This is a genomic window from Streptomyces sp. CB03234 (assembly GCF_001905885.1).
Taxonomy (GTDB): Bacteria; Actinomycetota; Actinomycetes; order Streptomycetales; family Streptomycetaceae; genus Streptomyces.
In genome coordinates this window covers 1-223863 of record NZ_LIYH01000004.1, presented here as the reverse complement: position 1 = coordinate 223863, position 223863 = coordinate 1, and the positions used below count along the sequence as shown (strand labels likewise).

Annotated in this window: 212 protein-coding genes, 2 pseudogenes and 2 riboswitches; of the genes and pseudogenes, 105 read left to right on the top strand and 109 right to left on the bottom strand. The window is 72.6% G+C overall.

The annotated features are described in order from the left end of the window. Positions 1 to 86 precede the first annotated feature (86 nt). Positions 87 to 809: a lysophospholipid acyltransferase family protein gene (locus AMK26_RS18155; protein ID WP_073755741.1), complete on the top strand. Its 723-nt coding sequence runs from the start codon at positions 87 to 89 to the stop codon at positions 807 to 809. A 181-nt stretch (positions 810 to 990) separates the two neighbouring features. On the opposite strand, the gene AMK26_RS18150 is transcribed toward AMK26_RS18155, so the two are convergent. The 4 genes from AMK26_RS18150 to AMK26_RS18135 all read right to left on the bottom strand — a co-directional run bounded on the left by AMK26_RS18150 (position 991) and on the right by AMK26_RS18135 (position 4947). Next, complete coding sequence (locus tag AMK26_RS18150) at positions 991 to 1569, bottom strand: transglutaminase domain-containing protein (protein ID WP_073755740.1); 579 nt, start codon at positions 1567 to 1569, stop codon at positions 991 to 993. A 74-nt stretch (positions 1570 to 1643) separates the two neighbouring features. After that, positions 1644 to 2738, bottom strand: a complete 1095-nt coding sequence (locus AMK26_RS18145; RefSeq protein WP_241837951.1) for a threonine aldolase family protein — start codon at positions 2736 to 2738, stop codon at positions 1644 to 1646. After that, the gene (locus AMK26_RS18140; protein ID WP_073755738.1) at positions 2717 to 3481 is read right to left on the bottom strand and encodes an SDR family NAD(P)-dependent oxidoreductase; all 765 of its coding nucleotides are present in this window, start codon (positions 3479 to 3481) and stop codon (positions 2717 to 2719) included. Before AMK26_RS18140 ends, AMK26_RS18145 begins: the two co-directional genes overlap by 22 nt. Before the next feature lie 26 nt (positions 3482 to 3507). Further along, positions 3508 to 4947 carry a DUF6421 family protein gene (locus AMK26_RS18135; RefSeq protein WP_073755737.1) on the bottom strand — a complete coding sequence of 480 codons (1440 nt, stop codon included), beginning with the start codon at positions 4945 to 4947 and terminating at the stop codon, positions 3508 to 3510. A gap of 308 nt (positions 4948 to 5255) precedes the next feature. On the opposite strand from AMK26_RS18135, the gene AMK26_RS38360 reads away from it, so the two are divergent. From AMK26_RS38360 to AMK26_RS18125, 3 genes are all read left to right on the top strand, one after another. Continuing rightward, complete coding sequence (locus tag AMK26_RS38360) at positions 5256 to 5381, top strand: hypothetical protein (protein ID WP_274536120.1); 126 nt, start codon at positions 5256 to 5258, stop codon at positions 5379 to 5381. A gap of 66 nt (positions 5382 to 5447) precedes the next feature. After that, the gene (locus tag AMK26_RS18130) at positions 5448 to 6131 is read left to right on the top strand and encodes a glycerophosphodiester phosphodiesterase (protein WP_073756257.1); all 684 of its coding nucleotides are present in this window, start codon (positions 5448 to 5450) and stop codon (positions 6129 to 6131) included. A gap of 174 nt (positions 6132 to 6305) precedes the next feature. Then, entirely contained in the window at positions 6306 to 9008 is a 2703-nt protein-coding gene (locus AMK26_RS18125; RefSeq protein WP_073755736.1) for an ATP-dependent Clp protease ATP-binding subunit, read from the top strand. Positions 9009 to 9055: 47 nt separating this feature from the next. Here AMK26_RS18125 and AMK26_RS18120 read toward each other — a convergent pair whose 3' ends face one another. Further along, the gene (locus AMK26_RS18120) at positions 9056 to 9607 is read right to left on the bottom strand and encodes a GNAT family N-acetyltransferase (RefSeq protein WP_073755735.1); all 552 of its coding nucleotides are present in this window, start codon (positions 9605 to 9607) and stop codon (positions 9056 to 9058) included. A 139-nt stretch (positions 9608 to 9746) separates the two neighbouring features. Between AMK26_RS18120 and AMK26_RS18115 the strand changes: the two genes are divergently transcribed. The 5 genes from AMK26_RS18115 to AMK26_RS18095 all read left to right on the top strand — a co-directional run bounded on the left by AMK26_RS18115 (position 9747) and on the right by AMK26_RS18095 (position 13602). Next, complete coding sequence (locus AMK26_RS18115) at positions 9747 to 10307, top strand: DUF5134 domain-containing protein (RefSeq protein WP_073755734.1); 561 nt, start codon at positions 9747 to 9749, stop codon at positions 10305 to 10307. Between the two features lie 103 nt (positions 10308 to 10410). After that, positions 10411 to 11346 (top strand): M56 family metallopeptidase, encoded by a 936-nt coding sequence (locus tag AMK26_RS18110; RefSeq protein WP_073755733.1) that lies wholly within the window; start codon positions 10411 to 10413, stop codon positions 11344 to 11346. Positions 11347 to 11395: 49 nt separating this feature from the next. Beyond that, positions 11396 to 12064, top strand: coding sequence for a phosphatase PAP2 family protein (locus tag AMK26_RS18105; RefSeq protein ID WP_073755732.1), 669 nt, complete (start codon positions 11396 to 11398; stop codon positions 12062 to 12064). An 18-nt stretch (positions 12065 to 12082) separates the two neighbouring features. After that, positions 12083 to 12787, top strand: a complete 705-nt coding sequence (locus tag AMK26_RS18100; protein ID WP_073755731.1) for an HAD family hydrolase — start codon at positions 12083 to 12085, stop codon at positions 12785 to 12787. Between the two features lie 146 nt (positions 12788 to 12933). Next, the gene (locus AMK26_RS18095) at positions 12934 to 13602 is read left to right on the top strand and encodes a TetR/AcrR family transcriptional regulator (protein WP_073755730.1); all 669 of its coding nucleotides are present in this window, start codon (positions 12934 to 12936) and stop codon (positions 13600 to 13602) included. Here the strand turns inward: AMK26_RS18095 and AMK26_RS18090 are convergent. After that, positions 13560 to 15092 (bottom strand): LVIVD repeat-containing protein, encoded by a 1533-nt coding sequence (locus AMK26_RS18090; RefSeq protein ID WP_073755729.1) that lies wholly within the window; start codon positions 15090 to 15092, stop codon positions 13560 to 13562. The two genes, AMK26_RS18095 and AMK26_RS18090, sit on opposite strands and share 43 nt — an antisense overlap. Before the next feature lie 101 nt (positions 15093 to 15193). On the opposite strand from AMK26_RS18090, the gene AMK26_RS18085 reads away from it, so the two are divergent. Continuing rightward, positions 15194 to 15877: a DUF305 domain-containing protein gene (locus AMK26_RS18085; protein WP_073756256.1), complete on the top strand. Its 684-nt coding sequence runs from the start codon at positions 15194 to 15196 to the stop codon at positions 15875 to 15877. A gap of 126 nt (positions 15878 to 16003) precedes the next feature. Beyond that, positions 16004 to 17350, top strand: coding sequence for an FAD-dependent oxidoreductase (locus tag AMK26_RS18080; RefSeq protein WP_073755728.1), 1347 nt, complete (start codon positions 16004 to 16006; stop codon positions 17348 to 17350). Positions 17351 to 17407: 57 nt separating this feature from the next. Here the strand turns inward: AMK26_RS18080 and AMK26_RS18075 are convergent, their stop codons facing one another. Continuing rightward, positions 17408 to 17758, bottom strand: coding sequence for an ArsR/SmtB family transcription factor (locus tag AMK26_RS18075; RefSeq protein WP_073755727.1), 351 nt, complete (start codon positions 17756 to 17758; stop codon positions 17408 to 17410). A 125-nt stretch (positions 17759 to 17883) separates the two neighbouring features. Between AMK26_RS18075 and AMK26_RS18070 the strand changes: the two genes are divergently transcribed. Further along, positions 17884 to 18966, top strand: a complete 1083-nt coding sequence (locus tag AMK26_RS18070; RefSeq protein WP_073756255.1) for an NADH:flavin oxidoreductase/NADH oxidase — start codon at positions 17884 to 17886, stop codon at positions 18964 to 18966. A gap of 92 nt (positions 18967 to 19058) precedes the next feature. After that, on the top strand, positions 19059 to 20144 hold the full coding sequence (locus AMK26_RS18065) for a WD40/YVTN/BNR-like repeat-containing protein (RefSeq protein ID WP_073755726.1): 1086 nt from the start codon (positions 19059 to 19061) through the stop codon (positions 20142 to 20144). Positions 20145 to 20227: 83 nt separating this feature from the next. Here AMK26_RS18065 and AMK26_RS38355 read toward each other — a convergent pair whose 3' ends face one another. Continuing rightward, the gene (locus AMK26_RS38355) at positions 20228 to 21289 is read right to left on the bottom strand and encodes a M28 family peptidase (protein WP_079277657.1); all 1062 of its coding nucleotides are present in this window, start codon (positions 21287 to 21289) and stop codon (positions 20228 to 20230) included. A 106-nt stretch (positions 21290 to 21395) separates the two neighbouring features. On the opposite strand from AMK26_RS38355, the gene AMK26_RS18055 reads away from it, so the two are divergent. Beyond that, positions 21396 to 22136, top strand: coding sequence for a PP2C family protein-serine/threonine phosphatase (locus AMK26_RS18055; RefSeq protein WP_073755725.1), 741 nt, complete (start codon positions 21396 to 21398; stop codon positions 22134 to 22136). Between the two features lie 93 nt (positions 22137 to 22229). Here AMK26_RS18055 and AMK26_RS18050 read toward each other — a convergent pair whose 3' ends face one another. Beyond that, on the bottom strand, positions 22230 to 22907 hold the full coding sequence (locus AMK26_RS18050) for a uracil-DNA glycosylase (RefSeq protein WP_073755724.1): 678 nt from the start codon (positions 22905 to 22907) through the stop codon (positions 22230 to 22232). 183 nt (positions 22908 to 23090) lie between these two features. Between AMK26_RS18050 and AMK26_RS18045 the strand changes: the two genes are divergently transcribed. Both AMK26_RS18045 and AMK26_RS18040 read left to right on the top strand, forming a co-directional pair. Next, a complete protein-coding gene (locus AMK26_RS18045) occupies positions 23091 to 24299 on the top strand; it encodes an N-acetylglucosamine kinase (protein ID WP_073755723.1) in 1209 nt (402 codons plus the stop codon). A gap of 70 nt (positions 24300 to 24369) precedes the next feature. Beyond that, positions 24370 to 25290, top strand: a complete 921-nt coding sequence (locus AMK26_RS18040; RefSeq protein ID WP_073755722.1) for a sirohydrochlorin chelatase — start codon at positions 24370 to 24372, stop codon at positions 25288 to 25290. A gap of 70 nt (positions 25291 to 25360) precedes the next feature. On the opposite strand, the gene AMK26_RS18035 is transcribed toward AMK26_RS18040, so the two are convergent. Together AMK26_RS18035 and AMK26_RS18030 are read right to left on the bottom strand one after the other, a co-directional pair. Further along, positions 25361 to 26419: a lactonase family protein gene (locus tag AMK26_RS18035; protein ID WP_073756253.1), complete on the bottom strand. Its 1059-nt coding sequence runs from the start codon at positions 26417 to 26419 to the stop codon at positions 25361 to 25363. Between the two features lie 81 nt (positions 26420 to 26500). After that, on the bottom strand, positions 26501 to 28018 hold the full coding sequence (locus tag AMK26_RS18030) for an FUSC family protein (protein WP_073755721.1): 1518 nt from the start codon (positions 28016 to 28018) through the stop codon (positions 26501 to 26503). 261 nt (positions 28019 to 28279) lie between these two features. Between AMK26_RS18030 and AMK26_RS18025 the strand changes: the two genes are divergently transcribed. Genes AMK26_RS18025 through AMK26_RS18010 form a run of 4 tightly spaced genes read left to right on the top strand, consistent with a single transcriptional unit; the run spans position 28280 to position 32208 of the window. Beyond that, positions 28280 to 30646: an MMPL family transporter gene (locus AMK26_RS18025; RefSeq protein WP_158071126.1), complete on the top strand. Its 2367-nt coding sequence runs from the start codon at positions 28280 to 28282 to the stop codon at positions 30644 to 30646. 39 nt (positions 30647 to 30685) lie between these two features. Beyond that, positions 30686 to 31171, top strand: a complete 486-nt coding sequence (locus tag AMK26_RS18020; RefSeq protein WP_073755720.1) for an Lrp/AsnC family transcriptional regulator — start codon at positions 30686 to 30688, stop codon at positions 31169 to 31171. A gap of 8 nt (positions 31172 to 31179) precedes the next feature. Continuing rightward, entirely contained in the window at positions 31180 to 31872 is a 693-nt protein-coding gene (locus tag AMK26_RS18015) for an HAD family hydrolase (RefSeq protein ID WP_073755719.1), read from the top strand. Between the two features lie 60 nt (positions 31873 to 31932). Then, complete coding sequence (locus AMK26_RS18010) at positions 31933 to 32208, top strand: DUF2087 domain-containing protein (RefSeq protein WP_073755718.1); 276 nt, start codon at positions 31933 to 31935, stop codon at positions 32206 to 32208. A 3-nt stretch (positions 32209 to 32211) separates the two neighbouring features. Here the strand turns inward: AMK26_RS18010 and AMK26_RS18005 are convergent, their stop codons facing one another. Next, positions 32212 to 33489 carry an ATP-binding protein gene (locus AMK26_RS18005; RefSeq protein WP_079277721.1) on the bottom strand — a complete coding sequence of 426 codons (1278 nt, stop codon included), beginning with the start codon at positions 33487 to 33489 and terminating at the stop codon, positions 32212 to 32214. 196 nt (positions 33490 to 33685) lie between these two features. Between AMK26_RS18005 and AMK26_RS18000 the strand changes: the two genes are divergently transcribed. Both AMK26_RS18000 and AMK26_RS17995 read left to right on the top strand, forming a co-directional pair. Next, a complete protein-coding gene (locus AMK26_RS18000) occupies positions 33686 to 34858 on the top strand; it encodes a lactate 2-monooxygenase (protein ID WP_073755716.1) in 1173 nt (390 codons plus the stop codon). Then, entirely contained in the window at positions 34855 to 35832 is a 978-nt protein-coding gene (locus tag AMK26_RS17995) for a 2-hydroxyacid dehydrogenase (protein ID WP_073755715.1), read from the top strand. The genes AMK26_RS18000 and AMK26_RS17995 overlap by 4 nt, the downstream gene beginning before the upstream one ends. 15 nt (positions 35833 to 35847) lie before the next feature. Here the strand turns inward: AMK26_RS17995 and AMK26_RS17990 are convergent, their stop codons facing one another. Then, positions 35848 to 36270: a YjbQ family protein gene (locus AMK26_RS17990; protein ID WP_073755714.1), complete on the bottom strand. Its 423-nt coding sequence runs from the start codon at positions 36268 to 36270 to the stop codon at positions 35848 to 35850. A 77-nt stretch (positions 36271 to 36347) separates the two neighbouring features. Between AMK26_RS17990 and AMK26_RS17985 the strand changes: the two genes are divergently transcribed. From AMK26_RS17985 to AMK26_RS17970, 4 genes are read left to right on the top strand one after another with little or no spacing between them, the layout of a single operon-like run. Next, on the top strand, positions 36348 to 37535 hold the full coding sequence (locus AMK26_RS17985; RefSeq protein WP_073755713.1) for an NAD(P)/FAD-dependent oxidoreductase: 1188 nt from the start codon (positions 36348 to 36350) through the stop codon (positions 37533 to 37535). A 9-nt stretch (positions 37536 to 37544) separates the two neighbouring features. After that, the gene (hglS, locus tag AMK26_RS17980) at positions 37545 to 38888 is read left to right on the top strand and encodes a 2-oxoadipate dioxygenase/decarboxylase (RefSeq protein WP_073755712.1); all 1344 of its coding nucleotides are present in this window, start codon (positions 37545 to 37547) and stop codon (positions 38886 to 38888) included. Then, entirely contained in the window at positions 38885 to 40414 is a 1530-nt protein-coding gene (amaB, locus tag AMK26_RS17975) for an L-piperidine-6-carboxylate dehydrogenase (protein WP_073755711.1), read from the top strand. The genes hglS and amaB overlap by 4 nt, the downstream gene beginning before the upstream one ends. A gap of 45 nt (positions 40415 to 40459) precedes the next feature. Continuing rightward, the gene (locus AMK26_RS17970) at positions 40460 to 41542 is read left to right on the top strand and encodes an NAD(P)-binding domain-containing protein (RefSeq protein ID WP_073755710.1); all 1083 of its coding nucleotides are present in this window, start codon (positions 40460 to 40462) and stop codon (positions 41540 to 41542) included. Positions 41543 to 41783: 241 nt separating this feature from the next. Here AMK26_RS17970 and mltG read toward each other — a convergent pair whose 3' ends face one another. Together mltG and AMK26_RS17960 are read right to left on the bottom strand one after the other, a co-directional pair. Then, on the bottom strand, positions 41784 to 42659 hold the full coding sequence (gene mltG / locus AMK26_RS17965; RefSeq protein ID WP_073755709.1) for an endolytic transglycosylase MltG: 876 nt from the start codon (positions 42657 to 42659) through the stop codon (positions 41784 to 41786). 375 nt (positions 42660 to 43034) lie between these two features. Next, complete coding sequence (locus AMK26_RS17960; protein ID WP_073755708.1) at positions 43035 to 44843, bottom strand: ABC transporter ATP-binding protein; 1809 nt, start codon at positions 44841 to 44843, stop codon at positions 43035 to 43037. Between the two features lie 108 nt (positions 44844 to 44951). Here AMK26_RS17960 and AMK26_RS17955 point away from each other — a divergent pair, with 108 nt between their 5' ends. Further along, positions 44952 to 45401 (top strand): MarR family winged helix-turn-helix transcriptional regulator, encoded by a 450-nt coding sequence (locus AMK26_RS17955; RefSeq protein ID WP_073755707.1) that lies wholly within the window; start codon positions 44952 to 44954, stop codon positions 45399 to 45401. Positions 45402 to 45431: 30 nt separating this feature from the next. Then, positions 45432 to 48353: an FAD-binding and (Fe-S)-binding domain-containing protein gene (locus tag AMK26_RS17950; RefSeq protein WP_073755706.1), complete on the top strand. Its 2922-nt coding sequence runs from the start codon at positions 45432 to 45434 to the stop codon at positions 48351 to 48353. A 35-nt stretch (positions 48354 to 48388) separates the two neighbouring features. Here the strand turns inward: AMK26_RS17950 and AMK26_RS17945 are convergent, their stop codons facing one another. Continuing rightward, positions 48389 to 49585, bottom strand: a complete 1197-nt coding sequence (locus AMK26_RS17945; RefSeq protein WP_073756251.1) for a Cmx/CmrA family chloramphenicol efflux MFS transporter — start codon at positions 49583 to 49585, stop codon at positions 48389 to 48391. Positions 49586 to 49983: 398 nt separating this feature from the next. On the opposite strand from AMK26_RS17945, the gene AMK26_RS17940 reads away from it, so the two are divergent. Beyond that, positions 49984 to 51408, top strand: coding sequence for a Gfo/Idh/MocA family protein (locus AMK26_RS17940; RefSeq protein ID WP_073755705.1), 1425 nt, complete (start codon positions 49984 to 49986; stop codon positions 51406 to 51408). A gap of 43 nt (positions 51409 to 51451) precedes the next feature. Here the strand turns inward: AMK26_RS17940 and AMK26_RS17935 are convergent, their stop codons facing one another. After that, positions 51452 to 53047 carry a peptide-N4-asparagine amidase gene (locus tag AMK26_RS17935; RefSeq protein ID WP_073755704.1) on the bottom strand — a complete coding sequence of 532 codons (1596 nt, stop codon included), beginning with the start codon at positions 53045 to 53047 and terminating at the stop codon, positions 51452 to 51454. A 167-nt stretch (positions 53048 to 53214) separates the two neighbouring features. On the opposite strand from AMK26_RS17935, the gene AMK26_RS17930 reads away from it, so the two are divergent. Continuing rightward, the gene (locus AMK26_RS17930; protein ID WP_073755703.1) at positions 53215 to 54990 is read left to right on the top strand and encodes an ABC transporter transmembrane domain-containing protein; all 1776 of its coding nucleotides are present in this window, start codon (positions 53215 to 53217) and stop codon (positions 54988 to 54990) included. A gap of 5 nt (positions 54991 to 54995) precedes the next feature. Continuing rightward, entirely contained in the window at positions 54996 to 56777 is a 1782-nt protein-coding gene (locus tag AMK26_RS17925; RefSeq protein ID WP_073756250.1) for an ABC transporter ATP-binding protein, read from the top strand. A 46-nt stretch (positions 56778 to 56823) separates the two neighbouring features. On the opposite strand, the gene AMK26_RS38350 is transcribed toward AMK26_RS17925, so the two are convergent. Further along, positions 56824 to 56946, bottom strand: a complete 123-nt coding sequence (locus tag AMK26_RS38350) for a hypothetical protein (RefSeq protein ID WP_274536119.1) — start codon at positions 56944 to 56946, stop codon at positions 56824 to 56826. Between the two features lie 77 nt (positions 56947 to 57023). On the opposite strand from AMK26_RS38350, the gene AMK26_RS37775 reads away from it, so the two are divergent. Next, entirely contained in the window at positions 57024 to 57179 is a 156-nt protein-coding gene (locus tag AMK26_RS37775; protein WP_241837949.1) for a hypothetical protein, read from the top strand. A 75-nt stretch (positions 57180 to 57254) separates the two neighbouring features. Here AMK26_RS37775 and AMK26_RS17915 read toward each other — a convergent pair whose 3' ends face one another. Both AMK26_RS17915 and AMK26_RS17910 read right to left on the bottom strand, forming a co-directional pair. Next, the gene (locus AMK26_RS17915) at positions 57255 to 59192 is read right to left on the bottom strand and encodes a flavin monoamine oxidase family protein (RefSeq protein ID WP_073755702.1); all 1938 of its coding nucleotides are present in this window, start codon (positions 59190 to 59192) and stop codon (positions 57255 to 57257) included. Between the two features lie 82 nt (positions 59193 to 59274). Beyond that, positions 59275 to 60066, bottom strand: a complete 792-nt coding sequence (locus AMK26_RS17910) for a metal-dependent hydrolase (protein WP_073755701.1) — start codon at positions 60064 to 60066, stop codon at positions 59275 to 59277. A 114-nt stretch (positions 60067 to 60180) separates the two neighbouring features. Between AMK26_RS17910 and AMK26_RS17905 the strand changes: the two genes are divergently transcribed. Both AMK26_RS17905 and AMK26_RS17900 read left to right on the top strand, forming a co-directional pair. After that, positions 60181 to 62703, top strand: a complete 2523-nt coding sequence (locus tag AMK26_RS17905) for a DEAD/DEAH box helicase (protein WP_073755700.1) — start codon at positions 60181 to 60183, stop codon at positions 62701 to 62703. A gap of 11 nt (positions 62704 to 62714) precedes the next feature. After that, positions 62715 to 63581: an acyl-CoA thioesterase gene (locus AMK26_RS17900; RefSeq protein ID WP_073755699.1), complete on the top strand. Its 867-nt coding sequence runs from the start codon at positions 62715 to 62717 to the stop codon at positions 63579 to 63581. Between the two features lie 12 nt (positions 63582 to 63593). On the opposite strand, the gene AMK26_RS17895 is transcribed toward AMK26_RS17900, so the two are convergent. Next, positions 63594 to 63809, bottom strand: a complete 216-nt coding sequence (locus AMK26_RS17895; RefSeq protein ID WP_073755698.1) for a DUF6011 domain-containing protein — start codon at positions 63807 to 63809, stop codon at positions 63594 to 63596. Between the two features lie 72 nt (positions 63810 to 63881). Between AMK26_RS17895 and AMK26_RS17890 the strand changes: the two genes are divergently transcribed. Together AMK26_RS17890 and AMK26_RS37770 are read left to right on the top strand one after the other, a co-directional pair. After that, entirely contained in the window at positions 63882 to 64367 is a 486-nt protein-coding gene (locus AMK26_RS17890) for a glutathione peroxidase (protein WP_073755697.1), read from the top strand. Between the two features lie 245 nt (positions 64368 to 64612). Continuing rightward, positions 64613 to 64798 carry an alpha/beta fold hydrolase gene (locus AMK26_RS37770; protein ID WP_073755696.1) on the top strand — a complete coding sequence of 62 codons (186 nt, stop codon included), beginning with the start codon at positions 64613 to 64615 and terminating at the stop codon, positions 64796 to 64798. A gap of 40 nt (positions 64799 to 64838) precedes the next feature. Here AMK26_RS37770 and AMK26_RS17880 read toward each other — a convergent pair whose 3' ends face one another. From AMK26_RS17880 to AMK26_RS17865, 4 genes are read right to left on the bottom strand one after another with little or no spacing between them, the layout of a single operon-like run. Further along, positions 64839 to 65378: a thermonuclease family protein gene (locus tag AMK26_RS17880; protein ID WP_073755695.1), complete on the bottom strand. Its 540-nt coding sequence runs from the start codon at positions 65376 to 65378 to the stop codon at positions 64839 to 64841. A 53-nt stretch (positions 65379 to 65431) separates the two neighbouring features. Beyond that, entirely contained in the window at positions 65432 to 67795 is a 2364-nt protein-coding gene (locus AMK26_RS17875; RefSeq protein ID WP_073755694.1) for an ABC transporter permease, read from the bottom strand. 6 nt (positions 67796 to 67801) lie between these two features. Further along, a complete protein-coding gene (locus AMK26_RS17870) occupies positions 67802 to 68599 on the bottom strand; it encodes an ABC transporter ATP-binding protein (protein ID WP_443333175.1) in 798 nt (265 codons plus the stop codon). Beyond that, positions 68557 to 69072, bottom strand: coding sequence for a PadR family transcriptional regulator (locus tag AMK26_RS17865; protein WP_073755692.1), 516 nt, complete (start codon positions 69070 to 69072; stop codon positions 68557 to 68559). The genes AMK26_RS17870 and AMK26_RS17865 overlap by 43 nt, the downstream gene beginning before the upstream one ends. A gap of 124 nt (positions 69073 to 69196) precedes the next feature. Between AMK26_RS17865 and AMK26_RS17860 the strand changes: the two genes are divergently transcribed. The 5 genes from AMK26_RS17860 (at position 69197) to AMK26_RS17840 (ending at position 75968) form a co-directional block, all read left to right on the top strand. Next, positions 69197 to 70471 (top strand): ABC transporter substrate-binding protein, encoded by a 1275-nt coding sequence (locus AMK26_RS17860; RefSeq protein ID WP_073755691.1) that lies wholly within the window; start codon positions 69197 to 69199, stop codon positions 70469 to 70471. A gap of 221 nt (positions 70472 to 70692) precedes the next feature. Then, on the top strand, positions 70693 to 72384 hold the full coding sequence (locus tag AMK26_RS17855) for a glycoside hydrolase family 13 protein (protein WP_073755690.1): 1692 nt from the start codon (positions 70693 to 70695) through the stop codon (positions 72382 to 72384). A gap of 5 nt (positions 72385 to 72389) precedes the next feature. Beyond that, positions 72390 to 73715, top strand: a complete 1326-nt coding sequence (locus tag AMK26_RS17850; RefSeq protein WP_073756249.1) for an ABC transporter substrate-binding protein — start codon at positions 72390 to 72392, stop codon at positions 73713 to 73715. Between the two features lie 4 nt (positions 73716 to 73719). Next, complete coding sequence (locus AMK26_RS17845; RefSeq protein WP_073755689.1) at positions 73720 to 75051, top strand: ABC transporter permease; 1332 nt, start codon at positions 73720 to 73722, stop codon at positions 75049 to 75051. A gap of 86 nt (positions 75052 to 75137) precedes the next feature. Continuing rightward, positions 75138 to 75968 (top strand): carbohydrate ABC transporter permease, encoded by an 831-nt coding sequence (locus AMK26_RS17840; RefSeq protein WP_073755688.1) that lies wholly within the window; start codon positions 75138 to 75140, stop codon positions 75966 to 75968. A 56-nt stretch (positions 75969 to 76024) separates the two neighbouring features. Here AMK26_RS17840 and AMK26_RS17835 read toward each other — a convergent pair whose 3' ends face one another. Beyond that, positions 76025 to 77251, bottom strand: a complete 1227-nt coding sequence (locus tag AMK26_RS17835) for an acyl-CoA dehydrogenase family protein (protein ID WP_073755687.1) — start codon at positions 77249 to 77251, stop codon at positions 76025 to 76027. A gap of 135 nt (positions 77252 to 77386) precedes the next feature. On the opposite strand from AMK26_RS17835, the gene AMK26_RS17830 reads away from it, so the two are divergent. Next, a complete protein-coding gene (locus AMK26_RS17830) occupies positions 77387 to 78040 on the top strand; it encodes a TetR family transcriptional regulator (protein ID WP_073755686.1) in 654 nt (217 codons plus the stop codon). A gap of 133 nt (positions 78041 to 78173) precedes the next feature. Here AMK26_RS17830 and def read toward each other — a convergent pair whose 3' ends face one another. Further along, positions 78174 to 78719 (bottom strand): peptide deformylase, encoded by a 546-nt coding sequence (def, locus tag AMK26_RS17825; protein ID WP_073756248.1) that lies wholly within the window; start codon positions 78717 to 78719, stop codon positions 78174 to 78176. 115 nt (positions 78720 to 78834) lie between these two features. On the opposite strand from def, the gene AMK26_RS17820 reads away from it, so the two are divergent. From AMK26_RS17820 to AMK26_RS37310, 5 genes are all read left to right on the top strand, one after another. Then, complete coding sequence (locus AMK26_RS17820) at positions 78835 to 80073, top strand: Mur ligase family protein (RefSeq protein WP_073755685.1); 1239 nt, start codon at positions 78835 to 78837, stop codon at positions 80071 to 80073. A 17-nt stretch (positions 80074 to 80090) separates the two neighbouring features. Further along, positions 80091 to 80819 carry a type 1 glutamine amidotransferase gene (locus AMK26_RS17815; protein ID WP_073755684.1) on the top strand — a complete coding sequence of 243 codons (729 nt, stop codon included), beginning with the start codon at positions 80091 to 80093 and terminating at the stop codon, positions 80817 to 80819. Positions 80820 to 80976: 157 nt separating this feature from the next. After that, on the top strand, positions 80977 to 82002 hold the full coding sequence (locus tag AMK26_RS17810) for a 6-phosphofructokinase (RefSeq protein ID WP_073755683.1): 1026 nt from the start codon (positions 80977 to 80979) through the stop codon (positions 82000 to 82002). A gap of 111 nt (positions 82003 to 82113) precedes the next feature. Beyond that, entirely contained in the window at positions 82114 to 83076 is a 963-nt protein-coding gene (locus tag AMK26_RS17805) for a cytochrome c oxidase assembly protein (RefSeq protein ID WP_073755682.1), read from the top strand. Between the two features lie 57 nt (positions 83077 to 83133). Then, the gene (locus AMK26_RS37310; RefSeq protein WP_179166440.1) at positions 83134 to 83292 is read left to right on the top strand and encodes a hypothetical protein; all 159 of its coding nucleotides are present in this window, start codon (positions 83134 to 83136) and stop codon (positions 83290 to 83292) included. A 91-nt stretch (positions 83293 to 83383) separates the two neighbouring features. On the opposite strand, the gene AMK26_RS17800 is transcribed toward AMK26_RS37310, so the two are convergent. The 4 genes from AMK26_RS17800 to AMK26_RS17785 form a co-directional block, all read right to left on the bottom strand. Beyond that, positions 83384 to 84976, bottom strand: coding sequence for a hypothetical protein (locus AMK26_RS17800; RefSeq protein WP_073755681.1), 1593 nt, complete (start codon positions 84974 to 84976; stop codon positions 83384 to 83386). A 98-nt stretch (positions 84977 to 85074) separates the two neighbouring features. After that, positions 85075 to 85467, bottom strand: coding sequence for an SSI family serine proteinase inhibitor (locus AMK26_RS17795; protein WP_073756247.1), 393 nt, complete (start codon positions 85465 to 85467; stop codon positions 85075 to 85077). A gap of 111 nt (positions 85468 to 85578) precedes the next feature. After that, positions 85579 to 86892: an APC family permease gene (locus AMK26_RS17790; protein ID WP_073755680.1), complete on the bottom strand. Its 1314-nt coding sequence runs from the start codon at positions 86890 to 86892 to the stop codon at positions 85579 to 85581. Between the two features lie 202 nt (positions 86893 to 87094). After that, positions 87095 to 87565, bottom strand: a complete 471-nt coding sequence (locus tag AMK26_RS17785) for a DUF6098 family protein (protein WP_073755679.1) — start codon at positions 87563 to 87565, stop codon at positions 87095 to 87097. 304 nt (positions 87566 to 87869) lie between these two features. Here AMK26_RS17785 and AMK26_RS17780 point away from each other — a divergent pair, with 304 nt between their 5' ends. Then, on the top strand, positions 87870 to 88478 hold the full coding sequence (locus AMK26_RS17780; protein ID WP_079277720.1) for a response regulator transcription factor: 609 nt from the start codon (positions 87870 to 87872) through the stop codon (positions 88476 to 88478). Between the two features lie 13 nt (positions 88479 to 88491). Here the strand turns inward: AMK26_RS17780 and AMK26_RS17775 are convergent, their stop codons facing one another. The 6 genes from AMK26_RS17775 to AMK26_RS17750 form a co-directional block, all read right to left on the bottom strand. Then, positions 88492 to 90192 carry an ATP-binding cassette domain-containing protein gene (locus AMK26_RS17775; RefSeq protein ID WP_073755678.1) on the bottom strand — a complete coding sequence of 567 codons (1701 nt, stop codon included), beginning with the start codon at positions 90190 to 90192 and terminating at the stop codon, positions 88492 to 88494. Then, positions 90189 to 92060, bottom strand: coding sequence for an ABC transporter ATP-binding protein (locus AMK26_RS17770; protein WP_079277655.1), 1872 nt, complete (start codon positions 92058 to 92060; stop codon positions 90189 to 90191). Before AMK26_RS17770 ends, AMK26_RS17775 begins: the two co-directional genes overlap by 4 nt. 225 nt (positions 92061 to 92285) lie before the next feature. Then, a complete protein-coding gene (locus AMK26_RS17765) occupies positions 92286 to 92414 on the bottom strand; it encodes a SapB/AmfS family lanthipeptide (RefSeq protein ID WP_073755677.1) in 129 nt (42 codons plus the stop codon). Continuing rightward, positions 92411 to 94996 carry a class III lanthionine synthetase LanKC gene (gene lanKC, locus AMK26_RS17760; protein WP_073755676.1) on the bottom strand — a complete coding sequence of 862 codons (2586 nt, stop codon included), beginning with the start codon at positions 94994 to 94996 and terminating at the stop codon, positions 92411 to 92413. Before lanKC ends, AMK26_RS17765 begins: the two co-directional genes overlap by 4 nt. 133 nt (positions 94997 to 95129) lie before the next feature. Beyond that, positions 95130 to 95525: a VOC family protein gene (locus tag AMK26_RS17755; protein ID WP_073755675.1), complete on the bottom strand. Its 396-nt coding sequence runs from the start codon at positions 95523 to 95525 to the stop codon at positions 95130 to 95132. Next, positions 95522 to 97153 (bottom strand): amino acid adenylation domain-containing protein, encoded by a 1632-nt coding sequence (locus tag AMK26_RS17750; RefSeq protein WP_079277654.1) that lies wholly within the window; start codon positions 97151 to 97153, stop codon positions 95522 to 95524. The genes AMK26_RS17755 and AMK26_RS17750 overlap by 4 nt, the downstream gene beginning before the upstream one ends. Positions 97154 to 97527: 374 nt before the next feature. Between AMK26_RS17750 and AMK26_RS17745 the strand changes: the two genes are divergently transcribed. Continuing rightward, positions 97528 to 99093: an NAD(P)/FAD-dependent oxidoreductase gene (locus AMK26_RS17745; RefSeq protein ID WP_073755673.1), complete on the top strand. Its 1566-nt coding sequence runs from the start codon at positions 97528 to 97530 to the stop codon at positions 99091 to 99093. A gap of 2 nt (positions 99094 to 99095) precedes the next feature. After that, positions 99096 to 99386, top strand: coding sequence for a phosphopantetheine-binding protein (locus AMK26_RS17740; protein ID WP_073756244.1), 291 nt, complete (start codon positions 99096 to 99098; stop codon positions 99384 to 99386). Positions 99387 to 99496: 110 nt separating this feature from the next. Here the strand turns inward: AMK26_RS17740 and AMK26_RS17735 are convergent, their stop codons facing one another. The 3 genes from AMK26_RS17735 to AMK26_RS17725 all read right to left on the bottom strand — a co-directional run bounded on the left by AMK26_RS17735 (position 99497) and on the right by AMK26_RS17725 (position 104758). Beyond that, positions 99497 to 99736 (bottom strand): MbtH family protein, encoded by a 240-nt coding sequence (locus tag AMK26_RS17735; protein ID WP_073756243.1) that lies wholly within the window; start codon positions 99734 to 99736, stop codon positions 99497 to 99499. 50 nt (positions 99737 to 99786) lie between these two features. Continuing rightward, positions 99787 to 103773, bottom strand: a complete 3987-nt coding sequence (locus AMK26_RS17730) for a non-ribosomal peptide synthetase (RefSeq protein ID WP_073755672.1) — start codon at positions 103771 to 103773, stop codon at positions 99787 to 99789. Positions 103774 to 103870: 97 nt separating this feature from the next. Continuing rightward, on the bottom strand, positions 103871 to 104758 hold the full coding sequence (locus AMK26_RS17725) for an EamA family transporter (protein ID WP_073755671.1): 888 nt from the start codon (positions 104756 to 104758) through the stop codon (positions 103871 to 103873). A 287-nt stretch (positions 104759 to 105045) separates the two neighbouring features. Between AMK26_RS17725 and AMK26_RS17720 the strand changes: the two genes are divergently transcribed. Together AMK26_RS17720 and AMK26_RS17715 are read left to right on the top strand one after the other, a co-directional pair. Then, positions 105046 to 105759 carry a lysophospholipid acyltransferase family protein gene (locus AMK26_RS17720; protein WP_073755670.1) on the top strand — a complete coding sequence of 238 codons (714 nt, stop codon included), beginning with the start codon at positions 105046 to 105048 and terminating at the stop codon, positions 105757 to 105759. Positions 105760 to 105886: 127 nt separating this feature from the next. Beyond that, positions 105887 to 106177 carry a DUF4190 domain-containing protein gene (locus AMK26_RS17715; protein WP_073755669.1) on the top strand — a complete coding sequence of 97 codons (291 nt, stop codon included), beginning with the start codon at positions 105887 to 105889 and terminating at the stop codon, positions 106175 to 106177. A gap of 11 nt (positions 106178 to 106188) precedes the next feature. Here AMK26_RS17715 and AMK26_RS17710 read toward each other — a convergent pair whose 3' ends face one another. Genes AMK26_RS17710 through AMK26_RS17685 form a run of 6 tightly spaced genes read right to left on the bottom strand, consistent with a single transcriptional unit; the run spans position 106189 to position 110632 of the window. Continuing rightward, entirely contained in the window at positions 106189 to 106932 is a 744-nt protein-coding gene (locus AMK26_RS17710; protein WP_073755668.1) for an urease accessory protein UreD, read from the bottom strand. Then, complete coding sequence (gene ureG / locus AMK26_RS17705; RefSeq protein WP_073755667.1) at positions 106929 to 107612, bottom strand: urease accessory protein UreG; 684 nt, start codon at positions 107610 to 107612, stop codon at positions 106929 to 106931. The genes AMK26_RS17710 and ureG overlap by 4 nt, the downstream gene beginning before the upstream one ends. Before the next feature lie 16 nt (positions 107613 to 107628). Next, positions 107629 to 108291 carry an urease accessory protein UreF gene (locus tag AMK26_RS17700; RefSeq protein ID WP_073755666.1) on the bottom strand — a complete coding sequence of 221 codons (663 nt, stop codon included), beginning with the start codon at positions 108289 to 108291 and terminating at the stop codon, positions 107629 to 107631. After that, positions 108291 to 110012 (bottom strand): urease subunit alpha, encoded by a 1722-nt coding sequence (locus tag AMK26_RS17695; protein ID WP_073755665.1) that lies wholly within the window; start codon positions 110010 to 110012, stop codon positions 108291 to 108293. The genes AMK26_RS17700 and AMK26_RS17695 overlap by 1 nt, the downstream gene beginning before the upstream one ends. After that, positions 110005 to 110316, bottom strand: coding sequence for an urease subunit beta (locus AMK26_RS17690; RefSeq protein ID WP_073755664.1), 312 nt, complete (start codon positions 110314 to 110316; stop codon positions 110005 to 110007). The genes AMK26_RS17695 and AMK26_RS17690 overlap by 8 nt, the downstream gene beginning before the upstream one ends. Positions 110317 to 110329: 13 nt before the next feature. Continuing rightward, on the bottom strand, positions 110330 to 110632 hold the full coding sequence (locus AMK26_RS17685) for an urease subunit gamma (protein ID WP_073755663.1): 303 nt from the start codon (positions 110630 to 110632) through the stop codon (positions 110330 to 110332). A 316-nt stretch (positions 110633 to 110948) separates the two neighbouring features. Between AMK26_RS17685 and AMK26_RS17680 the strand changes: the two genes are divergently transcribed. Continuing rightward, positions 110949 to 113117: an FG-GAP repeat domain-containing protein gene (locus tag AMK26_RS17680; protein ID WP_073755662.1), complete on the top strand. Its 2169-nt coding sequence runs from the start codon at positions 110949 to 110951 to the stop codon at positions 113115 to 113117. 81 nt (positions 113118 to 113198) lie between these two features. On the opposite strand, the gene AMK26_RS17675 is transcribed toward AMK26_RS17680, so the two are convergent. Then, positions 113199 to 113534, bottom strand: coding sequence for a type II toxin-antitoxin system Phd/YefM family antitoxin (locus tag AMK26_RS17675; protein WP_073755661.1), 336 nt, complete (start codon positions 113532 to 113534; stop codon positions 113199 to 113201). Between the two features lie 62 nt (positions 113535 to 113596). Between AMK26_RS17675 and AMK26_RS17670 the strand changes: the two genes are divergently transcribed. The 4 genes from AMK26_RS17670 (at position 113597) to AMK26_RS17655 (ending at position 116097) form a co-directional block, all read left to right on the top strand. Beyond that, positions 113597 to 114205, top strand: coding sequence for an ATP-dependent Clp protease proteolytic subunit (locus AMK26_RS17670; RefSeq protein ID WP_073755660.1), 609 nt, complete (start codon positions 113597 to 113599; stop codon positions 114203 to 114205). 3 nt (positions 114206 to 114208) lie between these two features. After that, positions 114209 to 114526 carry a hypothetical protein gene (locus AMK26_RS17665; RefSeq protein ID WP_073755659.1) on the top strand — a complete coding sequence of 106 codons (318 nt, stop codon included), beginning with the start codon at positions 114209 to 114211 and terminating at the stop codon, positions 114524 to 114526. A gap of 328 nt (positions 114527 to 114854) precedes the next feature. Continuing rightward, a riboswitch (cyclic di-AMP (ydaO/yuaA leader) is annotated at positions 114855 to 115027 on the top strand. 4 nt (positions 115028 to 115031) lie between these two features. Beyond that, entirely contained in the window at positions 115032 to 115508 is a 477-nt protein-coding gene (locus AMK26_RS17660) for a C40 family peptidase (protein ID WP_073755658.1), read from the top strand. A 52-nt stretch (positions 115509 to 115560) separates the two neighbouring features. Continuing rightward, positions 115561 to 116097 (top strand): DUF6328 family protein, encoded by a 537-nt coding sequence (locus AMK26_RS17655; protein ID WP_073755657.1) that lies wholly within the window; start codon positions 115561 to 115563, stop codon positions 116095 to 116097. Here AMK26_RS17655 and AMK26_RS17650 read toward each other — a convergent pair. Then, a complete protein-coding gene (locus AMK26_RS17650; RefSeq protein WP_073755656.1) occupies positions 116033 to 116665 on the bottom strand; it encodes a LysE family translocator in 633 nt (210 codons plus the stop codon). The two genes, AMK26_RS17655 and AMK26_RS17650, sit on opposite strands and share 65 nt — an antisense overlap. A 73-nt stretch (positions 116666 to 116738) precedes the next feature. Between AMK26_RS17650 and AMK26_RS17645 the strand changes: the two genes are divergently transcribed. Next, positions 116739 to 117650, top strand: a complete 912-nt coding sequence (locus AMK26_RS17645; protein WP_073755655.1) for a LysR family transcriptional regulator — start codon at positions 116739 to 116741, stop codon at positions 117648 to 117650. Positions 117651 to 118219: 569 nt separating this feature from the next. Here the strand turns inward: AMK26_RS17645 and AMK26_RS17640 are convergent. Then, a complete protein-coding gene (locus AMK26_RS17640) occupies positions 118220 to 118651 on the bottom strand; it encodes an ATP-binding protein (RefSeq protein ID WP_073755654.1) in 432 nt (143 codons plus the stop codon). A 247-nt stretch (positions 118652 to 118898) separates the two neighbouring features. On the opposite strand from AMK26_RS17640, the gene AMK26_RS17635 reads away from it, so the two are divergent. After that, on the top strand, positions 118899 to 119768 hold the full coding sequence (locus tag AMK26_RS17635) for a helix-turn-helix domain-containing protein (protein WP_073755653.1): 870 nt from the start codon (positions 118899 to 118901) through the stop codon (positions 119766 to 119768). Positions 119769 to 119783: 15 nt separating this feature from the next. Further along, positions 119784 to 119987: a DUF397 domain-containing protein gene (locus AMK26_RS17630; RefSeq protein ID WP_073755652.1), complete on the top strand. Its 204-nt coding sequence runs from the start codon at positions 119784 to 119786 to the stop codon at positions 119985 to 119987. Here the strand turns inward: AMK26_RS17630 and AMK26_RS17625 are convergent. Beyond that, positions 119980 to 121197: an 8-amino-7-oxononanoate synthase gene (locus AMK26_RS17625; RefSeq protein ID WP_079277650.1), complete on the bottom strand. Its 1218-nt coding sequence runs from the start codon at positions 121195 to 121197 to the stop codon at positions 119980 to 119982. The genes AMK26_RS17630 and AMK26_RS17625 overlap by 8 nt on opposite strands. A 142-nt stretch (positions 121198 to 121339) precedes the next feature. Between AMK26_RS17625 and bioB the strand changes: the two genes are divergently transcribed. From bioB to AMK26_RS17595, 6 genes are read left to right on the top strand one after another with little or no spacing between them, the layout of a single operon-like run. Further along, entirely contained in the window at positions 121340 to 122500 is a 1161-nt protein-coding gene (bioB, locus tag AMK26_RS17620) for a biotin synthase BioB (RefSeq protein WP_073755651.1), read from the top strand. After that, the gene (locus tag AMK26_RS17615; protein WP_073755650.1) at positions 122493 to 123782 is read left to right on the top strand and encodes an adenosylmethionine--8-amino-7-oxononanoate transaminase; all 1290 of its coding nucleotides are present in this window, start codon (positions 122493 to 122495) and stop codon (positions 123780 to 123782) included. Before bioB ends, AMK26_RS17615 begins: the two co-directional genes overlap by 8 nt. Before the next feature lies 1 nt (position 123783). After that, entirely contained in the window at positions 123784 to 124503 is a 720-nt protein-coding gene (gene bioD, locus AMK26_RS17610; protein ID WP_073755649.1) for a dethiobiotin synthase, read from the top strand. Positions 124504 to 124514: 11 nt separating this feature from the next. After that, positions 124515 to 124859, top strand: a complete 345-nt coding sequence (locus tag AMK26_RS17605; RefSeq protein ID WP_073756241.1) for a VOC family protein — start codon at positions 124515 to 124517, stop codon at positions 124857 to 124859. 46 nt (positions 124860 to 124905) lie between these two features. Next, the gene (locus AMK26_RS17600; protein WP_073755648.1) at positions 124906 to 125580 is read left to right on the top strand and encodes a class I SAM-dependent methyltransferase; all 675 of its coding nucleotides are present in this window, start codon (positions 124906 to 124908) and stop codon (positions 125578 to 125580) included. Between the two features lie 9 nt (positions 125581 to 125589). After that, positions 125590 to 126369 (top strand): SDR family NAD(P)-dependent oxidoreductase, encoded by a 780-nt coding sequence (locus tag AMK26_RS17595; RefSeq protein WP_073755647.1) that lies wholly within the window; start codon positions 125590 to 125592, stop codon positions 126367 to 126369. Here the strand turns inward: AMK26_RS17595 and AMK26_RS17590 are convergent. Both AMK26_RS17590 and AMK26_RS17585 read right to left on the bottom strand, forming a co-directional pair. After that, the gene (locus tag AMK26_RS17590) at positions 126330 to 128195 is read right to left on the bottom strand and encodes an MFS transporter (RefSeq protein WP_241837948.1); all 1866 of its coding nucleotides are present in this window, start codon (positions 128193 to 128195) and stop codon (positions 126330 to 126332) included. The two genes, AMK26_RS17595 and AMK26_RS17590, sit on opposite strands and share 40 nt — an antisense overlap. Before the next feature lie 66 nt (positions 128196 to 128261). After that, positions 128262 to 128755, bottom strand: a pseudogene (locus tag AMK26_RS17585) (ATP-binding protein). Positions 128756 to 128864: 109 nt separating this feature from the next. Here AMK26_RS17585 and AMK26_RS17580 point away from each other — a divergent pair. Beyond that, positions 128865 to 129605 (top strand): VOC family protein, encoded by a 741-nt coding sequence (locus AMK26_RS17580; RefSeq protein ID WP_073755646.1) that lies wholly within the window; start codon positions 128865 to 128867, stop codon positions 129603 to 129605. A gap of 136 nt (positions 129606 to 129741) precedes the next feature. Here AMK26_RS17580 and AMK26_RS17575 read toward each other — a convergent pair whose 3' ends face one another. From AMK26_RS17575 to AMK26_RS17540, 7 genes are all read right to left on the bottom strand, one after another. Then, positions 129742 to 130512, bottom strand: a complete 771-nt coding sequence (locus AMK26_RS17575; RefSeq protein ID WP_073755645.1) for a hypothetical protein — start codon at positions 130510 to 130512, stop codon at positions 129742 to 129744. Then, a complete protein-coding gene (locus AMK26_RS17570) occupies positions 130509 to 130997 on the bottom strand; it encodes a SigE family RNA polymerase sigma factor (RefSeq protein WP_073755644.1) in 489 nt (162 codons plus the stop codon). The genes AMK26_RS17575 and AMK26_RS17570 overlap by 4 nt, the downstream gene beginning before the upstream one ends. A 164-nt stretch (positions 130998 to 131161) precedes the next feature. Continuing rightward, complete coding sequence (locus tag AMK26_RS17565) at positions 131162 to 131491, bottom strand: leucine-rich repeat domain-containing protein (protein ID WP_073755643.1); 330 nt, start codon at positions 131489 to 131491, stop codon at positions 131162 to 131164. Positions 131492 to 131894: 403 nt separating this feature from the next. Further along, positions 131895 to 132299, bottom strand: a complete 405-nt coding sequence (locus AMK26_RS17555) for a hypothetical protein (protein ID WP_073755641.1) — start codon at positions 132297 to 132299, stop codon at positions 131895 to 131897. A gap of 96 nt (positions 132300 to 132395) precedes the next feature. Continuing rightward, the gene (locus tag AMK26_RS17550; RefSeq protein ID WP_241837947.1) at positions 132396 to 132827 is read right to left on the bottom strand and encodes a hypothetical protein; all 432 of its coding nucleotides are present in this window, start codon (positions 132825 to 132827) and stop codon (positions 132396 to 132398) included. 88 nt (positions 132828 to 132915) lie between these two features. Beyond that, the gene (locus tag AMK26_RS17545) at positions 132916 to 133287 is read right to left on the bottom strand and encodes a fic family toxin-antitoxin system, toxin component (protein ID WP_073755639.1); all 372 of its coding nucleotides are present in this window, start codon (positions 133285 to 133287) and stop codon (positions 132916 to 132918) included. A gap of 61 nt (positions 133288 to 133348) precedes the next feature. Then, entirely contained in the window at positions 133349 to 133585 is a 237-nt protein-coding gene (locus AMK26_RS17540; protein WP_073755638.1) for a toxin-antitoxin system HicB family antitoxin, read from the bottom strand. Between the two features lie 89 nt (positions 133586 to 133674). Here AMK26_RS17540 and AMK26_RS17535 point away from each other — a divergent pair, with 89 nt between their 5' ends. From AMK26_RS17535 to mug, 6 genes are all read left to right on the top strand, one after another. Continuing rightward, complete coding sequence (locus tag AMK26_RS17535; RefSeq protein ID WP_073755637.1) at positions 133675 to 134100, top strand: GNAT family N-acetyltransferase; 426 nt, start codon at positions 133675 to 133677, stop codon at positions 134098 to 134100. A 151-nt stretch (positions 134101 to 134251) separates the two neighbouring features. Next, the gene (locus AMK26_RS17530) at positions 134252 to 135697 is read left to right on the top strand and encodes a hemolysin family protein (RefSeq protein ID WP_073755636.1); all 1446 of its coding nucleotides are present in this window, start codon (positions 134252 to 134254) and stop codon (positions 135695 to 135697) included. Beyond that, positions 135694 to 136710, top strand: coding sequence for a hemolysin family protein (locus AMK26_RS17525; RefSeq protein WP_073755635.1), 1017 nt, complete (start codon positions 135694 to 135696; stop codon positions 136708 to 136710). The genes AMK26_RS17530 and AMK26_RS17525 overlap by 4 nt, the downstream gene beginning before the upstream one ends. A 37-nt stretch (positions 136711 to 136747) precedes the next feature. Further along, positions 136748 to 137539, top strand: a complete 792-nt coding sequence (locus AMK26_RS17520) for an SGNH/GDSL hydrolase family protein (RefSeq protein WP_073755634.1) — start codon at positions 136748 to 136750, stop codon at positions 137537 to 137539. 59 nt (positions 137540 to 137598) lie between these two features. Then, entirely contained in the window at positions 137599 to 139032 is a 1434-nt protein-coding gene (gene purB, locus AMK26_RS17515) for an adenylosuccinate lyase (protein ID WP_073755633.1), read from the top strand. A 19-nt stretch (positions 139033 to 139051) separates the two neighbouring features. Beyond that, a complete protein-coding gene (mug, locus tag AMK26_RS17510) occupies positions 139052 to 139606 on the top strand; it encodes a G/U mismatch-specific DNA glycosylase (protein WP_073755632.1) in 555 nt (184 codons plus the stop codon). Between the two features lie 237 nt (positions 139607 to 139843). Here the strand turns inward: mug and AMK26_RS17505 are convergent, their stop codons facing one another. Then, positions 139844 to 140401 (bottom strand): GNAT family N-acetyltransferase, encoded by a 558-nt coding sequence (locus AMK26_RS17505; RefSeq protein WP_073755631.1) that lies wholly within the window; start codon positions 140399 to 140401, stop codon positions 139844 to 139846. A 49-nt stretch (positions 140402 to 140450) separates the two neighbouring features. Between AMK26_RS17505 and AMK26_RS17500 the strand changes: the two genes are divergently transcribed. Beyond that, on the top strand, positions 140451 to 141035 hold the full coding sequence (locus AMK26_RS17500) for a TetR/AcrR family transcriptional regulator (protein ID WP_198944098.1): 585 nt from the start codon (positions 140451 to 140453) through the stop codon (positions 141033 to 141035). A gap of 82 nt (positions 141036 to 141117) precedes the next feature. Here AMK26_RS17500 and AMK26_RS17495 read toward each other — a convergent pair whose 3' ends face one another. Beyond that, positions 141118 to 141555: a hypothetical protein gene (locus tag AMK26_RS17495; protein ID WP_073755629.1), complete on the bottom strand. Its 438-nt coding sequence runs from the start codon at positions 141553 to 141555 to the stop codon at positions 141118 to 141120. A 275-nt stretch (positions 141556 to 141830) separates the two neighbouring features. Here AMK26_RS17495 and AMK26_RS17490 point away from each other — a divergent pair, with 275 nt between their 5' ends. Further along, on the top strand, positions 141831 to 142988 hold the full coding sequence (locus tag AMK26_RS17490) for an ROK family transcriptional regulator (protein WP_073755628.1): 1158 nt from the start codon (positions 141831 to 141833) through the stop codon (positions 142986 to 142988). Between the two features lie 26 nt (positions 142989 to 143014). Here AMK26_RS17490 and AMK26_RS17485 read toward each other — a convergent pair whose 3' ends face one another. Both AMK26_RS17485 and AMK26_RS17480 read right to left on the bottom strand, forming a co-directional pair. Further along, positions 143015 to 143761, bottom strand: coding sequence for a GntR family transcriptional regulator (locus tag AMK26_RS17485; protein ID WP_073755627.1), 747 nt, complete (start codon positions 143759 to 143761; stop codon positions 143015 to 143017). A 249-nt stretch (positions 143762 to 144010) separates the two neighbouring features. Continuing rightward, complete coding sequence (locus AMK26_RS17480) at positions 144011 to 144922, bottom strand: RNA polymerase sigma-70 factor (protein WP_073755626.1); 912 nt, start codon at positions 144920 to 144922, stop codon at positions 144011 to 144013. Positions 144923 to 145048: 126 nt separating this feature from the next. Here AMK26_RS17480 and AMK26_RS17475 point away from each other — a divergent pair, with 126 nt between their 5' ends. The 3 genes from AMK26_RS17475 to AMK26_RS17465 all read left to right on the top strand — a co-directional run bounded on the left by AMK26_RS17475 (position 145049) and on the right by AMK26_RS17465 (position 149212). Then, a complete protein-coding gene (locus AMK26_RS17475) occupies positions 145049 to 145879 on the top strand; it encodes an alpha/beta fold hydrolase (protein ID WP_073755625.1) in 831 nt (276 codons plus the stop codon). Between the two features lie 288 nt (positions 145880 to 146167). Continuing rightward, positions 146168 to 147727: an alkaline phosphatase D family protein gene (locus tag AMK26_RS17470; protein WP_073755624.1), complete on the top strand. Its 1560-nt coding sequence runs from the start codon at positions 146168 to 146170 to the stop codon at positions 147725 to 147727. Between the two features lie 111 nt (positions 147728 to 147838). Beyond that, positions 147839 to 149212 (top strand): GNAT family N-acetyltransferase, encoded by a 1374-nt coding sequence (locus AMK26_RS17465; protein ID WP_073755623.1) that lies wholly within the window; start codon positions 147839 to 147841, stop codon positions 149210 to 149212. Here AMK26_RS17465 and AMK26_RS17460 read toward each other — a convergent pair. After that, positions 149145 to 150371 (bottom strand): trans-sulfuration enzyme family protein, encoded by a 1227-nt coding sequence (locus AMK26_RS17460; protein ID WP_073755622.1) that lies wholly within the window; start codon positions 150369 to 150371, stop codon positions 149145 to 149147. The two genes, AMK26_RS17465 and AMK26_RS17460, sit on opposite strands and share 68 nt — an antisense overlap. Before the next feature lie 59 nt (positions 150372 to 150430). Here AMK26_RS17460 and AMK26_RS17455 point away from each other — a divergent pair, with 59 nt between their 5' ends. Together AMK26_RS17455 and AMK26_RS17450 are read left to right on the top strand one after the other, a co-directional pair. Beyond that, positions 150431 to 150937 (top strand): Lrp/AsnC family transcriptional regulator, encoded by a 507-nt coding sequence (locus tag AMK26_RS17455; protein ID WP_073755621.1) that lies wholly within the window; start codon positions 150431 to 150433, stop codon positions 150935 to 150937. A 37-nt stretch (positions 150938 to 150974) separates the two neighbouring features. After that, the gene (locus AMK26_RS17450; protein WP_073755620.1) at positions 150975 to 152696 is read left to right on the top strand and encodes a DUF885 domain-containing protein; all 1722 of its coding nucleotides are present in this window, start codon (positions 150975 to 150977) and stop codon (positions 152694 to 152696) included. A 135-nt stretch (positions 152697 to 152831) separates the two neighbouring features. Here AMK26_RS17450 and AMK26_RS17445 read toward each other — a convergent pair whose 3' ends face one another. Then, positions 152832 to 153329, bottom strand: coding sequence for a rhodanese-like domain-containing protein (locus tag AMK26_RS17445; RefSeq protein ID WP_198944097.1), 498 nt, complete (start codon positions 153327 to 153329; stop codon positions 152832 to 152834). 95 nt (positions 153330 to 153424) lie between these two features. Here AMK26_RS17445 and AMK26_RS17440 point away from each other — a divergent pair, with 95 nt between their 5' ends. Next, the gene (locus AMK26_RS17440) at positions 153425 to 153871 is read left to right on the top strand and encodes an Lrp/AsnC family transcriptional regulator (protein ID WP_073755619.1); all 447 of its coding nucleotides are present in this window, start codon (positions 153425 to 153427) and stop codon (positions 153869 to 153871) included. On the opposite strand, the gene AMK26_RS17435 is transcribed toward AMK26_RS17440, so the two are convergent. The 6 genes from AMK26_RS17435 to AMK26_RS17410 form a co-directional block, all read right to left on the bottom strand. After that, the gene (locus AMK26_RS17435) at positions 153861 to 157238 is read right to left on the bottom strand and encodes an AAA family ATPase (RefSeq protein WP_073755618.1); all 3378 of its coding nucleotides are present in this window, start codon (positions 157236 to 157238) and stop codon (positions 153861 to 153863) included. The two genes, AMK26_RS17440 and AMK26_RS17435, sit on opposite strands and share 11 nt — an antisense overlap. Further along, on the bottom strand, positions 157235 to 158401 hold the full coding sequence (locus AMK26_RS17430; protein ID WP_073755617.1) for an exonuclease SbcCD subunit D: 1167 nt from the start codon (positions 158399 to 158401) through the stop codon (positions 157235 to 157237). Before AMK26_RS17430 ends, AMK26_RS17435 begins: the two co-directional genes overlap by 4 nt. A gap of 106 nt (positions 158402 to 158507) precedes the next feature. Beyond that, positions 158508 to 159692, bottom strand: coding sequence for a nucleotide exchange factor GrpE (grpE, locus tag AMK26_RS38550; RefSeq protein WP_338015580.1), 1185 nt, complete (start codon positions 159690 to 159692; stop codon positions 158508 to 158510). Continuing rightward, the gene (dnaK, locus tag AMK26_RS17420) at positions 159689 to 161608 is read right to left on the bottom strand and encodes a molecular chaperone DnaK (RefSeq protein ID WP_073755616.1); all 1920 of its coding nucleotides are present in this window, start codon (positions 161606 to 161608) and stop codon (positions 159689 to 159691) included. Before dnaK ends, grpE begins: the two co-directional genes overlap by 4 nt. Positions 161609 to 161618: 10 nt before the next feature. Continuing rightward, entirely contained in the window at positions 161619 to 161984 is a 366-nt protein-coding gene (locus AMK26_RS17415; protein ID WP_073755615.1) for a J domain-containing protein, read from the bottom strand. A gap of 129 nt (positions 161985 to 162113) precedes the next feature. Continuing rightward, entirely contained in the window at positions 162114 to 162740 is a 627-nt protein-coding gene (locus tag AMK26_RS17410) for a YigZ family protein (protein WP_073755614.1), read from the bottom strand. A gap of 64 nt (positions 162741 to 162804) precedes the next feature. On the opposite strand from AMK26_RS17410, the gene AMK26_RS17405 reads away from it, so the two are divergent. Further along, the gene (locus tag AMK26_RS17405; protein ID WP_073755613.1) at positions 162805 to 163224 is read left to right on the top strand and encodes a CoA-binding protein; all 420 of its coding nucleotides are present in this window, start codon (positions 162805 to 162807) and stop codon (positions 163222 to 163224) included. Here AMK26_RS17405 and AMK26_RS17400 read toward each other — a convergent pair. Further along, a complete protein-coding gene (locus AMK26_RS17400) occupies positions 163211 to 163774 on the bottom strand; it encodes a YbaK/EbsC family protein (protein ID WP_073755612.1) in 564 nt (187 codons plus the stop codon). The genes AMK26_RS17405 and AMK26_RS17400 overlap by 14 nt on opposite strands. A gap of 43 nt (positions 163775 to 163817) precedes the next feature. Then, complete coding sequence (locus AMK26_RS17395; protein ID WP_073755611.1) at positions 163818 to 164390, bottom strand: helix-turn-helix domain-containing protein; 573 nt, start codon at positions 164388 to 164390, stop codon at positions 163818 to 163820. A 12-nt stretch (positions 164391 to 164402) separates the two neighbouring features. Between AMK26_RS17395 and AMK26_RS17390 the strand changes: the two are divergent. Beyond that, a pseudogene (locus AMK26_RS17390) lies at positions 164403 to 165032 on the top strand (EamA family transporter); the annotation flags it as partial. Here AMK26_RS17390 and AMK26_RS17385 read toward each other — a convergent pair. Then, complete coding sequence (locus AMK26_RS17385) at positions 165033 to 165770, bottom strand: acyltransferase (RefSeq protein WP_073755610.1); 738 nt, start codon at positions 165768 to 165770, stop codon at positions 165033 to 165035. 130 nt (positions 165771 to 165900) lie between these two features. Between AMK26_RS17385 and AMK26_RS17380 the strand changes: the two genes are divergently transcribed. After that, a complete protein-coding gene (locus AMK26_RS17380; protein ID WP_073755609.1) occupies positions 165901 to 166431 on the top strand; it encodes a gamma carbonic anhydrase family protein in 531 nt (176 codons plus the stop codon). Between the two features lie 401 nt (positions 166432 to 166832). Here AMK26_RS17380 and AMK26_RS17375 read toward each other — a convergent pair whose 3' ends face one another. The 3 genes from AMK26_RS17375 to AMK26_RS17365 all read right to left on the bottom strand — a co-directional run bounded on the left by AMK26_RS17375 (position 166833) and on the right by AMK26_RS17365 (position 170634). Further along, entirely contained in the window at positions 166833 to 167498 is a 666-nt protein-coding gene (locus AMK26_RS17375) for a DedA family protein (RefSeq protein ID WP_073755608.1), read from the bottom strand. A 66-nt stretch (positions 167499 to 167564) separates the two neighbouring features. Then, a complete protein-coding gene (locus AMK26_RS17370) occupies positions 167565 to 170042 on the bottom strand; it encodes a glycoside hydrolase family 3 protein (protein ID WP_073755607.1) in 2478 nt (825 codons plus the stop codon). 139 nt (positions 170043 to 170181) lie between these two features. Beyond that, the gene (locus AMK26_RS17365) at positions 170182 to 170634 is read right to left on the bottom strand and encodes a DUF4442 domain-containing protein (protein ID WP_073755606.1); all 453 of its coding nucleotides are present in this window, start codon (positions 170632 to 170634) and stop codon (positions 170182 to 170184) included. A gap of 106 nt (positions 170635 to 170740) precedes the next feature. Here AMK26_RS17365 and AMK26_RS17360 point away from each other — a divergent pair, with 106 nt between their 5' ends. After that, positions 170741 to 171862, top strand: a complete 1122-nt coding sequence (locus AMK26_RS17360; protein WP_073755605.1) for a hypothetical protein — start codon at positions 170741 to 170743, stop codon at positions 171860 to 171862. Between the two features lie 61 nt (positions 171863 to 171923). Continuing rightward, positions 171924 to 173234, top strand: a complete 1311-nt coding sequence (locus AMK26_RS17355) for an MFS transporter (protein ID WP_073755604.1) — start codon at positions 171924 to 171926, stop codon at positions 173232 to 173234. Here the strand turns inward: AMK26_RS17355 and AMK26_RS17350 are convergent. Then, positions 173196 to 173993, bottom strand: a complete 798-nt coding sequence (locus tag AMK26_RS17350) for a spermidine synthase (protein ID WP_073756238.1) — start codon at positions 173991 to 173993, stop codon at positions 173196 to 173198. The two genes, AMK26_RS17355 and AMK26_RS17350, sit on opposite strands and share 39 nt — an antisense overlap. A 226-nt stretch (positions 173994 to 174219) precedes the next feature. Then, on the bottom strand, positions 174220 to 175401 hold the full coding sequence (tuf, locus tag AMK26_RS17345; RefSeq protein ID WP_073755603.1) for an elongation factor Tu: 1182 nt from the start codon (positions 175399 to 175401) through the stop codon (positions 174220 to 174222). 352 nt (positions 175402 to 175753) lie between these two features. Here tuf and AMK26_RS17340 point away from each other — a divergent pair, with 352 nt between their 5' ends. Then, complete coding sequence (locus tag AMK26_RS17340) at positions 175754 to 176458, top strand: TVP38/TMEM64 family protein (protein WP_073755602.1); 705 nt, start codon at positions 175754 to 175756, stop codon at positions 176456 to 176458. 3 nt (positions 176459 to 176461) lie between these two features. On the opposite strand, the gene AMK26_RS17335 is transcribed toward AMK26_RS17340, so the two are convergent. Then, a complete protein-coding gene (locus AMK26_RS17335) occupies positions 176462 to 177631 on the bottom strand; it encodes a thiolase family protein (RefSeq protein WP_073755601.1) in 1170 nt (389 codons plus the stop codon). Positions 177632 to 177755: 124 nt separating this feature from the next. Between AMK26_RS17335 and AMK26_RS17330 the strand changes: the two genes are divergently transcribed. The 6 genes from AMK26_RS17330 to lnt all read left to right on the top strand — a co-directional run bounded on the left by AMK26_RS17330 (position 177756) and on the right by lnt (position 182155). Then, the gene (locus AMK26_RS17330; RefSeq protein WP_073755600.1) at positions 177756 to 178211 is read left to right on the top strand and encodes a winged helix-turn-helix transcriptional regulator; all 456 of its coding nucleotides are present in this window, start codon (positions 177756 to 177758) and stop codon (positions 178209 to 178211) included. 103 nt (positions 178212 to 178314) lie between these two features. After that, a complete protein-coding gene (locus tag AMK26_RS17325) occupies positions 178315 to 179190 on the top strand; it encodes an undecaprenyl-diphosphate phosphatase (RefSeq protein WP_073755599.1) in 876 nt (291 codons plus the stop codon). 94 nt (positions 179191 to 179284) lie between these two features. Beyond that, a complete protein-coding gene (locus AMK26_RS37300) occupies positions 179285 to 179461 on the top strand; it encodes a hypothetical protein (RefSeq protein WP_198944096.1) in 177 nt (58 codons plus the stop codon). 282 nt (positions 179462 to 179743) lie between these two features. Continuing rightward, entirely contained in the window at positions 179744 to 179959 is a 216-nt protein-coding gene (locus tag AMK26_RS17320) for a hypothetical protein (RefSeq protein WP_073755598.1), read from the top strand. A gap of 79 nt (positions 179960 to 180038) precedes the next feature. Continuing rightward, positions 180039 to 180497 carry a nuclear transport factor 2 family protein gene (locus AMK26_RS17315; protein ID WP_198944095.1) on the top strand — a complete coding sequence of 153 codons (459 nt, stop codon included), beginning with the start codon at positions 180039 to 180041 and terminating at the stop codon, positions 180495 to 180497. Positions 180498 to 180553: 56 nt separating this feature from the next. Next, on the top strand, positions 180554 to 182155 hold the full coding sequence (gene lnt, locus AMK26_RS17310) for an apolipoprotein N-acyltransferase (protein ID WP_073755597.1): 1602 nt from the start codon (positions 180554 to 180556) through the stop codon (positions 182153 to 182155). Here lnt and AMK26_RS17305 read toward each other — a convergent pair. Together AMK26_RS17305 and AMK26_RS17300 are read right to left on the bottom strand one after the other, a co-directional pair. Further along, entirely contained in the window at positions 182076 to 182984 is a 909-nt protein-coding gene (locus AMK26_RS17305; RefSeq protein WP_073755596.1) for a Gfo/Idh/MocA family protein, read from the bottom strand. The genes lnt and AMK26_RS17305 overlap by 80 nt on opposite strands. A gap of 10 nt (positions 182985 to 182994) precedes the next feature. After that, on the bottom strand, positions 182995 to 184224 hold the full coding sequence (locus AMK26_RS17300; protein WP_073755595.1) for an FAD-dependent monooxygenase: 1230 nt from the start codon (positions 184222 to 184224) through the stop codon (positions 182995 to 182997). 82 nt (positions 184225 to 184306) lie between these two features. Here AMK26_RS17300 and AMK26_RS17295 point away from each other — a divergent pair, with 82 nt between their 5' ends. Together AMK26_RS17295 and AMK26_RS17290 are read left to right on the top strand one after the other, a co-directional pair. Further along, entirely contained in the window at positions 184307 to 184924 is a 618-nt protein-coding gene (locus tag AMK26_RS17295; protein WP_073755594.1) for a TetR/AcrR family transcriptional regulator, read from the top strand. A gap of 88 nt (positions 184925 to 185012) precedes the next feature. Continuing rightward, positions 185013 to 185498, top strand: coding sequence for a hypothetical protein (locus tag AMK26_RS17290; protein WP_073755593.1), 486 nt, complete (start codon positions 185013 to 185015; stop codon positions 185496 to 185498). Positions 185499 to 185905: 407 nt separating this feature from the next. On the opposite strand, the gene AMK26_RS17285 is transcribed toward AMK26_RS17290, so the two are convergent. The 7 genes from AMK26_RS17285 to AMK26_RS17255 all read right to left on the bottom strand — a co-directional run bounded on the left by AMK26_RS17285 (position 185906) and on the right by AMK26_RS17255 (position 191933). Beyond that, entirely contained in the window at positions 185906 to 186370 is a 465-nt protein-coding gene (locus AMK26_RS17285; protein ID WP_073755592.1) for a hypothetical protein, read from the bottom strand. Between the two features lie 157 nt (positions 186371 to 186527). Then, entirely contained in the window at positions 186528 to 187214 is a 687-nt protein-coding gene (gene ung, locus AMK26_RS17280; protein WP_073755591.1) for a uracil-DNA glycosylase, read from the bottom strand. A 70-nt stretch (positions 187215 to 187284) separates the two neighbouring features. Continuing rightward, a complete protein-coding gene (locus AMK26_RS17275) occupies positions 187285 to 188862 on the bottom strand; it encodes an ABC transporter substrate-binding protein (protein ID WP_073755590.1) in 1578 nt (525 codons plus the stop codon). Between the two features lie 120 nt (positions 188863 to 188982). Then, complete coding sequence (locus tag AMK26_RS17270; protein WP_073756236.1) at positions 188983 to 189750, bottom strand: SDR family oxidoreductase; 768 nt, start codon at positions 189748 to 189750, stop codon at positions 188983 to 188985. Positions 189751 to 189767: 17 nt separating this feature from the next. Next, positions 189768 to 190529: a 3-oxoacyl-ACP reductase FabG gene (gene fabG / locus AMK26_RS17265; protein WP_073755589.1), complete on the bottom strand. Its 762-nt coding sequence runs from the start codon at positions 190527 to 190529 to the stop codon at positions 189768 to 189770. Between the two features lie 145 nt (positions 190530 to 190674). Next, entirely contained in the window at positions 190675 to 191058 is a 384-nt protein-coding gene (locus tag AMK26_RS17260) for a DUF3037 domain-containing protein (RefSeq protein ID WP_073755588.1), read from the bottom strand. Further along, the gene (locus tag AMK26_RS17255) at positions 191055 to 191933 is read right to left on the bottom strand and encodes a HipA family kinase (RefSeq protein ID WP_073755587.1); all 879 of its coding nucleotides are present in this window, start codon (positions 191931 to 191933) and stop codon (positions 191055 to 191057) included. Before AMK26_RS17255 ends, AMK26_RS17260 begins: the two co-directional genes overlap by 4 nt. A 34-nt stretch (positions 191934 to 191967) precedes the next feature. Between AMK26_RS17255 and AMK26_RS17250 the strand changes: the two genes are divergently transcribed. Together AMK26_RS17250 and AMK26_RS17245 are read left to right on the top strand one after the other, a co-directional pair. Further along, positions 191968 to 194163 carry a S9 family peptidase gene (locus AMK26_RS17250; RefSeq protein ID WP_073755586.1) on the top strand — a complete coding sequence of 732 codons (2196 nt, stop codon included), beginning with the start codon at positions 191968 to 191970 and terminating at the stop codon, positions 194161 to 194163. Positions 194164 to 194313: 150 nt separating this feature from the next. Further along, positions 194314 to 194769, top strand: a complete 456-nt coding sequence (locus AMK26_RS17245; RefSeq protein WP_073755585.1) for a Rieske (2Fe-2S) protein — start codon at positions 194314 to 194316, stop codon at positions 194767 to 194769. Positions 194770 to 194779: 10 nt separating this feature from the next. On the opposite strand, the gene AMK26_RS17240 is transcribed toward AMK26_RS17245, so the two are convergent. After that, positions 194780 to 195412, bottom strand: coding sequence for a cysteine hydrolase (locus AMK26_RS17240; RefSeq protein ID WP_073755584.1), 633 nt, complete (start codon positions 195410 to 195412; stop codon positions 194780 to 194782). 82 nt (positions 195413 to 195494) lie between these two features. Between AMK26_RS17240 and AMK26_RS17235 the strand changes: the two genes are divergently transcribed. Further along, entirely contained in the window at positions 195495 to 195965 is a 471-nt protein-coding gene (locus AMK26_RS17235; RefSeq protein WP_073755583.1) for a pyridoxamine 5'-phosphate oxidase family protein, read from the top strand. A gap of 11 nt (positions 195966 to 195976) precedes the next feature. On the opposite strand, the gene AMK26_RS17230 is transcribed toward AMK26_RS17235, so the two are convergent. After that, positions 195977 to 196882, bottom strand: a complete 906-nt coding sequence (locus AMK26_RS17230; RefSeq protein WP_073755582.1) for a LysR family transcriptional regulator — start codon at positions 196880 to 196882, stop codon at positions 195977 to 195979. Between the two features lie 74 nt (positions 196883 to 196956). Between AMK26_RS17230 and AMK26_RS17225 the strand changes: the two genes are divergently transcribed. Then, a complete protein-coding gene (locus tag AMK26_RS17225; RefSeq protein ID WP_073756235.1) occupies positions 196957 to 197904 on the top strand; it encodes a DMT family transporter in 948 nt (315 codons plus the stop codon). Here AMK26_RS17225 and AMK26_RS17220 read toward each other — a convergent pair. Further along, positions 197895 to 199229 carry an aminotransferase class I/II-fold pyridoxal phosphate-dependent enzyme gene (locus tag AMK26_RS17220; protein WP_073755581.1) on the bottom strand — a complete coding sequence of 445 codons (1335 nt, stop codon included), beginning with the start codon at positions 199227 to 199229 and terminating at the stop codon, positions 197895 to 197897. The genes AMK26_RS17225 and AMK26_RS17220 overlap by 10 nt on opposite strands. A gap of 36 nt (positions 199230 to 199265) precedes the next feature. Between AMK26_RS17220 and AMK26_RS17215 the strand changes: the two genes are divergently transcribed. Next, on the top strand, positions 199266 to 199916 hold the full coding sequence (locus AMK26_RS17215) for a pyridoxamine 5'-phosphate oxidase family protein (protein ID WP_241837946.1): 651 nt from the start codon (positions 199266 to 199268) through the stop codon (positions 199914 to 199916). A gap of 204 nt (positions 199917 to 200120) precedes the next feature. Here the strand turns inward: AMK26_RS17215 and AMK26_RS17210 are convergent, their stop codons facing one another. From AMK26_RS17210 to AMK26_RS17200, 3 genes are all read right to left on the bottom strand, one after another. Beyond that, entirely contained in the window at positions 200121 to 201098 is a 978-nt protein-coding gene (locus AMK26_RS17210; RefSeq protein WP_073755579.1) for a DMT family transporter, read from the bottom strand. A 163-nt stretch (positions 201099 to 201261) separates the two neighbouring features. After that, positions 201262 to 202263, bottom strand: coding sequence for an EamA family transporter (locus AMK26_RS17205; RefSeq protein ID WP_073755578.1), 1002 nt, complete (start codon positions 202261 to 202263; stop codon positions 201262 to 201264). 23 nt (positions 202264 to 202286) lie between these two features. Beyond that, positions 202287 to 202853 (bottom strand): Clp protease N-terminal domain-containing protein, encoded by a 567-nt coding sequence (locus AMK26_RS17200; protein ID WP_079277646.1) that lies wholly within the window; start codon positions 202851 to 202853, stop codon positions 202287 to 202289. A 211-nt stretch (positions 202854 to 203064) separates the two neighbouring features. Between AMK26_RS17200 and AMK26_RS17195 the strand changes: the two genes are divergently transcribed. Continuing rightward, positions 203065 to 203496, top strand: a complete 432-nt coding sequence (locus AMK26_RS17195; RefSeq protein ID WP_073755576.1) for a type II toxin-antitoxin system Rv0910 family toxin — start codon at positions 203065 to 203067, stop codon at positions 203494 to 203496. A 110-nt stretch (positions 203497 to 203606) separates the two neighbouring features. Here the strand turns inward: AMK26_RS17195 and AMK26_RS17190 are convergent, their stop codons facing one another. Next, positions 203607 to 204233 (bottom strand): PadR family transcriptional regulator, encoded by a 627-nt coding sequence (locus tag AMK26_RS17190; RefSeq protein WP_073755575.1) that lies wholly within the window; start codon positions 204231 to 204233, stop codon positions 203607 to 203609. A 167-nt stretch (positions 204234 to 204400) separates the two neighbouring features. Between AMK26_RS17190 and AMK26_RS17185 the strand changes: the two genes are divergently transcribed. Further along, the gene (locus AMK26_RS17185) at positions 204401 to 205210 is read left to right on the top strand and encodes a PhzF family phenazine biosynthesis protein (RefSeq protein WP_073755574.1); all 810 of its coding nucleotides are present in this window, start codon (positions 204401 to 204403) and stop codon (positions 205208 to 205210) included. Positions 205211 to 205285: 75 nt separating this feature from the next. Here the strand turns inward: AMK26_RS17185 and AMK26_RS17180 are convergent, their stop codons facing one another. Continuing rightward, positions 205286 to 206107: a CPBP family intramembrane glutamic endopeptidase gene (locus AMK26_RS17180; protein WP_073755573.1), complete on the bottom strand. Its 822-nt coding sequence runs from the start codon at positions 206105 to 206107 to the stop codon at positions 205286 to 205288. Between the two features lie 225 nt (positions 206108 to 206332). Beyond that, positions 206333 to 207859 (bottom strand): glutamate-cysteine ligase family protein, encoded by a 1527-nt coding sequence (locus tag AMK26_RS17175; protein WP_073755572.1) that lies wholly within the window; start codon positions 207857 to 207859, stop codon positions 206333 to 206335. Between the two features lie 512 nt (positions 207860 to 208371). On the opposite strand from AMK26_RS17175, the gene AMK26_RS17170 reads away from it, so the two are divergent. Both AMK26_RS17170 and AMK26_RS17165 read left to right on the top strand, forming a co-directional pair. After that, positions 208372 to 208965 carry a hypothetical protein gene (locus tag AMK26_RS17170; protein WP_073755571.1) on the top strand — a complete coding sequence of 198 codons (594 nt, stop codon included), beginning with the start codon at positions 208372 to 208374 and terminating at the stop codon, positions 208963 to 208965. 251 nt (positions 208966 to 209216) lie between these two features. Further along, positions 209217 to 209423 (top strand): DUF5999 family protein, encoded by a 207-nt coding sequence (locus AMK26_RS17165; RefSeq protein ID WP_073755570.1) that lies wholly within the window; start codon positions 209217 to 209219, stop codon positions 209421 to 209423. 70 nt (positions 209424 to 209493) lie between these two features. On the opposite strand, the gene gcvP is transcribed toward AMK26_RS17165, so the two are convergent. Beyond that, the gene (gcvP, locus tag AMK26_RS17160; protein WP_073755569.1) at positions 209494 to 212382 is read right to left on the bottom strand and encodes an aminomethyl-transferring glycine dehydrogenase; all 2889 of its coding nucleotides are present in this window, start codon (positions 212380 to 212382) and stop codon (positions 209494 to 209496) included. 179 nt (positions 212383 to 212561) lie between these two features. Then, a riboswitch (glycine riboswitch) is annotated at positions 212562 to 212661 on the bottom strand. 114 nt (positions 212662 to 212775) lie between these two features. Here gcvP and AMK26_RS17155 point away from each other — a divergent pair. Further along, positions 212776 to 213141, top strand: a complete 366-nt coding sequence (locus AMK26_RS17155; protein ID WP_198944093.1) for a PRC-barrel domain-containing protein — start codon at positions 212776 to 212778, stop codon at positions 213139 to 213141. Here AMK26_RS17155 and AMK26_RS17150 read toward each other — a convergent pair. The 10 genes from AMK26_RS17150 to AMK26_RS17105 form a co-directional block, all read right to left on the bottom strand. Beyond that, positions 213069 to 214934: a DNA polymerase IV gene (locus tag AMK26_RS17150; protein WP_073755567.1), complete on the bottom strand. Its 1866-nt coding sequence runs from the start codon at positions 214932 to 214934 to the stop codon at positions 213069 to 213071. The two genes, AMK26_RS17155 and AMK26_RS17150, sit on opposite strands and share 73 nt — an antisense overlap. A gap of 60 nt (positions 214935 to 214994) precedes the next feature. Beyond that, complete coding sequence (locus AMK26_RS17145) at positions 214995 to 215729, bottom strand: MerR family transcriptional regulator (protein WP_073755566.1); 735 nt, start codon at positions 215727 to 215729, stop codon at positions 214995 to 214997. A gap of 277 nt (positions 215730 to 216006) precedes the next feature. Continuing rightward, positions 216007 to 216480, bottom strand: a complete 474-nt coding sequence (locus tag AMK26_RS17140) for a bifunctional nuclease family protein (RefSeq protein WP_004002801.1) — start codon at positions 216478 to 216480, stop codon at positions 216007 to 216009. Positions 216481 to 216533: 53 nt separating this feature from the next. Next, positions 216534 to 217280, bottom strand: coding sequence for a transcriptional regulator FtsR (ftsR, locus tag AMK26_RS17135; protein WP_073755565.1), 747 nt, complete (start codon positions 217278 to 217280; stop codon positions 216534 to 216536). A gap of 17 nt (positions 217281 to 217297) precedes the next feature. Continuing rightward, a complete protein-coding gene (locus AMK26_RS17130; RefSeq protein ID WP_073755564.1) occupies positions 217298 to 218071 on the bottom strand; it encodes an FHA domain-containing protein in 774 nt (257 codons plus the stop codon). A gap of 274 nt (positions 218072 to 218345) precedes the next feature. Further along, a complete protein-coding gene (locus tag AMK26_RS17125; protein WP_073755563.1) occupies positions 218346 to 219116 on the bottom strand; it encodes a DUF881 domain-containing protein in 771 nt (256 codons plus the stop codon). A 5-nt stretch (positions 219117 to 219121) separates the two neighbouring features. Further along, positions 219122 to 219454 carry a small basic family protein gene (locus tag AMK26_RS17120; protein ID WP_064068997.1) on the bottom strand — a complete coding sequence of 111 codons (333 nt, stop codon included), beginning with the start codon at positions 219452 to 219454 and terminating at the stop codon, positions 219122 to 219124. Further along, on the bottom strand, positions 219451 to 220380 hold the full coding sequence (locus AMK26_RS17115) for a DUF881 domain-containing protein (protein WP_073755562.1): 930 nt from the start codon (positions 220378 to 220380) through the stop codon (positions 219451 to 219453). Before AMK26_RS17115 ends, AMK26_RS17120 begins: the two co-directional genes overlap by 4 nt. Before the next feature lie 103 nt (positions 220381 to 220483). Then, on the bottom strand, positions 220484 to 222979 hold the full coding sequence (locus AMK26_RS17110; RefSeq protein WP_073755561.1) for a mannose-1-phosphate guanyltransferase: 2496 nt from the start codon (positions 222977 to 222979) through the stop codon (positions 220484 to 220486). 119 nt (positions 222980 to 223098) lie between these two features. Then, on the bottom strand, positions 223099 to 223707 hold the full coding sequence (locus AMK26_RS17105; protein ID WP_073755560.1) for a CDP-alcohol phosphatidyltransferase family protein: 609 nt from the start codon (positions 223705 to 223707) through the stop codon (positions 223099 to 223101). Positions 223708 to 223863: the final 156 nt, after the last annotated feature.

Below are 223863 nucleotides of genomic sequence, written 5' to 3'. Positions count from 1 at the left end.
ACGATCGGCCCAATGCCGGATACCTACGGCTGCGTAACTTCTGCGGGAGAACCCTCCCCAGGGATTGAAGAAGGGTCTTCTTCCAGATGGCAGAACTCGTCTATCGGCCGGTCATCGGCGCCGCCCTCACGATGTTCAAGGCGCTCGACCTGAAGATCGACACTCAGGGTTCGGAGAACATCCCGCGCACCGGCGGGGCTGTGCTGGTCAGCAACCACATCAGCTATCTGGACTTCATCTTCTCCGGCCTGGCGGCGTTGCCGCAGAAGCGCCTGGTGCGGTTCATGGCCAAGGACTCGGTGTTCCGGCACAAGATCTCCGGTCCGCTGATGCGCGGTATGAAGCACATCCCGGTCGACCGCGAGCAGGGCGAGGCGGCCTACCACCACGCCCTGGCGTCCCTGCGAGCGGGCGAGATCATCGGGGTCTTCCCCGAGGCGACCATCTCGCAGTCGTTCACGCTCAAGAGCTTCAAGTCGGGCGCCGCGCGCCTGGCGCAGGAGGCCGGCGTACCGCTGATCCCGATGGCCCTGTGGGGCACCCAGCGGCTGTGGACCAAGGGTCGGCCGCGCAACTTCAAGCGCAGCCACATCCCCGTGACGATCCGGGTGGGCGAGCCGATGGAGGCGCCGACCGACCAGTACGCGGGCGCGATCACCCGGCGGCTGCGCGAGCGGGTGCAGGAGCTGCTCGAAGCGGCGCAGCGCGCCTACCCCGTACGCCCCAAGGACGCGAGCGACACCTGGTGGGTCCCGGCGCACCTCGGCGGCACCGCCCCGACCCCGGCCCAGGTCCGCGAAGCGGGCTGACCGGCACCCCGGTTCCTGACCGGCACCCCGGTTCCTGACCGGGCCACGGCCCCCGCCCGGGGCGCGCCACCACGCCCCCGGCCCGGGCGCGCCCCGCGTGCCCCCGGCGCCGTCCCGGACGGGGCCCTGCAGGTCGTCGTGCGGGGCCGCGCTCGGCGAGGCGCGGGCCGCCGTTAACGGGCTACAGGTCCGTGGGGAGCGTCTTGTCCAGGTGGGGCCGGTCCCGGGCGGCCTTCAGGGCGCCCAGGCACGCCGGATGCGGCGCGGCGTACAGCACCGGGTGGTCCGCCTCATCGCACTCGGGCCGTACGGTGAACGCCAACTGCTCACGGTCGGCCCTGAACCGGGCGTCCACGCCCGGCCCATTGCCGCGCGGATCCTGCCGCACCCACCGGTCCCAACCCGGCAACTTCACCGCGACCAGGCCGTGCACCACCTCGAACCGCTGGTAGCACAGGGCGGTGGGGATGGACCGGGCGCGCAGCAGCGCCGCCAGCGCGTGAGCCTTGGCGTAGCAGATCCCGGTGCGCTGCTCCAGTACGTCGGAGGCGCGCCAGGTGACGCGTGGATCGTCGGCGTCCATCGAGTGCGGAATGGTGTCGCGGACGAACTCGAAGGCGGCTTTCGCGTATGAGTATGCGTCACCATGCTCGGCAGCGAGCCGGTTCACGACCTCACGGACACGCGGGTGCTCATGGTCGATGACCTCATCTGCCGCCAGATATGCGGAGAGTTCAGGGACTTGCTGGATCAGTTCCATGAGCGTTGACCATAGGAAAGCGGCCGACCGGAGTCAATCGATTTCCAGTCGACCGCATACCTATGCAGGCACAGTCAGTGCGCCATCTCTTCCTTCAGCGCCAGGACGAACGCGTCCACGTCGTCCTCCGTGGTGTCGAAGGAGCACATCCAGCGCACATCTCCGGCCGCCTCGTCCCAGAAGTAGAACCGGAACCGCTCCTGCAACCGCCGGGTCACCTCGTGCGGCAGCCGCGCGAAGACCGCGTTCGCCTGGACCGGGTAGAGGATCTCCACGCCGTCCACGGCGCGCACGCCCTCCGCGAGCCGCTGCGCCATCGCGTTGGCGTGCCGGGCGTTGCGCAGCCACAGGTCCTTCGCGAGCAGCGCCTCGAACTGCACCGAGACGAAACGCATCTTGGAGGCGAGCTGCATGGACATCTTGCGCAGGTGCTTCATGTACTTCGCCGCGTCCGGGTTGAGCACGACCACGCACTCGCCGAAGAGCATGCCGTTCTTCGTCCCGCCGAACGACAGCACGTCCACGCCGACCGCGTTGGTGAACGCCCGCATCGGGACGTTCAGCGAGGCGGCCGCGTTGGCTATCCGGGCGCCGTCGAGGTGCACCTTCATGCCCAGGCCGTGCGCGTGCTCGACGACGGCGCGGATCTCGTCGACCGTGTAGACGGTGCCCAGTTCGGTGTTCTGGGTGATCGAGACCACCTGCGGCATGGCGCGGTGCTCGTCCTCCCAGCCGTACGCCTGCCGGTCGATGAGCTCGGGCGTCAGCTTGCCGTCCGGGGTGGGGACGGTCAGCAGCTTCAGCCCGGCCATGCGCTCGGGGGCCCCGCCCTCGTCCACGTTGATGTGCGCGGACTCGGCACAGATGACCGCGCCCCAGCGGTCGGTGAGCGCCTGGAGGGCGGTGACGTTGGCGCCGGTGCCGTTGAACACCGGGAACGCCTCGGCCGTCGGGCCGAAGTGGCTGTGCATCACCCGCTGGAGGTGCTCGGTGTACACGTCCTCGCCGTAGGCGACCTGGTGGCCGCCGTTGGCGAGGGCGAGGGCGGCGAGGATCTCGGGGTGGGCGCCCGCGTAGTTGTCGCTGGCGAAGCCCCGTACGGTCGGGTCGTGACGGCGCCGCGCGTCTGTACGGGTGGTGCCGGGTGTCACGGCTTGGGGGTCAGCCACAGGCGCTGTCCATTCACTTCCGGGGCGGGCTTGTCCCAGACGCCGGCGATCTCGTCGGCCAGATCCTTGACGTCCGTGAAGCCCGCGAACTTCGCGTTCGGGCGCTCGGCGCGCATGGCGTCGTGCACCAGAGCCTTCACGATCAGGATCGTAGCCGCGGCCTTCGGCCCCTCCTCGCCGCCCGCCTTGCGGAAGGCGTCGCCGAGCGCGAGCGTCCACGCCTCGGCCGCAGCCTTGGAGGCGGCGTACGCGGCGTTCCCGGCGGTGGGCTTGCTGGCGCCCGCCGCGCTGACCAGCACGTAGCGGCCGCGGTCGCTGCGCAGCAGACCGTCGTGGAAGGCGAGCGAGGTGTGCTGGACCGTACGGATCAGCAGCTTCTCCAGCAGGGTCCAGTCGGCGAGGTCGGTCTCGGCGAAGGTGGCGCTGCCGCGCCAGCCGCCGACCAGGTGGACCAGGCCGTCCACCCGGCCGAACTCCTTCTCGGTCTTGTCGGCCCACTCACGGGCCGCGCCGAGGTCGAGCAGGTCGACGGTGTCGCCGATGACGGTCGCCCCGCCGTGCGCGTACCGGGCGGCGTCGACCGCCTCGGCGAGCCGCGCGGGGTCCGCGTCGGAGGCGACCACGGTCGCGCCGGCCTCCGCGAGCCGCAGCAGGGCGGCGCGGCCGGCCGCGCCCGCCGCTCCGGCCACCGCGACGACGGCGCCCTCGAGCGGGCCGCCGTTTCCGTTGCCCTTGCCGTTCATGGTCGTCGTCTCCTCCGTACGAGAGCTCACGCGGCGACCCTCTCGGTGGCCTTCTCGCCGGCCTTGTCGGCGGTGATGCCCTTGGCGGTGATGCCCTTGGTGGAGGCAATCACATTCTTCAGCTTCTTGGAGAGGGCCTCATAGAACATGCTCAGCGGAAACTCGTCCGGAAGCACGTCGTCGACCAGCTTGCGCGGCGGCAGGCTCAGGTCCAGGGCGTCGGGGCCCTTGGCCCAGCGGGAGCCGGGGTGCGGGGCGAGGTAGGTGGAGACCAGGTCGTACGCGGCGAACCAGTGGACCAGCTTGGGGCGGTCGATGCCGTCGCGGTACAGCTTCTCGATCTCGCCGCACAGCTCGTTGGTGACGTGCGGGGCGCGCTCCCAGTCGATCTTGAGCGTGTTGTCGGTCCAGCGCAGTACGTCGTGCTTGTGGAGGTACGCGAAGAGGAGCTGGCCGCCGAGGCCGTCGTAGTTGCGGTTGCGGTCGCCGGTGACCGGGAAGCGGAACATCCGGTCGAACAGCACGGCGTACTGGACGTCGCGGCCGTGCGGGTTGCCCTCGGCCTCCAGCTTCACGGCCTCCTTGAAGGCGGTGAGGTCGCAGCGCAGCTCCTCCAGGCCGTACATCCAGAACGGCTGGCGCTGCTTGATCATGAAGGGGTCGAACGGCAGGTCGCCGTGGCTGTGGGTGCGGTCGTGGACCATGTCCCACAGCACGAAGGCCTTCTCGCAGCGCTCCTGGTCGCCGAGCATCTCGCGGATGTCGTCCGGCAGGTCGACGCCCAGGATGTCCACGGCCGCCTCGGTGACGCGGCGGAAGCGGGCGGCCTCGCGGTCGCAGAAGATGCCGCCCCAGCTGAAGCGCTCGGGGGCCTCGCGGACGGCGATGGTCTCGGGGAAGAGGACGGCCGAGTTGGTGTCGTAGCCGGAGGTGAAGTCCTCGAACGTGATGCCGCAGAAGAGCGGGTTGTCGTAGCGGGTGGCCTCCAGCTCGGCGAGCCACTCCGGCCAGACCATGCGCAGCACGACCGCTTCCAGGTTGCGGTCCGGGTTGCCGTTCTGCGTGTACATCGGGAACAGCACCAGGTGCTGGAGGCCGTCGACCCGGTTGGCGGCGGGCTGGAAGGCCAGCAGCGAGTCCAGGAAGTCCGGCACGGCGAAGCCGCTGCCGGCCCACTTGCGCAGGTCGGCGACGAGCGCCTGGTGGTACGCGGTGTCGTGCGGGAGCAGCGGGGAGAGCTGCTCGACGGCGGCGACGACCCGGTCGAGGGTGGTGTCGACGGCCGCCCGGGAGGGCGCGCCCTCGGCGTCGAAGTCGATGGAACCGTCCGCCGACTGCCAGGGGCGGATCTCTTCCACGGCATTCTTGAGCTCCGGCCACGCCGGGTGCTCGATCACCCTGGCGTCCTGCCTGGCGTCGGCGGACACGTCCCCGCCGGCAACGTCCTGCACAAGAATTTCCGTCATCACACTTCCTCCACGGGAGAACCTCGCGTCAAGGCACCGTATCCATGGGTGGTTCTCCGCCACAAGGGGAGAAGGAAGAAATTATCCTGCCGACCCCCCACTCTGGCCGCTGTTTTTCCTGTCCAAGGTGAGTGATGCAGCGGCATCCACCGAGCGACGCCGTCAGTCCGCAGCGGGCGCGTACGCCTCCGTCAACACCTCGACGCCACGCCCACGCACGGGTGAAAGCGCTCGCGGCACGCCGAGCGGCCCCGGTACGACGGACGGGATGCCTCCTTCTTCCTCCGATCCTCCCGGAGCCGTACGCCATGAGCATCCGTGCCGTCCTGGTCGCCGCCCTCCTCACCGGCTTCGTCCTGGGCATCGCCGCGCCCGGGCCGGATCACTCCCCTTCCCCGCGCGGGACGGGTTCCGTATCGGGCACGGATCGTTAGGCTGCGACGGTGCCGCGGGTGGCACGGCACCGCGCGGCAACCGCCGTCGACGGAAGCGAGAAGATCTTGAGTTTCCTCACCATCGGTCATCGCGGAGTCATGGGTGTCGAACCGGAGAACACCCTGCGGTCCTTCGTCCGCGCGGAGCACGCGGGCATGGACGTCATCGAACTGGACCTGCACCTGAGCAAGGACGGCGCGCTCGTCGTCATGCACGACGCCGACGTGGACCGGACGACCGACGGCACCGGGCCCATCGCCGACAAGACCCTCGCCGAGCTGCGGGAGCTCGACGCCGGGCTCGGCGAGCGCATCCCGGTGTTCGAGGAGGTACTGGACGCGGTACGGGCACCGCTCCAGGCGGAGATCAAGGACGTGGCGGCCGCGCGGGCGCTGGCCGAGGTGATGCACCGGCGCGGCCTGGTCGGCCGGGTGGAGGTGTCGTCCTTCCACGACGAGGCGGTCGCCGAGATCGCCCGGCTGGTACCGGGGGTGCGGACGGTGCTCATCGCCAGCCACTGGGGCGACGACATCGTGGCGCGGGCGCGCGCCGTGGGCGCCGCCACGCTCGCGCTGAACATCCGCCGGCTCACCCTGGAGACCACGGAGCGGGCGCGCGCGGCGGGGCTGCGGGTCATCGGCTGGGTGGTCAACACGCCCCAGCACCTGCGGCTCGTACGCGCCCTGGAGCTGGACGGCGCGACCACGGATCACCCCGAGATCCGGCGTACGGGCCGTTTCACGGCCTGACGGACCCGGTTCTCCGCCGGCTCGGCTCCGCCCGGCCCTCCGCGCCGGGCGGAGCCGGTGCGTCCCGTTCGTCACAGGTGTAACCGGAATGCGCCCGGGAACCCGCGACCTGGATCCAGCAGGTCTTCTCGTACAGCGTGTCCCGGCCATTCCCGGACACCGGAACGGACGCATATGAGCAGCGGTTTCATGGGTCCGGAGGGTTACGGCTCCGACCCGTTCAGCGAGTTTCTGGCCCGCTTCTTCGGGAGTGGGGCGGGATCGTCACCCGCGGGTGGGCGGCCCATCCCCCGGTACATCGACATAGGGCGCCTGATGAGCGAGCCCGCGCGCCGGATGGTCGGCGACGCCGCCTCGTACGCGGCCGAACACGGCAGCACGGACCTGGAGACCGAGCATCTGTTGCGGGCGGCTCTGGCCACCGAGCCCACCCGTGACCTGATCGCCCGCGCGGGCGCCGATCCGGACGCCCTGGCCGAGGAGATCGACCGCACGGCGGGCGAAGGCCCGCCGCAGTCCCGGATCGCCGTCACGCCCGCCGTCAAGCGGGCACTGCTCGACGCCCACGACCTGGCGCGGCACACGGGCGCGTCGTACATCGGTCCCGAGCACGTGCTCGCGGCGCTCGCCTCCAATCCGGATTCGGCGGCGGGGCGGATCCTGAACGCGGCCAAGTTCGACCCGGGCTCCGTGCAGGGCTCCGGCGCCGGGCGTGGCGGGCAGGGCCCGTGGGTGGGCGAGGCCGACCAGCGGCCCGCGCCCCAGCGCGGCACCCCGACGCTGGACAAGTACGGCCGCGACCTGACCGACATGGCCAAGGCGGGCCGTATCGACCCGGTGATCGGCCGGGACCTGGAGATCGAGCAGACCGTGGAGGTGCTGTCCCGGCGCGGCAAGAACAACCCCGTACTGATCGGTGACGCCGGTGTCGGCAAGACGGCCATCGTCGAGGGTCTGGCCCAGCGCATCGCCGAGCACGACGTGCCCGACACGCTGCGCGACCGCCGGGTGATCGCGCTGGACCTGTCCGGCGTCGTCGCCGGCACCCGCTACCGGGGCGACTTCGAGGAGCGGCTGAACAACATCATCGAGGAGATCCGCTCCCACTCCGGCGAGCTGATCGTCTTCATCGACGAGCTGCACACGGTCGTCGGCGCGGGCGCGGGCAGCGGCGGCGGCGACAGCGGCTCCATGGACGCGGGCAACATGCTCAAGCCCGCGCTCGCCCGGGGCGAGCTGCACGTCATCGGCGCGACGACCATGGAGGAGTACCGCCGCTACATCGAGAAGGACGCGGCGCTGGCCCGCCGGTTCCAGCCGATCCTGGTTCCCGAGCCGAGCCCGGAGGACGCGCTGGAGATCCTGCGCGGCCTGCAGGACCGCTACGAGGCCCACCACCAGGTCCGCTACACCGACGAGGCGCTGCTGGCAGCCGTCGAGCTGTCCGACCGGTACCTCACCGAGCGGTTCCTGCCCGACAAGGCCATCGACCTGATCGACCAGGCGGGCGCCCGGGTGCGGCTGCGTACGCACACGAACACCGACGTACGGGCGCTGGAGCGGCAGGCCGAGCAGCTGGCCCGGGACAAGGACCAGGCGGTGGCCGCCGAGCAGTACGAGAAGGCGATGGAGCTGCGCGACCGCATCCAGGAGGTCACCGAGCGGATCAAGGCGGGGCGCGTCGCACAGCCGGCCGGTGACGGGCCGGCCGTCGAGGTCACGGCGGAGGACATCGCGGAGGTCGTCAGCAGGCAGACCGGCATCCCGGTCAGCAGCCTCACCCAGGAGGAGAAGGACCGGCTCCTGGGCCTGGAGGAGCACCTGCGGCAGCGGGTGATCGGCCAGGACGAGGCCGTGACGGCCGTCTCCGAGGCGGTGCTGCGCTCCCGCGCGGGCCTCGCCGACCCACGGCGCCCGATCGGCAGCTTCCTGTTCCTCGGCCCGACCGGTGTGGGCAAGACGGAGCTGGCGCGGGCGCTGGCGGACGCGCTGTTCGGCAGCGACGAGCGGATGGTGCGCCTGGACATGAGCGAGTTCCAGGAGCGGCACACCGTCAGCCGGCTGGTCGGTGCCCCGCCCGGGTACGTGGGGCACGAGGAGGCCGGGCAGCTCACGGAGGCGGTGCGCCGTCACCCGTACTCGCTGCTCCTGCTGGACGAGGTGGAAAAGGCCCACCCGGACGTGTTCAACATCCTGCTCCAGGTGCTGGACGACGGGCGGCTGACCGACTCGCAGGGCCGTACGGTCGACTTCAAGAACACGGTCATCGTGATGACCAGCAACCTGGGCTCGGAGGCGATCGGCACCGGCCGTGGCCTGGTCGGCTTCGGCGCCACGGGCGGCGGTGCGGAGGACGAGGCCATGCGGGAGCGGGCGCTGCGGCCGCTGCGCGAGCACTTCCGCCCCGAGTTCCTCAACCGTATCGACGAGATCGTCATCTTCCGGCGCCTCGACGAGGACCAGCTGCGCCGGATCACCGATCTGCTGCTGGAGGAGACACGGCGGCGGATGCGCGCCCAGCACATCACGGTCGAGTTCGACCCGGACGCCGTGGACTGGATCGCGCAGCGCGGCCACCAGCCGGAGTACGGGGCGCGCCCGCTGCGGCGGACCATCCAGCGCGAGGTCGACAACCGGCTGTCCCGCCTGCTGCTGGACGGCCGCCTGCCGGCGGGCGCGCACGTGCGCGTCACGGTCGGCGACGGCCGGTTGGCGTTCCACACGGACGAGCCGCGTGAGGCGGACAGGCAGGGCGCGCCGTCCGGCGGAGCCGGCACGGTGGGCAAGCCGGGAGCGATGGACCGGCCGCCGGGGACGCCGCGGGAGCCGGGCTCGTCCGTGGGAGACGAACTGGGCGGGCCACCGCCCGCCGCCTAGGGTCCGGGCTCTGGGCCCGCGCCCAGGACACGCCCAGAACCCGCCTCCTAGGCCAGGTCCTTGACCAGCAGCTCGAACTGGAGGTCGGCGCGCTGCGGCACGCCGAAGCGCTCGTCGCCGTACGGGAACGGCGTCATCCGTCCCGTACGGCGGTAGCCGCGCCGCTCGTACCAGGCGATCAGCTCGTCCCGTACCGAGATCACCGTCATGTGCATCTCGCGTACGCCCCACTCGGCGACGGCGAGCCGCTCCGCCTCCGCCATGACGCGCCGGCCGAGACCCCCGCCCTGGAGGCCCGGACGCACCGCGAACATCCCGAAGTACGCGGCCTCCCCCCGGTGTTCGAGCTGGCAGCAGGCGATCGGCTCGCCGTCCCGCTCCACGACGAGGAGGCGGGACCCGGGCGTGGCGATGACCTCGCGGACGCCGTCGGGGTCCGTGCGCTGCCCCTGGAGGATGTCCGCCTCGGTCGTCCAGCCGGCCCGGCTGGAGTCGCCCCGGTACGCCGACTCGATCAGCTCGACGAGCGCCGGTACGTCGGCCTCGGTGGCGTCGCGGTAGGTCAGTTCGTCCGCGCTCCGGGGCGCTGCGGTGTCCATGGCTCTCCTTGAGGCTGGCGGTCCGCCACTGAGACTAACGCGCCCTGTTCACGCTCCCCCTGTACGCCCCTGCGCTCGCGTGCACCCTCGCCGGTCCGGGCATGTCCCAGGAGCCGTCTCGTCGAGGGGGAGGTACGTCGTGCACGGACCTGCGATGTCCGGCTGGCTGCTGGTGGCACTGTGCGTGACGGCCGGTGCGTACTGCCTGGCGCGGATGAGGAGCTGTGGCGGCGCCGAGCGCCGGGCGGCGGTGGACGAGGCGGTGATGGGTTTCGGGATGGCCGCGATGGCGGTGCCCGCGGCAGCGGTGGCGCCGCCGGAGTGGGCGTGGGCGGCGTACGCGGTGGTGTTCGGCGCCGCGTCGGTACGCGCGCTGTGGTCGGCCCGGCGGGGCGCCGGCCACCATGTGCACCACCTGGTGGGCTCGCTGGCCATGGTCTACATGGCGGTGGCGATGGACGGGGGCGGCGCAGAGGCGCACGCGGCGCACGGGGCTGGGGGCGGGGTGCCCCCGGTGACGGGGCTGCTGCTGGCGTACTACACCGTGTACGTCCTGCGGGCGGGCCTGCGGCTGGTGCCGGTGGGTGCGGGGGTGTTCGGGCCGGTGGGGGGCGGCGGTCGGGGGGCGGGACCGGAGGTGGCTCTGGCCTGCCGTGTGTCGATGGGGCTGGCGATGGTGGTGATGCTGGTGGCCGTGTGAGCCCTGCGGAATCCGTGGCGCGGGTGCTTCGGATTCCGTGGTGTGCGTCACTTGACGCCCCAGGCCATACCGGTGGGTACTCCTCCGCTCCTATGGTGAGGGCATGCTGGTCTCCCTCGCGCTGCTCGGGCTCGGCCTTCTCACCGCCGTAGCGGCCCCGCCTCTGCTGGCGCGGGTCGACTGGCCGGAGCGCGAGCCGGTCGTGGCGCTGTGGGTGTGGCAGTGCGTGGTGGCGGCCGTTCTGCTGTGCTTCGCGCTGTCGATGACGTTCAGCGCGGCGGCCGCCTGGCAGGCGGTACGGGGCCATGTGTTCGCCCCCGCCCCGCGCGCGGTGGTCGAGGCCTACGAGCTGGGCGCGCACGGCCCCTGGTCCGCCGTGCTGGCGGTGCTGCTGGCGTGCGGCGGCCTGTGGACGGGCGCGATGCTCACCCGGGAGGTGCGCCGGTCCCGGGCGCGGCACCGGCGGCGGCGCGCCGAACTCCTCGTACGCTCACCGCTGTTGCCGGGCGAGGCGCCCGGGACGGAGCCGCTGGTGTTCCTGGAGGGCGAGCGGCCGGACGCCTGGTGGCTGCCGGGGGCGGCGCCCCGGCTGGTCGTCACCACGGCCGCGTTGCGCCGCCTGAAGGGGCGTCAGCTCGATGCGGTGCTCGCCCATGAGCAGGGGCACGCCAGGGCGCGGCACGACTGGCTGTTGCACTGCTCCACGGCGCTGGCGACCGGGTTCCCGCAGATCCCGGTGTTCGGCGCCTTCCGGGACCAGATGCACCGGCTGGTGGAGCTGGCCGCGGACGATGTGGCGTCGAGGCGGTACGGGCGGCTGACGATCGCGCTCGCGCTGGTGGAACTGAACGAGCACCGCGGGGTGTTCGGCCCGTGCCCCACCCCGGACGCCCAGCTGCCGCACCGGGTGAACCGCCTCCTGACGGCCGCGCCCCGCCTCACGGCCGGGCGGCGCCTGCGCCTGACGGCCGCCGCCGCGCTCGTACCGGTGGTGCCGCTGCTGGTGGCGTTCGTACCGGCGCTGAGGGCCCTGGGATAGCCGAAGACCTGCTGGGGATAGCCGGGCGGAGGTCGGGGAGGATCATCCCATGCCCTCCCCCACACGCTCTCCTTCCGTCTCCGTCTCCACCTCCGCCGTCGCCCTGTCGACGGGCGCCCTCGTGGCGGTGCTGCTGGTGCTCGTCGCCGCCGAGTGGGGGCCGCTGGTCTCGTTCGACCGGGCGGTGGCGGACGGGCTCCACGATTCGGCCGTACGTTCCCCGGGGCTCACCACGGCCAACCGGATCCTCAGCGACTGGGTGTGGGATCCGTGGACGATGCGCGCGCTGGTCGCGGTGGCCGTGGTGTGGCTGTGGCGGCGCGGGGAGCGGCTCCTGGCCGTGTGGACGGGGGCGGCGAGCGTGTGCGGTGCGGCCGTGCAGCAGCTGCTGAAGGCGGTGGTGGGCCGCGACCGGCCGCGGTGGCCGGATCCGGTCGACTCGGCGCACTTCGCGGCGTTTCCGTCGGGTCACGCGATGACGGCGGCGTTCACGTGCGGGTTCCTGCTGTGGCTGCTGACCCGGTTCGGCGCGGGCCGGCGCCTGCTGGCCGGCGCCCTGGTCGCCGGTGCCGTCTCCGTGGTGGGCGTGGGGCTGACCCGGCTGTACCTGGGCGTGCACTGGGCGTCGGACGTGGTGGGCGGCTGGCTGCTGGGGGGGTGTGTGGCGGCCGTCGCCGTCCTGACGTACGAGCGGACGGTCTTGTCGCGCCGCGGCTGAGCGGGCAAGGATCGCCGCATGACGATCGAGAGCGTGCTCTTCGACTTCTCCGGGACCCTTTTCCGCGTCGAGGCCACCGGCGTCTGGCTGCGCGCCGTCCTGGACGCGGCGGGCATCACGGGCTCGGCGGCCGCCCCGGGGGCCGTCGCCCGGTGGGCGAGGGAGCTGGAGGCGGCCGGGGCCCTGCCGGGCGGGGCGGCTCCGCGACGCGTACCGGAGCGGCTGGCCGAGCTGTGGGCGACCCGCGACATGACCCCGGAACGCCATCGCGCCGCGTACACCGGTCTCGCCCGCCAGGTGGAGCTGCCCGATCCGGGCCTGTACGACGCGCTCTACGACCGCCACATGACACCCGCGGCCTGGCGGCCGTACCCGGACGCGGCCGAGGTGCTCGGGGCGCTGCGCGAGCGGGGCCTGGGGGTCGCGGTGGTGAGCAACATCGGCTGGGACCTGCGGCCGGTGTTCCGCGCGCACGGCCTGGACCGCTTCGTGGACACCTACGTCCTGTCGTACGAACATGGTGTCCAGAAGCCGGACACGCGGCTGTTCCGGGTGGCGTGCGAGGCGCTCGGGCAGGAGCCGGGTGATGTGCTGATGGTCGGTGACAGCCGATATGCGGACGGCGGGGCGGCGAGCCTGGGCTGCGCCGTGCACTTCGTGGACCATCTGCCGGCCGAGAAGCGGCCCGATGGCCTCCGTCCGGTGCTGGAACTGCTCGGTTGACCGCGTGCGTCGGCGGCCGTACCCGCCGGTCGGCCGCACGCGTCGATACAGGCCGTCCCGGACCGGACGATCCCCCGCGTCGCCCGGTCCGGTCGGCACGCCTCTGAGTATATTGGCTGCGAGCCAGTCAACGCAGGAGTTAAAGCATGTCCCCGCGCAGCGCATCGGTCAACGAAGAGCTGCGGCGGCGTTCGCGGGAGCGGCTGCTGCAGGCGACGGTGGAGCTGGTCTCCGAGCGGGGGTACGAGGCGACGACCCTGGCCGACATCGCGGACCGGGCCGGTTCGGCGCGCGGGCTGGTCTCGTACTACTTCCCCGGCAAGCGGCAGCTGCTCCAGTCGGCGGTGCACCGGCTGATGCACCTGACCCTGGAGGCGGCGCTGGAGCGGGAGCCGCGCAGCGAGGACGGGCGCGAGCGGCTGGCCCGGGCCATCGACGCGATCCTGGGCCTCGCGGTGGAGCGGCCCAGGCTGATGCGTACGCACATGGCCGGGATCCTCCAGGCGGAGGGGTTCGTGCAGTGTCCGGAGCAGCAGCGGCTGGCGTCCCTGTTGCGGGACACGGTGGACCGGTACGGGGTGCGGGACGTGGACGCGGACTATCCGCTGCTGCGGGCCCTGCTGATGGGGGCGGTCTTCGCGGTGCTGCTGCCGGGGGCGCCGATGCCGCGGGCGCGGCTGCGCGCCGAGCTGTTCCAGCGGTACGGGCTGGACTGGGAGCTGGGCGTCCCGCCGGACGACGGGCCGCCCGGCGGAACGCCCACGAGGCCGGCTCAGTCGTCGTCGTCGTTGTCGTCGTCGAAGTCGTCGAAGTAGTCCGGCTGGGTCTGGACGTTGAGCTCGTCCATCCGCACCCGCTTCGCCGGATCCGTACGACGGTCGTCGAGCCTGAGGACGTCGAAGCCCTTGCGTTCGTCGTTCGAGTAGATGTGCCCGTTGTAGTAGTAGGCGGACCAGGAGCCGCCGCTCATGATCCTGTCCGTGGTGAGCGGACCGCGCTCGAAGTAGGCGATCTCCTTGGGCTTGGCGGAGTCGGTGAAGTCCCATACCGAGACGCCGCCCTGGTACCAGGCCTGGACCATCAGGTCCTTGCCCTTGACCGGGATGAGGGAGCCGTTGTGGGCGACGCAGTTCTCGGTGTCCGCCTGGTGTCGGTCGATCTTGAAGTAGCTGCGGAAGACGAGCTTGCGCTTGTCGCCCTTGCCGACGATGTCGTAGATGCCGTCCGCGCCGCGGTGGGGGCCGATGCGCTCGTTGCAGGTGGCGGCGGAGCCGCCGCCCAGCTCGTCGGTGAAGACGACCTTGTCGGCCTTCTGGTTGAAGGTCGCGGAGTGCCAGAAGGCGAAGTTGACGTTGTCCTGGACGCGGTCGATCACCTTCGGGTTCTCCGGGTCCTCGATGTTCATGAGGATGCCGTCGCCCATGCACGCCCCGGCAGCCAGGTCCTTGGAGGGCAGCACGGTGATGTCGTGGCAGCCGGTGGTCTTGGAGACGCCCGGGTTGGTGGGCGCGCCGGGGTTGCCGCCGCCGTCGGGGCCCTCGCCCGGGAAGAGGACGGGGAAGTTCACGACCGCGGCCTTCTCCGGGGCCTTGCGCGGCACCTTGATGACCGAGATGCCGTCGTGCGGCGGCCGGCAGTCGGGGAACGCGGCGTTCGGCGAGTACGAGGAGACGTAGACGTAGACGTTCCTGCGCTCCGGGACGAGGGTGTGCGTGTGCGAGCCACAGGCGGTCCCGACGGCGGCGACGTACTTGGGGTTCCGCTTGTCGCTGATGTCGAAGATCTTCATGCCCTCCCAGGAGGACTTCTCGGTCGCGGGCTGCGTGGTGCTGGTGCAGGAGTTGTCGCTGCGCGAGGAGTCGGTGGAGAGGAAGAGGAGGTTGCCGGAGACGGACACGTCGTTCTGGGAACCGGGGCAGAGGACCTGGGCGACGGTTCTGGGCGACGCGGGGTCGCTGATGTCGAAGATGCGGAAGCCGTCGTAGTTGCCGGCGAAGGCGTAACGGCCCTGGAAGGCGAGGTCCGAGTTGATGCCGGTGAAGGCATCGCGCGGGACGTTGGCGACGTGCGTGATGTTGTCGCTGTGGACGATCTCGTCCACACCGGGAATCTCACCGGAACGGATGGCCGCGAGGGCTTCCGCCTGCTGCTGTGAGGAGACGGTGCCCTGTGGGGCGGGAGCGTCTCCGGGGTCGGGCACGGCGGCCGCGGGGGCGGCCGTCAGGAGTGTCGCGAGGAGACCGGCCGCGGCGGTGGCCACGCCCAGACGTCTGCGTCGCACGTGAGTGGTGCGCAACGAGATCACTGCGTCGTCCTCCCTTGTCTCCGTTCGGAGGTGAACGGGTCATGGACCCCGGCAGTATCTTCCTTTGCATGCACATCTCAATAGATGGCAACAGAGACTTCATGACGCGCCTCTGGAGGATTCTCGTGTCGAAGCGCAGCGCAGGCGTCGCGGCGGCGGCCGCCCTGACCGCCGTACTCGCCCTGGCGGCATGCGAGTCCGCGCCCTCCGGAGCGGAGGACGGACCTCAGTCCCAGGCGGCGGCCGGGAACGGCGGCCCGGCGGTGGTCGCGCCCGGAAAGCCGGGGGAGCCCGCGCGTACGCTCTCGCCGGAGGAGGCGCGCGAGGCCGTCCCGCCCGACACGCCCAACTCGGCGGATTTCACCTACGCGCAGATGATGATCGTCCACCATGGCCAGGCCCTGGAGATGACCGCGCTCGCCGCGAAGCAGGCGGCATCGACCCAGGTGAAGCAGGTGGCCGCGCGCATAGCGGCGGCGCAGCAGCCGGAAATCGACGCGATGCGGGGATGGCTGAAAAACAACGGTGGGCCCAGGCCGCAGACGGGCCATGACCACGGGACCATGCCCGGTATGGCGACCGAGGCCCAATTGGCCCAGTTGCGCGACGCGCGCGGCGAGGCCTTCGACGAACTGTTCCTGAAGCTGATGATCACCCATCACCAGGGCGCGGTCACCATGGCCGGCGAGGTGCTGTCGGAGGGGAACAACGTCCAGGTGGAGGAGATGGCCAACGACGTGATCGCCCAGCAGACGGCCGAGATCGACCGTATGCGCTCCATGTGACGGTGCCCCGGGAACGGTGGTGGCGGGCCCCCCGGCACCCCGTCGGCGCACGTCCGTACGTACCGCACCTCCCCCCGTGGGCGCGGCGGTGCGATGCTGGGAGTCCCAGCGGGAAGGAGCGCAGCCGTGCTTCGTGTCGCCGTCGTCGGTTCCGGGCCCAGTGGGGTCTACACCGCCCAGTCCCTGGTCGAGCAGACCGCGGTACCGGACGTGCGGGTGCACGTCCTGGACCGGCTGCCGTGCCCGTACGGGCTCGTGCGCTACGGGGTCGCACCGGACCACGAGAAGATCAAGTCGTTGCAGAACAACCTGCGCACGGTCCTGGAGCACGAGCGCGTCGGCTTCATCGGCAATGTCGAGGTCGGCAGGGGCGGGCTGACGCCCGAGCGGCTGCTGGAGCTCTACCACGCGGTCGTCTACTGCGTCGGCGCGGCGCGGGACCGCCGGCTGGGCGTACCGGGCGAGGACCTGCCCGGGAGCTGCTCGGCCACCGACTTCGTGTCCTGGTACAGCGCGCACCCGGACGCCGCCGCCGACGGCTTCGTGCTGGGCGCCCGGTCGGCCGTGGTGATCGGTGTCGGCAACGTGGCCGTGGACGTCGCACGGATCCTGGCGCGCGGCCCCGAGGAGCTGCATCCCACCGACGTACCGGAGGCGGCGCTGGGCGCGCTGGCCGCGAGCCGGGTGCGGGAGGTGCACATGGTGGGCAGGCGGGGCCCGTCGCAGGCCAAGTTCACCACCAAGGAGCTGCGCGAACTGGGCTCGATGCCCCAGGCGCGGGTCGAGGTGGAGCCGGCGGACCTGGCCCTGGACCCGGCGTATGCGGATCCGGCGGGCCTCCCGGCGGTCAACCGGCGCAATGTGGAGGTGGTGCGCGCCTGGGCGGAGGCCACCGGATGGGAGCCGCGGGAGCGGGTGATCCGGGTGCGGTTCTTCCTGCGGCCGGTGGAGGTGCTGGAGCGGGGCGGCAGGGCGGCGGGGGTACGTTTCGAGCGCACTGTTCCGGACGGTGCGGGCGGGGTGCGCGGGACCGGTGCGTACGAGGACATCGAGGCGCAGCTGGTGCTGCGGGCGGTCGGTTACCGCGGGGTGCCCCTGGAGGGGCTGCCGTTCGACGCGACGCGCGGGACGGTGCCGCACGCGTCGGGGCGGGTGCTGCGGGACGGGGTGCCCTCCGCGGGCGAGTACGTCGCGGGGTGGATCAAGCGCGGCCCGACCGGCGTGATCGGCACCAACCGGCCGTGCGCCAAGGAGACGGCGGGCTCCCTGCTGGCGGACGCCCCGGCGCTGGCCCGGCGGACGGTTGCCGACGACCCGCTGGCCACCCTGCGCGCGTGGGGCCACCGGCCGGTGGAGTGGCCGGGCTGGCTGTCCATCGAACAGGCGGAGGCGGCCCTCGGGCGCGCCCTGGGCCGCGGCTCGGTCAAGATCCCCGACTGGCAGGGCCTCCTGTCGGCCGCCGGCCAGACCTGAGCCCCCGCCCGTGTCGCGGTGGCCGGCGCGGGACGGTGCCGGGCGGTTACGAGGCGGTTAGGGGGTGCCGAGGCGGGCGGCCTGGCTTTCGGCGGCGGCGAGGAGGGTGTCCAGGAGGCCGGGGAAAAGAGCGTCCAGGTCGGTGCGGCGGAGGCCGTTCATCTTGGCAGTGCCTTGGTAGGTCTGGCGGATGACGCCGCTCTCGCGCAGCACGCGGAAGTGGTGGGTGCTGGTCGACTTGGTGACCGGCAGGTCGATGTACGAGCAGGCCACCTCACAACCGGCCGCCGCCAGTTCGCGGACGACGCGCAGCCGCATGGGGTCGGACAGCGCGTGGAGCACGCCTTCGAGGCGGATCTCGTCGCGCGCGGGGTGCGCGAGCTCGCGCGGACTGGTCGCGGTGGTCACGGCGGCTCCAGGGGCATCGGGTGGGTTCCCATTGTACGAGGTCTCTCGTAGTTTGACAGTTCCCGTACTACGATGATTATCGTACGACCCGTACCCCACCGGTTCCGCCCTGAATGGAGTCCGCCGTGAGCGCACTGTTCGAGCCCCGCACCCTCCGGTCGCTGACCGTCCCCAACCGCGTCTGGATGGCCCCGATGTGCCAGTACAGCGCCGAGGCGTTCGGCCCGGACGCGGGCGTGGCGCACGACTGGCACTTCGCCCACTACGCGGCCCGCGCCGCCGGTGGCACCGGACTGATCCTGCTGGAGGCGACCGCCGTCTCCCCCGAGGGCCGCATCAGCCCGTACGACCTCGGGATCTGGAACGACACCCAGGTCGAGGCGCTGCGCCGGATCACCGGTTTCCTCAAGGGTCAGGGCACCGTCCCCGGCATCCAGATCGCCCACGCGGGCCGCAAGGCCTCGACCGACCAGCCCTGGAAGGGCGGCGCCCCCGTGGGTGCCGAGGGGCACGGCTGGCAGCCGGTCGCCCCGAGCCCGCTGCCCTTCGACGACGGTCACCCCGTGCCGGACGAGCTGACGCGAGACCAGATACACGAGGTGGCCGGACAGTTCGCGGCCGCGGCGCGCCGCGCGCTGGACGCGGGCTTCCAGGTCGTCGAGATCCACGGGGCGCACGGTTACCTGATCGGCGAGTTCCTCTCCCCGTACAGCAATCACCGCACCGACGAGTACGGCGGCTCCTTCGAGAACCGGACGCGCTTCGCCCTGGAGGTCGTCGACGCGGTACGGGAGGTGTGGCCCGAGGAGCTGCCGCTGTTCTTCCGGATCTCCGCCACCGACTGGCTGGAGGGGACGGCCGGCTGGACGGGCGACGACACGGTCCGCTTCGCCGCGCTGCTCAAGGAGCACGGTGTCGACCTGCTCGACGTGTCGACCGGCGGCAACGCCCCGCGTGTCCGCATCCCCGTCGGCCCGGGATACCAGGTGCCGTTCGCCGCGCGGGTGAGGGAGGAGACCGGGCTGCCGGTCGCCGCCGTCGGGCTGATCACGGAGGCCGAGCAGGCGGAGAAGATCGTCGCCAACGGCGAGGCGGACGCGGTGCTGCTGGGCCGCGAGCTGCTGCGCAACCCGTCCTGGGCGCGGCACGCGGCCCGTGAGCTCGGCGGTGACGTGCACGTGCCGGATCAGTACCACCGCTCGGTCTGACCTGGGCGAACGCCGCGTCGGGAGCGCCGCTGTCAGTGGGTGGGTGCAAACTGGCCCGTATCCGCGACAAAGGCGTCCAGGAGGTGTCGGCGATGTCCGACGTGCTACTGACCGTAGGTACCCGCAAGGGCCTGTTCATCGGCCGCAGACGCGGCGGCCGATGGGAGTTCGAGGGCCCTCGGTTCAACGCGCAGGCCGTGTATTCGATCGGTATCGACAAGCGCCGGACCACGCCCCGGCTGCTGGCCGGCGGGGACAGCGCGCACTGGGGCCCCTCGGTCTTCCACTCGGACGACCTGGGGGCGACATGGACGGAGCCGGCGCGGCCGGCCGTCACGTTCCCCAAGGACACCGGGGCTTCGCTGGAGCGGGTGTGGCAGCTGCACCCGGCCGGGCCGGCGGCGCCCGGCGTGGTGTACGCGGGCACCGAGCCGGCCGCGCTGTTCCGCTCCGAGGACGGCGGGGAGACCTTCGAGCTGGTCCGGCCGCTGTGGGAGCACCCGACGCGGTCGCAGTGGGTGCCGGGCGGCGGCGGTGAAGGGCTCCACACGGTGGTCACGGACCCGAGGGACCCGGACGCCGTGACGGTCGCGGTGTCGGCGGCGGGGGTGTTCCGCACCCGCGACGGCGGCGTGACCTGGTCGCCGTCCAACCAGGGCGTGTCGGCGGTCTTCCTGCCGGACCCGAACCCGGTCTTCGGCCAGTGCGTGCACAAGATCGCCCAGGACGCGGGCGATCCGGACCGGCTGTACCTGCAGAACCACTGGGGGGTGTACCGGAGCGACGACGCCGGCGCCAAGTGGACCGACATCGGCGCGGGGCTGCCCTCCGACTTCGGCTTCGCGGCGGTCGCCCACCCGCACCGCGCCGATGTGGCGTACGTCTTCCCCATCACGGCCGACTCCGACCGGGTGCCGGCTCAGCGGCGGTGCCGCGTCTACCGTACGAGTGACGCGGGCGGCAGTTGGGAAGCCCTGGCGGCCGGCCTGCCGGAGGGCGACCACTACGGCACGGTGCTGCGCGACGCGATGTGCACGGACGACGCGGACCCGGCCGGCGTCTACTTCGGCAACCGCAACGGCGAGGTGTACGCGAGCGCCGACGAGGGCGACAGCTGGCAGTTGCTCGCCTCCCACCTCCCGGATGTGCTGTGCGTGCGGGCGGCGTTGATCGAATGAGGGGCGGGCCGTTCCCACGAGGTTGGGTGACACACCTCCTGCCACCTCGCGAAGTCATCCACGCACATGTCGTGACGGCGGCTTCATTCATGTCCGGTCGGCCAGGACGCGGCAGTGGCGGCCGTAGCGACGGCGATCGCCGCCAGCCGCCGGTAGTCGAGAGTGTCGGGGGTGTCGGTCGGCTGGTGGTAGTGGCGGTTACGGAAGTTCGCCGTATCGGTGAGCATCAGGGCCGGAGTCCCCGTGTTCCAGAAGGCCGCGTGGTCGCTGCGGTCGAGATGGGCCAGCGGGGGAACCCCGAGACCGGCGAGCGCGCCCAGCGGGCCCTGCGGACGCGGGTCGCACAGGGCGACGCAGGACAGCGCGGGCTCCGTGGCCCGCGCGGCACCGCGCCAGAGGGCGGCCGCCGCCCGCGTCGAGCGGCGGTGGACCACGAGGGTGAAGTCGCCGCGCAGTCCGGCCGAGCGGACCGCGGCGGCCACGCGGGGAAAGGCCGTGCCGAAGCCCATCGGCATCTGCTGACTTCCGGGCTCGGTCGTGAAGTAGCCGACGGACTCCAGGCAGATCATGCCCATGACGTTGCGGTTGCGGCGGATCCACTGAGCCGCGAACCGGGAACCGATCAGGCCCAGTTCCTCCATGTCGAAGACCATGAACGTGACGTCGGGTGCCCCCGGCAGCCCGCCGAGCAGCCGCGCCGTCTCCAGCAGTGCGGCCACTCCCGAGGCATTGTCGTCGGCGCCCGGGCTGCCGTCGACGGTGTCCAGGTGGGCGCCGACGACCACGGTGGGGCGGTGAGGGCCCACCGGTGGTTCAGCCAGCACATTCGCACCGGTCAGCCGCGGGTGGAGGCGGAATTCGAGCGGCAGCGCCTGGTGACCGCGCCGGTCAGTGGAGCCGAGGCGCCACCATACGTCGAACGGCTGCCGCCAGGTCCGCCAGCCCGCCGCGGTCAGTTCGGTCGTCACATAAGCCTCTGCCCGCAGCATGGCCTCGGGCGCGCGCGTCCGGCCGCGCGGGCCCTCGGCGAGGAACTCGACGTCCTGGCGGAGGCGCCGCGGGTCCGCGCGCCGGGTCAGTTCCCGTACGACCTCGGGTATGTGGGCCGGGAGCACACCGTCACCACCTTCCCTCGTACGGTCCATGGTGGCCACCGTCCATGGTGGCGCAGGTGACCGGCACGCGCCCTGGCTCGGGGTCACCATGGGAATGAGAGGCACGCCTGCCGTTGCGGAAAGGCGGTCGATTCCCGTGCGGTACACAGCTGTGACGGCCCTGAGCCATGCCGGGCTGCTCCGCCATGACAACGAGGACAGCCTCGTCGTCGGACCGTGGACGCTGTGCGGCACCGAGACGACGAGTCCCCAGTCGCTGGTGTTCCCCCTCGGCCCCCCGCTCGTCGTGGCGGTCGCCGACGGGCTGGGCGGGCAGCCGGCCGGCGAGGTGGCCAGTTCGCTGGTCGTCCGTCGGCTCGCCTCGCTGGGCCCTTCCCTGGGTGGCGAGGAAGCCGTCCGTGACGCCCTGGACGACTGCAACCGCGCGGTGTACTCGGCCGCCGAGGGCCACCCGGAGCTGGCCACCATGGGAACCACCGTCGCGGGAGCCGTTGTGCTGGCGGAGACGCTGCTGACGTTCAATGTGGGCGACAGCAAGGTCTACGAGGCGGGTCGGGACGGGCTTCGCCAGGTGAGCGTCGACGACAGCCCACCGCCGGCCCCGGGGCGGCGTACCACGTCGGCCGTCACGCAGACGCTCGGCGGCGGCTACGCCTTCAGCGCCGTGACGCCCCATGTGACGGCGTCCCCGCTGACCACCGGCGATCGCGTCCTGATCTGCAGCGACGGGCTGACCGATCCGGTGCCGGACGACGAGTTGGAGGGCCTGCTGCGGGCCCACGACGACGGCGGAGCGGCCTTCGAGCTCTGGAAGGCCGCCATGGAGGCCGGAGGGCCCGACAACATCACCCTGGCGCTGGTGCGCATCGGCGAGTGAACCGCGGACACGGAAGAACGCGCCACGGACCGCCCGGACCACCGCCCGGACCGCCCCTTGGACGGCCGCATGCCCAACCGCCCAGCGGCCGCGTTACGGCAGCCGCCAGTCGATCGGCTGCGCGCCCTGCCGGACCAGCAGCTCGTTCGTACGGCTGAACGGCCGCGAGCCGAAGAAGCCCCGGTCGGCGGACATGGGGGACGGATGCGCCGACTCGATCGCCGGAAGGTCACCGAGCAGCGGACGGAGGTTGCGGGCGTCCCGTCCCCACAGCACGGACACCAGCGGCTTGCCGCGTGCCACGAGCGCCTTGATGGCCTGCTCGGTCACCTCCTCCCACCCCTTGCCACGGTGCGCGGCCGGCTTGCGCGGCGCGGTGGTCAGCGCCCTGTTCAGCAGCAGCACCCCCTGCCGGGTCCACGGCGTCAGGTCTCCGTTGGACGGCCGGGGCAGCCCCAGGTCCGAGTTCATCTCCCGGAAGATGTTCTCCAGGCTGCCCGGCAACGGCCGCACCTCGGGCGCCACGGAGAAGCTCAGCCCCACCGCGTGGCCGGGCGTCGGGTACGGGTCCTGTCCGACGATCAGGACCCGCACCTCGTGGAACGGCTGCTGGAACGCCCGCAGCACGTGCGGTCCGGCCGGCAGATAGGTACGCCCGGCGGCGATCTCCGTACGGAGGAAGTCGCCCATCCCGGCGATGCGTTCGGCCACCGGCGCGAGGGCGTCCGCCCACCCCGGCTCGACGATTTCTTTCAACGGTCGTGCTGCCACGGCACGTCACCCTACCGGCCCACCACCTGCGCTCCGAACGCCCGAGCAAGCCGCTCACGTCGGTCCTGCCCGCTGACCCGGCGGTCCGGGCGATACGGTGGCTTCCATGAAGCGCCCCGTGGACGGACCGGAACGGCGCGGCGCCCCGGAGCAGCCGGGGAGCGGGCGGCCGAGAGGCGCCGTATGAGCGCCGGCGCGTGGGTGCTGGGGGTCGACTCCGGCGGGTCGGGGCTGCGCATCGCGCTCGCGCCCGTACTGCGCCACGGCGGCGCCGACGAGGTCGGTGCCGTGGTCGGTACCGAGGGCGGCGTACGTGCCGCCGAGAGCGTGGTGTTCTGGGAGCCGGTGCGGACCGGGGCCGGCGGGATCGACGCGGGGCATCTGCTGGAACGGCTGGTGCCCGCCGCCGAGGGGCTGCTCCGGCGCGCCGGGGCCGACCGGCTCGCGGCGGTGGCGGTCGGGGCGGCCGGGATGGCGACGCTCGGCGACGAGTTGCGCGCCACGCTGCCGGAGGCGCTGCGGCGCTCGCTCGGCGCGGGCCGGCTCGCGCTGGCCGCCGACGCGGTCACCGCGTACGCCGGGGCGCTCGGGCAGCGGCCCGGGGCGGTCGTCGCGGCGGGCACCGGCCTGATCGCGCTCGGCACGGACCTGTCCCGCTGGCGCCGCGCGGACGGCTGGGGGCACCTGCTGGGCGACTGCGGCAGCGGGGCGTGGATCGGCCGCGCCGGACTGGAGGCGGCCATGCGCGCCCATGACGGGCGGCGCGGCGGCTCGGCGGCGCTGCTGGAGCGCGTCGAGGCGGTGTTCGGGCCCCCGGCGACGCTGCCGGGCCGGCTCTACCCGCGCGCCGACCGGCCTGCCGTCCTCGCCTCGTTCGCGCCCGAGGTGGCCCGGTGCGCCACGGGTGGCGACCCGGTGTCAGCCGGCATCCTGGCGCTGGCCGCCCGGCACATCGCCGAGGCGGCAGCCGCCGTCTGCCCACCCGGCGACGGCCCGGGGCAGAGCCCGGAAGACGGCCCGGAAGACGGCCCGGACAAAAGCCCCCAAGACGGCCCGGAGCAGAGTCCCCAAGACGGCCCGGAAGACAGTTCGGAAGACGGTCCGCAGCAGAGGCCGGAGGACGGCCCGGCGGACAGCCCGGCGGACAGCCGGGAGGGCGGCCCGGAAGTGGCCCTGACCGGTGGCCTGTTCCGGATGGGCGACCCGCTCCTCGTACCCCTGCGAGACCAGCTGGCAAAGCAGCTTCCGTACGCGCGGACGGTGCCCGCCGCCGGGGACCCGCTGGCCGGCTCGCTCGCCGTCGCGGCGGCCCTCGCCACGGACACGCTCCGGCTGCCTCGCGAGCCGGGCATGCTGGACATCATCCATGAGGAACGTACGCATGGGACATAGCCGGACAGAGGGCGCCCGACCGGGCCCTCCCCAAGCGTCGGAGCAGGTAGAGCCAGTAGCATGCCGGGCCATGAGCTCCCCCACTGGGCCCGCTTCCGGCCTGCCTGTACGAATGCCGCGACCCCGACAGTCCGGGCGGCACCGTCGCCCTGAACCCGTGGCGGCCCCCGAGGGCGCGCCCGCGCTCGTTCTCGCCGTTCCCGGTGCCCCTTCCGCCGCTGTCCGCAGCCTGGCCGAAGAGGTCGTGAGCATCGCTCGTTCCGAGCTGCCCGGCCTGGAGGCCGCGATCGGTTTCCTGGACGGCGACAACTCCGAGTACCCCACGCTCTCGGCCGTCCTGGAGCGGGCCGCCGCGCTGCGTGTCGAGCGGTACGAGCTCGCCAGGGCCGCCGGCCGTGAGGTCGCCGAGCCCGAGGGCCCGGCCGCCGTGGTGGTCCCGCTCCTCGCGGGTCCCGACAGCGCCCTGACGGACCGCATACGGCAGGCCGTCGAGGAGAGCGGCGCGGCCGCCGAGCTGACCGACGTACTGGGTCCGCACCCCCTGCTCGCGGAGGCGCTGCACGTGCGCCTGTCCGAGGCGGGGCTGGCCCGCGCCGACCGGGCGCGGCTGTTCACGGTCGCCACGGCGGCCGACGGCATCGTCCTCGCCACGGTGGGCGGCGAGGAGGCCGTGCAGGCGGCCGGGATCACCGGCATGCTGCTGGCCGCGCGGCTGGCCGTCCCGGTGATGGCGGCGGGACTGGACCAGGAGGGCTCGGTGGCGGCCGTCGCCGAGCAGCTGCGCGGCTCCGGCTCGGCGCAGCTGGCGCTCGCGCCGTACCTGATCGGCCCGGAGCTGGCCGAGGGCCTGCTGGACGACGCCGCGAAGGCGGCGGACTGCCCGGTGGCCGAGCCGCTGGGCGCGTACCCGGCGGTCGGCAAGCTGGTGCTGTCGCAGTACACGACGACGCTGGGCATCGCGCCGCAGCCGTCGGGGGCTCCGGTTCGCTGACCGGCCCGAGCCGTACGGAGGGCCCGCGCCGGCAGACGTCCGGTGCGGGCCCTTTCCGTTCCCGTACGTCTCAGGCGAAGGCCACGCAGGACGCCGCCGGGGCCTGGATGGCGCCCGCCCGGCTCGGCACTCCTGTCGCGGGGTCGATGTCGAACCACGTGACGTCGCCGGAGCGCTCGTTGGCCACGTACAGCCGCCGTCCCTCCGGGTGCAGGGCGAGGTCCCGGGGCCAGTGCCCGCCGCACGGGACGGTGGCGACCAGGCGGGGCCGTTCCCGGGTGTCGTCGAGCGCCAGGACGGCGATGGTGTCGCCACCGCGCACCGCCGCCCACAGGAACCGCCCGTCGGGCGACGCGACGATCCCGGAGGGGTGGTTCACGGCCTCCGTGTCCGGCTCCCTCGGCAGGACGGCCGTCTCGCCCAAGGGTGCGAGGGTGCCCGTGGCGGGGTTCCAGCGGCAGACGGTGAGCGTGGGGGCGAGTTCGGCGAGGACGTAGACGTGGCTGCCGGACGGGTGGAAGGCGAGGTGGCGCGGGCCGCTGCCCGGGCGCAGCGCGGTCTCGCCGTGCGGTGCCGGTTCGCCCGTCGAGGGGTCGAGGGCGCAGACGTGTACGGAGTCGGTCCCGAGGTCCACGGCCAGCAGCCAGCGGCCGCCGGGGGCGGGCACCACCTGGTGGGCGTGCGGGCCGGCCTGCCGGTCCGGGTGCGGGCCCGCGCCCCGGTGCCGCAGCACCCTGGCGGCGGGCTTCGGCGCGCCGTCCGGGCCCAGCGGCAGGACGCTCACGCCGCCGGAGCCGTAGTTGGCGGTGAGGACGTGTCCGTGGGCGAGCGCCAAGTGGGTCGGATGCGCACCGCCCACCGGGGCGGGGGCGCCGAGCAGCCGGGGCGCGGGCCCCGTGACGTCGAAGGCCGCGACGGTGCCCTCCTCGGTCTCGCCGGCCGCGTACAGCAGGTCGCCGCCGGGCGCGGTCACCAGGAAGGACGGGTCCGCGACCGCGTCGGACGCGCCCGTGACGGTCAGCGCGCCCGTCGTCCGGTCCACGGCGGCCGCGACGACGCCGCGTCCGCCCGCCGAGGTGAACGAGCCGATGTAGGCCCGACCGCCGCTCTGCCGTGCCTCGTCAGCCACCACGCTGCCCCTCTCCGCCTGCCGAGCCCGGTGCGCACCCGACGCTAGCAGGTCTAGACCAAGGCAGGTCGGGGTTCGGCCTTACGCGCCGATCAGGGGTTCGCGCGGGGAGGTGCGCAGCGGGGTGGCGAGCGCGGTGAGCGCGCGTTCCAGGCTGTGCAGGTGCGCCAGCGCGGGCTCGGTCAGGATCGCCGAAGCGGGCAGCGCGGCGTCGGCCGGGGCGGTACGGGCCTCCCGCGCCTTCTCCGGCGTCGTGAGCGCTTCGGCGGCCGCCTCCACGCGCCAGCACGCGGCGGCCAGCCGGGCGTCGTGGGACGCCTCCGGGTCCGCCGCGATGGAGGCCAGGCCCCGTACCTCGCGGGCGCACGCGTCGAGCAGCTCCAGCACCTGCCGGGCGCGGGCCTTGCGGGCGCGCAGCGGGCTCAGCGGGTGCACGAGCGGGGCCAGGGAGAGCCGTACGCGGCCGAGGAGGGCCTCCAGTTCGGCGACGTGCGGGGAGGGGTCGGCGCCCGGGGTTCCGGACAGGCGGGCGGCGGCCTCCGCGGTGCAGACGTGCACGCAGCGCAGGGCGCGCTGGATCCAGGCGTCCGTCGTGGCGTGGGTGGTGATGGGCAGCACGAAGAGCACGGCCAGCACCGCGCCGAGCGCCCCGGCACCGGTCTCCAGGGCACGCAGCGCGAGCAGGGCCGGGTCCAGGACGCCCAGGAGGCCGTAGAGCGCCCCGGCCATCAGCGTCACGGACAGCATCATCCAGGTGTAGGAGACGGCGGCGGTGTAGAAGATGCCGAAGACGCAGGCCCCGACCAGGACGGCGGTGGGGACGGCGGCACCGTCCAGCGGGACGACGACCACCAGGCCGACGGCGATGCCGATGAGCGTGCCGAGCACCCTGCGGAAGCCGCGTACGAGCGTCTCACCGCGCGAGGCGGTGTTGACGAAGATCCACCAGGTGGCGCCGACGGCCCAGTACCAGCGCTCACCGGACAGCATCTGGCCGATCACCAGCGCCACGGCACCGCCGACGACCGCCTGGACCGCCTGGCGCGTGGTGGTGCGGGCCAGCCCCCGGCCCTCGTCCGGCGCCTGCACGGCGGGCGGAGTCAGGCGCCGCTCGTAGCACCACAGGCCGAAGCGGACCGCCGAGGAGGAGAGCAGGGACAGGGCGACGGCGGCGTACAGCTCGGGGAGCTGGCCGGGCAGGGTGTGCAGGAACTGCGTCACGAAGAACGTCATGAACGCGAAGACACCCAGCGAGTGTCCGCGCGGTCCCCAGCGGCGGACGTAGACCCCGGCGCCCATGACGGCCAGGAAGGCCACGTCCCGCGCGACGGGGTGGTCGTGCAGGACGGCGGCGAGGGCGAGCACCGGGAACCCGACGGCGGGCAGCAGGGCGGTGGTGACGGCCTGCTTGCGCACGGTGGCGTCCGTGACGGTGAAGAGCGCGAGGAGCGCGGCGAGACCGCCGGTGATGGCCGCCGCGAGAGAGAGCCCGGCCAGCCCGCACACGGCGACCGCCACGCTGATGCCGAGGACGGCCCGAGCGGCGCTGCGCAGTCGCAGCCGCCCCGGATCCGGAGCCACGAACACCCTCTTCAGCACAGTTTCCCGCCCCTTCGACGTTTCCGGCGTACACGCATGAAAAAGGCGCCGCGGGATCCGCAGCGCCATCGACACCCCCATGACACCATCCTCCGGCCCGTTGGCTCAACTCATGCCCGCACCACTGGTCCATTGGCCCAGGGGTGCGCAGGGCCCGGACGTATGGACCGTGCCAATGGGCCAGCTCAAGGTGGGGCGCGGCCCCGGTCGATGAGGAGAGGGAAGCGAGCCGACCATCAGGACCGTGCCAGGGGAGTGCACATGCCGACCACGACGAAGCCGACGCCGACACCGGAGCCACAGCTGAGCGGGGACGGAGTTGCCGTCGGTTCACCCGTCCCCTTCGCCGTACGGCACCGGCATCTCGTATCCGTACTCGCGCTCGTGCTGATGGCCCTGTCCGGACTGGTGGGGCACGATGTGGCCGACCGCCTGTCCTCGGGCGGCATCGTGCCGCCCGGGGCCGAGTCGCTGCGCGCGGAGGAGATCCTCCGGAGGGATTTCCTGGCAGGCAGGCCGGATCTCGTACTGCTGGCCCGTACGGAGGCCCCCGGCCGTCGTGGCGTGGACGCCCCCGCCGCCGTCTCAGCCGCCCGTCTGGTGGAGCGGCGCCTGGCCGCCGACCCGGGGGTCGCGCGCGTGCAGTCGTACTGGACGCCTGGCGGGACGCCGGGCCGGGAGGCCGGCCAGGAAAGCAGCCGGCAGACGGGCGCGACAACGGGTCACGAGACCGGTCCCGTCACCGGCCGCCCAAGCGGGTCCGCCGCGGCCCTCCGGGCGCGGGACGGGCGGGCCGCGCTGGTGCTGGCGTGGCTGCGTGGGGGTGACCGGGAGCGGGGCAGGACCGCCGAGCGCGTGGTGCCGGAGGTGACCGGACGGTTCGGGCCGCTGGAGGTGACGGCCGGGGGCGAGGCGGCAACACGCGTGGAGGTGGCCCGGCAGGCGTCCCGCGACGCCCGGATGAGCGAGCTGGTCGCCCTGCCGGTCACCGCGACGCTCCTGCTGCTGGTGTTCGGCTCGCTGGTGGCCGCCGCGCTGCCCGTGCTCGTCGGGGTCTTCGCCGCGCTCGGCACCACCGCGCTGCTGCGCAGGCTCACCGACGTCACCGAGATCTCGGTGTACGCGCTCAACATCGGCACCGCCCTGGCCTTCGCCCTCGCGATCGACTACAGCCTGTTCCTGGTCAGCCGGTACCGCGAGGAACGGGCGAACGGCGCGGTGACCGCCCAGGCCCTGCACACGGCGCTGCGGACGGCCGGCCGGGCGGTGGCCTTCTCGGCCGCCACCGTGGCGTGCAGCATGGCCGCCCTGCTGGTCTTCCCGCACCCGCTGCTGCGCTCGCTCGGGTACGCGGGCGTGGCGGTCACCGTCATGGCCGCCGTCGGCAGTCTGGTCGTACTCCCGGCGGTGCTCGCGCTGCTCGGCGACCGGCTCGACCGCCTGGACGTGTTCGCCCGGTGGCGCCGCCGCTCCCCGTCGGACCGTACAAGAACGACGCCGACGGGCGGCTGGGGGCGCATCGCCCTGGCGGTGATGCGGCGGCCGCTGGCGACGGGGATCCCCGTCACCTGCCTGCTGGTGCTGCTGGCCGTCCCGTTCACCGACGTCCGGTTCGCGATGTCCGACGACCGGGTGCTGCCCGCGGCCACCGCCGCCGGAGGTGTCGGCGCGGCACTGCGCCAGGACTTCCCCGACTCACCGGTCGGTGCCACCACCGTCGCCCTGCCCGGCCTCTACGCCCGCTCCCGCACCGCGGAACTGGACCGCTACGCGCGGCGCGTCTCCGCCGTGGACGGGGTGGCACGGGTGGACACCGCGACCGGGACGTACCGGCGGGGACGGCTCGTCGCCGGTCCCTCCTCGTCGGCCGCCCGCTTCGGGTCACCGCACGGCGCGTACCTGTCGGTCGCCACGGTCGGTGAGCCGGGCGATCCGGCCACCGCCGACCGCGTCGAGGCGATCAGGGACGTGCCGGCACCCGCCCGCGCCTGGGTGGGCGGGTTCGGCGCGAGGGTCGCCGATGTACGCGGGGCGATCGGTGAACGGCTCGGACCGGCCCTGACGCTGGTGGGCGCGTCCATGTTCGCCCTGGTCCTGGGGCTGACCCGGCGGCCCGTGCTGGCCGTCAAGGCGCTGGTGCTGAACACGCTCAGCCTCTGTGCGACCTTCGGCGCCTTGGTCTTCGTCTTCCAGCAGGGCCATCTGCGGTGGCTGGTGGGGGACTTCGTGGCGACGGGTTCCCTCGACGTGCAGCTTCCGGTGGTGACGTTCTGCGTCGCCTTCGGCCTGTCCATGGACTACGAGTGCATGCTGCTGTCCCGCATGGTCGAGGAGCACCGGGCGGGGGCGGACACGGTGACGGCGGTCGCCCGGGGACTGGACCGTACCGCCCGGCTCTTCACCTGGTCGGCCGTCATCCTGGCCGTGGTGATGGTGGCGCTGGCGACGTCGGGCCTCGTCTTCCTGAAGGCGGTCGGGGTGGGACTGGCGCTGGCCGCCATCCTGGACGCGACGGTCGTACGGGGCCTGCTGGTGCCCGCCGTGATGCGGCTGGCCGGGCGCGCCAACTGGTGGTCGCCCTCGTGGCTGCGCGGCAAGGGAGTGCGAGGTGAGCCATTGGTACGGTGATACGGAGGAATCGCCGTACCACGAGGGGGCCGACGGACCATGGCGGTGGACGAGCTGGACACCCGCATCCTGCGGCTGCTGCTCGAGCAGCCGCGCACCAGCGTGCGCGAGTACGCGCGGATCCTGGGCATCGCCCGCGGCACCCTGCAGGCGCGGCTGGACCGGATGGAGCGGGACGGGGTGATCACCGGTACGGGGCCGGTGCTCTCCCCCGCCGCGCTCGGGCACCCGGTGCTCGCGTTCGTGCACATCGAGGTCACCCAGGGACACCTGGACGAGGTGGGCGACGCGCTCGCCGCCATCCCCGAGATCGTCGAGGCGTTCTCGATCACCGGCGGCGGGGATCTGCTCACCCGGGTCGTCGCGCGGGACAACGGGCACCTGGAGGACGTCATCCAGCGGCTGATCCAGCTGCCGGGTGTGGTGCGTACGCGTACGGAGATGGCGCTGCGCGAGCGGGTGCCGCACCGGCTGCTGCCGCTGGTGGAGGCGGTGGGCCGGGCGTCCGCCTCCGGACAGAGGTGAGCCGGGCCATGAGCAGCTCCCGCACCCGCACGGCGGTCATCTTCGATCTCGACGGCACGCTGGTCGACAGCGAACCGAACTACTACGAGGCGGGCCGCCGGCTCCTGGAGCGCTACGGCGTCACGGACTTCGGCTGGGACCGCCACACCGACTTCATCGGCATCGGGACGCGCGAGACGCTGGAGGTCCTGAAGGAGGAGTACGGGATCGACGCGCCGATCGAGGAGCTGCTGGCCGGCAAGAACCGGCACTACCTGGAGCTGGCCCGCGCCGCGACCGAGGTGTTCCCCGAGATGCGGGCGTTCGTGGAGCTGTTGCACGCGCGGGGCGTGCCGATGGCCGTCGCGTCCGGTTCGTCGCGCGCCGCGATCGAGGCGGTCCTCGGCGGGACGGGGCTGGACGCGTACCTGACCACCCTGGTGTCGGCGGAGGAGGTCGAGCGGGGCAAGCCGGCGCCGGACGTGTTCCTGGAGGCGGCGCGCCGGCTCGGGGTGGAGCCGGCGCACTGCGTGGTGCTGGAGGACGCCCCGCCCGGCGCGGCGGCGGCCACGGCCGCGGGGATGCGGTGCATCGCCGTGCCGTACGTACCGGAGACGGTCGACGACCCGGCGTTCGGCGGGGCGGGGCTGCTGCTCCTGCCCGGCGGGCAGGCGGAGTTCACGGCGCGGGCGGCGTACGACTTCGTCATGGCGGGCCGTTAGCCCCCCTCGCCCTCGAAAATGCGTTGCCCCGCCCGATCCCGGCACGGGAGGCTTCCCGTCATGTCCGACAACGTATCGAGCGGTTCACGTGGTGTGGCCGCCCTCTTCTCCCACGGTCGCCTGACCGCCATCCCGCGCAAGCCGGCCCGCCGCGAGCAGCTGCTCGTCCATCTCACCGAGACGCTGTTCGAGCGGGACCGGTCCTACACGGAGCCCGAGGTCAACGAGGCGCTGCGCACGGTGCACGAGGACTGCTCGGCGCTGCGCCGCTACCTGGTGATCGGGGGAATGCTGACCCGGACCCGGGACGGCGCGAGCTACCGCCGGGTCGCTTGACCGTCAGAACCGGGCGTGGGCGGTGATGTCCGCGCCGAACTGGTCGATCATCGCCGGGGTCACGGTCGGCCGGCACTGGGCGATGGCCTCCAGATAGTCCTCGGTGCTCGCGCCCGGTGCCCGCCCCTGGTCCTGGTCTCCCAGGTCCCGCTCGAAGGCCGTCTGGGCGGCGATGCGGGCGGCGTGCTCGATGTCGGCCGGGGTGAACAGGTCGCTGGCGGCCACCAGCACGGACACGTCCACATCCGACCGGCCGTCCGTGTACCGGGACCAGATCGCGGCGCGCGCCGCCTTGTCCGGCGTACCGATCGGGATGAGGTAGTCGAACCTGCCGGGGCGCAGGAACGCCGGGTCGAGCGAGCGGATGGAGTTGGTGGCGCACACCAGCAGGCGTTCGTCGCCCTCCCGGAACCGGGGTATCAGCTTGAGCAGTTCGTTGGTGACGCCGTGCATCCCGCCGGGCTGCGCGGGCTCGGTGCGTACGGGGGCGATCTCCTCGACCTCGTCGATGAAGACGAGCACCCGCTCCAGCTCCGAGATGCGGGCGAACGCGCTGCGCAGCGCGGCCGCCAGGTTGCCCTCGTCGGCGAGCCGGGACGGCAGGAGTTCGACGAAGGGCCAGCCGAGCCGGGAGGCGATGCCCCGGGCGAAGGTGGTCTTGCCGGTGCCGGGCGGCCCGAACAGGGTGATGGCGCGCGGCGGCCGTACGCCGTGCCGGGCGGCCCTCTCGGGCTGGGCGAGCGGCAGGACGACCCGCCGCTCGATGAGGTCCTTCTCCGCCTCCATACCGGCGACCTTGCCCCACAGGTCGCCCGGCAGGAAGCTGCCGCCGAGGTCCTCCAGCAGGTTGGCGGCGGGCCCGTGGAGCGGTTCGACCTTCTCGAAGTAGGCCACGGCGGGCTGCCGGGTGTAGCCGGCGTTGAGCAGGCCCTCACCCACGAGCTCCTCCTCCGGCAGCACGTAGGCGATCCGCCCGACGCGGGCGGCGACGAGGCGCCGCTCCAGCTCCACCAGCAGCGCGCTCGCCAGCCCCCGGCCGCGCCAGGCAGGGGAGATGGCGATACGCATCACCCACGCGCGCTCCCCCGCCACGCAGGCGAGCGCCGCACCGATGGGTGCGCCCTGGTGGACGGCGACGACCGCGGGCTGGCGGGACGTCAGCGCGCCGATGCACTCGGCGAGTGAGAAGACGGACTCCTGTCCGAGCTCGGCCGTGGTGTCGATCAAGTGGACGACCGCCGCGAGATCGCTTTCACGGTAGTCGTGGATCAGCCAGTTCACCGGTACCACCCCTCTTTGGTGCTGTTCCGGCGAGGCTAGGGGCGGCGGCATGCCGGGTCGTGTGCCGCTGTGCACAAGGGAGCGGCGCCGACTACGACGTTGTGGAGGTGGACGCCGGACGGTGGACGTGAGGGGGGCGGGGTCGACAGGATCCCGGGTGACACACGTTTCCAGGGGCGGAAGGCGGAACGTACGCATGGCGAAGCACTGGGCGGACTTCCAGTACGAGATCTACCTGAACGGGATGAACGGCGCCGTACCGCGGCTGCCGACGGATCTGACGCGCCTGGAGGAGCTCACCGAGCGGCGCCTGGGCCCCGGTCCGGTCGGTTACGTGGCGGGCAGCGCGGGCAGCGGCAGCACGGCGGCCGCCAACCGGGCGGCGCTGGAGCGGCGGCGGATCGTGCCGCGGATGCTGCGGGACGTGCACGAGCGGGACCTGTCGGTGGAGGTGCTGGGCCGCGCGCTCCCGGCGCCGCTCGCCCTCGCGCCCGTGGGCGTGCTGTCGATCATGCACCCGGACGCGGAACCCGCCGCGGCGCGGGCCGCCGCCGCGCACGGCGTCCCGTACATCCTGTCGTCCGCCTCCAGTACGCCCATGGAGCAGGTCGCCGAGGCGATGGGCGACGCGGAACGGTGGTTCCAGCTGTACTGGGCGAAGGACCGCGAGGTGACCCGGTCCTTCCTGGACCGGGCGAAGGCGGCGGGGTTCAGCGCGCTGTTCGTCACGCTGGACACGCCCCTGCTGGCGTGGCGGCCGCGCGACCTGGACCAGGCGTACCTGCCGTTCCTGCACGGCGTGGGCACCGCGAACTACTTCACCGACCCGGCGTTCCAGGCGGGACTCGCCAAGCCCGTGCACGAGGACCCGAACGCCGCGGTCATGCACTTCGTCTCCATGTTCGCCGACCCCGCCAAGACGTGGCCGGACCTGGCGTTCCTGCGGGAGAACTGGGACGGTCCGATCGTGCTCAAGGGCATCCTGCACCCGGACGACGCCCGGCGCGCCGCGCAGGCGGGCATGGACGGCGTGGTGGTGTCCAACCACGGCGGCCGCCAGGTGGCAGGTTCCGTCGCCGCCGCCGACGCCCTGCCCCGGGTCGCCGAGGCGGTCGGTGACCGGCTGAGCGTGCTGTTCGACAGCGGCATCCGCACGGGCGACGACATCTTCAAGGCGCTCGCGCTGGGCGCGGATTCGGTGCTGGTGGGGCGTCCGTACGCGTACGGGCTCGGCCTCGACGGACAGGCGGGCGTCGAGCACGTCATCCGCTGCCTGCTCGCCGAACTCGACCTGACCCTGGCAATGTCCGGGCACTCCACGCCCACCACGCCGGGCCCGGACGACCTCGTCGAGGAGCGGACCGCATGACCGCCCCGAAGAACGTGCTCGCCGTCGTCGCGCCCCGCCTGGGCGGCCGCACCGCCGGCGCCGCGCTGGCCACGGTCTTCCCCGCCGGGGCCCGCGTCACCGTCGTCGAGACGTCCGACGAGGACCCGGCGGCGCTGCGCGACGCCCATGTCGTCGTCACGGCCCTCGCCCCGGTCACCGCCGCGCACATCGCCGCCGCACCGCACCTGGAGCTCGTCCAGTGCGCCGGCCACGGTTACGACGACGTCGACGTGGACGCCGCCCGCAGGCGCGGCATCCCGGTGTGCACGATCGGCTCCAGCGGCGCCGAGAAGCAGGCCGTCGCCGAACACACCTTCGCGCTCATGCTGGCCCTCGCCAAGCAGTTGATCCCCGCCCATACCGCGCTCGTCGACGCGGACTGGGCGCTGCCCCGGCTGCGGCACTCCCTCACCGAGCTGGCCGGAAAGACCCTCGGCGTCATCGGCCTCGGCGCGATCGGCGAGGAAGTCGCCCGCCGCGCGGTGGCGTTCGACATGAGCATCGTCTACGCCGGACGGCGCCGCGCCTCCCCCGGCACGGAGGCCCGCCTCGGCGGCGCCCGCCACCTGCCGCTCGACGACCTCCTCCGCACCGCCGACTACGTCACCCTGCACGCCCCGCTCACCGACGCCACCCGCCACCTGCTCGACGCCGAGCGCCTGGCCCTCCTGAAGCCGACGGCCTTCGTCGTCAACACCGCCCGCGGCGCCCTCGTCGACCAGGACGCCCTCGCGGCGGCACTGGAGTCCGGTGCCCTCGCCGGCGCCGCCCTGGACGTCTTCGAACCCGAACCGCCCCCGCCGTCCCTGCGCCTGCTCAAGGCCCCGAACGTCGTCCTGTCCCCTCACGCCGCGGGCGTCACCCGCGAAACCGTGGCCCGCATCGCCCTGTCCGCAGTCCAGAACGTCGCCGCCCACCTGTCCGGCAAGCCGCTGCGGGACGTCGTCCCGTGACGCGGCGGAGGGGGTTCAGCCGAGGAAGCTGAGCCGCACCTGGCGGTCCGGGTTGTCCTTGTTGGTGTCGACCAGGCAGACCGACTGCCAGGTGCCCAGGGCCATCTCGCCGCCCACGACCGGGATCGTGGCGTGCGGGGGGACCAGGGCCGGGAGGACGTGGTCGCGGCCGTGGCCAGGGCTGCCGTGGCGGTGCTGCCAGCGGTCGTCGGCGGGGAGGAGGGTGTGGAGGGCGGCCAGGAGGTCGTCGTCGCTGCCGGCGCCGGTTTCGAGGATGGCCACGCCGGTGGTGGCGTGCGGGGTGAAGACGTTCAGCAGGCCGTCGCGGCCCGCCGCGGTCTCCCGGAGGAAGGAGGCGCAGGCGCCGGTCAGGTCGTGGACCGTTTCCTTGTTGCCGGTGGTGATGCGCAGCGTACGGGTGGTGAATGCGTCGCTCATGCCTCCATGGTGTCACCGTGCGGCGCCCGCGCGCGGCGCCGTGGACGTGACGAGTCGTCAGACGTCACGATGGGGGCATGGTGAGGGATGACGCGTCAGCGCAGGTGTCACTGCCCGGGTCCGTCGACGTCGTGGTCGTCGGCGGGGGCGTCATCGGGGCGAGCATCGCGTTCCACCTCGCCGAGGCGGGGGCCGGGCGGGTGCTGGTGGTGGAGCGGGACACGCCCGCCTCCGGGTCGTCGGGGAAACCGATCGGCGGTGTGCGGGCGCAGTTCTCGGATCCGGTCAATGTACGGCTGGGGCAGCGGAGCCTGGAGGCGTGGCGGGCGTTCGGGGAACGGCCCGGGGCGGAGGTCGGGCTGGAAGGGGTGGGGTACCTGTTTCTGCTCGGGGACGAGGGCGAGGTGGCGGTCTTCCGGGACGGCATGGAGGTGCAGCACGCGTACGGCGTGCCCAGCCGCCTGCTGAGCCCCCGCGAGGCGCACGCGCTGTGCCCGTACGTCGACCCGTCCTCGATCGTGGCCGCCGCCCACTCCCCCGCCGACGGGTACGCACTGCCCCGCGCGGCCGTCACCGGTTACCTGCGGGCCGCCGCCGCGCTCGGGGCGGGCGTCGTCACCCGGTGCGCCGTCACCGGGATCGAGACGTCCGGCGGGGCCGTGCGCGCGGTGCGGACGACCGCCGGGACCGTGCGTACCGGGGTGGTGATCTGTGCGGCGGGGGCCTGGTCGCGGGCGGTCGGCGCGATGGCGGGGGTGGACCTGCCGGTCACGCCGCTGCGCCGGCAGATGGCCCTGACCGGGCCCCTGGACCCGGCTCCGCCGCGGGTGCCGTTCACCCTCGACTACGGCTCCACGCTGTACTTCCACGGTGACGGCGCCGGTGGGCTGGTGCTGGGGATGTCCGATCCGCGCGAACAGCCCGGTTTCGGGCGGGAGTTCGGCACGGAGTGGCTGGCGCTGTTCCGGGAGGCGGCCGCCCGGCGCGTGCCCGCGCTGGTGGACGTGCCGGTGAGGGGCGGCTGGGCGGGCCTGTACGAGATGACACCCGACCGCGACGCGCTGATCGGTGAGGCCCCGGGCGTCAGCCGGTTCCTGTACGCGACGGGCTTCTCCGGGCACGGGTTCCTGCAGGCGCCGGCGGTCGGCGAAGTGGTGCGGGACCTGTACCTCGGCAGGACGCCGTTCGTCGACGTCGCACCGCTCTCCGCCGGCCGGTTCGAGGGCGCCGCCACCGGGTGGCGCTCGGAGGCGCACGTCATCTGAGGAGTTCTCATGGTTCCCGCCTGGCGGCTGCGCGCCGCGTTCGCCCGTCGGCTCTCGGACATGTACGGCGCCGAAGTGCCCGCGTACACCACGCTGCTGGAGGTGGCGGGGCAGGTCAACGACGACGTGCTGAGCAAGAGCGGGGCGGCGGCGGAGCGGCTGGGGAGCATCGAACGGGTGACCGCCGAGCGGCACGGCGCGATCCGCGTCGGTACGCCACGCGAGCTGCGGCAGGTGGCGCGGGTGTTCGGCGCGCTGGGGATGGAGCCGGTGGGCTTCTACGATCTGCGGGACGCCGCCGACAGCGCCGTACCGGTCGTGTCGACGGCCTTCCGGCCCGTCCGGGCCGAGGAGCTGGCGCGCAATCCGTTCCGGGTGTTCACCTCGCTGCTGACGTGCGACGACCGGCGGTTCTTCGACGCGGACCTCCAGGCACGGCTGCAGGAGTTCCTGGCGCGGCGCCAGTTGTTCCCGCCGGAGCTGCTGGAGCTTGCCGAGCTCGGGGAGCGGGAGGGCGGGCTGCCGGAGGAGCTGGCGGAGCGGTTCCTCACCCTGGCCGTCGCGGCGTTCGAGCTGTCGCCGGAGCCGGTGGACCGGGCCTGGTACGAGGAGCTGGAGGAGGTCTCCGCCGTCGCGGCCGACATCGGCGGGGTCACCAGCACCCACATCAACCACCTCACGCCCCGCGTCCTGGACATCGACGAGCTGTACCGGCGCATGGAGGACCGGGGCGTCGCCATGATCGACCGGATCCAGGGGCCGCCGCGCTGGGACGGGCCGGACGTGCTGCTGCGCCAGACGTCGTTCCGGGCGCTCGCCGAGCCGCGCGCGTTCCGCGAGCCGGACGGGCGGATCACGCACGGGTCGCTGCGGGTGCGGTTCGGCGAGGTGGAGGCGCGCGGCATCGCCCTGACGCGGGCCGGGCGGGCCCTGTACGACGAGCTGATCACCGAGCCGGCCGAGGTGTGGGCGGCCCGCTTCCCGCGCACCGAGCGCGAACTGGCCGTGCGGAGGCTGGCCTTCTTCACGTACGAGCCCGTCGCCGGCCGCGCGCGGGACGGCGCCCGGCCGCCGCGCGACCTCGCCGGGCTGCTCGACGGCGGCTGGGTCACCGCGCACCCGATCGTCTACGAGGACTTCCTGCCGCGCTCGGCGGCCGGGATCTTCCAGTCGAACCTCGACCGGGCCGGGACGCGGGACGCGGGCGCGCGGGCGGCCACGGCGTACGACCAGGAGTGGCTGGCGGGGGCCATGGAACGCCCGGTGCACGACCCGTTCGACCTGTGTGCCGCGCAGCAGGACCGCTCACTGGCGCGCACGCCGCACGCCCTTGATCCCGAGGAGACACCATGACCCCGCCGTTGCCGACCACCGACAAGCTCCGCGCCCGCACCGAGAGCGCCCTGCTGCGCTGCGGCGCCGAACTGCCCACCGCCGAGGGCGAGGTCGTCTCGCGTACGCCGGTCACGGGCGGCGTCCTGCGCCGGATGCCGGCCGCCTCCCCCGACGACGTGGCGGCGGCGGTCGGCGCGGCCGCCGAGGCGTTCCGGAGGTGGCGCACGGTCCCGGCGCCCGTCCGGGGAGCGCTGGTCAAGCGGCTGGGCGAGCTGTTGAGCGCGCACCGGGAGGACCTGGCGGAGCTGGTCACCGTCGAGGCGGGCAAGATCCGCTCGGAGGCGCTCGGCGAGGTGCAGGAGATGATCGACATCTGCGACTTCGCGGTCGGCCTGTCGCGTCAGCTGTACGGGCGGACGATGGCGTCCGAGCGGCCCGGCCACCGGCTCTCGGAGACCTGGCACCCGCTGGGTGTCGTGGGCGTGATCTCGGCGTTCAACTTCCCGGTCGCGGTCTGGGCCTGGAACACGGCGGTCGCGCTGGTCTGCGGTGACACCGTGGTGTGGAAGCCCTCGGAGCTGACGCCGCTCACCGCGCTCGCGTGCGACGCGCTGCTGGCGCGGGCCGCCGCCGAGTCGGGCGCCCCGGCCGGCGTGCACCGGCTGGTCGTCGGCGGGCGCGAGACGGGCGAGCGGCTGGTGGACGATGCGCGGGTGGCGCTGGTGAGCGCGACCGGGTCGGTGCGGATGGGGCGGGAGGTGGCGCCGCGGGTGGCCGCGCGGTTCGGGCGGTGCCTGCTGGAGCTGGGCGGCAACAACGCGGCGGTGGTCACCCCGTCGGCCGACCTGGACCTGGCGGTGCGGGGCATCGTGTTCTCGGCGGCGGGCACGGCGGGGCAGCGGTGCACGACGCTGCGCCGGCTGATCGTCCACGAGGACGTGGCGGACCACCTGGTGGAGAAGGTGGTGCACGCCTATGGGCAGCTGCCGGTCGGTGACCCGTTCGAGGCGCGGACGCTGGTCGGGCCGCTGATCGACGAGCGGGCGCGGCGGGCGATGGCTCAGGCGCTGGAGGAGGCGCAGGCGGACGGCGGCAAGGTGCTGACCGGTAGGGAGCGGGTGCTGGCGGAGGAGGCGCCGGAGGCGTCGTACGTGCGGCCGGCGGTGGTGCGGATGCCGGCGCAGACGGAGGTGGTGCGGCGGGAGACGTTCGCGCCGGTCCTGTACGTCCTCACGTACCGCACGCTGGACGAGGCGATCGCCCTGCACAACGGCGTGCCGCAGGGGCTCTCGTCGAGCATCTTCACGCGTGACCAGCGGGAGGCGGAGCGGTTCCTGGCCGCCGACGGTTCGGACTGCGGCATCGCGAACGTCAACATCGGCACGTCGGGCGCCGAGATCGGCGGGGCGTTCGGCGGTGAGAAGGAGACCGGGGGCGGTCGTGAGTCGGGATCGGACGCGTGGCGCGCGTACATGCGGCGGGCGACGAACACGGTGAACTACGGGGACGACCTGCCGCTGGCGCAGGGGGTGCACTTCCTGTAGGCGGTGCTCGGGAAGATCCACGACCGGTCCCTGGTTAGTAGAAACATGAACGACTTCGGGGATGTGGACGTCGTCGTGATCGGCGCCGGTCAGGCGGGGCTGTCCGCCGCGTACCACCTGCGACGGACCGGGCTGGAGCCGGACCGGGACTTCCTCGTCCTGGACCACGCGCCGCGCCCGGGCGGCGCCTGGCAGTTCCGCTGGCCGTCCCTGACGTACGGCCGCGTCCATGGCATGCACGCGCTGCCCGGCATGGAGCTGACCGGGGCCGACGCCGGCCGGCCGTCGTCGGAGGTGATCGGCGAGTACTTCGCGCGGTACGAGGAGCGGTTCGGGCTGCGGGTGCACCGGCCGGTGAGGGTCACGGCGGTACGGGAGGGGGAGGGCGGGCGCCTGCTCGTGGAGACCTCCGAGGGCACGTACGCCACGCGCGCCCTGATCAACGCGACCGGTACGTGGGACCGGCCGTTCTGGCCGCGCTACCCGGGCCAGGAGACCTTCCGGGGGCGGCAGCTGCACACGGCGGACTATCCGGGGCCGGAGGAGTTCGCCGGGCTGCGGGTGATCGTGGTGGGCGGCGGCGCGTCGGGGACGCAGCACCTGATGGAGATCGCGGAGGTGGCGGCGGAGACGACGTGGGTGACGCGCCGTGAGCCGGTCTGGCGCGAGGGCCCCTTCGGCGAGGCGGAGGGCCGGGCGGCGGTCGCCCTGGTGGAGGAGCGGGTACGGCGCGGGCTGCCGCCGCGGAGCGTGGTGAGCGTGACGGGGCTGCCCCTGAACGACGCCACCCGGCGGGCACGCGAGCGCGGCATTCTGGACCGGCTGCCGATGTTCGACCGGATCACCCCGACGGGCGTGGCGTGGGACGACCGGGGCGCGGTCGACGCGGACGTCATCCTCTGGGCGACCGGCTTCCGCGCCGCCATCGACCACCTCGCGCCCCTGCGCCTGCGCGAACCGGGCGGCGGCATCCGCGTGGACGGCACCCGCGCGCTACGGGACGAGCGCGTCCACCTCGTCGGCTACGGTCCCTCGGCCTCGACGATCGGCGCCAACAGGGCAGGCCGCGCGGCCGCCCGCGACATCCGACGCCTCCTGGAGCGCGACCGCGCCCCGGTGACGGCCTGACCCCCGCGCCGGAGGCCGGGCCGCCGGACGCCGGGTTCCCGTCCGCTTTCGAGCGTCGGGCTCCCGGCATCGGGCGGCGGCGGGCTTCAGGTACGGCAGGGGCCAAGGCGTCGGGGGCCGCGGGTCGCACGTGCGCGGGACGCCGAGCACCACCACCACCCTCCGGACCGGGGCGGGAGCGCCCCGGCGGGCGCCGTGGGGAACGGCCACCAGGGCAGGGGCACCCTCGCGTCGCCGGGCGTCAGTTCGGCGCGGACGCGCGGTACTCGTTGAACTCCCGGACGTTGCGCTGGTGTTCCTGGTAGTCGGCGGTGAAGCGCGTGTCACCGGGCTGGACGGTGACGAAGTACAGCCAGTCGCCGGGCGGCGGTGCGACCGCCGCCCGCATGGCCTGCTCGCCGGGGTTGGCGATGGGCGTGGGCGGCAGGCCCTGGCGGTTGTACGTGTTGTACGGGTTGTCCATCCTGGTGTCGGCGTGTGACGTGTCGAGCGTGGAGCGGCCCAGCCCGTAGTTGAGCGTCGAGTCCATCTGGAGCGCCATGCCCTGGGCGAGCCGGTTGTGGATGACCCGGGCGACCTTGCCCATGTCCTCCGGGGTGTCCGCCTCCGCCTGCACGATGCTGGCGATGGTCACCGTCTGGTACAGGCTCACGCCGTTGCGCTGGGTTCCCGCACCGAGGCCGTCCGCCCGGAACCGTTCATGGGCGGTCCTCACCATGTAGTCCAGCAGGCCGCGCGGGGTCGTCTTCTCGTACACCGGGTATGTGGCGGGGAAGAGGAACCCCTCGGGGTTGCCCTGCGCGTCGGCCGGCAGCTTCAGCTTGCCGCTCTCGGCGATCTGCCGGGTCGTGCCGGGCGGCACCTTGAGCGCCTGGTCGGCCGCGTCGTACACCTGGCCCGCCCGCCAGCCCTCCGGGATGAGCAGCATTGTCGGCTTCTCCGGGGGCGGCGGGGCCGGGGGCTCCCTCAGGAGCAACGGCACCAGCACCGCGGCGGCCACGACGGCGAGCAGGCCGGCGCCCAGGGCCAGCCAGCCCCGGCGGGTCATGCGCGGCCTGCGGCGGGGCGTGCCTGTGCCCTGCGGGGACTGCGGGGACTGCGGGGACTCGTTCACCATGCGGGCACGCTAACCCGATAATGACGCAAATCCTGGCAATTCCGGCATTCGTCGCCCCCCAAGACCACACGCGAACGCGCGAACACAGGCTCGGATGTTCGCCCGAACGCATGATCGCCGCTGATTCCGCTGACCCGTCCCCCTGCGCCGCATGATGCTTACGGGGCGCAAGCGACGGGCTGCAGACCGCGGTTGCGCAGTCCCACACATGCACGTAAGGCACAAGGAGAACGCACCTCATGAACGTCATCACCGACCTGCTCGCCGGCGTCATCCACTTCGTCGGCTGGCTCGTCTGACGATCGTTTCCCCCGGCGCCGTCGCTCCCCCGTCCCACGGGAGCGGCGGCGCCGTCGCGTCGGAACGGGCGGGGGCTCAGGACGTGGCCGGGGCCAGCTCGGCGTCGCCGCGCACCAGTGCCGCGTAGCGGCCGCCCCGCTCCAGCAGCTCGTCATGGGTGCCGCGCTCGGCGATGCGGCCGCCGTCCAGGACGACGATCTCGTCGGCGTCCCTGACGGTGGAGAGCCGGTGGGCGATGGTGATGGTGGTGCGGCCGGCGGAGAGCGCGTCGATCGCCTGCTGAACCGCCTGTTCCGTACGGGTGTCCAGCGCGCTGGTCGCCTCGTCGAGGATCAGCACGGGCGGGTCGCGCAGGATGGTCCGGGCGATGGCCAGGCGCTGCTTCTCGCCGCCGGAGAAGCGGTAGCCGCGCTCGCCGACCAAGGTGTCGTACCCGTCCGGCAGGGACGCGATGTGGTCGTGGATCTGGGCCGCCCTGGCGGCCGCCTCGATCTCCTCGTCCGTCGCGTCCGGCCGGGCGAAGCGGAGGTTGTCGGCGACGGAGGCGTGGAAGAGGTAGGTCTCCTGGGAGACCACGCCCACCCCTCGGGCGAGGCTGTCGAAGTCCAGGTCGCGTACGTCGACGCCGTCGAGGGTCACCCGGCCGCCGGTGACGTCGTACAGCCTCGGCACGAGGTAACTGAGCGTGGACTTGCCGGAGCCGGTGGGCCCGACGACGGCTAGGCTGCCGCCCGCCGGCACGGTGATGTCGATACCGCTGAGGGTCTCGCCGCTCTTCGTGTCGTACCGGAAGTCGACGCCCTCGAAGCGGACCTCGCCGCGGATCGTGTCGAGCCGGACCGGGTCGGCAGGCTCGGTGATGTCGACCGGCAGGTCCAGGTATTCGAAGATCCGCTGGAAGAGGGCGAGGGAGGTCTGGATCTCCACGCCGGTCGAGAGCAGGCTCACGGTGGGCCGGAACAGGCCCTGCTGGAGCGAGACGAACGCGACGAGCGTACCGATGGAGATGGCGGGGCCGCCCGCCTGGAGCGCCAGCCCGGCCGCCCAGTAGATCAGGGCGGGCATGGCGGCCATGACGATGCCGATGGTCGACATCCGCCACCGGCCGGCCATCGAGGCGCGCACTTCGAGGCCGACGAGGCGCTCCGACTCGGCGGCGAAGGACGTCGTGAGGGAGTCCGCGCGGCCCATGGTGCGGCCGAGCAGGATGCCGCTGACGGAGAGCGACTCGGTGACGGTCGCGGCCATGGCGGCCATCTGCTTCTGCCGCTGAGTGGTGATCTTCTTGCGCTCGCGGCCGACCCTGCGGCTGATCCACACGAACAGCGGCAGCAGGAGCAGCGAGACGACCGTCAGCCGCCAGTCCAGCGCCAGCATGGCGACGACGGTGGCCACGACGGCGGTCAGGTTGGACACCAGGGACGTCGCCGTGGAGGTGACCGTCGCCTGCATGCCGCCGATGTCGTTGGCGATGCGGGACTGGACCTCCCCGGTGCGGGTGCGGGTGAAGAAGGCGAGCGGCATGCGCTGCAGCTGCGCGTAGACGGCGGTGCGCAGGTCGTGCATGACGCGCTGGCCGACCGTCGTGGAGATCAGCGTCTGCAGCACGCCGAAGACGCTGGTCACCACGGCGGTGAGGATCATGCCGAGGGCGAGCAGCGTGAGCAGGCCGGTGCGCCCCTGCGGGATGGCGGTGTCCAGGATCTCGCGGAGCAGGAACGGCGAGGCGACCGAGACCAGCGACGAGGCGCCGACGAGCAGGCCGACCACCGCCAGCCGGCCGCGATAGGGACGGAAGAGCCGGAGGATGCGCCGGATCTGGGCCGGCGGCTGCTCCGGATCGGGAGGTGGTGGCGTCCAGGCGGACTCTGCGTGGATGCGCATGGGCTCCTTCGAGGGGTCGAGTGCCGTAGGGAAGAACGGCGATCCTTTGAGAGGATAGCTCATTGTTACCTATCCTCACAATGAACAAGGTCCTGTTATCCTCCTGTCATGAACTCCCCCGACGCCGACGGCCTGCTGGCCGAGCAGTTGCTCCGGCTGACCCGGCGCCTCCACCGCAGCCAGAAGCGGCAGCTGGAGTCGGCCGACATAGCGATCACGCCCGCCCAGTCCCGGCTGCTGCGCACGGTCGCGCACTACGACCACCCGCCCCGCATGGCCGATCTCGCCGCCCGGCTGGAGGTGGTGCCCCGCGCGGTGACCAGCCTCGTGGACGGCCTGGAGGCGAGCGGCCGGGTCCGCCGCGTCCCCGATCCGGCCAACCGCCGCGTGGTGCGGATCGAGCTCACCGACGCCGGGCGGGACACGCTGCGGCAGCTGCGCAGCGCGCGCCGGGCCGCCGCAGAGGACATCCTGGCTCCATTGACCGCCGAACAGCGCGAGGTGCTCGGCGGCCTGCTGTCCGCTCTGGTCGACGGAGTGCCGGAGCGGCGCTGCTGAGGCGACGCCGACGTCGAGGGGACCGATGACATGCCGCTGCTGGAGCCGAACCCCGACGACCTCCGCCCCGGCACGCACCGCGGCCCGTCCCCCGACCGCGTACCGGACCTGGTGGCGCACGGCTCACCCGGACGGCTGCGGGACGAGCTGCTCGCCCTCTTCGGCCCCGACAAGGTGCTGTGGCAAGTGTCCGACCTGGTCCGGTACGCGTCGGACGCCAGCCCCTACCGCTTCGTCCCCCAGGTCGTCGTGGTCGCCCAGGACGTCGACGACATCTCGGCGATCCTGGCGTACGCGCACGACAAGGGCCGTGAGGTGGTGTTCCGGGCCGCCGGGACGAGCCTGAACGGTCAGGCGCAGGGCGAGGACATCCTGGTGGACGTGCGCCGGCACTGGGCGGGGATCGAGGTCCTGGACGGCGGCGCCCGTGCCCGGGTCCGGCCCGGCACCACCGTCGCCCGCGCCAACGCCGGCCTCGCCCGGTACGGCCGGGTGCTGGGCCCCGACCCGGCGAGCGCCGTGGCCTGCACGATCGGCGGAGTGGTCGCCAACAACGCGTCCGGGATGACGGCCGGCACGGCCCGCAATTCGTACCGTACGGTCGCGTCCCTCACCGTCGTGCTGCCGTCCGGCACGGTCGTCGACACGGGTGATCCGGCCGCCGACACCGAACTGGCGCGCGCCGAGCCCGCACTGTGCGCGGAGCTGCTCGCCGTCAAGGCGGAGATCGAGGCCGACCCGGAGCTGACGGCCCGTATCCGCGCCAAGTACGAGCTGAAGAACACCAATGGCTACCGCCTCGACGCCTACCTGGACGGGTCCACGCCCGTCGAGATCCTGCGCGGGCTGATGGTGGGTTCCCAGGGCACGTTCGGGTTCATCTCCGAGGTCGTGTTCGACACGCTGCCGCTGGACCGCGAGGTCGCGGCGGCGCTGCTGTTCTTCCCGTCGCTGCCGGCCGCCGCGGCCGCCGTGCCGCGCTTCACGGAGGCCGGTGCGGTCGCCGTGGAGCTGATGGACGGCAACACCCTGCGGGCGTCGGTACGGGTGGACGGGGTGCCCGCCGACTGGGCGCGGCTGCCCGGACCGACCACCGCGCTGCTGGTGGAGTTCCGGGCGCCCGACACGGCGGCCCTGGAGGCGTACGAGCGGGCGGCGGCGGGCGTCCTCGGGGACGTCGAGCTGGTGGCGCCCGTGGCGTCGGTGACCAACGCGTTCACCCGGGACGCCCGCACGATCGGCGGCTACTGGAAGGCCCGCAAGGCGTTCGTCGCCGCGGCGGGCGGCGGCCGCCCGTCCGGTACGACGCTGATCACCGAGGACTTCGCGGTCCCGCCGTCCCGGCTGGCCGAGGCCTGCGAGGCGCTGCTCGCGCTCCAGGCGGAGCACGGCTTCGACGCGGCCGTGGCCGGGCACGCGGCCCACGGCAACCTGCACTTCCTGCTGTCCTTCGATCCGGCCGACCCCGACGACGTCGACCGCTACGCCGCCTTCATGGACGCCTTCTGCAAGCTGACCGTCGAACGGTTCGACGGCTCCCTCAAGGCCGAGCACGCCACCGGCCGGAACATCGCGCCGTTCCTGGAGCTGGAGTGGGGGCCCAAGGCCACGGAGCTGATGTGGCGTACGAAGCGGGCCTTCGACCCGGAGGGGGTGCTGGCGCCGCGGGTCGTCCTCGACCGGGACCCGCGGGCCCATCTGCGCGGCCTGAAGACGGTGCCCACGGTGGAGGCGATCGCCGACGCGTGCATCGAGTGCGGCTTCTGCGAGCCGACCTGCCCGAGCCAGGACCTGACGACGACGCCCCGTCAGCGGATCGTGCTGCGCCGCGAGATGATGCGGCAGAGCCCCGGTTCGCCCGTCGAGGACAGCCTTCTCGCGGCGTACGGCTATACGGCCGTGGACACCTGCGCGGGCGACTCGACGTGCGCGCTCGCCTGCCCGGTGGGCATCGACACGGGTGCGCTGATGAAGCGGCTGCGGCACGCCCGGCACTCGGCGCGCGAGGAGCGGGTGGCGGCGCTGGCCGCGCGGCGGTTCGCGGCCGTGGAGGCCTCGGCGCGGCTCGCGGTGGCCACCGGGCGGCGGCTCGGCGACCGGCTGCCGGCGTCCGTGACGGGACTGCTCCGCAAGGCGGTACGCCCCGACCTGGTGCCCGAGTGGCTGCCGGAGATCCCCGGCGCGGCCGCCGAGCTGCCCGCCACGGAGCGGACGGGCGCGGCCGCCGTGTACTACCCGGCCTGTGTGAACCGGATCTTCGGCGAGCCGGCCGGGTTCGACGGGCCGTCCCTGCCGCAGGCGGTGGTCGCGCTGTCGGCGCGGGCGGGAAAGCCCGTATGGATCCCGGGCGATGTGACGGGCACGTGCTGCGCCACGATCTGGCACTCCAAGGGGTACGAGGAGGGCGCGCGCCTGATGGCCGACCGCGTCGTGGAGGCCGCGTGGGGCTGGACGGCGGGCGGCCGGCTGCCGCTCGTCGTGGACGCCTCCTCGTGCGCGCTGGGCCTGGCGCGCGAGGTGGTGCCGTACCTGAGCGCCCACCACCGTGACCTGCACGCGGAGCTGACGGTGCTCGACTCGGTCGTGTGGGCGGCCGACGAGCTGCTGCCGCACCTGACGGTACGGCGGAAGGCCGCATCGGCGGTCGTCCACCCCACCTGCGCGATGCGGCACCTCGGCGACGAGGACCGGCTGCCGGCGCTCGCGGCGGCGTGCGCGGACGAGGTCGTCGTCCCGGACGACGCCGGCTGCTGCGCCTTCGCGGGCGACCGCGGGATGCTCCACCCGGAACTGACGGAATCGGCGACGGCCCGGGAGGCGGCCGAGGCGACGGCGCGGACGTTCGACGCGTACCTCTCCGCGAACCGCATGTGCGAGCTCGGCATGCAGCACGCCACGGGCCGCCCCTACCACTCCGCGCTCCTCCAACTGGAACGCGCGACCCGCCCCTGAGCCCGCCCGCGCGGCCCGGTCCGGGGCGGCCGCGCCTAGGGAGTGCGCCCGCAGCCGGGGAGCACCTCGGCGCTTCGGCCGGCTGCGATCGCGGAGCGGAGGGGGAAGGCGACGAGCAGCGCGACAGCGACCAGGAGCGCGCTGGCCCACAGCGGCCCGAGGTCCCCGGCGGCGGTACCGAGGGTGGTCGCGGCGACGAGGGGTCCGACGGCGGCGCCTGCGTTGAGTGCGGCGGTCGCGTACGAACCGGCCATGGTGGGGGCTTCTCCCGCCTCGTAGAGGACCCGCGTGATCACGGTGCTGCCCAGCGCGAACGACAGCGCGCCCTGGACGAACACGAGGGCGAGCAGAGCGACCGGCTCGTGGGCCAGTACGGCCAGGGCCGGCCACCCGATGAGCAGCAGCGGACCACCGACTGCGAGGACCAGGGCAGGGCGCTGGTCGGACAGCCGTCCGGCGACGGTGACGCCGACGAAGGAACCGGCACCGAAGAGCATCAGAGCGACCGAGATCCACAACTCGCCGAGCCCGGCCGTGCCGGTCACCACGGGGGCGAGGAAGGTGAAGCTTGCGAAGGTCGCCGCGTTCACCAGTGCGCCCAGCAGCATCGCCAGGACCAACCGCACCCGTGTGAGCTGGGCCAGCTCCGCCCGCAAGGCCGGCCCGCCGGTCGCCGCTTCCTTCGCACGTCCCGCTGGGATCCCCTTCAGGACGCCGAGAGCCGCGGGCAGGCAGAGGGCGGCGACGGCCCAGAACGTGGCCCGCCAGCCGAGTACCGTGCCGAGCAGCGACCCGGCAGGGACACCGGCGATCGTGGCCACCGTCGTGCCTGACAGCAGCACGGCCAGCGCGCGTCCCTTCTTGTCGGGCGGGACCAGCGTGGCGGCGGCCGTCAGAGCGACGGCCAGGAACCCCGCGTTCGCGAGCGCGGCGACGACCCGGGTGGTGAACAGGACCGGGAAGCTCGTGGTGATGGCGCCCACGGCGTGAGCCGCCGCGAAAGCGAGGACGAACCCGAGGAGGCTGGAGCGCCTGGGCCAGTTGCGGGCAAGCGCGGCCACCAGGGGCGCGCCCACGATCATGCCGACCGCGAAGGCCGAGGTGAGCACGCCTGCTGCGCCGACGGTGACGTCGAGATCCGAGGCGATGTCCGGCAGGAGGCCGGCGAGCATGAACTCCGAGGTGCCCATGGCGAAGACCGCCATGGCAAGCAGGTACAGCGGGAGAGGCATCGAGTCGCTCCGAGGTGAGGAGAAGTACGAGAAGGGCATCTCGTCACCGCGGCCGGCCCCACAGGCACAGCGTCCCACCACGGAATGCGGCGCGACGACAGGGCTATGAGCTCAGTGGTCCAGGGGGCTGACGGCGTGACCGAAAGCCCCCACCTCGTCTGACTCAGGACTCGACATGGCCCGCACCCTACCCGGCCGATACCTGCCGAAGCACCTGGTTTTCACCGGCGTCGGCGGCGTGCTTGCCGGGGCCGGCGGGCGGTGCCGGCCGCGTGGCCAAGAGTCCATGTGCTCGAAACGAGAGTCCAATCTGCCCTCTTGCGTATCAGCAGCCCCAACGGCCAGGGTCCTTCCCGGGATTCATGAACCAGCCGCGCACACAACGCACTGGAGGTTCGATGAACGACACAGCCCCCGGGAACCAGGACCGGTCCGAGGACTCGCCCAGCCGTCGGTCCGTACTGCGGACCACCGCCGGGGTGGCGGGAGCCGGACTGGGGCTCGGCGCGCTGGGCGGTACCGCTGCCGCCGCCGGGAACGAAGCACCGCAGACCACCACCGCCACTCCCCCGCGCCAGGGCCACACCATGGCCGGCGTGCCCTTCGAGCGGCGCTCCACCGTCCGCGTCGCGATCGTAGGGCTCGGCAACCGCGGCGGCAGCATGATCGACCTGTTCCTCGCCGTGCCCGGCGTACAGGTGGTCGCCGTCTGCGATCCCGTGAAGGCCAAGACCGAGCAGGCCGCGGCCAAGGTCGTAAGGGCCGGACAGCCGTCGCCCGCCGTCTACGCCAACGGGGAGAACGACTACGAGAACCTCTGCGCGCGCGGAGACATCGACCTCGTCTATGTGGCGACCCCGTGGGACGTCCACTTCGCCATGGCGAAGACCGCGATGCTGAACGGCAAGCACGTCGGCGTCGAGTGCCCCCTCGCGATGCGCCTGGACGAGCTGTGGGAGCTGGTCGACCTCTCCGAGCGCACCCGCCGCCACTGCATGCAGCTGGAGAACTGCTGTTACGGCAAGAACGAGATGCGGGTACTGCGCATGGCGCACGCCGGCAAGTTCGGCGAGCTGCTGCACGGGGCCGGGGCGTACAACCACGACCTGCGGGGCCTGATGTTCTCACCCACGTACTACGAAGGCCCCTGGCGCCGCCTGTGGCACACCCGGCTGCGGGGCGACCTCTACCCCAACCACGGCTTCGGGCCGGTCGCCAACTACATGGACATCAACCGGGGCGACCGCGCCGTCAGCATCAGCAGCTTCGGTACGCCCGCGCTGGGCCTGGCCGAGTACCGCGAGGCCAACGTGGAGCCGGGCGACCCGAGCTGGAAGGAGACGTACATCGAGAGCGACCGCACCATCAGCATGGTGCAGACCGCGAAGGGCCGGGTGATCCGGCTGGAGCACGATGTGTCGACCCCGCACCCGTACAGCAGGATCAACAGCCTGGGCGGCACCAAGGGCGTCTTCGAGGACTACCCGGCCCGCATATACATCGAGCCGGACCACACCGACGACCGGTGGGCGGACTTCTCGGCGTACGCGGCGGAGTTCGACCACTGGCTGTGGAAGGAGCACGCCAACCCGCCCGGCGGCCACGGCGGGATGGACTACATCATGGTGTTCCGGCTGATGCAGTGCATGAGGCTCGGTCTGGTCCCCGACTTCGACGTGTACGACGGGGCGACCTGGACGGCCCCGGTGCCGCTCAGCCACGCCTCGATCAAGGCCAAGGGCGCGCCGCAGCGGATACCCGACTTCACACGCGGCGAGTGGACCAAGGCGCGGCCGGGGGTGGACTCGGTCAAGCCGGCGTGAGAAGCGACGGGAGCGGGCCCGGTCCGGGGCCCGCTCCTCGCGGTCAGCAGCGGCGGCGGTCCTCCGTCACCGTCCCCTGCGCCGTCCTCAGGCTCCGGTCGTAGCAGCCACCGGGGCCGTACAGCCGGTAGCGCTCCGCGCTGGTGCCGACGGCGTGCCGCTGGTCGCGCGGGACACCGGTGGTGTACGTCGCGTCACCCGCGTACGTGTCGTCCAGCCGTGACCATCGCGTCCGCTTCCCGTTCCGGAGGGCCAGGGTGTCGGCGCGGTCGGAGAGCGTCAGTACGGTGCGCAGCCGGTCACCGGCGCCGAGCGTCGTCTCCCCGTCCATGGTGTACGTGCGGTGGGTGCGGGTGCTGGTCCCGCCCCTGCTCACCGTCTCGTCGTCCCGCCACGTCGCCGTCAGCGCGTCCGGGTTCTCGCCGTCGCCCCAGCGGTGTACGGAGGTGTGGGCCACGGCCCGGGTCACGGTCGTCGTGACGCGGCCGTGCGAGGTGTTCAGGTGACCGGCGACGGTGAGCCGGTGGGCGGCCTCGGTGTCGAGGCGGTGCTCCGTACCGGGCGTGTACACCGACGAGTTGGCCGGCGCGCTCTGCTCGTGGCGGGTGAGCGCGCCGGTGACGACCTCGCGGCCCTCGTCCTGCCAGACGAGCACGTTGGTGGGCGTCGACCAGCCGGTCTGCCCGGCCGGTACGCCGGCGACGGAGACCTCGACGCGGTGCGGGCGGCCGTCGTTGAGGAGGGCGGCGAACGGCGTGAGGTCGTAGCGGACCGGCCTGACGTCGAAGGCGCGGGGGCCGGGGATCACGTACCAGAGGAAGGGGTTGGACCAGCCGCCCGTCCAGACCGTGGGGAAGGGGGCGGCTATCCCGGCGAGCCGTCCGTCGACGGAGATCCGCACCTCCCGGTGCGGTCCGCCCGCCGCCCTGCACGAGTAGGGCGCGGCGTCGGGGACGGTCATGTACCAGTACTCCTCGCAGCCGCCGCCGGAGCCGGTGGCGTACACCTCGGCGAGGATCCGCTCGGAGTTGCGCGGGGTCGTCAGCGACGGGGTGGCGAGCGGGATCACCCGGTCGGGGACGTTCGCGGGATCGTGGTTCCCCTCGTAGAAGGTCAGCGTCACCGTGACGTCGATGACGCCGGTGTACGTGTCGTCGACGACGTTGCCGATGAGCATCTCGACGGGTTGCGGGCGGCGCAGGGTGTCGCTGTATCGGGTGATGTCGGTCTCGACCGACCAGGTGATGCCGTCGGGTGACGGCTGCGGGGTGGACGTACGGAACACCTCGACGCCGCCGATGGCGAGGTGGCCGAGCCGGTCGTACTGCCGCCCCTTCACCCTGCCGTCGAGCCGCAGCACCACCGTGCTCCACCGGTCGCCGCAGCCCTCCGGGGGCGTGTACGTGCCCTTGTAGGGCGTGAAGTCGCGGAACCGCGCCTCTGCGAGCGTCAGTTCGCACGAGTGGGCGCCGGACGGCCGGGGCACGGGCGGGGCCGCGGTGACCGGATCGTGCCAGTCGGTGCCGAACTCGGCAGGGGGCTGGGGTGGGGCGGCGGAGGAGGGCGGGGCCGATGTGAACAGCGCGCTGACCGCCAGCACTCCACCCATGAGCATGCTCATGACTTTTCGTTGTGTCATGGGTCGGGAGTGAAGCGCGGGACGGCCTTCCGGCGCCAGAGGCGGCTGTTGAACCTTGGCGCGTTCTGTGCCGTCCTGCCGGAAAATCGATTGCCGATGGAGGGCCCTGAAGGCGAACCTTGCACGGTTTCCCCCTGCCCTCCCGTCGATGAAATCCCTGGGACCGCATGAAGATCCAGCACCTTCCGTACGCCGATCCAGGTGACCCCGACGTCAGGTCGGGCACGCGCTTCCTGCTGTGGCTGGGGCGCAACCAGCTGGGCGGTCAGGTCACGTCCCTGCTCTGGGGCCTGCTGCTGCACCTCGGCATCGCCGGGCTCCCCCTCGGCGTGGGCCTCGCGGTGCAGGCCGTCATCGACCGCTCGGGCGGCGGCCTGGCCCGGGCCGGTGCCCTGATCGCGCTGCTCGGCGCGGCCATAGCGGTGGGCGACACGATGCAGCACCGCACCGCCGTCACCAACTGGATCACCGCCGCCGCCCGCGTCCAGCAGCTGCTGGCCCGCAAGACCGCCGAGCTGGGCTCGCTGCTGACCCGGCGGGTCGCCGCGGGTGAGGTCGTCGCCGTCTCCACCGGGGACGTCGAGAAGATCGGCTGGTTCGTGGAGACGCTGTCGCGGTTCGCCGCGGCGGCCACCACGCTCGTCCTGGTCTGCGTCGGCCTGGTGGTCTACCAGCCCGCCCTCGGTGTCGTCGTGGCCGTCGGCGTGCCCGTCCTGGCGCTCGCCGCCCTGCCGCTGCTCCCCCGCGCCACCCGGCGCGCGGACATCCAGCGGGAGAAGGCCGGCCGCGCCACCGAGCTGGCCTCGGACACCGTGGCGGGCCTGCGCGTGCTGCGCGGCATCGGCGGCGAGGAACTGTTCCTCCGCCGCTACCGCGAGGCCTCCCAGGAGGTGCGCCGCGCCGCCGTGCGCAGCGCCCGCATGTGGGCCCTGATCGCGGCGATCCAGGTGCTGCTGCCGGGACTGCTGCTGGTCGTGGTGGTGCTGTACGGGGCGAAGCTCGCCCTGGAGGGCCGCGTGTCGGTCGGCGAACTGGTCACCGTGTACGGCGCGGTCACGCTCACGCACCATCCCTTGCGCAACTTCGAGGAGATCGCCATGGCGTACTCCTTCTCGCGCCCCTCCGCGAAACGCGCCGCCCGGGTGCTGTCCCTGACGCGTACGTCGACCACGGTGACCGGTGCGGAGCGGCAGCGGCCGGGCGGGGACCTGTACGACCCGGTGACCGGGCTGCTCGCCCCGGCCGGTCTGTTCACCGCCGTGGTGTGCGGCGACCCGGACGCCGCCGGGACGCTCGCCGACCGGCTCGGCGGCCACCCCTCCGAGGACCCGGAGGGGCACGTCTCCGTCCTGCTCGGCGGGGTCCCCCTGGACGAGCTGCCGCTCGACGCGGCGCGCTCCGCCGTCCTCGTACAGGACAAGGACCCGGTGCTGCTGTCCGGCACCCTGCACGAGCTGCTGGACGTGCCGTCGTCCGGGAAGGTCAGCGCCGAGGACGCCCTGGCGGCGGCCCAGTGCGGTGACGTGCTGGACGCGCTCGCCCAGGCGTCGGTGGACACCGGCGGCGACCCGATGCGTACGCGGATCACCGAGCGCGGCCGGTCGCTGTCCGGCGGGCAGCGGCAACGCCTGGCGCTGGCCCGGTCGTTGGTCACCGACCCAGGGGTGCTGGTGCTGGACGAGCCGACGTCGGCGGTGGACTCGCACACCGAGGCGCGGATCGCGGCGGGCGTCCAGCGGCTGCGCACCGGCCGTACCACCGTGGTGCTGGCCTCGTCGCCGCTGCTGCTCGACCTCGCGGACCGGGTGGTCCTGGTCCATGAGGGCGCGGCGGTGGCCGTCGGCACGCACCGCGAACTGCTGGCCGGCGAGGAGCGCTACCGCGCGGTGGTCACGCGGGAGACCGAAGAGGAAGCCCTTGTGGACATCGAGGAGTCGGCATGACCGCTGTGATCGGCATGGCGCCGCCGGAGTACGACCCGGCGGCCCCGGAGTCCGCGACCACGCTGCCGGTGGGCACCGCCGCGACGGTCCGGGCGTACGTGACCGAGCTGCTGCGCCGCCACCGCACCGCGTTCGCCGTTCTCATCGCCGTCAACGCGGTAGCGGTCATCGCCTCGATGGTGGGCCCGTACCTGCTCGGATCGCTGGTCGACCGGCTCGCGGCGGGCGCGCGTGAGCTCCATCTTCCGGTGACCGTCGGGGCGTTCGTGGTCGCGCTCGCCGTGCAGACGGTGTTCGTCCGGCTGGTGCGGCTGCGGGGCGCGATGCTCGGTGAGGAGATGCTGGCCGACCTGCGCGAGGACTTCCTCGTACGGTCGGTGGGGCTGCCGCCGGGCGTGCTGGAGAGGGCCGGCACCGGCGACCTGCTGTCGCGGATCACCACGGACATCGACCGGCTGGCCAACGCCATGCGGGAGGCGGTGCCGCAGCTCGCCGTCGGCGTGGTGTGGGCGGGCCTGCTGATGGGCGGGCTCGCGGTGACGGCACCGCCGCTGGCCCTCGCCGTGCTGGTGGCCGCGCCGCTGCTGATCGCCGGCTGCCGCTGGTACTTCCGGCGCGCGCCGTCCGCGTACCGCTCGGAGGCCGCCGGGTACGCGGCGGTCGCCGCCGTCCTCGCCGAGACGGTCGACGCGGGCCGGACGGTGGAGGCGCACCGGCTGGGCGGGCGGCGGATCGCGCTGTCCGACCGGCGGATCAAGGAGTGGACGGCGTGGGAGCGGTACACGCTCTTCCTGCGTTCGGTCCTCTTCCCGGTCGTCAACCTCACGCACACCACGGTCCTGGCCGCCGTCCTGATGATCGGCGGTGTGTTCGTCCTGAACGGCTGGATGGACGTGGGGCAGCTGACCACGGGCGCGCTGCTCGCGCAGATGCTGGTCGACCCCGTCGGGATCATCCTGCGCTGGTACGACGAGCTGCAGGTGGCGCAGGTGTCGCTGGCCCGGCTGGTCGGCGTCCGGGACATCGAGCCGGAGAGCGGCGACGAGGCGGTACGGCCGGACGGGCGCGAGGTGCGGGCGGAGGAGGTGCGCTTCGGCTACCGCGAGGGCGTGGACGTGCTGCACGGGGTGTCGATGGACGTCCCGCCGGGCACGCGGGTGGCGCTGGTGGGCCCGTCGGGCGCGGGCAAGTCGACGCTCGGCCGGCTGCTGGCCGGGATCTACGCGCCGCGTGCCGGGCGGGTCACCCTCGGCGCGGCCGAACTGTCGCGAATGCCCGCCGAGCGCGTCCGGGAGCATGTGGCGCTGGTCAACCAGGAGCACCACGTCTTCGTCGGTACGCTCCGCGACAACCTGCTGCTCGCACGGACGGGCGCACAGGACGCGGAGCTGTGGGCGGCCCTCGGAGCGGTCGACGCGGACGGGTGGGCGCGGGCGCTGGACGACGGCCTCGACGCCCAGGTCGGCTCGGGCGGCCTGACGCTGACCCCGGCGCAGGCCCAGCAGATCGCGCTGGCCCGCCTGGTGCTGGCCGACCCGCACACCCTGGTGCTGGACGAGGCGACGTCCCTGCTGGACCCGCGCGCCGCCCGGCACCTGGAGCGGTCCCTGGCGCGGGTCCTGGACGGCCGTACGGTGGTGGCGATCGCGCACCGGCTCCACACGGCCCACGACGCGGACGTGATCGCGGTCGTCGAGGGCGGCCGGATCAGCGAGCTGGGCAGCCATGACGACCTGGTGGCGGCGGACGGCGCGTACGCGGCGCTGTGGCGGTCCTGGCACGGGTAGGGACGACTCCCCCCGTGCCGCCACCACCACTCGGCCGGCGGACGGTTCAGCGGACGGCCTTGACGCCGAAGTGGCTGCCGACACCGCCGAGGGCGAGGCCGATGGCCATGTGGAGGTGGGCGTACATCTCCATACCGCGCGCGGCGTGCAGGTCTCCGAGGTCGAGCACGTCCTTCCAGCCATAGGCGCGCAGCAGTCCGGCGGCGGCCCCTTCACGTCGGGGTGGTCGCCGGCGAGGAACATGGTGTGGTCGCCGCCGGCGATGCCGGCGGGGTTCACGACGGTCGCCTGTTCCTGGGTGACGAACGTCTTGACGACCTTGGTGTCGGGCAGGGCGCGCTGGATCCGTTCGGTGAGGCTGTCGGTGGCTTAGGCACGCTTTTCACCGTAGAAGCCTTGTAGGACGAGACGTGTCCTATAAGCACCCAGAAGGCGGCCCGGTGAGCAGTCGCTCGCCGGGCCGCCCGGTGTGCCCCGTCAGCTGCCGCCGTGGACCTCCAGGGCCGCGCGGACCGCCGACTCCAGGGCTCCTTCGATCCAGGCGGGCTTGACCGAGGTGTGGCAGCCGGCGAAGTGCAGCGGGCCCTCCTGGGTGCGCATGTCCAGGAGGATCTCGGTGTGCTGGCCGGGCAGCAGGACGGACGCCTCACCGTACGCGTACGGGTCGCGCTGCCAGCTCTGGGTGCGGCCGACGCCCGTGAAGAACACCTCCAGCCGCTGCCCGTACACCTCTTGCATGCCGCGCAGGGCGAGCGCGTACCGGGCCTCGTCGGCGTAGGAATCCCAGCGCCGGGCGTCGTCGGCCCAGCTGTAGGAGGCGAGGACGACACCGCCGTCGCTGCCGGGGACGGGGTGGGACGGGTTGAACATGAAGCGGTTGGCGTTGTCGGTGACCGAGCCGCCGCCGATGACCCCGGCGGCCTCGGGCTGGTCGCGCGAGACCCAGGCGTTGGCCGCGTAGTGGGTGCGCTGGTCCTCGGTGAGGTGGCCGCGCAGGACGGAGGGGTGCTCGCCGAGCAGCCGGCCGTCCTGCGGCACCTGGCCCTTGCGGTAGTTGTCGTACAGGCCCGGTTCCATGGCGTCCAGCTCGCGCCGCCAGTCGTCCTCGCCGAACTCCCACCAGCGGCGGCTGAATTCGAGTAGCACCTTGGTGGCGCTGTCGTAGTGCACCTCGGTGATGGCGCGGCGCTTCTCGTACGACAGTTGGGGGGTGACCTGGACGTGCCGGAACCCGGAGAAGGGGATGGTCACGATCGCCGCGTCACCGGTGAACCGCTCGCGGACCACCTTGCCGCCCCGGCCCTCGGAGACCGTGTCGACGACGACCCGTTCCGGGCCTTCCTCCCTCGTCTCGACGCGGGTGACGCGCCGGTCGAAGCGGACCTCGTCGCGCACCTGTTCCAGGAGCGCGTCGGCGAGGACGGCGGTGCCGCCGTTCAGCTCGTAGAAAGCGGTGCCGGGGCTGATCAAGGACGCGCCCATGAAGCTGTGGAGGAAGGAGAGCGGCAGCCTGGAGGTCATGTTCTCCAGGGTTCCGATCAGGTCGATCGTGCGCTCGTCGAGCTTCGCGTGCTCGGTGAGGAAGCGGTACATGGACCAGTCGCCGAAGCGCTGGATCACGCGGGCCCAGCCTTCGAGCAGCTCGGGCATCGGCTTGTCGGCCCGGGTGCCGTCGGGGCGCTTGACGCTGTACTCGTCGCGTACGGGGTCGAGGGCCTGGCGCACAATGTCCGCCGCCGGGACGTTCTCGTACTTCTTCGGCACGCCGAAGGAGCGGTTGATCGCCTGCGGGTTCTTGGCGTAGTCCGCGCGGCGGGCCCTGATGCCGTTGACGCGGATCCAGGTGCGGTACTGGGGCTTTCCTTGCGGGTCGGTGTCGACGTAGTAGAAGGGGCGGCGTTCGATGCCGAGCTTGTCGATCAGCCCGATGACGAGGGGGTGGCTGCCGGGGATGCGCATGGCGCCCGCCTCGGCGTACTGCTTGGGATCGGCGAACGGCTGGGCGGCGTTCTCGTGGCCGCCGGCGCGGAAGGTCTTGATGCGGCCGCCGGCACGGTTGCCGTTGGCCTCGACCACGGTGACGTGGTGCCCGGCCCGCTTGAGGAGGGACGCGGCGACCATGCCGGCCGGTCCGGCACCGAGGACGAGTACCTTCTTGGGCCCGGCGGCCGCCTTGGGCAGCCCGCCGCCGAGCAAGATCTGCTCGTAGCGCGGGACGAGGGGCTTGTCGTTGTCGTCCAGCACCAGCAGGGCGCGGGCGACGGCCAGGCAGGTCTGCCAGTCGGCGGTGGAGCGGGGTGCCGGTGCGGCGGTGGCGGGGGGCGCGGTGACGGCGGCGATGGGAAGCGCGGCCGCGGCGGCGACCGTGCCGGTACGGGCCGTGAACTGACGACGCGTCAGCTGAGGGGAATCCATGATCAGAAGAAAGCGGATCTTGAGGTCCCATGGAACGGCTACGCGCCCCGTTCACTCGAACGGGAACCGTCAGGGGAAGTCTTCAGATGAAATTGAGCGCCGCCGCTCCGCCCACCCCGCCCAGCAGCATGAACGCCGGCATCAGGACCTTCAGCTCCACCCAGCTGCCCGCCCGGAACCGCATCCCCTTCGGCGGTCCCACCGGGTACCAGCGCTTGCCCCCGACCGGGATCGGCCACAGGACCGGGCAGCCCGAGACGGTCAGGGCGTCGCCGATGTCGTGGACGAGGGCGCCCAGCACGATCGGCAGGCCCAGCCACAGGTACTCCTGACCCGGCGCGGTGAACAGCCAGTCCGAACCGTTGCCCGGCTTGTCCAGGACACCCGCCAGGATCCACGCGCTGGTGGCGCCCAGCAGCCACACCAGGACGTCGCTGGACATCCGGGCCGCCCGCCACAGCAGGCCCTCCACCGCCAGCACCAGGTGGACGAAGAGGATCGCCAGGACCGCCCACCGGCCGCCCGTGATCGCCAGCACGGACGCGCCCGCGCCGCACAGCACGGCCCACACCCAGGTGTGCGTGAGGGTGCGGTGGCCACCGCTCCGCCGGGCGTCGGCCCGCGTCCTGGTCGCCTTGTAGACGGCGTACGACAGCTTGTCGACGATCTCGCACAGCCCGCGCGAGACGGGGCCGAAGGCCCGCGAGATGGTAGCCGACTTGTGGTCGAGGTCGGGCGCGAGGGCCGCGCCGGCGCAGATCAGGGCGCCGACGACGAGCACCGGCCACGGCATCGGGTGGCCGGCCGCGGCGGTCGCGGCTCCCACCCCCAGCCACGCGGCCGCGCCGGAGAGTGAGTGCGCCGGTCCCATCATCTGCGTTCCCCGCCCCGTTTGTTCTTGTCCTGCACCCCGGTTGACGGGACAGCCTACCGTTCGTGATCTTCATCCGGACGGCCGGTTCCCGCTTCCGGACGTGAGCCAGGCAAGATGGGGGGCGTGACCCTTATCGATCAGCTGCCGCCGGACGCCGACCCCGATGCCCTCTTCGAGGCTTTCTCGTCATGGGCCGAGGAGCGGGGCATCAGCCTCTACCCCGCCCAGGAGGAGGCGCTGATCGAGGTGGTCTCCGGGGCGAACGTGATCCTCTCCACCCCGACCGGATCCGGAAAGTCGCTGGTCGCGGCAGGTGCGCACTTCACGGCGCTCGCCCATGACCAGGTGACCTTCTACACCGCGCCGATCAAGGCGCTGGTGTCGGAGAAGTTCTTCGACCTGTGCAAGCTGTTCGGCACCGAGAACGTGGGCATGCTGACCGGCGACGCGTCCGTCAACGCCGACGCGCCCGTGATCTGCTGCACGGCGGAGGTGCTGGCGTCGATCGCGCTGCGTGACGGCAAGGACGCGGACATCGGCCAGGTCGTGATGGACGAGTTCCACTTCTACGCCGAGCCGGACCGTGGCTGGGCCTGGCAGATCCCGCTGCTGGAACTGCCGCAGGCCCAGTTCGTCCTGATGTCGGCGACGCTCGGTGACGTCTCGATGTTCGAGAAGGACCTCACGCGCCGCACCGGCCGCCCCACCTCGGTGGTCCGCTCGGCGACCCGGCCGGTCCCGCTCTCGTACGAGTACAAGCTCACGCCCATCACCGAGACGCTGACCGAGCTGCTGGAGACCAAGCAGGCGCCGGTCTACATCGTCCACTTCACCCAGGCGCAGGCCGTGGAGCGGGCGCAGTCGCTGATGAGCATCAACATGTGCTCGCGCGAGGAGAAGGACAAGATCGCCGAGCTGATCGGCAACTTCCGCTTCACCACCAAGTTCGGCAAGAACCTCTCGCGGTACGTACGGCACGGCATCGGCGTGCACCACGCCGGCATGCTGCCCAAGTACCGGCGGCTGGTCGAGAAGCTGGCCCAGGCCGGGCTGCTGAAGGTCATCTGCGGGACGGACACGCTCGGCGTGGGGGTCAATGTCCCGATTCGTACGGTGTTGTTTACGGCGCTCACCAAGTACGACGGCAACCGGGTGCGTACGCTGCGTGCCCGCGAGTTCCACCAGATCGCGGGCCGGGCCGGGCGCGCGGGCTTCGACACGGCCGGGTTCGTGGTGGCGCAGGCGCCCGAGCACGTCATCGAGAACGAGAAGGCGCTCGCCAAGGCGGGCGACGACCCGAAGAAGCGCCGCAAGGTGGTGCGGAAGAAGGCCCCGGAGGGTTTCGTCGGCTGGACGGAGAACACCTTCGAGAAGCTGATCGCCTCCGAGCCTGAGCCGCTCACCTCCCGCTTCCGCGTCACCCACACCATGCTGCTGTCGGTGATCGCCCGGCCCGGCGACGCGTTCCAGGCGATGCGCCGGCTCCTGGAGGACAACCACGAGCCGCGCAAGAACCAGCTGCGGCACATCCGGCGGGCCATCGCGATCTACCGCTCGCTGCTGGACGGCGGGGTCGTCGAGCAGCTCGACAAGCCCGACGCCGAGGGCCGCACGATCCGGCTCACCGTCGACCTCCAGCAGGACTTCGCGCTCAACCAGCCGCTGTCGACGTTCGCGCTCGCGGCCTTCGACCTGCTGGACCCCGAATCCCCCTCGTACGCCCTCGACATGGTGTCGGTCGTCGAGTCCACGCTGGACGACCCGCGCCAGATCCTCGCCGCCCAGCAGAACAAGGCGCGCGGCGAGGCGGTCGGCGCGATGAAGGCGGACGGCGTCGAGTACGAGGAGCGGATGGAGCGGCTGGCGGACATCTCGTACCCGAAGCCGCTGGAAGAGCTGCTGTGGCACGCGTACAACACGTACAAGAAGTCCCACCCGTGGGTCGGTGACCACCCCGTCTCGCCGAAGTCCGTCATCCGCGACATGTACGAGCGGGCGCTGTCCTTCACGGAGTTCACGTCCTTCTACGAGCTGGCGCGCACCGAGGGCATCGTGCTGCGGTACCTGGCGTCCGCGTACAAGGCGCTGGACCACACCATCCCGGACGACCTGAAGACCGAGGACCTCCAGGACCTGATCGCCTGGCTGGGCGAGATGGTGCGGCAGGTGGACTCCTCGCTGCTGGACGAATGGGAGCAGCTGGCCAACCCGGAGGTCGAGACCGCCGAGGAGGCCCAGGAGAAGGCCGACCAGGTCAAGCCGGTCACGGCCAACGCCCGTGCCTTCCGGGTGCTGGTGCGCAACGCGATGTTCCGCCGCGTGGAGCTGGCCGCACTGGACCAGCTCCAGGAACTCGGCGAGATGGACGCCGAGTCCGGGTGGGACGAGGAGCGGTGGGCGGAGGCGATGGACGCGTACTGGGACGAGTACGACGACCTCGGCACCGGCCCGGACGCGCGCGGCCCGAAGCTGCTCGCCATCGAGGAGGAGCCGGAGCACGGCCTGTGGCGCGTCCGGCAGACCTTCGCCGACCCGAACGGCGACCATGACTGGGGCATCAGCGCGGAGGTGGACCTGGCGGCCTCGGACGAGGAGGGCCGGGCGATCGTCCGCGTCACCGACGTCGGCCAGCTCTGAAAGGACCCTGGATGACCAACCCCGCCGAGAGACTCGTCGACCTGCTCGACCTGGAGCAGATCGAGGTCAACATCTTCCGTGGCGCCAGCCCGCAGGAGTCCCTGCAACGGGTCTTCGGCGGGCAGGTCGCCGGCCAGGCCCTGGTCGCGGCCGGCCGCACCACGGAGGGCGACCGGCCGGTGCACTCGCTGCACGCGTACTTCCTGCGGCCGGGCATCCCCGGCGTGCCGATCGTGTACCAGGTCGAACGGGTGCGGGACGGCCGGTCGTTCACCACCCGCCGGGTCACCGCGATCCAGCGCGGCAAGACGATCTTCAACCTGACGGCCTCCTTCCACCAGCCGGAGGAGGCGGGCTTCGAGCACCAGCTGCCGCCGCGCCTGGAGTTCCCACCGCCGGAGGAGCTGCCCTCGGTCACGGACGAGATCCGGGAGCACCTGGGCGCGTTGCCGGAGGCACTGGAGCGGATGGCCCGGCGCCAGCCGTTCGACATCCGGTACGTCGACCGGCTGCGCTGGACGCAGGAGGAGGTCAAGGAGGCGGACCCGCGCAGCGCGGTGTGGATGCGCGCGGTGGGCCCGCTGGGCGACGACCCGCTGGTCCACACGTGCGCGCTGACGTACGCCTCCGACATGACCTTGCTGGACGCGGTGCGGATCCCGGTCGAACCGCTGTGGGGCCCGCGGGGCTTCGACATGGCGTCGCTGGACCACGCGATGTGGTTCCACCGCCCGTTCCGTACGGACGAGTGGTTCCTGTACGACCAGGAGTCCCCGATCGCGACGGGCGGCCGGGGCCTGGCACGCGGCCGGATCTACGACCGGGAGGGCAGGCTGCTGGTGTCGGTGGTGCAGGAGGGGTTGTTCCGCCGCCACTGAGACCACCTGGTGTCACAGGCCGGGCAGCGCCTCCTGCTCGACCTCGTGGCGCCGCGTCCTGATGTCGGGACCCGCCGGATGCAGTTTGGCGTCACAGGCCGGCCCGAGACCCGTGCGCCGTGAGGCGGCACCGGTCAGCGGCCGCCCGCACAGCCGGCACCGCACCGGCCGTGGGCCGGCGGCGACGGGCTGGGTCTCCGTCTCCGTCAGTGGCTGTTCCTGGTGCACACCCGCCTGTCTACCAGGCGGGGCATGTTTTGATCGACCCTGTTGGTAGTGCCCTTCGAGGAGGAGTCCCGCATGTCCCTGTACGACATCCCGCTGCGCACCCTGTCCGGCGACCCGACGACCCTGGCCGCGTACGAGGGCAAGGTCGTCCTGGTCGTCAACGTCGCCTCCAAGTGCGGCCTGACCCCGCAGTACGAGGGCCTGGAGCGGCTCCAGAAGCAGTATGGCGACCGGGGCTTCACGGTGCTGGGCGTGCCGTGCAACCAGTTCGGCGGCCAGGAGCCGGGCACGGCGGAGGAGATCGGGACGTTCTGCTCGGCGACGTACGGCGTGACGTTCCCGCTCCTGGAGAAGACGGACGTCAACGGCCCGGGCCGGCACCCGCTGTACGCGGAGCTGACGAAGACGGCGGACGCGGCGGGCGAGGCCGGGGACGTGCAGTGGAACTTCGAGAAGTTCCTGATCTCGCCACAGGGCGAGGTCACCCGCTTCCGCCCGCGTACGGAGCCGGAGTCGGCCGAGCTGGTAGCGGCGATCGAGGCGAACCTGCCCGCCTGATATCCGAAGGCGCGTGGGGCGCTGGTCGCGTAGGGTCCGCCGTCGACTTCCGCGGTTTCGGCCGGACCCCCGCGCCGGACCGGCCGCGCGCCGGCCGGACCGCGTGAGCTCCATGGCGCTGCTGTGTCCGGCGCTGCCCACCCACGAACGCAGCGCCGAACTACGCGCGTTCGGCGCCCGGGAGGACGCGCTGCTGGAGGCGGGGGAAGTTCGGGCGGATCACGGTCGACTTCGACCTGTCGGCGATGAAGGCGCCCAGCCTCGTCCTGTCGGGCGCGCACGACGTGGCGGACTTCCGGCAGATCGCCGCCGGGCTCCCCGATGTGCTGCCTGACGCCCGCCATGTCGAACTGCCGTGGGCCGGTCATCTGCCCAGCCTGGAGCGGCCCTCCGCGGTGACCGAGCTGCTGATCGACTTCCTGCGGGGCTGAGCGCCCCAGGCGACAGGTCCGGCCGGGGACGGTCGGACCGTCAGAGGGCCGGGCAGGCCGACCACAGGCCGGCACCGGTCCGGCGGGCGTCCTCCTCGGCCCTGGTCATCGTGGGCCAGTACTTGTCGTTGGGCTCGAACAGGACCTTGGTGGCGTGGCCACTGCGGACGAGGGACTCGTTGACGAAGACGTTCTTCTCGTTCCACACATAGAGCAGGTACCGGTCGAACCGGTCCTTCAGCTCGACGTCGCGCTCGGAGCGCAGCCTGCTGCCGATGGGGAGCAGTTCGGCGGTACGGGCGGTGGCTTCGCGGCTGAAGCAGTCGCCCCGCTCGGGGGTGTCGATCTCCAGGAGGCGTACCCGCACGACGGCCCCGTCGGGGATGACCCTGCCGTCACCCCGCACCTCGATGGTGTCACCGTCGATGACGCGGAGGACGACCGGTCCGCGTGGCCCGGCCGGCCGCGGCTCGTCGGCGCTGCCGGGCGGCGCCAGTCCGACGAGGCCCACCACGGCGGCGAGTGAGACGGCGGCGGCGCGGGCGGCGCGGCCCCACCGGCGCCAGGGGGAAAGGTACATGTCGCCCCCTCTCATCAGGGCTTCACGACTTCAGTACAGCACCGGGCTCCGGGTCACGCGACCGCGCTGAGGGTGTCCGTGAGGCGGTGGCGGGTGGCGCGGGCGGCGGGGAGGGCGGCGAGGGCGACCGCGCCGGTGACGGCGGCGGCCGTGAGGGCCAGGAGGTGCGGCAGCGGCGGGGCGTGGGCGATGCCGGCGCCGATGCCGGTGGCGTGGGCCTCGTGGTCGATCAGCCAGTGGGCGAACGGGATGCCGAGGGCGGTGCCGAGGAGCGCGGCGGCCAGGGCGGTGCAGCCGATGGCCGTGACCGTGACGGTGGTGATCTGGCGCGGGGACAGGCCGATGGCCTTCAGGGCGAGCAGGTCGCGTTCGCCGTCCCGGACGGTGCCGCCGATGGCGGTGGACAGTTCGGTGAGGCCGATGAGGGCCAGGACGGCGATCAGGCCGAAGACGACGCCGCGGAGGGCGGAGAGCCGGTCGGCCGGGGTGGTGACCTCGTGGATGTCCAGGCGGCCCGCGGAGGCGTCGGCGAGCTCGGAGCGCACCGTGTCCGGGTCGGCGCCGGGGCGCAGCTGGAGCTGGTAGAGGGTGGGGCGCAGGCCGGGGTCGTTCTCGCGGAGGGTGTCGAGCGAGGTGGAGACGACCCGGCCGGCGTTCTCCGGTTCGATGCTGCGGCCGACGATGTGCAGCACCTGCGGATGGCCGCCGACGGTCAGCCGTACCCAGTCGCCGACGCGGGCGCCGAGCAGGTCGAGCAGGCCCTGTCCGGCGACGGCCTCGTCGGGGCCGTGGGCGGGGCGGCCTTCGGCGATGGAGTACGGGTAGGGCCGCTCGCGGGTGCCGAGGCCGCGCAGCGCGATGGTGCCGGTCTGGCCGGGGACCAGGGCGGCGACCTCCAGGCCGGGGTGGGCGGCGGTGACGTTCCGGTTTGCCCTGAGCAGCGCGGTCGCCTCGCGGTCGGCGAGCGTGCCGTCGGGGCGGGCGGTGAGCGCGGCGGCGAGACCGACCTGCTCGGGGCGGCTGTCGAACCGTTCGATGGTCGTCCACGCGCCGAGCGCCACGGTGATCAGCAGCAGCGGCAGGGCGAGGCGCACGACGGTGGCCGGGGCGCGCCGCCCCCGCCCGAAGGCGCGGTGCCAGCCGAGGACCAGCGCGGGCGGGACGCGCAGCCCGAGCGCCTTGCGGGCCGCGCCGGACAGCCCGCCACCCGGGGCCGCGGCCGGCGGCAGCACCGGTACGGGCGGTACGCGGCCCGCCCGCCAGGCGGCCAGACACGTGGCCGCCCCGATGAACAGCACCGCCGCGACCGGGACGAGGAGGAGGCCCGGGAGGTGGCCCGGCAGGCCCTGCCAGACCTGGACCGCGTCGCCGAGCCGGCCCGGCAGGCGGCCGCCCACTGTCCGGACGAGCAGGACGGCCAGGGCGGCCCCGAACACGGCGAAGGCGAGGTGCTGGACGAGGAAGATCCGTACGACCTGGCCGGGGGTGAAGCCGACGGCCTTGAGGACGGAGATGTCCCGGAGGTGGCCGCGCACCCGTGTGCTGATGGCGCCGAACACGGCGAGCGCGGCGGCGATGAGGGCGCCGATGCCGAACAGCCCGAGGACCTGGCCGAGCAGCCGGGTGTCGCCCTGTGCGTCGGCGCGGGCCTGCTGCCAGGTGCTCACGTCCGTGACGGCACCGGCTCCGAGCGTGGTGACGGCGCGCTGGACCGTGTAGTCGGTGTCGTCGGGGTCGGCGAGCCGCAGGCCGACGACCTGTCCGGCGGTGCGGTCCTCGGGCACGACGCCGGGCAGCGCCCACACGACCCCGGGCCGCTCGCCCGGCCGGTAGCGCGGCTCGGCGCTGTCGGCGACCCCGAGCACGGTGAGGGTGCGGGGGCCCGCGCCGCCGGGCCCGGGTCCCGGTTCCGTGCGCGGGGCGTCCGCGCCCGGTTCTGTGCGCGGCGCGACCGTGCCCGGCAGGGTCAGGCGGTCGCCGGGTTCGGCCCACAGGGCGCGGGCGAGGCCGGCTTCGAGCACGACACCGTCGGGGGCGGCGGGGTCGAGCCAACGGCCGGACGTCACCAGCGGGCGGCCCGTGGCGGGCAGGCCGGCACCGGTGGCCCGTAGCTCCACGCCCGCGCGGGCGCCGCGCGAGGCGACGGTGGTGGTGGCGGTGCGGTACGGGCCGGAGACGGCGGCGACGCCGTCGAGGGCGGCGAGCCGGCCGGTGTCGGCGGCGGGCTGGGTGTGGAGCCAGACGTGTGCGCCCCGGGACTGGGTGAAGACCCGCTGCCAGGGGTTGGTGGCGTACCCGAACAGCGCGGTCGCGAGGAGCAGCGAGGCGACGATCCCGGCGGTGGCGGCGACGAGGAAGAGCGCCTCGCCCCGGTGGGTGCGGAGGTCGGCGTGCGCCCAGCGCAGCATGGCCCGCATCGCCGGTCAGTCCTTCAGTTCGTTCAGCGCGATGACGCCGGCCGGGCCGGTGCGGCGCGGCGGCGTCCCGCCCAGCTCGGCGTCGTCGGCTATCCGGCCGTCGAAGAAGCTGATCACCCGGTCCGCGGCGCTGGCGAGCCGGGCGTCGTGGGTGACGAGAACGATGCTCTGCCCGCGCTGGTGGAAGCGGGTGAGCAGCCGCATGACCTCGCGGGTGCCCTTGCTGTCGAGGCTGCCGGCCGGTTCGTCGGCGAGGAGCAGGCGCGGCTGGTTGACCAGGGCGCGGGCGAGGGCGACGCGCTGCTGTTCGCCGCCGGACAGCTCCCCCGGCATGCTGCGCGCCTTGCCTTCGAGGCCCAGTTCGGCGAGGAGCTTCTCGCGCTCGGCGCGGGCCTGCCTGGCGGAGGTGCCGGCGAGGAGAGCGGGCAGTTCGACGTTGTCGGCGACGGTGAGGTTGGAGACGAGGTTGAAGAACTGGAACACGATGCCGATGCGACGGCGCCGCTCGACCGCCCAGCGCGCCTCGCTGTAGCCGTCGGTGCGCTCGCCGTCGAGCCACAGGGAGCCGCTGTCGGGGCGCTGGAGGCCGCCGAGGAGGTGCAGCAGCGTGGACTTCCCGGCGCCGGACGGGCCGGTGACGGCGACGAATTCGCCGTGCCGTACGGAGAGGTCGACGCCGCGTACGGCATGGGCGGGGGCGCCCTCCCCGTAGTGGGTCTTGGTGAGGCCCTCGGCACGCAAGAGCGGTATGGAGGCGTCCGTCACTGCAGGTCCTCCAGTTCCTCCTGGCAGCGCTCCAGCCAGTCGAGGTCCGCCTGGAGGTGCAGCATGGCGCCCTCGATCAGCAGGTGGGCGATGCGGTTGTCCCGGTCTTCGGTCGCGGCCAGCTTGGAGAGGTTGCGCATGGTGTTGAGGTACTCGCGTCGCTGCTTGTTGATGAGGGCGATCTGGTCGGCGAGTCCGGTGCGCGGGGCGAGGGCGAGCTTCATGAAGAACTCGTCCCGGACCCTCGGTTCGTCGGCCGTCTCCTCGAACCAGGCGCGCAGTGCTTCCTGCCCGGCGTCGGTGAGGCGGTAGATCTTCTTGTTGGGCCGGCTCTCCTGGGCGATCTCCTCGCCCTCGATGAGGCCGGACTTCTCCAGCCGGCCGAGCGTCACGTAGATCTGGCCGACGTTGGTGGGAGGGTACGCGGCGCCCAGCAGTTGCTCAAGGTCCTGCTTGAGCTCGTAGCCGTGGGCGGGGCCGCGCGCGAGGAGGGCGAGGAGGGGAAGGCGCACTCGTGCTGTCCTCCTCCGCGTGCTCCCGATGTGATGTGGGCTCTAGTATCACCCATGCCTAACGGGTATACATGCCCGAGACGCGGACGCCGATGTCTCGCGCCGGGTGCACAGGGAGGAACCTATGCGGTGGATACGTGCCGCGGGTAGGGGTCTCCTCGTCGCGATGGTCGTTCTGACCGGGTACGCGGCTTCCGGTACCGCCCCGGCGGGCCGGGTGCCCGAGAGTGGACGGGGTCCGATGACCCTGGCGACGGCCGGTGACCTCACCGGCTACCTGGGCCGGGTACTGGACGGCTGGAACCGCGCGCACCCCGGCGAGAAGGTCACGCTGGTCGAGCTGCCGGACTCGGCGGACGAGACCCGGGCGCAGATGATCACCGATCTCCGGTCGGGCGCGGGCCGGTTCGACATCCTCAACATCGATGTGGCCTGGACGTCGGAGTTCGCCGCCGCCGGGTGGATCGCGCCCGTGGACCGTGGCCGTTTCCCGCTGAACAGCTTCCTTCCGCCGGTGGTGGACACGGCGACGTACGACGGAAAGCTGTACGCCGTCCCGTATGTCACGAACGCCGGGATGCTCTTCTACCGCAAGGACGTCCTCGACCGCGAGGGCGAGCGGCCGCCGCGCACCTGGGCGGAGCTGGAGCGGCAGGCGCGGACGATCGCCCCGAGGTACGGCCTCGGGGGGTACGCGGGCCAGTTCCTGCCGTACGAGGGGCTGACGGTGAACGCGGCGGAGGCCGTGTACTCGGCTGGCGGCTCGATCCTCGGCGACGAGGGCGAGCGGGTCACGGTGGACTCGGCGGCGGCCCGCTCGGGGATCGGGTTCCTGGCGCGGGGCGTACGGGACGGCTGGATCCCCCGGGAAGCGCTGACGTACACGGAGGAGGAGTCGCGGCAGGCGTTCCAGGAGGGCAGGCTGCTGTTCCTGCGCAACTGGCCGTACGCCTACGCCGGTGCGTCCGGCAGGGACTCCCGGGTGGCGGGGAAGTTCGGCGCGGTGCCGCTGCCGGGTCCCGACGGGCCGGGGACGAGCGTGCTGGGCGGGTCGAACCTGGCGGTGAGCAGCCATGCGCGGCACCCGGAGTCGGCGCGGGACCTCATCGCGTACCTCACGAGTGAGCGGGTGCAGCGCCGGGTGCTGAGCGAGGGCGCACTGCCGCCGGTGCGGGCGGCGCTCTACGAGGACCCGGCGCTGGTGCGGCGGTTCCCGTACCTGCCCGCGTTGCGGGCGAGCGTGCTGACGGCGGCGCCGCGCCCCAAGAGCCCGCATTACGAGCAGGTCAGCCTGGCCGTGCAGGCCGTGGTGCATGACGCGATGACGCAAGCCCAGACGCCCGAGGCGGCCGTGCGGCGGCTGGCCGGGGAGCTCGCGGCCATCGCGCACCGCCGCTGATCCCTCGCCCCACTCCTTGGCGATCCAGTTACCTGTTAGGTAGCCCTCAGGCGACCAAACCTCGACCGAACTGTGGGATATAAGGGATATAAGCCGCCAACTCCCGCTGTTTTCTGCATCATCGTTGACACCTCGTCGTCATGGCTACTTAACATGCATGCATAACCGCTACCCGCTCTGGATGGCGCGCACCCCTTCACGAAGAAACAGGTCAACGGGTGATGCTCACAGCTCCGGCCGGCGACGGCCTCTCGCAGCGCCTCACGCACCGATCGACCCACCCCTGGTGGCGCGACGCGGTGATCTACCAGGTGTACGTCCGCAGCTTCCTGGACAGCACCGGCGACGGCATCGGCGACCTCGCCGGGGTCCGCGCCGGACTCCCGTACCTCAAGAAGCTCGGCGTCGACGGCATCTGGCTGAGCCCCTTCTACCCGTCACCGCAGGCCGACCACGGCTACGACGTCGCCGACTACTGCGACGTGGACCCCGTCTTCGGCGACCTGGACGAGTTCGGCCGGCTGGTGGCGGACGCGCACCGGCTCGGGATCAAGGTGCTGCTGGACATCGTCCCCAACCACTGCTCCAGCGAGCACGCCTGGTTCCGCGAGGCCCTCACCTCCGTTCCCGGCAGCGAGGCCCGCGCCCGGTTCCACTTCGCCGAGGGGCGCGGCCCGGGCGGGGACGTGCCGCCCAACAACTGGCACGCCATGTTCGGCGGTCCGGCCTGGAGCCGGGTCACCGAGGAGGACGGCACGCCCGGCCAGTGGTACCTGCACATGTTCACGCCCGACCAGCCGGACCTGAACTGGCGCAACCCCGAGGTGCCCGCCCACTTCGAGCACGTGCTGCGGTTCTGGCTGGACCGGGGCGTCGACGGCTTCCGGATCGACGTGGCCGCGGGTCTCTTCAAGCACCCCGACCTGCCCGACTCCCCCGACCCCGAGGCCGACGCCCGCACCCGCGACTCGGTCAACCCGCTCGCCTGGAACCAGCCCGAGGTGCACGACGTGTGGCGGCACTGGCGCGCGGTGTGCGAGGAGTACACGGCCCGCGACGGCCGCGAACGCCTGCTCGTCGGCGAGGTCTCCGTACCCAGCGCCCGCGAACACGCCAAGTACGTACGCCCCGACGAGCTGCACCAGGCGTTCTTCTTCGACCTGCTGAGCGCGCCCTGGGACGCCGGCACCTTCCGTACGGTCATCGACGAGGCCATCCGGGACATCGCGGGCACCGGCTCCACCGTCACGTGGGTGCTCAACAACCACGACCAGGTCCGCAGCGTCACCCGGTACGGCGACTCCGGCACCGAGGGCAGCGGCCTGGGCGCCGCCCGGGCGCGGGCCGCCGCGCTGCTGATGCTGGCGCTGCCGGGCGCCGCGTACATCTACCAGGGCGAGGAGCTGGGCCTGCCGGAGGTCGTGGACCTGCCGGACGAGGTGCTCACCGACCCGATCTTCCGGCGCACCGGCAGCCGGGCCCGGATCCGCGACGGCTGCCGCGTCCCGCTGCCGTGGTCGGGGCACGCCTCGCCGTTCGGGTTCAGTACGGGCGCCGAGAGCGCCAAGCCGTGGCTGCCGCAGCCGGGCTGGTTCGCCGAGCACGCCACCGACCGGGCCCTCGCCGACACCCGCTCGTTCTGGCACCTGTACCGGGACGGCCTCCAACTGCGGCGCGGGCTGCCGCAGTTGGGCGAGGGAACCATGCGCTGGCTGGAGTCCCCGCCCGGTGTCCTCGCCTTCGAGCGCGGCGAAGGGCTCGTCTGCGCCGTGAACTTCACCGCCGACCCGGTGCCCGCGCCGGTCTCCGGCGCCCCCCTGCTGTCCAGCGGCCCTTGCCCGGCCGGCGTACTGCCCGGATCCACCGCCGCCTGGTGGACCGGTGACCACACCACCTCGGAGGTATCACGGTGATCACGATGATGACGCGACGACGGATGGCGATGGCGTGCTGTTCGGCGCTGACCCTGGCGCTGGGGGCCACCGCCTGCGGCGGCGGCCCGGTCGGCGCGGGCGGCGGGAGCAAGGAGCTCAGCGGCCAGACCCTCGATGTGGCCGGGGTGTGGTCCGGCGCCGAGCAGAAGAACTTCCAGAAGGTGCTGGACGCCTTCACCGAGAAGACCGGCGCCAAGACCCGGTTCACCTCGACCGGTGACAACGTCTCCACAGTCGTCGGCAGCAAGATCGAGGGCGGCAACGCGCCCGACGTGGTGATGGTCCCGCAGGTCGGCGTGCTCCAGCAGTTCGCGAAGAAGGACTGGCTCAAGCCGCTGTCGCCGGCCACCGAGAAGGCCGTCAACGCCAACTACGCGCCCGTGTGGAAGGAGTACGGCACGGTCGACGGCACGCTGTACGGCCTGTACTTCAAGGCGGCCCACAAGTCGACCGTCTGGTACAGCCCGGCGGCGTTCGAGCAGGCGGGCGTCACGCCGCCGAAGACGTACGAGGAGATGCTCACGAGCGCGCAGGCCGTCTCCGACTCCGGCCTGGCCGCCTTCGCGGTCGCCGGCGAGGACGGCTGGACGCTCACCGACTGGTTCGAGAACATCTACCTCTCCCAGGCCGGACCGGACAAATACGACCAGCTCGCCACGCACGAGATCCCGTGGACCGACCCCACCGTGGTGAAGGCCCTGACCACGCTCGGGCAGCTGTTCTCCGACAAGAAGCTCATCGCCGGCGGCCAGAAGGGCGCGCTGAGCACCGACTTCCCCGGCTCCGTCGAGAAGGTCTTCGGCCCCGAGCCGGAGGCCGGGATGGTGTACGAGGGCGACTTCGTCGCCGGGATCGCCCAGGACCAGTTCGGCAAGAAGGTCGGCCAGGACGCCCGCTTCTTCCCCTTCCCCTCGGTCGCGGGCGGCAAGGCCCCGGTGGTCAGCGGCGGTGACGCGGCGGTCGTCCTGAAGGACGGCAGGAACCAGAAGGCCGCGACGGCGTTCCTGGAGTACCTGGCGACGCCCGAGGCGGCCGCCGTGTGGGCGGAGGCGGGCGGGTTCCTGTCCCCCAACCGGAAGCTGGACCTCGCCTCGTACGGTGACGACACGCTGCGCGAGACGGCCAAGTCGCTGATCTTCGCCGGGGACTCGGTGCGCTTCGACATGTCGGACCAGGCACCCGCCTCGTTCGGCGGCACCAAGGGCGTGGGCGAGTGGAAGCTGCTCCAGGACTTCCTGCGCGACCCCTCGAACCCGGCGGCGACCGCGGCGGCGCTGGAGGCCGCGGCGGCCAAGGCGTACAAGGGCTGACGACATGACCACCCTCACCACTCCCGTGGGGGCCGTGAGTCCCCGGCGGCGCGCCCAGCGCCGCCGGCGGACCATCGCCGTCGCCTTCGTCCTGCCGGCGCTGCTGCTCCTCGGCGCGCTGGTCGTCCACCCCGTCCTGTTCTCGGTCGGCCGCAGCTTCTTCGACGCCGGCGGGAGCCGGTTCGTCGGCGGGGAGAACTACGCGGAGATGTTCCGCGACCCCGCCACGCTCACCGCGATCCGCAACAGCGCCATCTGGGTGGTCGTCGCCCCGACGCTGCTCACCGGCCTCGGGCTGATCCTCGCCGTGCTGGTGGAGAAGGTCCGCTGGGCCACCGCGTTCAAGCTGCTGCTGTTCATGCCGATGGCCGTCTCCTTCCTGGCGGCGGGCATCATCTTCCGGCTCGCCTACGAGGAGGACCCCGACAAGGGTGTGCTCAACGCGGCGGTGGTCGGTGTGCACGACGCCTTCGAGGACGCCTCCTCGTACCCCACCGCCCGGGCCCGGGACGGCCAGGGCGTCGAGAAGGGCCCGGACGGGTCGTACGGCACGGCCGCGGCCGTCGCGCCGGGCAGCACCGTGAGCCTGGGGTTCGTGGGCGTACCGCCCAAGGACGTGCCGGCGGAGGCGAAGCCCGCCTCTCCGGCGAAAGCCGCCGCGGACGAGGTGCGCGGTGCCGTCTACCTGGACTTCACGCCCGGCGGCGGGGGGCGGCCGGGCGTGATCGACCCCGAGGAGCGCGGGCTGCCCGGGCTGACGGTGGAGGCGGTACGGGACGGGAAGGCGGTCGCCACGGCGACGACGGCGCCCGACGGCTCGTTCCGCTTCGCGGACCTGGCCCCGGGCGCGTACACGGTGAAGCTGCCCGCGGCGAACTTCGCACCGCCGTACGAGGGCGTCTCCTGGCTCGGTCCTGCCCTCGTCACCCCGGCGATCATCGGCGCCTACCTGTGGATCTGGACCGGGTTCGCCATGGTGCTCATCGGCGCCGGACTGTCGTCGCTGCCGCGCGACTGCCTGGAGGCGGCACGGATGGACGGCGCGAGCGAGTGGCAGGTCTTCCGCCGGATCACCGTGCCGCTGCTGGCGCCGGTGCTGACGGTGGTCTTCGTGACCCTGGTGATCAATGTGATGAAGGTCTTCGACCTGATCTACATCATCGCGCCGGGCCCGGTGCAGGAGGACGCCACCGTGCTGGCCACCCAGATGTGGCTCGTCTCCTTCGGCGGCGGCAACAACCAGGGGCTGGGCAGTGCGCTCGGTGTGCTGCTCCTGCTGCTGGTGGTCCCCGCCATGGTGTTCAACGTCCGCCGCTTCCGCAGGAGCCAGTCTTGAGCGCGATCGTCACCGCACCTGTTTCAAAACCGTCCGCTCCTGCCCCGCCCGCCCGGCCGGCACCCGCCCGGCACCCGGGCGGCCGGATGCGCCGATGGCTGGGCAACGGCCTGGTCCAGGCGTTCCTCGCAGTCGTCGGACTGGTCTGGATCACCCCGGTGGCCGGGCTGCTGCTGTCCTCGCTGCGCACCGCCAACGACAACGCGGCGAGCGGCTGGTGGACCGCGCTGACCAGCCCCGGTCAGCTGTCGTTCGACAACTACACGGCGCTGCTGGGCAACTCCGGCATCACCCGGGCGTTCTGGAACACGGTGCTGATCTCGGTACCGACGACCGTGCTCGTCGTCGTCATCGCCGCCCTCGCCGGGTACGCCTTCGCCTGGCTGGAGTTCCCCGGCCGTGACTGGATCTTCCTGCTGGTGGTGGCTCTCCTGGTCGTCCCGGTCCAGGTGGGCCTGCTCCCGGTCGCCAAACTCTTCGGCCAACTGGGCCTGTTCGGCACGATCCCGGGCGTGGTGCTGTTCCACGTCGCCTACGGGCTGCCGTTCGCGATCTTCCTGCTGCGCAACTACTTCGCCGACATCCCGCGCGAGATGCTGGAGGCGGCACGGATGGACGGCGGCGGCGAGTGGCGGATCTTCACCCAACTGGTCCTGCCGGTGGGCCGGCCCGCCCTCGCGAGCCTGGCGATCTTCCAGTTCCTGTGGGTGTGGAACGACATGCTGGTGGCGCTGCTCTTCGCCGACAGCTCCTCCCAGCCGCTGACGGTGGAACTCCAGTCCCAGGTCCGCCAGTTCGGCTCCAACATCGACGTCCTGGCGCCCGGCGCCTTCCTGTCCCTGATCGTGCCGGTGGTGGTCTTCTTCGCCTTCCAGCGGCACTTCGTGCATGGCGTGATGGCGGGGTCCGTGAAGTGAGGTCACGGGTACGGATGGGGCGCCTCGCTCGGGGGAGGCGCCCCGCCGTGCCCGCGTCAGCGGATCGGCATGCCCGACAGGGTGCGGGCGATGACGAGGCGCTGGACCTCGCTGGTGCCCTCGAAGATGGTGTAGATCGCGCTGTCCCGGTGCATGCGCTCGACCGGGTACTCGCGGGTGAAGCCGTTGCCGCCGAGGATCTGGACGGCCTGGGCGGTGACCTTCTTGGCGACCTCGCTGGCGTACAGCTTGGACATCGAGCCCTCGGCGGAGGCGAACGGCTTGCCGGTGGTCGCCATCCAGGAGGCGCGCCAGACCAGGAGCCGGGCGGCGTCGATCTGGGTGCGCATGTCGGCGAGCTGGAAGGCGACGCCCTGGTTGTCGATGATGGGGCGGCCGAACTGGACGCGGGTCTTGGCGTAGTCCAGGGCCACTTCGTACGCGGCGCGGGCGGTGCCCACCGCCATGGCGCCGACGGCGGGGCGGGACGCCTCGAAGGTGGCCATGGCGGCGTTCTTGACGCGCTCGCCTTGGGTTTTCGCCTTCTCCCGGGCGCGGGCGAGGCGCTCGTCGAGCTTCTCCTTGCCGCCGAGCAGGCAGGAGCCGGGGACGCGGACGTCTTCGAGGACGACCTCGGCGGTGTGGGAGGCGCGGATGCCGTGCTTCTTGAACTTCTGGCCCTGGGAGAGGCCGGGGGTGTTCGGCGGGACGATGAAGGAGGCGTGCCCCTTGGAGCCGAGCTCGGGGTCGACGACGGCGACGACGACGTGGACGTTGGCGATGCCGCCGTTGGTGGCCCAGGTCTTGGTGCCGTTGAGGACCCACTCGTCCTTGGCCTCGTCGTAGACGGCGCGCGTACGCATGGCGGCGACGTCCGAGCCGGCGTCGGGCTCGGAGGAGCAGAAGGCGGCGACCTTGACGTCGTCGGGGTCGCCGTACATCTGCGGGATCCAGGTGCCGATCTGTTCCTCGGTGCCGTTGGCGAGGACGCCGACGGCCGCCAGGCCCGTGCCGACGATGGACAGGGCGATGCCCGCGTCGCCCCAGAACAGCTCCTCCATGGTCATGGGGATCCCGAGGCCGGTGGGGTCGAAGAACTGCTGGGCGTAGAAGTCGAGGGAGTAGATGCCGACCTTGGCGGCTTCCTGGATGATGGGCCAGGGGGTCTCCTCGCGCTCGTCCCACTCGGAGGCGGCCGGTCGTATCACGTCCTCGGCGAAGCCGTGCAGCCAGTCACGGACCTGCTTCTGGTCGTCGTTGAGTTCAAACGTGAACTCGGCCATGTTCCCTCCCGGCGTGTTACTTGCGGTAACAGCAGTCTGTTACTGGTAAGTAGCACCTGTCAACCGGCCGGCCCGCCGGGGTGGGTGTTACGTTGCGCGGGTCTTACGGACATCGCACGGGCGGGGAGACACCCTATGGACACCACACACCGGACCGACCAGCAGCGCTCGGCCGACCAGCGGCGACGCGAACTGCTCGAGGCCGCGGACCGGGTGGTCCTCCGCGACGGGCCGCAGGCGTCCATGAACGCCATCGCCGCCGAGGCCGGCATCACCAAGCCGATCCTCTACCGGCACTTCGGCGACAAGGGCGGCCTGTACCGGGCGCTCGCCAAGCGCCACACCGACGCCCTGCTGTCCGCCCTGCGAGCCGCGCTGGACGCGCCCGCCGACCGGCGTGAGCGGGTGGAGGCGACGCTCGACACGTACCTCGCCGCCATCGAGGCGCGGCCGCAGGTGTACCGGTTCCTGATGCATCCGTCGGAGGACGCCGGCACCGGCCAGCAGCCGGAGCAGGGCTTCGACATAGGCCGCCACTCGGCACCCGTACTGCGCCGCATGGGCGAGGAGCTCGCGCAGGTGATCGCCGAACGCGTCGACCTGGGGCCGGGCAGCGAGGCGCTGGCACGCGTCTGGGGCCACGGCATCGTCGGCATGATGCACGCGGCGGGCGACTGGTGGCTCGGCGAACGCCCCTGCTCGCGGGAGGAGTTGGTCCGGGGCCTGGCGGACCTGCTGTGGGGCCGCCTGGAGCAGGTGGACGACAGGGCGGGCGGGCCGAGGTTCTAGGGCGGGGTGCGGGTGGCCGCTGCGCCGTGCCTTCCCGTAACCGGGGGCTCCACACCCGGACCCCCGCGCCTCAAGCGCCGGCGAGGCCGCAGTTTCCGCCCGGGAAAAGGCCCCGCGCAGCGGCCCGCGGCCGTCAGCGGGCGCGTCCCCAGGGAGCGCGTTTCGCCGCGCGGAGCGCCTTCGCGCGGCGCCAGCCGGAGAGACGGTCCGGGTAGACCGTGCCCTCCAGGTGGTCGCACTCGTGCTGGAGGCAGCGGGCGAAGAAGCCCGTGCCCTCGACGCGCACCGGCGTGCCCAGCAGGTCGACGCCCTCGACCACCGCGTGGTCGAAGCGTTCCGTGCCCGCCTCGATGCCCGGCAGGGACAGGCAGCCCTCCGGGCCGCGCACCGTGACGCCGTCCGCCTCCACCAGGCGCGGGTTGACGAGGTGGCCGAGGTGGCGGACGTCCTCGTCGTCGGGGCAGTCGTAGACGAAGACCCGCAGGCCCACCCCGACCTGGTTCGCCGCGAGGCCGACGCCGTTCGCCGCGTACATCGTCGCGAACATGTCCTCGATGAGCCGGGACAGGGACGGACCGAAGTCGGTGACGGGCTCGCAGGGGGTGTGCAGGACCGGGTCGCCGAGCAGGGTCAGGGCTCGTACATGGCCGGAACTGCCGGGGATCGGCCGGTTTCGCATGGCGTCCAGCGTACGTTCCACCCGCACCGCGGGGTTTCGGCAGGTGGCGCGGTTCGGGCGCCCGGCCGGACCTGGATAGGCTGAGCCCGGACCCACGCTAGGAGGAACAAGGACGATGGCAGGCAACACGGAGCCGCTGTCGCCGCGCGCCAAGCTGGCCGTGACGGCAGGAAAGGCCGCAGCGGCGGTGTCACGCGCCGCGGGACGCGGCAGCGGATCGGTGATCGGCGGCAAGGTGGCGCTCAAGCTCGACCCCGACCTGCTCGGGCGGCTGGCGCAGCACCTGGACGTCGTCCTGGTGTCGGCGACCAACGGCAAGACCACCACCACCCGGCTGATCGCCGAGGCGCTGCGGGCCAGCGGCCCGGTCGTCTCGAACGCGCTCGGCGCGAACATGCCCGCGGGCATCACCTCCGCCCTCGCGGGCGGCTCGGACGCCAAGTACGGCGTGATCGAGGTGGACGAGAAGTACCTCGCGGGTGTCGCCCGCGATGTGACGCCCAAGGCGATCGCGCTGCTCAACCTCTCCCGCGACCAGCTCGACCGCGCCGCCGAGACGCGGATGCTCGCCGAGAAGTGGCGCGAGGGCCTGTCCGGTACGAAGGCGGTCGTCATCGCCAACGCCGACGACCCGCTCGTCGTCTGGGCCGCGTCCTCCTGCCCCAACGTCGTGTGGGTGGCGGCCGGTCAGGAGTGGAAGGACGACGCCTGGTCGTGCCCCGCCTGCGGCGGTGTGATGCAGCGGCCGGGTGACGACTGGTTCTGCGGCGAGTGCGGCTTCCGCCGCCCCGCGCCGAGCTGGGCGCTCAGCGGCGACCACGTCCTGGACCCGCACGGCTCGGCCTGGCCGATCCACCTGCAGCTGCCGGGCCGCGCCAACAGGGCGAACGCCGCCACCTCCGCGGCTGTCGCGGCCGTGTTCGGCGTACCGCCGCAGGTGGCGCTGGAGCGCATGTACCAGGTGCAGGCGGTGGCCGGCCGGTACGACGTGGTCTCCTTCCAGGGCCGCGACCTGCGGCTGCTGCTGGCGAAGAACCCGGCGGGCTGGTTGGAGACGTTTTCGCTCATCGACCCGCCGCCGACGCCGGTCATCCTGTCCGTCAACGCCCGTGGCGCGGACGGCACGGACACCTCCTGGCTCTGGGACGTCGACTACACGCGGCTGGCCGGGCATCCGATCGTGGTGATCGGCGACCGCCGGCTGGACCTGGCGGTGCGCCTCGAAGTCGCGGGCCTGGACTTCCGGGTGTGCGAGACCGTCGACGAGGCGGTGCAGCTCTCCCCGCCCGGGCGGATCGAGCTGATCGCCAACTACACCGCGTTCCAGGACGTCCGCCGCCGCGTCGGCAACTGACCCTCAGAAGGATGAGCATGAGCGACAGCAGTCTGCGTCTCGTGTGGGTCTACCCGGACCTGCTCAGTACGTACGGAGACCAGGGCAACGCCCTCGTGGTGGAGCGGCGCGCCCGCCAGCGGGGGCTGGACGTGCAGCGGGTGGACGTGCGCAGCGACCAGCCGATCCCGACGTCCGGTGACATCTACCTGATCGGTGGCGGCGAGGACCGGCCGCAGCGGCTGGCGGCCGAGCGGCTGCGCCGCGACGGCGGCCTGAACCGGGCCTCCGAGAACGGCGCGATCATCTTCTCGGTGTGCGCCGGGTACCAGATCCTGGGCCATGAGTTCATCAACGACCTCGGGGAGCGGGAGCCGGGCCTCGGCCTGCTGGACGTGATCTCGACGCGCGGCGAGGGCGCCCGGTGCGTCGGTGACGTGCTGGCGGACATCGACCCGCGCCTGGGCCTGCCCCAGCTGACCGGTTTCGAGAACCACCAGGGCGTCACGCACCTCGGTCCGACGGCCCGCCCGTTCGCCCGGACGGTGTTCGGCAACGGCAACGGCACCGGGGACGGCACCGAAGGCGCGTACAACGACACCGTTTTCGGGACGTACATGCACGGACCGGTCATGGCGCGCAATCCGCAGATCGCGGACCTTCTGCTGAAGCTGGCCCTCGATGTGAACGCGCTGCCGCCGACCGACGACCGGTGGTACGAGGCGCTGCGCGCCGAGCGCATCGCGGCGGCCTCGCAGCCGGCCTGACGGACCGTCGGCCCCCAAGCTTTGTGTGTTCGTATGACTACCGTCCAGTAGTCGGACGCTCGTTTCGGCCCCGTCACCCATTGTCGGTAGGGTGGCGGGGATCCAACCGGACGACGTGGTCCGGGAGTCGGCCCACGTTGCAAAGGTATTTCGGGCTATGCGCATTGGTGTGCTCACCTCCGGCGGCGACTGCCCCGGTCTGAACGCCGTCATCCGTTCCGTCGTGCACCGCGCCGTCGTCGACCACGGGGACGAGGTCATCGGCTTCCACGACGGCTGGAAGGGCCTCCTGGAGGCCGACTACCGCAAGCTCGACCTGGACGCGGTGGCCGGCATCCTGGCCCGTGGCGGTACGATCCTCGGCTCCTCCCGCGTCCAGCCGGCGCATCTCGTCGACGGTGTCGAGCGGGCCAAGGGGCACGTCGCCGACCTGGGCCTCGACGCGATCATCCCGATCGGCGGCGAGGGCACCCTCAAGGCGGCCAACCTGCTCTCCGAGGCGGGGCTGCCGATCGTCGGCGTACCGAAGACCATCGACAACGACATCGCGTCGACCGACGTCACCTTCGGGTTCGACACGGCCGTCGGGGTCGCCACGGAGGCGCTGGACCGGCTGAAGACCACCGCCGAGTCCCACCAGCGCGTGCTGATCGTCGAGGTCATGGGCCGCCACACCGGCTGGATCGCCCTGCACTCCGGCATGGCCGCGGGTGCGCACGCGATCGTCGTCCCCGAGCGGCCCTTCGACATCGACGAGCTGACCGCCAGGGTCGGCGCGCGCTTCGAGGCGGGCAAGAAGTTCGCGATCGTGGTCGTGGCGGAGGGCGCCAAGCCGCGCGCGGGCACGATGGATTTCAACGAGGGCGGCAAGGACATCTACGGGCACGAGCGGTTCGCGGGCGTGGCCCAGCAGCTGGCCGGCGAGCTGGAGCAGCGGCTCGGCAAGGAGGCCCGTGCGGTGATCCTCGGCCACGTCCAGCGGGGCGGCACGCCGACCGCGTACGACAGGGTCCTGGCCACCCGGTTCGGCTGGCACGCGGTGGAGGCGGCGCACCGGGGCGAGTTCGGCATGCTGACCGCGCTGCGCGGCACGGACATCGTGATGGTGCCGCTGGCCGAGGCCGTGGAGACGCTGAAGACGGTGCCGTCGGAGCGGTACGACGAGGCCGAGACCGTCCTGTGATTTCTGTTTTGTACTGAACATCCCGCCCCCGGTCGCAGCCGCGACCGGGGGCGGTTCTAGTCTGGACCGGCAAGCGGACAACCCAGCACGAAACGAATCAGGAGCCGGCGGATGGATCACAGCGGGCACGGGATGCACGGCATGCCCATGGATCTGCCGCCCTTCACGCTGGGGCGGGGGCTCGCCTTCTCGCCGGACACCTTCTTCCTCGTCGGCTGCCTGCTGGCCCTCGGCCTGTACGCGTGGGGCGTCGCCCGGCTGCGCGGGCGCGGCGACAGCTGGCCGGTCGGCCGGACGGTGTTCTTCGTCGTCGGCGTGCTGAGCGTCGCGCTGGTGATGTGCACCGGACTGAACGACTACGGCATGGTCATGTTCAGCGTCCACATGGTGCAGCACATGGTCATCAGCATGCTGTCGCCGATCCTGCTGCTGCTCGGGGCGCCGGTGACGCTGGCGCTGCGCGCGCTGCCGGTGGCGTCACGGCGGGGGGACAAGGGGCCGCGCGAGCTGCTGCTGGCGCTGCTGCACAGCCGGTACATGCGGATCGTCACGCACCCGGCGTTCACGATCCCGCTGTTCATCGCGAGCCTGTACGCCCTGTACTTCACGCCGCTGTTCGACTTCCTGATGAGCTCCAAGCCGGGGCACATCGCGATGATGGTGCACTTCCTCGCCGTCGGCCTGGTCTTCTTCTGGCCGATCATGGGCGTGGACCCGGGGCCGCACCGGCCCGGCTATGTGATGCGGATGCTGGAGCTGTTCGCGGGCATGCCCTTCCACGCCTTCTTCGGCATCGCGCTGATGATGGCGACGGAGCCGATGGTCAAGGTGTACGAGAACCCGCCGGCCTCGCTCGGCATCGACGCGCTGGCGGACCAGAACGCGGCGGGCGGCATCGCCTGGGCGTTCAGCGAGATCCCCTCCGTGCTGGTGCTGATCGCGCTGGTGTACCAGTGGTACCGGTCCGAGCAGCGCCAGGCGGTACGCAAGGACCGGGCGGCCGACCGGGACGGGGACAAGGAGCTGGCGGCGTACAACGCCTACCTGGCCTCACTGCAGGCGCGCGGACAGTAGCGCGGACCCCTGTTCTGGGGTGACCATGGCGGTACGGCCGCCATGAGGAGGACGCGCATGTCCGGTTCCACGAAGACGATGGGTGGGCTCACCATCGGGGCGCTGGTGGTGACGACGGCGTACACGGTGGCGCTCGGCAGCAACGGCTGGCTGTGGTTCGGCTGGGTGGTGCTCGGGCTGGTGACGATCGGGATGGCCGCCACGCGCGACACGTGAGCGGACACGTGGGCCGACAGGTGAGCCGTGCGCCCGGGGGCACGGCCCACCGTTGCGGAGTGTGATCGTGGCACCACGTTCTGTGTCGCGTTCAGCGGTGTGGCGTGGCGTCCCGCACCGCGACCAGGCCGTTGAAGACGCCGACGTACGCCGTGCCGTCCGGGCCCAGGGTGATGGGGGCCCAGTTGTTGTCGTACAGCGGGCCCGTGCCGGTGAGCCTGCGCCAGCGTTCCTCGCCGGTGCGGAAATCGACGGCCGTCAGGTACCAGGCGTCGACGCCGAGCGGATGCGGGTCCTTGGTGTAGAAGTACAGCAGCCCGTTGGCGGTGGAGAGCTTCGGGACGGTCGACGGTGAGCGGACCGGGCTTTCCCAGACGGTGTCGCAGCCGCTGCCGTCGGCGCGTACGTCGATCCGGGTCACGCCACCGGTCACGCTGCGGCCGAAGGTGAGCGAGGTGACGTTCTCGTAGCCGTAGTTGTTCTCGACGACCAGGCTGTTGCCCCAGGAGATCAGGGAATTGTCGGTGGTCGACCGGCCGTGGGGGAACACCGGCACCGTGCACACCAGCCGGCGGTCGTCCGGTACGCCGGGCTCGCGCCGGTGGACGAGGACGTTCATCCGGTCGTCCGCGTTGTCCGTGATCGCCACGTAGCGGTGCCCGCCCGCTCCGAACAGGTCTGGCGTGGTGCCCGAGCCCTGGTTGACCGAGCCGGGTTTGGCGCCGCTGCCTCGGTCGTAGACCTGCCGCCAGACCACCTCGGGCGTGCCGTCGGGCCCGGCCCGGAAGCTGTAGAGCGCGTGGTCGGAGACGATCGAGACGCCGTCCTCGGCCACGGAGAAGGAGTTCTGGATCTCCTCGCCGGGCAGCCGGACGGACCGCACCGTGCCGTCGGCGGGGTCGAGCGTGCCCACCCTTCCCTGGCGGGTCACCCACCAGACGCGCCCTTCCCAGTCGGGCATCACCGACGTCACGGGATCACACTCGCCGCTGGGGCGGAGGTTGGTCCACGTCACGCAGTCGTGCGGCACGTGCGCCGTCAGGTCCCAGTCCGCGTCGACGGTGAACCGCCATGCCCCGTCCGGGCCGCGGGTGTGGGCCAGGCGCACGATGTGCTGGCGGGAGTCGGCGAGCACGAGCCGGTCCTCGTTGTCGAGGTACGAGTACGCTCCGCCGGAGGTGTCCTTGAAGATCCGGGAGAAGTCCAGCCGGGTGATGGCCTCGACGGTGGACGGGCGCTGCGGCAGCGCGTACTCGGCGAGTGTGGCCAGCGAGGTGGGGTCCAGCAGTTTGACGACGAAGCCCGAGAACGTGCCGCAGACGGTGACGATACGGCCGGCACGGTCGAAGGTGACGTTCGCGCACTCCCCGCCCAGCACCGCCATGGATGCGCTGCGTACCACGGGGGAACGGCCCAGCGGGCCGCTCCATGGGTACGTGCCGCTGCCCGCCGCGTCCGCGTGCATTCCGCTGCGGCCGTTGGGTGCGAGGTACGGATGTTGCGGCGGGTCGTCACCGGGCACGGGCCGGGGCGTGGCGGCGGCACCCGTGTATCCGGGCACGAGCCGGTGGCCGGGAGCGAGGGGGATGTCGTCGGCGTGGGCGCCCGTCAGGGGCAGCAGCGCCCAGGCGAGGAGGAATGCGGCGAGCACGGTGGCACCGCGCCGCCGGATCGTGGTCGGCATGCGGTGACGCTAGGACGACGATGTTGACACGTCCATGCCCATGAGGGCCTGTTCATGTGGCTGTCGCACAACGCCCCGGTGGGTTCAGACCGGTGGGTTCAGAAGCGGAAGACGGGGCCCGTCTCGGTGTCCAGGACGCATGCGTTCGGGTAGGTCTTGCGCCAGTCGAGCCGGAGGCCGTGCCACTCGCCCACGGCACGGGCGGTGACCGGGTCGAACCTCTTGGTGCACGGATGCTGGTCGCCGCGCAGCCGGTCGAGGTTCCCGCGCGCCGTGTCGAGGGCCGCGCAGGCGCCCTCGGCGTGGGGGTGCGGCCCGGCGGGACGGGGCGAGCAGCGCAGCCGGACGCCCCGGATCCAGCTCTGGTCGCCGCCCGAGACGGTGAGGAACAGGCCGTGGTCCCGCTCGTGGGTGTCGGCGTGGACGGGCACGGCGGCGGCCAGGGTGAGGGCGAGGAGAACGGCTGCGGCGGCGGTGACGCGGAGGGACATCTCGTACTCCCGGGGCTCCTGGTGCGGGCACACGCAGGGCCAGAGCACTCCCGCCCGGCGCACCTGCCAAGCCGACGCGCCGCGCGGTAGCGCGTACGGCCCACACCAGCCTCACGCGGGCACCCGTTCCCTGCCGCGCCGGGCGGCGGCGACCGCACCGAGCACCAGGCCCACACCGAGCACGATCAGGCCGCGCAGCCACACCTCGGGCTCGATCCGGGTGGCGAGCAGGACGCAGGAGGCGGCGCCGAGCACCGGGATCACGGTCGGCGCCCGGAAGTGGCCGGGCACCCCCTGGTCACGGCGCAGGACGAGGGCGGCGGTGTTGACCAGGAAGAAGACCACGAGGAGCAGCAGCACCAGGGTGGAGGCGAGGGTGGCGACGCTGCCGGTGAGGGCGAGCAGCATCGACAGGACGGTCGTGGCCGCGATCGCCGCCCACGGGGTGCGGCGGCCGGGCAGCACCTTCGTCAGGGCGGCGGGCAGCAGACCGTCCCGGGCCATGCCGTAGGTGAGCCGGGAGGACATGATGCCGGTCAGCAGCGCGCCGTTGGCGACGGCGACCAGCGCGATGGCGCTGAACAGCCACACCGGTACGCCGCCCGCCGCCTTCACCACTTCCAGGAGCGGCCCGCTGGACTTCGCGAGCGTGCTGGTCGGTACGGCGGCGGAGGCGGCCAGGCCGACGAGGACGTACACCGCTCCGGCCGTGATGAGCGCGCCGAAGAGGGCGCGCGGGTAGGAGCGGCGGGGGTCGCGGGTCTCCTCGGCGACGTTGACGGAGGTCTCGAAGCCGACGAAGGAGTAGTACGCCAGGACGGCGCCGCTCAGGACGGCGCCGGCCGCGCCCTGCTCGGCCGTACCGAGCTGGGTGAGGCGTGCGGGATCGCCGTCGCCCCGCAGCAGGAGCAGGGCACCGAGCACGACGATGATCGCCAGGCCGCCCACCTCGATGACGGTGGCGACGACGTTGGCGCGCGTGGACTCCCGGATGCCGCGGGCGTTGAGCAGGGCGAGGGCGGCCAGGAACAGGACCGCGACCACGGCGACGGGGACGGTGACGAAGGCCGTCAGGTAGTCCCCGGCGAAGCCCCGGGCGAGCGCGGCGACCGAGACGATCCCGGCGGCGAGCATGCAGAAGCCCGCGAGGAACCCGGCGAACGGCCCGTAGGCGCGGGTGGCGTAGTGCGAGGCGCCGCCGGCGCGGGGGTACTTGGTGGCGAGCTCCGCGTAGGAGGCTGCCGTGAGCAGGGCGAGCGCGAGGGCGGCGGAGAGCGGCACCCAGACGGCGCCGCCCGAGTCGGCGGCGACCTGGCCGATCAGGACGTACACACCGGCGCCGAGGACGTCGCCGAGGATGAAGAAGTAGAGCAGGGGTGTGGTCAGGGCGCGCTTGAGCGGCTGGTCATTCGCTGTCGTCGACATGAGGGCCCGTCTTCCCCGGACGGGGGGCGGCAGACGGGACGTTGGTCCCGGGGTGGGGGGTGACAGGCCCTGGCGGGGACGGGCAGGGCGGGCGGGCGGGGCCCGGGGCGGCGGGGCCCGGGGGCGGCGGGCAGGGGCGGCGGGGACGAGCAGGGCCGGCGTGGCCCGGGGGCGGCGGGCAGGGGCGGGCACGGGTATGAGGTCAGCGGCGCATCGGTCCCCAGGGGCGGCGTTGGCGGGCCACTTCCGCTTCCGCCTCGCCGATGACGGCCAGGTCGATCCAGCTGACCGGCACGATGTCGGACAGGAGCGGCTCGTTGTCCGGGCCGCGGGCGACCTCGCGGCCGCGGAGTGTCCAGGGCCGTACGTCGCCGTCCCGGTCGCGGCGCAGATGGCAGTAGTCGTACAGCCGGCGGGCCACCCACAGCCGGAGCGGGCGGTCGCCCCACCACGACTCGACCTGGAGCGGGTTGGCGGACAGGCCCGGCATCGGGATGCCCGTGAGCTCGTCGACGCTGCGGGTCGCGCCGAGGTCGTGGGCCGGTCCCCGGGACCAGCGGACGTAGAGCGGTCCCTGGCGGTCGACCAGCTCGCCGAGCTCCTCGAGGGACCGCACGGTGGGCAGCACGGTCTCTCCGTCGGGGGCCGCTCTCCGGCCGGCCGTGTGGGTCATGGGCTTCACCCTCCTCGGTGGCTCGTGGTGCGGAGGACCACCGCGTACCCAGCCATTTTCGGGCGACGCGCGGGTTCCCACCACGCGACCGCCGTCCCACCCCCGCTCGGGTCGCGCGCGGCAGGGCGCACACGCTGCGCACGGCGGCGCAAGAGAGCGCATAGGGGCGCTCGGAACGGAGGGGCGCGCGCCCCCAAACGTACCCGGGCAATGTTCCTCCCACGCCGCCCGGGGAAGCCGGATGGGTGACCATACGGGTGCCCGCCATGCGCGCATCGGGGCGGATGACAGGGAGGGGACGGACATGACCAGGGTGCTGGTACTGCACAGCGTCAGTCTGCTGAGGTCGGCGTTGGTGGCGCTGCTGAAATCGGAGGGATCGTTCGACGTGTACTCGGCCGGCTGGCGCAGCGCGAGCAGGCACGCCGAGTCCTTACGGCCGGATGTGTGCGTGGTGGACCTCGACTGTCCGGGGGCGGCGGCGCTGCTGGACGGGGGCGCGGAGGCGGACCGCGCGGTACTGGGGGCGCGGGCGGCGCTGCTGGTGCTCGCGTCGGCGGGGCGGCCGGGGGCGCTGCGCCGGGCGTTCGAGGCGCGGGCGCTGGGATACGTCGACAAGCACGGCTCGCCGCACCGGCTGGTGCGGGGCATCCACAAGGTCGCCGAGGGCGAGCGGTTCGTGGACGAGTCGCTCGCCTTCGGGTTCCTGGAGGCGTCCAGAATGCCGTTGACGGCACGGGAGCTGAGCGTGCTGACCCGCGCGGCGGAGGGGGAGTCGATCGCGGAGATAGCGCGGGGCCTGCACCTGTCGAACGGGACGGTGCGCAATTACATGGCGTCGGCGACCCGGAAGGTGGGCGCGCGCAACCGGATCGACGCGATCCGTATTTCGCAGGGCGCGGGGTGGGTGTAGGGGGCGTCCGCAGTCACGCCGCGTCGGGCTGCCAGAGGCCGACGAGGTCCCGGTAGAGCTGCGATCTTGTGAGCAGTTCGTCGTGCGGGGCGCACTGGGCCCGGTCCCCGTCCAGGACCAGGACCCGGTCGGCCCGTACGGCGGACGAGATGCGGTGGGCGACGACGAGGAGGGTGCCGGGCCGGTCGGCGAGGGCCCGTTCGGCGTGCTCCTCGGTGTCGGGGTCGAGGTGGCACGTCGCCTCGTCCAGGAGGAGGAGCGGGGCGGGCGACAGGTAGGCGCGGCCGAGCGCCAGCCTCTGCCGCTCGCCGTGCGACAGGCGGCGCGGGTCGATCACCGCGTCCTGCCCGCCGAGCCGCCGGATGAGGGGCGCCAGCCCCAGCGCGTCCACCGCCCGCTGGACCTGGGCGGGGGTGGCGTCGGGGCGGAGGTAGCGGAGGTTGTCGAGGACGGTGCCGGTGAAGACGTACGCCTGCTGGGGCAGGAGCGCGGGTACGCCGGTCACGGCGACCGTGCCGCCGGTCGGGGCCAGGAGCCCGGCGAGCAGGGCGGTCAGGGTGGACTTGCCGATGCCGCTCGGGCCCACCACGGCGAGGTGCTCCCCCGGCTCGACGACGAGGTCGAGGCCGTCCAGCACCGGGCGCGCCCCCGGACCGTACGCGAAGGTGACGCCCCGCAGCTCGGCGGCGGGCGGGACGGGGCGCAGGAGGGCGGGGGGCCGCGGGCGTGCCGGGCGTGCCGGCGGGTCGGCCGGCGGGTCGGTGAAGCGCTCCAGGACGACCAGCAGCCGTGTGCCGGCCGCGCCGACCGCGGTCATCAGCGCGTCCAGCGCGGGCAGCAGTGCCTGTACGAGGTAGGTGAGGGCGCCGAGCAGGGCGCCCGCGGTGACCCCGCCGCGCAACAGCCACGGCGTGGCCAGCAGCAGTGCGACGACCGGCAGCCGGCCCGCCGCGCCCAGGGCGAGGGTGCGCACGGCCGCCCAGCGCGCCAGGCGCCGGGAGAGCCGGGCTTCGGCGTCGATCAGCCGTCCGGCCTCGGCCGCGACGTGCCGCTCGCCGCCGCACGCCACCACGTCCCGCAGCCCGGCGCCGACCGCGCCGACGCGGGCCGACAGTGCCTCGTCGGCGTCGAGGAAGGCCCGTTGCACGGCGGCCATGGGGGCGAGCGTGGCGAGGAACATCCCCAGCCCGAGCAGGAGCGGCGGCAGGACGACGAGCGTCAGCGCGGGTTCCAGGGCGGCCATGCCGAGCAGCGCGCCGAGGGCGGTGAAGACGAACGAGCGGGCGGTCAGCACGAGGCCGGCGAAGCTGTCGCGGGCGATCTCGGTCTGGTGGGTGAGCCGGGAGACGGCCGCGCCGCCGGCCGCGCTCTCGGCGCGCGCCGGGTCCGCCACCGCCGCGTCGAGGGCGTGCGACACGGCCCGGCGGACCAGTCCGTCCCGCAGTGGTTCGACCAGGCCCGCGAGGCCGCCGAACACCCCGCGTACGGCGAGCCCGCCGAGCAGCGTCCCGGCGGCGGCCACGGTCAGCCACAGCAGGCCGGTGCCGGTGCGGCCGGCGAGGAAACCGTCGTCCAGGGCGCGGGCGACTCCGTACCCACCGAGGAAGGTGTGGGCGGACTCCAGCAGGGACCAGGCGGCCAGCCGCAGCAGGTCGCGCTTGCGCCGCCGCAGGAAACGCCGCGCTTCGGGCCGGACCCGGCGGGCCGCCGTCATCCCTCTTCCGCCCCTGCGGCGGTGAAGACGGCCCGGTACGCCGGGTCCCGCCACAGCGTGCGGTGCGGCCCGACGGCGCGTACCCGGCCGCCGTCCAGCCACACCACCAGGTCCGCCCGGGCGGCGGAGGAGAGCCGGTGGGCGACGACGAGCCGGGTGCCCGGCCGGACGTCGTGGGCCAGCGCCCGCTCGACCTGCCGCTGGGTGACGGTGTCCAGGCCGGACATCGCGTCGTCGAGGATCAGCAGCCGGCCCGCGTGGGCGAACGCCCGGGCCAGGCCGAGTCGTTGCAGCTCGCCGCCGGAGAGCGGCGCGTCCGCGAGGGGGGTGTCGTAGCCGTCGGGCAGCCGTACGACGAACCCGTCCGCACCGGCCGCCCGGGCGGCGGACCGCACGGCGGCCGGCCCTGGCAGGTCGGCCCCGAACGCGATGGAAGCGCCGACCGTGGTACCGAAGAGCGCCGGACGGGAGAAGGCGTGGCCCACCTCGCGGCGCAACTGGCCGGGCTCGACGCGGTCCAGACGTACCCCGTCGAGCAGGACGTACCCCTCGTCGGGGTCGGCCAGCCGGCCCGCGACGGCCGCGAGCAGCGACTTGCCCGCGCCCGACCGGCCGACCACGGCGGCGGTCGCCCCGCCCGGCACCCGCAGGTCGATCCCGCGCAGCACGGCCACGCCGTCCCGTACGACGGTGACGCCGCGCAGTTCGAGCGTGCCGGTGCCGTCGGCGGGCAGGGTCTCCGCGCCGTGCGGTACGGCCGGGAGGGCGAGGAGCTCGCCGGTGCGGCGGGCCGCGGCCCGGCCGCGGACCAGGCCGCCGAGTGCCGCGGCGACCGAGCCGACGCCGGCGGCGAGGGCGGCGTACCGGGAGGCCGCCACCAACTCGCCGACGCCCAGGGCGCCGGAGGCCAGCCGGGCGCCGCCGACGGCGAGGACGACGCACACGAGCAGGGGCATCAGCACGCCGCTGCGGGCGACCGCGCGGCCGTACACCCGCCACATCGTCCGCCCCTCGGTGTCGAGTTCGGGAAGCGTGGCGAGGACGCGCCGCCGTTCGTGTGCGACGGTTCCGGCGGCGGCGATGGTACGGGCGCCGGCCAGCGCCTCGAGGAGGCGGTCCGCCATGCCGGATTGCACGCGCTGGTAACGCGAGACGGTGTCGGAGGAGGTGCGGGCGAAGGCCCGGAGGAGGAGGACGAGCAGCGGGACGCCGGTCAGGAAGGCGGCCGCCGTCCACAGGTCGATGAGCAGCAGCGCGACCAGTGCGCCGAGGGGCGGGAGGACCGTGGCGAGGGCGCTCGCGGCGGTCGCCGGGACGGTGCCGGCCTCGGTGGCGTTGGCGGTCAGCCGGGTGGCGAGGTCGCCGGGGGCGAAGCGGGCCGCCGCGTGGTGCGGGGAGGCGGCGAGCAGGCGGCCGAGGGCGCGGTGGCGGAGCCAGGCGGTGGAGCGGGCGTTGGTGGTGCCGGTCAGCAGGGCCACGAGCGCGTCGAGGGCCACCTCGGCCGCGATCAGCGCGCCGCACAGGGCTACCCAGCGGGGTGCGTCGGCGGACCCGGCGAGCAGCAGGTCGAGGCTCCGGCCGAGGACGGCGGGCTCGGCGAGGGCGGCCAGCGCGGCGCCCACGGAGCAGACCAGGATGGCCGCGGCTCGCCCCCCACTGTGCCGGGCGGCCCCCCACAGAACCCGGTCGGTCCCGGGGGCCCCGGTGGGCTGCTCTACGGCCGGAGGCTCCTTCCGCGCCGGCGGAACCTCCGGCTCCGGCGCGGCGCCCCTGGTGGGCGGGGTCTCCCCCACCGCGTACTGACCGCCCCGTGCGGCAGCGGCCTCCGGCTGCGCGGGCGGAGTCGGTTCCGGGGGCGGGGAGGTCATGGGGCCGGTGTCCTCCTCGGGGCGGGGCGTGAACGGGTCCGGGCGGGAACGGGTCCGGGGCGTGAACAGGTCCGGGGCGTGAACAGGTCCGGCGGGAACAGGTCCGGCGGGAACAGGTCCGGGCGGGAACGGGCCGGGATGCGGGTGGTCCCGGGCGGGGTGAGCCGCCCGGGACCGGGTGATCCGTACGGGCGCGCGGCATTCGGCACCGCGCGACCGGGCGGGTCAGTTACAGGTGGTGACGCTCAGGCTGCTGTCGCCGCAGAGCAGCAGGCTGGCCCGGCTGCCGGTGGCGATGTCGCCCGTCGCCTCTTCCTTCGGGGTCTCCATCGACTGCAGGTCGAGAAGGGTCATGATTGATTCCTCTCCTTCATGGGGACGGTGTGCTCTGTCTCGGCCCCTGGCTGGGGCCGGCTCGTGGGCCGCCGGAGCGGCGGGAGGAACGGCAGGTGCGCGTGTCCGTCGGACGCGGCGCTGCCGAGGGCGAGCAGGCAGCCGGCGGTGCCCGTGGCGAGGTCCATGGACAGCCGCATCATCTGCTCGCCGGGGAAGGCCAGATGGCCCTGGTACGGCACGGCGTGCCGGCCGAGGGCGTCGATCTGGCGCCGTACGTCGGAGGTCTCGGTGCCCGGCCCGGGCACGGTGGTGCGGCTCAGGTACAGCACCATGCCGGCCGCGCCGCGGAACAGTCCGGGCTGGGCGTAGAACGTGGCCTGGGCGGCCCGTACGATGTCGCGGCGCGCCTGGTCGAAGTCGGCGTCGTCGCGGTGGGCGGCGTAGTCGTCGAGCACCATCCCGATGCCGACGCTCCCGGCGCCCAGGTACGGCATGGTCCGCCAGCCCTCGTCGACCTGGAGGGTGCCGCCCGCGCTGGTCACGCAGCGGGCGAGGTCGCGCCGGAGCGCGTCGGCGGCCAGGTCGAGCAGCCCGGTGTCACCGGTGCGTTCGTACAGGCGGAGGAAGAGGAGGGCGGGCCCGGACGCGCCGTACAGCAGCCCGGCCCGGGAGATGCCAGGCAGGGCGCCCGCGACCAGGTCGGCGCAGCGCAGGGCGGCGTCCCGCATCCCGAGCGCGTCCAGGGCGAGGCCGACGCCCGCGAGGCCGCTGTGCAGGTCGGGGGCGATGTCCTCCCAGGGGCGCTGGAGGGTCAGTTCGGCAAGCTCCAGGGCGCGTTCGGGGTGGCCGAGACGGTCCAGCGTCCAGGCGAGGCCGGCGAGGCCGTCGTAGAACCCGGCCGGTGTGCCGGACTCGGGTTCCTTGGTGCGGCGCAGCAGCCACTCCTCGGCTTCCTCGCAGCGCCCGGCGCCCGTCTCGGCGAGGGCGTACAGGACGCCCGCGGTGCCGTAGCCGAACGTCAGCCCGCCGCCCGCCGCCGCGAACTGGGCGATGTCGCCGGGGAAGAACCGGTCCTCCCGCTCCGGTGTCGCGGAGGCGAGCACGGCGCGCACCATGGAGTCGCGGCTGCGCGGCCAGTCGCCGGGCTCGACGGGCAGGTAGGGTCCGCCGGCGGAGGAACCGGCGATCTCCTCGACCGCCTCGTCGAGGAAGCCGCGCGGTACGGGGAAGTGCGCGGCCGCGATGTCCGCCAGGTGCCGGGCCTTCCCCGGATCCAGCGGGAACAGACTGGTCAGCGGCATGAAGAGAGCGATCCGCAGGCACGCCAGCGCGTAGCGGTCGACGGCGAACCCGCGCCGGTCGGGCGGTGCGACGAACGCCGGGTTGGCGACGGTCTGGCGCCGTCCCTCGTCGATGTGCGCGGCGGCCTCGAAGTCGAGCAGCATCACGGACGTCTCGTCCTCGGACACCATGATGTTGAACAGGTGCAGGTCGTTGAAGACGACCCCGCGTGCGTGCACCGCGTCCACGGCCTCCTCCACCAGGCGGTGGATCCGCAGCGCCCATTCGGTGTACTCGGCGAGCGACTCCGGTGTCGGATCGGCCTCGATCAGCGGGTGCCGGCGGGCGAAGAAGGTGTTGAGGGGCTTGCCCTCCAGGAACTCCATCGCCAGGAAGTGGTGGTCGCCGAGGACGAACGTGCCCCGCACCTCGGGGGTGTACGGCAGTCCGGCCAGCCGCTCCAGCGCGGTCTGCTCGCGCCGCAGCCGGGTCACCGCGTCGGCGCCGTCGGCGGCCAGGCCGGCGTGCGGGCGGGCTTCCTTGAGGACGACCTTCTCGCCGGTGCGGCGGTCGTGGCCGACGTACACTCCCCCGCCGTTGGAGAAGTGCAGGGCGCTGTCGACGGTGTACGGGATGTCGGTGACCGTCACGGCGGCGCGTGCGTCGAGGTGGGGCTTGAGGAAGGCGGGCGGATCCACCCAGTCGGGTAACTGGAAAACGGGACCGCGCAGGTCGGGGACGAGCCGCCCGTCGGGGTGCTCGACGGCCGGGCACAGTTCGCCGTTCTCGCCGTAGCAGTGCCGCTGCGTGAAGCTGCCGTACCGGACGTACACCGGTCCTTCGCCCCAGCGGAGGTCGCTGAGGATGTACGGGCCCGGCTCGCCGTCGAGCAGTGCCGCCAGGTCGTCGGCGATCCGGTGGCACTGCTCGTCACCGGCCGGGTAGACGGTGATGAACTTGCCGCTGGCGGCGCGGTCGGCGTACTTGGCGTTGCGGGTGTGCAGCAGGTAGCGGCTCGGTACGAACTTGAAGGCGACGCCCCGGGCGAGGCAGTACTCCATGACCTTCGAGAGAATCGTTTCAGCATTCTCCAGGCAGGCCGAGACGTGGATCTTCCAGCCCTGGGCGGGCAGCGTGAGGTCGACCGGGCGGAGGGCCAGCCAGTCACCGCTGCGGTGCCGGCGCCACCCCTCGGGTACGGGGGCGAGCGCCGCCCCGTACAGCGCGCCCCTGCGGTCGGTGCCCTCGGCGGACAGCCGGTACGGCGCGTCGTAGAAGTGGCGGTCCGCGTCGCAGAAGGCGGCGTAGCCCTTGATCACACCTGCTCCCTCGGTCGGCGACGGGGACAACCGTGTCACCGGAGAGCCGGGCCGCAACAGTCACAACCGTCAGCAACCGACCGTGCGGAACGCATGAGTAACCTCGCGCCCCTCTGGGCTCCCTAGGACACGCCTACGCCGCCGACCGGCCTTCCCGGGCGACCAGGGTGAAGGAGTGACCGGCCGGGTCGGAGTACGTCCGCACGTCCCGCGGGCCGGAGTTGTCCCTGGTCTCCACCGGCCGGGCGCCCAGACCGACCGCCTCGCGCTCCGCCTCGTCCATGTCGTCCTGGGCCACCAGGATGTGCAGGTGGGCCTGCTGGGAGTCGTCGGGCCGGGGCCAACTCGGCGGCGCGTAGCCGTGATCGCGCCGTACGGCCAGGCATACGCCGTGGTGGCCGGCCACCTCGATGAAGTCGGGATCGGTTCCGCGTCGCGTCGTCGCGTCGAGGAGCTTGGCGTAGAACTCCGCCAGCGCCTCGGGTTCGGCACTGTCCAGGACCAGGACACTCTTCTTGGGTACGGTCATGCACCTCTTGTGCCCCCATCCCGGCGGCCGTCACCCCCGGCGCCGGGGCCCGCGAGCGGCAGTGTGCTCAGCGCGCCGCGGTCGACCTTGCCCTGTGGGGTGAGTGGCAGCACGTCCAGCCAGCGGCGGAAGCCGGGGATCATATGGGCCGGCAGGCGGGTACGGAGAACCTCCGTCAGTGTGCCGTCGACGCCGGCGTCGCCCACCAGGCAGGCGAGGAGCGCCGGTCCTCCCGGGGCGTCGTCGCGCAGGACCACGGCGGCGTCCCGCACCCCGGGGCAGTGCAGCAGTGCCTCCTCCACCTCGCCGATCTCGATGCGGAACCCGCTGACCTTCACCTGGTTGTCCATACGGTCGAGGAACTCCAGCGTCCCGTCGGGCAGCCGGCGTACCCGGTCGCCGGTCGCGTACATCCGGGCGCCGGGGCGGCCGGCGAAGGGGTCGGGCAGGAAGACGGCGGCGGTGCGAGCCGGACGCCCCAGGTAGCCCCAGGCCAGGCCGTCGCCGGCGAGGTACAGCTGGCCCGCCCGGCCGGCCGGTACGGGAGCCAGGTCGTCGTCGAGGACATGGGCCCGCACGCCGCGGATGGGCCGCCCGATGGGGACGCGCCGGGGCGGGGCAGGGTCGCAGCGGTGGAGCGTGGCGGTGACGGTCGCCTCTGTCGGCCCGTAGGCGTTGACCACCGTCAGGGACGGGGGCGCCCCGGTGACACCGGCTCCGTCGAGCAGGGAGCCGCCGGTGATGACGAGCCGTACGCCCGCCTCGGCCAGCCGAGGCAGGAGAGCCCGGCCGTACGGACCGATCACCGCCGCTGGGAGGTCCACCACCGTGGCACCCAGGCTGCTCGCGGCTTTGAGGATGCTGCGGGGCAGGAAGCCCTGGTCCTCCGGGATGGCCACGGTCGCGCCGTGGCAGAGGGCCATCAGGCAGTCCTGCACCGAGACGTCGACGGAGGGGCGGGACGTCCAGAGCACCACGTCGCGCTCCGGTACCAGTTCGAAGTCGTCCTTCGAGGTGCTGATCAGGTTGAAGAGGGCGTCGTGTGGGACCGCGACCGCCTTCGGCCGCCCCGTGGACCCCGATGTCGTGATCGCGTACGCGAGATCGTCCGGTGCGGGACCGGTGAACGGGGCCGCGCCGGGACCGGCGGAACCGCCTGCGGAGCTGAGGCCGCCGTGGTCGGGGTCGTCGAACCCCGTGATGACCAGTGCCTCCGGGTACGAATCGAGCGGGGCCTCGACGAGCACGGTCACGCAGCCGGTCTCCTCGATCACACGGCGGACGCGTCGGGGCGGATCGTCCGGGTCCAGGGGAAGGCACGCGGCGCCGCACCGCAGGACGGCCAGCAGACCGAACAGCGCGGCGGGTCCCCGCCGCGCCAGAAGACCCGCCAGCGTTCCCTGTTGTACACCGGACCGGGACATCCGGAGGCTCAGGTTCTGCACGGAATCGTGGAGTTGGGAAAAGGTCCAGGAATGGTTCGGGGTCTTGACGGCGGTTGCGTGCGGACGTTCCTTTATCTGCAATGACAGGAGGTCACACACGGTACGGGGAGTTGACGACAACGTTCCGTTTGGGCGGTCGGCGCGCACAACACCTCCAGGAAGGCCGGGTAGAGCGACAACCATGTAGGCAGAGCCATTTCGGCGCTCGAACGGAGTGCCTATACTCGGCCAGGATCGCACTCCCGTCGAGTGGAGAGCCGATGAAGAGACGCCAGTCGATCCGGAACCGCCGTACCGATCCCGCAAGCGTCCTCAGCAACCGGTCCGCTCACGCCGGGATCACACCCGACGAGGCCAGGCTCGGTCATTTTCCCATGTCGGGTCGCTTGTCCGGCCGTTCAGCCGTCCTTTGCACGGCGTTCGCGTCGCGGTACGACCGGCCGAATCACCCATGACCGCGAGTACGGTTTTTCAGCCACTTTCCGGCAATGCGGCCCGTGCAATACCCGGTACGGGCCGTGAATACATCGCACGCCCACGCACTCCTCGGAGGATTTATGCCCCTGGGAAAGGTCCCGACCCCCGTCGACGGACAACCGCCCGGCCGGGCCGACGTCGTCATCGTCGGCAATGGCGCCCTTGGCCTGTTCCTCGCCGATGAACTGATGCGACGACAATTCGGCTCCGTCACCGTCGTAGGCCCCTGGGCGCGGGGAGGCGGCGCGAGCCAGGCCGCCGGGGCGATGCTCGGCTGCTTCGGCGAGGTCACCCGGGAAACCCTGCGCAACCGGCCACAGCGCAGCCGCTTCGAGATGGCCTTCGCCGCCCACGAGCGGTGGGAGGACGTGGTGAGCGGCCTGGAGGACGACGCCCCGGGCCGGCCGCCTCTCCGCACGGCCGACGAGACCCACGTCATCCTGAACGCCGTCGGCGCGGAACTGGACTCGATCAACTTCGAGGCGATGCTCGCCGCGCTCGACGAGTACAAGCAGCCCTGGGAGGAAGTGGATCCGCGCACCATCCCCGGCTATCGGCCGAGGACCGAGTCCCGGGCGCTGCGCGCGGTGCGGCTGCCCACCGAGGGGGCCGTCGACGCCCGTGCCGTACTCAACGCCGTGCAGGAACGATTACTCCGCGACGGCGTGGCCCTGGTGGACGCCACCGTGCGGCGGCTGACCGGCGGCTCCGACGCCGTCACCGGGGTCGAACTGGACGACGGCCGGCTCATCGAGGCCGGCACCGTCGTCGTGGCGGCCGGAGCTGCCAGCGAACAGCTGGTCCAACCCTTCCTCGACGGTGCTCTGATGCCGACGTTTCCCGGGCTCGGCTTCGCGATGCTCTCCCGACGGGTCGTCGGTGAACCGTTCCGCAGCGTGGTCCGCACCCCCAACCGCGGCTTCGCCTGCGGACTGCACGTCGTGCCCGCCGGTCCTGGCATGGAGTACCTGGGTGCCACCAACCGCCTGGTCGACCGCCCCACCGATGTCGTTCCCGTGGGCGACGTCCGGTTCCTCGCCCAGTACGCCATGCAGCAGTTGGACGAGGACATCGCGCGTCACGACGTCGTCCGCTACCTCACCGGCAATCGTCCGATGACCCTCGACGGGTTCCCGCTGATCGGCGCGCTGCCCGTCCCCGGTCTGTACCTGATGACCGGCACCTACCGCGACGGCTTCCACTGCGCACCACTTCTCGCCACGCACGTCGCCAATGAACTGCAAGGGCGCCCCGGCGTCATCGACCCCATGTTCACCCCGGTGCGCCGCCCCATCGAGACCCGCACCCTGGAGTACTCCGTGGAGGAGTACGTCGAACACACCCTGGCCGCGTGGTTCGAGACGGGCGCACAGGCCGCCCCGCAGATGACGACCGCCCAGCTCGCCAACTCGTACCGACTCCATGCCACCCAGGTGTACGAGCGGCTGGGGATCGACTACGGACTCGCCCCGGACGTGCTGTGGTACGCGGCCGGCAGCCTGACGGGTGCCCGCCGCATCGCCCGCTACCTGCGCCGCGGCGAGGCCCTCACCGGGGCGGTACACCCCCCGGCGACGGCGGGCGCCACGAGCGGCGGGGAACCGGGGATCGCACGGACGACGGAAGCACGGGAAGGAGAGCGGTGATCATGCCTGCACCGACCACGGTGGAGACCGTACGGGCCATTGTCGGCGAGCAGCTCGGCTTCGTCCTCCGGGGCGGTGAACCAGGGCCCGACGACGACCTGTGGAACCTGGGGATGACCTCGCTGAACTGCATGGGGATCATGCTCGCCCTGGAGGACGGCTTCGACCTCGAACTCCCCGAACACCGGCTGAACGAGGCCACTTTCGGCACCATACGCTCCATCGCCGCGGCGGTGGAGGAGGCGCTGGCCGGCCAGGACGACCCGAGCGGACGGGACCGGGTCGGCGGCTGATCCCGGCGCGCGCGATGCCGTGGCCCCGGTTCGTTCCGACCGGTGAAACCGGGGAAGGGGGCCGGCGGGCCACGGCGTCGCCGGACGTGAGTGCCCCCCCGTGAGCGCGCTCACCGCTCCGGGGAGTCGCCGGTCCCGCCCGCCATGCGGCGCCGCACACTCAGTGGACGCAGGTCGGTCCACACCTCGTCGATGTGGGCCAGGCATTCCTCGCGCGTCCCCGAAGGACCGGCGCGGTGCCATCCGGCGGGCAGGTCCCGGTCGGTGGGCCACACCGAGTACTGCTCCTCGTCGTTGGCGACGACCTGGTAGCGGCGCTCCTGGCTCCGCTCCGGCTCGGCCCGGAGGATGTCGTTCGTGTCTTTCGTTTCGTTCGTGTCTTTCGTGTCGTTCATGGGAATCAGCTCCTCGTCCGCTCGCCCGCGGCGAGCCAGGTGAGCGCCTCCGGCAGGGCGTTCTGCCAGGCGGCGTAGGTGTGCCCTCCGGCGCCGTACGCACAGGTGACGGCGTGACCCGCGCGGCGCAGCCGCTCTCCGGTCCTGGAAACCCCGGTCGGCAGGTCGTTCCCATCGGCGAGGACGAGGTCCGCCTCCCCCCGGCCGGCGTGCAGATACAGGCGCGACGACACGGCTGCGCGCCCGCCGTCCACCGGCTCCAGACGGTGGTCGGAGAGCGGGCTCGACAGGGCGACCGCGCCCGCGAACCGGTCGGGGCGGCGCAGCGCGGCGCGGACCGCCGCCACCCCGCCGAGACTGGCCCCGAGGCAGAACACCGGCCTCGGCCGCTCCGCCGGCGTCCACGCCTCCAGCAGGGGGACGACCTCGTCGGCGAGCAGATCGACATAGCCGTCGGCGAGGAGTTCCTCACGGCGTCCCCGCCAGGAGCCGGGGCTGACGAAGACGGCTGTGACGGTGGGCACCGCACTCCGTTCCACCAGCCCTTGGAGTATGGCCGGAAGCCGGACCACGTCCACGAACTCGCCACCGTCCAGCACCACGAGCCCCCACCTGGGCACGTCCCCGCCCTGTCCGGCGCCCGAGGCGTAGAAGTCGACGCGGCGCTCGCCGTCGAGGCCATTGGCGCGCCAGGTCGACCGCTCCAGGCGGTACGGAGCGTCCGCCGTCCCGCCTGGGCCGGGCGTCCCGTCAAGGCCGGCAGCGCCCTCCTCCAGCAGCGCCGAGGCGTACGCGGCCGGGGTGCGATGGCGCAGCATCAGCCGCAGCGGCACCTCGCGGCCGAGGAGGTTGCGCACGGCGGCCGTCGCCCGGGGCACCAGCAGCGAGTGGCCGCCGCATGTGAAGAAGTCGTCCGTCCCGGACAGCGGATGCCCCAGAACCGTGGACCAGGCCTCACAGACCCGCTCCTCCAGGGCGTTCGCGGCACCGGCGCGAGCCACCGGGACGGAGGAGGAGGCGGAGGAGGCGGAGGAGGCGGAGGAAACGGAGGAGACGGAAGAGGCGGAAGAGGCGGAGGAGGGGCGTGCCGGGCGCGGCGGCGGCAGTGCCGAGCGGTCCACCTTGTTGCGTACCGTCAGCGGCAGCCGCGACAGCTCGACGATGTGCGCGGGAAGCATGTAAGCGGGCAGGCGTGCGGCCAGGCACCGGCGCAGTTCCGCGGGGTCGAAGGGATGGGAGGCGGCGGGGACCACGTACGCGACCAGCGCCGGACCCGTGTCCAGGTCGGTGGCGACGACCACGGCCGACGCGACCGCCGGCTCGCGCAACAGGGCGTGCTCGATCTCCGACGTCTCGATCCGGTAGCCGCGGATCTTCACCTGCCGGTCGGCGCGCCCCAGGAAGTCGATGGTGCCGTCCGCGAGGTACCGGCCCAGGTCCCCGGTGCGGTACATCCGGGAGCCGGGGGGCCCGAACGGGTCGGGCAGGAAAGCCGCCGCGGTCGCCCCGGGCCGGCGGTGGTATCCGCGGGCCAGCCCGTCTCCGGCCAGGTGGATCTCCCCGCGCATGCCGACGGGAACCGGCCGCAGGTCCTCGTCGAGGATGTAGACCCGGGTGTACGGCACGGCGTGCCCCAGGGGAACCCGCCCGGCCCGAACGGGGCCCGTGGACACGGTCGCCAGGACGGTGCTCTCGGTGGGGCCGTACGACGCGAGGACGCGACAGCCCGGCAGCGCGCGCCGCACCGCCTCGAAGCTGCGGGGGTTGACCACGTCGCCGCCCACCACCAGTTCACGCAGCCCGGCGAGTGCGGCGGGACCACGCTCGACGACGAGGTCGAGTTGGGGCGAGACGAGCTTGAGGGTGGTGACACGGTGCGCTCTGAGCGCGGGGCCCAGCTCCTCCAGCAGCGCGCCCGTGTCCACCACCGCCACTCGGCCGCCATGGGCGAGTGGCGCCCATTCGAGCACGGCCACGTCGAAGGAGAGCGGACCGGTCTGGAGGAACGTCGTACCGGGACCGACATCCAGGTAGCGCGGGGCGCCGGACACCAGCCGCCCCAGGGCGCGGTGGGTGATCGTGACGCACTTGGGCGTCCCGGTGGAGCCGGAGGTGGAAATCAGGTAGGCGGCGCTGTCGGGGTCCGGTGCCGGGAAGGCCCTCGGCACGTCGTCCCCGGCCGGCGCCTCCGGGGCCGTTTCCGTCGTCGCGGCCGGGTCGCCGTCGTACACCAGCAGCGGTACGTCCGTCCCGGGAAGCCGTGCCCGCAGGGCGGGCTGGACGACGAGGAGGATCGCCCCGGCGTCGTCGAGGAGGAACCGCAGCCGTTCGGCGGGAAGACCCGGGTCGAGCGGCAGGTAGGCCGCGCCCGTCAGCGCCACGGCCAGGAGCACCACGGGGACGTCCGTGGTCCGTTCCAGGCACACGGCGATCACCCGCTCGGGGCCCGCCCCGTACGCCGCCAGGCGGTGTGCCAGCCTGGTGGCGCGACGTTCGAGTTCGGCGTAGGACAGCACCTCCCGGGCCCCGGTGACGGCGGCGGTCGTGGGCCGCAGGCGCACCTGGTTCCGTACGAGTTCCACGACCGTGGCCCCGGGGGAGTCCGCCGGATCGTTGCAGCGCCACAGCCGTTCCCGCTCCGCGCGGTCCAGCAGGTCGAGGTCCGCCAGGGGTACGTCGGGCGCACGCGCCCCCTGCTCCAGCAGCCGTACGAAGCGCTCGGCCAGGGCGGTCACGGTGGCGTGGTCGAAGAGGGCGGGGCGGTAGAGGAAACCCGCCCGCAGGCGGCCGTCCACCACCCTGGTGTGCAAGGACAGGTCGAATCGGGCCGTCGTCGGCAGCGGGGGCTCCCAGGCGGGTGGTGTGCCGCCTCCCTCCTCCGCCCCGGGTCGGCCGCCGGCGTGGTTGACCGTGATGTCGAACAGGGGATGGCGGCCCGCACCGGCCCCGGCGCCCAGCGCTGCCACCAGCCGCTCGAACGGCACGTCCTGATGGGCGTCGGCGAACATCCACGCGTCGCGCGTACGCCGAATGACCTGGCGGAACGTCAGCCGATCTCCCGACAGGTCGACGCGGAGAACCACGGTGTTGACGAAGAATCCCATCACGTCGTGGAGCTCGGGGCTGGGCCGGTCGGAGAGCATCGCGCCGATGACGACGTCGTGCTGTCCCGTGAACGCCTTCAGTGTCGCGGCCAGCGCGGCGGTGACCACGACGGCCTGGCTCGCGCGGCTCCGCCAGGCCAGGGCCGACACGGCGTCCGTGTCGTCGGAGGACAGGGTCACGACGGCCTCCCGCCCGGCATCGTCGTCCGCGTCCGCCGTCGGCCTGGGGTGGTCCGTCACCAGCTCCAGTCGCTCCCAGCCGTCCAGCCGCCGCAGCCAGCGCTCGGTCACCGGCCGCAGCGCCTCACTCGCCTGCAACCGGCGCTGCCACAGCGCGTAGTCCCCGAACTGAAGCTGCGGCACCGGCAGCCGGGGGGAACGCCCCTCGCACTCGGCCGCGTACAGTTCGTACAGGTCACGGCCGAACACGTCCATCGACCAGCGGTCGGACACGATGTGGTGCTGGGCGACGAACAGTCCGTACCCGTCGTCCAACCGGGCCACCACCGCCCGTGCGAGCGGTGGCGCGGCCAGGTCGAACGGCCGGCGAGCGGCGTCTGCCACGGCTTCCGCCCAGTCCTTGCCCGCACAGCGCACCGGAACGCGCACCCCGTCCCGGAGCCGCGCGGTCACCGTCCCGTCCTCTCCCAGGACGAAGGCGGTACGCAGGATCTCGTGGCGCCGCACCAGCGCGTCCAGCGCGCGTGTGAGCGCGTCCGGATCGACCTCCGCCCCCCAGTGCCAGCCGCCGGTGACGTGGTAGCGGGCACCGTCGTCCGCCTGGCGCTGCCACCACAGGCGTTCCTGGCCCGCCGACAGCGGATGGCCGTCCGGCCGGGGAGCCCGCTCCAGCGGGTACGGGTTCATGATTCGCCGTTCGATGCTCACTGCGCGCTCCTCGCGTTCCCCGTGATGTTGCGGCGGCTTCGGGACGGGACGACCTCGGCGTCTTCTGCGGAGGGGAAGGTGTCGGCGCGGGCGAACGTCACGCCGCGGAGATCATGCCGACCGCCGCGACGGCCGCGCCGATGCCGACCAGCTGCCACGGACCCGGCCGCTCACGCAGGATGGCGAGCGCCAGCAGCACCGTAACCGCGGGATACAGCGACGCCAGGACGGCGACCAGCCCGAGCTGCCCCTCCCTCAGGGCCAGGACGAGCACCAGGTTCCCCGCCGACGCCAGCACCCCCGACGCCACGGCCGTACCCAGCCGGCGCGGGGGTGCCAGGGGCTCCGCCCGCCGTTTGACCAGCCAGCCGACCCACACGACGACCACCACCGCCGAGGCGATGCGGGCACTGAGGACGGGGGCGACACCCGAGTCGTCCGAAATACGGCTGAACAGGATGTAGTAGAGGGCGAATCCGCTTCCCGCGACCGCGCCCAGCACCATGGGGAGCGGACGCCACAGCTCCGCCCCGCCGGCGCCGCCCGGCGCGGCTTCGCCCGACGACCTGCCGGGCAGGCTGACGGCCGCGACCGCGATCACCCCGACAACGATCCCGGCCCACTGCACCCCCGCGACGCGCTCCCCGAAGAACACACCTGCCACGACGGGCAACGCGCTGGACACCACCCCGGAGACCGGTGCCACCCCCGCCATGGCCCCGATGGACAGCGCCTTGAACAACAGCAGAAGACCCGCGCAGTCCGCGACACCGGCCGCGGCTCCCCACAGCAGGTCCCGCAACGTCGGATTGCCCGTATGCGCCGCTGTGGCCACCAGCAGGGCGACACAGCCGGCGAGTTGCGCCGCGAGGGCGGTCGAGGCGAGACCCGTGCGCCGGGTGGAGAGCCCACCGAGGTAGTCGGCGGTTCCGAAGGTGGCCGCGGCGAGCAACGCGAGCCCGGACGCGTTGTGCGTGTCAACCATACGGTCCCCCTTCAGCCCATGGCGAAGAGATCGGGCGGGATGGTCCGGCAGGCGCACACCCTAGCCCGCACCCGCGCCTGTGTTCGATCCCCGGAAGCGAGGGGGCGGAGGCTTTCGGCCACCATGGGCGGCGGTCATGCCTGCAGCGGCAATGCATGGGTAAGCGGTCGAGGATGGGACACAATGGCCTGACGCTCCGTTAAAAAAGGCAGCGCGTCAGCACGAGGTCCGATCAGAGGTGGTCACACAGCTGAGAGGCCCGGCCGGGAGAGTGGGGAGCCAGCCCAGTGTTCTACTACCTGCTCAAATACGTCTTCCTCGGACCGGTGCTGCGGCTGCTGTTCCGGCCGAGGACCGAGGGACTGGAACACATCCCGGAGGACGGCGCCGCGATCGTCGCGGGCAACCACCTGTCCTTCTCGGACCATTTCCTGATGCCCGTCGTCCTCAAGCGGCGCATCACCTTCCTCGCGAAGCAGGAGTACTTCACGGGCCCCGGCGTCAAGGGCCGGCTGACCGCCGCGTTCTTCCGCAGCGCCGGGCAGATCCCGGTGGACCGCTCCGGCAAGGAGGCCGGCCAAGCGGCGATCCGCGAGGGGCTCGGGGTGCTGGCCAAGGGCGAGCTGCTGGGCATCTACCCGGAGGGGACACGCTCGCACGACGGGCGGCTCTACAAGGGCAAGGTCGGGGTCGCCGTCATGGCCCTGAAGGCGGGGGTTCCGGTGATCCCGTGCGCGATGGTCGGGACGTTCGAGATCCAGCCGCCCGGCCAGGTCGTACCGAAGATCAAACGGGTGACGATCCGGTTCGGTGAGCCGCTGGACTTCTCGCGGTACGCCGGGATGGAGAACGACAAGACGGTGCTGCGTGCCGTGACCGACGAGATCATGTACCGGATCCTCGCGCTGTCGGGCCAGGAGTACGTGGACGACTACGCGGCCAGGGTGAAGGAAGCCCAGCAGGGCTCCCAGCCGCGGAGGTTCCCGAAGTTCCGGCGGTGAGCGGGGCCGCCGCCGGGCGCACCATCGCACGGGCGGACCGGCACGGAGTTCTCACCCGGCGGGCATGGTATCGGCACATCGGGCAACACGGACGTTCACAAGTCCCCCCAAAACAGGGAGAGTTCCCATGGCCGGTTACGGCACCAGCGGTACGCACGGGCAGGCGCGGTCCCGTACGAACGGTCTCGCCATCGCCGGGCTCGTCTGCGGCATCATCGGCGTGCTGTTCCTCAACGTCATCCTCGGGCCGCTGGCCATCATCTTCGGCGCGGTCGGCCTCAGGCAGGCGCCGGTCAAGAACGGCGCGGGCATGGCGAAGGCCGCGATCGTCCTCGGCATCGTCGACCTGGTGGTCTTCGCCATCCTGCTGGCCGTCGCCGCGTCGTCCGGCGGCTTCACCTGGTACGTCGGCGGCTGACCGGGCGGCCGTCACAGGGGCACCAGCGCCGTCAGCGCCTCGTCCAGGACGCGCCGCAGGCACAGCGCGTCCGGGGCGACCGCCGTCACCAGGGCGGCGGGCCCGGCGAGGGGCGTGATGGCGGCGGTGTCGCCGATGAGGCGCGGCTCGGCCGGCTTGTCGTCGAAGTCCGGGTCCACCACGAGGAGTTGACCGACGGCCCGGTGCCCCGCCAGCACCGCTCCCCCGTCCCAGCCGCCGGCCGCCCCCGGACCGTAGGACAGTTCCTGGTCCAGCAGGGGGCGGCCGGCTCGGTGGACGGTGAGGCGGGTGGCGAGGGTGCCGGGCCGTTCGCCGTGGCGGCCCAGGATCTGCTCCTCGCGCAGGACGAGCCGGGCGCCGGCGGCCAGTTCGACCGTCGTACGCATCCGGAGATCGGAGCCGTACGCGGAGATCAGCTGCTCCGGCAGCCAGCGCAGCTCCGCTCCCTCGCCGACCGTCAGCCGCACGTCGTACGTCGCCGGCCCGGCGGCGCCCCGGCCGGGCAGCGCGACCGTCGCGGCCGCCGAGTCGACGGTGAGCCGCGCCCCGTCCCGTACCACCGCCTCGACGGCCAGCCGGTCGCCGCCGAGCGGCGCGGTCATCGCGCCGACGACGGTGACACGGGTGTACGGGCCGGTGGCGCGGGTGCGGCGCAGCGCGAGCGGCCCGGCGCTCTCCAGTACGGGCAGCCCGGCGGGGGTGGCCTCGATCCGCGCGGTGGCGTGGACGCTCATCCTCGGGCGTTCCAGGCGGCGAGCCGGCCCCGTACCCACTGCGCGACCGGTGCGACACCCTGCTCGCCGGTGAGCGAGGTGAACAGGACGGGCAGGTCGCCGCGCTGCTCCTTGGCGTCGCGGGCCATCCGCTCCAGGTCGGAGCCGACGTACGGGGCGAGGTCGGTCTTGTTGATGACGAGCAGGTCGGCGGTGGTGACGCCGGGGCCGCCCTTGCGCGGGATGTCGTCACCGCCCGCGACGTCGATGACGAAGATCTGGGCGTCGACGAGGCCCTTGGAGAAGGTGGCGGTGAGGTTGTCGCCACCGGACTCGACCAGGATGAGGTCGAGCGGGCCGACCGCGTCCTCCAGGTCCTCCACCGCTTCGAGGTTTGCGGAGATGTCGTCGCGGATCGCGGTGTGCGGGCAGGCGCCGGTCTCCACGGCCTGGATGCGCTCGGGCGGCAGGACGGCGTTGCGCAGCAGGAACTCGGCGTCCTCGCGGGTGTAGATGTCATTGGTGACGACGGCGAGGGACAGCTGGTCGCGCAGTTCCCGGCACAGGGCGGCGACGGTGGCGGTCTTGCCGGACCCGACGGGTCCGCCCAGGCCGATACGCAGGGCGCGGCGCGTTCCGTCGGGGCGGTGGGCGTCGGCGCTGACGGCGGCGGGGCCGGTGTGGTCGTGGTCGAGGTGCATGACTTCTCCAGGGTTCTCAGGAGGCGAACAGGCGTACGGGCCAGGCCGCGTGCTGCTCGGCCGTGATGTCGAGCAGCGGCGCGGACGCGGCCGGCAGGGCGTCGACGCCGCCGCGGGCGGCATCGGCGGCCCGGGCGGCGACCTGGTCCATGTCGGGCGCGAGGCGGGCGAGGACGGCGGTGGCCTGGAAGGGGTCGAGGCTCAGCAGGCGTACGGCGGCGGTGGCGGGCCCGCTGACCGTCTCGTACGCCACGCAGTGCGCCGCGTCCTCTGGGCCGAGGCCCGCCGCGCGGGCGGCCAGCCCGAGGACGACGGGCTGGTGGGCGCCGCGCGGGAACGCCCGGGCCAGCGCGTCGAGTTCGGGGCTCGGCCAGGTGGCGCGGGCTGCCCGCAGCATCTGGCGGCCGAGCTTGCGGGCGGTGGCGCGCAGCGCGGGTGAGGGGGTGCGGGCGTCGGCGGCCTCGTCGAGCGCGGCGGGGTCGTGGCCGAGGGCGGCCGCGGCGGCGAGGGCGGCCGCGGTGAGCCCGCTGGTGTGCAGGCGGCCCCGGCAGAAGGACTCCAGGTCGCGGGCGTCACGGATGCGTCCCGCCTTGACGGCCGGTTCGGCGCCGCCGGAGTGGGCGTGGCCACCTGCGGGGAACCGGCCGTCGGCGAGGACGAGAAGAGCGGACCGGGACATCAGAAGAGGAAGTAGCGCTGGGCCATGGGCAGTTCGGCGGCGGGCGCCGGGGCGACCGGATCGCCGTCGATCGTCACCGTGAACGTGTCGGCGTCGACCTCGACGCGCGGCAGGGCGTCGTTCTCGCGCATGTCCGCCTTGGTGACGCCGCGGGTGTTCCTGATCGCCACGAACTCCTTGGTGAGGCCGAGCCGCTGCGGCAGACCGTCGTCGAGGGCGGACTGCGTGACGAAGTTGAACGAGCCCGCCGCCGCGGCCCTGCCCAGCGCGCCGAACATGGGGCGGGGCATGACCGGCTGGGGCGTGGGGATCGACGCGTTGGCGTCGCCCATCTGCGCGTACGCGATCTGGCCGCCCTTGATCACGGTCTGCGGCTTGACGCCGAAGAACGCCGGCTCCCACAGGACGAGGTCGGCGAGCTTGCCGGTCTCGACGGAGCCGATCTCGTGGTCGAGGCCCTGCGCGACGGCCGGGTTGATCGTGTACTTGGCGACATAGCGACGTACGCGGTGGTTGTCGGCGCGGCCGTCGCCGGGCAGAGCGCCCCGGCGTCGTTTCATCACGTGCGCGGTCTGCCAGGTCCGCAGGATCACCTCGCCGACGCGTCCCATGGCCTGGGAGTCGGAGGAGATGATCGAGATGGCGCCCATGTCGTGGAGGATGTCCTCGGCCGCGATGGTCGAGGGCCGGATGCGGGACTCGGCGAAGGCGAGGTCCTCGGGGACGGCCGGGTTGAGGTGGTGGCACACCATCAGCATGTCGAGGTGTTCGTCGAGCGTGTTGACGGTGTGCGGCCGGGTGGGGTTGGTGGAGCTGGGCAGGACGTACGGCTCGGAGACCACGGTGATGATGTCGGGGGCGTGACCGCCGCCCGCGCCCTCGGTGTGGTACGCGTGGATGGTGCGGCCCGCGATGGCGGCGAGGGTGTCACCGACGAACCCGGCCTCGTTGAGCGTGTCGGTGTGGATGGCGAGCTGCGCGCCGGTCTCCTCGCACACGCCCAGGCAGGCGTCGATGGCCGCCGGGGTGGCCCCCCAGTCCTCGTGGATCTTGAACCCGAGGGCGCCGCCCCGCAGTTGGGAGTGCATCGCCTCGCGCGAGACGGTGTTGCCCTTGCCGAGCAGTCCGATGTTGACGGGGTACGTCTCCAGCGCCTCGAACATCCGGGTGAGGTGCCAGGGGCCGGGGGTGATGGTGGTGGCCTTGGTGCCCTCGGCGGGCCCGGTGCCGCCGCCGACGAGCGTGGTGATGCCGGAGGTGAGCGCCTGCTCGACGACGGTCGGCGAGATGAAGTGGATGTGCGCGTCGATGGCCCCGGCGGTGACGATCTTGCCGTTGCCCGCGATGACCTCCGTCTCCGGGCCGATGACGAGGTCGGGGTGGACGCCGTTCATGGTGTCGGGGTTCCCGGCCTTGCCGATGCCGGTGATCCGGCCGTCGCGGATGCCGATGTCGGCCTTGACGATGCCCCAGTGGTCGACGATGACGGCGCCGGTGATGACGGTGTCGGGGGCACCCTCGGCACGCGTCGTACGGGACTGGCCCATGGACTCGCGGATCACCTTGCCGCCGCCGAACACCGCCTCGTCGCCCGCGCGGCCGGGCCCGCCGCAGCGGTCCTCCTCGATCTCGATGAGCAGGTCGGTGTCGGCGAGCCGGACGCGGTCGCCGGTGGTGGGGCCGAAGAGGTCCGCGTACACGGGCCGGATCAGTTCAGGCATCGAGGGGGCCTCCGGTCTGTCCACGCAGGCCGGGGACGACGCGCAGCCCGGCGATCGGTACGAGTTCGACGTCGACGGGGATGCCGGGCTCGAAGCGTACGGCGGTACCGGCGGCGATGTTCAGCCGCAGGCCGCGCGCGGCCGGACGGTCGAAGGCGAGGCCCGGGTTGGCCTCGGCGAAGTGGTAGTGGGAGCCGACCTGGACGGGCCGGTCGGCGGCGTTGAGCACGGTGAGGCGGGTGACGGGGCGGCCCGCGTTGAGGGGCACGGGCTCGTCCGCGTACAGGATCTCTCCGGGAATCATCGAAGCGCCCCCTTCACACGATCGGGTCATGGACGGTGACGAGCTTGGTGCCGTCGGGGAAGGTGGCCTCGACCTGGACGTCGTGGATCATCTCGGGGATGCCGTCCATGACGTCGTCGCGGCTGAGCACCTTGCGGCCGGACGCCATGAGTTCGGCGACGGTGCGGCCGTCGCGGGCGCCCTCCAGGATGTGGGAGGTGATGAGGGCGACGGCTTCGGGATGGTTGAGCCTCACCCCGCGTGCCCGGCGCTTCTCCGCCACGTCGGCGGCCACGTGGATGAGCAGTCGCTCCTGCTCGTGCGGCGTCAGTTGCACGTTTCACCTCACAGTCTCCCGCCCGATGTGATCCCGGGCGCAGCGGGACACTATCCGGCTTCAACACTCTGTTGACCTGCAGGAACGAGTGTGGCGCAGAGATATTTCAATCTCGGGCACAAGTTTTTCCGGGAGGTTAACTGGCCCTTTGCTCGCTCATGGACCGAAGGCGCCGCCCGGACCGCCGTCACGAGCCGGTCGTACAAAGTCGTATACGGAGCGGTCCACGTGCCCGACGCCCGTGCGCGACCAGGGCGTTGTCCGACCGGGCGGCCGTAGTATCCGGGGCGATCACGTCATCATGAGGGGGGCAGACATGACCATCCGCAGGAGAAGACGCACGACACGCACCATCGGGTTCGCCGTCGTCGCACTGGCGGTGGGCGGGCTCGCTCCGGCCCCGGCCGCGGCGGCACCCGCCGCGACGGACGGGGGCGAGGCCGTCATCACGTTCGGAACGCTCAACGGCACCGGGAGCCCGGAGGGGATCGCCCTGGGCGGCGGCCGGCTCACGGTGGTGGGCTGGGCGGACACCGGAACCGGTCGCGGGCTGTACGAGTACGACCTGCCGGCCTCCGGCGGCCTGGAGCCCGGCCCGCGGCGGCTGGTGCAGGGCGACTTCTACATGGACTATCCGTGCGAGGGCGCGGGCAGCGAGTACTCGTGCGCCGAGTTCGATTCCCGCCTGTGGCCGCTGGGCGACGGGCGCGTGGGCTACCGGACCCCGCTCGACACCCCGCTCGCGTACCACGAGGCCAACGGCGGGAAGGTGCCCGCCGAACAGATCTACGTCACCTCGTACGTCCCGTACGACAACGTGGTGGGGGCGTCCGGGCCGTACATCATCGTCAGGAACTCCGACGGGCCGGGCTCGCTCGTCGGCTCCTTCGACACGTCCGAGACCGGCTCGACGGATGCCCACCGCGTGCCGGGGAGCGCGGCCGCCGTGTGGGGCGACACGCTGTGGAAGCCCGGGACCACGACGGGCACGGTCAGGTCGTACGACCTGCGCAAGAAGACGGAGTCCGCCGACATCAACATCGGCTCGGAGTGCGTGCCGAGCCATCTGCAGGCGGTCGGCCGCTGGCTGTACTGGGGGTGCTACGCCGAGGGCCGCGCCGGGGTGTGGGACCGCTCGGAGGGGCGTGGCATACCGGCGCCGCCGGGGGCACAGCTGGGCGACGGCTTCGTGGCCTGGAAGGACGACTCCGATCCGGACGTGACCCGGCTGCGGCTGAGGGACTTCCACGGAGGAGCCGGTCGGCCCGCGTCCGAGACGGTGCTCGCACAGCGGCCGTCCATCGGCGAGTGGACGGTCGACAAGTTCGGCGGACACGTCGCGTACGTCGACGAGGCGCGCCGTATCCGCGTCCCTGTGGTGACCGTGCCGCGCTCGCCCCTGGCGGTCCTGGGTACGCGCACGAGCGAGTCGGTGGACCTGCGCGCGGCCTCCCCGTCGCCGTGGACCGGACTGTGGCGGCTGAGCCGCCCGGTGGCGTCCTGGAAGCTGACCTTCCGTGACGCGTACGGCAACACGGTGCGGGAGATCTCCGGCACCGACCGGGACGGTGCCGCGATCCGCGCCACCTGGGACGGCCTCGGCGCCGACGGCAGGCCCGCCGTGAGCCGACCGCTCCAGTGGGAGCTGAGCACCGACCTGGGCGACGGCACCGGCCCCTCGGTCGTCAGCCGCGGCACGACGCAGTTGCTCGGCGGGCGCACCGCCCACCGTGACGCCAACGGTGACGGCCTGGGCGAGTACTACTCCATGACCGAGGGCGGCAAGCTCGCCGCACACCGCATCGGCGCCACCGGCGGGGACTGGTCGAGCTCGCCGTGGGACCCGGCGACCCGGTTCATCCCGTTCGGCGACATCGACGGCGACGGCTGCGACGACATGCTGCTGCGGACCACGGACGGCAAGCTGTGGCGGAGCGGCGGGAAGTGCGAGGGCGACTTCGCCCCGTCCTCCGCCGCCAACCCGCACGTGCAGATCGGTACGGGCTGGAACGGCTTCGACGACTTCGCGGTGCCCGGTGACTTCACCGGCGACGGCCGGCCGGACCTGCTGGCCCGGCAGACCACGACGGGCTACCTCTTCCTGTACAAGGCGAACGCGTCCGGCGGCCTGGACGCGGCGGTCCGCGTCGGCACCGGCTGGACGGGCTACCGCCTGATCGGCGCGGGTGACGTCGACGGCGACGGGCACGGCGACCTGCTCGCCCGCGACTCCTCCGGTGAGCTGTGGCGCTACAGCGGCACCGGGCAGGGCACGTTCAAGCCCCGGCAGCTGCTGTTCCAGGACTGGGGCGCCGGGCGCTCCGAGATCATCGGGGTCGGCGACATCAGCGGTGACGGGCTGCCCGACCTGCTGTCGCGCGACACCAACGGCAAGCTGCTGCGCAACAAGGGCGACGGCAAGGGCTCCTTCGGGGCGACCCTGGCCATCGCCACGGGCTGGCAGAACTACCGGTCCCTGTACTGACCGGCCAACTGACCGGCCAACCGGGGGGAGCCATCGCCGGCTGCCCCCGGTTCCTTTTTTGTGGCGCCAGTTTTTGTGGCGTCAGTGACCCGGCCCGTTGCCCGGCCCGTGGTGCGGCCCGTGGTGCGGGCCGCGGTGCGGGCCGCCCGGGCGGTGTTCCGCGGCGATGCCGAAGCGGCCGCGGTCGGCCGGGGCGGAGGACGGGACGTCGCGGACGGTGGAGATGGAGCGGATCACCTGCTCCTCCGCGGCCTCCTGCTCCGGCGCTTCGAGTCGTTCGAGGTCGGCAGCCGACACGAGTGCCACGAGCGGCTTGCCGTGACGGGTCACGACCACCCGTTCACCGCCGTACACCACGCGGTTGATCAGATCGGCGAGCTCCGCCCGGGCTTGCGTCACCGGAATCTCATAGGCCATGCTCCCATCATAACGGCCTGTACGTCCTGTACATTTTTTACAGAGACCCGAGGAGGCACGTCATGAGCCCCGCCGCGCGCCACGTCCTGCCCGAGTTCACCGAGCGCACCAGTTCCGGCACCCGCACGCTCGATCCGTACGCCAAGCTGCTGGAGGAGCGGATCATCTTCCTGGGCACCCCCATCGACGACACCGCCGCCAACGACGTCGTCGCACAGTTCCTGCACCTCGAGTACGCCGCGCCCGACCGGGACATCTCGCTCTACATCAACTCCCCCGGCGGCCCCCTCAGTGCCATGTCGGCCATTTACGACACCATGCGGGTCGTCCGGTGCGACGTGGAGACCACCTGCATCGGCCAGGCCGCCTCGACCGCCGCCGTCCTGCTCGCCGCCGGCGCGCCCGGCAAGCGCATGGCCCTGCCCGGCGCGCGCGTGCTCGTCCAACAGCCCGCCATGGAGGAGCCGTTGCGCGGTCAGCCGTCGGATCTGGAGATCCAGGCGCGGGAGTTGCTGCGGCTGCGCGGCCAACTGGCGGGCATGCTCGCCCGCCACACCGGCCGGAGCCGCGAGCGCGTCGACGCCGATCTGGAGCGGGACACGGTCTTCGACGCGGCCGCCGCCGTGGCGTACGGCCTGGTCGACCATGTCGTCCCCCACCGCAAGCGGTGACCGATGCAGTCACCCGAGCCACCGCCGCTCCCCGCACTCACCCGAGCCGAAAGCGCGTTCGTCGACAGCTGGCTCGAAGTCGTCGACCTGCTGGGGCGGATCAACCCGGCGCGCGCCACCCACACCTACAGCGCCCTGCGCGCGGCACAGGCCCTCGTCGGGCGTGCGACGGCGCTGCGCGACGCCCTGACCTCGATGCACGAGCGCGGTGAGAGCGATGTGCATGCCCATACGCTGGCGCGGGCGTTGCGGGTGCTTGACGGCGAGCGGCGCGCGGGACGCGTGACGGTGCCTCAGAATCGCGGTGTGGGACCGACGTAGCCCTCCCCCGGATGGGCTCAGGAGTACGAGAACCGCTCCCTCGTTCAGCGTACGCAACCGGACGAATTTCGTACGACGCGAGTTGCGCACCCGCTGTACACATCTGGCGGAATATCAGCTTCCGGCCCTGGTAAGGGGATCGTCGGTATCTCGCCGCCCGGCCCCAAATCCACCCTGTCCACCCGAATGGATCAGTCGTGAGGAGCCTCACAAACAGCCGTTTCGACTCGGAATTTCATCCCGACATGGGTCAAGATCCCTGACGACGACAAGCCCCCGCCACCGCGGCGGGGCGGTCCGGGCGGACGCCGAGTCCTGCCGCCGTCCGGATGACTGGTCGACAGGAGTGGATCGGCAGGAGTGGAGGACCCAAGCAGTACGGGTGACCGAACGATGTTCGTCCCATCGGTCGCCCTTGGGGTGAAGCCGCGTCAGCGGCCGGGCAACTTCGCCAGTCCGAACCCGACAGGTCATCCTTCACAGGCGGCTGACGAAGGGTTGCGCAATGACCGCGCAGATTCATGTCCCGTCTCTGCTGTCCCGGGCCGGTGCCGTCTCGGCACTCACCCTCGCCGCCGTCGGCGGCCCGATGCTGGCGCCCGGCGCCGTATCCGAGGCACAGGCCGCCCCGGCACACGCGAGCAAGGCGCTGAACATCGCCGCGTCCAAGAAGGGCGCACCGTACAAGTACGGAGCCGCGGGCCCGTCCCGGTTCGACTGCTCCGGCCTGACGCTGTACTCGTACAAGCAGGCCGGCAAGACCCTGCCGCGCACGGCACAGCAGCAGTACAACAAGACCCGCCACATCTCCGCCTCCAGCCGGCAGAAGGGCGACCTGGTCTTCTTCCATCGCGGGAGCAACGTGTACCACGTCGGGATCTACGCGGGTAACAACAAGATCTGGCACTCACCGAAGTCGGGGTCGGTGGTGAAGCTGGACAAGATCTGGTCGAAGTCGGTCTGGTACGGACGCGTCCGCTGATCCTGCCGTGATCCCGCGGGCATGAGCCGTGGTGCGGGGGTACTCGTCGGGAATGTCCGGCGAGAGCCCCTGCACCGCGCGCAACGAGACGCCCCTGGAGCGTGCCGACCGCAACTTCGCCGAGCTGCTCCAGGAACTGCGCGTCACCCAGACCGGCGTCCAGATCCTGTTCGCCTTCCTGCTGACCCTGGCGTTCACACCGCGCTTCGCCTCCCTCGACTCCTACCAGCGAGGGATGTACGTCGGGACGCTGCTGCTCTCCGTCGTGGCGGCGGTGCTGCTCACCGCCCCGGCCGCGCTGCACCGCACGCTCTTCCAGCAGGGCGCCAAGGCCCGTATCGTCGCCGTGTCCTCCCGCCTGGCGCGGCTCGGCCTCGCCGTCCTGGCCCTGGCGCTCACCTGCTCGGTGTCGCTGGTCGTGGACGTGGTGCACGGCCGGCCCGAGGGGCTGGCGGCGGGCGCCTTCACCCTGCTGGTCTGCGCCGGCCTGTGGGGGCTGCTCCCCCACCTCGTACGGCGCGGGCTCAGCGCCCAGCCACCGGAGCGACCAGTAGCGACACACCCAGGGCGGCGAGTCCGCCACCGGTGACGCCCTGCACGGCCCTGGCGGTACGCGGCCGTCGCAGCCACCGCCCGAGCCGGTCCACCAGCAGCGCGACGGCCGGGAACCAGACCAGGGCGAGCACGACCACGATAGACGCCAGGAGCAGGGTGCGCGGCAGCACGGCCGCCCCGTCGGGCACGAACTGCGGCAGCAGGCTCAGGAAGAGGACGGGCGCCTTGGGGTTGAGGACATTGGTCAGGAACCCCTGCCGGAGGCTGCGCCCTGCCCCCAGCCCCGCCTGCCCCTCGCCTTCCACGGGCCCCGTGGCCCCCTTGAGGGCCCCGCGCACCGCCTGGACGCCCAGGTACAGGATGTACGCGCCGCCGGCGATCTGGAGCGTCCGGTAGAGGACCGGCACCGCGACCAGGACCGCGGCGAGCCCCGCGACGGCGAGGGCCGTGTGGACGACCAGCCCGCCCGCGACGCCCACGGCGCAGGCCACGCCGGCGCGCCGGGAGGCCAGGGAGCTGCGTACGACGACGGTGAAGTCGGCGCCCGGCATGGCGACCATGCCCGCGGCGACTCCGGTGAAGGCGATGAGCTGTGCGTCCATGTCCCCCATCCTGGCTGGCTCCAGGCCTTAGCGTGTATGTGGAATCTTGAGGCCCGGCCTAAAGGAACGCTTAATGTACGACCCCGTACATCTGGCCGCGCTCGTCGCGGTCGCCGAGGCCGGTTCGATCACCCGAGCCGCCGGGCGGCTCGGCTACACGCCGCCCGCGCTCTCCCAGCAGCTCGCCAAGCTGGAGCGGGAGGCGGGCGCGCCGCTGCTCGTACGGCATCACCGTGGCGCCCGGCTCACGGCGGCGGGCGAGGTGCTGGTGGCGCGGGCGCGCCGGGTGCTGGACGAGATGGAACGGGCACGGCACGAGCTGGCGCTGCTGAACGGGCTCACGGGCGGGCGGCTGCGCGTCGGCACCTTCACCACCGTGGGGGTCCACCTGCTGCCGCCGGTGCTCAGCGCGTTCCGGCGCGCCCACCCGGACGTGGAGCTGGCGGTGACCGAGTACGAGCCGCCGCGCGGGGTGGCCGCGGTGGCGGCCGGACACGTCGACCTGGCACTGACGCACGCGTACGAGCCGGCCGGCGCGGAACCGCTGCCGGTGGGCGTGTTCCTGGAACCGCTGCTGATCGAGGAACTGGTACTGGTGACCGCGCCCGGTCACGTCCTCGCCGAGGGCTCGGGACGGCTCCCGGTGGCGGAGCTCTCGGACCAGCCCCTGATCAGCAGCGCCCCGGCGCATCCGCCGCGCCGTGGCGTGGAGGGCGCGCTCCGCGAGGCGGGCGCGCGACCGGCGGTGGTCTGCGAGTCCCCCGGCTACGCCCTGGTGTGCGCCCTGGTCAGCGCGGGCCTGGGGGTGGCGGTGGTCCCGGAGATGGTCGCCGCGATGGACCCGGCGCCCCTGGGTGTACGCCCCCTGGCCCCGGCAGCGTTCCGCCGCACCATCTCGGTCGCCCACCGCGGCGACGAATCCGGCCCGGCCGCCCAGTCACTCCGCGCCCTCCTCCGCGGCGGCTTCGCCCGAGGCGCCGCGTAGGGCCCCGCGACAGCCGGGCGGCAGGCCCTGAGGTGGTGGGCGACACCGACAGACCGGGGCCAAGGGACCGCGGCCGGCCCGCAATGCGGGGGCGGGGTGATGCCCTGAGCCAAGCGGCCGGGGGCCAAGGGGCCACGATCCGGGCGGCGGCGGGGGCGAGCGACCCGGCGGCCCGGAGCCGGCGAGGTGGGGCACGGGCGGGGAGCCGGGGAGCAGGTGCCACGGACCGGAGGCCAGGGAGCCAGGGGCCGGCGAGGTGGGGCACGGGCCGGGGGCCAGCGAGTCGGAGGGCCAGGGCGGCCAGGCCACAGGCTGGATATCAGGGAGGCGGCACACGGGCCGGGGGCCAAGAGCCGGGAGGCGGGGGCGGCGGGCGGCCGTAAGCCAGGGAGGTGGGAGGCGGCGCGCCACGGGCCGGAGGCCAGGGAGGCAGCGCACGGCCGGGGGCCAAGGGGCCGGGAGGCGGGAGCGCCAGGCGGCCGTAAGCCAGGGAGGCAGCGCACGGCCGGGGGCCAGGGGCCGGGAGCGCCGGGCGGCTGGGCGCCGTGGAGGCGGTGGGCGTGGGGGGGTCAGGTCTGGACCGGGACTGTCCAGGGCAGGGCGATCCAGACCGTCTTGCCGCCCTCGGCGGTGGGGGTGACCGAGAGGCGGCCACCGCACTCCGCGGTGAGCCAGCGGATGATGACCATGCCGCGGCCGTTGTCCTGCTGGACGGCGGCGGGCAGCCGCTGCGGCCAGCGCGGGTGGCTGTCGGTGACGCCGATGCGCAGCTGCTCGTCGCGCTCCAGCCGGACGTCCACCGTGAACGTCGGCGACTGGCCGAAGGTGTGCTGGACGGCGTTGGTGGCGAGTTCCGAGACGATCAGCCGGACCGTGTCGGCCGTCTCGGCCTCGCCGGGGAGGCCCCATTCCGCGAGGACGTCCGCCACGTATCTCCGGGCGGCGGAGACCGAGGCGGGATCGCTCGGCAGAGTGACGGATGCTTCCTGATGGTCTGCCATGGCGACGCTGTCCCTTTCCCACCGGGGCCGGACTCCGACACGTACCGGATGTTTTGTGAGGACGGCCTCGGATTGCGCTTCGCGCCAGAGTGCCACTTATGTCGCCCCTGATGGGGGCGATCCACCAAGATCTGCATATATCTGTCGCTCGAAGCGGTGAACTCTGCCACGCGAGACCGGATTTGGGCGGCAAACTGACGGGTTGGCCCTATGGCGGGAGGATGCCGGACAACGGGAGGAGGCGGTCATGCGAGGCACTCGGCACGGCCCGGCGGTGCGTCGGCGCAAGCTCGGCGAGGAGTTGCGCGGGCTGCGCCTGGCCGCGGGCCTCACCAGCCGGGAGGCGGCGCTGCTGGTGGGCTGGCACCAGTCGAAGGTGAGCCGGATCGAGACGGGTACGAGCGGGGTGTCGGGCGCGGACGTGGCGCGGCTGCTCGACGCCTACGGCGTCCACGAGCCGCGGCTGCGCGCCCTGTTGGAGGCGCTGGCGGGCGCGGCGGCGGACGGCGGCGGGACGGGTTGGTGGCATGCGTACCGGGGCGTGATCCCGCCTCCGTACCAGGACTTCATCAGTCTGGAGGCGCATGCGTGCACGGCGCGCACGCTGGAGACATCGGTCGTGCCGGGCCTGTTGCAGACGGCGGACTACGCACGCGCGGTGACGCGGGCGGCGCTGCCGGGTGTTCCGGCGGCGACGGTCGAGTCCTTGGTACGGGTGCGGAGCGCGCGGCAGGAGGTGCTGCACGCCGATCCTCCGCTGCGGCTGGACGCGGTGCTCGACGAGGCGGTGCTGCGGCGGCAGGTGGGCGGCCCGGGGGTGATGCGGGAGCAGTTGCGTCAGTTGCTGGAGTGGGCTCAGTTGCCTCATGTGCGGGTGCAGGTACTGCCGTTCTCCGCGGGCGAGTACGTCGGCCTCTCCGGGTCTTTCGTTATCTTCTCCTTTCCGAACATTTCCGATCTGGACGTGGTTGCTCTTGACCACTTGACGAGTAGCCTCTATCTCGAACGCATGGAAGACCTCGAGGCGTACTGCGCCGCTTTCCGCACCATGCAGGCGCACGCCCTGTCGCCCGAGGAGTCGTCGGAACTCATCGCCGGAATCGGTGACGGCGCGTAGGGAGAGGCACCCCACATGTCTGCTTACCTCGCACAGAACAACCTCACCTGGCGGCGCAGCAGCCGCAGCGTGGGCATGAACAACTGCGTCGAGGCCGCCCGGCTCGACGCCACGCGACTCGCCGTACGCGACTCGAAGAACACCGCCAGGCCACCGCTGCGGTTCTCCGCGACGGCCTGGACCTCCTTCGTCACCTCCCTGAAGGAGGAGGTCAGCTGACCGGGACCGGCGGCGGCGCCGTACGGAGGATCGTCGCGACCGCCTCGTCGACCTGACGTTCCGTCAAGTCGGCGCGGGCGGTCAGCCGGAGGCGCGAGATGCCGTCCGGCACCGACGGCGGCCGGAAGCACCCCACCGCGAGACCTTCGGCCCGGCAGTCGGCCGCCCACCGCACGGCCTGCTCCGGCGAAGGGGCGCGTACGGAGACGACGGCGGCGTCCGGCCGCACGGCGGTCAGACCCGCCGCCGTCAGCCGTGCGTGCAGGGTGGCCGCCACCGTACGCGCCCGGCCCGCCAGGCCCGGCTCGGCGCGCAGCAGCCGCAGGCTCGCCAGCGCGGCGCCCGCGGCGGCCGGGGCGAGGCCCGTGTCGAAGATGAACGTCCGGGCGGCGTTGACCAGGTGGTCGATCACCCGGGCCGGCCCGAGGACCGCTCCGCCCTGGCTGCCCAGGGACTTGGAGAGGGTGAGCGTGGCGACGACGTCCGGGCTCCCCGCCAGCCCCGCCGCGTGCAGTGCGCCCCGCCCGCCCTCGCCCAGCACGCCCAGGCCGTGCGCGTCGTCCACCACCAGCGCCGCGCCGTGCGCCCGGCAGGCCGCGGCGAGCCCGCCCAGCGGCGCCGCGTCACCGTCGACGGAGAACACCGAGTCGGTGACCACCAGCGCCCGCCGCCCGGGGTGGGCACCGAGGGTCTTGGCCACCGCCTCGGGGTCGGCGTGCGGGACGACCGCGGTCTCGGCGCGCGAGAGCCGGCAGCCGTCCACGATGGAGGCGTGGTTGCCCGCGTCGGAGACGATCAGCAAGCCGGGGGCGCTCAGCGCGGTCAGGGCGGCCAGGTTGGCCGCGTAGCCGGACGAGAACACCAGCGCCGCCTCGAAACCGCAGAAGCCGGCCAGCTCCCGCTCCAGCTCGGCGTGCAGCTCGGTGGTCCCGGTCACCAGGCGCGAGCCGGTCGCGCCCGCGCCCCAGCGGCGGGCGGCGCCGGCGGCCGCGGCGGTGATGTCCGGGTGGTGGGTGAGGCCCAGGTAGTCGTTGCTCGCCAGGTCCAGCAGCTCCGGCACGGCCGGTCGCGGGCGGAGCGTACGCACCAGCCCGGCGTCCGCGCGGCGGCACGCCTCCTCGTCGGTCCAGTCGAAGGGCGAGGCGGGAGAGGAGTCGGGCGGCTGGGCGACCGGCGGGTCGGCGGGCGGGTCGAGCGGAGCCTGGGGCATGTCTGGTCCCTTTTGTAGACAGCGAACAGACCTTAACTGTGGTCGCGGCGGGCCGGAGTGTGGTTATACACACACTCGAAAGCGGCTCTCCTGTGGGGTTCCTCCTTGGCCCGGGGCCGTGCCGTAGGCCAGGATCAGCGCCATGGACCTGCTGAACACGCTGGTGGACAAGGGGCTTCGGCGCGAGCTGCCGACCCGCGAAGAAGCGCTCGCCGTACTGGCGACCTCCGACGACGAGCTGCTCGATGTGGTGGCCGCGGCCGGGAAGGTACGCCGTCAGTGGTTCGGGCGGCGGGTGAAGCTCAACTACCTGGTCAACCTCAAGTCCGGCCTGTGCCCCGAGGACTGCTCGTACTGCTCGCAGCGGCTGGGCTCCAAGGCGGAGATCCTCAAGTACACCTGGCTGAAGCCGGAGGAGGCCTCGAAGGCGGCCGCCGCGGGCGTCGCGGGCGGCGCGAAGCGGGTCTGCCTGGTCGCCAGCGGCCGCGGTCCCACGGACCGGGACGTCGACCGCGTCTCGAAGACCATCGAGGCCATCAAGGAGGAGAACGAGGGCGTCGAGGTGTGCGCGTGCCTCGGGCTGCTCTCGGACGGCCAGGCGGAGCGGCTGCGGACGGCGGGCGCCGACGCGTACAACCACAACCTCAATACGTCCGAGGGGACGTACGGGGACATCACGACCACGCACACCTACGCGGACCGGGTCGACACCGTACAAAAGGCGCACGCGGCGGGCCTGTCGGCCTGCTCCGGGCTGATCGCGGGCATGGGCGAGAGCGACGAGGACCTGGTCGACGTCGTCTTCGCGCTGCGCGCGCTGGACCCGGACTCGGTGCCGGTGAACTTCCTGATCCCGTTCGAGGGCACGCCGCTCGCCAAGGAGTGGAACCTGACCCCGCAGCGGGCGCTGCGCATCCTGGCGATGGTCCGGTTCGTCTGCCCGGACGTGGAGGTCCGGCTGGCGGGCGGGCGCGAGGTGCACCTGCGGACGCTCCAGCCGCTCGCCCTGCACCTGGCCAACTCGATCTTCCTGGGCGACTACCTCACCAGCGAGGGCCAGGCCGGCAAGGCGGACCTGGAGATGATCGCGGATGCCGGTTTCGAGGTGGAGGGCACGGACACCACCACGCTGCCCGAGCACCGGGCGGACGCCGCCTCCTGCGGCACGGGCGGCGGCTGCGGCTCCGGTTCCGGTTCCGTGTGTGCGCCGCCGGACGAGGAGCCGGAGGTTTCGGCCGCCCGTCCCGACCTGGTGGCGGTACGCCGTCGCGGCGCCGGCACGGACCTCGCCCCCAATGCGTGACCTCGACACCGCCGAGCTGATCGCCCTCGACCGGGCCCACGTGTGGCACCCGTACGGCCCCATGCCCGGCCGTACCGACCCGCTGGTCGTGGAGTCCGCGTCCGGTGTGCGGCTGCGGCTCGCCGAACCGGCGTACGGGCAGGACGAGCTGGTCGACGGCATGTCGTCGTGGTGGTCGACCGTCCACGGCTACAACCACCCGGTGCTCAACGAGGCGGCACGGGACCAGCTGGGGCGGATGAGCCATGTGATGTTCGGCGGGCTCACCCATGAGCCGGCGGTGCGCCTCGCCACCCGGCTGGTGGAGATCACACCGGAGCCGTTGCGGCACGTCTTCCTCTGCGACTCGGGCTCGGTGTCGGTCGAGGTCGCGATCAAGATGTGCCTGCAGTACTGGCGCTCGGTGGGCCGTCCGGCCAAGCAGCGGCTGCTGACCTGGCGCGGCGGCTACCACGGTGACACCTGGCAGCCGATGTCGGTGTGCGATCCCGAGGGCGGGATGCACGAGCTGTGGTCGGGGGCGCTGCCGCGGCAGATCTTCGCGGGCCCGCCGCCGGTCACGTACGAGGAGTCCTACGCGGAGCAGCTGCGGGAGGCGATCGGGCGGCACGCGGACGAGCTGGCCGCGGTGATCGTCGAGCCGGTGGTGCAGGGCGCGGGCGGGATGCGGTTCCACGACCCGGCGTATCTCCGGGTGCTGCGGGAGGCGTGCGACGAGCACGACGTGCTGCTGGTCTTCGACGAGATCGCGACCGGGTTCGGGCGCACGGGCACGCTGTTCGCGGCGGAGCACGCGCGCGTGGCACCGGATGTGATGTGCCTGGGCAAGGCGCTGACCGGTGGCTACCTGTCGCTGGCGGCGACCCTGTGCACCGCCCGCGTGGCGGACGGGATCTCGCGGGGCGAGGTGCCGGTGCTGGCGCACGGGCCGACGTTCATGGGCAACCCGCTGGCCACGGCCGTGGCGTGCGCCTCGATCGACCTGCTGCTCGGCCAGGACTGGCAGCAGGAGGTCAAGCGGATCGAGGCGGGGCTGCGGGACGGCCTGGCGCCGGCGGCCGAGCTGCCGGGGGTGCGCGAGGTGCGCGTGCTCGGTGCCATCGGCGTCGTCCAGCTGGACCGTCCGGTGGACATGGCGGCCGCGACGGCGGCGGCGGTGCGCGAGGGCGTGTGGCTGCGGCCGTTCCGGGACCTGGTGTACGTGATGCCGCCGTACGTCACGGGTGACGAGGACGTGGCACGGATCAGCCGCGGGGTGTGTGCCGCGGCGCGGGAGGGTTGAGATGTCGGTACTGGTGGTCAGCGGTACGGGGACGGAGATCGGCAAGACGGTCGTCACGGCGGCCGTCGCCGCGGTGGCGCGGGCGGCGGGGCGGTCGGTGGCCGTGCTGAAACCCGCCCAGACCGGGGCCGGCCCGGGTGAGCGGGGCGACGCGGACGAGGTCGTACGGCTCGCCGGGGACGGGGTCACGCCGGTGGAACTGGCACGGTTCCCGGAGCCGTTGGCGCCCGTGACGGCCGCGCGGCGGGCGGGCATGGCTCCGGTGGGGCCGGAGGAGGTGGCGCGGGCCGCGCGGAAGCTGGCCGACGACCACGACCTGGTGCTGGTGGAGGGCGCCGGCGGGCTGCTCGTGCGGTACGACGAGGAGGGCGGCACGCTCGCGGACGCGGCCGGGCTGCTGGACGCGCCGGTGCTGGTCGTGGCGCCCCCGGGGCTCGGCACGCTCAACATGGTGACGCTCACCGGCGAGGCGCTGCGGGCGCGCGGGCTTGAGCAGGCGGGCGTCGTCATCGGCAGCTGGCCGGACGAGCCGGGGCTCGCCGAGCGCTGCAACGTCGCTGAGCTGCCGGAGGTGGCGGGAGCTCCGCTGCTGGGCGCGGTGCCGTCGGGCGCGGCGGCGCTGGCGGCCGGCGGGTTCCGCGCGGCGGCCGGGGGCTGGCTCGCCCCGGTGCTCGGCGGCACGTGGGATGCGGAGGCGTTCACCGCGGCCGTACGATCCTGATCATGCCTGCCATGCGAGCTGTCGTCAGCGAGATCGTGTTCGACTGCGCCGACCCGGCCGCGCTGGTCCGCTTCTGGGCCGCGCTGCTGGGCGGCGAGCCCGTCGACCGGAGCCCGGACTGGTCGTACCTCGATCCGCCGGGTTTCGTACGGGTCGCCTTCCAGCGCGTACCGGAGGGCAAGGCCGTGAAGAACCGGCTCCATCTGGACCTGGAGGCGGGCGACGTGGACACCGCCGCGGCCGAGGCGGTACGGCTCGGCGCGGTGCGGGTCGGCGACGTCGTGGCGGACGACCACGGCGACTTCCAGGTGCTGCGGGATCCCGAGGGCAACGAGTTCTGCTTCGTCAGCGGCTGACAGGGGGACACTGACGGTGTCAGCCCCTTTCGCCGGGAGGTCCGCGATGCGGGACACCGTCCACCACCCGCTGTTCGCCCGCTTCTACGCGCGCGTGAGCGTCGCCATGGACACCAAGGGCGGCGTCGCCGCGTACCGGGACGAGCTGCTCGCGGGGCTCTCCGGCCGGGTCATCGAGGTCGGCGCCGGCAACGGGCTGAACTTCGCGCACTACCCGGGCGCCGTGTCGGAGGTCGTCGCGATCGAACCGGAGCGGCGGCTACGGCAGTTGGCCGCGAGCGCGGGGCTGCGCGCCGAGGTTCCGGTGGACGTGGTGCCCGGGGTGGCGGAGGCGCTGCCGGTGAAGAGCGAGGCGTTCGACGCGGCGGTCGCGTCGCTGGTGCTGTGTACGGTACGGGACCTGCCGCGGGCGCTCGGGGAGCTGCGGCGGGTGCTGCGACCGGGCGGTGAGCTGCGGTTCTTCGAGCACGGGGTGGCCCAGGGGCGGGCACTGGCGACGGCTCAGCGGGCGCTGGACCGTACGGTGTGGCCGCTGCTGTTCGGCGGCTGCCACACGGCACGGGACCCGCTGGCCGCGATCGAGGCGGCGGGGTTCGAGATCGTCACGTACCGCCGGCTCCGGATCCCGGAGACGGGCCCTTCGACTCCGGCCTCGCCCTGCGTGCTCGGGGTGGCACGGCGTCCCGACCTGGGGAACGGGCAGGAGGACCGTGCTGATTAGTGTGCGGGCATGACATCGCACGCGTACCTCTCGCAGTTGTTCGCGCTGGACGGCCGGGTCGCCCTGGTGACGGGCGGAAGTTCCGGCATCGGCCGGGGAATCGCGGGTGCCCTCGCGCGGGCGGGCGCGAGCGTGGTGATCGTCGCCCGCCGGGAGGCGGAGCTGGCGGCCACGGTCGACGAGTTGGTGGCCGGCGGCTGCCGGGCCGCGTGGGTGAGCGGTGACCTCTCCACCCGCGAGGGTGTGCGCGCGGCGGCGGAGGCGGCGGCCGGGATCTACGGAGAGCCCGACATCCTCGTCAACAGCGCCGGGATCAACCTGCGGCCGCCGATGGGTGAGGTGGGCGAGGAGGTCTGGGACGCCACGATGGCGGTGAACCTGGAGGCCCCCTTCCTGCTGGGCGAGCGTTTCGGCCCGGGCATGGCCGAGCGGGGCTTCGGGCGGATCATCCACGTCACCTCGCAGCAGGCGCACCGGGCGTTCGTGCAGAGCGGGGCGTACGGGGTGTCCAAGGGCGGCCTGGAGTCGCTGGCCCGTTCGCAGGCCGAGGCGTGGTCGGCGTACGGCGTCACCTGCAACACGCTGGTGCCCGGCTTCGTGCTGACCCCGCTCAACGCCCGGCTCCAGAAGGACCCGGAGACGGTCGCGGCGCTGGCCGCGCGCACGATGGTGGGGCGCAACGGGCTGGCGGACGACTTCGCGGGCGCGGCGGTGTTCCTGGCGAGCGGCGCGTCGGCGTACGTCACCGGTCACGCGCTCTTCGTCGACGGCGGACTGTCCGTCCACTGACCGTGTGCGTCCACCCGGGGCGGGCCGCCGCCCCGGGGGCGATCAAGTCGACCGTCAAGGGCGGTATCGGCAAGCTCCAGGACGGAGCTGCGGGCCTCTTCGTGATCCGGCTCCGGTATCGGGCCCCTCTTCTTTCCGACAGCAGGCAAGGTGATCAGCAGCACAACTGCTCCGAGGAGTGCGATGACCGCGATCCAGGCCGCGCCTACGTGCATGGCATGGATGAACGCGTCATCAGCAGCCTGAGCAAGAGTGGGCCGGTGGACGGCGGTGGCGACGTGGCGGGCCTGTTCGGCGGAGACTCGCGCCTGATCCCGCACCGGACCGGGTGCACCCTCCAGCGAAGGTTCGATCGCACGTCGGTACATGATCGACATGATCGTGCCGCCTACTGCGATCCCGATCACACTGCCGGTCTGTCGCACGGTGTTGGTGACGGCCGATCCCGCACCGGCCTGTTCCAACGGCAGGTTGCTGACCAATGCGGCCGTAACGGGGCCGATCACCATGCCGATCGAGAGACCCTGTATCAACAACAGGATCTCGATCCAGACCAGTGGAGTCGTGAGTCCGAGGAACCCGTACCCGCCCATGGTCAGCGCAGCCACGGTCAGCGCCGGCACGGTGACGACGCGCAGCGAAAGGCGGCGAACCAGGCGCGAGGCAAGGGGCGCCCCCGCCAGCGCGCCGAGTGCGGTCGGGAGATTGGCCAAACCCGCCTTCATCGGCGAAAACCCGAGCGCGCCTTGCAGGTAGAACGCATTGTAGAAGGTGATGGCGGCCACAGCGAAGAGCAGCAATCCGAGCGCCACATTGCCGCCACCGAATGTGCGTTGGGCGAGCAGGCGCGGATCAAAGCTGGGCACCTCGACACGCAGTTCGACGAGTACGAAAACGGCCAGCAGAACCAGACCGGCAACGATCGGCGCCCAGACGTCGGCACCACTCCACACCGCCACCTGCCCCGCCCTGATCAGCCCGTAGGCCAACGCCACGAGCCCGCTTATTGACAGCAGCATTCCAGCGGGGTCCAGTGGCCGCAAAGTGGGGCTGCGGAAATTCGGAACCAGCACGGCGAGCCCGGCCAACGCCAATACCGCGACCGGGACATTGATCAGAAAGACCGAGCCCCACCAGAAATGATCGAGCAGGAACCCCGCCAGCACCGGGCCGGCAGCCATTCCGACACCGGCGGACGTCGAGAAGACGCCGATCGCGGCAGCCCGCGCGGGGCCGGTGAAGGTCCACATGAGGATGGCCATCATGGCGGGCGTGATCAGCGCGCTGCCCACCCCCATCGCCGCTCGAGCCGCGATCAGCTGGCCCGCATCGCTTGCGTACGCCGCCCACAGCGAGGACCCGGCGAAGATCACCAACCCACTGGAAAACACCGTCCGGTGACCGAAGCGATCGCCCAATGCGCCTGCCGTGAACATCAATGTGGCGAAGGCCAGAGTGTACGACCCGGTCGCCCATTGCAGCTGACCGGGATCGGCCCCCAGTCCACGCACCGGATCTGCAAGGGTCTCCAGGGTGGTACTCAGGACGGTATTGTCCAGCCAAATCAGCAGCGAACACAACATAAGAATGGCAAGAATCAACCGCTGCCTGAGCTTCGGCAACGTTGGAGGCACGGTCATGAGCACCTTCGGATATCGATTGGCCGGAACCAGAACGACTGGACCATAAGCAAACTCCATGACGCCGTCAAGCTCAGAGTTTCTCGTCAATACGGTTGCGGCTGAACGGACTTCATGCCCTCTGCCGGATTTGCGGGCTGAACAAATTCGTGCCCTCCGGCGGATTTGCGAGTCGAAGGATTTCATGCCCTCCCGTGAGCTGTCGCACCGCGTCCCGCGGCCCCAGCTCGGTGCCCGGGCTCACTGTTTTTTTCAACTCTTGACAGCCTCTGCGATCTGCAGGGCGGCCTGGGCGGGCGTGAGGTGCGTGGTGTCGACGACCTCGGCCTCCGCGTGCAGCCACGTGCGGGCCGCCTCGGCGTAGGGCTCAAGGTGTTGGAGACGGAACGGGGAGTCGGGGCCAAGAACAGTGTCGCCCGCGATGCGCGCGCGGAGGGTGTCCTGGTCGGCATGGAGGACGAAGTGCCGGACCGGAATGGCGTGCTGAGCAAGGCCCGAGCCGATCTCGCGCCAGTACTGCTCGACCAGGACAGTCATGGGCATCACCAGAGTGCCACCGGTGTAGTCGAGTACGCGTCGGGCGGTCTCGACCACGAGCGGTCGCCACGGCGGCCAGTGCTGAAAGTTGTCCGTCCTGGGCAGTCCCTCTCGGCGTCGAACACGCGTGAACCCGGGATCAGTTGCTGCACGAGCGCACCGGTCGTCGTTTTGCCTGCGCCATGGGTGCCGTTGAGCCATACGATCATGAGACTCGACGCCAGCGTCGTGCGGGCCGCGGGAACAGGCACGAGCCCGACCGTGTGGCGACGGTACCTACGGATGTCCCTCGCAGAGCGCGTACATAGGATCGCCGGCATGACGCTGCGTCCTGTACTGGTGAACATAAAGGCTGTTGACGACTCGGCGGTCGGCCGGTTCTGGGGGGAGGCGCTCGGCTGGGCCGTCTCCAGCCGGGAACACGGCGAGACCGCCGTCAAACCCGCCGGGTTCGACTGGCTGGACCCGGTCACCGTCTGCGTCGACGTCGTTGCTGTCCCGGAACCCAAGACGACGACGAAGAACCGTGTGCACCTCGATCTCGCCACCACCTCCGCGGCCCATCAGGCGGAGTTGGTCGCCCGCCTGGAGGCTCTCGGTGCGACGCCCGCCCACGTGGGCCAGGGCGACGTGCCGTGGACGGTCCTCGCCGACCCGGAGGGGAACGAGTTCTGCGTGCTGGAGCCCCGGGAGATCTACCGGGACACCGGGCCGATCGCCCGGGTGGTGGTCGACTGCGCGAACCCGCGGGCCATGGCACGGTTCTGGGGTGAGGCGATGGACTGGCCCCTGCACGAGGTGACCGACGAACATGCGGTGTGGCGCTCCGCCAAGGGTGTCGGCCCGTATCTCGAGTTCCTCCGCACGCCCGGCGCGAAGACGGTGCCGGACCGCGTCCATCTTGACCTGCTGCGGTACCCCCATGACGATCAAGAGGCGGAGGTGGCCCGGCTGCGGGCCCTCGGCGCCACCGACCTCGACCTCGGCCAGGGCGACGTCCCGTGGAGGTGCCTGGCCGACCCGGAGGGCCACGAGTTCTGCGTCCTCGCCCGGTCCTGACGCGGAGCCTCGACGACGCCGAGACCCGTCGCCGCGCCGCCTCCCCGGGCCTGTAGCCGACGGGTTGCCGGCCCGGGCGGTGCCACGTCGTGCACGTGGCACCGCTGGATGCCGGCCTCCGGCCCGGGGAGCAGGGTCAGTTCTTCGGCAGCAGCTCGGGGCGCAGCATCAGTGCGCGCAGTTGCTCACGGGTGAGTGGCGGCGAGGTGAGCGCGGGCCCCTGGGCGTGCTTGCCGTGGATGCCGGCGCTGTCGCGGACGAAGAGGGCGGAGCCGTCGTTCAGCGTCAGGCGTCCGGTCAGTTCCCGGCCCCATCGCGGCTCGCCGTCGCCCGGGGAGGCGGCGGGCTGGTGCCAGATGGTCAGGACCCTCCCGTCGGGCAGCTTCTCGCGTACGCAGTCCTCCCGGTCGTCCTCCGAGCCGGTCTTCTCACAGAGGTCGCCGGCCATCCCCTTGCCTCCGGTCTTCGCCGCGATGTCCTTGGCGCTCCTGGTGTGGAGGGCCAGGTAGCCGACGCCGCCGTCCTTGCGGATGGCGTACTCGCCGTCCAGCGGGCCCAGGTGCTTCACCTCGGCCTGTTCGGCGCCCGCCCCCTTGAGGAGCACGGCCCACGACACCTGCTCGACCGCCCCGGCGTCCGGGGGAAGCAGCCGGGCCAGTCGCTTGCCCTGGCCGTTGCCGCCCACCAGCTCGGTGGGCGCGGCCACGGACGCCTCGCCCGTCTCCCCGGAGATCAGTCCGGGCAGCGAGAAGGCTCCCGCGCCGACGACGGCAAGTGCCGCTACCGAGGCGGCCGTCCGGCGGCGCCACCGCACCCTGGCAGCCTTCGCGTACACGGCCTCCGTGCTGATCATCGGCCGGCCGGCGTCCTCTGCGGCCCGTCCCAGAAGGTCCCTGACGTCGCTCATACCCGCTCCTCCGTCATCACGGCGCGCAGCGCCGCCAATCCGCGAGCCGTGTGGCTCTTGACCGTGTTCTCCCGCATCCCGAGCAGGGCGGCCGTCGCCTCGACGCTCAGGTCTTCCCAGTAGCGCAGCACCAGCACGGCCCTTTGCCTGGCCGTGAGTGTGGCGAGCGCGGCCCGCACCATCAGGCCGGTGTCCGTGTCGGGTGAGTCGCCCATGCGGTCGGGCACTTCGCCGTACGCCTGCTCCCGCCGCCAGAACCGGCGGCGGGCGGCGATGTAGGTGTTGACCAGGGTCTTGCGCGCGTACGCCTCGATACTGTCCAGCCGCCCGTGCCGCCGCCTGCCCAGCACGACTTTCACCAGCGTCGTCTGGACCAGGTCCTCGGCCTCGTGCCGATCGCCGCACAACAGGTAGGCGCTGCGGAACAGCGCCGTACGTCTGTCCTCGACGAAGGCACGCAGCGCGGCATCGTCATCGCTCCGCATTCCCCGCCTCTCTCCGGGTCCGCGGTTGCGGACCGTCTCACCTCTCCAGTGCGGTGGGACGTCCGTCGGGTTGCGGCACGCGCGGCCTCATCCGCTGCCGGCGGCGAGGGTGCCGGTGGTGCGAAGCGCGTCCTCGGTGTTGAGGCCGAGCCGGGCCGCCCAGTTCAGGGCCTGGTCGAGCGGGGCGTCATCGTCGGCCAGGCGGGCGGCGGCGAGGGTGAGCGGTGCCCCCGGTCCAGCAGGATGGCCCACTGGCGCTCGGTGAGGGCCAGGTGGCGCAGGTCGGGCAGGTCGGCGAGGACCGTCAGGTCGCGGACGGCGGCCCGGGACAGGTCCAGGCAGCGGAGGTTCGGGACGGTGCGCAGCGGGGTGATGTCGACCGGGGCGGTGGTGGTGCCGAGGTTCAGGGAGGTGAGGTGGGGGTGGCCTTCGAGCGGGGACAGGTCACCGCCGTCCAGCGTGACGCACAAAGACTCGACGGGCAGCGCCCGCACCGGCGCCAGGCCGGCCGTGGCGGAGTGGTTGAGGTTCAGTTGCCGCAGGTTCGGGGCGGCGATGAGGGGGGTGAGGTCGACCGGGCCGGTGACGTCGTGGATGTGGATGGTTTGGAGGGCGGGCGGGATCTCGGCGGGGATCTCGCCGGTGATCCCCTCGGGCCCGAACGTGTCGGCGGGCTCCCGCAGCCAGATGAGATGCCGCCGCCGCCCGCCGTACTGACCAGCACCGCCCGCGTCCAGCCCGCCGGCGCGCTCGCGACGATCTCCTCGGCGATCCGTCGCGCGGCCCGCTCAACCATGTCCCGCTCCCCTCCTGTTGACACAGCTGGTCATCATCGGAGTGGGGTACGACAGGACGGATGGCCCACGGGTCCACGCGACCGGCCGCCCGGCCGACCGGTCAGCCCAGGCTCGGCAGGAAGCCGCCGCGGGCCGTGCCCGAGCCCAGCAGCACGGCCCAGTCGAGCACCTCGGGCAGTTGGTCGAGTGACAGGACGACCGCGCCGCCCGCCTGTTCGGCGTCCTCGCACCAGTCGGTCATCTCTCCCGGCACGGTGCTCCCGTCCGTCCCTCCCGTACCGTCGATCACGGGGGCGGCGAGAGAGGGGATCATCATCCCGGCTTCTCCGGGTCCGTCGACGACACACAAGGTGAGCCTGGGGACGATGCTCCACCCCTCGCACCGGGGCACCGCCCCGCCGGGTGCGGTGAGGACGGGCAGGAGGTCGTGGACGGGTGCGCCGGCCAGCAGGAGCACGGGCGTGGCACCACGAACGAACAGGGTGTTCTCGGGATTCTGAAGCACCGCACCACTCTGCCAGGCGCGGGGCGGCCCGGGTGTCGGTGGGGCGTCCACCCGGCGGGAGGTCCCCGGCTTCGACGACCCCACCGGACCGCTCGGTCAGCCCTTGTCCAGCTCGTCGGCGAAGGCGCGCAGCGCGTCGGCCAGTTCCTTCTTGGTGGGCAGCTCGTCGACCTTCTTGTTGAGCTCGTCGATGCGCTGGGTGAGCCCGGCGAGGTCGGGCGGGGTCCCCGGGTCGGTGGGGCCGGGGGTCCCCGGGTCGGTGGGGCCGGGGGTGTCCGGGTCGGGGTCCCCGCCCGTGCTGCCACCGCTGTCGCCGCCTCCGGAGTCGACGCCCACGCTGCCACCGCTGCCACCGCTGTCGCCGCCCACCGTGCCGCCGCTGTCGCCCTCCGGCGGGACGGTCGGCTGCGGCTGCGAGGTCGCGGGCGGCGGGGACGGTTCGTCGGTGTCTCCGGCCGCGAGGGCGCCGCCGATGCTCAGGACCACTGCCGCTGCCGTACCGGCGACGGCGACGGCGATCCTTCTCATACGTATGTTCCGTGTGGGTGTCATGGCGCGAAAGGTAGTGGCGCGCCGGGGTGGACGGAGAGCTTCCGGTGATCCCGTACAAAGGGAGTCACTGACTCCACCGGCGCAGCTCGGCAGCGATGGCCCGGACGTCCGCCTCCCCCGCCTTGACCAGCCGGGCGAGATCCCTGACCTTCTCGGGCGAGGTGGTCACCTTGAGCCCGGAGGCGACGAGGTAGCCGTACGCGACGGCGGAGGCGTACATGGCGTTGGAGTGCTCCAGCGCGGGCACATGCAGCAGCAGTTGCAGCAGCGCGGCGGCGCGGGCGTGCGGGTCGCCGTAGACGGGGACGCCGAAGATCTCCGCGTCGTGCCGGCTCACGGCGGCGACGAGTGCGCCCCAGTCGGTGACCTGGGGGTCGCCGGGCGTCTTCTGCTCGGCGACCATGAGGAGCCAGGCGAGGTCGATCGAGAGGTTCATACGGGCGCGGCGCCCGCCATCGGCGCGTAGCGCCTCGGCGCGGACATCATCGGCGCGTACGTCATCGTGTGCCGGACGTACGGCGATCCGGAGCGCCGAACTCCTCCGCGAAGACCGACTCGTACTGCTTCATGAAATCGGCCGCCGCCTCCACGAAGGTGCGTCCCGCCTCGCCCGCGTCCTGCTGGACGAGCTCCTCGATGTACCGGTTCACGCTGACGCCCCGCTGCTGCGCCCTGCGGCGGGCGGCCTCGGCGGTGGTCTCGTCGACGCGTACGTTCAGCTGGGTCTTCGCCACACCACCACGCTAGCGCGACCGCGCTAGCACCGGCAAGGCCATGGTTATTACGGGGCGAGTGGGGCAACAGGTGTCCCATGATGGGGGCCATGGATGATCTTCGGATACGGGCCGCCTCGCCGGCCGACCTCGACACCGTCCTCGCCTTCTGGAAGGTCGCGGCCGAGGGCACCAGCATCAGCGACGACCGGGACGGCGTCGAGCGGCTGGTCGCCCGCGACCCGGAGGCGCTGATCCTCGCCGAGCGCGGCGGTGAACTCGCGGGGACGGTGATCGCCGGCTTCGACGGCTGGCGCTGCCACCTCTACCGGCTCGCGGTCCATCCGGACCACCGGCGGCGGGGCATCGGCGCGGCGCTGCTCGCGGCCGCCGAGGAGCGGTTCGTACGCCTCGGCGGGCGGCGCGGCGACGCCATGGTGCTGGACCGCAACGAACTCGCCCACCACACCTGGCGGGCGGCGGGCTATGCGCCGCAGCCGGAGTGGAGCCGCTGGGTCAAGCCGCTCGAAGGATGATCTTTTTTGCTGATCCTTTACCATGGGCGGAGCATTCACCATCGATCGAAAGGTGTGAGCGTCCGCCCATGGGCGAGCCTCCCAGTAGTCCCCGTAGCCGACATCGCGCATCCCTGCCGTCCGTGGCCGACCATGGGACGGAGGTGAACCGATGACCGAAGTGCTCCTGCTCCTCGTGGCGCTGCTGCTCTCCCTCGCGTGCGGCGCGTTCGTCGCGGCCGAGTTCTCCCTGACGACCGTCGAGCGCGGGGAGCTGGAGCGGGCCGTCGAGCGGGGCGAGCGCGGGGCGGCCGGCGCCCTCGCGGCCGTACGCTCCCTCACCTTCCAGCTCTCCGGCGCCCAGCTCGGCATCACCGTCACCAACCTCATCGTCGGCATGCTGTCCGAGCCGTCCATCGCCAAGCTCATCCGCGGGCCGATCCAGGACATCGGCCTGTCGGCGTCCGTGGCGTCCTCGGTGGCGCTCGTCATCGGTACGGCCCTGTCGACGGTGGTGCTGATGGTCGTCGGCGAGCTCGTCCCCAAGAACTGGGCCATCTCCTCCCCCCTGGGCGTGGCCAAGGTGGTCGCCACCCCGCAGCGGATCTTCACCGCCGCGTTCCGGCCGCTGATCAGCCACCTCAACAACACGGCCAACCACCTCGTGCGCCGGCTCGGCATGGAGCCGGCCGAGGAGCTGGCCTCCGCGCGCAGCCCGCAGGAGCTGGTGGCCCTGGCCCGCCACTCCGCGCGGGAGGGCGCCCTGGAGGCCGACACCGCCGAGCTGTTCGTCCGTACGCTGAACCTGGCCGAGCTGACCGCGGAGAACGTCATGACCCCGCGCGTCCAGGTCACCGCCCTGGAGGCGCAGGCCACCGCCGAGGACGTCGCCAACGCGACCCGCGCGACCGGGCTCTCCCGCTTCCCCGTCTACCGGGGCAGCCTGGACTCGGTCATCGGCATCGCGCACATCAAGGACGTCCTGACGGTCCCGGCGTCGCAGCGGCGCCTCAAGCCGGTCTCGGAGATCCTCCGCGAGCCGCTGCTCGTACCGGAGTCGCTGACCGTGGACCGGCTGCTGGACCGGCTGTCGGGCAAGACGACGATGGCCGTCGTCATAGACGAGTACGGCGGTACGGCCGGGGTCGTGACCCTGGAGGACATCGTCGAGGAGGTCGTCGGCGAGGTGCGCGACGAGCACGACCCGCACGAGACGCCGGACCTCGCGCCGGCGGGCGAGGACGCCGACGGGCGGGCCCTGTGGTCCGCGGACGGCGCCGCCCGTACCGACCAGTTGGAGACGATCGGCCTGCGTGTGCCGGACGGCCCGTACGAGACCCTCGCCGGGCTCGTCGCGACCGAGCTGGGCCGTATCCCGGCCGTCGGCGACAGTGTCGTCCTGGGCGGCTGGCTGCTCGACGTGGTCGACGCCTCCGGGCGCCGCGCCGCCCGCGTCCTGCTGCACGCCCCGCCGGGCGGACCGGACGACGGACCGGGAGCCGGCGGCCCGGGGACGGACGGACCGGGTGCGGACGGACCGGGTGCGGACGGACCGGGTGCCGGTGAGTACGGCGCGCGTGGGTCGCGTGCCCACGAGGGTGGGGAGGCGGGACGATGACCGCGATCCAGTTGCTGATCGGTTTCCTGACACTCGTCGTCAACGCCTTCTTCGTCGGCGCGGAGTTCGCCATGATCTCCGTACGCCGCAGTCAGATCGAGCCGGAGGCGGAGGCCGGGAACCGGCGGGCGCGCAGCGTCATCTGGGGCCTGGAGCACGTCTCGGCGCTGCTCGCGGCGGCGCAGCTGGGCATCACGCTGTCCACCCTGGTGCTCGGTGTCGTCGCCGAGCCGGCCATCGCCCACCTGCTGGAGCCGGTGTTCGACGCGGTCGGCGTGCCGCACGGGCTGGTGCACCCGATCTCGTTCGTGATCGCGCTGTCGCTGGCCACGTACCTGCACATGCTGCTCGGCGAGATGGTGCCGAAGAACATCGCCCTGGCCGAGCCGACCCGTACCGCGCTGCTGCTGGGCCCGCCGCTGGTGGCGGTGGCACGGGCGCTGAAGCCGGTGATCTTCACGATCAACGCCTTCGCCAACGCCCTGCTGAAGCTGATGCGGGTCCAGACGCGGGACGAGGTGTCCGCGACGTTCTCGGACGACGAACTGGCGCGGATGGTGAAGGACGCCGGTGACGCGGGGCTGCTGGACGACCGGGCGGCCGAGCGGCTGCACGACGCCCTGGAGCTGGGGCGCCGTCCGGTGCGTGACGTGGTGATGCCGGTGGAGCGGGTGGTGTACGCCAGGGCCGGCACGACGCCCGAGGAGCTGGAGGCGCTGGCCGCCGAGTCGGGCTTCTCCCGCTTCCCGGTGATCGACTCGGCCCGCCGGATCCTGGGCTACCTGCACGTGAAGGACGCGCTGGACGCGATGCCGCGCGACCTGCCGTTCCCGGTGTCGGCGATGCGGCCGATCGCCCGGGTGCGGGCGGCCACGCCGCTGGACGACGTCCTGACGGCGATGCGCCGCAGCCGTACGCACCTGGCGGCGGTGGTGGACGAGGACGGCAAGCCGGCGGGCCTGGTCACCATGGAGGACGTGCTGCGGGAGCTGGTGGGGCGGCCGGCGGTGTAGACCGCGTCCACCTACCGCGCGGTACGATCACTCCGCCATGGAGATGAATGCCACCTACAACAGTTTTGTCGCGGTGGGCGACAGCTTCACCGAGGGCATGTCGGACCTGTTGCCCGACGGCTCCTACCGGGGCTGGGCCGATCTGCTGGCGGCCCGCCTCGCCGCCCGTACCCCCGGGTTCCGGTACGCGAACCTCGCCGTGCGCGGCAAGCTGATCGGCCAGATCGTGGACGAGCAGGTGGACGTCGCCGCGGCGATGAAGGCGGACGTCGTCACGCTGGTCGGCGGGCTGAACGACACCCTGCGCCCGAAGTGCGACATGGGGCGGGTGCGCCGGCTGCTGGAGGAGGCGGTGGAGCGGCTCGCCCCGTCGTGCGGGCGGCTGGTGCTGATGCGCAGCCCCGGCCGCAACGGCCCCGTCATGGAGCGGTTCCGGCCGCGCATGGAGGAGCTCTTCGCGTACGTGGACGAACTGGCCGTCCGGCACGGTGCCCTGGTGGTCGACCTGTACGGCGCCGAGGTGCTGGGCGACCCGCGGCTGTGGGACCTGGACCGGCTGCACCTGACCACGGAGGGGCACCGGCGGGTGGCCGAGGCCGTGTGGCAGGCGCTGGGCCTGGAGCCGCAGGAGGACTGGCGGGCGCCGCTCCCGCCTGCCGTGCCGGCCGCCTGGCTCGCCCGGCGGGTGAGCGACGCGCGGTTCGCGCGGCAGCACCTGGGGCCGTGGATAGGGCGGCGGCTGACCGGCCGGTCCTCCGGCGACGGGCGGCCGGCCAAGCGGCCGGAGCTGCTGCCGTACCCGCTCGGCGAGGAGTCGTCGTTCTCGTAGCAAGCCACAATCCGGACCGCGGCGCCGACCTGCAGAAACCGCCAGTAGAATCTGGTCACGTGACTGCCAAGCCCCGCATCCCCAATGTCCTGGCCGGCCGCTACGCCTCCGCGGAGCTCGCCGTCCTCTGGTCCCCCGAGCAGAAGGTGAAGCTGGAGCGCCGGCTGTGGCTCGCCGTGCTGCACGCCCAGAAGGACCTCGGGATCGAGGTGCCGGACGCCGCGCTCGCCGACTACGAGCGGGTGCTCGACGAGGTCGACCTGGCGTCGATCGCCGAGCGCGAGAAGGTCACGCGCCATGACGTGAAGGCGCGGATCGAGGAGTTCAACGCCCTCGCCGGGCACGAGCACGTCCACAAGGGCATGACCTCGCGCGACCTCACCGAGAACGTCGAGCAGCTCCAGATCCGGCTCTCGCTGGAGCTGATGCGCGACCGTACGGTGGCGGTCCTGGCCCGGCTGGGCAAGCTGGCGGGCGAGTACGGCGAGCTGGTCATGGCGGGCCGCTCGCACAATGTCGCCGCGCAGGCCACGACGCTCGGCAAGCGCTTCGCGACCGCGGCCGACGAGCTGCTGGTGGCGTACGCGCGGCTGGAGGAGCTGCTGGGCCGTTACCCGCTGCGCGGCATCAAGGGCCCGGTCGGCACGGCACAGGACATGCTCGACCTGCTGGGCGGTGACGCCGCGAAGCTGGCCGAGCTGGAGCAGCGGATCGCCGGCCACCTGGGCTTCGGCCACGCCTTCACCTCGGTCGGCCAGGTCTACCCGCGCTCGCTGGACTACGAGGTCGTCACCGCGCTGGTGCAGCTGGCCGCCGCGCCTTCGTCGCTGGCCAAGACGATCCGGCTGATGGCCGGGCACGAGCTGGTCACCGAGGGCTTCAAGCCGGGCCAGGTCGGCTCGTCCGCGATGCCGCACAAGATGAACACCCGCTCCTGCGAGCGCGTCAACGGCCTGATGGTCATCCTGCGCGGGTACGCCTCGATGACCGGCGAGCTGGCGGGCGACCAGTGGAACGAGGGCGACGTGTCGTGCTCGGTGGTGCGCCGGGTGGCGCTGCCCGACGCGTTCTTCGCGCTCGACGGGCTGCTGGAGACGTTCCTGACCGTGCTGGACGAGTTCGGCGCGTTCCCGGCGGTCGTCGCCCGCGAGCTGGACCGCTACCTGCCGTTCCTGGCCACCACCAAGGTGCTGATGGCGTCGGTTCGCGCCGGGGTGGGCCGCGAGGTCGCGCACGAGGCCATCAAGGAGAACGCGGTGGCGTCGGCGCTGGCCATGCGCGAGCAGGGCGCCGAGCGCAACGAGCTCCTCGGCAAGCTGGCCGCCGACGAGCGCATCCCGCTGGACCGGGAGCAGCTGGACGCGGCGATGGCGGACAAGCTGTCGTTCACGGGCGCGGCCGCCGACCAGGTCGGCGCGGTGGTCGCCCGGATCGAGGAGATCGCCAAGCAGCACCCGGAAGCCGCCGGTTACGTCCCCGGTGCGATCCTCTGACGCGGGGCACACGTCCCGTATGACACCCCAGGAGTTGGAGGCCGCTCGCGACCGCATCGTCCCCGATGTGATCGCGGGCGGCCTGTCCGTGCTGTTCTGCGGCATCAACCCGGGCCTGATGTCGGCCGCGACGGGCCACCATTTCGCCCGCCCCGGCAACCGCTTCTGGCCCGTGCTGCACCGCTCCGGCTTCACCCCTCGGCAGTTGAAGCCGTCCGAGCAGGAGGAGCTTCTCGACTACGGGCTCGGCATCACCAACGTCGTCGCGCGGGCGAGTGCGCGGGCCGACGAGCTGAGCGACGAGGAGTTCCGCGAGGGCGGACGGCTGCTGGCCCTCAAGGTGGAGCGACTGCGGCCGCGCTGGCTGGCGGTGGCGGGTGTCACCGCGTACCGCACGGCCTTCCACGACCCCAAGGCGCGGATAGGGCCGCAGGACCGCGTGATCGGCGACACCCGGATCTGGGCGCTGCCCAACCCCAGCGGACTGAACGCCCACTGGACGCTGCAGACGATGGCGGAGGAGTTCGCCCGGCTGCGGGAGGCCGCGACGCGGGACAGCACCGGCGCGTGGTGAGGTCCGGCCCTCGTGGCCGGGCTACGCGGGGGCGTCGTCGGTGCCGTCAGCGCACTCGGCGGAACCTCTCGGGTGAACCCGGCGTGCCAGAGGGCGGCCCGGGAGCGGAGGGCGGCGGGGCTGCCGACGCCGACGCGCACGGCTTCGCCCAGCGACCGGCGGGCCTGGCTGCCGACGTGCCGGAGCTGATCAGGGACCTGCTGCACCGGGCGGCGGCCGGCGGACACGGCGCCGGCGTCACCGGGAACGGGCCGGCGCCGGCCATTCGTGGGCGAGGACGGCCCAGATCTGCGTGTCGTGGCGGGTGCCGTCGTAGGGCCAGGACTCACGCCGTACGCCTTCCAATGCCATGCCCAGCCGTTTGGCCACCGCGGCGCTCCGCTCGTTGTCGGCGCGGCAGTGCCATTCCGCGCGGTGCATGCCCCGGGTGAGGAACGCCCAGTCCAGCAGCGCGCGACAGGCCCTGGTGACCAGGCCGTTGCCTTCGGCCGCCGGTTCCAGCCAGCAGCCGATCTCGCATGTACCGGAGGGCGCGTCGAAGGCCGTGAACATGACGCCGCCGACCAGCGTGTCGTCGAGCCGGATGCCGTAGAGGCGGGCTCCGTCGGCGGCCTGCCACTCGGCGTAGCGGGAGAGCGTCGCCCTTGCCCCTTCGAGGCTGTCGGTGACGAATCGCTGTCCGACCCACGGCCGGATGTGGTCGACCGCGCGGGCCATGTGAGCGGCGAACTCCTCGGCGTGCCATGTCTCCAGCGGGCACAGACGGGCGTTGTCGAGCAGCGGGAGGGAGAACATGAAAGACCCCATTCACATAACAAGTGTTATGCGAATGTACGCTGACGGTATGCCACGTGCCAAGGGAGACCATGGGGCCCGCCGACGCGAAGTCTCCGAAGCGGTCTGGCGGGTGCTGGCCACGCGCGGCTTCGGCGGCCTGACCCTGCGCGCCGTCGCGACCGAACTGGGCGCGACCACGGGCCTGCTCACCCACTACTTCCCCACCAAGAACGACCTGGTCACGTACGCCCTCGACCTGCTGGACCAGCGAAGCGCCGCTCGCCCGAGGCGTACCGCGGGACAGGGAACGGACGCGGTGAGGGCGGCTCTGCTCGACATCCTGCCGCTGTCCGCCGAAGCCACGGACAGCAACCGCATCTGGGTGTCCTCCTGGGACACCGCGCTCGCCGACCCGGCGCTGCGTGAGGAGTACGCCGGCAAGTACGCCCGGGGCCGCGACAAGCTCCACCAACTGGTCGCCGCGGCCCAGCGACTCGGCGAGCTGGCACCCGGGGATCCGGCGCGCATCGCGGCGTGCGCCCAGGCTTTCGTGCTCGGCCTGGTCGTCCAGGCCTTGCTCGATCCCGCCGCGTTCCCTCCTCAGCGCCAGATCGACCTTCTGGAGGACTACCTGGCCGCACTGGCTCGGTAGCGCCTGGACGGCACCCAGGTCCTCGGCGCCCTGCTCGTCCTGGCCTCGATCGGCATCCAGCACACTCAACGGCCCTGAACGGTCAGGGTGGGTCGGTCTCCGTGACGACGGCGAGCAGTTGGAACGGCAACTCCTTGTCCCAGTGCGAGACCCCCAGGGCTATCCAGAGGCCGTCCGCGCGCCAGAGGTGGACGTCGGGCACGGAGCTGCTCAGGATGTCCCAAGGCTCCGGTATCTCCTCACCGGCCATACCCCGGTCGAACACCGACCACAGGCTGAACGTCTGTGGCTCGCCCCAGCGCGCGGCGAGCAACACCGCGAGCCCGTCGCGCTCCGCCTCGTACTGTTCTTCCACGAGCGCCCGCCGCGTGCCGTCGTCGTCCCAGAACTCCTCGCTCGTGCTGAGCTCCGCGATGTGGTACCCCGGGCCGCTGTCACCCACGTCCGATCTGCCGCGCTGCCCGGGGAAGGGGCGGGAGCGCAGCTGATCGATGGTCGCCAGATGCCGTGCGGTGGTCATGCCTCCAGTAAAGCCCGTGCCACTGACAATTGGCGTTCCGTCAGACCCACCTCAGGCGTCCCGGGCGGCGTCCTGCGGCGTACGGCGAACCGGCAGGCCCGCCGGGCGCGCCGCGCCGACAGGAGCCGTTCCCAGTCGCCCGAGAAGCCGAAGATGCCTACGCGCAGCTGCTTCAGGGTCCGGTATGCGGTGCCGGGGGCAGGTGAGGGGTCTGACAACGCGGCCGGGTCATTGAGTACCATCCGGCAGACACGCGCGAGCTGGGAGGACACACTGTGGGGCGGCTGACCGGCGGGGATCCGTCGCTGCTGCGGCGGATCAATTCCGCAGTGGTACTCCATGCGCTGCGGGACGCCGACGCGCGCACGCTCACCGACCTGACCCGGATCACGGGGCTGTCCCGGCCGACCGTCGAGGGTGTGGTCGAGGGGCTCATCGGCAACGGCCTGGTGGTCGAGGTGGCGCCGGAGGAGGGCGAGGCGCGGCGCCAGGGGCGGCCTGCGCGGCGGTTCCGGTTCCGGGCCGAGGCGGGGCACCTGCTGGGCGTGGAGATCGGCCCGCACCGGGTGGCCGCGCTGATGTCGGGGCTGGACGGGCGGATCATCGGCGCCGGGTCCCGGGAGGTGTCGGAGACGGCGTCGGCGGACGAGCGGCTGGAGCGGGTGCGGGCGGTGGTCGCCGATGTGCTGCGGCGCACCGGTGTGGCACGCGGCAGCCTGCGGGCGGTCGGTGTCGGGACGCCCGGGATCGTGGAGGCGGACGGGACGGTCCGGCTCGGTACGGCGTTGCCCGGCTGGACGGGGCTGGCGCTGGGTGAGCGGCTGCGGCGGTCGTTCCGGTGCCCGGTGCTGGTCGAGAACGACGCGAACGCGGCGGCCGTGGCCGAGCAGTGGAAGGGCGCCGCGACCGACTCCGACGACATCGTCTTCGTACTGGCCGGGCTGAGCCCCGGGGCCGGGGCGCTGATCGGCGGGCGGCTGCACCGGGGGTTCGGCGGGGCGGCCGGGGAGATCGGCGCGCTGCACCTGCTGGGGCAGGGGGCGACGCCGGAGACGCTGCTGTCGACCACGGACGAGCCGCTGCACCCGCTGGACGAGCAGGCGGTGGCGGAGGTCTTCGCGCTGGCGCGGGAGGGCGACGCGCGGGCCCGGGCGGCGGTGGACCGGTTCATCCAGCGGCTGGTGCACGACGTGGCCGCGCTGGTGCTGGCGCTCGATCCGGAGCTGGTGGTGGTCGGCGGCTGGGCGGCCGGCCTGGACGGCGTACTGCAGCCGCTGCGGGACGAACTGGCCCGGTTCTGTCTGCGGCCGCCCCGGGTGGCGCTGTCCCTGCTGGGCGAGGCGGCGGTGGCGACGGGTGCGCTGCGGCTGGCGCTCGACCATGTGGAGGAGCAGCTGTTCGCGGTCGAGGGGACGGTGACGGCCCGCCGCTGAGCGACGGGCCGCGCGCTACGGGTTCTTCAGGACGCGATACCGAAGTCTCCCGCGTCGCCGAAGGTGAGCCGGCAGGTGTCGGCGCGGTAGGTGGCGACGGAGACGGCGGCGGTGCGGCCGTCCGACAGGTAGCGGGTGGTGACGACGAGGACGGGGGCGCCGGGCAGTCGGTCGAGCTGCTTGGCGTCGTCCGCGCGGGCGGAGCCGAGCTCGACGGCGCGGTCCTGGCCCTCCAGGGTGAGCCGCTGCAGTGCGCGCAGGACGCTGCGGGCGCGGGCCGCGCCGGACGGGGCGTCGATGGCGGTGAGGTCGGGGACGGAACCGGTGGGCACGTACAGCTGCTCGGCGGCGACCGCCTGACCGTGCGTCATACGGAGGCGGCGCACCGTGTGCACCGGCTCGTCGGCGCCCGGGTCGAGGTCGAGGAGGCGGGCCACGGCGACGGGCGGGGCGGCGAGGGCGCAGTCCACGGGCTGCCAGGCCTCCTCGCCGGCGCCGGGCCACTGATGCTGTGCGGTGGAGACGTCCACTCCCATGCGGGGCGGTGCGACGGTGGTGCCGACACCGCGACGGCGCTGCAGCCGGCCTTCCAGCTCCAGCTGTTCGAGGGCCTGACGGAGCGTGGCTCGGGCGACGCCGAAACGAGCGGCCAGCTCACGCTCGTTGGGCAGGATCTCCCCCACCGAGAAATCCGTGTCCAGTGCTTCGCCGATCACGGTCTTCAGGTGCCAGTACTTGGGCTCCGGCACCGATTCCAGCTGCGTGGTCCCCACCCTGATCCTCCGCAATCGCCGGACTCCCGGCGGCTTTCCGTGCCTTGTTTATTAAAGGTTCCTGCACTAACCCCTGCGACCATAAGGCGGCACACACCCTTGGTCAAGACCAATCGTCGGCCGGTCACGCTGCGGGGTCGAGCCCTGTCGCAGAGCGTTCACAGGCTGTTCGCGTAGGCGGGAGGGGGGTCGGCGAAAGGCCCCGTGTCCTTGAGGACACGGGGCCTGGGGTGTGCCTAGAGGGGCCGGTTACGGCGCCACCGCAGTGAGCTTGTCTGGATTTCTCACGATATAGATGGACTGAATCCGGCCCTCCACGACGTCCACCTGAATCACCGAGTCGGGCTTGCCGTCGACGAGTACGAGCAGCGCCGGCCCGCCGTTGACCTCGACGGTCCGGAACTCGGCGGACGCGGCCGGATCCTGGGCGACCGCGCACAGGAAGCGGCCGATCCTGTCGGCGGTCTCCATGACCCGCAGCGGCGCCTTGGCCTTGCCGCCGCTGTCGCCGATGAGCCGCGCGTCGGGGGCGAGGAGGGCGAGCAGCCCCTCCAGGTCGCCCCCGGCCGCCGCGGCCATGAAGCGCTCGGTGAGGTCGCGGCGTTCGGCGGGGTCGACGTCGTACCGGGGCCTGCCCTCGTCCACATGGCGGCGGGCTCGGCCCGCGAGCTGCCGCACGGCCGCCTCCGAGCGGTCGAGGGTGGCGGCGATCTCCGCGTACGGGAAGCCGAAGGCCTCGCGCAGCACGAACACCGCCCGCTCCAGCGGCGAGAGGGATTCGAGGACGACCAGCACGGCGAACGACACGGAGTCGGCGAGCACGGCGCGCTCGGCCGTGTCGGGGACGGTCGGCCCGAAGTCGGTGACGACCGGTTCGGGCAGCCAGGGGCCGACGTACGCCTCGCGGCGCGCCTGCGCCTGGCGGAGCCGGTCGATGGCGAGGCGGGTGGTGACGCGTACGAGATAGGCCCGCGGCTCGCGGATGTCCGAGCGCTCGGCGGCGGACCAGCGCAGCCACGCCTCCTGCACCACGTCCTCGGCGTCGGCGACACGGCCGAGCATCCGGTAGGCCACTCCGGTCATGACGGGCCGGTGTTCCTCGAAGACGCCGGTGACGTCGGCTGCGTCCGTCCCGGCTGCTGGTTCTGTGTCGGTTGCCACCGTCCCATCATGCGGTACGGATCGGAGGGGAAACGGCCCGGCCCCTTGAACTCCGATCTACCGAACGGTAATTGTTGCTGACAGGGCGTCTAAGACATGGACGGGCAAGGACAGGGAGCCAGCAGCATGGCCGCACAGGTGTCGTTCCCGGTCGAATCCGCGCGCGGGTCCGGCACGGTGTCGGTGGAGTACGAGCGGATGGGCGACGGGGAGCCGCTGCTGCTGCTCCACGGCATAGGGCACCACTGGCAGGCCTGGCAGCCGGTGCTGGAGATCCTGGCCGCCGAGCGCGATGTCATCGCCGTCGACCTGCCGGGCTTCGGCCGCTCCCCCGCCCTGCCCGACGGCTTCGCCTACGACCTGTCCACGGTCGTGTCGGTGCTGGGCGCGCTGTGCGAGGCCCTGGACATCGACCGGCCGCATGTGGCGGGCAACTCGCTGGGCGGGCTGCTGGCACTGGAACTGGGCCGCAAGAGGCTCGTCCGGTCGGTGACGGCGCTCTCGCCCGCCGGTTTCTGGACGGAGAGCGAGCGCCGGTACGCCTTCGGGACGCTGCTCGCCATGCGCCAGGGGGCCGAGTCCATGCCGCTGCCGCTGATCGAGTGGCTGTCCCGGTCACCCGCCGGACGGGCCGCGCTGACCAGCACCATCTACGCGCGGCCGGGGCGGCGTTCACCGGAGGCGGTGGTCGCCGAGACGCTCGCGCTGCGCGACGCCACCGGTTTCCGCCACACGCTGGCAGCCGGGCGCGCGGTCCTGTTCACGCACGACGTCCCCGGCCTGCCCGTCACCGTCGCGTGGGGCACCCGCGACCGGCTCCTGCTGCGCCGCCAGGGCGTCCGCGCCAAGCGGGCCGTCCCCGCGGCCCGGCTGGTACGCCTGCCCGGTTGCGGCCACGTACCGATGAACGACGACCCCGCCCTGGTCGCGCGCGTGCTCCTCGACGGGAGCCGCTGACCGGCGTCCCGGGACACCCCAGCCGAGCGCGACACCCGAGCCGAGACCCGCGCCCACCAGCCCGGCCGCGAGGAGCGGCGCCCCGTACAGCTCCGGCCGGGCTACGGGACGGTGACGGCCACGGGCTGGTGCGGGCTGATGGCGGGCTGATGGCGGGCTGGTGGCGGGCGCCCAGGAGGGGCGTTCGAAGGGGGCACCTAGAGGCGGTTGTTCACGCGGGGTTCGCGTGCGCGCCGCCGCCGGGCGTTAGGCATGCCCCCGTACCGTCCCTCCACGAAAGGCGTACCGATGGCGTCGCACAGTCCGAACCCGTCCCCCGCCCGCCGTACCGTCCTGCGCGGGTCGCTGGCCGCGTCGGCGGCGCTGTCGCTGGGCGCCGCCGCGCCGGCACTCGCCCGGGCCGGGCGGCCGGGCGCCGCGTGGGGTGTGCAGACCGGGGACGTCACGGCGTCGTCCGGTCTGGTGTGGGTACGGTCGGACCGGCCGGCCCGGATGGTCGTGGAGACCTCGGCCACCGAATCGTTCCGGCACGTCCGCCGCCACCCCGGCCCGCTGCTCGGCCCCGACACCGACTTCACCGGCACCACCGCCCTGCGCGGCCTGCCGCCGGGCGAGCAGATCCACTACCGCGTCACCCTCGTCGACCCGGACGACCCCAGGCGCGCCGGCGAGCCGGTCCTCGGCACCTTCCGCACCGCTCCGGCGCGGCGCCGGGACGGGGTGCGCTTCCTGTGGTCGGGCGACATCGCCGGGCAGGGCTGGGGGATCAACCCGGACATCGGTGGCTTCTACGCGTACGAGGAGATGCGCCGTCTGGACCCGGACTTCTTCCTGTGCAGCGGCGACACCGTCTACGCCGACGGGCCCCTGCAGGCCCGGGTGACGCTTCCGGACGGGCGGGTGTGGCGCAACGTCATGACGGAGGAGAAGGCGAAGGTCGCCGAGACGCTCGACGAGTACCGGGGCGTCTTCCGCTACAACCTGCTGGACCCGGGCGTCCGCGCGTTCAACGCGCAGGTTCCCTCCATCGTGCAGTGGGACGACCACGAGGTGCGCAACAACTGGTACCCGGGCCAGCTCCTGGACGACCCCCGCTACACCGAGAAGGACGTCGACGTGCTGGCCGCCCGCTCGCTGCGGGCGTTCGGCGAGTACTTCCCCGTATCGACGCTCCACAGCGGGCGGATGCACCGGGTGGTGCGGTACGGGCCGCTGCTGGACGTGTTCGTCCTCGACATGCGGACGTACCGCAACGCCAACTCGCCGGGCCGGCAGACGGACGACACCACCGGCATCCTCGGCGCGGAGCAACTGGCCTGGCTGAAGCGGGAACTGAGCCGTTCCCGCGCCGTGTGGAAGGTGCTCGCCGCCGACATGCCGCTCGGTCTGGTCGTCCCGGACGGCGCCACGAACATCGAGGCGGTGGCGCAGGGCGACCCGGGCGCGCCCCTGGGCCGTGAGCTCCAGATCGCCGAACTGCTCCGGTTCGTCAAGCACCGGCGGATCACCGGCACCGTGTGGCTCACGGCGGACGTCCACCACACGTCCGCCCAGCACTACGCGCCCGAGCGGGCGGCGTTCAAGGACTTCGCGCCGTTCTGGGAGTTCGTCTCGGGCCCCCTCGCCGCGGGTGGGTTCCCGGCGAACGCGCTGGACGGTACGTTCGGCCCGGAGCGGGTGTTCGTCCGGGCGCCGGAGCGCGCGAACGTCTCGCCGATGGAGTCGCCGCAGTTCTTCGGCGAGGTGGACATCGACGGCGACAGCGGCGCAATGACCGTACGGCTGCGGGCGACCGGCGGGACGACGCTGTTCACCAAGACGCTCCAGCCGGGCCGGGTCGGTCAGTGAACCCCCGAGGCCAAACTATTGAAAACCGGACTTATGCGCCCAGACGCACACTTAACCCATCAGTCACAAAGCGTTCGTGATCACGCAACACCACTGGGTCACAGTGAGGCCATGACTGATGTGACTTCTGCGAAGAGCCCCCGCCGCCACCACTGGCGGCGGGACCTCGTCGAGCTGGCCGCCCTGTTCACCGCCGTCGCCGTCGCCGACGCGGTCGCGAACACCATCGTGCACGGCCCGGACGGCCCGTACCTCCTGGCCGTGTCGGCGGTGGCCCTGATCGCCACGGCGGCGTTCCACACCTGGTGGGCACGGCGCCACAGCCATGCCCCGCCGACCGCCTCCGCATCCGGCACCCATACCGGGGGCGGCCCGCACAAGGGCGAGACGGTGCTGTGGCGCATGCGGACCACCGTGCGCGACGAGCCCGGCAGCCTCGCCGCGCTGTGCACGGCGCTCGCGCACCTGCACGTCGACATCCTGACCCTGCAGACGCATCCGCTGGCCGACGGCACGGTCGACGAGTTCCTGCTGCGGGCGCCCGCCTCCCTCCAGGCGGCGGCCCTGACCCGGGAGGTCGCCGCGGCGGGCGGCACCGGCACCTGGACCGAGCGCGCCGACGCGCACGACCTGGTGGACACCCCGACGCGGGTGCTGGGCCTGGCCACCCGTACCGCTCTCGACGCCGCCGAACTGCCGCTCGCGCTGCGCCAGTTGCTCGGCCGGTGCACCATCCATTCGCTGCCGGCCGTCTCACCGACCGGCCGCCCCACCGGCGCGACGGCACCGGTCGAGGGCGTCCTGGAGGACGGGGAGACCGTGATGCGGCTGCGCGACCCGAACGGCGGAGCCATCACCATCGAGCGGCCGTACCTGCCGTTCACGCCCACCGAGTTCGCCCGCGCCCGTGCCCTGGTGGAGCTGGATGCCCGCCTCGGGCCTCGCATCCCGCGCAGCCAGGACGTGCTGACGCTCCCGGAGGGCAACGAGATCACGGTGCGCCGCGCCGACCAGGGCGACCTGGAGGCCGCCCGGGCCATGCACGAGCGCTGCTCCGACCGCACCCTCGGGCTGCGCTACCACGGCCCCGTCGGCGACGCGGGCCGCTACCTGAACCACCTCCTGAGCCCCCGGTTCGGCCGGACGCTCGCCGTCGAGACGGCGTCCGGCCGGCTCGTCGCCCTCGGCCACCTGCTGTGGGACGGCGACGAGACCGAGGTGGCCCTGATCGTCGAGGACGACTGGCAGCGCCGCGGTATCGGCTCCGAGCTGCTGAACCGCCTGGTGGGGCTGGCGCTCGAAGCCGGCTGCGAGAGCGTGTACGCCGTGACGCAGTCGTCCAACACCGGCATGGTCGCTGCGATGCGCGGGCTGCACCTGCCACTCGACTACCAGATCGAGGAGGGCACCCTGGTGATCACCGCACGGCTGAACGGGATTCCCGCACCGCGCCCTCAGCAGCAGGCCGGCCGGGCCGGGCGCTGAGCGCCTCCGTCAGGTCGCGCCACAGGTCCTCGACGTCCTCCAGGCCGACCGACATGCGCAGCAGCCGGTCGCTGACGCCCGCCGAGCGCCGGTCGTCCTCGTCCACGATGCGGTGGCTGATGGAGGCCGGGTGCTGGATCAGGGTGTCGACGCTGCCGAGGCTGACCGCCGGCGTGATCAGCCGTACCCCGGCGATCACGTCGTGCGGGTCTCCGTACACCTCGAAGGAGACCATGGCGCCGCCGATCTCCGGATAGTGCACCCGCGCGATCCGGGGATCGGCCGACAGCCGGCGCGCCAGCTCGGCTGCGGAGGCGGAGGCGGCCCGCATCCGTACCGGCAGGGTGGACAGCCCGCGCAGCAGCAGGTAGCTCGCCAGCGGGTGCAGGACGCCACCGGTGGCGAACCGCACCTGGCGCAGCTTCCCGGCGAACTCCTCGTCGCACGCCACCACGCCCGCCAGCACGTCCCCGTGCCCGCCGAGGTACTTGGTGGCGCTGTGCAGGACGATCCGCGCCCCGTGCTCGACGGGACGCTGGAGTACGGGGGTGGCGAAGGTGGAGTCGACGAGGAGCGGCACCGAGCCGCAGGCGCGGGCCACGGCGCGGATGTCGACCTCGGCGAGGGTCGGGTTGGCCGGGGTCTCGACCATCACCAGGCCGGTGTCGGGGCGGATGGCGTCGGCGATGCCCGCCACATCGGTCCAGGTCACCTCCGTACCGAGGAGCCCGGCGGTGAGGAGGTGGTCGCTGCACCCGTACAGCGGCCGGACCGCGACCACGTGGCGGAGGCCCATGCTCGCGCGGACGAGGAGGACGGCGGTCAGGGCGGCCATGCCGCTGGCGAACGCGACGGCGCTCTCGGTGCCCTCCAGCCGGGCGAGCGCGGTCTCGAAGCGGGCGGTGGTGGGGTTGTCGAGCCTGGCGTAGACGGGCGGGCCCTCCGGCCGGGCGCCGGTGGTGGCGAAGGCGTCGATCCGCTCCGCCTCGGCTCTCGCGTCGTGCGACGGGTACGTGGTGGAGAGATCGAGCGGCACGGCGTGCAGGCCCAGGGCGGCGAGATCGTCGCGCCCGGCGTGCACGGCTTCGGTGGCCAGCGCCCTCGGGGTGGCCGGGGCGAAGGAGGCGTCGTGAGAAGCGTCGTAAGACAGGGCATCCATGGAGACACTGTGAACAGATACCGGGAGGTAGCCGAAGATCGCCGTGTTACGTTCGATGAATGACCGATTCTGTCGTCCTGGACACGGTCGATCTGCACATACTTCGCCTTTTGCAGAACGACGCCCGGACCACCTACCGCGAGCTCGCCGCCGAGGTCGGGGTCGCGCCCTCCACCTGCCTGGACCGGGTGGCGCGGCTGCGCCGCACGGGCATCATCCTGGGAAACCGGCTGCGACTCGATCCGGCCAAAATCGGCCGGGGCCTGGAGGCGCTGCTCCTGGTCCAGGTGCGCCCGCACCGCCGGGAGCTGATCGGCCCGTTCGTCGACCGGATCCGCGCCCTGCCGGAGTCGCGGGCCCTGTTCCACCTGACCGGTCCTGATGACTATCTGGTGCATGTGGCAGTGTCGGACCCCTCCGACCTGCAACGTCTCGTCCTGGACGAGTTCACCTCGCAGCGGGAGGTCGCCCGCGTGGAGACCCGGCTGATCTTCCAGCAGTGGGAGTGCGGGCCGCTGCTGCCGCCCGGCGCGCCCGCTCATTTGTCAGCCGACCGTGACGGATGAGGATGACGGCGAAGCCCTGGCATACCAGGATGGCCTCATGCCAGAGATCTCCAGCAGCGCGCTTCCCCGCACCGTCGCGGACGCCTACGTCGACGCGCTCATCGAACTCGACCCGATCACCGGTACCTACCTGGGTGTCCAGAAGAGCGCCGGACTGCTTCCGGACTTCTCGCCCGCCGGTCAGGAAGAGATCGCCGCACTGGCCCGTGAAACGCTCACCCGGCTCGACGAGGCCGAGCGCCTGCCCGGTGCCCGCAGCGACGCCGAGCGCCGCTGCGGACGGCTCCTGCGGGAGCGCCTCACGGCCGAACTGGCCGTGCACGAGGCCGGCGAGGGGCTGTGCACGGTCAGCAACATGCGCTCCCCGGCGCACAGCGTACGCATCGTCTTCACCGTGATGCCCACCGAGACCGACGACGACTGGGCGGCGGTCGCCGAACGGCTGCGGGCGGTGCCGGCCGCGCTGGCCGGCTACCGCGAGTCGCTCGAACTGGGCCTGGAGCGTGGCCTGCTGGGTGGACCTCGGGCGACGGCCACGTTCATCGAGCAGCTCACCGAGTGGACGGGCGACGACGGGGCGGGCAGCGACGGGGCCGGCAACGACGGGACGGTACGCGGCTGGTTCGAGGAGTTCGTGGCGCCCGCCCCGGCCCGGCTGCGCCCGGAGCTGGACGCGGCGGCGGGTGGTGCCACCCGGGCGCTGGCCGCCCTGCGGGACTGGATGCGGGAGGTGTACGCACCGGCCGTGAAGGGTGCGCCCGACACGGTGGGCCGCGAGCGGTACGCCCGCTGGTCGCGCTACTTCAACGGCAGCGACTGCGACCTGGACGAGGCGTACGCGTACGGCTGGGGCGAATACCACCGGCTGCTCGCCGAGATGAAGGCCGAGGCGGAGAAGATCCTGCCGGGCGCCGGGCCATGGGAGGCGCTGGCCCACCTCGACGAGCACGGCACCCACATCGAGGGCGTCGAGGAGGTACGGGTCTGGCTCCAGGCCCTGATGGACGAGGCGATCGAGGCGCTGGACGGCACGCACTTCGAACTCGCCGAGCGGGTACGGAAGGTGGAGTCGCGGATCGCCCCGCCGGGCGGTGCCGCCGCCCCGTACTACACCGGTCCGTCCGAGGACTTCTCGCGCCCGGGCCGCACCTGGCTGCCGGTCGACGGCGAGACACGGTTCCCCGTCTACGACCTGGTGTCGACGTGGTACCACGAGGGCGTGCCCGGCCATCACCTCCAGCTCGCGCAATGGGCGCACGTCGCCGACCGGCTGTCCCGCTACCAGGCGACGATCGGCCTGGTGAGCGCCAACGCGGAGGGCTGGGCGCTGTACGCGGAACGGCTCATGGACGAGCTGGGGTTCCTGCCCGACCCGGAGCGGCGCCTCGGCTACCTGGACTGCCAGATGATGCGGGCCTGCCGGGTGATCGTGGACATCGGCATGCACCTCGGGCTCGGCATCCCGGCGGACTCGCCGTTCCGGCCGGGCGAGCGGTGGACGCCGGAGCTGGCGCAGGAGTTCTTCCAGATGCACACCAGCCGCCCGCCGGCGTTCGTCGAGAGCGAGCTGACCCGCTACCTGTCGATGCCCGGGCAGGCGATCGGCTACAAGCTCGGCGAGCGTGCCTGGTTGGAGGGCCGGGAAAAGGCCCGCCAGGCGCACGGCGCCGCGTTCGACGCCAAGAAGTGGCACATGGCCGCGCTGTCCCAGGGCCCGCTGGGCCTGGACGACCTGGTGGAGGAACTGGCCCAGCTGTGACAGCGACGTCGCCCGCCCACGGCCCCGGTGACGGTGCCGGCCCGGTCCGGCACGGGCCGCGTCCGGTCCCGGGCGCGGCCGGGACGGGGCGCGGCCGGGACGGGGCGCGGCCGGGACGGGGCGCGGCTGCGAAGGTCAGCAGCCGCAGTCGGCCGCGTCGATCGGGGCCGTCAGCGGGTCGGCGTCGCGCTTGCGGACGCCCTCCCAGGTGTCGTACGCGAAACCCTCACGCGCCCAGTACTCGAAGCCGCCGAGCATCTCCTTGACCTGGTAGCCGAGTTCGGCGAGGGCCAGGGCGGCGCGCGTGGCGCCGTTGCAGCCCGGGCCCCAGCAGTACGTGACGACCGGCACCGACTTGTCCAGCAGCTGCTCCGCCTGCTCGCGGATGAGCGCCGTCGGCAGGTGGACCGCACCCGGGATGTGGCCCTGGTCCCAGGACTCCGTCGACCGCGAGTCGAGGACGACGAACCCCGGGTCACCGCCGGCGGCGAGCGCGGAGGCGACGTCGGAGACATCCGCGTGGAAGGCGAGGCTCGCCGAGAAGTACGCGGCGGCCGCGGCCGGCGAGGCCGGAGGGACGCGCAGAACGGCGTTGGCGGCGGCAGGGGCGCTGGTGATCGGTGTCGTCGTCATGGCCAGAAATCTACGGGTCGTTGATCATCTCAGTGAAGTGACGATTCCCGGTGGTTGTCTTGTTCGGCCGGGGATTCCCCTGCTATTCCTCGTCCATGACCGGATATTCACCGGACGCCACCGATTGGCGCATCCTCGCGGCGCTCCAGGACCAGGGCCGGGCCACCTTCGCCGAACTGGCCCGTACCGTCTCCATGTCCGCGAGCGCCGTCACCGAGCGGGTCCGCAGGCTGGAGGAGGCCGGCGTGATCGCCGGCTACACGGCGGTCGTCGACCAGGAACGGCTCGGGCTTCCGATCCTCGCCTTCGTACGGCTGCGCTATCCGAACGGCAATTACAAACCGTTCCACGACATGCTGGACACCACTCCGGAGATCCTGGAGGCGCACCATGTGACGGGCGACGACTGCTTCGTGCTGAAGGTCGCCGCCCGTTCGATGGGGCACCTGGAGGAGATCTCCGGGAAGGTCGCCGTGCTGGGCGCGGTCACCACGAGCGTCGTCTACTCGTCGCCGCTGCCGCGCCGCGCGATCAGCCGCTGAACCCTCCCCCGGCGCGCAGCTTCACGGCCGAACCGCCGCGTTCCTTGACGACCTCCAGCTGGGTGGGGACGCGGCGGCGCAGGTCGGCGACGTGGCTGACGATGCCGACGCTGCGGTCCCGTTCACGGAGGGAGTCCAGGACGTCCAGCACCTCGTCGAGGGTCTGGTCGTCGAGGCTGCCGAAGCCCTCGTCGATGAAAAGCGTGTCGAGCCGTACGCCACCGGCCTCGTCGGTGACGACGTCGGCGAGGCCCAGCGCCAGCGCGAGCGACGCGAAGAACGTCTCGCCGCCGGAGAGCGTGGCCGTGTCGCGCTCGCTGCCCGTCCAGGCGTCGACGACGTGCAGACCGAGGCCCGCCCGTTTGGCGCCGGCCCGGGCGTCGGAGTGGACGAGGGTGTAACGGCCGGACGACATGCGCTGGAGGCGGGCGGTGGCGGCGGCCGCGACCTGTTCGAGCCGGGCCGCGAGGACATAGGACTCCAGCCGCATCTTGCGCTCGTTCTCGGCGGACGTACCGGCGGTCAGCCCGGCCAGCCGGGCCACCCGCTCGTACTCCTCGCGCAGCGGCCCCAGGCGCCGCACCTCGGTGGCCACCTGCCGGGACAGCCGGTCCAGTTCGGCGCACCGCTCGCGGTGGGCGGCGAGGGCGGAGTCCGCGTCGCGGGCGGCGCGGTCGGCGGCGGCGTGGGCGGCCTCGGCACCGTGCGGGTCGGCGGGCGGGCGCTCGGCCGCGGCCCGCGTCTCCGGCTCGGCGAGCCGGTCGGCGACGGCCGCGGCCTCGGCCTGCCAGGCGTCCAGCCGCCGCTGGAGGTCGCGCTGCGTCACGTCGTCGAGCAGCGCGGCGGCCGCGGCGGCAGGCGTGTCGAACCCGGCCCGGAACGCGGCGTCGGCGAGCCGGTCGTCGGCCTCCTTGAGGCGCCGGGAGGTGTCCTCGACGGTACGTACGGTGCCGGCGGCCTCGGCGAGGCGGGCGATCCGGTGCTCCAGGAACGCGGCGTGCTCGGCCACGGCGCCGCCCGGCACACGGGCGAGCTCCGCGTCGACGACCGCCTGCTCCCGGTCGAGCGCCTCCCGCTGCGACGTCCGCGCGGCGGCCCGGCGCTCGACCTGCTGCCGCACCTCCACCCGCCGCTGGTACTCCCGCTCGGCGTGCTCGAGCGCCTCCCGCGCCGCGTGCATCCCCGCGGCCACCGCTCGGGCCTGGTCGTACTCGCGTTGCAACCACGCGACCTCGGCGGCGAGTTCCTCGACGGTCGGCTGCTCGCCGCTCACGCCGCGGTGGGTCACCCCGTCGCGCTGCAGGGCAGCGGCGCAGGCGGCGGCTGCCACGCGGGCGCGTCCGAGGGCGCCGGCATCGGCCGCGGCCGTCACACCGTCGTCGTCGGGGGCCCCGTCGCGGCTCGGGGTGTGACCCGCCGGAGCGGCACCGCCGCGCTGCCGGGCGGCAGCCGGCCGGCCCGCGCCAGGGGCCCCGTCAGTGGGTGCGGCGGCACCGTCCACACCCGCCGCCCGTGGTCCGACGGGCCCGGGCGCGGCCTGGCCGTCGCCGACGACCGCGTCCACCGCCGGACCCTGGCGGCCCGGGGCGGCACCGCCCGGAAGACCGTCGCCGTGCTGCGGGGCGCCCAGGTCGGCGACTTCCGCGCGGGCGGCCGTCAAGGCCTCCTCCGTGACGGCGAGTCCACGTTCGGCGGCCGAGCGGGCCTCGTCGGCGCGGGCGTGGGCCTCGTACGCCGCGTCCTCCGTCGTGCGGTCGACGTGGTCGGCGTCGGCGCGGGCGGGGGCCGGGTGGTCGGCGGAGCCGCAGACCGCGCACGGTTCGCCGTCCACGAGCCCGGCCGCGAGTTCGGCGGCGATCCCGCGCAGGCGGCGTTCGCGCAGGTCCAGCCACGTCTCGTGGGCCGCGTTGGCGTGCTCCCGCGCGGCCGTCAGGCGGGACGCGGCGGCCGTCACGTCCCGTACCAGCGCGTCGCGGCGGCGGGCGGCGGCCAGCCGGCGGCGGGCGTGGTCGAGGCGGCCCGCGAGGTGTTCGGCGCGGGTCGCCGCCTCCTGGGCGGCCTCCACCCGGCCCTGGAGGTCCCGGCGGGTGGTGTCCCAGCCGGCCAGCCACACGGCCGCGTCCTGCAGGGTCTCCTCGTCGGCGCGGTCCTGCCGGTCCAGTTCGCCGCGCTCGCGGGCGAGCTCGGCGGCGCGCCGCTCGGCCCGCCGGGCGGTGTCCAGGCCGCCGAGATCCTCCCTCAACTGCCCCGCCAGCGCGGTCAGGTGCTCGGCGCCCGCGTCGGCGAGGTCCGGCGGCAGACCGGCCGCCGCCCGCTCGTGGGCCTCACGCGCCGCACGGTGCTCCCGCTCCACGTCGTCGCGCTGGCTCAGCGGCCCGGCCACCCGCTCCGCCTTGCGGGCCCGCTCCAGCCGGGCCTGCCACCCGTCACGCTCGCCCCGCCGGGCGTCCAGCTCGGCGCCGCGCCGCCGGGCGTCCCCGTACCGCTGCTGCCGCGCGGCCAGCTCCCGCTCCTCGTCGAGGGCGCGGCGCGCGGCGGCCCGCCGGCTGTCGGCGGCGAGGAGCGCCGATTCGGCGACGTCCAGCGCCTCGCGGGCACCCGACCGCGCCACGGCCGCCCAGGCCAGGACGGATCCGGCGAGTCCCGGGTCGCCGGGCTTCGCCTCCGGGGCGGGCCAGCCGTCGGCGGCGCCGCCCGCCGCCTGGGCCATCCGGTGGGCGAGGGCGAGGAGCCGTTCGTCGCCGTCCTTCACCTGCTGCTCGGCGGCGCGCCGCAGCTCCGCGAGACGCTCCTCGACGGCGGCGAAGCGCCGGGTGTCGAAGAGCCGGCCGAGGAGCTTGCCGCGTGCCTCGGCGTCGGCGCGCAGGAACCGCGCGAAGTCCCCCTGCGGCAACAGCACCACCTGGCAGAACTGCTCCCTGCTCATGCCGAGCAGCTGGGTGACCTCCTCGCCGATCTCCTGGTGGGAGCGGCTGAGCCCCTTCCAGGAACCGCTCTGCGGGTCGTACTCCCGCAGCCACGACTGGGCCTTCTCGGTGGTGAAACCGCCACCCCGCTTCTTGGGGCGCGGCTGCGCGGGCCGCCGGGTGATCTCCAGCCTCCGCCCGGCCACGGTCAGGTCGAGCACGACCTCCGTGTACGTGCCCGCCGGGGCGTGGTCGCTGCGCAGCGAGGTCCCGGGGCTCTGGCGGGCGCCGGGCACCGCCCCGTACAGGGCGTAGCAGACGGCGTCGAGGACGGAGGTCTTGCCCGCGCCGGTCGGGCCGTGGAGGAGGAAGAGACCGGCCTCGGACAGCACGTCGAAGTCGACGGTCTGGGTGGTGCCGAAGGGGCCGAAGCCGGTGATGTCGAGCCGGTGGAGCCTCACCCGGCCACCTCACGCCGCGCCATGTCCACCCGTACGTCGTCGAAGACGCGCAGGAGCGCCGCGCGCTCCCGGTCGTCGGGGCCCGCCCCGCCGCGTACATGGGCGACGAAGTCCTCGGCGATCTGCTGGTCGTCGCGGTCGCGCAGGCGCTGCGCGTACGAGGCGAGGGGCTCGTCGTCGGGCCGCTCGGGGGCGAAGAGGAGGCTGAGGGTGTGGGGGAAGCGTTCGGTGAGGCGGGCCATGGGCTCGGCGGGACGCACCGGGTCGGTGAGGGTGGCCTCGACCCAGGAGTCCTCGTGGCGGTCCAGCGCGGGGTCGGCGAGCAGGTCGTCGAGCCGCCCCCGGATACGGGCGAGGCGGCGCGGCACGGGGCAGTCGATCCGCTCGGCGCGGACCGTCCCGTCGCCCGCCAGGTCGACGAGCCACATCGTCTTGCGGTGGTCGGCCTCGGAGAAGGAGTACGCGAGGGGCGAGCCCGAGTACCGGACCCGGTCGGTGAGGGCCTGGCTGCCGTGCAGGTGCCCGAGCGCGACGTAGTCGACGCCGTCGAAGACCCCGGCCGGGACGGCGGCCACGCCGCCGACGGTGATGTCACGCTCGCTGTCGCTCGGCGCGCCGCCCGCGACGAAGGCGTGGGCGAGGACGACGGAACGGGTGCCGGGGGCGCGCCCGGCGAGGTCGGCGCGAACCCGCTCCATGGCGGCCGTCAGGACGGCCTCGTGGCCCGCCTTCTTCGCGCCGAACTGCTCGCGTACGAGAGCGGGTTCCAGGTACGGCAGGCCGTAGAACGCCACGTTGCCGTGTGCGTCGGCGAGCAGGACGGGGGTGCCGACGCCGCTGGGGTCGGTCCGCAGGTGTATCCCGGCCCGCTCGATGAGCCCGGCGCCGACGCCGAGCCGGCGGCCCGAGTCGTGGTTGCCGGAGATCATCACGGTGGGTACGCCGGCCTCGGCGAGCCGGTGCAGCGCGGTGTCGAACAGCTCCACGGCGGGCAGCGGCGGCACCGCGCGGTCGTAGATGTCCCCCGCGACCAGCACCACGTCCACGTCGTGCGCACGGACCGTCGCCACGAGGTGGTCGAGGAACGCGGCCTGGGCGTCGAGCAGGCTCACTCGGTGGAACGACCGCCCCAGATGCCAGTCCGATGTGTGCAGCATTCTCAAGATGCCGCTCCGACCCGCATGTTCACCGCTCCTCCGCCCCCGGCACCTGTTTCCTCACGCGCCACAGTCTGCCATCGGGGACTGACAACGTCCGACGAACCCGTGATCACCCGGTGCTCGGCGGCCCGGTGACGATCACCTCGGCGGGGCGGAGGAGCTGGTCGCCGACGCGGTATCCGGGACGCACGATCTCGCTGCACACGGCACGCGCGACCAGGGCGGAGCGGTGGTACGCGACGGCCTGGTGGACGCGCGGGTCGAACGGGTCGCCGACCGCGCCGAAGGCCCCGAGGCCGAGGGCCGCGAGCTCACTGTCCAGGGCCAGGGCGACGCGCTGGAACCCGCCCGTGAGCTCGCCCTGCCTGGCCGCCTCCGCGATGGCGTCCAGCACCGGCAGGAACCGGCGCAGCACGTTCCCCACGGCCGCCTCACGCACCGCGAGGCGGTCGCGGTGCACCCGGCTCCGGTAGTTGTCGTACTCCGCCTTCAGCCGCTGCAGGTCGGCGGTGCGCTCGGCCAGCGCCACGGCGAGCGCGGCCGCCCCCGGAGGCGGCGCCGCCGACCGGGGCGGCCACTCGCACCCGGCCCGCTCGTGGCGCTCGACGCGGTCGGCGCAGTCAGCGCAGTCAGCGCGGTCGGCGCCACCGGTGCCACCGGTGCCACCGGGGTCGTCCCGGTGCTCACGGCCGCCGGGGCGTCCGGCGTGCCCGACGCGGGCGGCGGGGCCAACGGAGCCAGTGGGGCCAGAGCGGCCAACGGGGCCGCGGTGGTCCACCCCGTCGGCACGCTCGGGGCGCGCCGCCCCGTCCGTGCGCTCAGGGCTGTCGGCGCGTCCGGCGCCACCGACACGGTCCGGCCCGCCGGCGCGCTCGCGGAGCCCGACACGGTCCGCCCCGCCGTCGCCGTCATGGTGCTCGGCACGGTCCGAGCGCTCCGCGCCGTCGGCCCCATCGGCGCGCCCACGGCGCTCGACGCGGTCGCCCACGTCGGCCCCGTCGCGGCGCTCGGCACGGTCCACGCGCCCGGCAAGGCCGGCCCCGTCGGCGCGCTCGCGGCGCCCGGCGCGGTCGGCGCCCTCGGCCCCGTACGACCGGCCGGCACGGTCCTGCCACTCGGTGTGGTCGTCCCGGTCAGTGCCGGTGGCGTGCTCGGGGCCGTGCGGCGGGGCCGGCGGAGTGGCCCCGGAGAGGTCCGGGTCCCGGCGCGACGGGGTGGGGGTGGCCGGGGCGAGCATCGGGGGCGGGTCGGGGCGGCCGCTCACCGTGGTCAGCCTGCGCCTGCCCTGCCTCATCCTCCGCCTCCCTGCTGCTGCCGGTCGTCGTCGACGATCTCCGCGTCCACGACCTCGTCGTCGGCGGCGGCGCCCTTCGTCCCCTCCCCGGGACCGGGACCGGAACCGGCACCGGCACCGGCACCGGCACCCGCACCGGCACCCGCACCGGCGGTCCCGCCCGCGGCCTGGGCGTCCGCGTACATGGCCTGGCCGAGCTTCTGGGAGACGGCCGCGACCTTCTCCGTGGCGGTTCGGATCTGCGCCGTGTCCTCGGCCTTCAGCTTCTCCTTCAGCTCGGCGAGGGCACCCTCCACCTCGCTCCTGACCTCGCCCGGGACCTTGTCCTCGTTGTCCTTGAGGAACCTCTCGGTCTGGTAGACGAGCTGCTCGCCCTGGTTGCGGGTCTCGGCGGCCTCGCGCCGGCGCCGGTCCTCCTCGGCGTGGCGTTCCGCGTCCCGGACCATCTGGTCGATGTTGTCCTTCGGCAGGGCGGAGCCGCCGGTGACGGTCATCTTCTGCTCGCGGCCCGTGCCCAGGTCCTTCGCCGTGACGTGCATGATGCCGTTGGCGTCGATGTCGAAGGCGACCTCGATCTGCGGGACGCCGCGCGGGGCCGGCGGCAGGCCCGTCAGCTCGAACATGCCGAGCTTCTTGTTGTACGCCGCGATCTCGCGCTCGCCCTGGTAGACCTGGATCTGCACCGACGGCTGGTTGTCCTCCGCCGTCGTGAAGATCTCCGAGCGCTTCGTCGGGATCGTCGTGTTGCGCTCGATCAGCTTGGTCATGATGCCGCCCTTGGTCTCGATGCCGAGGGACAGCGGGGTGACGTCGAGCAGCAGGACGTCCTTGACCTCGCCCTTGAGGACACCGGCCTGGAGCGAGGCGCCGATCGCGACGACCTCGTCCGGGTTCACACCCTTGTGCGGATCCTTCCCGGTCAGCTCCCTCACCAGCTCGGTCACCGCGGGCATGCGGGTCGAGCCGCCGACCAGGATGACGTGGTTGATGTCGGACACCTTGATGCCGGCGTCCTTGACCGCGTTGTGGAACGGGGTCTTGCACCGCTCCAGCAGGTCGGCCGTCATCTGCTGGAACTGGGCGCGGGTGAGCTTCTCGTCCAGGTGCAGCGGGCCCTCGGCCGACGCGCTCAGGTACGGCAGGCCGATCGTGGTCTCCGTCGTCGCCGACAGCTCGATCTTGGCCTTCTCGGCGGCCTCCCGGAGCCGCTGCGTGGCCATCTTGTCCTTGGTCAGGTCGATGCCGTACGCGCTCTTGAACCGCTGCGCCAGGTGGTCGACGATCCGCTGGTCCCAGTCGTCGCCGCCCAGGTGCGTATCGCCGTTGGTCGCCTTGACCTCGACGACGCCCTCGCCGATCTCCAGCAGCGAGACGTCGAAGGTGCCGCCACCGAGGTCGAAGACGAGGATCGTCTGGTCGTTCTCCTTGTCGAGGCCGTACGCGAGCGCGGCGGCCGTCGGCTCGTTGATGATCCGCAGCACGTTGAGGCCGGCGATCTCGCCGGCCTCCTTGGTGGCCGTGCGCTGGGAGTCGTTGAAGTACGCCGGCACGGTGATCACGGCGTCCTTCACGTCCTCACCGAGGTAGCCCTCCGCGTCCCGCTTGAGTTTCTGCAGCACCCGTGCGGAGATCTCCTGGGCCGTGTACCGCTTGCCGTCGATGTCGCCCTGGTCGGGGAAGCGCCAGTCCGCCTCACCCATGTGCCGCTTCACCGACCGCACCGTGCGGTCGACGTTGGTCACGGCCTGCCGCTTGGCGACCTCGCCGACCAGGACGTCCCCGTTCTTCGCGAAGCCGACCACGGAAGGCGTGGTGCGCGCGCCCTCCGTGTTGGTGATCACCGTGGGCTCGCCGCCCTCCAGAACGCTGACCACCGAGTTCGTCGTACCGAGGTCGATACCCACTGCGCGTGCCATCGCCGTCTCCTCAGCTCACCGTCCACTCCCACAGAAGGTCCAGGACCGTGGGGTGGCTCCGCGCCCATGGCTCCGCCGGTTCCACGCGGGTCGGCCCTGCCCGGAGCAGGTCCTCGGCCGGGACGCGCCGCGCGGGACCTCGAGGCGCCCGCCGGGCTTCGTCGTACGCGGCACGCCGGTCCGGATCGCGCAGCGTCCCGTAGGCCGCCACGACGTCGTCCAGTCGCTCACGGGCGGCCGACCGCTCCGCGTCGCACCGGTCGGGGTGGGCGTCGGGGTGCAGGGCGCGAACGTGCCTCCGGTAGGCGGAGGCGATCTGTTCGGCCGAAGCCATCGGCTCCACCCCGAGTACGGCGTAGTGGTCCGGGCGCGCCACGGTTCTCACCTCACTGACGTCCTCAGAATGTGCATAGAACGTCGCCAGGCGCGTGTCAAGGCGCCCTGGTTTCCCGCGTTATACGCGTTATGCGCGTTATCCGTGTATCCGTGTATCCGTGTATCCGTGTCAGGCGTCCCCGTACGCCTCTCCGCCGAGTTCCAGCCCCGCGGTCCCGGCCGTCGCGTCGGCGAGCCAGGCACGGAAGGCTTCGACGTCGGCGTCCGGCAGGCCGACCTCGATGGTGACGGCCTCGGCGTACCGCACGTCACGCACCGCCCGCCCGGTCGCCCGCAGGTCGTTCTCCAGCTTGCCCGCCCGCTGGTGGTCGACGGTGACGGTGGCGAGCCGGAACCGCCGCCGGGTGAGGGTGCCGAGCGCGTCCAGCGCCTCGCCGACCACACCTCCGTACGCGCGGATGAGCCCGCCCGCGCCGAGTTTCACGCCGCCGTAATAGCGGGTGACGACGGCGGCGGCGTACCGGACGTCGCGGCGCATGAGCATCTGGAGCATGGGGACGCCGGCCGTGCCGCCCGGTTCGCCGTCGTCGCTCGCCTTCTGTACGGCGGCGTCGGCGCCGATGACGTACGCGAAGCAGTTGTGGCTGGCGGTGGGGTGCTCCTTGCGCACGCGTGCGACGAAGTCCTGCGCCTCCTGTTCGGTCGCGGCGGGCGCGAGGGCGCAGATGAAGCGCGATCGGTTGATCTCGGTCTCGTGCACGCCCGCGCGGGCGACCGTCCGGTACTGCTCCTGCATCCCGTCACCCTATGCGTACCGTGGCGGGGGAAGAGACGACGACCTCACGCGCAGGAGGCAGACCGTGCCCAGCGAGACGGAATGGGACACCATCCGCAAGATCCTCACCGAGTCGGGGGACACCTGGGCGGTGGTGGGGCTGTCCACCAACCGGTCGCGGGCGGCGTACGGCGTGGCCGCCGTCCTCCAGCGCTTCGGCAAGCGCGTCGTTCCGGTGCATCCCAAGGCGGAGACCGTCCACGGGGAGCAGGGGTACGCCTCGCTCTCGGACATCCCCTTCCCCGTGGACGTCGTGGACGTGTTCGTCAACAGCCATCTGGCGGGGGCCATCGCGGATGAGGCGGTGGCGAAGGGTGCCAAGGCGGTGTGGTTCCAGCTCGGGGTGATCGACGAGGCGGCGTACGAGAGGACCCGGGCGGCGGGGCTCGACATGGTCATGGACCGCTGCCCCGCCATCGACATCCCGCGGCTCAGCCGGGCGTGACCCCGAGCCCTTCGAGGACGACCGCGCCCGGAAGCTCCGCGAAGGTCTTGCCGGGCACGATGAGCTTGCCCCGGCGCCGGCCGCTGCCGATCAGGACCCACTCGGTGTCGGCCACCGCGGCGTCGACGAGCAGCGGCCAGCCGGCGGGCAGCCCGATCGGGGTGATACCCCCGTACTCCATGCCGGTTTCGCCGGTCGCCGTGTCCATGGGCGCGAAGGACGCTTTGCGGGCGGCGAGTTGCCTGCGTACGGCGCCGTTGACGTCGACGCGGGTGCTGGAGAGGACCACGCACGCCGCGAGGGACGTCTCGCCGCCGCGCTTTCCCGCGACGACGACGCAGTTGGCGGAGGCGTCCAGCAGGTCACGGCCGTGGTGCTCGACGAAGACGGCGGTGTCGGCGATGGCCGGGTCGGTGTCGACGTACAGCATCTGATCGGCGGACACGGTCCCCCGCCAGGCCCGTACGGCCTCGGCGACGGGGGCGGTGAGCTGGTCGAGGCAGTCGGGGACGGGGCGGGCGTTGTCGAAGTCTCCGATGGGTGCGCGCATGCGCGCACGCTAACAGCGGCCCGGCGGGGGGCGGTTGGGTGTCTCAGCGTACGGGCGGGATGGAGACCGCCATGGTCATCCCGACCGGTTCCTCGCCGTCGTTGCGGTAGGCGTGCGGGACGTTGGACTCGAAGACGGCGGAGGTGCCGGCCGGTACCTGGTGGTTCACGCCGTCGACGACCAGGGTGAGTTCTCCCGCCGTGACGTGGAGCAGCTCGGTGGTGCCGTCCGGGTGCGGGTCGGAGGCGCTGACGTCGCCGGGCATCAGTGTCCAGGACCACAGCTCCAGCGGGCCGCGCGCCTCGGTGCCGACCAGCAGGGTGGTGTGGCTGCCCTTGTCCGTCGACCACATCCGTACCGCCTGCTCCCGCGGTACGAGCCGTACGTGGGAGCCCTGCTCGTAGTCGAGGAGCGTGGTGATGGAGACGCCCAGCGCGTCGGCGAGCTTCACGGTGGTGCCGACGCTGGGGTTCGTACGGGCCTGCTCGATCTGGATGATCATGCCGCGGCTGACGCCCGCGCGGGCCGCGAGCGCGTCGAGCGTGAAGCCGCGTTCGCCGCGCCAGCGCTTGAGGTTGCGGGCGAGCGACTGCGTGAGCTGGTCGAGGTCCGACACATTCCGTCCAATCAGGCCCTCGCCCTCGGCCCGATGGGCGTGGTCTCGCCGCTCGGCTCGCTCGGCGTCGTCGTGCCCGTGTCGGTGGGCCTGCTGGTCGGCGACCGGCCGGGGCTGCTCCAGTTCGCGGGTATCGGCGTGGCCGTCGCGGGTGTGGTCCTGGCGGGCGGACCGGAGCTGCGCGGGGCACCCGTACAGCGGCAGGCAGTACTGCTGACGCTCGTCGCGGCGTTCGGCTTCGGCTCGGTGATGGCCCTGATCGCGGAGGCGTCCACCACGCTCACCGGGCTGTTCCTCGCGCTGTTCGTGCAGCGCGTCACCAACGTCGCGGTGGGCGGTGCGGCGCTGTGGGTCTCGGTGAAGCGGGGCGGGCGGGCACTGCCGGAGGACGGCGGGATGCGCGTCGTGCGGGGGTCGCTGCCCGCGCTCGCCTTCGTCGGCCTCGCGGACGTCGCGGCAAACGGCACGTACTCGATCGCCGCGCAGAACGGTCCGGTCACCGTGGCCGCCGTGCTCGCCAGCCTCTACCCGGTGGTGACGGCGCTCGCCGCGCGGGGCGTGCTCAACGAGCGGCTGCGGGCGGTGCAGGCGGTCGGGGCGGGTCTGGCGCTGGTCGGCACGGTGCTCCTGGCGTCCGGTTGATCAGGCGTCGTCCAGCCGGGCCAGGGCGAGGAGCTGCTGGGGCGTGATCCCCTCGGGGAGGGGTACGGGGGCGGGCGTACGCAGCGGGGGCTGCCAGCCGTTCTCGGCGTCCCAGCGCCGTACGACGCGGGCCGGCGCCCCGGCCACCACCGCGTGATCGGGCACCTCGCCCCGTACGACGGCGCCCGCGGCCACCACGACATTGCGGCCGAGCCGGGCACCGGGGAGGATCACCGCGCCGGTGCCGAGCCAGCAGCCCGGGCCTATCTCGACCGGTTCGGAGCGCGGCCACTGTCTGCCGACGGGCTCGTGGGGGTCGTCGTAGCTGTGGTTGGTCGAGGTGATGTAGACGTACGGCCCGCAGAAGGTGTCCGAGCCGATGGTCACCGCCGCGTCGGCGATGACATGGCTGCCGCGCCCGAGGACCACCCCGTTGCCGAGCGTCAGGATCGGGTCGGGCCCGAGGTCGAGCCCGGGCATCATCCCGGCGGTCAACGTCACCTGCTCGGCGATGATGCAGTGGTCGCCCAGCTCGATCCACTCCTCGCCGAAGACGGTGCCCTGCGGGAAGGCCAGCCGCGTGCCGGGGCCGAGCCGGCGGAAGCGCAGCCGCCCAGGGTGCTCGGCGGTGACGGCGCCCGCCTCCTGCACCCACCGCCAGCCGCCGTGCACGGCCCGGCTGAGGACCCGGCGCCGCCAGGCGGCCAGGGATGAGAACGTGTTTCTGTTCTTCGGCACCCGGACACGGTAGTCGCCCGGATCTCGCCCGTCCGGCGCCGCGCGCTGTGATGTTCGCCCCACCGTCGCCGCCCGGGAAGGCGTCGCTTAACGTTCCCCGTGGCGCGACGTGCGAACCGAGGAGCAGACGATGACAGAGCGGCCGTTGATCACCGGAGTGGCCGGCAAGGAGCCCGACGTACATCCGGACGCCTTCGCCGCGCCCACCTCCGTGGTGGTCGGCGAGGTGACGATGGCGGCCGGGTCGAGCGTCTGGTACCACGCCGTGCTGCGCGCCGACTGCGGCCCGATCGTCCTGGGCGCCGACTCCAATGTGCAGGACAACTGCACCGTGCACGTCGACCCCGGCTTTCCCGTCACCGTCGGCGAGCGCGTCTCGGTCGGCCACAACGCGGTCCTGCACGGCTGCACGGTCGAGGACGACGTCCTGGTCGGCATGGGCGCCACGGTCCTCAACGGCGCCCACATCGGCGCCGGCTCGCTGATCGCCGCGCAGGCGCTCGTACCGCAGGGCATGCGCGTCCCGCCGGGCTCCCTGGTCGCGGGCGTGCCGGCCAAGGTGAAGCGGGAGCTGACGGACGAGGAGCGGGAGGGCATCAAGCTCAACGCGGCGATGTACCTGGAGCTCGCCCGTGCCCACGGCGAGGCCCACAAGGCCTGACGGCCGGCCCGGGCGGTTCCACCGCCGGTCGGGTACGTCCGCGAAGGCGGGAGCGCCGGCGAAGGCGGGGTACGGCCCGGAAGGCAGGGTGCGGCCCTGGAGATCGGGTACGGCCCGGAAGGCCGGACGCGGCCCTGGAGATCGGGTGCTGCCCGGAAGGCCGGTGCGGCCCCGAAAGCCGGGTACTGCCCGGAAGGCCGGGCGCGGCCCCGAAGGCCGGACGCCTGCGAAAGCGCTGCCTCGCCGGGCCGCCCGGAGGCGGCGGGCGTGGGGGGGGACCCCCAGCGGGGGGCGACCCTGCACGGCCCCTCCGCGCCGTTGCCGCGGTGCACCGGTGCACCGGTGCCGCCACGGTGGGCAGCGCCCTGGTGACGGGTCCCGGCCCGGAAGGCGGGGCGCCGTCAGTTCGCCGTGGCGCCGACCGGTTCGGGGACAGGGTCGGCGGCTCGGGCCTCGGCCTGCGCCGCTGCCTTCTTGGCTCGGCTCTTCAGGACCAGCATCGACGTCAGGCCCACCAGGACCGCGAGGACGAGCCCCAGCCAGGAGAAGCGCTTCAGCCACGCCTCCGCCACCACGCCGACGGAGTAGATGACGGCCGTGGTGCCGCCCGCCCACAGGATGCCGCCGAAGACGTTGGCGATGGCGAACTTCCAGTACGGCATCCGCAGCACGCCCGCGAGCGGCCCGGCGAAGATTCGCAGCAGGGCCACGAAACGGCCGAAGAAGACGGCCCACATGCCCCACTTCTCGAAGGACCGTTCCGCCATGGCGATGTTGGCTTCACCGAAGTGCTTGGGGAATTTGCCGCCGAGCCAGGCGAGCAGTGGCCGGCCGCCCTTGCGGCCGATGGCGTAGCCGATCGAGTCGCCGATGATCGCGCCGGCCGTGGCGCAGGCGCCCAGGACGTACGGGTTGATGTCGCCGTGCTGGGAGGCGAGCAGTGCCGAGCTGACGAGGACGATCTCGCCCGGCAGCGGGATGCCGAGGCTTTCGAGCCCGATCACCACCCCCACCAGGATGTAGATGCTGACCGCGGGAACGGTCTCGAGCCACTCCTGGACGTGCAAAGCCGGTTCCTCCGTCGTCGTTCCGTGCTGCCGTGCTGCCCGGCGCACGCCGGGCAGCCTACCTCGTCACAGGGGCAGGACCTCCGCGCGAGCGGTGAGCCTAAGGTCGCGCGAGGAGGTGCCGAGGCGGATGGTGCGGGTGCCCGTTCCGAGGGCCCAGGTGTGCCGTTCCGGGTCCCAGCAGGACAGGGTCCGGGCGGGGATGGGCACCGTGACGTGGCGGAACTGGCCGGGCCGCAGCTCGATGCGCCGGTAGCCGGCGAGCGCACGGGCGGGCTGGTCCAGCGTCAGGTCGGGTGAGGGACCGGCGTACAGCTGGGCGACGGTGACGCCGGTGCGGCGCCCGGTGTTGCGGACGGTGAAGCGGGCGGTGAGGCCGCCGCCGGGCGCGGGGGTCACGGCGAGACCGGCGTACGCGAAGGTGGTGTACGACAGGCCGTGCCCGAAGGGGAACAGCGGCTCGACGCCCTCGGCGTCGTACCAGCGGTAGCCGGTGCGGATGCCTTCGGAGTACTCCTGGATCCCGCCGGTGCCGGGGTAGCGGCGCGGGTTGCCGGCCATGGGGTGGCGGGTGTCGGAGACCGGGAAGGTCTGGGTGAGCCGGCCGCCGGGGTCGGTGTCCCCGAAGAGGACGGCGGCGGTCGCGGCGGCTCCTTCCTGGCCCGGGTAGTACATCTGGAGCACGGCGCCCGTGCGGTCGAGCCACGGCATGGTGACGGCGGACGACGTGTTGAGGACGACGGTCGTACGGGGGTTGGCGGCGGTCACGGCGTCGATGAGCGCCTCCTGGTGGCCCGGCAGCGCGAGGGTGGTGCGGTCGCGGCCCTCGGCGGCGTCCTCGTACGCGAAGAGCACCACGCTGTGGGCGGCGCGGGCGACGCGTACGGCTTCGGCGACGTCCGCCGCGCGGGTGGCGGTCGTGATGCGGCGGAGCCGGAACAGCTGCCCCTGGGTTCCGCCGGTGGCCGTGACGCGCAGGGTGTGGCGTCCGGCGGTGAGGCGGAGGGTGCGGCGGCGGACCTTCAGGCCGTCGGGGGCGGTGGAGACGAGGCCGAAGCCGGCGAAGAGCTCGGCCTCGCGGTCCCGGAGGGTGAAGAGTTCGGTACCGTCCACGAAGACCTGGGGGCGGGTACCGGTGTAGTGGACGAGGAAGGTCCACTCGTCGGGGTCGTCGAGGGTGAGTGTCCCTTCGTAGGTGTACGTCTTCCCGGCCCGGACGCGCTGTCCTTCGAAGGCCGCCCCGCGAACCGGGAGTGGCTTGCCGTACAAATCCTCGCCCAGGGCGTAGGTGACGTGGGCGCCGTCGCCCGCGCGGGCGGTGATGGCGGCGAGGGGGCTGTCGGCGCGGTCGGGGACGACGTGGGCGCTGCCGCCGCCGGAGGCGAAGGGCACCGTGCCGGTGGGGCCGATGACGGCGACGGAGCGGGCGGCGGGCCCGGTGAGCGGCAGCGTGGCGTGCTCGTTGCGCAGCAGGGTGGCGCCCGCGACGGCGACCCGGTAGGCGAGGCGCGCCCCGGCCTCCCGGTCGCGGGCGGCGGGGCGGGCGGGTGCGGTGCCGTCGAGGAGGCCGAAGCGGGCCATGACGGTGAGGATCCGGCGTACGGAGCGGTCGACGGCGTCCTCGGGGACGGTGCCGTCCCGTACGGCGCGCCGGAGGGCGTCGCCGAACCAGCGGCCGGCGGGCATCTCCATGTCGAGGCCCGCGGTGAGGGACGGGACAGTGCTGTGGGTGGCGTCCCAGTCGCTCATGACCCAGCCGTCGAAGCCCCACATCTCGCGCAGGACGCCGGTGAGCAGGGCCCGGTTCTCGCAGGCGTGGACGCCGTCGACCTTGTTGTACGCGCCCATCACCGCTCCGGTGCCGGCGGCGACGGCGGCCTCGAAGCCGCGCAGTTCGGTCTCGTGCAGGGCCTGTTCGCCGATCCGTACGTCGACGGTGGTGCGGTCCTTCTCCTGGTTGTTGAGGGCGAAGTGCTTGACGGTGGCGATGAGGCCCTCGTCCTGGATGCCGCGGATCTCCTCGGCGACGAGGTCGGCGGTGAGGAGGGGGTCCTCGGAGAAGGTCTCGAAGTTCCGTCCGGCGTAGGGGGTGCGGATCAGGTTGACCATGGGCGACAGCAGGACGTCCTGGCCGAGTGCCCGGCCCTCGTGGCCGATGACGCGGCCGTACTCGTGAGCGAGGGCGGGGTCGAAGGCGCTCGCCAGCATCACCGGGGCGGGCAGGGCGGTGGCGTGGGCCCGGACGCGTACGCCGGCGGGGCCGTCGGCGAGCCGGAGCGGCGGGATGCCGAGCCTCGGTACGCCGGGGATCCAGCCCGCCTGGCCGAGGCTGTGGGGGTCCTTGGCGCCGTGCAGGAAGGTGAGCTTCTCGTCGAGGGTGAGCCGGGCGAGCAGGTCGTCCACGCGGTCACCGGTGATGGGAGGCGCGGCGGCGTGGGCCGGGCCGGTGGCGGCCGCCGCGGCCGCGGCCGCTCCGGTGAGCAGGCGCAGCGTGGTCCTGCGGGTGACGTTTTCTGAGACGTTTTCTGAGACGTTTTCTGGCATGAGCGCACTATGCGCGTGATGCCGGGCGTTCCGTGTGACATGCCGTCAGACACGGCCGCCCCCGTACCCGAAGAGGGGTGCGGGGGCGGCCCTCACGCGCGCGTCCGACCACGCGCGCGTGCGACAGGGGTGGCGCGGCTCAGGAGTTGGGGCGCAGGGTCCAGATGATGGTCATCTCGCCCGTCACCGCGCCGTCCTCGCGCGTGATCTCGATGTTCACCGGGAACTCGGGACGCTGTCCGGCGTCCAGATCGGCGACGACCTCAGCCTTGGTGCGGCCGAGCGTCGCGGTGGCGGTGACGGGGCCCATGGCGAGCTTCTTGTAGCCGATCTCGGCCTTGACGGCGAGGGGCACGGCCCGGTTCATCTGGTCGCCGAACGCGCCGATGACGATGGCGCCGCTGGCGGACTCGCCCAGGGTGAACATCGCGCCCGCGTGCGGGCCGCCGACGTGGTTGTGGAAAGCGGCCTGGTCGGGGAGGCGGAGCACCGCGCGCTCGGCGGTCGCCTCGACGACCTCCAGGTTCAGGGTCTTGGCCATGGGAACGGTGGCCAGCAGCATCTCGCCGATGTTCGGCAGGGTCTCGGACATGCCCCGAAGTTACCAGGCAGTAGCAAGCGCGGGAAGGCCGTGTCGAGCGCATGGTCATGGGGGCGGGCGTGGCACCCGTCACCCCGCCCCTCTATGGTTACTCGCCATGTGGCCAGGACAGCAGCCGCCCGGGGGCGAGCAGAACCCGCAGGACCAGAACCCGTACCAGCAGCCGGGGTACCCGACGCCCAACCCGTACCAGCAGCCCGGCACTCCGCCGCCGCCGAGCGCCCCGCCGCAGCAGCCCGGCTACCCGCCGCACTCCGGCCAGCAGCCCGGATACCCGCAGCCGGGACAGCAGCCCGGGTACCCGCAGCCGGGACAGCCGGCGTACCAGCAGCCCAACCCGTACCAGCAGCCGACCGTGCCGCAGCAGTACGCGATGCCCGGCCCGCCCGTGCCGTCGCCGCCGCAGGGCTCGGACGACAAGAAGAAGACGACCGTCGTCGCGATCGTCGCGGCGACCGCCGTGGTCGTCGCCGCCGGTGTCACCGGGTTCCTGGTGCTGAAGGACGACGACAAGAAGACGAGGGCCGGCGGGGACGCCAAGCCCTCCCAGAGCGCGTCGAAGTCGTCCGAGGCGGCCCCGGCGCCGACCGACAACCCGCGCGACGGCTCCGACACGGCCAAGCCCACCGTCCCGGGCTGGAAGGTCGTCTACAACCCCAAGCGCAGCGCCCAGTTCGACGTGCCGGCCGACTGGGAGGTCATCGGCGCGGGCACGAGTGTCGGCTTCGAGGACGAGAAGAAGGGCGACGGCAGCCCCGTCGTCACCATGTCCGCCCCGGCCGAGTACAAGAGCAAGTGGTGCGTGGAGGACAGCAACAAGGACGGCCGCCAGGAGGAGAACGGCCTGGCCATGGTCGGCACCAAGGGCGGCCAGGGCGCCAAGGACACCGCCGAGGCGGCGTACAACGAGGCGGGCAACTGGGTGTGGGCGGGGTACGCCCAGACCGAGCCCAAGGGGACCGTCAAGGTCACCAAGGCCGTCCCGTACACGACCACGTCCGGGCTCAGCGGACACGTCGCCACGGCGACCGCCCTGAACACCAAGAAGGAGGGCAAGTGCGACACGGACGGCAAGTCCATCGCCTTCTCCTTCAAGAACGAGAAGGGTGACTTCGTCAGCTGGGTCCTGTATGCCAACACCGGCATCACGGGCGAGGTGCCGGACGCCACCATCCAGAAGATCCTGGCCACGGTACGGCTGGCCGGCAGCGGGTCCTGACCCCCAGTCCCGGTCGTGAACCGGTTTGGCACGAGGGCGCGTCGCCGGGGATAGTCCGGGAGTGAGTTCTCCCGCCGCCGCGCCCTCGAGGCGCCTCCGCCCCCGGCGCCCCGAGTGGGCCGGCCGCAATTACACCCTGCTGACCGCCGCCGCGATCGTCACCAACCTGGGCACCCACGGTGCCCTGATCGCGGCGGCGTTCGCCGTGCTGGAGTCCGGTGGCGACGGCGGCGACGTGGGCCTGGTCGCCGCGGCCCGCACCCTCCCCCTCGTCCTGTTCCTGCTCATAGGCGGCGCGATGGCCGACCGGCTCCCCCGCCACCGGGTCATGGTCGCCGCCAACGCCCTCAACTGCGCCTCCCAGGCGGTCTTCGCCGTCCTGGTCCTGGCGGGCGACCCGCAGCTGTGGCAGATGATGCTGCTCACCGCCCTGTGCGGCACCGGACAGGCGTTCTTCAACCCGGCCGCCGAGGGCATGCTGATGTCCAGCGTCAGCGGCGAGCAGGCCAACCGCGCCTTCGCGCTGTTCCGGATGGCCATGAACGGCGCGGGCATCGGCGGCGCCGCGCTCGGCGGCGCGATGATCGCGGCGATCGGCCCCGGCTGGGTGCTCGCCGTCGACGCGGCGGCGTTCGCCGTGGCGGGCGCGCTGCGCGCCTTCCTCGACGTCGGCCACATCGCGGAACGCGAGCCCGGGCGCGGGCTCCTGGCCGATCTGCGGGAGGGCTGGGCGGAGTTCACGGGACGGCCCTGGCTCTGGTCGATCGTGGCGCAGTTCTCGGTCGTCGTGGCGGTGGTCGGCGCGGCGGAGTCGGTGTACGGGCCGCTGGTCGCCCAGGAGGAGCTGGGCGGGGCGCGGCCCTGGGGCCTGGCCCTCGCGGCGTTCGGCGTGGGCACGGTCGGCGGCGCGCTGCTGGCGATGCGCTGGAAGCCGCGCCGGATGCTCCTGGTCGGCACCCTGTGCGTCTTCCCGCTGGCGCTGCCGTCGGCCGCGCTGGCCGTGCCGCTCCCGGTGGGCGGCCTGGTCGCGGCGATGTTCGTCTGCGGTGTCGCGCTGGAGATCTTCGGCGTCGCGTGGATGACCACGCTGCACCAGGAGATCCCGGAGGACAAGCTCTCGCGGGTATCGGCCTACGACTGGTTCGGCTCGACCGCGATGCTGCCGCTGTCGACGGCGCTGGCCGGTCCGGCGGAGAGTCTGTTCGGCCGGTCGCAGGCGCTGTGGGGGTGCGCGGCGCTGGTGGTGCTGGCGACGGCGCTGGTGCTGCTGGTGCCCGACGTACGGAATCTGACGCGGCGGACGAAGGAGGTCACGGTTCACGCGGTCCGGGAGTCAGCCGATACCGAAGGCCCCGTCGGGCGGCTCGGGTGACGCGACGGCGTCCTCGTCCCGTACGATCCGCGCGTCACCGATGAACCGGGCGAGCGACGCGCCGTGCTCCACGCGCGCGGGGAAGGCGTCGGCGGCCGCCCGCCGGGCCAGGCACGCGGTGTCGATCTCCCGGTGGGAGGCGACGAGCACGGCGTTGCCGAACCGCCGGCCGCGCAGTACGGCGGGCTCGGCGATCAGCGCGAGGTGCGCGAACACGGCGGCGAAGGTGGCGAGCTGGGAGCGGAGGAACCCGAAGGGCGCCCCGTCCGCCAGGTTCGCCACATGGACCCCGTCCGCTCGCAGCACCCGCTCGGCGGCCCGCGCGTACGCGATCGACGTCAGGTGGGCGGGCACCCGCGACCCGCCGAAGACGTCCGCGATCAGCACGTCCGCCGACCGCGCGGGGGCCGCCTCCAGCCAGGCACGGGCGTCCGCGCCGTGCACGGTGATCCCGGAGCCGGGCGGCAGCGGCAGGTGCTCGGCCACCAGCGCGATCAGCCCCCGGTCGGCCTCGACGACGTCCTGCCGGGAGCCGGGCCGGGTGACGGCCAGCCTGCGGGGCAGGGTGAGGGCCCCGCCGCCCAGGTGCAGCACGTCGAGCGGCTCGCCCTCGGGCGCCGGCGCCGCGCAGTCCACGGCGTGGGCGAGCCGGCGCGCGTACTCGAACTCCAGGTGCGTCGGGTCGTCCAGGTCGACGTACGACTGGGGCGCGCCGTCGATCGTCAGCAGCCACGCCCGGTCGCGGTCCACGTCGGGCATGAGCTTGGCGGTGCCGTGGTCGACGTCGCGCAGTACGGGCAGGGGCTCGGGCCGGGGGTGGTTCACCGCCTCATTGTGCCCATACGGCCCCGACGGCCCCCGCGCGGGCGGCGATGACGACGACGCGGTCGTACCCCGGCGGAGGCGGGGGTGGAGGCGGCGCCGGCGGGGTGACGGCGCGGACCGGCCGCGCCGTCGTGTGCCCCGCCGGCCGGGCCACGGCCTTTCAGAACACCTCCGTCACCGTCCCGGCGCCGACGGTGCGGCCGCCCTCGCGGATCGCGAAGCCGAGACCCGGCTCCAGCGGTACGTCACGGCCGAGCTCGACGGTCATGGTGAGCGTGTCGCCGGGGCGCGCGACGGCCGCCTCGCCGAGGTCGACGTCGCCGACGACATCCGCGGTGCGGATGTAGAACTGCGGCCGGTAGCCGGTGGTGACCGGCGTGGTGCGGCCGCCCTCGCGCGCCGACAGGACGTACACCTGCGCGGTGAAGCGCCTGCGCGGCTCGACGCTGCCGGGCGCCGCCACCACATGGCCGCGGCGGACCGCGTCGCGTGGGACGCCGCGCAGCAGCAGCGCCACGTTGTCGCCGGCCTGGGCGGACTCCATCGGCTTGCCGAAGGTCTCCAGGCCGGTGACGACCGTCTCCACCCCGGCGCCCAGCACCTCCACCCGGTCGCCGACCCGTACCGTGCCGCGCTCGACGGCCCCGGTGACGACCGTGCCGCGGCCGGTGATGGTGAGCACGTTCTCGACGGGCAGGAGGAACGGCGCGTCCACGTACCGCACCGGCATGGGCACATAGGTGTCCACGGCGTCCAGCAGCGCCTCAATGGCGCCGGTCCAGCGCGGGTCGCCCTCCAGCGCCTTGAGCCCCGACACCCGTACGACGGGGACGGCGTCGCCGCCGTACCCGTGGGCGGTGAGCAGCTCGCGCACCTCCAGCTCCACGAGGTCGGCGAGCACGGTGTCCTCGCCGTCGTCGACGGCGTCGGCCTTGTTGAGGGCGACGACGATGTGGTCGACGCCGACCTGGCGGGCGAGCAGGACGTGCTCGGCGGTCTGCGGCATGATCCCGTCGAGCGCGGAGACGACGAGGATCGCCCCGTCGAGCTGCGCGGCCCCGGTGACCATGTTCTTGACGTAGTCGGCGTGGCCGGGCATGTCGACGTGCGCGTAGTGGCGGGTGTCGGTCTCGTACTCGACGTGCGCGATGTTGATGGTGATGCCGCGCTGGGCCTCCTCGGGCGCCCGGTCGATCCGGTCGAACGGCACGAAGGTGCCGGTCCCGCGCTCGCTGAGGACCTTGGTGATGGCGGCGGTGAGGGTGGTCTTGCCGTGGTCGACGTGGCCCATGGTGCCGATGTTGAGGTGCGGCTTGGTGCGCACGTATGCCGTCTTGGACATGGCTGTCTGCCGTTCCTTCCCGGAACTCGAAGCGTTGAAGAGGACCCCTGGGCCTTGCCGACCCTCCCCCTGCGGGGTCCGCCGGACGATCCGGGAAGGGTCAGCTTCGGGCGCCGTCGAGAACGGCCGGGAAAGCGAATCCGGCAGCCTTCGGCGCGTCCGCGACTGCGGACGGCGCTGCGGGGAAGGCGTACCGGAACATGCGCCGATCATGGCTCGGCAGCGGTGTGCGCGTCGACCGAATTTCGGTACGGGCGGGGCCGCTGGTGCCGGTGGGACCGGCGAGGCGGCCGGATCGTGCGTGAGGCGGGCGTTACGGCGATCACGGGCCGCCGTCGGTTAGTCTCCCCGGATGCTCGACCCCGTAGTCAGGCCCCAGGCCGGTCTTGCCGTCCGCTGCTCCCGCGCTCTTCTGTCGCCCTGGTCGCGGCTGTCGCTGCTCCTCGTGGTCCTCGCCTCGGCGGCGGTGACGGTGGTGCTGTACGAGCCGCAGCGGCTGCTGTCGGCGGGCTGGCCGCCGCAGGTGAGCGGCGCGGGCGCGGTGGTGCTGTTCGCGCTGGCGTACGGGCTGTGCACCGCCGCCTTCGTACCGAGGCCGATCCTCAATCTGGCGGCGGGTGCGCTGTTCGGCTCGCAGGCGGGGCTGGTCGCGGCGGTCGTCGGGACGGTGCTGGGCGCGGGCATCGCGTTCACGCTCGGGCGGGTGCTGGGGCAGGACGCGCTGCGGCCGCTGGTGCGGGGGCGGTGGCTGAAGGCGGCGGACGGGCAGCTGAGCCGGCACGGGTTCCGTTCGATGCTGGCGATCCGGCTGTTCCCGGGGGTGCCGTTCGCCGCCGCCAACTACTGCGCCGCGGTGTCGCGGATGGGGTATCTGCCGTTCCTGCTGGCGACGGGGCTCGGGTCGATCCCGAACACGGCGGCGTACGTGGTGGCGGGGAGCGAGGCGGCGTCGCCGACCTCGCCCGCCTTCCTGTTCGCGATGGGGTTCATCGTGCTGAGCGGGCTGGGCGCGGCGGTGGTCGCCTGGTGCAAGCGGCACCGCCTGCGCGGCCGCTGAGGCTCAGAGCGCTTCGAGGATCATGGCGTTGGCCAGTCCGCCCGCCTCGCACATCGTCTGCAGGCCGTAGCGCGCGCCGCGCTCGCGCATGGCGTGGACGAGGGTGGTCGTCAGCCGGGTGCCGCTGGCGCCCAGCGGGTGGCCGAGCGCGATCGCGCCGCCGTGGACGTTGACCCGGGCGAGGTCGGCGCCGGTCTCCTGCTGCCAGGCCAGGACGACGGCGGCGAACGCCTCGTTGACCTCGAAGAGGTCGATGTCGTCGAGCCGCAGCCCGGCCTTGCGCAGCACCTTCTCGGTGGCGGGGATCACGCCGGTGAGCATCAGCAGCGGGTCGGAGCCGGTGACGGCGAAGCTGTGCAGCCGGGCGAGCGGGCGGAGGCCGAGCGTACGGGCGGTGTCGCCGGCCATGATCAGGACGGCGGACGCCCCGTCGTTGATGGGGCTGGCATTGCCGGCGGTGACGGACCAGTCGATCTGCGGGAACCGTTCGGCGAAGGCCGGGTCGTGGTAGGCGGGCCGCAGCCCGGCCAGTATCTCCGTGGTGGTGCCGGGGCGGACGCACTCGTCGCGCCGGAGATCCCCCAGCGGCGCGACCTCCGCGTCGAACAGCCCGTCCGCCCATCCGCGGGCGGCGCGCTGGTGCGACGTCACCGCGTACTCGTCCATCGCCGTGCGGCCGATGGACCACTTGGCGGCGATCAGCTCGGCGCTGATGCCCTGCGGGACCAGGCCCTCGGGGTAGCGGGCGGCGACGCCGGGACCGAACGGGTCGGCGCCGGGCGGCACGTTCGACCACATCGGGACGCGGCTCATCGACTCGACTCCGCACGCCACGACGATGTCGTACGCGCCCGACAGCACGCCCTGCGCGGCGAAGTGGGCGGCCTGCTGGGAGGAGCCGCACTGGCGGTCCACGGTCGTGGCGGGCACGGACTCGGGCAGTCCGGCACCGAGCCAGGCGTACCGCGTGGTGTTCATGGCCTGCTCGCCGACCTGGTCGACACAGCCGCCGATGACGTCGTCGACGAGGGCGGGGTCGACGCCGCTGCGCTCGACGAGGGCGCGGAGGGTGTGGGAGAGCAGCTCGACGGGATGGGTCGCGGCCAGGGCTCCGTTCTTCTTGCCCTTGCCGATGGGGGTCCGGACGGCCTCGACGATGACGGCGTCGCGCATGAGTACGGCTCCTCGCTCAGGGGAGGTGGGTTGGAAAACTGGACCAACACTCATCGGTAACATAGCCCAGTGAGTTGGGAAATCCAACCCTCACCTTTAAGGTGACCGCCATGGAGGACGCCGCATGAAGGACCCCCGCCCCTGTTCGATCGCGGACACCCTCGCCCTCGTCGGTGAGAAGTACTCGCTGCTGGTGCTGCGCGAGGTGTTCCTGGGCGTACGCCGGTTCGACCGGATCGCCCGCAACACCGGCGCCCCCCGCGACATCCTCACCACCCGCCTCCGCCGTCTCGTCGAGGCGGGCATCCTGGAGAAGGTCCCGTACAGCGAGCGCCCACGGCGCTTCGAGTACCGCCCGACCGACGCCGGCCGCGACCTCCACCCCGTCCTGCTCACCCTCATGGCCTGGGGCGACCGTCACCTGAACGACGAGCCGCCGACCGTGGTCGAGCACTCCTGCGGCGCCCGGCTCAGCCCGGTCGTGGTCTGCGGCGCTTGTGGCGAGGAGGCGCGGGGCGACAGCCTGACCCCCCATGTACGGGCTCCCGGCTGGACGACGGCCGGCCCTGTCGAGACCTGAGACGGGTTCATTCATCTAAGGGCTGTACGCTGCGCACCGACCGGCCGTCGATCAACGGCCCCTTCCTTGACCGCACGAGCACATTCGGGACGGCCCTAGCCCCATGAATTGGTTCGAATCGCTCATCCTCGGACTCGTCCAGGGGCTGACGGAGTTCCTCCCCATTTCGTCCAGCGCACACCTGCGCCTCACCGCGGCCTTCGCGGGCTGGCACGACCCGGGCGCGGCCTTCACGGCGATCACCCAGATCGGTACGGAGACGGCCGTACTCATCTACTTCCGCAAGGACATCTCGCGGATCGTCTCCGCCTGGTTCCGCTCGCTGACGAACAAGGCGATGCGCGGCGACCACGACGCGCAGATGGGGTGGCTCGTCATCGTCGGCTCCATTCCGATCGGTGTGCTGGGCGTCACCCTCAAGGACCACATCGAGGGCCCGTTCCGCGATCTGCGGCTGATCGCGACGACCCTGATCGTGATGGGCATCGTCCTGGGCATCGCCGACCGGCTGGCGGCCCGCGTCGAGGAGGGCGGGCGCCACCGCGCCGCGCCGGAGCGCAAGACGCTGAAGGACCTGGGCGTCAGGGACGGCCTGATCTTCGGCATGTGCCAGGCGATGGCGCTGATCCCGGGCGTGTCACGATCGGGAGCGACGATCAGCGGCGGCCTGCTGATGAGCTACACCCGCGAGGCCGCGGCCCGCTACTCCTTCCTGCTCGCCATCCCCGCCGTGCTGGCGTCCGGCCTCTTCGAGCTCAAGGACGCGACGGACGGCGGCCATGTGTCATGGGGCCCGACGATCTTCGCCACGGTCATCGCGTTCGGCGTGGGCTACGCCGTGATCGCCTGGTTCATGAAATTCATCACGACCAAGAGCTTCATGCCGTTCGTGATCTACCGGATCCTGCTCGGCATCGTCCTGTTCGCCCTGGTGGGGATGGGCGTCCTCAGCCCTCACGCGGGCGAATCGGGCGGCTGACCGGCGCGTCCCGGGCCACCCCGTCCGGCATGGTGGCGGATCGCACGTCCGAAAGCCGGCGGGATGGCCGGACCCACGGCCTACGCTGGATGCCATGACCCAGTCCCCTGCCCAGCTGCCCACACCGGACGCCGATGCGCTCAACGCGGCGATCCGTGAGCTGTGGGTGCGGTCCGGAGGGCAGCTGTCACCCGACGAGCAGCGGATCTACCAGGCGTTGGTCGTTCGGTGGGCTGCCGCGCAACAGGGCGAGGAGCAGCTCGCCGCCTGATCGGTCCGCGCCGCCGCGGCCGTTCTCGTACCGCGTGGGCTCCCCCGGCACGGGCGGCTCCCCGGGCGGGCACGGGCGGGGGCCGCCGGCAGGGGGGGTGACCGGCGGCCCGATGCCAGGGTCCTTCGACCCGGACACGTATGGAGCCTCCCGCGCGACGCGGCCCGGCGCGAGGGCGCGCGGCGCATATATGCACGCATTCCGTTCACACCCCGTGTGAACGGCTGTCCCGGACGCGCCGCCCCGGCTGCGATCACGCGCCGCGCGGCGCACCCTGGTCCCATGGCCTGGCAGGCACCCATCGTCGTGCACCGCCCCTCCCCCGGCGGCGGGCGGCGCGTGACCATACGCGGGCAGATCGTCGGGCTCGCCCACAACGACGCGGACCTCATCGAGTTCCTGCGGCGCGCGGGGCTGGACGAGGCCGACATCTCACTGGACGACCCGCACCTCGTGGAGTGGCGGGGCGGGCGGGCGCACCACTGGGAAGCGGCGTGAGGGCGTGGCGCGAAGGACGCGTCAGGGACAGGCGTGCAGGGCTCTTGGCCCGTGGGCCCCGCTGCCCGACACTGAAGCGATGACACAGCGCGTGGACCTCGCGACCGTGATGGACCGGCTGGCCATCGACGAACTGCTCACCCGGTACGCGGTGGCGGTGGACGACGCGGACTGGACCGCCTACCAGGGGCTGTTCACGGCGGACGGGCACGCCGACTACCGGGCCGCCGGCGGTGTCGCCGGCCGGGCGGGCGAGGTCGCGGACTGGCTAGCGGAGACGATGCGGCTGTTCCCCGTACGCCAGCACTTCATCGTCAACCGGCGCGTGACCATCGAGGACCTCGGCGGCTACCCGGGCGACAGCGCCGAGGCGCTGGCCGACTACCTGAACCCGATGCGTACGGAGGCGGGCGACGACTTCGTCTCGGGCGGCCGGTACACGTTCACGATGTCGCGCACGGACGGCGGCTGGCGGCTGCGCACGGTGGTGGTGCACGAGAAGTGGCGACGCGCTACGGGCGTACTGTCGGCGGAATGACCGGCTCCCGCACACTGGAGACGTCCGAAGGCCCCAGTGTGGCGAGGAGGCGCGGTATGCGGATTCCGGTCGGCCGGCGGGGCGGCACGGGGCGGCCGCTGACCTCCCCGTGGTGGCGGGGCGCGGCCGCGGTGGCCGCCGGGGCGCTGCCCGCGCTCGCGTTTCCGGCGCCGTCCCTGTGGTGGTGGGCGTACGCCGCGCTGGTGCCGTGGATGCTGCTGATCCGTACGGCCCCCACCGGGCGCCGCGCGGCCCTGGACGGCTGGCTGGGCGGCATCGGCTTCATGCTGGCCGTCCATCACTGGCTGATGCCGAGCCTGCATGTGTTCATCCTGCTCCTGGCGGCGCTGCTCGGGCTGTTGTGGGCGCCGTGGGGCCCGCTGGTACGGCTGATGCTGGCCGGGGCACCGTCACGCGCGCGTGGAGCGGCCGCGCTCGCCGTCGTGCCGTCGGGCTGGCTGCTGGTCGAACTGGTCAGGTCCTGGGAGGGGTTGGGCGGCCCGTGGGGCCTGCTGGGGGCCAGCCAGTGGCAGGTGCCGCCCGCGCTGCGGGTGGCGTCGCTGGGCGGTGTGTGGCTGGTGACGCTGCTCGTGGTGGCGGTCAACACGGCGGTGACCCTGCTGGTGTCGGTCCGCACCGTGCGTACGACGGCTGTCGCCGGCCTCGCGGTGTGCGCGCTCGCCATGGGGGCGGTGGCATGGTCGGTCCCGGCCCCGGAGCCGACCGGGCAGGTGGTCCGGGTCGCCGTCGTACAGCCCGGGGTCATCAACGGGGTGGGCGGGGCGGAGCGGCGGTTCGCGCGGGGCGAGGAGCTCACGCGGGAGCTGGCGGGCCGGGGTGACGTGGACCTGGTGGTGTGGGGCGAGAGCAGCGTCGGGGCGGACCTGACGGCACGGCCGGAGTACACGGACCGGCTGGCGAAGCTCTCCCGTGAGGTCGGCGCCGAGGTACTGGTCAATGTGGACGCGCGCCGCTCCGACCGGCCGGGCATCTACAAGAGCAGCGTCCTGGTGGGCCCCGAGGGCACGACCGGTGACCGTTACGACAAGATGCGGCTGGTGCCGTTCGGCGAGTACGTCCCGTTCCGGTCGGTGCTGGGCTGGGCCACCTCGGTCGGCAAGGCGGCGACCGAGGACCGCAGGCGGGGCGAGCGGCCGGTGGTGATGACCGTCGGGGAGCGGGGGCTGCGGCTGGGCCCGCTGGTCTGCTTCGAGTCGGCGTTCCCCGACATGAGCCGGCACCTGGCCCGCGACGGGGCGCAGGTGCTGGTGGCGCAGTCGGCGACGTCGACGTTCCAGGACAGCTGGGCGCCCGGGCAGCACGCGTCGCTGGCGGCGCTGCGGGCGGCCGAGACGGGGCGGCCGGTGGTGCACGCGACGCTGACCGGCGTGAGCGCGGTGTACGGGCCGGACGGCCGCCTCATCGGTTCCCCGCTGGGTACGGAGGCGAGTGCGGCCGCCGTGTACGGCGTTCCGCTGTCCGGCGCGACGACTCCGTACGTACGGCTCGGTGACTGGCCGGTGTACGGGGCCCTGGCCGTCCTGGCCGCGCTGTGCGCCGCCGAGGGGGTACGGGCGGTCAGGCGGCGGCCTGCTCCAGGCACTCCCGTACCACCCGCTCGCACAGCTCGTGGGTCGCGAGTGCGTCCCGGGCGCTGAGCGTCCTGCCGGCGCGTACGGCGTCGAGGAAGGCGTGCACGGTCTGTTCGATACCGCGCTGCCGGGCGACCGGCACCCAGTCGCCGCGCCGCCGGACGGTGGGCTGGCCCTTGTGGTCGATGACGTCGGCGAGGTTGAGGACCTGGCGCTTGGTGTCCTGCCCGGACACCTCGAGGATCTCCTCCGTGGAGCCGTTCATCCGGTTCATCATGCCGATGGCGGTGAAACCGTCGCCGGACAGCTGGAGCACGACGTGGTGCAGGAGTCCGTCGCGGATCCGGGCGCGTACGTCGGTGTGCTCGACCTGGCCGGGCAGCAGGAAGCGCAGGGTGTCGACGACGTGGATGAAGTCGTCGAGGACCAGGGTGCGCGGGTCCTCGGGCAGGCCGACCCGGTTCTTCTGCATCAGGATCAGCTCGCGCGGGTGGTCCTGGCACTGGGCGTAGCCGGGCGCCAGGCGGCGGTTGAAGCCGACGGCGAGGCTCACGCCGCGCTGCTCGGCGAGCTCCACCAGGCGGCGGGAGTCGTCGAGTTCGTACGCCAGGGGCTTGTCGACGTACGTCGCGACGCCCGCCTCCAGCAGCCGGGTGACGATCTCGGCGTGCACGGGCGTCGGGGCGTGCACGAACGCGGCGTCGAGCCCGGCGGCGAGCAGCGCGTCCAGGTCGGTGTGGCACCGCTCGGCGGGCACGTGGTAGGTCTCGGCGACCCGGGTCAGGGTCGCCGGGGTGCGCGTCTGCAGGTGCAGTTCGGCGCCCGGGACGGTGGTGAGCACCGGCAGGTACGCCTTCTGCGCGATGTCGCCGAGCCCGATGCAGCCGATCTTCACAACGCTCTCCCTATCGCCGTGCGCGCCTGTCCTCGCGCCCCTGTGCCCGGTCAGAATACGTGTGCTGGGGCGGCCGCCAGTCGGCGATCCCGTCGAAGGTGCGCAGCGCGAGGCCGGGGCCGAAGCGGGCGAGGCTCATCAGGGTCTCGCGGAGGGCGACGGCCGGGGCGCTGGTGAGGGTGAGCAGCCGGGCGACGCGCGCGGACGTGCGGACGATGCCGGTGGTGCGCGGGAGGCGGGCGGCGGAGTACGCGGCGAGGCCGGCGCCGATGTCGTCGTGGGGCGGTAGGTGGTGGGCGAGGACGATGCCGTCCTCGATGGCCTGGTTCCCGCCTTGCCCGAGGGTGGGTGCCATGGGGTGGGCGGCGTCGCCCAGGAGGGCGGTCCGGCCGCGGTGGAGGGCGGGCAGCGGGGTGGTGAGGTGGCGGACGTCGTGGCGGAGGACCTGGTCGGGGGCGACGGCGGCGATGATCGCGGGGATGGGGTCGTGCCAGGTCCCGAACCGGCGCAGCAGCTCGGCGCGTTCGTCGTCGGGTGCCTTGGCCCCGGCGGGGGCGGCGGCGGCCGCGTAGGCGTAGACGCGGCCGTCCTTGAGCGGCTGGGTACCCCACAGGGCGCCGCGGCCCCAGGTCTCGTGCGGGTGGAAGGGGCGTTCGGGCGCCGGGGTGACGACGCGCCAGGTGGTGAGTCCGGCGTACGCGGGCTCGGGGTGGGCGGGGAACAGGGCGGGGCGGACGGCGGAGTTGATGCCGTCGGCTCCGATGACGAGGCCGGCCTCGATGTCGCCGTCGGGGGTGGTGACGACTCCTGGGCGGCCTGCGGTGGGGGACCCCGGGTCGGTCAGCGCGGCGGGCGTGCCGGTGCGGATGGCGCCGTCCGGCAGCCGGGTGGCGAGGGTGTCGATGAGCGTGGCGCGGTGGACCAGGACGAGCGGGTCGCCGAACCGGTCGGCGGCGGCCCGCGCGTTCGTACGGGCGAGCCAGCGGCCGCTAGGGGTGCGCATGCCGCCGTCGCCCTGCCAGGCCGCGAGAGCCCGGATCTCGTCGCCGAGACCGATGACGTCCAGGGCGCGCAGCGAGTTGGGGGCGAGGCCGATGCCGGCGCCGACGGGCTGGAGCGAGGGCGCGCGCTCCAGGACGGTGACGCGCCAGCCGCGCTGGTGCAGGGCGACGGCGGCGGTCAGGCCGCCGATGCCGCTGCCGATGACGACGGCCGGGGGCGCGGCGGTTCGGTTGTCCATGGCTCCTCCAGGAAGCTGACACTACACCTGTAGTGACCTCTTCACCGTACTACGGATGTAGTGCGGCCGGTAGGTTGTCCGTATGACCGCACGCTCCACCGCACGCGCCGGCACCGCACGCGCCGACCTGATCGCCGACGCCGCCCTGACCCTGCTCGTCGAGCGGGGCATGCGCGGACTGACCCACCGCGCGGTGGACGAGGCGGCCGGGCTCCCCCAGGGCTCGACGTCCAACTACGCCCGCACCCGGCAGGCCCTGCTGGAGGCGGCGGTACGGCGGCTCGCCGACCGTGAGGCACAGGTGCTGTCCGTGGCGGAGATGCCCGCGCCTGGCGACGGCCTCGACGGGCTGCTCGACGCCCTCTCCCTGGCGCTGCACCGCTATCTGACCGGCCACCGCGACCTGCTCGTCGCGCGCTACGAACTGGGGCTGGAGGCCACCCGGCGCCCCGAGCTGCGCGCCTTCTACGACGACACCGGCCGGCGGTTCCGGGAGCCGCTGACCGCGCTGATGAGAGCGGCCGGTTCGGCGCAGCCGGAGCGCCACACCCTGTCGTTCGTGGCCTGGTGCGAGGGGCTGATGTTCTCCTGCGCGGTGGGGTCGTACCACTCGGCCGTACCGAGCAGGGAGGAACTGCGCGCCGGATTCGGCGAGTTGCTCAGCGGGATGCTCGGCGGTCACCTCGCCGCCGAAGACTGATCATCAGCCGGTCACACCCATCACCCGTGTGGGCCAATAACTGCGGTTGGCAATCCCCAAGGGGCCGGTCACCGACCACAGTTACGGCGTGCAACGAACGAGAATCACAGCGAAGGTCCTGGCGACCGTGGCCGTTGCGGCCGTCTCCGGCTGCGTGTCGGTGGATTCCGGCCCCTCTCCCGCACCGGCCGCACCAGAGGCGAGCCGCCTCGCCAACCAGGACGTCGCGCCGCAGATCCTGGAGGGCCCCGCGCGGGAGGCCCTGGAAGCCGCCCTGCCGCCACCTTCGGCGCCCGCGGCGCCTCCCGCCCCCTCGCCGCCCCCGGGCGAGCCCAGCCGCGCACCGGCCGCTGCACTGCCCACCGCGCCACCCGGCACGCCGGGCGCCGACCTGCCTGCCCGGATCCCGGCCGCACCGGAGCGGCTCCGCGAGCAGCTGCCCCGCGTCCAGCCCACGGACCTCCCTTCCGTCCCCGCCACCGTTCCGGACGTCTGCGCCCTCGGCCGTAGCCACGGCGGCTGGGACCCCGACAGCCGCCAGGCCCAGCTCTGCCGGGAGGCCTACGGCCACTGACCCGAACCGACCGGACCGGCCCGCCACCACACGGGCGCCGCCTACCGGCCCGTCGTCCGGGCGGGCCACACGGGCTACTGGCCCTTCGTCTGGAGGCCGTACCGGCGCCGCCTGCCGGCCCGCCGCGTGCCTGCCCGCCGCGTGCCTGCCCGTCGTCTGCCTGCCCGTCGTCTGCCTGCCCGTCGCCTGCCGGGCCACCCGGCCCGGCCTCGACCCGCCGCCCGAACCCGGCCCGGCCCCCGCGCGGGGGCGGAGCCACCCGCCGCCCGAACCCGGCCCGGCCCCCGCGCGGGGGCGGAGCCACCCGGCCCCGACCGCGCACGGGCCATCCCGTCACCACGTGGCGCCGCTCCCGGTCGGTCACCGACCGGGCCGCCCCGCTCGGCCCGTGCGCCGGGCCGGGGCTGTCACTCCGTGGCGAGGCGCTCGGCCAGGCGGGCGATGGCCGCGCGGACGCCGTTTCCGTACCCGTCGTCGGTCAGTGCGTCCGACGCGGCGCGGGCGCGGGCGAGGTGGATCCGCGCGGCGTCCGGGCGCCGCAGCTTGACGTAGTCGGCGGCGAGGTTGATGTGCAGCGACGGGTACAGCGCGCGCAGCGCCAGGGGGCGGCCGTCCACCCCTTCGGCGGCGGTCAGCGCCCGCAGGTCCCAGGCCAGCTCGTCGTAGGGATCGTCCTGGGCGTCGGCCATGCAGTGCGCGAGCGTGCAGCGGTGGAGCGGGTCGCCGTCCGCTCCGAGCTGCTGCCACAGCTCTCCGAAGCGGTTGCGCGCCTCCTCCCGGTCGCCTCCGTGGAGCAGCATCATCGTCTGCCCGATCCTGGTCAGGACGGCGTCCTCCGACGCGTCCGACGCGCCCTGCTGCTGCTCGCGCACTGTGCGGCCTCCACTCGTCCGTCGGCGTCCCGGCGTTCCGGCCCAGGACCGGCAAAGGCCCCGGGCCGGTGTTCCGACGCTAGCCGCAGTCACCGGCTTTCCCGCTCAGGCTCGGGCGCCGGTCACCCGCTGTCAGCCCCCTCCGTCCGCCCCGCCGTCAGCCGCCGAGGTTCGGGATGCGCCAGTCGATGGGCGCGTGCCCCTGGTCGGCGACGGCCTTGTCGATCTGCGTGAAGGGGCGGGAGCCGAAGAACTTCTTCGCCGAGAGCGGCGAGGGGTGCGCGCCCTTGACCACCACATGGCGCGTCTCGTCGATCAGCGGCAGCTTCTTCTGCGCGTAGTTGCCCCACAGCACGAACACGGCCGGGTCGGGCCGCGAGGCCACCGCGCTGATCACCGCGTCGGTGAACTTCTCCCAGCCCTTGCCCTTGTGCGAGTTCGGCTCACCGGCCCGGACCGTCAGCACCGCGTTGAGGAGCAGGACACCCTGCTGGGCCCACGGCATCAGATAGCCGTTGTCCGGCACGGGGTGCCCGAGCTCCTCCTGCATCTCCTTGTAGATGTTGCGCAGCGAGGGCGGGGTCCTGACGCCCGGCCGCACGGAGAAGCACAGGCCGTGCCCCTGCCCCTCCCCGTGGTACGGGTCCTGGCCGAGGACGAGGACCTTGACCTTGTCGTACGGAGTGGCGTCGAGGGCGGCGAACACCTCCTCGCGCGGCGGGTAGACCGGCCCCTTGGCCCGCTCCTCCTCGACGAACTCGGTGAGCAGCTTGAAGTACGGCTTCTGCAGCTCGTCGCCGAGGACGCCGCGCCAGGACTCGGGCAGCATGTCGGTGTCGGTCACGTCAACAACCTCCGGTGGGTGATCGCCTTGTCTGATCACAGAACTTACCGGTGACCACTGACAACCGGCCCTACCAGCTGGTCTTGCGGTGCAGCTCCCACATCTGCATGACCGTCTGCGGGTCCAGCGCACGCTCGCCGCCGCCGATGTCCTCGCTCGCCGCGATGTAGAGCTTGCCCTGCCACAGCGGCAGCAGCCGGACGTCGTCGACGATGATCTCCTGCGCCTGCTGGAACTCCTCGGTGACCGCCGCCCGGTCGCTCACCTTGCGGGACTTGGGCAGCAGCTTGTCGGTGATCTCCGGTCGCACGTACGGCGTGGACAGCACGTTCTCCTTGCCGACGAACGGGGCGATGAAGTTGTCGGGGTCCGGGAAGTCCGGGAACCAGCCGCGCCCGAAGACGGGGTACTCGCCCTTCTGGTAGCCGGCCTGGAACTCCTTCCAGGGCTTGCTCTTCAGCGTGACCTTGAACAGGCCCGACTTCTCGAGCTGCCGCTTGAGCTCCTCGAACTCGGGCTTCGTGGCGGAGCCGTAACGGTCGGTGGTGTACCAGAGGGTCAGCGCCACCGGGCCGTCGACGCCCTCCTCGCTCAGCAGCTTCCTCGCCTTGTCGACGTCCGGCTCGCCGTACCGGTCGAAGAAGGCGGTGGTGTGCCCGGCGATGCCCTTGGGGACCATGGAGTACAACGGCTCGGCGGTGCCCTGGTACACCTTGGCGACCAGTGCCTCACGGTCGACGACCTGGGCGATCGCCTGCCGGACGGCGAGCTTGCTCACGGACGGGTCCTTGGGGTTGAACACCAGGTAGCGGATGTCCGCGCCGGTCGACTCGACCAGCTGGAGCCCCTCGTTCTCCGGCTTCTTCTCCTGCAGCTGGACGACCTCCTCCGCGGTCAGACCGCGGTAGGTGGCGTCGATCTCCTTGTCGCGCAGCGCTCCGACCATCGCCTCGGAGTCCTTGAAGTACCGGATGGTGACGGCGTCGTTCTTGCGGTTCGCGAACCCCTTGTACGTCGGGTTCTTGGTGAGCTCGGCCGCGGCGCCCTCCTCGTACGAGTTGAGCACGTAGGGCCCGGATCCGGTGACCTTGCCGTCCGTGCGCAGCGCGTCCGCCGGGTACCTCTCGGGCGGAACGATGGACATGGCGGGCGTGGCCAGGATGAACGGGAACGTGGCGTCCGGTTCCTTGAGGTGGAACGTGACGGTCCGGTCGCCGCTGGTGACGACCTTGTCGAGGGACCCGAGGAGCGGGCCGGGACCGCCCTTCGCGTTGATCGTGCGGATCCGGTCGACCGAGTGCTTCACGGCCGCGGCGTCGAGCTTGCCCCCGTCGGAGAATGCCAGCCCCTCCTTGAGCCGGCATTCGAAGACCTTGCTCACGGTGTCGGTGAACTTGCACTCGGCAGCGTCCGGCTGGGGAGTCGCGCTCCCGCTCGGGAAGCTCAGGAGGGTCTGGTAGACATTCCGGTACAGCTCCCAGGAGCCGTCCCAGGAGGCGGCGGGGTCGAGCGTGCTGGGTTCGCTCATCGTGCCGACTACGATCTTGTTCTCCCCATCGGCGTCATCCCCCGAAAAGAGGCTGCATCCCGCCAGCAGGGATATGGACGCAAGGGCTGCAGCCGCCTGCAGACTGGTCCGGTTGAACACGTGCGCACGCTCCTCGTTCAGCCATGGGTCGGCCGACCATACCGCAGTGCCCCGCCGGGTCAATGTGATGGCCGGGCGGGGCACTTGGGGTCAATCAGCTGTCAATCGGAAAAATCGGGATCAGCCGACTCCGGCATTGAGGAAGATTCCACCGTCGACCACCAGGGTCTGCCCGGTGATCCAGTCCGACTGCTCGGAGGTGAGGAACGCGGCGGCTCCGCCGATGTCCTCGGGCACTCCGAGCCTGCCCAGCGGATACGCGGCCGCGGCCTCCGCTTCCCTCCCCTCGTAGAGGGCCTGGGCGAATTTCGTCTTCACGACGGCCGGGGCGATCGCGTTGACCCGCACCTTCGGGGCGAATTCGTGCGCCAGCTGGAGGGTCAGGTTGACCATGGCGGCCTTGCTCATGCCGTAGGCGCCGATGAAAGGCGACGGGGCGATTCCGGCGACCGACGCGATGTTCACGATCGCACCGCCGTTCTCCTTCTGCCACGCCTTCCACGTCTGCTGGGCGAACCCGAGCGCCGAGATGACGTTGGTCTCGAAGACCTTGCGCGCGACGTTCAGGTCCATGTCGGCCATCGGCCCGAAGACCGGGTTCGTACCGGCGTTGTTGATCAGGAAGTCGACGCGGCCGAACGCCTCCATGGCGCGCTCCACGGCGAGCGCCTGGTGCGCCTCGTCGTGGGCCTTGCCGGCGACACCGATCACGCGGTCGGCGCCCAGCTTGTCCACGGCCTCCTTGAGGGCGTCCTCGCCACGGCCGGTGATGCACACGCGGTCGCCGCGGGCGACGAGCGCCTCGGCGACGCCGTAGCCGATGCCGCGGCTGGCGCCCGTGACGAGGGCGACCTTGCCGGACGGCGGGGGAAGTTCCTGTGCGGTCATGTCCGTCACCCTTCGGTTCAGTTGAGCGGGCCGCCGGCCACGTACATGACCTGGCCGGAGATGAAACCGGCGTCGTCGCCCGTGAAGAAGGCGATCGCGTGCGCGACGTCCTCGGGCCGGCCGACGCGCTGCACCGGGATCTGGGTGGCGGCGGCGGCCTGGAACTCCTCGAAGCCCATGCCCACGCGCGCGGCGGTCTGCGCGGTCATCTCGGTGACGATGAAGCCGGGCGCCACGGCGTTGGCCGTGATGCCGAACTTGCCGAGCTCCTTGGCGAGGGTCTTGGTGAAGCCCTGCAGCCCGGCCTTGACGGCGGAGTAGTTGGCCTGGCCGCGGTTGCCGAGGGCGGAGGACGAGGAGAGGCTGACGATCCGGCCGAAGCCCGCGTCGACCATGTGCTTCTGGCAGGCCTTGGCCATCAGGAACGCGCCCTTGAGGTGCACGTTCATCACGATGTCCCAGTCGGACTCGCTCATCTTGAAGAGGAGGTTGTCGCGCAGCACGCCCGCGTTGTTGACGAGGATCGTCGGCGCGCCGAGCTCGCCGGCGACGCGCGCGACGGCGGCCTCCACCTGGGCGCTGTCGGAGACGTCGCAGCCGACCGCGATGGCCTTGCCGCCCGCCGCGGTGATCTTCTCGACGGTGTCCTTGCAGGCCGCCTCGTCGAGGTCGAGTACGGCGACGGCGCGGCCCTCGGCCGCCAGCCGGACCGCGGTGGCGGCGCCAATGCCGCGCGCGGCCCCGGTCACGACGGCGACGCGCTGCTCGGTGGTGGACATGCTGGTTCTCCTCGCCCTTGGATCCCTGGTAAGCGGCTCGGCCGGCACGTCCATGCCGGTGAGCGACCGCTTAGTACCTTCAGCAGACGAGACGCTAGAGACCCTGGCACCCGGTGTCAACGGCCCACCGGGTGCACCCGGTCACTCAGCGCACCAGCAGGTCGAGCAGCCGCTCCGCCTCGCCCTCCGGATCGGCGGTCAGCCCGGTGTGCACGGGGCCCGGCTGGACGACCGTGGACCGCGGCGCGATCAGCCACCGGAAGCGCCGCCCGGCGTCGTCGCGCGCCGCCTGGCCCGCGTGCTCGCCGCCCTGGCACACACCTTCCACGGCGTGCAGGGCGGCCCGTACGCCGGTCACGTCGGCCTCCGGGTCCAGCGCCCGCAGCTTCACCTCGTCCAGGTGCGTACGGGCGCACACGAAGGACTTGGCGCGGCAGTAGACCACCACGCCCGCGTTGAAGCACTCGCCGCGCTCGACGCGCGGTACGACGCGCAGGAGCGCGTACTCGAAGACGTCCCGGTCGGTCACTGGCTGCTGTCCTTGCTGTTCTTGCTGTTCTTGGTGTTCTTGGTGTTCTTGGTGGGGTGCGGCCAGGGGGTCAGGTGGTCGGTCAGCCACCCGGGGGCCTGGGACTGCTTTCGTTCGGTCCGCTCGCCGAGCGTGATCCGCTCGTGGATGGTGGCAACGCGCGACAGCAGCGCCTCCACGTAGGCGCGGCGCAGTGCGTCGGCCGTGTCGAAGCCCGGCTCGTCGACCAGCCAGTCGTCGGGGACGTCGGCGGCGACCTCGGTCAGCAGGTCCTCGGTGACCAGCGGGGCCAGCTCGGCCGCCGCGCCCGCGACGTCGGGGCCGAAGGAGGCGAGGACGTGGTCGGAGGCGTCGTACGGCTTGGCGGCGGAGGCCTGGGCGCCCGGCCAGTTGTGGTGCCAGATCATGGTGGCGCCGTGGTCGATCAGCCACGGCTCGCCGTGCCAGACCAGCATGTTGGGGTTGCGCCAGGAGCGGTCGACGTTGTTGATCAGCGCGTCGAACCACACGACCCTGCCCGCCTCCGCCGGGTCCATGGCGTAGGCGAGCGGGTCGAAGCCGATCGAGCCGGGCAGGTAGTCCATGCCGAGGTTCAGGCCGCCACTCGCCTTGAGCAGCTCCTGCACCTCCTGGTCGGGCTCGCCGAGCCCGATGACCGGGTCCAGTTGGATGGTGACCAGCTCGGGGACGCGCAGCCCGAGCCGGCGGCCCAGCTGCCCGCAGATGACCTCGGCGACGAGGGTCTTGCGGCCCTGGCCCGCGCCGGTGAATTTCATGACGTACGTCCCGAGATCGTCGGCCTCGACGAGCCCCGGGAGCGAGCCGCCCTCACGCAGGGGCGTGACGTAGCGGGTCGCTGTGACTTCGGAGAGCATCCCCTCAGATTACGTGCCTGTCATGATCCTCCCCATGAAGATCGCCACCGCCCTGGAAGTGCCGGGATTCCCCCGTCAGTTCGCCCGTACACGCCGCTTCTCGCTCGGTGTCCCGGGCGGGTTCACCGTCTCGCCGGACGGCACGCGGGTGCTGTTCGTACGGACCGGTTCGGGCTCCGACACCGTCGGGCGGCTGTGGCTGTACGAGGACGGCGATGAGCGGCTCCTGGCCGATCCGGCCGCGCTGGGCGCCGGCCGGGAGGAGGACGTCCCGGAGGCGGAGCGGGTGCGGCGGGAGCGGGCCCAGGTGACGTCGACCGGAGTGGTCGGGTACGCCACCGACCGGCACGCGCGCGTAGCGGTGTTCGCGCTGGGCGGCGCGGTGTGGGCGGTACGGACCCGTGGCGGTGCCCCGTGGCGGGTGCCCACGGCTGGGCCGGCCGTGGACCCGCGGCCGTCGCCGGACGGTTCGCTGGTCGCGTACGACGCGGACGGCGCCGTCCGCGTCGTCCGCACCGACGACGGGACCCAGGACCGGTTGCTGGCCGCGCCGGAGGGGCCGGACATCAGCTATGGACTGTCGGACCATGTGTCGGCCGAGTCGATCGGCCGGCTGCGCGGCCACTGGTGGTCGCCGGACGGGGACGCCCTCCTGCTGGCACGGACGGACCACGCGCGCGTAGGGCGGTGGTTCCTCTCCGACCCCGGCGATCCGTCGGAGCCGCCGCGCGCCATCCGCTACCCGGCGGCCGGCACGGCCAACGCCGAGGTGTCGCTGCACGTCCTCGGTCTGGACGGGAAGCGGATTCCTGTCCGGATACCGGCGCGGGCCGATCCGGACGCCCATCCGTCGGGGACCTGGACGGACCCCCGTTTCGAGTACGTCACGGCCGCCGGCTGGGACGCGGCCGGCCCCTTCGCCGAGGTCCAGACGCGTGACCAGCGCTCGGCCGTCCTGCTCGCCATCGACCCGGACACCGGCGGCACCCGCCCGCTGGCCCACCGGCGCGACCGCGCCTGGGTGGAGCTCGTGCCGGGCGTCCCGGCCCGCACCGCCGCCGGAACGCCGATCGCCCCCGTCGTACGCGACGACGTACGCGGTCTGCGCGTCGGTGACGTCGCGACCCCGCCCGGGCTCCATGTCCGGGCCGTCCTCGGCACGGTCGGCGACCGGGTGTACTTCACCGCGAGCGAGGACCCCACCGAGACGCACGTGTGGGCGTACGACCCGGCAAGGGGCTTTTGCCGCGTCAGCCAGGAGCCGGGCGTCCACACGGCCGCGGTCGGTGGCGACACCGTCGTCCTGGACAGCCGGACGCCGGACGGGCACACCGTGACCGTCCTGCGGCGCGGGAGGCCCACCGGGAGCATCGCCGTGCTCGCCGAGACGCCCGCGGTGACGCCCCGGCCGGTCCGCCTGTCGCTGGGCGTACGCGAACTGCGCAGCCACCTCCACCTGCCGTCGTGGCACGAGCCGGGCTCCGGCCGGCTGCCCGTGCTGCTCAGCCCCTACGCGGGCTACGGCCTCCAGTTGGCCGTACGGGCGGACGGCTGGTACGGCGCGGTGGCCCAGTGGTTCGCCGAGCAGGGCTTCGCGGTGCTGATCACGGACGGGCGCGGCACGCCGGGGCGCGGCCGGGCGTGGGAGACGGCGATCCACGGCGACCGGCTGACCGCCCCCCTGGAGGACCAGGTGGACGCGCTGCACGCGGCGGCGGAGCGGTACCCGGAGCTGGATCTGGAACGGGTGGGCGTCCGGGGCTGGTCGTACGGCGGCTACCTCGCCATCGGCGCCGTACTGCACCGCCCCGACGTGTTCCACGCGGCGGTCGCGGGCGCCGCGCCGACCGACCGGCGGTTGTACGACACGCACTGGGAGGAGCGCTTCCTCGGCCACCCGGACGTCCGGCCGGACGCCTACGAGCGCTCCTCGCACGTACCGTACGCACATCTGCTGACCCGGCCGTTGCTGCTGATGCACGGGCTGGCCGACGACAATGTGGTGGCGGCCCACACCCTGCGTTTCTCCGCCGCGCTGCTGGCGGCCGGACGGCCCCACAGTGTGCTGCCCCTTCCCGGCGCGACACACAGGGTCACCCGGGAAGATGTGGCGAGCAGCCGGCTGCTCGCCGAAGTGGACTTCCTCAAGCGGCATTTGACGGCGACCCGCACGTCGCGTCCGGTGAGTCCGGCGGCCTCGAACAGCCCGGCGAGGGTGCGAGGGAGGTAGTCCACGCCGGAAATCCACGTCCCGCGGCCGTCCCGCTTCCGTGGGGTCGCGAAAAGGCCGTTGAGCGACTGAACACCCCGCACAGCGCTCCCGTACTTCCCCGTGACGCGAGACGTCGTGTACGTCGACCACCACGGAAGGGGAGCCGGAATGAGCGGATCGCAGGAGACCAGCAGGCCAGTCGTCGCGCGCCGTACCGTCGTAGCGGCGGCGAGCGGCGCCGGGCTGGCGGCCGTGCTCACCGCGTGCGGCGGGTCGGACAGCCCGGCCACCTCCGCCGGCGACGCCCCGGCGGGCGCCGGCCCCACCAGCGGCGGGGCCGGGGGCCGGGTGCTGGCGAAGACGGCGGACATCCCCGAGGGCGGCGGCAAGGTCGTCGGCGACGTCGTGGTGACCCAGCCGACGGCGGGCGAGTTCAAGGCGTTCTCGTCGAAGTGCACGCACGCGGGCTGCGCGGTCAAGGAGGTCGCGGACGGGGTGATCAACTGCCCGTGCCACGGCAGCAAGTTCGACGCGACGGACGGCAGCGTCAAAGCGGGCCCGGCCACCACCCCGCTGGCGGCGGCGTCGATCACGGTCGAGGGCGACTCGATCAGGCTCGCGTGACGCCGGCGCGTCAGGGGCGCTTCCAACAGGCCAGCAACTCGTCGGTCGTGGTGACCGTGGCGACCAGCGCGAGCGTGTGGCGGACCATCGCGGGGGTGTAGTCGGCGGGGATTCCCGCGATGGCGTCCGCCGGAACCACCGCCGTATAGCCGAGGTTGACCGCGTCGAAGACGGCGTTCGGTATCGCGACATTGGCGGAGACGCCGGTGACGACCAGGGTCCGGCAGCCGAGGTTGCGCAGCAGGGCGTCGACGTCCGTGCCGGCGATCGGGGACAGCCCGTGCAGCCGCCGTACGACCATGTCGTCCTCGGCCACCTCGATGGGTTCGGCGATCCGTACGGCGGCGCTGCCGCAGTGCTGCTGTACGGGAAGCCTCGCGGCCGCCCGGAAGAGCCGGGCGTTGCGGCTCGCGCCCCGCCCGTCGGGGCGCCGCTCCGCCACGGCGTGCAGCACCTGTACGGAGGCCTCGTGCGCGGCGGCGACCAGCCGGGCCACCCGGTGCAGGGTGCCGGACGACCGTGCCTCGGCGGCGAGTTCGGGCAGGGCGCCGTCCGGGCCCACGACGCCGCGCTGGCACTCGACGGTGAGCAGCACCGTATGGGCGGGGTCGAGATGCTCGCGGAGCTGTTCGAACGTCGGCATGCGGCGGGAGGGTAGCCCCCATTGCGCGGGGACGGAAGAGAGCCCATGCTTTCTGACACACCATCAGAAAGCGAGGCGGCCGATGGCGGTCACCCAGCGCCGGGGCCGGCGCATCATGATGTCGCAGCCCGAGATCGACGCGTACCTCACCGAGCAACGCACCTGCCGGGTGGCGACCGTCTCCCCCGACGGCCGGCCGCATGTCGGCGCCCTGTGGTTCGCCTGGGACGGGGCGTCGCTGTGGCTGTACTCGCTCACCCGCAGCCGGCGCTGGGCGGACCTGCGCCGCGACCCACGGATCGCCGTCGTGGTCGACGACGGCGAGGAGTACGGCGAGCTGCGGGGCGTGGAGCTGTCCGGCACGGCGGTCTTCGTCGGGGAGGCGCCCCGTACCGGAGAGCCGTGCCCCGACCTGGAGGCGGTGGAGCGGCTGTTCGCCCGCAAGAACTTCGGCCTGGACACGATGCCGCACGACGGCCGCCACGCATGGCTGCGGCTGACCCCGGACGCCGTCGCGTCCTGGGACTTCCGCAAGCTGAACGGCGCCCACTGACCCACCGGCCGTCAGCTCCCCACCGACCGCCCCGCCTCCCTCAGCGCCTCCACGGCCGCCCGGATCGACGGCCGCCGGTCGGCGTCCGTGCGCCACACCGCGTGGATGTGGCGCCGCATCTGATGGCGTACGGGTACGAGGACGACGCCCGCGGGCACGGCCCCGCGCCCCAGCCGGGGCGTGACGCACACGCCGAGCCCGGCCTGGATGAGCGCCAGCTGTGTGTGGTGCTCACCCGCCAGGTGCGCGATGCGCGGCTCGATGCCCTTGGAGCGCAGCGTGAACATCAGCCACTCGTAACAGAACTCGCCCTCCGGCCAGGACACCCAGTCCTCGTCCGCGAGCTCCTCCAGGTCCACTTCCGCCCGTCCGGCGAGCGCGTGCCCCGCCGGGAGCGCCACGTCGGCGGCGTCGTCCAGCAGTTCCGCCCTGGCCAGCCCGGCGGGGACGGGCAGCCGCTTGTTGTTCCAGTCGAGCACGACCGCCAGGTCCATGTCGCCGCGCATCACCTGCCGTATGCCGTGCTCGGGCTCCAGCTCACTGGTGCGTACGACCAGGTCGGGGTGGTCGCGCCGCAGTGCGGAGACCGCCCCCGGGAACAGCCCGCGCGCCGCCGTGGGGAACCCCGCCATCCGCACCTCCCCCACCACCTGTCCGCGCTGCGCCTCGATGTCCGCCTGGGCCAGCTCCACCTGGGACAGGATCCGCGCGGCGTGATCGGCGAGCAGCAGGCCGGCGTCGGTGAGCCGCACGCCGCGGCCGTTCTTCGCGACGAGTTGCTGCCCGACCTCCCGTTCCAGCTTGGCGAGTTGCTGCGAGACCGCCGACGTGGTGACGTGCAGGCCCTCCGCCGCGCCGCTCACGGAGCCGTGGCGGGCGAGGGCGTCGAGGGTACGGAGGCGCTCCAGGTTCAACATGTAAGCAATACTAAGCAAAGCTCGCCAGAAAAACTCGCTTGTCCTAATACATAGTGGGGGCCATCGTGGGCGGCATGAGCACCGCGACCTCCCACCGTCCGCCGCCCACCGCGCCCGCCACCAGCCGCGTACCGCGCCCCGCCCTCGACTGGCGCGTCCGCTTCGCGCTGCTCTCCCTCGTCTGGGGCTTCAGCTTCCTCCTCATCAAGGTCGGCACCGAGGCCTACGCCCCCTTCCAGGTCACCTTCGGCCGCCTGCTGTTCGGTACGGCGGTGCTCGCCGTCGCCATGGCGGTGAAGCGCGCGAAGCTGCCGCGCGGCGCCCGCACCTGGGGCCACCTGGCGGTGGCCGCGTTCTTCCTCAACGCCCTGCCGTTCTCCCTCTTCGCGTACGCCGAGCTGACGATCCCCTCGACGCTCGCCGGCATCTGCAATGCCACCTCCCCGCTGTGGGGCATGGCCCTGTCCCTGGTCGCCCTGTCCGAGGACCGCCCCACGCGCCGCCGCGTGGCGGGCCTGGGCCTGGGCTTCATCGGCGTACTGACCGTCCTCGGGGCCTGGCAGGGCTTCTCCGGACTGGACGTCACGGGCACCGCGATGGCCCTGCTGGCCTCGCTCAGCTACCCCATCGGCTGGATCTACGTCCGCCGTACGCTGGCCGGCCGCAGCGAGTCGCACCTCTCCCTCACCGGTGCGCAGCTCTTCCTGGCGACCCTGCAACTGGCCGTGGTCACGCCGCTGTTCACCACGTGGCCGACCGCCTTCCCGGTCGTGCCGCTGCTCGCCGTGATCGCGCTCGGCGCGCTGGGGACCGGTCTGGCGGTACTGCTCCAGTACGGGATCGTCGCCGAGGTCGGCCCGACGACCGGCCAGATGGTCACCTACTTCATCCCGGTCATCGCCACCGCCGCGGGCGTCACGCTCCTGGACGAGGCGCTGACCTGGAACACGCCGGTCGGCGCCCTGATCGTGCTGGCCGGAGCGGCCCTCACGCAGAAGACCGGCACGGCACGTCAGCCGTAACTGCGCGCCTCCATCGGTCCGACCGCGGCCGCCACCGCGTCGGCGAGCGGCTCCAGGTCGGCCACCGGCAGACCCGACACGGTGATCCGTACGCCCGGCCCGGCGGCCATCCGGAACCGGGCCCCGGGCGCCACGGCCCACCCCGCGTGCAGCAGGCGGGCTACCGTCCCGGTCTCGTCGGCCACCGGCACCCACACGTTCATGCCGCTGCGCCCGTGCGCCTCGACGCCCCGCCGCGCCAGGGCCGTCACGAGCGCGTCGCGCCGCTGCGCGTACGCCGCCGCGACCGCCCGCGCGTCCACCGCTCCGGTCTCCCACAGGTGCGCCACGGCACGCTGCAACAGGCGGCTCACCCAGCCGGGGCCGAGCCGCTGCCGGCCCAGCACCCGGTCGACGGTGACCGCGTCGCCGGTCAGGGCGGCGACCCGCAGGTCGGGCCCGTACGCCTTGGAGACCGAGCGGACCAGCACCCAGTGGTCGGTCACGCCCCCGAGCGGGTGCAGCGGCAGGTCCACCAACCCGTACCCGTGGTCGTCCTCGATCACCAGCACGCCCGGGTGCGCGGCCAGCAGCCGCCGCAGCTCCGCCGCCCGCGCCGCGCCCAGCGCCGCACCGGTCGGGTTCTGCGCCCGGTCCGTCACGATCAGCGCCCGCGCCCCGGCGTCGCGCAGCGCCCGCTCCACCTCGCCCGGCAGCGGCCCGTCGTCGTCGAGGGCGACCGGCACGGGCTTCAGCCCCAGCGCCGGTACGAGATCGAGGAGGGCGCCCCAGCCGGGGTCCTCGACCGCCACGGCGTCACCGGGGCGCAGGTGCGCGGCCAGCACCCGCTCGATGGCGTCCAGGGAGCCGGACGTGACGGCGACCGGCCCGTCGGGCACCCCGTCGGCGTCCAGCGCGGCCCGGGCGAGCCGCGCGAAGCCCTCGTCCACCGGGGCCTGTCCGTACAGCCCCGGCTCCTCGGCCTCGCGCCGCGCGGCGGCCGCCAGCGCCTCACCGAGCGGCGGCAACAGGGCCGGGTCGGGGTTGCCCTTCCCCACGTCCCGTACGCCCGCCGGCGCGTCGATCCGGATGGACCCGCGCGCCGTGGTGGCCGGACGGGGCCGCACCCGACTGCCCCGGCGCCCGGCCGTCTCGATCACCCCGCGCTCGCGCAAGGTGCGGTAGGCGGCCGCGACCGTATTGGGATTGACCCCCAACCGAGCCGCCAACTCGCGCATGGGCGGCAGCAGTTGTCCCGGATCGAGCTCACCCGAGCCGACACCCTGCTCCACGCTCGCGGCAATTTCCGATGCGCGACGCCCGACAATCCGATACTCTCCTAGCACAAACCAGATTATGCACTAGTGCAATGGAGTCCACAAGTGACGTACCGGCCCACCGACCGCACCGTCCCCACTCGCTCCCGGGACCGTGCCTCGTACGACCGCGAGTTGGTGCACGCGATACTCGACGAGGCGTACGTCTGCCACCTCGGTTTCGTCCGCGACGGCGCGCCCGTCGTCCTGCCGACGCTGTACGGCCGCGTCGGCGAGCGCCTCTACGTCCACGGTTCCAGCGGTTCGCGCCCGCTGCGCATGGCGGGCCAGGCCGACCCGGGCCTCGCCGTCTGCCTGACCGTCACCCACGTCGACGGCCTGGTCCTGGCCCGCTCCGCCTTCCACCACTCGATCAACTACCGCTCGGTCGTGGTCCACGGCATCGCCCACCAGGTCACCGACCCCGACGAGAAGCGCACCGCGCTCGACGCCCTCGTCGACCATGTCGTCCCGGGCCGCTCCGCCGACTCGCGCCCGGCCAACACCAAGGAGCTGGCGGCGACCGCCGTGCTCCGCCTCGACCTCGACGAGGTGTCCGCCAAGCTCCGCACCGGCGGCCCCAACGACGACCCCGAGGACCTCACGCTCCCCCACTGGACGGGCGTCGTCCCGCTCCGGACCACGTACGGCACCCCGATCCCGGCGTCGGACCTGGACCCGTCGATCCCCGTGCCGGACTACGTCACCGCGCTCTGAGAGGGCGCCGGCCCGCTGTCGACCGACGGCCGGGGTGGGGCTGTGCGGGGTCGTCCCCGCAGAGGCCGGCGGCGTGGGAACAACTCCGACACCGGAGCCCGAGGCCGCCAACCTTGAGGAGGCGAGCCCGGAGGGGCCACGCCCCCCACCCACCGGCAGCAGACGACCCGCACGGCACCCCACCACGTGGAGAACGACCGCCCCTCAGGCCGCCGCCTCCGCCCGCCGCCTCCCCACCGCGCCCCGCGCCTCCGCGGCCGCCAGCCCGGCAACCGCACCGAGCAGCAGCAGCGTCCCGCCGACCGTCGCCCCGGTCAGCCGCTCACCGAGCACCGTGACCGCGATGACCGCCGCGCTCACCGGCTCCAGGAGCATGATCACGGAGACGGTCGCGGCGCGCACCACGGCCGCGCCCGCGAAATACAGCGCGTACGCGAGCGCGGTCGGCACGGCCGCCACGTACACCAACAACGCCACCACCTTCGCGAGCTCGGCGGTGTGCGGGACCAGCCCCTCGGCCGCCGCCATGGGCAGCAGCCCGACCGCGCCGACCGCGAAGGCCCAGGTGCTCGTGCCCAGCGCGTCAGCGCCGCCACCGTCCCGCCCGAGCCACCGCGTCAGCAGCGTGATCGCCGCGTAACCGGCGGCGGAGAGGACCGCGAGGCCGACCCCGGCCGGCCGCACGTCCACGCCCCCGCCGCCACCCCCTGCGCCGAGCACCAGCACGGCGAGTCCGGCCAGGGCACCCGCGACGGCGACTACTCCGCCGCGCCCGAGCCGCTCACCCATGGTCAGCCGCGCGCCGAGCGCGATGAGCACGGGACCGGCGCCGAGCGTGACGACCGTGCCGACCGCGAGGCCGGTCGCCTCGACGGCGGCGAAGTAGGCGCTCTGGAAGAGGGTGAGCCCGATCCCCGTCCCGAGGATGCGCAGCAACCGCCGCCGCCGGGACTCGACGACCCTCGGCGTACGGCGGCGTTGGCGACGGCGACGGCGCACCGCCAGCGCGCCCAGCAGCAGCACGAGGCCGCCGACGCAGCGCCAGAACGACAGGGCCAGCGGGCCGAGGTCGCTGACCAGGAACACCAGCGAGGCGGCCGCCCCGGCGGTGCCCCAGGCGATCCCGGCGACGATCAGATAGAAGAGGCCGCGCCCCAAAGGCGCAGCGGAAGAATCCGACACGTGACTTCTCCGTACGAAGACAGGTTGGTTGGCCGCTCGACTCCGCACGCGGGCAGCGACGAACCACCCGGGGACTGCCCGGGCCGGTCTACGTCAGGAGTTGGGGCGCCGCCCGCGTTACGCGGCGGGCGGCGGAAGTACGGTCGAATGCATGATCGGCACCCTACGTGGCGGTCCGCCCGGCCGACAACTCGTGCCCCGGCAGCTCGTCCTCCGCCGGCACCTGCTCCGACCCGGCCACCGGCCCCGGCGACGCCGCCTTGGGCGTCGACGACTGGGCGATGAACGCGCCGACGAGCACGACCGCCCCGCCCAGGATCTGCGGCCCCGACAGGTGCTCCTTGAGCAGCACCCAGGCCAGTACGGTCGCGATGACGGCCTCCAGGCAGGCGACCACGCCCGCCACCTGCGGCGAAAGCCTGCGGACGGCGACGATCCCGGTGACGTACGCGAGGACGGTGGCGATCAGCACGATCCACCCGAGCAGCAGCCACGCCGGGGCCGCGGTCCCGCCCATGTCGGCGTGGCCACCCAGCACGGACCAGTCCATCCCCCACGGGCGGGCGACGACGGTCAGGACGACGGCACCGATGAGCAGCCCGTACGCGATGACTCCGAGCGGATCGGCCGGTTCGGCCTCGTCGCTGCCCTGGTCGGAGAGGACGAAGTAGCCGACCTGGCAGCAGGCGGCGCCCAGCGCGAGGACAAGCCCGAGGAGGTCGAAGCTCAGCCCGGACCACACCTCCACGACGCAGGCGAGTCCGCCGACGGCGAGGACCACGCCGAGCGCGGCGGCGCGCGTCACCGGCCTGCGCTGTACGAAGCGCACCCAGCCGAGCACCAGCGCGGGGGCGAGGTACTCGATGAGGAGCGCGACCCCGACGGGGATGCGGGAGATGGCCGCGAAGTAGCAGGCCTGGACGCCGGCGACGGCGAGCAGGCCGAAGCCGGCGAGCAGGGCGGGCTTGCGGCGCAGCAGGTCGCGGTGGCGCCAGGCCACGGGCAGCATGACGAGTGCGGCGCCGGTCACCCGTAGCCACACCACGTGCAGCGGGTCGAGTCCCGCCTCGATCAGCGGCTTGGCCGCGACACCTGATCCACCGAATGCGAACGCCGAGGCCAGGGCGAGTCCCAGGCCGGCGCTTCTCCCCTGAGACGCGTGCATCGGCACATCATGGCAGCAGCGCGTCAGGAGCGTAAAGGCTGTGACACCTGTTGAGACGGCTCGTCGATCCGGGCGGCCAGCGACGCCGCGTCGACCCCGGCCCGGGTCAGTACGTCGACGGCCCGGCACGCGCGGTCGGCGGCCAGCGCGGCGAGCAGATCGAGCCCGTTCGCCCGCGACTCGCCCCGCCGCCGGGCTCGCTCGAGGGCACGCTCCATGGCGGCGACGGCGGCGGGCGACCAGCCGGAGACGTCCGCCTCCGGCAGGAGGGGTACGGTGCCGGAGTCCTCGACGGAGCCCTGCCAGCGCAGCCCGTACCCGATGCTCCGCTGCACAAGGTAACCGAGCACGCGCGCCACCTGCGGACCGCCGTCGAAGGCGGCCCTGGCCTCCGGGTCGGACTCGAGGAGCGAGTGCAGCAGGTGGGCCGTGTCGATCTGCCGGTCGCCGTCCCGCAGTGCCCTGCGCCGGGCACCGGCGACGACGGAGGCCGGCTCGACGGTGAACCAGGCCTCGATGCCCGCACGGCAGGGCTCCGCACGGCTGTCGGCGAGCTGCCGAGGGGGCACTCGTGGGGTAGGGCTTCGCACCTTCCCACCTCATCAGCCCCGGAAGGCCGGAACATCCCCGCCTGGGAGCATTCGCGCATCCCACAGAAGTTGGGCGCCGACGACCGCTTCCTCCTCCTTACGGATGAGACTGCCCAGCAGACCTGACGGCCCGTCAGTATTGAATGTTCACGTCCGCACGGCTACGTTCCGCGCCACCGCAAGCCGTCGAGAGTCCAGAAGGGGTGGCCCCATGGCCGAGGTCAGCGCCGAGGCACACATCGAAGCACCGGCCGGGAAGGTCTGGGCCCGGCTGACGGACCTCACGTCGTACGGGGAGTGGAACGCCACCCACACGTCCTTCCCCCACGGCGTCCCGGACACCCTCGCGGCCGGCACGGCCTTCCAGGAGAACATGAAGCTCATGGGCTTCCCCGCCGAAGTCACCTGGACCGTCGCCGAACTGGAGCCTGAGCGGCTGCTGACCACCCGGGGGAAGGGCCCGATGGGCGTGGCGCTCGGCATGCGTTACGCGCTCACGCCGGACGGGGACGACGCCACGACCGTCCGGATCGACGGGGAGTTCACCGGGGCGGCCGTGTCCCTGATGGCGGGCAAGCTGACGGACTCGGCGACGGCCGCGCTGGAGGAGTCGCTGCGCCGGCTGGCCGGCCTGGTGACGTGACGCCACGGGTCCGGGGCACACCACGGGTCCGGGACACACCACGGGACCGGGACACACCACGGGCCCCGTGGCACACCCCACGGGACCCGGGAAGGCCTGGCGCCGACGGCTCAGTGCTCGTCGGCCAGGATCAGGTAGAGCTTCTTGCGGGCGTCGTTGATGACGGCCAGCGCCTTCTGCCGCTGGTCGGCGTCGCCGGTCTTCCAGACCTGCCCGAACGCCTCGAACAGTCCGACACCGGCCTGCCGGATCTCGTGCATGGCCTCCCAGTCGACGCCGCGCCCCGCCTCTTCCCACGGGGCGTCCGGCCCCGCGTCGGCCTCGGCGCGCCCCGTATCGGTGAGCGTGAACAGCTTCTTGCCGCCCTCGCTGCGGCTGGCGATCAGGTCCTCGTCCTCCAGGAGCTGGAGGGTCGGGTAGACCGAGCCGGGGCTGGGCCGCCAGGCTCCGCCGCTGCGCTCGGCGATCTCCTGGATCATCTCGTAGCCGTGCATCGGACGGTCCTTCAGCAGCGCGAGGATCGAGGCGCGCACATCACCGCGCCGGGCCCGCCCCCGGCCGCCTCCGCGTCCACGCCCACCGCCGAAGGGGCCGCCCCCGAACGGTCCCCCACCGAAGGGCCCACCGCCGAATCCCGGCCCGAACGGACCGAAAGCGCCGCGCCGCCCCTCGAAGTCCCCCTGGCGGTCGCCGCCCCAGCCTCGATGGCCGGGCCCACAGTTCCCATGCGCACGCATCTCGTACGCTCCTTCCATCGTTGATCTGTCGCGATACTTCAACGATATATCGGAACAGCTCGCTGAGCAATCGATTCGTGACCAACCGGGCCAGGCAGGGCCGGACAGGGCCAGCCACCTCGAATTGGCCTTGGCCGGGTGCGTAGCCCCACCCCTACGGTCGGGGCATGCGGATTCGAATCGTCGACGCCTTCACCGATCGCCCCTTCTCCGGCAATCCGGCAGGAGTCGTGCTCCTGGACGCCTTCCCGGACGACCACTGGCTCCAGAAGGTCGCCGCGGAGGTCAACCTCTCCGAGACGGCCTTCGCCCACCCGCTGCCCCCGGGCGGCGAGGCCGACTGGGCGCTGCGCTGGCTCACCCCGGTGACCGAGGTGGACATGTGCGGCCATGCCACGCTCGCCACCGCGCACGTCCTGCACACCACCGGCCGCGCGACCGGCACCGTCCGCTTCAGCGCGCGGTGCGGCATCCTCTCCGCCACCGCGGCCGGGGACGGCTCCATCACGATGGACTTCCCGACCTCCCCCCTGACTCCCGTCCCCACACCGGAGGGGCTCGCGAAGGCGCTCGGCGTGGACGTCGTCGCCGTCCACGACACCGCCCCGCACATCGGAGACCTGCTGGTCGAGCTGCGCGACGAACAGTCCGTACGGTCCCTCGCGCCGGACCTCGCGGCCCTGGCGACCATGTCGGACCGGGGCGTCATCGCCACGGCCGCCGCCGAGGACCCCGGGCGCGGGTACGACTTCGTCTCCCGCTGCTTCTTCCCCGCCGTCGGCATCGACGAGGACCCGGTGACGGGCAGCGCGCACACCGCCCTCGCGCCCTTCTGGTCGGCCCGCCTCGGCCGCGACGAGCTGACCGGCCTGCAGGGCGGCGCCCGCACCGGGGTGGTGCGCACGACCCTGCGTGGTGAGCGGACACTGCTGACCGGGAACGCGGTGACGGTCATCGAGGGCGACCTGCTGGCGTAAGGCCCGGCCAACACAGGCGAAGGGGGCGTACGGAGAGTTCCGTACGCCCCCTTCGCCCCTCACCGCCTCACCGCCTCACGCCGTGGGCAACCACCCCACCCTGCCCGCCAGCAGCGCGTACCCGACGAACGCCACGATGTCGAGCAGCGCGTGCGCCACCACCAGCGGCCCCACCCGCCCCCACCGCCGGTAGAGCAGCACGAAGACCACGCCCATCACCATGTTGCCGATGAACCCACCGATGCCCTGGTACAGGTGGTACGAACCGCGCAGCACCGAGCTGGTCACCAGCGCCGCCATCGGGCTCCAGCCCAACTGGCCGAGCCTTCGCAGCAGATACCCCACGACGATGACCTCCTCCAGTACGGAGTTCTGCACCGCCGACAGGATCAGCACCGGGTATTTCCACCACACCTCGGGCAGCGCCTCGGGCACTACCGTCAGGTTGGCTCCGACGGCCCGCGCGACCAGGTAGAAGGCGAGGCCCGCGCTGCCGATACCGGCCGCGATCAGCGCGCCGCGCCCCAGGTCGGACCACGGCCGGCCGCGGTCGAAGCCGATGGCCCGCAGCCCGGCGCCCTCCCTGATCAGCAGGTGCGCCACGAGCGCGACGGGCACCAGCGCGGTGGTGATCCCGAACAGCTGCCAGGCCAGGTCGAGCCACGGCCGCCCCGGCGCGTACGAGCCGTTCAGCGTCGCCGCCTGGTCCTTGAGACCGCCAGGTTTCGTCAGCGAACCGATGAAGCTGATCAGCGCGGAGACCCCGCTCGCCCCGAGCGAGAGTGCCAGGACGAGCACCGTCTCGGAGCGCAGGGTCCGCACCCCCACGCCCTCCACGGGCCCTGCGGGAAGAGATCCAGCCACGTACGCGCACACCTGCCTCGGGTCGACCGCCATGGGACGTCACAGCTTGCCCGACGATCGCACCACGAACCCATCCAGGCCGGCACACGCCCCGCCCGGCCCGCGTCACGCCCGGCCCACATCACGTTCGACCCGCATCACGCGGGCCCCCTCTCGCCGCCCGCCCGACCCGATCGCGCCGGTCCCCCTCACGCCGCCCGCCTGGCCGCCTCACGCCAGGCCGCGGGACGCCCCAGCCCGCCCCGACCACCGGCCGCCTCACCGCCCGTGCTGCTCCGGCGGCCGTCCCGGGAACCCGACCGGCCAGGTGTGCACCGGCCGGCCCTGGCGCATCAGCCGGCAGTACTGGCGGGTGGTGGCGGCCAGCGCCGCCTCGCGCCCCAGCCCCGCCTCCAGTGCCCGGTGGAACGTTTCCACCTGCCAGGACGCCCCGTTCATCCGGCGCCTGCACCGCTCCTCGATGATCCCGAGGTACCGCTTGCGGTCGGTGCGCTCCACGCCCCAGGCGTCGAGGCCCGCGGCCGCGAGCGGCAGCAGTTCGTCCCGTACCAGCTTCACCGCCGGCACCGTCGTGACGCCGCCGCCCCGGCCGGGCCGCGGCCAGCGCAGTTCGGCGTCGATGCCGTACCGGCAGGCCGCGTCGAAGTTCGCGGCGGCGTCCTCGAACGGCAGCCGCTTCCAGACGGGCCGGGTCTCTTCCGCGAGCGCGCGCACCAGGCCGTAGTAGAAGGCGGCGTTGGCGAGCACGTCGTCGACGGTCGGCCCGGCCGGCAGCACCCGGTTCTCCACGCGCAGGTGCGGAACGCCGTCCATGACCCCGTACACCGGCCGGTTCCAGCGGTAGACCGTGCCGTTGTGCAGGACGAGTTCCTGGAGGGACGGTACGCCGCCCTCGTCGAGGACCCGCAGCGGCTCCTCCTCGTCGCAGATCGGCAGCAGGGCGGGGAAGTACCGGACGTTCTCCTCGAAGAGTTCGTACGCCGAGGCGACCCACCGCTCCCCGAACCAGGTGCGCGGCCGCACGCCCTGCGCCTGGAGCTCGGGCGGCCGGGTGTCGGTGGCCTGCGTGAACAGCGGCGGGCGGGACTCGCGCCACAGCTCGCGGCCGAAGAGGAAGGGCGCGTTGGCGCCCACCGCGATCTGTACGGCGGCGATGGCCTGCGCGGCGTTCCACACGTCGGCGAAGCGCTCGGGCGTGACCTGGAGGTGCAGCTGTACGGAGGTGCACGCCGCCTCCGGCACGATGGAGCTCGCCGTGGAGCTGAGCCGCTCGACGCCGTCGATGTCGAGGGTGAAGTCCTCGCCCCGCGCCGCGACTATCTCGTCGTTGAGCAGTCGGTAACGGTCGACGTCCGAGAGGTTCCCGGACACCAGATCGTCCTGCGAGAGCGTCGGGAGAATGCCGATCATCACAATGCCGGCGTCGACCTCCTGCGCCTTGCGGTGCGCGTACGCCAGGCCCGTCCGCAGCTCCTCGGCGAGCTGATCGAAGACTCGTCCGCCGAGCCGGTGCGGGGCAATGTTCACTTCCAGATTGAACATTCCGAGTTCGGTCTGGAAATCCCGGCTCGCGATGCGCTCCAGTACCTCGGCATTCATCATCCGCGGCATGCCGTCCGGGCCGGCCAGATTCAGCTCGATCTCCAGCCCCACGAGATTCCGCGGCCGGTCGAACCTCTTGTCGGCAAGGAGTCGCTCCAGTCCCGTCAGGCACTCCTGGAGTTTCCTGCGGTACTTCTGCCGATCGGACAGGTCGAAGCCGCCTGCCGCGATCTTCTCCCCCATCGAAGCGTCCCTCCTCGAGTGGGTGGCGCGCGGCATCGTCCGCTCGCGTCACGGACGATAATGCCCAGCCGGACTGATCTGTAACGCCCACACGAGCAGCGCTTGAACGGTAGGCTGGTTACGTTGTTCGCCGGGCACATTCCGGAGGCATGAGGCGCCGCGCAGTTACCGTCGGTCTCCGCCCGGAGTGACGGGTCGGGCCGGTGCCTCGAGCCGGTCGAAACAGCGGCGGCATTCGGCCTACCGCGCGCCGGACAACGCCGCAGGCAGCGGCTCCGCCCGTGCGGGAAATCCACAGAAACTCCGCAAATTAAAGACCGGATTCGGTCTTGTCGGTAATATCGCCGACGGCTAGCGGAAACATTGCGTGAACACGTGTCGTATAAACTCCGCGAACGAGGCAGAGAGTCGCGCCCGGCCCCGGCCCATCGGCCCCCTCTGACCCCAAGCTGACACTGCCGTCCGCACCTTCCCTCGCATCACCCTGTCTCTTGACTGAGAGGCGACCCACCATGCCGCTCCACGTCTCCCCCGCCCCCGCGCCTGCCCTGCGCAGTGTCCTCGCGGCGCTCGGTTCCCCCGCCGTCCGCGAGGCCCACACGCCCGCTCTCCGGTCCGTCCAGGGACCGCTGAGCCCCGAACTCCCGCTGCCCGTCCACGTACTGGACGTGCGCGACCAGGTCGTTCCGCCCGCCGGTGCACCGCGTACCCGACTGGCCGGCTGGCGGTTCCTGATCCGCGGCGGCGACCGCCCCGTCGCCGCCGCGGACACCATCCTCACGCCGGACGGCTGGGCGTTCTCGCACTTCTTCGAGGGCCCGTATCTCGCCTCGACGGAGCGTGCCGTACGCCAGGCCGAGGCGATGGCGACCGGCCACCAGCCGCGCCTGCTGTCCGTACCGGAGCTGTACATGCTGACCCTGTGGCTGCACGAGGACACGGAGGCCGACCCGGCCGCCGGCGCCCCGGCCCCCGCGGACCTGCTGATCCCGCTGGCCCCCGCACCCCCCGGAATCGCCGCGCACCTGCCGTACCGCGTCGCCGACCTGCTGCCCGTGCTGACGCTGCGGCTGGTGCCACCACCTCTGCTGGAGTCAACGGCGTGATGACTCCCCCAGTCCTATCGGACTAGCCCGGTGCGGCCATCACGAACCACCCGAAGGGACGGTGTGGTTGACCTGAACCATCCAGGCGGGTGACACGTCATTGAGGAGGAGGAAGCGCTGCCGCGAAATCCCTGCGGATTGACGCCCGTGGGGCAACACTGGGAACGGACCGACCGACACAACGGGGGGCGGCCATGAACACCGCATCGAGCCGCAGGACACACACCACACCGCAGCGAAAGAACCAACCCATGTGCCAGCACCAGCCAGCCTGTCCGACCGCCGACTCCGCCGACAGGGAGGCGGCCCGCCTGGTGGCCCACCACCCGGAACAGGGCTGGAGCCTGCTGTGCAACGGCGTCCTGCTCTTCGAGGACACCGGTGAACTGCTGCCGGACGGCCAGATCATCGCGCCGCACCGGCCGCTGAGCACCTCGAAGGTCGTGACCGCCGCCTGAGGCACGGCACGCCACCGCACGACAAGGGCCGGTACGGGATTCATCCCGTACCGGCCCTTACCTCTGCGGGTCAGTTGTCGTACTCGTCCAGCGGCGGGCAGGAGCAGACCAGGTTCCGGTCGCCGAACGCCCCGTCGATACGGCGCACCGGCGGCCAGTACTTGTCCGCGGCCGAGACACCGGCCGGGAAGACCGCCTCCTCACGGCTGTACGCGTGCGTCCACTCGCCGCCGCCCAGCGCGGCCGCCGTGTGCGGGGCGTTGCGCAGCGGGTTGTCGTCCGCGGGCCACTCACCCGACGCGACCTTCTCGATCTCTCCACGAATCGCGATCATCGTGTCGCAGAACCGGTCGAGTTCGGTCAGGTCCTCGCTCTCGGTCGGCTCGATCATCAGCGTGCCGGCCACGGGGAAGGACATGGTCGGTGCGTGGAAGCCGTAGTCGATCAGCCGCTTGGCGATGTCGTCGACGCTGACACCGGTCGCCTTGGAGATCGGGCGCAGGTCCACGATGCACTCGTGGGCGACGAGCCCGGCCGGGCCGGTGTAGAGCACCGGGTAGTGCGGCTCCAGGCGCTTGGCGATGTAGTTGGCCGCGAGGACGGCGACCTGCGTCGCGCGCTTGAGTCCCTCGCCGCCCATGAGCCGTACGTACGCCCAGGAGATCGGCAGGATGCCGGCCGATCCCCACGGGGCGGCCGAGATCGGGCCGACGCCCGTGTCGGGTCCGGCGCTCGGCTGGAGCGGGTGGTTGGGCAGGTACGGCGCGAGGTGCGCCCGGACGCCGACCGGGCCGACGCCGGGGCCGCCGCCGCCGTGCGGGATGCAGAACGTCTTGTGCAGGTTCAGGTGCGAGACGTCGCCGCCGAACTCACCCGGCTTCGCGAGGCCCACCAGCGCGTTGAGGTTGGCGCCGTCCACGTACACCTGGCCGCCCGCCTCGTGCACCTGGGCGCAGATGTCCGCGACGTGCTCCTCGAACACGCCGTGCGTGGACGGGTAGGTGATCATCAGCACGGACAGCTCGTCGCGGTACTGCTCGATCTTGGCGCGCAGGTCCTCGACGTCGATCTCGCCGTCGTCGGCGGTCTTGACCACCACGACCTTCATCCCGGCCATCACGGCGCTCGCGGCGTTGGTGCCGTGCGCGGAGGAGGGGATCAGGCAGACGGTGCGCTGGTCGTCGCCGTTGGCGCGGTGGTACGCGCGGACGGCGAGCAGACCGGCCAGCTCGCCCTGCGAACCGGCGTTGGGCTGGATGGAGACCTTGTCGTAGCCGGTGACCTCGGCGAGGCGCTCCTCCAGCTCACGGATCAGGGTCAGGTAGCCCTGCGCCTGATCGACCGGCGCGAAGGGGTGGATCTGCGCGAACTCCGGCCAGGTGACCGGCTCCATCTCGGCGGTCGCGTTCAGCTTCATCGTGCAGGAGCCGAGCGGGATCATGCCACGGTCCAGCGCGTAGTCGCGGTCGGCGAGCTTGCGCAGGTAGCGCAGCATCGACGTCTCGGAGCGGTGCGCGTGGAAGACGGGGTGCGTGAGGTACGGGTCGGAGCGCAGCATCGCCTCGGGCAGCACGTCGGCCGTGGCGGCGTCCAGCGCGTCGATGTCGCCGCGCACCCCGAAGGCGTCCCACACGGCGGCGATCTGGGCGCGGCCGGTGGTCTCGTCGCAGGCGACGGAGACGTGGTCGGCGTCGACGAGGCGGAGGTTGACCCCGTTCTCGCGGGCGGCGGCGACGGCCTCGGCGGCCTTGCCGGGCACGCGGACGGTCACGGTGTCGAAGAAGGTGCCGTGGACGACGTCCGCACCCCCGGCGCGCAGCCCCTCCGCGAGGATCACCGCGTACCGGTGGACACGCCGGGCGATCTGCTTGAGCCCCTCGGGGCCGTGGTAGACGGCGTACATGCCAGCCATGACGGCGAGCAGCACCTGCGCGGTGCAGATGTTGCTGGTCGCCTTCTCGCGGCGGATGTGCTGCTCACGGGTCTGCAGCGCCAGCCGGTACGCCTTGTTGCCGTCCGCGTCGACGGAGACGCCGACGAGCCGGCCCGGCAGGGAGCGGGCGAACGTCTCACGTACGGCCATGTAGCCGGCGTGCGGACCGCCGAAGCCCATCGGCACACCGAAGCGCTGGGTCGTACCGACCGCGATGTCGGCGCCCAGCTCGCCCGGCGAGGTGAGCAGCGTCAGCGCCAGCAGGTCGGCCGCCACCGTCACGACCGCACCGAGCTCGTGGGCCCGGTCGATGACCGCCTTGATGTCCCGTACGGCCCCGGAGGCGCCCGGGTACTGGAGCAGCACACCGAACACGCCGCGCTCGGCGATCTCGGCGGGGATGCCCTCGCTCAGGTCGGCGACGACGACCTCGACGCCGGTCGGCTCGGCGCGGGTCTCGATGACGGCGATGGTCTGCGGCAGGGCGTCGGCGTCGACCAGGAAGACGCCGTTCTTGACCTTGCCGACGCGGCGGGCCAGCGACATGGCCTCGGCGGCGGCGGTGCCCTCGTCGAGCAGCGAGGCGCCGGAGGTGGGCAGGCCGGTCAGGTCGGCGACCATGGTCTGGAAGTTCAGCAGCGCCTCCAGGCGGCCCTGCGAGATTTCCGGCTGGTACGGCGTGTACGCGGTGTACCAGGCGGGGTTCTCCATGACGTTGCGCAGGATGACCGGCGGCGTGAACGTGCCGTAGTAGCCGAGGCCGATCATCGGCGCGAGCACCTGGTTGCGCTCGGCCAGCGAACGCAGCTCGGCCAGGACCTCGGCCTCGGTACGCGCGTCGGGCAGGCCGAGAGCCTCGGCGCTCTTGATCACATCCGGTACGGCGGCGGCGGTCAGCTCGTCGAGCGAGCCGTAGCCGACCTGCGCGAGCATCTTGGCGCGGGCCTCGTCGTCGGGCCCGATGTGCCGCTGCTCGAAGGGGATGCCCTGCTCAAGCTCGGTGAGCGGAGTACGGTTGGCGGTCATCTGCGGAGGCCTCCTGGTCGTCACGACCTGCGAGGGGCACCACGGCGCGGGTGCCCGGACGGCCTCCCCCTCTGTCATCTCAACCTGAGAGCTTCACCGGGCGCACCTGTGTGCCGCCCGGCTTTCACCGTCGGTGAGAGCGGATGCCGTCCGACGCCCGCCCTGCTTTCCAGAGTGACCTCATCCGTGCGGTACCGGGTGCCTGAGAGATTCCGGGGAGGATTTGCTCCTTCGGCGCCTCCGAAAGGTTTCTCCGGAGGACTCTCCCGCACGGGGTCAGCGGCCGTCTGCCAGCCTACCAGCGTGGTCCACGCCCGATCCCTCGAGTGGCCGACGTCACCGATGTGCACTTTCGTAGTGTTTACAGAGCGGTTGCGACCAGTTGGAGGGACCGTGCAGACCGATATCGATCCGCGCAGCCTGATCGGCCGCAAGGCCTTCGACCGCAACGGCCACAAGATCGGCACCATCGACGAGGTCTACCTGGACGATGCGACGGGCGCCCCCGAGTGGGCCGCCGTACGAACCGGCCTCTTCAGCCGCGACGCGTTCGTCCCGCTGGAGCCCAGCGAACTGGCGGACGACGGCCTGCACATCCCCTACGACCGCGCCCTGATCAAGGACGCCCCCGACTTCGGCGTCGGCCGCCACCTCTCCCCCGAGCAGGAGCTCCAGCTCTACCACCACTACGGCCTCGCGCTCCCGCCACCCCCCTCCACGGACCGCGACTTCGGCAAGCTCGCCGGCCAGGACGACTGACCCGGCACGAGCGGCAGCGGATCCGACGGCTCCAGCTCCGGATCGTCGGCCCAGAACGTCCGCACCCGCCCCGGCGCCGAACCGGGCTCCTCGAACCGCACGGTCACGCGCCCCAGCCCGCTGCCCTGCACCCACCCGGCCCCGTACCGCGCGTGCCGCACGTCCTCCCCGGCCGACCACCGCCGCGCCTCCCCACCGGCCATCCTGGCGCTGTCCGGCCCAGCACCCGCGCGCCCGGCCGTTCCGCCCGCCTCACCGGCCTCACCGGCCGTGGACACCGGCCTGCCCCCGGCGGGGCCGACACGGCCCTCACCCGCCGAGGAAGCCGCCTGGACACCCGGGCCCCCGTGGTCGCCCAGCCCGATCTCCGCCGCCACAACGCCATCGTCAGCCCCTCCGGCCCCACCCAGCCCGCCACCCGGCCGAGGGCCGGCATGGTCACGCAAGTCAGGAGGAGCCGCCTCCGGCCGCCCGCCCGACTCGCCGGCCGGCGGTGCGGCCACCCCGTCGCCCTGCCGGGGCGGCGCCCCCGCGGAGCCACCCGGCCGGGCCCGCCCGTCCACCTCCGGAGGCCCCACCGGCACACCGGGCCCGCCGACGGCACCGGACTCCCCCGAGCCCGTGCCCCCGGCCCCACTGTGCGCGGCCGGGACCCCGGCCCCCGCCGCCCCCGCCCGCTCCACGGCATCCCGTTCCCCAACCGCCCGCTCCGCCGCTTCCGCCGCCGCCTGCGCGAACAGGTCCTCCTGCGTGTAGTCCGCCAGCCCCGTGACGCCCACGCCAAGGAGCCGCACCCCGCCCGTCGTGTCGACCGCCTCCAGGAGCCGGGCCGCCGCCTCACGCACCACCACCGGATCGTCCGTCGGCCCACGCAGCGTCTCGGACCGGGTCAGCGTCGAGAAGTCGTACCTCCGCACCTTCAGCACCACCGTCCGCCCCGACCGGCCCGCGCCCCGCAGCCGCTGCACGCACCGCTCGGCCAGCCGCTCCACCTCCATCCGCACCCGCACCCGGTCGTGCAGGTCCACGTCGAAGGTGTCCTCCACCGACACCGACTTGGCGTCCCGCTCCGCCACGACGGGCCGGTCGTCGTACCCCATGGCCATCCGGTACAGCGACTCCCCGTGCGCCCTCCCCAGCAGCCGTACGAGCTCGTCCTCGCCCGCCGCCGCCAGGTCCGCCACCGTCGTCATCCCGGCCCGCCGCAGATGCTCTCCGGTGGCCGGCCCGACCCCCGGCAGGATCCGCACCGACTTGGGGCCGAGGAGCTCACGTTCCGTGCCCGGCTCGATCAGCACGAGCCCATCGGGCTTGGCCTCCTCCGACGCGATCTTCGCGAGCATCTTGGACCCGGCCAGGCCGACCGAACCGGTAAGCCCCGTGACCGCGTGGATGTCCCTGCGCAGCTGCTCACCGGCGGCCCGCGCGCCGACGGCGTCATGGGCCGAGCCACCGGCCTCCAGGTCCACGAAGGCCTCGTCCAGGCTCAGCGGCTCGACGAGGGGCGACAGCCCGCGCAGCAGCTCCATGACCTGCTCGCTCACCGCACGGTAGAGCGAGAAGCGGGGCACCAGATAGGCGGCGTTCGGCGCCAGCCGCCGCGCCTGCGCCATCGGCATCGCCGAATGCACCCCGAAACGCCGGGCTTCGTACGAGGCGGTGGCGACGACCCCGCGCGGCCCCAGCCCGCCCACGATCACGGGCTTTCCGCGCAGACTGGGCTTCGCCGCCTGCTCGGCGGCGGCGAAGAAGGCATCCATGTCCAGATGCAGGATCGTCGGCGCGGCTCTCACACCATCGATGCTGCCCTACGCCACTGACAATCACCCCGCACACACGTACGGACCAGGTGGTCAGACGGCCCGGTCACGCCTCCGGCGCGCCAGCTCGTCCGACGGGTTGTGCCCGACCAGCGTCTCGCCGGTGTCGATGCGCTCCCCGTGCAGCTGCGACAGTGCCGCCTCGACGTCCCGCCACACCACGCCCACGGCGATCCCGAAGACCCCCTGGCCGCCCTGCAGCAGATCGACGACCTCGTCCGGCGACGAGCACTCGTACACCGTCGCGCCGTCGCTCATGAGCGTCATCCGCTCCAGGTCGCGAAAGCCTCGCGCCCGCAGGTGCTGGACGGCCGCGCGGATGTTCTGGAGTGCGACACCGGTGTCCAGGAAGCGCTTGACGATCTTCAGGACGACCACGTCCCGGAAGCTGTAGAGCCGCTGCGTTCCCGACCCGTACGCGGGCCGCACGCTCGGCTCGACCAGTCCGGTACGCGCCCAGTAGTCGAGCTGCCGGTAGGTGATCCCGGCGGCCGCGCACGCGGTCGGTCCGCGGTAGCCGATCGTCTCGGCAGCCGTCTCGTCCTGGTGCCCCTGCGCCGCACCGACAACCGCGCCCACCGCACCGCCCCCCGTGCCGGCGCCCGCACCGGCCACACCCGAACGGACCCGGTCAGCCGCACTTCCGTTCGCCCTGTCGGACGCGTTCGTGTGCGCCGGATCGGCCGCACTCCCATGAAGCGGATACGGCCCGCTCTTCCCCAGACTTCGTCCGGGGAGGCCCCCAGTCGCACCGTCGCCGCTGCTCATCACGCCGACCCTCCGTCCTTGACCTGCCATCTCGACGGTAGGCAGTCACCCGGGGTGCGTCAACGATCGCCACACTCGGCACGCCGAGTGATAATCACCCTGAGAGTGGTTTCCCGTATCCAGAATCCGGGAATGGATGCTCGAATGGGCGGAAATGCCTCACAGCGCGTCCCTCACAGCGGGTCCGTCACCGGGCGCACGGCGCGTACGCACACCGCCCCGACGACACGAGGGCAGGGTCAGGCCTACACCACGGGCCCCACGGGCCGCACCGGCCTCACTGGCTGCTGGTGCCGAAGTCCTCGGGCGAGATCTGGTCGAGGAACTCGCGGAACTTCTCCACCTCGTCCTCCTGCTCGTCCGGGATGGCGATGCCCGCGTCGTCGAGCACCCCGTCACTCCCGTAGATCGGGGTCCCCGTGCGCAAGGCCAGCGCTATGGCGTCGGAGGGCCTGGCGCTGACCTCCACGCCGCTGGCGAAGACCAGTTCCGCGTAGAAGACCCCTTCCCGCAGGTCCGTGATGCGGACCTCGGTCAGCTCCTGGCCCACGGCCTCGAGCACATCCTTGAAAAGGTCATGCGTGAGAGGCCGGGCGGGAGCCATGCCCTGCTGCGCGAAAGCGATCGCCGTCGCCTCCCCCGGACCGATCCAGATCGGGAGGTACCGGTCGCCTCCCACTTCACGCAGGAGCACGATCGGCTGGTTGGACGGCATTTCCACCCGGACACCGACAACATCGAGCTCGTTCACATTGCAACCCTAGGACGTGCCGGACCGATTTGGATAGTCGGGCTCTGTCAAGATCAGTGCAAGCGGATACCGAGGGCCGTCTGCACCAGCGCCGCGTGCAGCCGTACGGACAGTGCCGCCAGCTCCTTCGCCGTCGCCTCGGCATGGGCTCTGGTCTGCGGATTACGGTGCCGGCGCAGCGGCGCGACCACCTGCTCGACCAGCCCCGCCTCCCGCTCGGCGGCGGCTTTCACCGCCCGCAGATGCCGCGGTTCCAGACCGAATCTCCCCAGTTCCGCGACAAGTTTCGCGACCGTCACGGCCTCGGCGTCGTACCCGCCGTCCACGCCCTGCACCACGAGTCCGTACGACTCCCACTCGGCGAGTTCCTCCTCGCCGGCCCCCGCCGCGGCCAGGAGCTCCGCCCTGCCCACCCGGGCAGCGGTCGGCCGGTCCTGCACTGCGGCCTCCCACGGGCCGCCTTCCAGGGGCTCACGCTGGGGGGCGGCCGGCAGCTCCACCTGCTCGCCCCGCTCCACGGCGTCCAGATGTTCCCGGATCACCTTCAACGGCAGATAGTGATCCCGCTGCATCCGGAGGATGCGCGCCAGCCGCTCCACATCCCGTGGGCTGAACTTCCGGTATCCGGAAGCCGTCCGCTGCGGCTCGACGAGCCCCTCCGCCTCCAGGAACCTGATCTTGGAGATGGTGACTTCGGGAAACTCCTCGCGCAGCTGATTGAGCACCGTCCCGATGCTCACCAGCTGATCAGCCGCGCCGGCGGTGCCGTTTCCGGCACCGCCTGTCGTGGTTCGCAGCATGGGCCTCCCCTGCCGGGTCACACGCCCCGCTGGCTCGCGTAGAAGACCAGCCGGTACTTGCCGATCTGCACCTCGTCGCCGTTCGACAGCGGAACCGAGTCGATCCGCTCACGGTTGACGTAGGTGCCGTTGAGGCTGCCGACGTCCGAGACGGTGAAGCTGCCGTCGGGCGACCTGCGGAACTCCACATGGCGCCGCGACACGGTCACGTCGTCCAGGAAGATGTCGCTCTGCGGGTGCCGCCCGGCCGTGGTCAGGTCACTGTCCAGCAGGAAGCGGCTGCCCGAGTTCGGACCGCGCCGCACCACCAGGAGCGCCGAACCGAGCGGCAGCGCCTCGACGGCCGCCTGCGCCTCGGGAGACAGCGACGGCAGCTGCGTCTGGCCGGTGACCTCGGAGTCGTACGCCTCCAGGCCGGAGATCGAGATCGTCGACGTCGTCTCGGACGCGCGCTCCGCGGGGGCACCCCCTCGCAGCGGCGCACCGCAGTTGGAGCAGAACCGGCTCGCCTCAGCGTTACGGTGCCCGCACCTCGTACAAACCGGCATGGACGAGTCTCCACCCGTACTCGAGGTCGATGGTTCCCCGAAACCTATGCGGCCGGAACCGGCAGGGTCAACAGACGCGCCCTGACCCCCCGGAACACCGCCCGGACCGGCGACCTCGTCACGGAACAGCGGGCGCTCGCCGCCCTGCTCCTCACTCTGGCCATGGCGCGGCGCGCGATGCCTGGCAGTGCTGCTGCCGTCCTCGCGTGCGCTCTTGCCGAACAACTTCGCAAACAACTTCACGGGCGATTCCCCTTGAACGAAACAGACCCGCCCGTGGGGCAGGACGAACCCTGAATGAACACACCTGCCGACCCGGACATCATCACAACGTCCGTATCCTCCGGACAGTTTCCATCACGCACCACGTGTGTGATGCGCCGACCCCCCGCAACCTCACGTCCTGGCACCTGTCTTCCGGTTCCCGCGATGCGACCGCGCACGCCGGACCCCGCTCCTCGGTCCGGCGCACCGCCTCCGACAGGTCCTTGCCGCGTAACCCCCATGTACCCCCGCCTCACTGCGACGACGACCGAGCGTAGTCAGGCCGCTCCGCCGGTCGCAAGGCGTCCACGACGATCTTCTGCGACCGGGTCACCGTGGCGGTGGCCTGCTCCTTCTCCAGCGTCTGCACGACGCCGCCCGGGATGTTCAGCGCCGGTTCGAGATCCTGGGGTTTCCCGATGACCTTGAAGCGGTACGGTGCCTTGATCCTCCGGCCGTCCACCTCTATGTCACCGGCGTCACCGGAGAAGTACGAGTCGGCGACGACCCGGACGCCATTGACCTGGATCGCTTCCGCTCCCGCCGCCCGCAGCTCCTGGATGGCGTCGAGCAGCATGTCCGACTCGACGGCCCCGGCGCCGTCGTCGATGGTGAGCGTGATCCCGGGCCCCTGGGCCGCGACCGTGCCGGCCAGGATGCCCAGCTGACGCTCCTTCTCCAGCGTCTGCTTGCGTGCCTCTTCCGCCTGGTCCGAACTGTTCTCCAGCTCCGTACGCTGGTCCTCCAGACGCGCTTTCTCGTCCTCCAGGCGCTGCGTACGGTCGTCGAGCTCGTCCAGGATGCGCACCAGGTCCTCCTGGCGGGCGCCGCGCAGGGCGCCGGTGTCACTGGTCGAGCGGACCTGGATGGCCAGGCCCAGTCCCAGCCCGAACAGCAGCACGGCCACGATGAGTTGGGCCCGCGTCACGCGCGGCGGCCACAGGCCCGCGAGCAGCCGCTGCCGCCCGGTCTGCGGCTTCTGGTCCTCGGCCGGCTCCGGATTCGGTGTCTGTTCGTCGCTCATCGGCCTCACGCCCGGAACACATGCCGCCGGATGGCGGCGGCGTTGGAGAAGATCCGGATGCCGAGCACGACCACCACACCCGTGGACAGCTGTGCGCCGACACCCAGCTTGTCGCCGAGGAACACGATCAGCGCGGCCACGACGACGTTCGACAGGAAGGAGACGACGAAGACCTTGTCGACGAAGATCCCGTCGAGCATGGCCCGCAAGCCGCCGAAGACCGCGTCCAGGGCGGCCACGACGGCGATCGGCAGATAGGGCTCGACCACCGCCGGCACCTCGGGCCGGATGAACAGTCCGACCACGACTCCCACGACGAGGCCCAGTACGGCGATCAAGATGTGCCCTTCCCTGTCTCGGCCGCGCCCTGCCCGTCACCCGCTGCGGATCCGGCGCTGCCCGGCTGTGCTGTACGTACGATCAGGCTCGGCGCCGCCGGCAGACGCACCTCGCCCTGGTCCGAAATGCTGGTGCGGATACCGAAGTTCTCCTGCAGCACGTGCAGGTACTGCCCGTCGGCGCTGTCCTGGAACGTCGTACGCAGCTTTTTTCCGTCCCCTACCGCCAGCACCGTGTACGGCGGCACCAGCGGCTTGTTGTCGACCAGTATGGCGTCGCCCGCCGCGCGGATCGCAGACAGGGCGGTCAGGCGCTGCCCATTGATGGCGATGGCTTCCGCTCCCGCCTGCCACAGTCCGTTGACGACCCGCTGCATGTCACGGTCACGAACCCGGCCCGTATCGGCGAAACCGCTGCTCTCCCGCGGCCCGCCGCCGCCCCCGTCGGTGTCCTTGGCATCGTCGACGACGAGCTTGACGCCCGGCCCCCGCACCGGCGTCGCCCCCGACAGCAGCGCCACGAGCTGCCCCTGGTCCCCACCGTGCTGCTGCAGCGCCCTGCGCTGCCGCTCCCCCACCTCGGTACGCAGCGCCTCGATGTCCTTCTCCAGGCCGTCCGCCGCCGAGGTCTCCGACTCGATACGGTCGATGAGCTCCTCGCGCTCCTTCGCCACCACCGGTGCCGATATCCGCGCCTGCGCGGCACCCAGCGTGACCACGAGCGCGGCCAGCACGAGTCCGGCCGCCAGCCCCAGCTTGGCGCGCAGCGTACGGGGCAGGCCGCCGCCCTCGGCGTCCCTGCGGGCCGAGGCCTCCGCGTACCCGTCGTCGAGCGCGTGGTCCATCACATTGGTCAGCAGCGACATGGACGCGTCGGGACGCGGAGGCGGGGAGCCGGTACTCCGAACGGGGGGCTGCTGCGACATGCCGCACATCGTCGCACGTCGGAGGGGCTACCGCCGAATGGCCCCACCGGTGTGCCGGGAGACGCCCTGCGGACGCCTCCCGGCACACGGCACTACGACGGCGTCAGCGGCCCGCGCTGTCCACCACGGCCGCCCACTCGTCCAGCAGCGCCGTCGCGGACGCGTCGTCCGGACCTTCCGCCCACAGATGCGTGACGGCCTCGGCCGGGTCGGGCAGCACCATCACCCACCGGCCGTCGGCCTCGACGACGCGTACGCCGTCGGTCGTGTCCACGTGCCGGTCCCCGGCCGCTTCCACGACCCGCCGCATCACCAGGCCCTTGACGGCCCACGGCGTCGCCAGGTCCCGCTTCAGCACATGCGCACGGGGAATGCGCGCGTCGATCTGGCTGAGCGTGAGCTGCGTACGCGCCACCAGCCCGATCAGCCGCACGAACGCCGCCGTACCGTCGAAAACGCTGCTGAACTCGGGGACGATGAAGCCACCGCGGCCGTCCCCGCCGAAGATCGTCGACTCCTCCCGGCCGACCCGAGTCAGGTCGTCCGGAGACGTCGTCGTCCAGTCCACCTGCGTGCCGTGGTACGCCGCGACCTGCTCGGCGATCCTCGTGGTCGTCACCGGCAGCGCCACCCGACCGCTGCGCCGCTCGGCGGCCACCAGGTCCAGCAGCACCAGAAGCGCCCGGTCGTCCTCGATGATCCGGCCGCGCTCGTCGACGAGCGACAGCCGCTCGCCGACCGTGTCGAACCGCACCCCGAACGCCGCACGCGCCGACGCCACTATCTCGCCCAGCCGCACCAGCCCGGCACGCCGGGACTCGGCGGACTCGGTGGGCCGCGACTCGTCCAGCCCGGGGTTGATCGTCAGCGCGTCCACCCCGAGCCGTCCGAGGAGGCTGGGCAGAACGAGCCCGGCACTTCCGTTGGACGCGTCGACGACGACCTTGAGGCCTGAGTCGGAGATCCCCGTGGTGTCGACATTCCGGAGCAGGGACCCGGTGTACGAGTCGAAGACACTGGACGGGAAGCTCAGGTCGCCGATCTCGCCCGGGAACGCCCGCCGGTACTCCTGGCGCGCGTACACCCGGTCCAGCTTCCGCTGCCCCGCCTGGGACAGGTCGGCGCCCCGCTCGTCGAAGAACATGATGTCCACCGAGTCGGGCACGCCCGGCGTCGTCCGGATCATGATGCCGCCGGCGCTTCCCCGGGCCGTCTGCTGCCGCGCGACCGGCAGCGGCACGTTCTCCAGGTCGCGTACGTCGATGGCGCTGGCCTGCAGCGCGGAGATGACCGCCCGCTTCAGCGCCCGCGCGCCTCGGGAGTGGTCACGTGCCGTGGTGACCGTGGCGCCCTTCTTGAGCGTCGTCGCATACGCCCCGGCCAGCCGTACCGCCAGCTCGGGTGTGATCTCCACGTTCAGGATCCCGGAGACGCCTCGCGCCCCGAAAAGATGCGCCTGCCCACGCGATTCCCAGATGACCGAGGTGTTGACGAACGCGCCGGCCTCGATGGTCTTGAACGGGTAGACCCGGACATTGCCCTGGACGATCGATTCCTCACCGACGAGGCACTCGTCGCCGATGACCGCTCCGTCCTCGATCCGCGCGGCCCGCATGATGTCGGTGTTCTTGCCGATCACACAGCCGCGGAGATTGCTGTGCTGCCCGATGTAGACGTTGTCGTGAACAACCGCTTTATGCAGGAAAGCGCCGCTCTTCACGACCACGTTCGACCCGACGACAGTATGCTCGCGGATCTCCACACCGGCCTCGACCTTGGCGTAGTCACCGATGTAGAGAGGCCCGCGAAGCACCGCGTCGGGGTGCACCTCCGCGCCCTCGGCCACCCACACACCGGGAGAGATCTCGAAGCCGTCGAGTTCGACGTCGACCTTCCCCTCGAGGACGTCGGCCTGTGCCTTGACGTAGCTCTCGTGGGTGCCGACATCCTCCCAGTAGCCCTCGGCGACATAGCCGTAAATCGGCTTGCCTTCCTTCATGAGCTGCGGGAAGACATCCCCGGACCAGTCGACCGGAACGTCCGCTTCGACGTAGTCGAAGACCTCGGGCTCCATGACGTAGATGCCCGTGTTGACCGTGTCGGAGAAGACCTGCCCCCACGTGGGCTTCTCCAGGAAGCGCTCCACCTTCCCTTCCTCGTCCACGATCGTGATACCGAATTCCAGCGGATTCGGCACCCGGGTCAAGCACACCGTTACCATCGCGCCCTTTTCCTTGTGGAACGCGATGAGGTCGGTCAGGTCGAAATCCGTGAGCGCATCACCGGAGATGACGAGGAAGGCATCGTCCTTCAGCGCCTCCTCGGCATTCTTGACACTTCCCGCAGTGCCGAGTGGCTTCTCCTCGTTGGCATAGGTCAGTTCCATGCCGAGCTCTTCGCCGTCACCGAAGTAGTTCTTTACGAGTGAGGCGAGGAACTGCACGGTCACCACGGTCTCATTGAGCCCGTGCCGTTTGAGCAGCCGAAGCACGTGCTCCATGATCGGCCGGTTGGCGACCGGCAGGAGCGGCTTGGGCATGCTTGAGGTCATGGGGCGAAGTCGAGTTCCTTCGCCACCGGCCATAACGACGGCCTTCATGTCGGAAGCGTCCTCCTTGCAGAGACGACGGTCAAGCCGACTTCACCCGTCCGGGACAGTGGTCTTCTCACAACAAACACAGACACTGTCAATCGCTGCACGACACCGCACAGACAGGCTCAATCGGCCACGGTATCCGCCTTGACAAGTCGGCGGACCTGGACCACATAGAGGATCCCTGCCCACCAATAGAGAGTTGTACCCCATCCGGCGAACGCCCACCCGAAAACTTCAGCGAGTGACGAAAGCCATCCGGTCCCGTCACTGAGCAGCAGGAGCGGGAAGGCGTACATCAAGTTGAACGTCGCCGCCTTGCCCAGGAAGTTCACCTGCGGCGGCGGATACCCGTGCCGGCGGAGGATTCCCACCATCACCAGGAGCATCAGCTCCCGGGCCAGAAGAGCCACGGTCAGCCAGAGCGGCAGGATCTCACGCCATGTCAGCCCGAGAAGGGTGGAAAGGATGTAGAGCCGGTCAGCCGCCGGGTCGAGGAGCCGCCCCAGGCTGCTGATCTGATTCCAGCGCCGGGCGAGCTTGCCGTCGAGGTAGTCGCTGACACCGCTGAGCATCAGCACGAGCAGCGCCCAGCCGTCGCTCTTCGGCCCGCCGAACTCGGGACGGAGAATCAGCCACAGGAACAGCGGCACGCCCGCGAGGCGGGCCATGCTGAGGATGTTGGGGATGGTGAGGACCCGGTCCGTCTGAACGCGAGTCTCCTGAACCTCCACCCGGGTGCCTCCTGTGGAAACGTGCCAACGATGCCCCCTGACTTTACCGTCAGCCGAGGGGCCCCGACGCACAGGGGTAGCTGGACCCCTCTATGAAACGCAGAAAAGCCTCAGGCCCCGGACAAAGTCCGGGGCCTGAGGCTCAATAATTGTTCG

Bases quoted from the DNA above. Each gene is read 5' to 3' on its own strand.
- AMK26_RS18155 (WP_073755741.1), top strand. From the start codon at position 87: ATGGCAGAACTCGTCTATCGGCCGGTCATCGGCGCCGCCCTCACGATG.
- AMK26_RS18150 (WP_073755740.1), bottom strand. From the start codon at position 1,569: ATGGAACTGATCCAGCAAGTCCCTGAACTCTCCGCATATCTGGCGGCA.
- AMK26_RS18140 (WP_073755738.1), bottom strand. From the start codon at position 3,481: ATGAACGGCAAGGGCAACGGAAACGGCGGCCCGCTCGAGGGCGCCGTC.
- AMK26_RS18135 (WP_073755737.1), bottom strand. From the start codon at position 4,947: ATGACGGAAATTCTTGTGCAGGACGTTGCCGGCGGGGACGTGTCCGCC.
- AMK26_RS38360 (WP_274536120.1), top strand. From the start codon at position 5,256: ATGAGCATCCGTGCCGTCCTGGTCGCCGCCCTCCTCACCGGCTTCGTC.
- AMK26_RS18125 (WP_073755736.1), top strand. From the start codon at position 6,306: ATGAGCAGCGGTTTCATGGGTCCGGAGGGTTACGGCTCCGACCCGTTC.
- AMK26_RS18120 (WP_073755735.1), bottom strand. From the start codon at position 9,607: ATGGACACCGCAGCGCCCCGGAGCGCGGACGAACTGACCTACCGCGAC.
- AMK26_RS18110 (WP_073755733.1), top strand. From the start codon at position 10,411: ATGCTGGTCTCCCTCGCGCTGCTCGGGCTCGGCCTTCTCACCGCCGTA.
- AMK26_RS18105 (WP_073755732.1), top strand. From the start codon at position 11,396: ATGCCCTCCCCCACACGCTCTCCTTCCGTCTCCGTCTCCACCTCCGCC.
- AMK26_RS18100 (WP_073755731.1), top strand. From the start codon at position 12,083: ATGACGATCGAGAGCGTGCTCTTCGACTTCTCCGGGACCCTTTTCCGC.
- AMK26_RS18095 (WP_073755730.1), top strand. From the start codon at position 12,934: ATGTCCCCGCGCAGCGCATCGGTCAACGAAGAGCTGCGGCGGCGTTCG.
- AMK26_RS18085 (WP_073756256.1), top strand. From the start codon at position 15,194: ATGACGCGCCTCTGGAGGATTCTCGTGTCGAAGCGCAGCGCAGGCGTC.
- AMK26_RS18065 (WP_073755726.1), top strand. From the start codon at position 19,059: ATGTCCGACGTGCTACTGACCGTAGGTACCCGCAAGGGCCTGTTCATC.
- AMK26_RS38355 (WP_079277657.1), bottom strand. From the start codon at position 21,289: ATGGACCGTACGAGGGAAGGTGGTGACGGTGTGCTCCCGGCCCACATA.
- AMK26_RS18045 (WP_073755723.1), top strand. From the start codon at position 23,091: ATGAGCGCCGGCGCGTGGGTGCTGGGGGTCGACTCCGGCGGGTCGGGG.
- AMK26_RS18040 (WP_073755722.1), top strand. From the start codon at position 24,370: ATGAGCTCCCCCACTGGGCCCGCTTCCGGCCTGCCTGTACGAATGCCG.
- AMK26_RS18025 (WP_158071126.1), top strand. From the start codon at position 28,280: ATGCCGACCACGACGAAGCCGACGCCGACACCGGAGCCACAGCTGAGC.
- AMK26_RS18020 (WP_073755720.1), top strand. From the start codon at position 30,686: ATGGCGGTGGACGAGCTGGACACCCGCATCCTGCGGCTGCTGCTCGAG.
- AMK26_RS18015 (WP_073755719.1), top strand. From the start codon at position 31,180: ATGAGCAGCTCCCGCACCCGCACGGCGGTCATCTTCGATCTCGACGGC.
- AMK26_RS18010 (WP_073755718.1), top strand. From the start codon at position 31,933: ATGTCCGACAACGTATCGAGCGGTTCACGTGGTGTGGCCGCCCTCTTC.
- AMK26_RS18000 (WP_073755716.1), top strand. From the start codon at position 33,686: ATGGCGAAGCACTGGGCGGACTTCCAGTACGAGATCTACCTGAACGGG.
- AMK26_RS17995 (WP_073755715.1), top strand. From the start codon at position 34,855: ATGACCGCCCCGAAGAACGTGCTCGCCGTCGTCGCGCCCCGCCTGGGC.
- AMK26_RS17990 (WP_073755714.1), bottom strand. From the start codon at position 36,270: ATGAGCGACGCATTCACCACCCGTACGCTGCGCATCACCACCGGCAAC.
- AMK26_RS17985 (WP_073755713.1), top strand. From the start codon at position 36,348: ATGGTGAGGGATGACGCGTCAGCGCAGGTGTCACTGCCCGGGTCCGTC.
- hglS (WP_073755712.1), top strand. From the start codon at position 37,545: ATGGTTCCCGCCTGGCGGCTGCGCGCCGCGTTCGCCCGTCGGCTCTCG.
- amaB (WP_073755711.1), top strand. From the start codon at position 38,885: ATGACCCCGCCGTTGCCGACCACCGACAAGCTCCGCGCCCGCACCGAG.
- AMK26_RS17970 (WP_073755710.1), top strand. From the start codon at position 40,460: ATGAACGACTTCGGGGATGTGGACGTCGTCGTGATCGGCGCCGGTCAG.
- mltG (WP_073755709.1), bottom strand. From the start codon at position 42,659: ATGGTGAACGAGTCCCCGCAGTCCCCGCAGTCCCCGCAGGGCACAGGC.
- AMK26_RS17960 (WP_073755708.1), bottom strand. From the start codon at position 44,843: ATGCGCATCCACGCAGAGTCCGCCTGGACGCCACCACCTCCCGATCCG.
- AMK26_RS17955 (WP_073755707.1), top strand. From the start codon at position 44,952: ATGAACTCCCCCGACGCCGACGGCCTGCTGGCCGAGCAGTTGCTCCGG.
- AMK26_RS17950 (WP_073755706.1), top strand. From the start codon at position 45,432: ATGCCGCTGCTGGAGCCGAACCCCGACGACCTCCGCCCCGGCACGCAC.
- AMK26_RS17945 (WP_073756251.1), bottom strand. From the start codon at position 49,585: ATGCCTCTCCCGCTGTACCTGCTTGCCATGGCGGTCTTCGCCATGGGC.
- AMK26_RS17940 (WP_073755705.1), top strand. From the start codon at position 49,984: ATGAACGACACAGCCCCCGGGAACCAGGACCGGTCCGAGGACTCGCCC.
- AMK26_RS17935 (WP_073755704.1), bottom strand. From the start codon at position 53,047: ATGACACAACGAAAAGTCATGAGCATGCTCATGGGTGGAGTGCTGGCG.
- AMK26_RS17930 (WP_073755703.1), top strand. From the start codon at position 53,215: ATGAAGATCCAGCACCTTCCGTACGCCGATCCAGGTGACCCCGACGTC.
- AMK26_RS17915 (WP_073755702.1), bottom strand. From the start codon at position 59,192: ATGGATTCCCCTCAGCTGACGCGTCGTCAGTTCACGGCCCGTACCGGC.
- AMK26_RS17910 (WP_073755701.1), bottom strand. From the start codon at position 60,066: ATGATGGGACCGGCGCACTCACTCTCCGGCGCGGCCGCGTGGCTGGGG.
- AMK26_RS17905 (WP_073755700.1), top strand. From the start codon at position 60,181: ATGGGGGGCGTGACCCTTATCGATCAGCTGCCGCCGGACGCCGACCCC.
- AMK26_RS17900 (WP_073755699.1), top strand. From the start codon at position 62,715: ATGACCAACCCCGCCGAGAGACTCGTCGACCTGCTCGACCTGGAGCAG.
- AMK26_RS17890 (WP_073755697.1), top strand. From the start codon at position 63,882: ATGTCCCTGTACGACATCCCGCTGCGCACCCTGTCCGGCGACCCGACG.
- AMK26_RS37770 (WP_073755696.1), top strand. From the start codon at position 64,613: ATGAAGGCGCCCAGCCTCGTCCTGTCGGGCGCGCACGACGTGGCGGAC.
- AMK26_RS17880 (WP_073755695.1), bottom strand. From the start codon at position 65,378: ATGTACCTTTCCCCCTGGCGCCGGTGGGGCCGCGCCGCCCGCGCCGCC.
- AMK26_RS17875 (WP_073755694.1), bottom strand. From the start codon at position 67,795: ATGCGGGCCATGCTGCGCTGGGCGCACGCCGACCTCCGCACCCACCGG.
- AMK26_RS17860 (WP_073755691.1), top strand. From the start codon at position 69,197: ATGCGGTGGATACGTGCCGCGGGTAGGGGTCTCCTCGTCGCGATGGTC.
- AMK26_RS17855 (WP_073755690.1), top strand. From the start codon at position 70,693: ATGCTCACAGCTCCGGCCGGCGACGGCCTCTCGCAGCGCCTCACGCAC.
- AMK26_RS17850 (WP_073756249.1), top strand. From the start codon at position 72,390: ATGATGACGCGACGACGGATGGCGATGGCGTGCTGTTCGGCGCTGACC.
- AMK26_RS17845 (WP_073755689.1), top strand. From the start codon at position 73,720: ATGACCACCCTCACCACTCCCGTGGGGGCCGTGAGTCCCCGGCGGCGC.
- AMK26_RS17840 (WP_073755688.1), top strand. From the start codon at position 75,138: ATGCGCCGATGGCTGGGCAACGGCCTGGTCCAGGCGTTCCTCGCAGTC.
- AMK26_RS17835 (WP_073755687.1), bottom strand. From the start codon at position 77,251: ATGGCCGAGTTCACGTTTGAACTCAACGACGACCAGAAGCAGGTCCGT.
- AMK26_RS17830 (WP_073755686.1), top strand. From the start codon at position 77,387: ATGGACACCACACACCGGACCGACCAGCAGCGCTCGGCCGACCAGCGG.
- def (WP_073756248.1), bottom strand. From the start codon at position 78,719: ATGCGAAACCGGCCGATCCCCGGCAGTTCCGGCCATGTACGAGCCCTG.
- AMK26_RS17820 (WP_073755685.1), top strand. From the start codon at position 78,835: ATGGCAGGCAACACGGAGCCGCTGTCGCCGCGCGCCAAGCTGGCCGTG.
- AMK26_RS17815 (WP_073755684.1), top strand. From the start codon at position 80,091: ATGAGCGACAGCAGTCTGCGTCTCGTGTGGGTCTACCCGGACCTGCTC.
- AMK26_RS17810 (WP_073755683.1), top strand. From the start codon at position 80,977: ATGCGCATTGGTGTGCTCACCTCCGGCGGCGACTGCCCCGGTCTGAAC.
- AMK26_RS17805 (WP_073755682.1), top strand. From the start codon at position 82,114: ATGGATCACAGCGGGCACGGGATGCACGGCATGCCCATGGATCTGCCG.
- AMK26_RS37310 (WP_179166440.1), top strand. From the start codon at position 83,134: ATGTCCGGTTCCACGAAGACGATGGGTGGGCTCACCATCGGGGCGCTG.
- AMK26_RS17800 (WP_073755681.1), bottom strand. From the start codon at position 84,976: ATGCCGACCACGATCCGGCGGCGCGGTGCCACCGTGCTCGCCGCATTC.
- AMK26_RS17795 (WP_073756247.1), bottom strand. From the start codon at position 85,467: ATGTCCCTCCGCGTCACCGCCGCCGCAGCCGTTCTCCTCGCCCTCACC.
- AMK26_RS17790 (WP_073755680.1), bottom strand. From the start codon at position 86,892: ATGTCGACGACAGCGAATGACCAGCCGCTCAAGCGCGCCCTGACCACA.
- AMK26_RS17785 (WP_073755679.1), bottom strand. From the start codon at position 87,565: ATGACCCACACGGCCGGCCGGAGAGCGGCCCCCGACGGAGAGACCGTG.
- AMK26_RS17780 (WP_079277720.1), top strand. From the start codon at position 87,870: ATGACCAGGGTGCTGGTACTGCACAGCGTCAGTCTGCTGAGGTCGGCG.
- AMK26_RS17775 (WP_073755678.1), bottom strand. From the start codon at position 90,192: ATGACGGCGGCCCGCCGGGTCCGGCCCGAAGCGCGGCGTTTCCTGCGG.
- AMK26_RS17770 (WP_079277655.1), bottom strand. From the start codon at position 92,060: ATGACCTCCCCGCCCCCGGAACCGACTCCGCCCGCGCAGCCGGAGGCC.
- AMK26_RS17765 (WP_073755677.1), bottom strand. From the start codon at position 92,414: ATGACCCTTCTCGACCTGCAGTCGATGGAGACCCCGAAGGAAGAGGCG.
- AMK26_RS17755 (WP_073755675.1), bottom strand. From the start codon at position 95,525: ATGACCGTACCCAAGAAGAGTGTCCTGGTCCTGGACAGTGCCGAACCC.
- AMK26_RS17750 (WP_079277654.1), bottom strand. From the start codon at position 97,153: ATGGTTGTCGCTCTACCCGGCCTTCCTGGAGGTGTTGTGCGCGCCGAC.
- AMK26_RS17745 (WP_073755673.1), top strand. From the start codon at position 97,528: ATGCCCCTGGGAAAGGTCCCGACCCCCGTCGACGGACAACCGCCCGGC.
- AMK26_RS17740 (WP_073756244.1), top strand. From the start codon at position 99,096: ATGCCTGCACCGACCACGGTGGAGACCGTACGGGCCATTGTCGGCGAG.
- AMK26_RS17725 (WP_073755671.1), bottom strand. From the start codon at position 104,758: ATGGTTGACACGCACAACGCGTCCGGGCTCGCGTTGCTCGCCGCGGCC.
- AMK26_RS17715 (WP_073755669.1), top strand. From the start codon at position 105,887: ATGGCCGGTTACGGCACCAGCGGTACGCACGGGCAGGCGCGGTCCCGT.
- AMK26_RS17710 (WP_073755668.1), bottom strand. From the start codon at position 106,932: ATGAGCGTCCACGCCACCGCGCGGATCGAGGCCACCCCCGCCGGGCTG.
- ureG (WP_073755667.1), bottom strand. From the start codon at position 107,612: ATGCACCTCGACCACGACCACACCGGCCCCGCCGCCGTCAGCGCCGAC.
- AMK26_RS17700 (WP_073755666.1), bottom strand. From the start codon at position 108,291: ATGTCCCGGTCCGCTCTTCTCGTCCTCGCCGACGGCCGGTTCCCCGCA.
- AMK26_RS17695 (WP_073755665.1), bottom strand. From the start codon at position 110,012: ATGCCTGAACTGATCCGGCCCGTGTACGCGGACCTCTTCGGCCCCACC.
- AMK26_RS17690 (WP_073755664.1), bottom strand. From the start codon at position 110,316: ATGATTCCCGGAGAGATCCTGTACGCGGACGAGCCCGTGCCCCTCAAC.
- AMK26_RS17680 (WP_073755662.1), top strand. From the start codon at position 110,949: ATGACCATCCGCAGGAGAAGACGCACGACACGCACCATCGGGTTCGCC.
- AMK26_RS17675 (WP_073755661.1), bottom strand. From the start codon at position 113,534: ATGGCCTATGAGATTCCGGTGACGCAAGCCCGGGCGGAGCTCGCCGAT.
- AMK26_RS17670 (WP_073755660.1), top strand. From the start codon at position 113,597: ATGAGCCCCGCCGCGCGCCACGTCCTGCCCGAGTTCACCGAGCGCACC.
- AMK26_RS17665 (WP_073755659.1), top strand. From the start codon at position 114,209: ATGCAGTCACCCGAGCCACCGCCGCTCCCCGCACTCACCCGAGCCGAA.
- AMK26_RS17660 (WP_073755658.1), top strand. From the start codon at position 115,032: ATGACCGCGCAGATTCATGTCCCGTCTCTGCTGTCCCGGGCCGGTGCC.
- AMK26_RS17655 (WP_073755657.1), top strand. From the start codon at position 115,561: ATGTCCGGCGAGAGCCCCTGCACCGCGCGCAACGAGACGCCCCTGGAG.
- AMK26_RS17650 (WP_073755656.1), bottom strand. From the start codon at position 116,665: ATGGACGCACAGCTCATCGCCTTCACCGGAGTCGCCGCGGGCATGGTC.
- AMK26_RS17645 (WP_073755655.1), top strand. From the start codon at position 116,739: ATGTACGACCCCGTACATCTGGCCGCGCTCGTCGCGGTCGCCGAGGCC.
- AMK26_RS17640 (WP_073755654.1), bottom strand. From the start codon at position 118,651: ATGGCAGACCATCAGGAAGCATCCGTCACTCTGCCGAGCGATCCCGCC.
- AMK26_RS17635 (WP_073755653.1), top strand. From the start codon at position 118,899: ATGCGAGGCACTCGGCACGGCCCGGCGGTGCGTCGGCGCAAGCTCGGC.
- AMK26_RS17630 (WP_073755652.1), top strand. From the start codon at position 119,784: ATGTCTGCTTACCTCGCACAGAACAACCTCACCTGGCGGCGCAGCAGC.
- AMK26_RS17625 (WP_079277650.1), bottom strand. From the start codon at position 121,197: ATGCCCCAGGCTCCGCTCGACCCGCCCGCCGACCCGCCGGTCGCCCAG.
- bioB (WP_073755651.1), top strand. From the start codon at position 121,340: ATGGACCTGCTGAACACGCTGGTGGACAAGGGGCTTCGGCGCGAGCTG.
- AMK26_RS17615 (WP_073755650.1), top strand. From the start codon at position 122,493: ATGCGTGACCTCGACACCGCCGAGCTGATCGCCCTCGACCGGGCCCAC.
- bioD (WP_073755649.1), top strand. From the start codon at position 123,784: ATGTCGGTACTGGTGGTCAGCGGTACGGGGACGGAGATCGGCAAGACG.
- AMK26_RS17605 (WP_073756241.1), top strand. From the start codon at position 124,515: ATGCGAGCTGTCGTCAGCGAGATCGTGTTCGACTGCGCCGACCCGGCC.
- AMK26_RS17600 (WP_073755648.1), top strand. From the start codon at position 124,906: ATGCGGGACACCGTCCACCACCCGCTGTTCGCCCGCTTCTACGCGCGC.
- AMK26_RS17595 (WP_073755647.1), top strand. From the start codon at position 125,590: ATGACATCGCACGCGTACCTCTCGCAGTTGTTCGCGCTGGACGGCCGG.
- AMK26_RS17590 (WP_241837948.1), bottom strand. From the start codon at position 128,195: ATGAAATCCTTCGACTCGCAAATCCGCCGGAGGGCACGAATTTGTTCA.
- AMK26_RS17580 (WP_073755646.1), top strand. From the start codon at position 128,865: ATGACGCTGCGTCCTGTACTGGTGAACATAAAGGCTGTTGACGACTCG.
- AMK26_RS17575 (WP_073755645.1), bottom strand. From the start codon at position 130,512: ATGAGCGACGTCAGGGACCTTCTGGGACGGGCCGCAGAGGACGCCGGC.
- AMK26_RS17570 (WP_073755644.1), bottom strand. From the start codon at position 130,997: ATGCGGAGCGATGACGATGCCGCGCTGCGTGCCTTCGTCGAGGACAGA.
- AMK26_RS17550 (WP_241837947.1), bottom strand. From the start codon at position 132,827: ATGAGAAGGATCGCCGTCGCCGTCGCCGGTACGGCAGCGGCAGTGGTC.
- AMK26_RS17545 (WP_073755639.1), bottom strand. From the start codon at position 133,287: ATGAACCTCTCGATCGACCTCGCCTGGCTCCTCATGGTCGCCGAGCAG.
- AMK26_RS17535 (WP_073755637.1), top strand. From the start codon at position 133,675: ATGGATGATCTTCGGATACGGGCCGCCTCGCCGGCCGACCTCGACACC.
- AMK26_RS17530 (WP_073755636.1), top strand. From the start codon at position 134,252: ATGACCGAAGTGCTCCTGCTCCTCGTGGCGCTGCTGCTCTCCCTCGCG.
- AMK26_RS17525 (WP_073755635.1), top strand. From the start codon at position 135,694: ATGACCGCGATCCAGTTGCTGATCGGTTTCCTGACACTCGTCGTCAAC.
- AMK26_RS17520 (WP_073755634.1), top strand. From the start codon at position 136,748: ATGGAGATGAATGCCACCTACAACAGTTTTGTCGCGGTGGGCGACAGC.
- mug (WP_073755632.1), top strand. From the start codon at position 139,052: ATGACACCCCAGGAGTTGGAGGCCGCTCGCGACCGCATCGTCCCCGAT.
- AMK26_RS17505 (WP_073755631.1), bottom strand. From the start codon at position 140,401: ATGTTCTCCCTCCCGCTGCTCGACAACGCCCGTCTGTGCCCGCTGGAG.
- AMK26_RS17500 (WP_198944098.1), top strand. From the start codon at position 140,451: ATGCCACGTGCCAAGGGAGACCATGGGGCCCGCCGACGCGAAGTCTCC.
- AMK26_RS17495 (WP_073755629.1), bottom strand. From the start codon at position 141,555: ATGACCACCGCACGGCATCTGGCGACCATCGATCAGCTGCGCTCCCGC.
- AMK26_RS17475 (WP_073755625.1), top strand. From the start codon at position 145,049: ATGGCCGCACAGGTGTCGTTCCCGGTCGAATCCGCGCGCGGGTCCGGC.
- AMK26_RS17470 (WP_073755624.1), top strand. From the start codon at position 146,168: ATGGCGTCGCACAGTCCGAACCCGTCCCCCGCCCGCCGTACCGTCCTG.
- AMK26_RS17465 (WP_073755623.1), top strand. From the start codon at position 147,839: ATGACTGATGTGACTTCTGCGAAGAGCCCCCGCCGCCACCACTGGCGG.
- AMK26_RS17460 (WP_073755622.1), bottom strand. From the start codon at position 150,371: ATGGATGCCCTGTCTTACGACGCTTCTCACGACGCCTCCTTCGCCCCG.
- AMK26_RS17455 (WP_073755621.1), top strand. From the start codon at position 150,431: ATGACCGATTCTGTCGTCCTGGACACGGTCGATCTGCACATACTTCGC.
- AMK26_RS17450 (WP_073755620.1), top strand. From the start codon at position 150,975: ATGCCAGAGATCTCCAGCAGCGCGCTTCCCCGCACCGTCGCGGACGCC.
- AMK26_RS17445 (WP_198944097.1), bottom strand. From the start codon at position 153,329: ATGACGACGACACCGATCACCAGCGCCCCTGCCGCCGCCAACGCCGTT.
- AMK26_RS17440 (WP_073755619.1), top strand. From the start codon at position 153,425: ATGACCGGATATTCACCGGACGCCACCGATTGGCGCATCCTCGCGGCG.
- grpE (WP_338015580.1), bottom strand. From the start codon at position 159,692: ATGAGGCAGGGCAGGCGCAGGCTGACCACGGTGAGCGGCCGCCCCGAC.
- dnaK (WP_073755616.1), bottom strand. From the start codon at position 161,608: ATGGCACGCGCAGTGGGTATCGACCTCGGTACGACGAACTCGGTGGTC.
- AMK26_RS17410 (WP_073755614.1), bottom strand. From the start codon at position 162,740: ATGCAGGAGCAGTACCGGACGGTCGCCCGCGCGGGCGTGCACGAGACC.
- AMK26_RS17400 (WP_073755612.1), bottom strand. From the start codon at position 163,774: ATGCGCGCACCCATCGGAGACTTCGACAACGCCCGCCCCGTCCCCGAC.
- AMK26_RS17380 (WP_073755609.1), top strand. From the start codon at position 165,901: ATGACAGAGCGGCCGTTGATCACCGGAGTGGCCGGCAAGGAGCCCGAC.
- AMK26_RS17370 (WP_073755607.1), bottom strand. From the start codon at position 170,042: ATGCCAGAAAACGTCTCAGAAAACGTCTCAGAAAACGTCACCCGCAGG.
- AMK26_RS17365 (WP_073755606.1), bottom strand. From the start codon at position 170,634: ATGTCCGAGACCCTGCCGAACATCGGCGAGATGCTGCTGGCCACCGTT.
- AMK26_RS17360 (WP_073755605.1), top strand. From the start codon at position 170,741: ATGTGGCCAGGACAGCAGCCGCCCGGGGGCGAGCAGAACCCGCAGGAC.
- AMK26_RS17350 (WP_073756238.1), bottom strand. From the start codon at position 173,993: ATGCCCGACGTGGACCGCGACCGGGCGTGGCTGCTGACGATCGACGGC.
- tuf (WP_073755603.1), bottom strand. From the start codon at position 175,401: ATGTCCAAGACGGCATACGTGCGCACCAAGCCGCACCTCAACATCGGC.
- AMK26_RS17340 (WP_073755602.1), top strand. From the start codon at position 175,754: ATGCTCGACCCCGTAGTCAGGCCCCAGGCCGGTCTTGCCGTCCGCTGC.
- AMK26_RS17335 (WP_073755601.1), bottom strand. From the start codon at position 177,631: ATGCGCGACGCCGTCATCGTCGAGGCCGTCCGGACCCCCATCGGCAAG.
- AMK26_RS17330 (WP_073755600.1), top strand. From the start codon at position 177,756: ATGAAGGACCCCCGCCCCTGTTCGATCGCGGACACCCTCGCCCTCGTC.
- AMK26_RS17325 (WP_073755599.1), top strand. From the start codon at position 178,315: ATGAATTGGTTCGAATCGCTCATCCTCGGACTCGTCCAGGGGCTGACG.
- AMK26_RS37300 (WP_198944096.1), top strand. From the start codon at position 179,285: ATGACCCAGTCCCCTGCCCAGCTGCCCACACCGGACGCCGATGCGCTC.
- AMK26_RS17320 (WP_073755598.1), top strand. From the start codon at position 179,744: ATGGCCTGGCAGGCACCCATCGTCGTGCACCGCCCCTCCCCCGGCGGC.
- AMK26_RS17315 (WP_198944095.1), top strand. From the start codon at position 180,039: ATGACACAGCGCGTGGACCTCGCGACCGTGATGGACCGGCTGGCCATC.
- lnt (WP_073755597.1), top strand. From the start codon at position 180,554: ATGCGGATTCCGGTCGGCCGGCGGGGCGGCACGGGGCGGCCGCTGACC.
- AMK26_RS17300 (WP_073755595.1), bottom strand. From the start codon at position 184,224: ATGGACAACCGAACCGCCGCGCCCCCGGCCGTCGTCATCGGCAGCGGC.
- AMK26_RS17295 (WP_073755594.1), top strand. From the start codon at position 184,307: ATGACCGCACGCTCCACCGCACGCGCCGGCACCGCACGCGCCGACCTG.
- AMK26_RS17270 (WP_073756236.1), bottom strand. From the start codon at position 189,750: ATGACCGCACAGGAACTTCCCCCGCCGTCCGGCAAGGTCGCCCTCGTC.
- fabG (WP_073755589.1), bottom strand. From the start codon at position 190,529: ATGTCCACCACCGAGCAGCGCGTCGCCGTCGTGACCGGGGCCGCGCGC.
- AMK26_RS17255 (WP_073755587.1), bottom strand. From the start codon at position 191,933: ATGCTCTCCGAAGTCACAGCGACCCGCTACGTCACGCCCCTGCGTGAG.
- AMK26_RS17250 (WP_073755586.1), top strand. From the start codon at position 191,968: ATGAAGATCGCCACCGCCCTGGAAGTGCCGGGATTCCCCCGTCAGTTC.
- AMK26_RS17245 (WP_073755585.1), top strand. From the start codon at position 194,314: ATGAGCGGATCGCAGGAGACCAGCAGGCCAGTCGTCGCGCGCCGTACC.
- AMK26_RS17240 (WP_073755584.1), bottom strand. From the start codon at position 195,412: ATGCCGACGTTCGAACAGCTCCGCGAGCATCTCGACCCCGCCCATACG.
- AMK26_RS17235 (WP_073755583.1), top strand. From the start codon at position 195,495: ATGGCGGTCACCCAGCGCCGGGGCCGGCGCATCATGATGTCGCAGCCC.
- AMK26_RS17230 (WP_073755582.1), bottom strand. From the start codon at position 196,882: ATGTTGAACCTGGAGCGCCTCCGTACCCTCGACGCCCTCGCCCGCCAC.
- AMK26_RS17225 (WP_073756235.1), top strand. From the start codon at position 196,957: ATGAGCACCGCGACCTCCCACCGTCCGCCGCCCACCGCGCCCGCCACC.
- AMK26_RS17205 (WP_073755578.1), bottom strand. From the start codon at position 202,263: ATGCACGCGTCTCAGGGGAGAAGCGCCGGCCTGGGACTCGCCCTGGCC.
- AMK26_RS17195 (WP_073755576.1), top strand. From the start codon at position 203,065: ATGGCCGAGGTCAGCGCCGAGGCACACATCGAAGCACCGGCCGGGAAG.
- AMK26_RS17190 (WP_073755575.1), bottom strand. From the start codon at position 204,233: ATGCGTGCGCATGGGAACTGTGGGCCCGGCCATCGAGGCTGGGGCGGC.
- AMK26_RS17185 (WP_073755574.1), top strand. From the start codon at position 204,401: ATGCGGATTCGAATCGTCGACGCCTTCACCGATCGCCCCTTCTCCGGC.
- AMK26_RS17180 (WP_073755573.1), bottom strand. From the start codon at position 206,107: ATGGCGGTCGACCCGAGGCAGGTGTGCGCGTACGTGGCTGGATCTCTT.
- AMK26_RS17175 (WP_073755572.1), bottom strand. From the start codon at position 207,859: ATGGGGGAGAAGATCGCGGCAGGCGGCTTCGACCTGTCCGATCGGCAG.
- AMK26_RS17170 (WP_073755571.1), top strand. From the start codon at position 208,372: ATGCCGCTCCACGTCTCCCCCGCCCCCGCGCCTGCCCTGCGCAGTGTC.
- AMK26_RS17165 (WP_073755570.1), top strand. From the start codon at position 209,217: ATGTGCCAGCACCAGCCAGCCTGTCCGACCGCCGACTCCGCCGACAGG.
- gcvP (WP_073755569.1), bottom strand. From the start codon at position 212,382: ATGACCGCCAACCGTACTCCGCTCACCGAGCTTGAGCAGGGCATCCCC.
- AMK26_RS17145 (WP_073755566.1), bottom strand. From the start codon at position 215,729: ATGAGCAGCGGCGACGGTGCGACTGGGGGCCTCCCCGGACGAAGTCTG.
- ftsR (WP_073755565.1), bottom strand. From the start codon at position 217,280: ATGCTGCGAACCACGACAGGCGGTGCCGGAAACGGCACCGCCGGCGCG.
- AMK26_RS17125 (WP_073755563.1), bottom strand. From the start codon at position 219,116: ATGAGCGACGAACAGACACCGAATCCGGAGCCGGCCGAGGACCAGAAG.
- AMK26_RS17115 (WP_073755562.1), bottom strand. From the start codon at position 220,380: ATGTCGCAGCAGCCCCCCGTTCGGAGTACCGGCTCCCCGCCTCCGCGT.
- AMK26_RS17110 (WP_073755561.1), bottom strand. From the start codon at position 222,979: ATGAAGGCCGTCGTTATGGCCGGTGGCGAAGGAACTCGACTTCGCCCC.